We start from the raw sequence: 230,686 nt of genomic DNA, 5'->3' as shown, positions 1-230,686 counted from the left end.
CGGCCCTCGCCCGAGCGCATGGCGTCGTTCTGGGCGATGCGGCCCACCTCGACGTCGAAGGGATCCACGTCCGCGTGGCCCGGGCCGTACTCGAGGCTGATGGTGAAGTGGCACGGGGTGTCGCCGAACGAGCTGTCCTGGGCGTAGGCGAGCGGCACCTCCTCGAGGTACTTCGCCTGGCCGTCCTGACCGACGAGGATGGAGTCGCCGAGGAAGGAGAACTGCTGCCAGAGGCCGGAGCTGCGGTTGACGCGGGCGAGCACCGCCTCCATGAGGGCCTCGGGCCTGGCCGGGTGCGTCTGATGGGGCCACTCGGCGCCGTGGTACTTGCGCTCGAGGATGCGGTGCAGGGCGCGCACGCTGTAGCGGAAGCCGTGGATGAAGCCGCCGGTGGACTTCTTGAAGTCACGCACCTGGCCGATGGTGCCCGCGAAGTGCAGGCCCGGGACGTTGGTGGACTCCCACTCGGCGGTCTGGTTGGGGAAGCGGTCGCGGATGACGAGCTCGGGCCGGCAGCTCTCGTCGAAGATGGATGCGTCGAAGCGGAAGCCCGTGCAGAGGATGATGCGGTCGTAGCGCAGGTCCTTCGTGACCTCGTTGGCGCGCGAGAAGCTCAGGGTGACGACGAAGCCGTTGTCCTGCTTCTCGATGCGCTGGATGTTGCCGTCCAGCAGGGCGTTCTGGGACTTGAGCTGGTAGGTGTCCAGGAAGTTGTTGTTCACCGCGCGCAGGTGGCCCACGTAGTGCGTGCGCCACGCCATGCGGATGGAGGACGGGCCCGCGACGTGGATGACGGCGGCGGTGGAGATGAGGTTGTCGGCGGTCTCGAAGGCGGAGTTGCCCTTGCCGATGATGAGCACGCGCTTGTTGATGAAGTCCTTGGGGTCCACGGACACGTCCCCGTAGAGCTCCGCGTGCTCGATGCCGGGGATGGGGGGGATGTTGTGCCTGGTGACGCCCGTGGCGGCGATGAGCCGCTTCGCCTCGAACGTGCGGCCCTGCTGGGTCTCGACGCGGAAGCCGCCGTCCGGGGCGCGGCTCACGCGGGTGACGCGGGCGTCGTACTCGATGGGGAGCTGGTTCTTGCTCGCGAAGTCACCCAGGTACTTCACGAGCACGTCAGCGGGCGGGAAGTAGCGGTCCGTGTATTTGGTGAACAGGAGCTCCGGGTCATCGGACAGGAGCGAGTTCCAGTCCATGCGCAGGTTGAGCTCGGGGTCGCTCGTCCCGTTGTAGACCTTGTTGCTGGAGATGAGCGTGCGGTGGCGCGGATAGGTCTTGAAGAACGTGCCCGCCGAGGAGCCCGCCTCGAGGATGCGGAAGCTCCGGCCCGCCTTGGCGAGCAGATAGCCCAACTGCAGCCCCGCCGGGCCCGCGCCGATGATGAGGTAATCCATGGTGGTGTCGTCTTCCCGAGGGGCATCGTGTGGAACGTCTCGATGCCGGGGGGCCCCTCGTCGTCTCCGTTCGAGACGACAAGAAGGCTGGCACGTGTCAACCTCGGGGCACGGCGCGGGAGCCGTCAGGGGTTGTCACTCGGGGCCTGGCGGAGAAGAGGAAGGGGCGTGACGCTCCGTGATGTGTCAACGGAGTTGTCGCCTGGACGTCTGTCTTTTCATCTCTCAATGTTTGGGAATGCGGGGGGAAACGGAGCCGGGTCCGGGGAGGTGCACTCGGCGGCGCCCAGGTGCGGATGCTGCGCGACCATCGGCCTGGATGTCGGACGCGGGCCCGTTCGTACAGCCGTGCCCGGCGCTGGAATATTCGCGTATCACGGCCGAAGTACCGGTCCTCCGGGGTGACGTAGCCCAGACGGCTGTGCAGGTGCTCCCGGTTGTACCAGTCGACGAAGCGGGAGACCCAGGTCCGGGCGGCCGTGGTGGAGGGGAAGGGTTCGCGAGGGTAGTCGGGACGGCCCTTGAGGGTCCCGAAGAGGGATTCCACGAAGGTGTTGTCGTTGCTCACCCGCGGGCGGCTGTAGGCGGGGATGATGCCCAGCCGCCGCAGCGTGTGCGCCATCGCGCGGCCCTTCATGGGGCGGCCGTTGTCGGCGTGGAGGATGAGTCCGGAGGGATCGACTCCGTTGCTCCGGCAGGTCTGGCGGATGAGCCGGGCGGCGCGCCGGGCGCTCTCGTCGGGGTGGATGCGCCAGCCCATGATGCGCCGGCTGAAGACATCCATCACGAGGTACAGGTAGAGGAAGGAGCCTCGCTCGGGGCCTCGCAGGTAGGTGATGTCCCAGCTCCAGATCTGATTGGGTGCCACGGCGGGCTGCTCGTGCATGGGCCGTGACGGCGGGGTGTCACCGCGCACGGAGGGGGTCTTCCCCACCGCGCGCAGGAGTCGGTACAGGGTGGATTCCGAGACGAGGTAGCGGTTCTGGTCCGCGAGTCTGGGGACGATCTGCCGGGGAGAGAGCCCCTGGAAGGCGGGGGAGCGGAGCAGTTCCAGGGCGTAGCGCCGCTCCTGCTCGCCGAGCCGGTTGGGTGGGGGGCGCCGGGTCTGGCTCCGCCCATCCAGCGCCCGCGTGGAGTGGCGCCAGCGTTGGAGGGTGCGCGAGGACAGGCCCAGCAACTGGCAGGCGGAGGACTGCCGTGCGCCTTCGGCCATGGCCCACTCGACGAGAGCGAGAACCCGGCCGCGGGTGTCGGGGGGATGAAGCCGGCCTCTTCCCCCCAGGGTGAGCCCACGTGCCTTCACCGCCAGCATCAACAGCGCCCGTGCTTCCGATAGAGCCCTGCGTTGGCACTCGTGCTCTCGCTCGAGTTGCTTCACCCGTGCGGCGTGGTCGTCCATCCGCGCATCTTCTCAGAGGGACATCGGGTCGCGCACGGGCTCGGCTGGGGGATTGTGCGCGCGAGCCCCGAGCGGCCATACCGCGCCCCCACTTCCCCGTCGTGAGGAGGCCAACGAGGAGCGCGTGAAGCGTGGCTTCAAACCCTTGCAGGTGAGTGATTGGACCGAGGTCCCGCATTACGACAAGGCTCGTCACGAGCTCATCTGGGCGCTCGAGGCCCTCGCGGACAATGGCGCGTCGGTGAACCACAGCACGCTCCTGCTCGCCGTGGGTGCGTTCGCCTTGCTCGAGCGACTCTTCGGCAAGAAGGAGGCGGAGGTCTCGCCCTCGGTGCCTCCGACCGAGTGAGCCGCGCCAACGGCGTCGAAGGCTGGCTCATTCGGCGCTCGCGATGGAACACGGCGGGCGCCTGGCGCTCGGGAGACAACGGGCCGGGCGCTCGTGGGCAGGGCAGGCGGGGAAGACGCGCGGCCCGTGGGCCTCAGCCGCGCAGCTTCGCGCGCGAGGCGGGAGGGATTTGAACGAAGCAGCCAGGGGCTCCCGGCATCCGCGCGAAACGGCTGAGTTTGCTGGAGTTCCCTTCCTCGAACAGGATGGCGTATACCTGAGCGAGTGTCTCCGCGGCCTCATTGAAAAGGCATGCATCCTGGACGGCGAGAGCAGCGAACGTCATGGCGTGGCTCCCTGCGTTGAGGTTGTCGTATCGAGACTTCTTGGAAGATAATGCCGGGCCCCTTCCGTGGCACCCCATTCCGCGGGGCAGGTGGATTCCCGACGTCATCCTCGCCGCGAAGTCCACTTTCGCCCGCCTGGTCTCATGACGGACCGGGAGGGGGTTGCGCCACCAGGGGCAAGCGCATCACGAAGCGGGCGCCGCCCTCGGGGCGGTTCTCCGCGTGGAGCGTGCCCCCGGCCCGCGACACGTACTCGCGGCACAGGGCGAGCCCCAACCCCGTGCCCCTGCCGGGGGGCTTGGTGGTGAAGAAGGCCTCGAAGATGTGGGGCAACACCTCCGGGGGGATGCCCGGTCCGTTGTCCTCCACCCGCAGGCACACTGCTTGTCCCTCCCGCCTCGCGCTCACCGTGATGTGCGCGCGGCGCGGGGGATGCGCGGCCTCCACCGCGTCCGGCCAGACTCCTCGCCTCGTGCAGGGCTTGCTCCAGCACGCCCTCCTCGGCCTCGCCCAACTGGCCGGAGCGCGAGAAGCCTCCCGCTCGGCGCGTCCCCGCAGGCGCTCGCTCTCGGCGAGCTGCTCCAGCGCCTGGAGACGAGACTGGTGGGCCTCCCGCTGCGCGGCGATCATGCGCTGGTACACGCGCGTGCCGAAGAGGGCCAGCCACAGCAGCGCGAGCGAGCTGAACGCCTGGAGAAACAACGTGCTCGGTGGCACCTGGGCGAGCACGCCCACGAGCACGACCGCGAGGAGCGCCGCCCCTCCGCTCAGTCCGACGAGTCCGCTCAGCACCCCCAACTGCTCCGGCTCGCACCAGCCTCGGGTCAGCGCCAGGCCGAGCCCCACGTAGACCAGGATGCAAAACAACAGGGAGCCCACGAGCGGAGGGAGAGGCTCCATGTGACCGCGCAGTGGACGAGCAGCACGCCCGCCAGACAGGCCGCTCCGTTGAAGTAGCTCTTCCGCTGGACTTCCCGTATGGCCTTCGCGTCGGAGGGGTCGGGTCCCATGGCGAAGTGAATCCTACACGTCGCATTCGTGCCTCCGCGGGTGGGCGCTCGTGTGGGCGGAGCGTAGGGGTCGCGAGCCTCCGTCCCAGGGTTTTCATGGGGTTGCTCGATAGAGGACAAATCAAGACGGCATCCCCTGAATGAGATAGAATTCACTTCGTGTCGGCTCCGGCACGTTCGCTGTCGCCACGGACCCATCCCGTTCTGTGTGGGTCTCTTCACCCGAGGCTTTCCATATGGGACGCGCCCCCCGGTTCTCCACGGGCATGTCGTGCTCGCCCGCCATCTCCACGTTGGCGACTCCCGCGTTGATGACGCTCTGGGGGGGCCACCTGCCCTTCGCGCCCGGAGGGGAAAAGCTCCAGCGGGAGTTGAGCCGGCCGGAGTTGTTCTCGCGCATCTGTGTGAGTGAGCCCTACTTCGCGTTGCAGGAGGTGAAGGGGGTGGGGCGGGGCGAGGTGATGGCGCGTCTGCCCGTGGAGCCGCGGCCGGAGGCGGAGTGTTCGCCCCTGCATGCCTCGGAGGTGTACCGGCACCTGTCGGTCCTCGGCGCGTGCGCGGCGTCGCTGATGAACCCGAGCGAGGGTCCGCACTGCTATCTGCCCCGGCGCGCGTGGGTGGATCGGCTCCACGAGGGGCCGCTGCCCCGGGCCACCCAGCCGTTGCACTGCTCGGCGAAGGCGGAGTTCAACCAGCGGCGCACGGCGCTCGCGCAGGTGCTGCTGTCGGATCCCGAGGGCCAGCCGCTCTTCGCGATGGGCGTGGATTACAACGTGCTGCACGCGGAGTCCTTCGTGCGGCTGTTCCAGGGAACACGGCAGGATCCCCGGCCCGAGGGCCCGTGCCGGGGCCCCGCCGTCCAGGTCCCGCTTCCGTCCCTGCGAGACGTGGTGCGCGAGGGGGAGTGCCTGCGGGGCACGCTCGGCCCGGTGGGTCCGGAGCTGTGCCGGGGTCACTTCGAGCTGTTCCCGGTGCTGCCGATGGCGGCGGTGGTGGAGGGCCTGTGTGGGCTGGCGGGCACGCTGCTGGGCCAGGGGGAGGGCCAGCGGCCGGCGCGCTACCTCGTGACGCGCGCGGATGTGCGCACCGAGAGCTTCGCCCACGCCGGAGAGACGGTGCGCTTCGACGCCCACCGGCTGGCCGTGAAGGGCCGCGACCATTACTTCGACTGCTGGGCCTCGGTGGAGGGCCGCGTGGTGGCGGTGATGGAGCTGACGCTCTCCTGTCTGGATTGAGACCTTCCCGCGAGCTGAATGGTGTCCATGAATCGAAGTCCTGGCATCGCATGAGCGATGCTCCGCATGACGCGGTGCGAGGTGCCCGCCTTCCGCTTGACACCCCGTGCTCCGGCACGGAAAAGCCGGGGGGCAAGCCACCTGCCAGGAGCTCGACACATGAAGCTCGCCACCCTCAAGGACGGAACGCGCGACGGACGGCTCATCGTCGTCAAGCGGGACCAGTCGACGTTCGTGCCCGCCACCGCCGTGGCTCCCTCGCTCCAGGCCGCGTTGGATCAATGGGACGCGTTGGAGCCCCGGCTGCGCGCCCTGGCCGAGGACCTGGAGTCGGGCCGCGTGCGCGGCGAGCCGCTCGATGTGCGCGCCCTGCACTCACCCCTGCCCCGCGCCTACGAGTGGGTGGACGGCAGCGTCTATCTCAACCATGTGGTGCTCGTGCGCAAGGCGCGCAACGCCGAGCCCCCCGCCACGCTCAAGACGGATCCGCTCGTCTACCAGGGCGGCTCGGGCACCTTCCTCGCGCCCACGCAGGACCTGGTGCTGCCCGACGAGAGCTGGGGCCTGGACTTCGAGTCCGAGGTGGCCGTCATCCTCGGTGACGTGCCGCTGGGCACCCAGGCGAAGGACGCGGGCCGGTACGTGAAGCTGGTGATGCTCTGCAATGACGTCACCCTGCGCAACCTCATCCCCGCCGAGCTCGCCAAGGGCTTTGGCTTCTTCCAGGGCAAGCCCTCCACCGCCTTCAGCCCCTTCGCGCTCACCCCGGACGAGCTGGGCGCGGCGTGGAAGGACGGCCGGCTCCACCTGCGCCTGCGCTCCACCCTCAATGGTCAGGTGGTGGGTGACACGGACGCCGGCCCGGAGATGCACTTCTCCTTCTTCGATTTGATCCAGCACATCGCCAAGACGCGCGCCTTCACCGCGGGGACGATCCTCGGCAGTGGCACCGTGTCCAACGAGGATCGCTCCCGGGGCATCTCCTGCCTCGCCGAGCGGCGGATGATCGAGACCATCGAGCACGGCGCGCCCCGCACGCCCTTCATGAAGGTGGGCGACACGATCGACATCGAGATGTTCGGTCCGGAGGGCACGAGCCTGTTCGGCCGCATCTCCCAGAAGGTGGTCGCGGGATGAAGCTCCATGGCTACTGGCGCTCGTCCTCCTCCTGGCGGGTGCGCATCGCGCTGAACCTCAAGGGCCTGTCCTACGAGTACGTGCCCGTGCACCTGGTGAAGGACGGGGGCGAGCAGCACTCCGAGGCCTACCGGGCCCTCAACCCCCTGCGCACGGTGCCCATGTTGGAGTTCACCGAGGGGGGCCGTGTCCACCACCTGAGCCAGTCCCTGGCCATCCTCGAGTACCTCGAGGAGCGTCATCCCTCGCCTGCCCTGCTGCCGGCCGATCCCCTTCTCCGGGCTCGGGTCCGGATGTTGTCGGAGGTGGTGAACTCGGGCATCCAGCCGCTGCAGAACCTGTCGGTGCTCCAGCGCATCAAGGCCGAGTGGAAAGGGGACGACAAGGCCTGGGCCGCGCATTGGATCGACCGCGGGCTGGGGGCGTTCCAGGCGATGGCCCAGGAGACGGCGGGCCGTTATTGCGTGGGGGACAGCGTGTCGTTCGCCGATGCGTGCCTGGTGCCACAGCTGTACTCCGCCCGGCGGTTTGGAGTCGATCTCCAGCCGTATGGACTGCTCACCCGCGTGGAAGCAGCGTGTGCCTCCCTTCCCGCCTTCCAGGCGGCTCACGCGGACCGGCAGCCCGACGCGGTCCCCGCTTGAACTGGTTTTCGCAGTATCGAATCGCGACGCACTGAAGGAGCCGATGACACATGGCAAAGCTTGAATCGCTGGGCATCAAGGGTTTGGAGAGCGTTCACTGGTATGTGTCCGACCTGGAGCGCAGCCGCCGCTTCTACGTGAATGGTCTGGACTTCACGGAGCGGGGCGGGTCCTCCCCCGAGCTGGAGGCCAAGGGCAAGCAGAAGTCCGCCGTCTTCCAGGCGGGGCAGATCGTGCTGGTGGTGAGCCAGCCGGTGGGCGAGGGCGGCCGGGCATGGCGCTACCTGCGCAAGCACCCGGACGGCGTGGGCACGCTCAACTTCCAGGTGGAGGACATCGAGAAGACCTTCCGCCTGCTGGAGGATCGCGGCGCCACCTTCATCAACGACATCGAGCGCCACACGGACGAGAAGGGCGGCAAGCTCGCCCAGTTCTCCATCACCACGCCCTTTGGGGACACCACCTTCCGCTTCATCCAGCGTGATGGGTATCAGGCGCTCTATCCGGGCTTCGTGGCGCACCCCGAGCCGCGCGGGGGCACCAACCGCTACGGCTTCAGCCACGTGGACCACATCACCACCAACTTCCAGACGATGAAGCCCATGCTCCTGTGGATGGAGCATGTCATGGGCTTCGAGAAGTTCTGGGAGGTGCAGTTCCACACCGACGACGTGAAGGCGAAGCAGAAGCGCTCGCACGGCTCGGGCCTGCGCTCCGAGGTGATGTGGGATCCGGCGAGCCGGGTGAAGTTCGCCAACAACGAGCCCCTGCGCCCGTTCTTCAAGGCCTCGCAGGTCAACCTCTTCAACGAGGACAACCGGGGCGATGGCGTGCAGCACCTGGCGCTCATCGTGAAGGACATCCTCACCACCGTGCGCGAGATGCGCGACAAGAAGGCCGTGGGCTTCATGCCGACGCCGGGCTCCTACTACGACGTGCTGCCCGAGCACATCCAGAAGCTGGGCATCAAGAAGATCGACGAGGACATCGAGGTGCTGCGCGACCTGCAGGTGCTCGTGGATGGGGGCGGCGAGCACAGCTACATGCTGCAGATCTTCATGCAGGATGGGGCGGGGCTCTACAAGGACCAGAAGGCGGGCCCCTTCTTCTACGAGCTCATCCAGCGCAAGGGTGACCAGGGCTTCGGCTTCGGCAACTTCCGCGCCCTCTTCGAGAGCATCGAGCGCGCGCAGCAGGCGGAAGGCCGGGTCTGACCCGGACGTCCCCGGGGCCCGTCGTTCAGGGCCCCAGGGGCAGGGTGGGTGCGTGGCCGGGCGGTTGCTCGGGCTGGCAGTGCGGGCACCAGTGGGTGTTGCGGCCACCGAGCTTGCTCGCGCGCACCGGAGCGCCACAGCGGGGACAGGGCTCGCCCGTGCGGCCGAACACGTGGCGGTGGTGACGGGCCTGTCCCTGGACGCCGAAGAGATCCCGCTGGGTGCCCCGCAGGCGGATGCCCTCGTCGAGCACCTCGCGGATGGCCTCGTGGAGGCGGCCCACCTCGGCGGGCGTCAGCGAGGCGGCGGAGCGGCGGGGATGGAGGCCCGCGCTCCACAGGCTCTCGTCGGCGTCGCGGTTGCCGAGCCCCGCGAGGACGCGTTGGTTGAGGAGCACCGTCTTGAGCGGGCCCCGGCGCCGGCGCAACTGCCGCGCGAGCAGCTCGGGGGTGAAGTCATCCGCGAGCGCCTCGGGTCCCAGCTCGGACAACTTCAGGCGCTCGGCCAGCTCGTCCGCGGGGCCGAGCGCGGCCCGTGCGTAGCCGAGGGTGTCGCTGAAGATCAGCTCCTCGCCCCCTTCCAGGCCGAACACCACGAGGGTGGCCTCGGGTCGCGTGCCACTCAAGGGGCGCAGTGAGAGGTTGCCCCAGAGCATCAGGTGGAGGGCCAGTACCTGTCCGTCGTCCAGTGACAGGAGCATGAGCTTGGCCCGCCGCCGCGCGGCGGTGACACGGCGTCCCTCCAGGCGCGAGGACAACTCCCGGTGCGAGGGGAAGCGCACCGCCGCGGGATCGAGCACCTCCGCGCCGGTGAGGCGCCGTCCCACCACCGCTTGTTGCAGGTCGCGCACCAGCGTCTCCACCTCGGGCACTTCCGCCATGGCCTGGAGTCCTCCTCTCCCAGGCAACGTAAGCAGCCAGCGGGGGAGACTCAACCGGTCATCCCGGACGAAGGGACTTCTGGGGTGGGCTGGGTCGAGGGGCTCGCCCGCCTGCTCGGCCCGCGATAAGGATGCCGCCCATATGGGGACCGCATTCGTCACAGGGGCTGGAGTCCGCGTGGGCAGCGCGGTGGCTCGTGCGCTGGGCCGCGCCGGGTATGACCTCGCGCTCCACGTGAATCGTTCCATGAAGACGGCGGAAGCGTTGGCCGAGGAGCTGCGGGCGCTCGGCCGCCGTGTCTCGCTCTACGCGGCGGACCTGTCCCAGCCCGGAGCGGTGGACGAGCTGGGAGCGCGGGTGCGCGCGGAGCACGCGGCCCTGGACGTGGTGGTCCACAACGCGGGGCTCTATGAGCGGGTGGCCTTCGACTCCATCTCCCGCGAGCAGTACCGGACGATGCTCGGGGTGAACCTGGAGGCGCCCTTCTTCCTGACGCAGGCGCTGCTGCCGTCCCTGCGCCAGGGCACGCAGCCGCTGGTCGTGCACATCACCGACATCGGCGGGGAGCGGGCGGAGAGCGGGTATGCGCACTACACGGTGAGCAAGGCCGCGCTCATCATGCTCACCCGGGCGCTGGCGGTGGAGCTGGCGCCGCACGTGCGCGTCAACGCCGTGTCTCCTGGCACGGTGGCCTTTCCGGAGAACTTCGGCGCGGCCGAGCGCGAGGCCATCCTCGCGCGCATCCCCTTCGGCCGCGAGGGGAGCGTGGAGGACGTGGCCCGCACCGTGCTCTTCCTCGCCCGCGAGGCGCCCTATGTCACCGGGCAGGTGATCGCCGTGGACGGTGGCCGGAGCGCGCAACTGTGAGCGCGGAGCCCTTCAATCCGCCCCAGGTGATGGACGAGCGGGGCCGGCCGCTGGATGTCATCGTGCTGCGGGGGCTCACGGTGGACTGCATCGTGGGCATCTACAACCGCGAGCGCGTGGCGGCCCAGCCGCTGCGGCTCGACGTGGCGCTCTTCCTGGATACCCGCTCGGCCGGGGCCAGCGGAAGGCTCGGGGACACGGTGCACTACGGGCGGCTCGCCGGAGAGCTGCGCTTCCTGCTGGAGGCCTGCCGCTTCGAGCTGCTGGAGTCCGCGGCGGAGGCGGTGTGCCACTACCTCCTCGCGCCTCCCCGCGACGACTCGCCCCGCACGCGCCTGGAGGCCACCTCCGTGCGCATCACCAAGCCCCAGGCGCTCGGTGGCCTGGTGGTGCCCTCGCTCCAGGTGCACCGCTCGGCGCGGGAGATGGTCTACGCGGAGCGGGAGACGTCATTCGGGCGCGTGGAGGTGCTGCACGAGGGGACCGGCTATGGCGTCTACCATCTGCGCGTGAAGCCCGGCGGCGTCCTCTCCGTGCCCGCGCACCCGGAGGGGGAGGAGAGCGAGCTGGTGCTGGGCTCCGGGCTGTTGGCGCAGGGCCAACCGGTGGCGCGTGGCACGGCCTTCCATTGGCCGCGGGGCATGGCGCACCGCCATGACAACCCCACGGGCAGCGAGCAGACGGTGCTGTGCGTGGCCCGGCCCCGCCTGGTGCTCCCGGAGGGGCCGGGGCCGGAGCTGCCCGTGGAGGGACTCCAGCCCGTGCCCGGGCACGCGTACTACCCGCGCGACGAGCAGGCGGCTCCCGTGCGGGAGGCCCCGGGTCCCGGATGAGCCGGGCCGGGGGCGGGGGGACGTCAGGCGAAGGGGAGCGCGGACACGGTGGCCTCGGCGGGCCCGTCGCCCAGCGTCAGCACCGTTCCCGGCTCCAGGTGGTCGCGGTGCACGTAGCCCAGCGCCAGGGACTGGCCGGAGCCCGGAGCGCGCACCACGGTGGTGAGCCAGCCGACCTTCTTGCCGTCCTTCTTCAGCTCGGTCCCGGGCGCCGTCTCGGCCGTGCCGAGGCGCAGGCCGGCCAGCTTCCGGTTCATGTGCCCCCGGAAGGTGGCGCGGGCGATGACCTCCTGCCCGATGTAGCACCCCTTGTTGTACGAGATGCCGTGCGTGAGGTTGGCTTCCAGGGGGATGGTGGTGTCGACCATGTCCTGGCCATAGCGCGGCACCCCGGCCTCCACCCGCAGCACCTCCAGGGCGCGCCAGCCCAGGGGCTCGAGTCCGAGGTCCGAGCCCGCCGCCACCAGCGCCTTCCAGACCGCTTCCAGTCCGGAGCGCGGCACCCACACCTCCACGCCCTGGGCGGAGGGCCAGGTCGCGCCCTGGAGCAGGACGTCCTGGCCGGCCAGGGTGGCCCCCCGGGTGGCGTTCGGGACGAGGGGGGCGAAGGGCTGGCCCAGGACGGCTCCGAGCAGCTCGGACGTCCGGGGGCCGAGCAGCCGCAGCACCCCCTGCTCCTCCGTGGCGTCGTGCAGCTCCGCGTCCTCGGAGATGAGGAATTTTTCCAGGAACTCCCGGACCTTGCCGCCCAGCCCCGGCTCCAGGTCGAGCACCAGGTCGTTCTCACGGCGCAGGATTCGTGCGTCGGCCACCATGGCGCCCTTCACGGTGATGAGGGCGGTGTAGGCCGAGGTCCCGGCCGCCAGCCCCTTCACGTCCTGGGTCACCATGCCGTGCAGGAAGCTTGTACGGTCCTCCCCGGTTATGCGCAGCGCTTCGCGGTAGGTGGCGTCGTGCAGGGCCACGCTTTCCCGGGCCGCCCGGTATTCGGCCTCCGCGTCCCCATAATCCGCCACGACCTCGCGGCCGTTGGCTTCCTGGAAGCGGGCGCCTGCCTGCTCGTGAAGAAAATGCAGAGACAGCGGTTGCATGACCGTCGCTATATAGAGGCCCGGGAGTGAATGCCACGATGGATGTGAAACACCTGTCCGCCTTCATGGGCTTCTCCGCCGAGAAGCTCCAGAAGCACAACCTCTTCAAGTCCGAGCGCTTCTTCCTGGACGTGTATTGCCTCGCGCCCGGCCAGGCCCAGAAGCCCCACCAGCACGCCCACTCGGACAAGGTGTACCTCGTCCTGGAAGGGCAGTGCCGCTTCCGCATCGGCGCGGACGAGGCCCCTCATGGCCCCGGCGCCGCTCTCTTCGCACCCGCGGGCGTCGAGCACGGCGTCACCAATGATGGTCCCGGCAACGCCCGCCTCCTCGTCCTGATGACCCCCCCTCCGGAGCACGCATGAGCAAGAAGGCCAATCCGCCCCCTCCCCCTCCCGTTCGCGGAGCCCAGGTGCTGCTCGCCCTGGGGCTCGCCGAGAGCGCCCTCTCCCTCTTCCAGTGGAGCCAGCTGCTCACCCTGCGCCAGGGCGGCGCCACCGTGTGTGGTGTCTCCGAGCACGTCAACTGCGAGACGGTGTGGAACACGCCCTTCGCCGGCGCGGTGCACGAGTTGCTGCGCATGCCGGTGGCGGGACTCGGGCTCGTGTGGGGCCTCGTCGCCGTGGCGCTCTCCGCGCTCTACCTCGTCTGGCAGCGGGGGGCTCGTCCCGTGCGGCCCGCCGTCAACGGGCTGCGTCTGACGGCCGCCGCGGGCGTGGCCGCCTGCGCCGTGTTCGCCGCCGTGAGCGCGAGCACCGGCGTGCTGTGTCCCACGTGTCTGGGCACCTACGTCCTCACGCTCGCCTTCGCCGCCGTGGCCTGGAAGGGTCTGCCCGGCGCGCTCCTGCCCCAGGCGGGGGAGTGGGGCACCACCCTGAAGTGGACGGTGGGCTTCACCGCGGCCGCCTATGTCGCGCTGCTCGTGCCCGGCTCGCAGACGCCCCGCTCCTCCTCGTCCTCGGAGTCCGTCGCCCAGGTGGCTCCGCTTCCGGGCTCCCTGGAGGCCTACCTCAAGAGCCTGTCCGCGCAGGAGCAGCAGGCCGTCTCCGACGCGCTCGCCCTCTACCGCCAGGCCACCCCCCTGCCGGCTCCCTCCGCCGCGCGCCGCCTGTATGGCACGACGAGCGCGCCGGTGAAGATGGTGGAGTGGACCGACAGCCGCTGCCCCCACTGCAAGGCCCTGGTGGAGACGCTCGCCGTCATGAAGAAGCGCCTGCCCGAGGGCAAGCTGTCCCTCGAGGCCCGCCAGTACCCGCTCGACAGCGAGTGCAACTTCACCATGCCGCCCCAGGCCAGCGATGGCTCCGGCATCCGCTGTGTCGCCGCCAAGGGGCAGATCTGCATCGAGGACGCTCCGGACTACTGGGAGCTGCGCGAGAAGCTCTTCGCCGCCCAGCGCTCGCTCACCAGCCGCGACGCGGTGCTGCAGGTGCTCTCCTCGGGCTCCGTGTCCCGCATGCAGCTCGATGGGTGCATCGCCCGGCAGGACACCGAGCGCAAGCTGCGCGACGACATCGCCTACGCCCGGCAGCACGACATTCACGGCACGCCCCTGGTGGTCATCAATGGCCGCGAGGCGCGCGCGTTCCCGGCGTTCCTCTACGCCCTCATCCTGGCGGACGGCAACCCGGACGCGAGCGCCTTCGGCACGCTGCCCGCGCCGCGCAACCTCCAGGCCCACCAGGCGCACTGAGCGGGACGTCATGGGCAAGCGCGACAAGAAGCCCGAGGCGCCCGCCCCCGCGGCGCCCTTCCACAACCCCTTCGCCTCGCTCGCGCTCGACCGCGAGGCGCTGCCTCCCGGGCCCGCGCCCGCGCCCGTGAAGGACGAGCCGGCGAAGGGGCCCGCGCGCGCCGTGGTGCGCCTGGAGCGCAAGGGCCGTGGCGGCAAGGAGGTGACGGTGGTGGAGCAGTTGGGGCTGCCCGAGGCCGAGCGCGACAAGTGGCTCAAGGCGCTCAAGGGGGCGCTGGGCTGTGGCGGGGCGGTGGAGGAAGACACCCTGGTGCTCCAGGGCGACCAGCGCGAGCGGCTGCCCGCGCTCCTGGAAGCCCGCGGCGTGCGCCGCGTCACCGTGGGCTGAGCCGCGGCGGGCGAGCCGCTACAGCGCGGCGATGACGGCGTCGGTGAAGTCGCGCGTGCTGGAGGTGCCGCCCAGGTCTCCGGTGCGCACCTTCGCCTCGGAGTGCACGCGGGCGAGCGCGTTCTCGAAGCGGCGCGCGGCCTCCTTCATGTCGAGCCAGTCGAGCATCATCACCGCCGACATCATCAGCGCGGTGGGGTTGGCCAGGCCCTTGCCCGCGATGTCCGGCGCCGTGCCGTGCACCGCCTCGAACATCGCCGTGCGCTCGCCGATGTTGGCGCCCGGCACCAGGCCCAGGCCTCCCACCAGCCCCGCGCACAGGTCGCTCAGGATGTCCCCGTAGAGGTTCTCCATCACCAGCACGTCATAGCGGCTCGGATCCTTCACGAGCTGCATGCACATGTTGTCGACGATGACCTCCTCGTATTGGATTTCCGGGAACTCGCGGCCCACCTTGCGCGCGCAGTCGAGGAAGAGGCCATCCGACAACTTCATGATGTTGGCCTTGTGCACCGCGGTGACCTTCTTGCGCCCGTTCCTGCGCGCGTGCTCGAAGGCGAAGCGCGCGATGCGGGTGGAGGCCTTCTCGGTGATGATCTTCAAGGACTCCACCACGCCCGGCACGATGATGTGCTCGATGCCCGCGTAGAGGCTCTCCGTGTTCTCGCGCACCACCACCAGGTCCACGCCCTCGTAGCGCGTCTTCACGCCGGGCACGCTCTTGACGGGGCGCAGCGCGGCGTACAGGTCCAGGCGCTTGCGCAGCCCCACGTTGGCGGACGCCATGCCGCCGCCCACCACCGTGCCCGTGGGACCCTTGAGCGCCACGCCGTTGCGCAGCACCGACTCCACCGTCGCGTCGGGCAGGTTGGTGCCGAACTTGGCGATGCACTCGGCTCCCGCGTCGTGGTGCTCGAACTCCAGGGGAACCTCGAGCGCCTTGAGGACTCGGAGGGTGGCCGCCATGACCTCGGGGCCGATACCGTCTCCATTGATGACCGTGACCGTACGCGGAGTCGCCATGTCGTCCGCTTCAACCACAAAAGCCAGGGGGCCGGAAGGAGGAAAACCCACCCCGGAAGAGCCTGGCTAATGCAACGGCGGAGGCGGTGGAGGCGCGGGGCGGCGGCTGCGGCGGCGGGGGGCGAGCGTGGCGTAGGGCCGGTAGAACGCCTCCCATAGCGCGGCGCGTCGGCCCCGGGGCAGCGGGCGCAGCTCGCCCATGGGCGCCCGGGTGAAGAAGGAGGCCGCGAAGATGTAGGCGAAGACGAGCACCACCAGCCCCACCACCACCGTCACCACCCCGCCCGGCACCGGGCCCACGCTCGCCCGCTGCATGAACTCGTGCACGTCCTCGGGGGCGTCGGGGTGGGTGTACACCTTGACGAACCAGGTGAGCGTCAACACGAGCAGGATGGGGCCGTAGGCGCGGTTGAGCCGCGTGGAGATGGCCGAGAAGAGCGAGAGCTGGATCTGCGGCCGCTCCACCAGATTGACCAGCTCGCGGATGGCGTCCGGGTCCACCGGCTCGCGGCGCAAGAGCGGCACCCAGTAGCCGTTTTCCAACAGTCGCACCCGGCGGATCCACAAGTCGTAATAGCGGTAGCGCCGCGCCTCGATGAGCAGGAACGTCAGCACCATCCAGATGCCCACCAGGAACACCACCGGCGAGGCCGAGGTGGTGAAGCCGAAGGAGATGACGGCCGCGGTGGTGGTGAGCGACCAGTTGGTGGTGTTGTCCAGGCGCGAGCGCCAGGTGTCCGAGCGGCTGAGCTCGCCCCGGAAGAGCTGCGCCATGGCCGAGTCCGAGATGGGAGAGACCTCGAATTCGTTCTTGTCGCGATCATTTCCGTCGTTCGCCATCCTCGCCCTCCCGTGGGGGACCGTCGCATTCCGGCTGGCCGCTCCCAGCTCCCATGCCCACCCTGTACGGGAGGAACCATGGTCATTCCCTTCCTCCAAGACACCCCACGACCCGTGGACCCGGTGCCGGCCCTGCTCTCCCTGCTGGAAGAGGAGGGCGAGCGCGTGGTGCGGCTGTGGGCCAAGCGCATCCGGGCGGAGACCCATGAGCTGGACGTGCCCGGCAGGGACCTGCGGGCCCCCTTGCGCCCGCTGGTGGACGAGCTCGTCCGCCTGCTCAGGGACCGGGGGAAGGACGCCCTCATCCTCTGGCCGGAGGTGGTGCGTTCGCACGGGGCGCGGCGCTACGACCAGCGCTTCGACCCGGAGGACCTGGCGCGCGAGTTCAAGGCGCTGGGGGAAGTGCTGCTCTACGTGTACGCGCGGCGCAACCGCCAGCGGCTGGAGCCGGAGGTGGCCACCTTCGTGGTGGAGCTGGTGGGCGAGGCACACGCCTCGGCGCAGGCCTCCTTCACGCGGGTGCTCAAGACGGAGGAGGTGCGCTTTCGCGAGGCGGCGGTGATGGAGTCGGTGCTCAACCACGTGGAGGTGGGCATCCTGCTGGCCGAGCTGGATGGGACGGTGTCCTTCGCCACGCCGCCGGTCAGCCGCCTCATCGGCATGCCCATGCGCGCCGTGGTGGGGGCGCGCTCGCACACGTCGCTGGCGACGGTGCTCTCGCAGGTGAACGCGCGCCACCCGGATGGCACGCCCTTCAAGGTGGCCGACATGCCCTTCATGCGCGCGCTGCGCGAGCATGGGCCGGTGCGCGGCGTGTTCATGGTGGTGGAGCGGCCCGGCGGGGAGGAGGCCACCCTGGAGCTGAGCGCCACGCCCCTGCGGCATGAGGGCGACGAGCTCGCCGGCGTCATTCAAACCTTCACCGACCGCACCGATGCGGCCAACCAGAACAAGGAGCTCTTGAGCGCTCATGACGAGCTGCGCCGGTTGCAGGGCCAGCTGTTGCAGCGCACGCGCACGCAGGCCCTGGGGCAGCTGGCCAGTGGCGCGGCGCACGCGCTCAACAACCTGCTCAACGTGCTGCGCCTGCGCATCACCCTCTTGCGGCGCGAGTACAACCCCGAGCACCTGGACTCGCTGGACAGGACGGTGGGGCAGGTGGGGGAGCTGGTGGCGCGGCTGCAGGAGTTCAACGTGGAGCGCAGCGAGGAGCACCTGCACGACGTGCAGGTGGATGCCTCGGTGCGCGAGGCGCTCGAGCTGGCGCGCGGGGAGCTGGAGCAGCGCGAGCACCCGGTGACGGTGGAGCTGCGTCTGGGCAATCCCGGCGCGGTGCGGGCCGATCCGGGCTTCTTCCGCGAGCTGGTGGTGAACCTGCTGCTGGCCGAGCGCGAGCGGCTGGGGGATGGGGGCGGGCGCGTGGTGATCCAGACGCGCGCGGAGCCGGGGGGCCAGGGCATGCTGCGCGTGGAGGACGCGGGCACGCCCTACTCCGCCGGGGAGCTGACGCGCATGTTCGATCCACTCAACCGCGAGGTGGGTGCTCCCCAGCTCTCGTTGCTGCTCGCGGTGGCGCGCGAGCAGGTGCGGCGCTGGGGCGGGGAGCTGACGGTGGAGAACCTCGCCGGACGCCCGGGCGCGGCCTTCGTCGTGCGCATGCCGCTGGTGCGCTCCACCCAGGAGCGCGAGGAGGACGAGCGGCTCGCGGGGGACAGCTGGGGCATGGTGGGACCCCGGCGCTTCCAGCGCACGCGCCGGGTCCTGGTGGTGGACGACGATCCGGACAACGCGCGGATGATGGCGGAGCTGCTCAGCGAGGAGGGCTACGACGTGAAGGTGGCCCCGGGCGGCGAGGTGGCGCTCAAGATGTGGGACGAGCGGCTCTATGACGCGGCGCTCCTGGACGCGGTGATGCCGGACCTGTCCGGCTGGGAGGTGGCGCGCGAGCTGCGCCAGCGCTCTCCCCATGCGCTGCTCGCCATCGTCACCGGCATGGACGTGCGCGGGCAGAATCGCGCCAACCTCGCCCTCGTGGACGCCGTGTTCCGCAAACCCATCGACGTGGGGGCCCTGGACGAGTTCCTCGGCCAGTCCGACCTCTCCACCTCCGGCTCCGCCTCGCCCTCTTTTCCGGGTTAATCCCTCTCTTCAGTTCTGGTTTGCAGGCTGAATGGATTTATCCAGCCGGATTGAGTTGGTCAATGAGAGACATGTCGGCGCTCATGGAGGGAAAGATGCGCGTGGGCTGTGGACGCCGCGGGGGGGAGCGGTGTGAAGTCGGGGCGCATGCACAGACACGATGAACAGGACCCATGGGTCGTGGCCCCGCCTGGCTCGGATGAGGATCTGGCGCGGCGTCTGGCCATGGCGTCGCCCACGGATACCGCGCGGGGCACGTTCTTGCGCACCACGTTGGATGCGGTCCGCTGTCTGGGTGACGAGGAGGCGGTGCGCGACTGCCAGCGGGCCAGTGGCGAGGACAAGCTCGTCGACTTCTTCGCCTATCCGGTCAGCGCCAGCCTGCGCATGATGTTCATCGCGGCGCGCATGCTGGAGGACCGCTGTGGAGGCATCGACGAGGCGCTGCGGGCCCTGGGCTACCGTGCCGCGGATGGCTTCCTGTGCTCGGCGGCGGGCATGGCGCTGCAGCTCCTGGCCAATGGGGACGTGAAGAAGCTGGTGGACAACCTGCCGGCGACGTACCGGGCCTCGGTGAGCTTTGGCAGCCGCTCCATCGTGTGGACGGGCCCCACGCGCGGTCGGCTCATCATGCGCCGGGAGTTCATGCCCTATCCCTTCCTCGAGGGCGTGTTGATGGGGGTGCTGGACAAGGCGAGCGCGCGCGACGCCCAGGTGCGCGGCCACCAGTTGTCCACGCTGGAGAGCGAGTACGAGGTCTCCTGGCAGACGTGATAGGGCCTGGGGCATGTCCATGTCCATGCCCCTGCCTCCCCCCACCGCCGTCCTCTTCGACATGGACGGCACGCTCGTCGACAACATGCGCTTCCACGTCCAGGCCTGGGTCGCCCTGGCGCGCTCGCTCGGTCTGGACGCGGCCGGAGCGCCCGAGGAGCGCTTCGAGCGGGAGTTCGCCGGCAAGCGCAACGAGGAGATCCTCCCCGCGCTGCTGGGCCGCCCCATGGCCCCCGAGGAGGTGACGCGCCTGGCGGATCAGAAGGAAGCGCACTACCGCGAGCTGTACGGGCCGCACCTCATGGCGCTGCGCGGTGCCCCGGAGCTGCTTGCCCGCCTGCGTCAAGCGGGACGGGGGCTCGCGGTGGCCACGGCCGCGCCCGCGGCCAACCGGGACTTCGTGCTCGATGGGCTCGCGCTGCGCCCCTTCTTCTCGCGCGTCGTCGGCGCCGAGGACGTGACGCGGGGCAAGCCCGCGCCGGACATCTTCCTCGCCACCGCCCGGGCGCTCGGCGTGGAGCCTACCGGGTGCGTCGTCTTCGAGGACGCCGTCAATGGCATCCTCGCGGCGCGCGCGGCCGGCATGTTCGCCGTGGGTGTCACCACCCTCCTGCCGGAACAGACACTGCGTGAGGCCGGCGCCCATTGGGTCATTCCTGACTTCGCCTCGCTGCCCCAGGAGCTCGAGCGCTGGCTGCTGCACGCGCGCTGATCCTCGACACCGCGCGTGGCCCCGCGCTGTGGTCGGATTGAAAGCTTTCAACGTTCCGGTAGGGGCCGGGTGATGACAGCGCAATCCCACAAGGGGAATGGAAAGACAGACAATGCCTATCCTTTCCCCGGGAAAAAGGAATAGGATGTGGCGGGCTGTTACTGACATCCCGGAGGGGATGCCCTACGCTAGGCATTGGTCGTTCAAGCGGGTTGCCGCTCAGGGGGCACTCATGGCCGTGAATGACAGCGTGGGCCTTGGTGAGGCAAAGGCAGACGCCTGGGAACAGGAGCTGGCGCGGCGGAGCGGTCTGGTCGCGGAGCGGCACACGGTGCGTGGGATGTACTTCAATGGCACACTCGATGCGCTCCGCTCGCTGGGACACGAGCCGTTGGTGAGACGGTGTGTGGAGGAAAGTGGTGAGTCCCACTTCCTGGACTTCTTCAGCTACCCCGCGAGGCTGCACTACCGGATGGTCTCCACGGCGTTGCCGGCACTGGCGCGAGAGTATGGAGGAGCGGAGGAGGGGTTGCGGCAGTTGGGGCAGCAGGTGGCGCGGCGGGTGTGGGGGCTCGGGGTGGGCAAGGTGATGTTGTCGCTGTCACCGCTCAGTCCCCGGCAGCTCCAATCCGCGCTGCCCATGGCCTATCGCACGTCGGTGAGCTTCGGCGAGTACGAGGTTCGCTGGATGGGGCCGTGCAGTGGACGGCTGACGCTCAAGCAGGGCTTCATGCCCTATCCGTTCCACGAGGGCGTGGTGAAGACATCGTTGGGTTTGTGGGGGGGGCGCGCGGTACGTGTCAGTGGCAGGCAGACAGGTGGGCTCGACAGTGAATGCGACTTCTGGTGGCAGTGAGCGGCTCCTTCATGGGCGAGGGAGCACGGTGAGCCCCCCCCTCGAGTTTCCGGGACGCGAGGCCGCGCTGTGGGCGCCACGGCTGGCCCAGGCGACCTCGGAGGACATGGCGCGTGGCTTGTTCTGCCAGGGGGCGCTGCGGGCCATCCGGGTGCTCGGTGACGAGGACCTGGCGGCGCGGTGTGCCACCGCGTGCGGACAGGCCTGGTTCTTCGACTTCTTCAACTACTCCATCCGGCTCTTCCTGGAGATGGTGTCCACGGCGCTGCCCCCGCTCATGGAGCGCCATGGCGAGGCGGAGTGCACCCTGTGGTTGATGGGGCATTGCGTGGCGACGGACTTCCTGGAGTCGGAGGCCGGTCGGGCCATGCAGGTGCTGGTGCGCGGCGAGGCGCGGCGGCTCGTCAATCACCTGCCGTCCACCTATCTGGTGTCGGTCAATGGCACACGCTCGGTGGAGTGGTTGGGCCCCCAGCACTGCCGCTTCACCATGAAGCGTGACTTCGCGCCCGCGGCGTTCCACGAGGGCATGCTGGTGGCCATGTTGGAGCGGATGGATGCCCGCCGTGTCCACGTGGTGGGTGTGCAGACAGGCGTGCTGGACAGTGAGTACGACATCTCCTGGCGGTGAGTGTTGGAGATGAGGTAACCCCAGCGGTTGGATCCGGGCTTCGCGCCCCCTTTCGAATCCGAGGTCCACGTGATTGCTTCTCCTTCTTTGAGCGCAGGAGACGGGTGGGTTCCTGATCTCTCGCGGCGGCTGGAACTCGTGACGCCCTCGCACACGATGCAGGGTCTGTTCGTGCGCAGCTTCCAGGCGGCGGTCCTCGCGCTCGGCGAGGGGGATCAAGACGTGCTGGAGCGCTGCCGTCAGGTGTGGGCGCAGCACGACACGTATGTGGACTCCTTCTATTACCCCTCTCGGCTCCAGCTCGAGGTGCTGGACGTGGCCCTGGCTCCCCTGGCCGCCCGGCATGGAGGCGCTTCCCGGGTCTTGCAACTGCTGGGACGGCGGTGCGTGCGCGACTTCCTGGCGTCCTTTATCGGCCGGGCGCTGCTCGTGGGGGCGGGAGGCGATGCGAAGCGGCTGTTGACCCAGGCCCCCGAGGCCTACCGGATCGCGGTGAGTAGTAGCGTGCACTCCTTGCGGTGGCTGGGGCCCAATCACTGTGTGTGGACCATGCACCGCGACTTCATGCCCATGCCGTTCCAGGAGGGCATCATCCAGGGCCTGTTCGAGGAGGCGCGGATCCTGAACGTGACGGTGCTCGGCCGGCAACTGGACACGCTCGAGGGCGAGTACGACATCTCCTGGCGCTGAGCCAGGGCGGCGCTGGAGGGCTACACTCGCCCCGTGCTGACTGCCCTGGAGCGGATCCGTCGCAAGGTGGAGGCTGGCGAGCCCCTGGAGGAAGGGGAGTGGGAGGTGCTGCGCTCGGCGGCCCGGGACACCCCGGGGCCCACGCTGCGGCTCACCCTGGCGCATGCGTGGGTGAACGCGGGCGCCGAGCGCGAGGCGCTGCGTCTGCTCGAGTCCCTGCGGCGTGACTTTCCCCAGGAGCTTCAAGTGCGCCTGGGGCTGGCGCGGGCGCTGCTCGGGCTGGAGCGGATGGGCGAGGCGGAGGCCGTGCTGCGCGAGGTGCTCGCCCTCAACCCGGGAGATCCCGAGGCGCTCAAGGTGCTCGCGGTGCTCGCCCTGCGGCGGGGAGAGCACGGCCGCGCGCGGGCCTTCGTGGCGGACGCGCTGGAGAGGGATCCGTTCGACGCGGAGGCGCGCCTGCTCAAGGAGGAGCTGGAGTCCGGTGAGCTGGCTCCACCCCCCGCGCCCCCGGCTCCGGCGTCGCGCGCGGAGTTCCTCGCCGCGTTGCTCGCCGCGCTGCACCGCGCGGGCGTGGCGTGCCGGCGGCAGGGGACGCACCTGCTGGTGAAGTTCGCCTCGGGAGGGGTGGGCCGGGTGGACGTGGACTCGCTCCATGCCGCCTACCGCGAGGGCACGCAGCCGCTGACGGAGCACGTGGCGGAGCTGGTGGCGCGGCTGCGGGGGTTGTCGGGGCCCGCCGCCGGGGCGGAGGACGGGTGGGAGCGACGGGTGCGCCCGGTGCTGCGGCCCGCGCGGTTCTCGGAGCGGGCGGTGGGCGCGCTGCACCGGCCCGCGGGCGCGGGGCTCGAGGTCTTCTATGTCCTGGAGGACGAGGCCTTCGTGCGCTACCTGCCCGAGACGTCGCTCGGGCCCGCCGGGCTCTCCGCGTCCCAGGTGGATGCGCTCGCCTGGAGCCACCTGGAGGCGCACCCCGCGCCGGTGCGCGCCGTGGTGCTGGAGGAGGGGCGGGTGGTGCTCGTGGACGGGGGCACCGGCATCTGGGCGGTGGCGGGGGGTGACGGGTTGGATGGGGCCCGGCTGCTCACCGAGGCCCAGCGGAGGCGGCTCGTCGCGCACGTGGGCGAGGGTCCGTGGTGCGTCCACCTGGGCTGGCGCGAGTTCGCGTTGGTGTGCCGGGAGTCGGACGAGGCCTCGCGCGGCGCGCTCTCCCGGCTGGGCTCGGCCCCGGATGGAATCGAGGGCCTCTTCCGGCGGGTGGACGGGGGGTTCGAGGTGCCGTGAGTCCCGCCGCCCCTCACGGCCGTCTCCCCACGGGCCGGAGGGGGGCGTCACGGGTTTATCGGCCAGGGATGAGCTGCACCTGTACGGTGTCCGCGGCGCTCCGCAGCGAGCCATCACTCACGGAGAGCTGGAACTGGAGCGTCACCGGAGCGGTGATGCGGTCCATGGTGAAGTTCGGCGTGGCCGTGCCGGCCTCGGTCAACGTCACCGCCGGGCCGGACACCTGCGTCCAACTGTAGGCCAGCGCGTCGCCGTCCGGATCGAAGCTCGCGCCCCCGTCCAGGGAGATGGCGCGCTCGGCGCCGATGACGATGCGCTGCGGCTCACCGGCCTCGGCCGTGGGCGCGCGGTTGGGCTGCGCCGGGAGCGTGCCCAGCCAGGCGGATGCCCAGGTGGAGGGCTTGTCGGAGACGGCCCGCGTCGGCCACACCCAGTCATCTCCCACCGACGTCAGGCCCGTGTGACTCACCATCACTCCGGCGGCGTGGTTCCATCCCCCGACGAGGCTGTCCGCGATGCTCAGCTCCGCGCTCCAGCCATTGGCATTGCGCTGGATGACCGCCGTGTAACCCGCCTGCGGCGAGAGCGTGACGGGCATGGCCGAGCCAGTGCCCACCACCTGGAACGGAATGCCCTCCTGGTCCACGTAGAAGCCGAGATCCCCCGGCTGCGCCACGGTGTCCCGGCTGGCGTTGGCATCCATCCGGAGCCCCACGGCGGTGGCCGTGGAGGAGCCGCTGGCGAGCTTCAAGTCGGTGAAGCACGCGGAGAGGGTCGTGCCCGAGTGAAGCAGCCAGCCCCTCGCGTACCGCCCGTTGCCCAGCGACAACCGGATGGAGGCACCCGAGGTGTAGGCCGAGTCGTTGCACTCGCCATCCAGCCGGGGCGCCACGCCCTCGGGGATGGCCAGGGGCAGCACCTCGAAGTGCCGCACGGCGGAGCCCACCTGCTTGTCGGAGTCGGTGGCGCTCAGGGTCGCGGTGTAGCTGCCCGGCGGCAGGTCCCCCACCAGCAGCGACTCGCCACTGCCGCTCGCGCCCACGGGCCCGCTGAGGCTCCAGCGCAGCTGACGCAGCAGGGCACCGTCCTCCGCGTCCACGGCGAGTCCCTGCAACGAGAGCTGCTGCCCATACGGCAGGCGCTCGCCCTCGAGGATGCCGTCGATCCGCGCCTCGGGAGCATTGCGCGGGAGGGTGAAGGCGTTGCTGGTGGCCATGCGGGTGTTGACGCCGTCGGAGACCAGCACCCGGACGCGTGCCGTGGGGGTGCCCGCGAGCATCCGTGTGTCCAGCACCGCGGTGGACCAGGGGTGCGCCGTCAGCACCGTCTGCCACGTCTGCCCGTCATCGGAGCTGTACTGCAAGGTGTAGAGCAGCGCGTCGTCGGTGTCCGCGTCCGAGGCGCTCCAGCTCACCGTCAGTGTCCGTGCCGCCGTGTCGGCCACGGGCGTGCCCAGCGACAGCACTGGCGCGTTGGCGCTCACCGCCCGCTCCACATACACGAGGGAGCCGCGCACCAGTTGCACGCGCGCCGTCTCGCTGGCGAACGGGACGTACTGCACGAAGACCCGCTTCGAGCCCTCCTCCGTGCCGGCGTCCGTCGCCAGCGGGGTGTCGGAGAGCACCGCGCCCGAGGCATCCAGCAGCCGGAGGTAGAACGGCTGGGCGTCCCGGCTGGCCGCCGCCGACGCGGAGGCGGACTTCGCCAGCTTGCCCGCATCCGCCACGCCCTGGGGGAACTGGAGGAAGCTCTCGAAGGTCGCGGTCTGCCGTGTGTCATCCACGAGCCCCGTGACGAGCAGCACCGGGCCGCTCAGCAAGGGCGTCATGCCGGGCGCCAGCAAGGGAGCGAACGAGCTGGTCGCGGGCAGCTCATTGAAGAGGGCCTTCCAGGTGAAGTCCGAGACCCACCGGGTGGTGGCGTACGACATCAGGTCCCCCACCGCGCCCGGGGGGATGACCGTGGGCTTGAGCGAGTCCAGACCGAAGAGCGCCGTCGGATCCGTGGGAGAGCCAATGGTGCACGTATCGAACGGGGGCACGTCGAACGGACCCTTGGGAGCCTTGCCGCCGCAGGCCGTGGGCATCGAGGTGGTGCTCTGGTCGATGTGCTCGCGGCCGTAGTTGTGGCTGAGCTCGTGGGCCAGCGTGCGCCCACCCATCGGCAGGCCCCAGCTCTTGAGCGAGCTCACGTTGCCCCCCGCATCCATGCGCACCAGCAGATCCTTGTTGAAGCTCGTCAGACCGAGGCCGTTGAAGCCAGGCTCGTCCGGGTGGACCATGCCGACCCAGTGCGAGGGATCCAGGCAGCCGGAAGGGTCGCTCGAGGTGAGGTCTCGTATCGTCAACCACGCCATGGCCGTGTCCTGGTCACCCGGGAAGTCATAGGGCTCGTCATGGATGACGGGCACGGGGATGGGCAGCGGGGTCCAGATGACCTCGACGTGCACCACCGGTTTGACCAGCGGCGACGTCTTGACGAATGTCTTGAAGCGCTCCACCGGCAGCAGCGATCGGGCCCTGGCGACCATCTGCGACAGGCCCGGTGGGTTGCTGGAGATGGTCGCCGGACGGGTCCACACGGGGACGAACACCAGGCAGGGCGAGGCCTTGGAGTTGAACGTGAAGACCGCCGGGCCCACGGTGTTGGAAGCGGCGCCGGTCTCGGGGAGGGTCGCGTGGGGGTTCACGGTGAACTGCAGGGAGATGGACCCGGCGGAGGTCCAGCTGTCGGGCAGCTGGAAGAGGAAGCTGCGGTCCAGGGCCGGACGCAGCGTGTTCATGTCCTTCGTCGAGTCGATTTTCGGATCGTTGGTGGGGCTGAGCGGCGAGCCGGAGATCTCCACGCCGTTGCGGAAGCCACGCAGGGTGGCCTCGGGCAGGAAGGTGGAGTTCCCCGTGGTATTGGTCTCCACGTGGGCATAGGCACGCACGAACGTGGGCCGGTTGGCCACCAGCGGTACGGAGTTGTTGAGTGTCTGGGATGCCTGCACCACCTCCATCGCGTCTGCTTTCAGGTCCAGTTGGAGCGGTGCCGCGCCCGTGGAGATCTTCATGATGCTGTTGCCACGGGTGAAATAGAGCCACTGGTCATCACTGCGCAGGTTGCCGCCCCCGTTGCCGCTGGAGACGATGAGCTGCCAGTTGTTGAACGTGCTGGTGGACAGCGCGTGCCGCTTGATGAATGGCACTCCCGGCACGCAGAGGAGACTCCCGCAGGTCACCGGCGCCTCGGAGATGTAGACGTACTTCTCCACCGGGTTGCCCAGCGAGATGAGGCTCAGCGCGCTGTCCGTGGTGACCCCCGACAACTGGTTGATGCCAGAGGCGGTGTAGATGGCCGTGGTGGCGCCGCTGCCCGTGGCGAGGTTGATCTTGAAGAGTTTGCCCGTCTGCGCGCCCTGCGCGGCGTACACGGAGGTAGTGCTGGAGAAGAAACTCCACACCGAATGGAGGGCGAAGCTGGCGATGCCCGAGGCGAGCTGCGTGACGCCACCGCCGATCTTGTAGCGCAGCAGCCGGCCATCGCTCATGAGGATGACCAGGGCATCCGTGCTGGTGCCGGAGTCCGAGTAGTTCACCCACTCCATCTGGGAGACCCCGCCCTGGCCCAGGCTGGCGAGCCACGCCGCCGAGCCGCTCCCGTCTGTCTTCAGGGAGTAGAGCGCGCTGTTGCCACCCGAGGAGAGCAGTCGGGCGAAGTAGAGCTGCCCGTTGGCCAGTTCCAGGACCGCGCCATTCTGCCAGGACGGCAGCGTGGGGCTGTACGGCGGGGTGGCGACTTCGGTGGAGGGGTCGGTCTCGGCGGCGTTGAGGGCCTTGCGCTGGAGTTGACCGTTGCTGATGAAGTAGACGTAGGCGTCATCTCGCACGACGTTCGAGACACCGTCGAGGAGGGCGCAGTCCCGCGCCAGCTTCTTCGTCGCCCCGGTGGGGGTCCCCCGGAGCCGGAGGGTCGCGGTCACGGGGAACTCGCCCCCGCAGCCGCCATCGCCGCGCCACCAGTGGAGGCCCTGGCCGTACAACTCGAAACCAGAAATGCCGTCCGTGTCCGTCAGCAGGGTCGACGGTGTGTCGGCTCGCACAGGTGGGGTGAGACCCAGGACGACGAGCAGGCCCAGTCCAATGGATGATGTTCTCATGTGCATCCCTCAGTTGTTGGGAGAGAGTTCGCCCGCGAACCACGTGCCCGCGCCGATCCAGCTGTTGCCGTACCCGCTGTGACCCTGGTTGACGTAGAACTCGCGCTGGTACTCGGTGTCCTTCCAGCAGATGAAGAGCAAGCACGTCTTCACGGTGCGGCTGCGGAACCGGTAGCCGTAGGCCAGCGGGTAGTGGGTCAGCCAGCCCGTGCCGATGATGGCGGGTACCTTCCGATCCTTGATGGAGTCACGCGCCCTCTCGCGCAGCCCCGTCGCGTGGTAACCCAGGATGTTGTAGTGGGTGGACACGGTCGCCCCCGAGCGACCCTTCAGGTAGTCGTTGGCCTCGTCCATGTCCCAGGGGGCGGTGGCACCATTGTCATTGAAGGGGTTGCAGAAGGTGTCGACGTGGTTGCGCAACTCCCAGGTCATGTTGCGCACGCCGGTGTCCATGCTCACGGGCGCCACCGCGTCGGCGTCGTAGCCGCCGTTCGCGCGGTACATGCCCCAGCGCTTGACCCAGGTCGGGTTGCCCAGGGACGCCTGGAGATCACCCCAGCCGAGCAGCATCGACCAGGCCGTGGCGCCACAACCGCTGTAGCACCCGGAGGTGTTCGGCCCGGTGCCGGAGGGCATCTGCCCGTAGAGGCGCTGATCCGCATGAGTGCTGGCGTAGGAGGTGGACCATGGACTCCAGGCCCCCAGCAGTCCCAGGTCCGCCCAGTGCACGCTCTCGGAGCCGTCGGAGCTCGAGGTGGACGCCTCCGCCAGACTCACATCCCCGCGCGCCAGGACGATGAAGCGCAGCGACTCGGCGGAGGCGTTGCCGTAATGGATGTCCACGGTCAGCGGCAGCTCGACGCCGGGCTTGGCCGCGAACGCGGTCAGCACCAGCTTCTGGTTGCCCGCGGAAGTGGTGACGAGCTCGGACCTGACGTACTTGGAGCCGTCCCCGCTGAGCCGGACCTCGGCCTGGGGGTACAGCAACGCCAGCTCGGCGGACCGGCCCTCGACGAGCCCCTCCCCCGAGTCCCGCGCCAGGGCATCCGTCTTCCACTCCTCCTCCGCCTGACGCTTCAGCGACTCCGCGATGGGGGCATAGGACTCACGGTAGCCCGCCTTGAGCTCCTGCCACGATCGCCAGCCGGTCAGCTCGATGGGTTGGGTGGGAGTGCTCGGGCCATCGACGACCCGGCGGGCCACGGCCCTGGAGGCTTCGCGATCATCGGCGATCGCCACCTCCGGCACCCACGAGACGTCTGTTGGCGTGATGGGGCCATCGAGCGCGGCCGGGTCCTGACCCACGATGCGGTGGGGCAGGCCGCCCATGTTCGCCAGCAGCTCGCCCTCGAGACCCTCGGCCACGTAGGAGAGGGCGTCCACCTTGTAGAAGGTGGTGACCGCCTTGCCCGTCGTCTGACTCAGGGTCTCGGTCGGCGACAGCCCCTCGAAGTTCCAGTGGGCGATGGGATAGTCGTGTGAGCCCGTCGACACGATGATGAAGCCCATGGGCCGTTCCCGGACGAGCACGCGGAACTCGTAGTAGGCCACGCCCAGGACATCCGGCCGGTACAGGGGCTGCACATCGGGAGCCAGGATGGCGCTCCCCCAGGTCGGGGCGCTCTCGGTCCCCCGCACGTCCTCGAGGAGCTGCGCCGCCAGGCGATGGGACTCCCGCGGCACCCGCGTGACCGGCAGGGCCTGTCTGCTCATCAATGGCTGCTCTGTCCGCGGCTCGGGGCGTTGTGGCACGTCGGCCGCGAGGTCCGTCTGGGGATCCCCCACCCCGCAGCCAGCCAGGGTGAGTGCGAAAACGGCGGTCCAGGAGTTCTTGTTCTTCATCACGAGTCGTCTCTCCGCGAGCCTTCAGGCTCGCTCAGCTTCCTCGCGCTCATCCGCTTGTCGGGGCGCTCGTGGAGGAAACGAAGCTCGGAGGAGATCTTCCCGCTGGGCATTTCATCGACGAAGGCCACCTGCCAGGCAACTCCTTGTGGGGGATGAAGCCTGGACAGGTCATCGGAGGGCTTCACTGCCCCGGGGTGCGCTGAAGTCCTGGGTGGAGGCTCGTCCTGGGCGCCGAGTAGTTCACCTCCAGCACCAGCTCGGTCACGTGGCCCAGCAGATCCTCCGCGCGGACATGGAGGGAGTTGGGCCCATCGTAGACGGTGACGTCATAGGCGAAGGGCTGCTGGTGGGTGTCCTCCCACGAGGGCACTGGCTCCGGGAGCTCGATGGGGATGGGGCAGAGGCCCGTGCAGAGCTCGGTGGTGGGCGGCACCGTCCCGGGCAGCAGCACGCTCGAATCCACCGGGTACACCGGCGAACGCAAGCGGGAGTCATTCCACACCTGAAGCGACCGGAGCCCCACGCCGGTGCTCCAGTCATGCGTCCAGCCGGCCACGCGGAACAGGGGGCTCGCGTCCCACTTCGAGTACGGGGAGGCGCCCCTGGGCGTGGTGAGGGCCAGCTTGGGGTGGGTGGTGTCCACATGGATGACGTTGGACAGGGTCCACGCGGAGGTGTTGCCCACGATGTCCCGCGCGCGAACCCGCACCACGTACTTCCCGTCCTCGAGCGGCATGGGCGTGGTGATGCCCTGGTACGCGGTCTGCTCGGAGTACACCTCGGTGCCGATGACGTTGGGGTTGCCCGTGTCGCGGGACACCAGCGCCTCGAAGGACGCCATCGCCGGGGACTGGCCGTAGCTCCAGGTGACGCTCACGAAGGGCTGTGCCGTCTGCACGGGCCCGGTGACGGTGGTGGGAGCCATGGGCGCCACGCGGTCGAGCAGCACCCTCCCGATGCGCTGGTGCACCGTGTACGCGCTGCCGTGGTGCCCGTTGTCGTCCACCAGGGCGAAGGGGTCCGCGCGGTACGTCACCTCCAGGTAGAGGTCATAGTCCCCGTCCTCGGGCAGGGCGAGGGACGCGATGTGCTCCGTGGCGCTCGTGCTGGCGCTGTAGAGCACCTTCCAGGCCGGGTGGCGGGAGGCCGGGTTCACCAGCTTCATCGCCTTCTCGATGTTGTACATGAGCAGGGCCTGCGAGGGATCGCGGTAGAGCGAGGAGCGCGCCACCAGCGCAATGGAGGCATAGGGCAGCCCCGGACGCAGGGAGAGCTGGAAGGGCATCCCGCCCGCGGCGTTGGCGTGGTTGAGATAGAAGGCGGCATCCGTGGCGAGCCCCCCGGAGAACCAGGACATGGGGGTCCGGCCCACCACCCCGTTGTTGACGACGAGGCCCTGGATCGGGTGCGTGGTGTCGTAGAAGAGCCGGTAGAGGCCCGCCACGTGCCGCAGCGCCGTGGGCACCAGGTCATCCGCGAACGCCTTGCCCACCCACGAGTTCGTCCAGGTCCAGTCATCCGCGAAGGTGAGGTACGCGGACGAGTTGTACCCGGGGTTCTCGCCGTCCTCGTCGTTGGAGGGGTAGTCGTTGGCGTACTCGGCCTGGCTGTAGAAGAGCCAGAAGAGCGGCGCCTTCGCGGCGCGCCAGGCGGAGGGGAAGCCGTGGGCGTTCCACTCCTGGCGCGCCTTGGACATGAAGGGATCCACCGGATCGTCGATGCGGTAGCTCACCGGAGCCAGCGCGGCCGAGCCCTGGTAGTCCGCGTAGTGGATGCTCGTGTAGTCCTCGAAGCCGCAGCCTCCGAAGGCGAGGCCGGGCAGTTCCCACTCGTCCTCCGAGTCGGCGGGGATGTGCCCATCGTTGTGCGCGTGGTCCGGCCCGGAGATGTCCTCCAGCAGGTGCACCGTGCGCCCGAGGTACCCGTAGGCGAGGCCCTTCGCGGCGGGATCACCGGTGAGGACCCACTCGTCGTAGTGGGGAACGATCGTCCCGCGCCAGTACGTCTCCGCGCGGTTGACGGCCGAGCCGTTGCCGCCCCCGAAGTCGTCGGAGAACTCGCCGTCGTCGTCGCTCTCGGGGTTCCAGAAGTGGTGGTCCCAGAATTCCCACTGCTCCACACCGCCAGTGGGCACGGCGTGACCGGTGAGTCCATCGCGGTAGTCCTCGGCGAAGGAACCCTCGATGACGTCATTGGCGGGATGCAACGTGAGGTTCGACATGGAGGAGTCGTCCGTCATGTCGATGGACTGGAGCGGGTAGCCGGACGTGTACGGCAGCCCCGTGGCGGGGTTGGCCTCGCCATCCCCCGTGTACGTCCAGAACTGGCCCGTCCACGCCTCCTGGCCGTCCACCGTCTGGTTGTTCTTTCCAGCCGCGTTCCAGAGGATGCGCTGGCCGATGTACGGGGCGAACTCGGTGCGCACGGCCTGCTGGTCCGGCGTGGAGGACGGGAGGCACTGGTAGGCCTCACCGGCGAAATACTGATGGGCCTGGGCCTTGAGCGAGGCGTTGTAGGCGGAAGCGCTCGGGGGCGAGAGCAGCCCCAGCAGCAGGGCACCCGCGAGCGTGCGATTCGAGCGGGCGAAGCGAGGGTGGAAATCGGGCGGCATGCGTCCTCCAGAAGCGTTGTGCCTTGGAGAACGGAGGCGGCCCCGTATCTTCCCGCGAGTTCAGCGCGAAGACTCGCGAGGGCCACGTGACACAGGGCCGGGGCCCGGGTCAGATGATCTCGGCCGGCAGGAAGCTGTCGGGGAGGACGGAGTTCACCGCGCGGGCCATCTCCGGCAAGCGATTCCAATTGAGCTCCCAGCCGTAAACGTAACCGTCCCTGCCCTGGGGCGGGGGGGGCGGGGTGATGGGCTGGGTGCCCCACGAGATGGGGGGGCCCGCATCACCGGCCGCCGCGTCCGTGGCCTGGCTCGGGGACGAGCGGTGGTAGCTGACCCCGGGAGGCGTGGTGATGAGGATGGCCTTTTGGCTGAGCATGTTCTCGGTGAAGGGGCCCAGCTCCGTCTGGAGCTGCCCATCGATCACGAAGACGTAGGCGCCGGTGGACATGTCCAGGCCAAAGGCGCGGAAGCGCGGCGGAGGAACCTGGCCCGCGGCATTGGGCGGGAGCGTGTACGCCACCACCTGGACGAACTTGCGCGCGGTCCTCGTCGTCCGCCAGAGCTGGTTCAGGTTCACCGTGCTCGACAGGGTGATGACGGGGGGGGGAACCCCCGGGCGCACCGGGATCCCGCTCGCGTCGCTCGCTCCGCTCTCCTCCTGAAGGGGCTCCGTCGGCTTGATGCCGCCCGCGACGGACAACCCAGACCCCTGCGCCCCCATCAACGGCTTCACGTCCTTCATCGTCATTCTCCCTCGCGACATGGCTCCTGGAACTCTCACGTGCCGCGAGGAGAACGATGCCTCCCTGGAATCTTCCCGGGGGAAATTTCCCAGGGATTTGCTCACTCGAAGAGCAGCACGTCGCGGACCCAGGGCGCGTGGGAGCGCTGAAGCCAGAGCTGACGCTCGTCCCGGAGCGCCACCGAGGGCGTGGCCCCGGCCCGGATGCGCCCACGCACGGACTCGAAGAAGGGACCGGCCTCGGCGTCCGGAAGGTCCACGGTGGCGGCGAAGACGGCACGGGCTCCGGCCTCCACGAAGGCCACCGGCAGGCTGAAGGACTCGTGCAGGAAGGGGGCGGTGTACGCCGCGCGGCAGGCCGCCAGGATGACCACCGGCGAGCCCCGCAGGGTCTGTGCGCGGACCTCGCGGGCCGTCAGGGCGTAACGCCCGTCCGGCTCCGGGGACAGCACCACCAGCGAGGCGTCCGAGACCTCGGGATTCAACAGGCCGTGGGCGTGGATCTCGAGCTCGGTGGCGTCCACCATCTCCGCGAGCACCCGTCCGGGAGTGGCCGAGGCCCCGGAGAGCACGCCGCGCCGCACGTCCGGCTCGCCCGGAGCCCAGGCCTTGAGCCGAGGCAGGCCGAGCGCCGCCGGGGGCTCCACGTCGGAGACGACCAGGTGACGGGCCGCGACGGGAGCCGGGTGGAGGGGAGCGGCGCGGCCCACGTGGTAGCTCCAGGGCAGCTCGGGGGGCAGCAGACCCGCGTGCCCCTGCACGGGGGGACGCGCGAGCACCTGGATGCGCTCACACGGACGGAGCACCTCCAAAAGGGGGGCGGGCACGAGCCCCTCGGCCTCGCGGAAGGGGGTGGTGCGGCTCGCGTCCTGCTGGCCCCGCACACCTCCCTCGGGGCCGCGAGCCACCAGCAGGGTGCGCTCGTCGTCCACGGCCACCGCCAACGAGCAGCGCTCCGGTACCGGCATGCCTTGCTCCTCGGCGAAGAGCGCCAGCGCGGCCTCGAAGTCCCCGGCCCCGCCCGCGTCGAACATCAACGAGGAGTAGCTGGCCGTGCGGGCCTTGCGGGCGTTCACGTCCTCGCGCGCGAGCTTCGCCGCGTCCTCCAGATTGCCTCGCAGCAGCTCGCGGCCCCGGGCCGGGTCACGCTCCAGCTCGAAGCGGGCCTCGTAGTGGGCCAGCAGGAGCTGCTCGCCGGGGTTGAGCGTCCCGCTGGCCCGGAGGGACGCCAGCGCGGCCCCGAAGTGCTTCGCGTCCTCGTCGAGCTGGGTGCTGGAGCGGGCCAGCTCGGCGAGCACGGCCACGCCGGAGAGCTGGTTGAGCGGGCCGCACGCCCTCGCCAACTCGAGGCGCGCGCGGGCCTCGGCGGGACGCAGGGCCAGCTGGTACATCACCGCGAGGTTCTGCTGGATGCCCTGCACCATGCGGCAGTCCCGGGGCGCCCGTGCGAGCGCCTCACCGAACCAGGCCTCCGCCAGCGGAGGGCTGAGCGCGACGTACGCGATCTGCCCCAGTGCGAGGAGCAGGCGTATTTCCATCACCCAGTCGTGGTCTCGCCGGGCGCGCTGGAGCCCGGCGAGCGCGTGGTGGCGTGCGTCGGCGGGGCGGTGGAGCACGGAATAGACGAAGGCGAGATCGTTCTCGAGCTCGGCGCAGCGGTAGTCCAGCCTGCTCGTGGAGCAGGTGCGCAGCGCGGCCTGGAGAAGCTGCTCGGCGTGGACACGGTCTCCGAGCTTCTGCACGGCCTCGGCGCGCCAGTGCGCGGCGAGCAGGGTGAACCAGGTGTCATTGGTGCTGGCGGCGAGCGCCTCGTAGTCCTCCAGGTGGGCGGGGATGGACTGGCTGTGGAAGAGCGCGCCCATGAGCACGTCCGTCTCACCCGCCCGGCGGGACTGCTCGATGAGGGCCCGCCACCCGGCGGGAGGGCCGTGCTCGCGGCGGAGCCGATCATGCTCGCGCGCCAGCGGCCCCCGGCGGGAGAAGTCCCGCCCGGCCACGTGGTACACCAGCGCCACCAGGGTGTCCTGGCCCTCGTGCGTGTCCAGCGCCTGGGCCAGTGGGAGCAGCTCCAGCGTCCGCTCCCGCGTGGGGGCGGCGCGCAGCGCATCGTAGAAGAAGAGGCGGAAGAGTCCCGGGAAGGCGCGGGCCTGCTCCAGCGGGACGGGGCCTCCGGCGCGCATCGCGTTGCCGACCTCGAGGGCCCTGGCGTAGGCGGACTGGTGCGCCTCCACCTGTCGGCGCAGTTCCTCCGCGCGCTGCTTCGCCTCGGTGCTCCAGCCGGGCTCGCCCACGGAGGCGACACGCTCGAAGGCGTCGGCGGCCATCAGGCCCAGGCCGAGCTCACGCAGCACCAGTCCGCGATTCCACAGCGCCCGCGGGTGCCGGGGGGAGGCGGTCAGCACGCCGTCGAGCAGCACCAGCGCCTCGGGGAGGTCTCCCCTGTCCAGGGCGAGGAGGGCGCGGTCGCAGTCCACGTCCGGGGAGTGCCCGGCCTTGTCCAGGTACACCGCGGCCTGGGTGGCGTTGCCGCGCAGCAGATACGCGGCGGCGAGGCCGTGGAAGTCCTGGGCCTCCTCGAGCGCGGCGAGCTCCTGGAGGAGCGGTGGAGGGAGCAGGGTGGAGGCTCCCGCGCGCACGGGGGAGTGGGGGCGGTAGACATCGGCGGCCGGGTAGCCGAGGCGGGCCTCGCGAGCGCGCGTCTGCGTCCGGGCGAGCCACACATCCCCCGAGGGCTTTCGCGGCCGCGCGAAGAAGAAGAGCGCTCCAGCCGCGACCGCGGCGAGCACCAGCCCCACGCCCCACCCGCTTCCATGGAGCCTCACGGGGAGTTTCACGGGTTCGATTCGCCTTTCATGGTGGGACGGAGTCAGGTCCCAAGGGGGGGCAGTGTAGCGAGCAGACAGGCGGCGGTGCTCGCGTGGACCCCGATGAAGATGGGGCCGTGGGCCCCGAGGGTCCGGAAAATCAGCGGAAAATCGGCCCGGGAAAATCCTGGGGCCGTGGCGTTGAGAAGGCGGACCATGAATGCCTTCTCTCTCTCAGCGCGGCCTTCGGTACGGGATTCCTGGATTTCACGGAGCTTGACCGGCCTGGCGGGCACGGTCCACTGTGCTGACCTCTTGGAATCGGCTCCTCCTACCGCCGTCGCCTTGGACGGTCCCTGGTTCACTGCCTTCGTGAGGGAGCATGAGGCGGCGCTTCATGCCACCGCGCTCCGGCTGTGCGGCAATTCCACGGACGCGCGGGATCTGGTGCAGGACACCCTCGAGAAGGGCCTGCGCAACCTCGCGCGCTTCCAGCCTGGGACGAACGGACGGGCCTGGCTGCTCACCATTCTCAACCGCCTCTTCATTGACCGGTGCCGCTCGCGCAAGCGCGAACCCCGTGCGGACGTGTCCCCGGAGAGCCTCGAGGAGCACGTGGCGCAACCCGAGCGCGAGGACGCTCCGGCGTGGGCCACGCTGGGGCCGGACGCCCTGCACGCGGCGCTGGAGCGGCTTCCCGAGGAGTTTCGCACCGTGTACCGGCTCCACGCCCTGGAGGGCCGCTCCTACCAGGAGATCGCCCAGAGCCTGGGCATTCCCAAGGCCACGGTGGGCACGCGCCTCATTCGCGCGCGCCGCCGGTTGAAGGAGCTGCTGATCCCCCCCACCAGCGGACAGGACACCTCCCGATGAGCACGCCCATCGATGAAGAGATTCATGATCGGCTGCATGCCTTCGTGGATGGCGAGCTGGAGCCCGCCGAGGCGGAGGCCTTTCGCGACCACCTCGGGGAGTGCACGCGCTGCCAGGAGGAAATGGAAGACGTGCTCCAGCTCCAGTCCCTCGGTGAGCAGCTGGCGCGGCAACAGGCATCCCCTCCGCTCCGGACGACCCCCCGCCCGGAGAAGGCCTCGAGGGGGCGAGCCTTCCGTCCCGTCTGGGTCCACCGCACCTGGCTGGCTTCTGCGGTGGGCGTGTCGCTCGCCGCGGCCCTGCTCTTCGTCCTTCCACGGCTGTCGGGCTCGGAGGAGTGGGGGCCCGAGGCGCTGGCGCTGGGGCCGACCCGCTCCCTCGAGGGACGGCTGAGCTGGCGGGGGACGAGCACGTACCGGCCCTATGCGGTGAACCGCTCGGGCAACGAGCGCCCGACGGAGCCGGTGCCGCTCAAGGTGCTGGCGCGGCTGGAAGAGGAGGGGGACTTCCAGGGTGTCGCGGCGGCGCACCTGCTGCGAGGCGAGCGGGAGCAGGCCGCCGAGGCCCTCGAGCGGGCGCCCTCCACACCGGACGCGGACAGTGACCGGGCCCTGGCCTTGCTGTCCAAGGGCGAGCTGGAGGCGGCGCTCATCCTGCTCGAGGACGTGCTCGAGCGGGACCCGAACCATTCCGCCGCGCTGTGGAACCGCGGGCTGGTGTTGCGCGAGCTGGAGCTGAACCTCCTGGCGGCCCAGGCCTTCACGCGCGTGGCGGAGCGCAACGAGCCGGGCTGGAGCACCGAGGCGCGCGAGAGGGCCGCGTCGTTGAAGGCACGGACCGAGGCGCGCTCCCGCCGGTGGGTGATGGCCTTGGACGCGAACAAGGCGCTGCTCGAGAAGGGCACGCCCCTGCCCGAGGGGACGCTGCGTGATGCGCCGTTGCTCGCGCGCGAGTCCCTGTACCTGTCGGTCTGGTCGGCCCCGAGCGCGCGGCGCCTCCGCGAGCTGCTGCCCCTGGCCCGGGAACTGGACGCCCATTACGGCGCCCGGGTCCTGGAGCCCTACGTCGAGCGCATGGCCCGGCGTGACTTCCGCCAGCGAGGACCGCTGGCGGCCACCTTCTCCGAGGTGCTGGCGGGACGGAGCGCCCCCGGCGCGGCGGAGACCTTCATTCGGAACATCCAGGCGGCGGGCGAGACGGATCTGTTGTTGGGGGCACTGCCCCTGCTCGGACTGCTCCCGGCCCGGTTGGACGAGTACACGCGGGCGGCGCGCGAGTTGGGAGATCCGTGGTTCCTGATGGACGTGGAGCTGCGACGTGCCGAGGCCCAATTCGCGCAGACCCGTCTGGGTGAGGCCGAGGCCACGGTGCTCACGGCCCTGCCCGAGTGCGAGCGGCAGGGGCTGGATGCGCGATGCGGGGAGCTCGAGTCGTTCCTCACGCACCTCTACACGGTGCAGCATCGGTTGGTGGAAGCGCGCGAGCACGCGCTCCACGGTAGGCAGCGCGCACGCGCCACGAACAACATGGAGTTGGAGACGCGGTTCCTCCAACATTTGAGCGACATCAGCCGTGACCGGGGCGCGTTCGCCCTGGCCCGGGCCTACTCGAATGAAGCGGCTTCACGGCTGCCCTAGGTCTGCTCGTGTCCCGCGGCGCGCGTCACCCCGCGGTGGCCTTGGGCGGGAGCACGTCCACCACGTTCACCTCGCGAAAGCCCGCGGAGAAGAACAGCACCCGCAGGGTGTTCTCCGCCGAGCGCCGGGCGCGCTCCCTGAGGCGGGCGTCCGCCTTCACCTCGCGCTCGAAGGCCTCGCGTGCCTTCTCCAGGAGCTGGGTGGTCTCGGCGCTGTCCAGGTTGGAGCCGATGATCTCCGTCTCGCCCGGTTTGAGCTCCACCTTCGTCTCCAGGGGGGGGAGGACCACGTCCACGCGCGAGCCCTGCACGCGCAGCGCGGAGTCATCGAGCCGGCCGAAGTCGTAGCCCAGGTGCACGTCGGCGAAGACGATGGCGCGGCCCCGCGGCGTGTGCAGCGAGTAGCTCGCCCAGTTGATGACGTCCTTCCAGAGCGAGTTCGTGCTCTGGGGCTCGGGTGAGAACTCCACCTTCTTGTAGAGGGAGACGGTCAGGGTCTCCAGCCGCGCCACCTCGCGCACGCGGGTGACGAGCGCGGGCGTGTCCGGCAGGGCGGGCGGCTTGGGACGCATCAACAGGAAGGTGCCCACGGCACCGGCAACCAGGGCGAGAACGACGACCACCACCCGCACGAGCAGACGCACCATGGTCCGCCATTCTAGGTCATCTGGAGGTGCGGTAGGGTTCGCCCCCGCCATGCACCCCCTGTCCCTGCGCGATGAGGAAGTCCAAGCACTCGGTGAGCACGGCTGGTTCACCCGCGAGAACTTCCTCGGGGAGACCGAGGCCCGGGCGCTGCTCGTGGAGGCGAGGGCGTGCGTGGAGGCCGGCCGGCTGCGGCCCGCGGGCATCCGTCGGGGCGCGGATCTCACCCTGGACCGCTCCACGCGGGGCGACTTCATCACCTGGGTGGAGCCGGGAGAGGCCGACACCGCGTTCGGCCGGCTCCGGGACACGTACACCGCGCTCGGGGACGCCCTGTCGGCCGGGGCCTACCTGGGACTCGGCCGCTTCGATCTCCAGCTCGCCTGGTATCCGGGCGGAGGCGAGCGCTATGCCCGCCACGCCGATGCCTTTCCCGGCCAGTCCAACCGGCGGGTGACGGCCATCTACTACCTCAACCCGGAGTGGACGCCGGAGCACGGGGGACTCCTGCGCCTCTACCCCGGGGGGGAGCCCGTGGACGTGGAGCCCCGGCTCGATCGGCTCGTCGTGTTCCTCAGCGAGCGCATCGAGCACGAGGTCCTTGCCGCGCGGGCTTCCCGGCTCGCGCTCACGGCCTGGTTCTACGGCCGCGACGCGGGGTGACGCGGGCTCAGGTGAGCAGCTGTGGCTCGAGCTCCACCTTGAGCCAGCCCGGCTGGCGCACGTCGAAGGCGCGGTAGGCCTCGATGGCGCTGGTGATGGGCTGCACGCGCGTGAGCAGCTCCGTGGGCTCCACGGCGCCCGTGCGCACCAGCTCGACCAGGTGGGGGATGTACTTGCGGTGGTGGCAGTTGCCCATCCGCAGCGACAGGTTCTTGTTCATCGCCATGCCGATGGGGAAGGTGTTCATCTGCTGCGGGTACACGCCGATGATGGACAGGGTGCCCGCCTTGGCGAGTGCCTCCACCGCCCACATCACCGCCTGCATGGGCGCATCGCCCTGGACCCAGTTGTCCCCGTGGGACTTCGTCTTGGGGGCCGCTTCCTTCTGCTCGCGCTTGAACTCGTCCTTGAGCGCGTCGGCCTTCTTGCCCGCGGGGCCGTGGTGCGCGTGCATCGAGTCCACGCCCACCGCGTCGATGGCCCGGTCCACCCCGATGCCGCCCGTCAGCCGCACGATCGTCTCGACGGGATCCTCCTCCTCGAAGTTGATGACCTCGGCGCCCTGGGCCCGCGCGGCATCGAGTCGGTCCTGGTGGCAGTCGATGGCGAAGATGCGCCCGGCGTTCATGAGTCTGGCGCTCAGGATGGTGAACTGACCCACCGGGCCGCAGCCGAACACCGCCACGGTGTCACCCGGTTTGATCTCCGCCAGGTCCGCGCCGAAGTACCCCGTGGGGAAGATGTCCGACAGGAGGATGGCCTGCTCGTCGGCCACCTCGTCCGGCAGCTTCACCAGCCCCACGTGCGCGAAGGGGATGCGCGCCTTCTCCGCCTGCAAGCCATGGAAGGGGCCCGACGCCGCCGGCCCGCCGAAGAAGGCCGTCCCGGCGCGCTTGCCATGGGGGTTGGCCACGTCGCATTGCGCGTAGTAGCCCGCGCGGCAGTACGAGCAGCTCCCGCAGGCGATGGTGGAGGGAATCACCACCCGGTCCCCCACGCGCAGGTTGCGCACGTCCTTGCCCAGGGCCTCGACGACTCCCACGCCCTCGTGCCCGAGGATGGTGCCCGGCACCATGCCCGGCATCGTGCCGCGCACCATGTGCAGGTCCGTGCCACAGATGGCACTCGCCGTCAGCTTGACGATGGCATCCGTGTCCTCCTGGAGGACGGGCTCCTTCACGTCGTCGAGCCGGATGTCTCCAATTCCATGAAAGACGACCGCCTTCATTGCCGCTCCTTCTCCCCGCGGGGGACGCCGGGCGCCAGGGGCGCCACCGGTCTGGACTCTTCCCGGTGAGGAGTGGGCACGTGCCCGTGCGGGTGCCAGCGGTGGCTGCTTCCCCTCGTGGAGGGCAGGCGGCGGGGGGACCGGCCGCCGCGATGGGAATGGTCAGCGGCCGATGTGGAAGGTCAGCCGCTTGCCGAAGACGCGGCGGAAGAGGGCCACCTCGCGCTCGGCGGACCACAGCTCCAGGTCCACGGGCTGGCGCGCCTTGAGGTGCAGGGACACCGCGTCCCGGCCATTCGTGGCGCGCATCTCCTTGATGGGTTGGTGATGGCTGCCGTCCAGCGCGTTGGCGATGCGCAGCAGCGTGGCCAGCTTGCGCACCAGGCGGGCCTCGGCGGCGCTCAGCCCCTGCATCCCCGAGTGGTTGAGCTCCGGCGGGCTGCGCTGGTGGTAGCGCGCCACCCGCGCCACCAGCTCGCGCTCACGGTCGGCCAGGCCCGGGATGTCGCCGTGGTGGATGAGGTAGTAGGAGTGCTTGTGGTGGCGCTCGTAGCTCACGGCGTTGCCCACGTCGTGCAGCAGCGCCGCCGTCTCCAGGTAGGGCCGGGAGGACAGGGGCAGGTGGTGCAGCGCCGCCAGCTCGTCGAAGAGCGTGAGCGCCAGCCGCGTCACCTGGCGCGCGTGCTTCTCGTCGAAGAACAGGCGCCGCCCCATGGCCACCGCCGCGTCCGCGAGCGAGTGGTCCTCCCGCGTCTCGTCCTGCCGGTAGAGCAGGTCCACCAGCAGCCCATCTCTCAGGCCCCGGTTGACCGCGGCGATGCTCTCCACGCCCAGGTGCCGCGCCGTGCGCTCGAGGATGGTGGCGCCCGCGACGATGATGTCCGCGCGCCGCGGATCGAAGCGCTTGCGCCGCCGCTCGGGCGTCATCTCCGCCAGCGTCTCCGCCGTGTTCTGCAACTGGCGCAGGGACGCGTGCGCCGTGCCCTCGCTGGCCGCGAAGCCCACCACCGCGCTGATGGTGCCCGAGGAGCCCAGGGCCATGCGCGGCAGGCCCGGAAGGCGCTCGGGGATGGCCTTGCGCAGGTGCTCCTCCACGTAGCTGCGCATCAGCCGCAACTGCTTGGGCGTCACCTTGCCGGCCGCGTCGAACATCTCCGTGAGCCGCACCGAGCCCATGGGCAGGCTCCATAGCTCATCCGGCCGCTCCCCGGTGGCGAGCACCACCTCGGTGGAGCCTCCGCCGATGTCCACCAGCAGCGAGCGGACGTTGGGCGGCTTGCGGTGCAGCACGCCCAGGCAGATGAGGCGCGCCTCCTCCTTGCCGCTGACCACCTCCAGGTTGAGCCCCGCCTCGTCGCGCACCCGCTGGACGATCTGCTCCTGGTTGCGCGCGTCGCGCATCGCGCTGGTGGCCACCGCGCGCACCCGGGCCTTGTGCCGCCGGCACAGCGCCGCGTAGCGCCGCAGCGTGGACAGGAGCCGGTCCGCGGTCTCCTCGGGCATGACTCCACTGGCGAACACCCCTTCTCCCGGGCGGATGGGGTCGCGCTCCTGGTGCAGGGTTTCCAGGGCGCCGTCGGCGTCCGGCCGCGCCAGTTCCAGGCGCACGGCGTTCGTGCCCACGTCGATGGCGGCGAGCACGGTTTGGAGGGGCGGAGTGGCCATGGAGGCCCTGCTTACCAAAGTTCCCGGGGAGCCTTTGGTAACAGATTGGGGCCGGGGCGTTCCGATGCGCTTCCGGGTGGTGCCTTTGTTACCCATGGCGTATGACATGGCGGATGGAACGTTTCCAGGCGGGGGCGCATTGGGGAGGTCGCAAGGAGTCCGCCGCGGCGTGTGCCGCGCGGGCGGAAGAGTTCTTCCGCCTGCTGGCCGGGTGCGATCCTGCCTATTCCCGCTGGTTCGAGTACGCGTACTCCCGCAAGAACGCGCTGCGGCTGCCCTTCGAGCCCACCGCGGAGACGTTCCTGCGCTTCTTCGAGCGCAAGAAGTACCGGCTTGGCCGGGATGCCTTCTACTTCGATGCGTGGACGGGGCAGGAGCAGACGGGGCGGGGTGGGCTGCTCAACCTCACCTGTGGCTCGGGGACGCCCTTCTACGCCAATGGCTGTCTGCTCCACCTGCCGCGCGAGGGGGTGGCCGCGCAGCGCGTGCTCACCGTGTCGGTGCTCAAGCAGGTGGTGCGCGCCATGGCGCTGGCCTGGGAGCCGGACCGGTGCGCGGTGGTGTCCGAGGAGGACCCCGCCGCCGGGCGGGTGGTGGAGGCGGACGGCGCGTGCATCGGCTGGCTCACGTACTTCTCGCGAGCGCATGGGCGCGTTCCCTCCCTGCCGCGCTCGGTGCGCGTCGAGCCGGTGGAGGAGCTGGGCACGCTCATCATCCTCACGCCGCGGCCCTTCTCGCCGGGCAATCCGGCACACGCGGAGCTGGCCGGGCGCGTCCGCGAGCGGCTGGAACGCTCGGGCCTGCTGCCGGCTCGGGCGGGGTGAGCCCGTTCGCACGCATTCGTCCGCCACGCGACGGTTCGGCCTGGCCCTCGCTTTTCCGCGTGCTCGGATGTGCCCAGCTTGTGGCACATCCCTCCACACGGGAGTGACCCGAGGAGCACGGCAGGCGGAATGAGCGGATCCGACACGGACGATTCGGGGCAGCCATCGCGTGAGGAGCGCGTCGAGAGCGGCATTCCCCGCCTGGATTTCATCCTCAAGGGGGGGTTCAAACAGGGCGGCATCTACGCGCTGATGGGCCCGCCTGGCAGTGGCAAGACGATCCTCGCCAACCAGCTGTGCTTCAACCACATCGACAAGAGCGAGGGGCGGTGCGTCTACATGACGCTGCTCATCGAGTCGCACGCGAAGATGCTGCGCCACCTCGGGTCCTTGAGCTTCTTCCGGTTGGAGGAGATCCCCGACAATCTCTACTACATCAGTGGCTACAAGGTGGTGCGGGACCAGGGCTTCAGCGGGCTGCTGGAGCTCATCCGCGGCACGCTGCGCGAGCGGCGGGCCACCGTGTTCGTCATCGATGGCATGGAGAGCGCGGAGCAGTTCGCTCCCACCGTCCAGGCCTACGGCGAGTTCGTGCACTCCCTCCAGGCGCTCGCCAGCCTCCTGGGGTGCACCACGTTCCTCATCTCCAACATGCGCGAGCGCACGCACACGGAGAACGCCCTGGTCGATGGGGTCGTCGAGCTGTCGGACCGGCTCATCGGCCCGCGCGCGGTGCGCGAGCTGACGGTGCACAAGTTCCGGGGCAGCGACTATCTCCGGGGCCGTCACGAAGTGGAGATCTCCGCCGACGGCATCTCCATCCATCCCCGGACCGAGGTGCAGTTCGCCCACCCGGGCCCCTCCGCCCGCGAGCAACGTCTGCGCATGGCCTTCGGCCTGCCCCGCTTCGACGAGATGCTCGGGGGTGGTCTGCCCTCGGGGTCCACCACCGCGCTCGTGGGCTCGCCCGGCACGGGCAAGACGCTGCTCGGACTCTCCTTCCTGGTGGAGGGGGCCCGGCGGGGCGAGCGGGGCACGTACTTCGGCTTCTATGAGCCTCCCCCCCGCCTCATCGAGAAGGCCGAGGCGGTGGGCATCCCCCTGGATCGCTACGTCAAGGACGGCAGCATCTCTCTCGTGTGGCAGCCTCCGCTCGAGCACCTCATGGACTCGCTGGCCGAGCAGCTGCTGGAGAAGATCCGGGCCGAGTCGGCGCGCGAGCGCCGGCGCCTGTTCGTCGACGGGGCCGAGGGCTTCCGCGCCGCGGCGGTCTACCCGGAGCGCGTCCCCATCTTCCTGTCGGCGCTCACCAACCAGTTGCGCTCGCTGGACATCACCACCGTCATCACCGACGAGCTCGAGCTGTTCCAGTCCGAGCTGGCGCTGCCCACCCCCGAGCTGGCCAACGTGGCGGAGTCCGTGGTGCTGTTGCGCTACGTGGAGTTGCGCTCGCAGATCTACCGGCTCCTGTCGGTCATGAAGATGCGCGAGAGCCGCTATGACACCTCGCTGCGCGAGTTCCACATCTCTCCCGGCGGCATCGATGTGGCCGAGTCCTTCCAGAGCGCCGAGTCCATCCTCAGCGGGCATGGGCGCGAGGTGCGCCCGGCGCCCCGGCGCAGGACGGCTCCGAGGACGGGCGGGGGAAGGAAGGGCGCGGTAAAGAAGGGCGCGGGAACCCCCGGTCCGAAGGACAAGGGGCGCGCGCGGCCCTCCAGGAGGGGCCGTTGAAGACCATCCTGGTCGTCGAGGACGAGTTCGACGTGCAGCAGGTCGTCGCCGACGTGCTGAAGGACGAGGGTTATGAGGTGTCCGTGTGCGGCACCGGCACCGAGGCGCTGCGGCGTCTGAGCGAGTCCCACCCGGATGTCGTCCTCATGGACATCATGCTCCCCGTGCTCTCCGGCGTGCATGTGCTGGAGGTGATGCGCAAGACGCCGGGCCTGGACCAGGTGCCCGTCATCATCATGAGCGAGACCATTCCCAGGTCCATCCCCTCCCAGTCCTGGCAGTTCTTCCTCAAGAAGCCCTTCCGGCTCGAGCAACTCCTGGACGCGGTCAACCGCCTGTTCCCGGACGGGCGGGGCTGAGCCCTCACTGCGCGTGTGACGTGACGGAGAAGTGTGTGCGATGACTGGCGATTTCTACCGCGGAGGTGTGTGCTCCTCCGGACGGGTCGACGCCTCCGGGACGAATCGCTACCCTCGCGCCCGTGCCCTCCACTGACAAACCCGTCGTCAAACATCGCAAGATAGGTGCCTACCGCGTGCTCGGAGAGCTGGGCCGGGGTGGCATGGCCCAGGTGTACCGAGGGCTGCACGAGATGCTGCAGCGCGAGGTGGCCATCAAGGAGATGCTCGCGGACCCGCTGAGGGACAAGGAGTCCGTGTCGCGCTTCCGCCGCGAGGCGCTCGCGCTCGCCGCCTTCCGCCACCAGAACATCGTCACCCTGTACGATCTGGTGGAGAAGAACGACGTGCTCTTCATGGTGATGGAGTACGTGGATGGGCCCACGCTGCACGAGCTCATCAAGGAGGGCGCGCTGCCCCCCGAGGTGGGTGCCGCCGTGGCGGCGCGCATCGCCGACGCGCTGGAGCACGCCCACTTCCGCCGCATCATCCACCGCGACCTGAAGCCCGCCAACGTGATGCTCACCAAGGCGGGGGACGTGAAGCTGATGGACTTCGGCGTGGCCAAGGACGTGGGCCTGGAGGCGCTCACCGCGCAGGGCATGGCGGTGGGAACCCCCTCGTACATGTCTCCCGAGCAGGTGACGGGGGCGCCCATCGACGGCCGCACGGATCTGTTCTCCCTCGGGGTGCTGATGTACGAGTCGCTCGCCGGGCAGCGCCCCTTCCTGGGCCGCAACGCGGGCGAGGTGTTCGCCCGCATCCGCGAGGGGGCCTTCAAGCCGCTGCACAAGGCGGCGCCCCAGGTGCCCAAGGCGCTGGCGGACATCGTCCACCGCGCCCTGCGCGTGAAGCCCGAGGAGCGCTACCCCAATGCCGCCGCCATGCGCCGCGACCTGGAGGCCTTCCTGTCGCCCCGGCTGGGCATGTCCTGCGAGGCCTTCCTGGTGGGCTTCCTGCGCCACCGCGAGAAGCTCACCGAGAGCGAGGCGCTGGCCCACCTCACCCAGGAGGAGCTGGGCGTGGCGGGCAACCTCGCCCGGGAGTTGGCGCCCGTGCGGCCGTGGAAGCGCTGGCTCGCCGCCTTCGCCATCGCCGCCGGGGGGGTGGGGGCTGGACTGCTGTCCACCCAATCCTATTGGATGGAGCTCGTCCAGCGGCTCTCCGTCCGCTGACGCATCCGGAGTGGCTCCATGGGAAAGGTTCTCACCGCGGTTCTTGGTCTCGCCCTGCTCGGGGGCGGTGCGTGGTACGCCCTCCAGCGCGCGGCGGCGGTGGACTCCACCGCCCCTGGCACCAGCGCGCCCCGGCGGCAGCTCGACAACGTGCGCGGCGCCGCCAGCCGCATCGAGTCGGAGGCGGACGCGCGCGCCAAGGAGCTGGAAGCGAAGATGCGGACCGACTGACGGGGCCTACTTGCGGCGCGCCGGGCTCTTCTTCGCGCCGCGCGCCGGCTTCTCGTGGGTGACGGTGATCACCGTGCCGATGCCGCCGCGCACGAAGAAGTCCCCCTCCACCGTGAGCTTGCGCGGCTGGATGGCGCGCACGATGTCGTCGGCGATCGTGTTGGTCACCTTCTCGTGGAAGGCGCCCTCGTTGCGGTAGGACCACATGTAGAGCTTGAGGCTCTTGAGTTCCACACATAGTGTGTCCGGCACGTAGCGGATCCGGAACCGGGCGAAGTCCGGCTGCCCCGTGAGGGGACAGAGGCAGGTGAACTCCGGCACGTCGAAGGCGATCTCATAGTCGCGATCCGGCGCGGGGTTGGGGAAGGTCTGCAGCTCCTTGGTGGGCTGGGTGGGTTGGGACGGGGCACGTTGGGAAGCCATGGCGGATGTCGTCTAACACACACCTCGGGGATTCCAGTCGCCAATGGTGAACGCTCTCCCGTCTCCTGGGCTGTCGGGTTGTCCGGCCCTCAACGAGATCGACACCTTGGAGGGCAGGAGTGAACCGGGCCACCTTGTCGGCGCGCGAGGCAGGGCGTAACTCCTCATGTTGTCCCCCATGCTGCCGCCCGATTTCCCAGATCTACTCGCGTGCGTCCCCCAAGGGGTGATGCGGTTGGGCGCGGATCTGCGGGTGGAGTGGCTGGAGCCGGACTTCGCCGCCAAGACGGGGGTGGTGCTCCAGGTGGGAGACTCCGTGCTCTCCGCGCTGGAGTCCGGGCGGGGCCGGGATGACCTGGAGCGGGCCCTGCGCGAGGGACGCAGCCACTCGGGCCACGTCATCACCGTGGGACTCAAGCAGACGCGCATCCAGGCGCGGCCATGTCGTCCTGGGACGCCCCCGGGTGCCTGGTTGCTCTTCGAGAGCTCGGGCGCCGACGACGACGTGGCCTTCTCCCAGGCGCTCCAGGAGATCGCCCGCGAGGTGGGCGAGACGCTGGACGTGGACAGCGTGTGCAAGGCGGCGGTGCTGGCGGTGGTGCGCTGCGCCCAGGTGCGACGGGCGGAGGTATTCCTCACCGAAGATGGCCAGGCGCCTCGTCGGGTGGCGGTGTCGGATCTGGCCAACACCGAGACCCCCGACGATGCGCTGGACCAGCACGCCGACTCCTTCGAGGCGGCGCTCGTCACCCGCCAGCCCCAGATTGGCGTGCAGAGGGGGATGGGGGACTCGGCCGGCTCCATCTTCGCCGCGGTGCCCCTGCTGTCCCAGAAGCGCGCCCTGGGACTGCTCGTGCTCTACAAGGAACAGGGCCGCTCCTTCTCGCTGCGCGAGCTGGAGTTGTGGAGCGCCGCGGCCGGGCAGGTGGCGGTGTCCGTGCAGAACGCGCGCCTCTTGCGCGAGGCCCAGGCGGCCCTGCGGGTGCGCGAGGAGTTCATGTCCATCGCCTCGCACGAGCTCAAGACGCCGCTGACCCCGCTCAAGCTCACGCTCTACTCCATGGAGCGGAGAATCGCGCAGGGCCTGCCGGTGGAGCTCTCCAGCGTCATCAAGTCCAAGCGTCAGGTGGAGCGGCTGGCGGGGCTGGTGAATGACCTGCTGGACGTGTCGCGGCTGGAGCTGGGTCGGCTGTCGCTACAGCCCGCGCCCCTGGAGATGGGCCACCTGGTGGCGGAGGTGGTGGACCAGTTCCGCCATGCCTTCGCGCGGCCCTTCACCCTGGTGGTGCCGCGCGAGCACCTCTGGGTGCGCGGCGATCGGGACAGGCTGGAGCAGGTGCTCGTCAACCTGCTGGAGAACGCGAACAAGTACAGCCCGGCGGGCGAGCTCATCGGCGTGGAGGTGGAGTCGCTGGCGGGTCAGGCCCGCATCCACGTGAAGGACCAGGGCATCGGCGTGCCCGCGTCGGATCAATCCCGGCTCTTCGAGCGCTTCTACCGGGCGGCCAACTCCTCGCATCGCCACTTCGGCGGCCTGGGGCTGGGCCTGTTCATCAGCGACTCCATCGCGCGGCTGCACGGCGGCGCGCTGTCCATGTCGAGCTCCGAGGGACAGGGCTCCACCTTCACCCTGTCGCTGCCGCGCATGCCGGTGGGCGAGGTGCGCCGGCTGCCCCGGCGGGTGCTGCTGCTCGACGAGGATCCGAAACAGGAGGCGGCGGCCGAGCGGATGCTGTGCGCCGAGGGCTTCGAGGTGCTCACCGCCAACGGGGGCGTGGAGGCGCTGCGCCGGGCCTCGGTGCTGCCCGTGGACCTGGTGCTGTTGTCCTCGAGTGTTCCTCCCACCCACCTGGGCATCTTCCTGGCGGCCTTCGCGGAGCTGCCGCGCGCCCGGCCCATTCCCATCGTCCTGGCCGGAGCCACCCGGCCCGCCTGGGCCCAGCCGGACGCCGCCGTGTGCGCCCGGCCCTACCATGGCGCCGAGCTGCTCGCCGCGGTGCACGCCCTGATCGGCCCCCGGGAGGAGGGCAGCCGCTCCAGCGAGCCCCCGGGCGCCGCGGTCGCCACTCCCACCAGCCCCTCCCTGGAGCCCCTGGCCGCACTTCCGGCCGCCTCCCAACTTCACTCCTAGCGGAAGACGACGTTTCGATGCCCGCCCGCCTGCCCCAAGCGCTGGCTCGCGGACTCTTGTTCCCCTCGCCGGAAGCAACGCGTTAGAGTTGCCGGTTCACGCGTGGTTCCATCCGCCGCGAGGGGAGCACTACTGATGCTGGACCGAGGCCCGGGCCGTTATGGGTTGTACGAGCCGGACACCGAACACGATGCCTGTGGAGTGGGTTTCGTGGCCCATATCCGGGGCGAGAAATCTCGCAGCATCGTCGAGGAAGCGCTCGAGCTGCTCAACCGGCTGAGCCACCGCGCCGCCGCGGGCAGGGACCCCGAGACCGGAGACGGTGCCGGCATCCTGCTGCAGATTCCCCATCGCCTCTTCGAGCGGGAGCGGCTGGGCTTCACGCTGCCGCCGCGCCGCCAGTACGCCATCGGCATGGTGTTCCTCCCGGCGGATCCCGAGGCCCGCATCGCGTGCGAGGCGGCCCTGGAGCAGATGGTCACCGACGAGGGGCAGCGCGTGCTCGGCTGGCGCGACGTGCCCGTGCAGCCCGAGCACCTCGGCCGGCTGGCGCGCGAGCGTGCGCCCGTCATCCGTCAGCTCTTCGTCGCCCGGCGCCGCGTGGTGCCCAGCGCCTTCGAGCGCAAGCTGTTCCGCATCCGCAAGCTCACCGAGCGGCGCATCCAGGACCGCGACCTGGATCCGGATGGCCAGTTCCACGTGGCCAGCTTCTCGGCGGAGACGCTCATCTACAAGGGCCTGCTGCTGCCCCGGCAACTGCCGCTCTTCTACCCGGACCTCCAGCACCCCGAGTGCGTGAGCGCCCTGGGCCTCGTGCACTCGCGCTTCTCCACCAACACCTTCCCGACGTGGGACCTGGCGCAGCCCTTCCGCTACATCGCGCACAACGGGGAGATCAACACGCTGCGCGGCAACCGCAACTGGATGAACGCGCGGCGCGGCCTGTTGCAGTCGGCCAAGTTCGGCGGAAGCCTGGAGCCGCTCTTCCCCATCATCGTCCCGGGCAAGAGCGACTCGGCGCAGTTCGACAACATGGTGGAGCTGCTCTTCCTGGGTGGTCGGCCGCTGCCCCACGCCATGATGATGATGATCCCCGAGGCGTGGGAGGGCCACACGCTCATGGGCGACGAGCGGCGCGCCTTCTACGAGTACTCCAGCGCGCTCCTGGAGCCGTGGGACGGACCCGCCGCCATCGCCTTCACGGACGGGCAGCTCATCGGCGCCACGCTGGACCGCAACGGCCTGCGCCCCGCGCGCTACCTCGTCACCGAGGATGACCGCATCATCCTCGCCTCGGAGACGGGCGTCATCGACGTGCCCGCCGCCCAGGTGCGCCGCAAGGGCCGCCTCACCCCGGGCCGCATGCTGCTGGTGGACACGCTCGAGGGCCGCATCCTCGAGGACGAGGAGGTCAAACGCGACATCTCCACGCGCTGGCCCTACCGCCGCTGGCTCGAGCGCAACGTCGCCACGCTGGACGACCTGCCCACCGAGCCCGCGCCGCCGCGGCCGGACAACGAGGAGCTGTGGCGCCAGCAGCGCGCCTTCGGCTACACGGACGAGGACACGCGCCTGTTGCTCAAGCCCATGGCCGAGGAGGGCAAGGAGCCCACGGGCTCCATGGGCACGGACACGCCGCTGGCCGTCCTCAGCGACCAGGCGCCCACGCTCTTCAACTACTTCCACCAGCTCTTCGCGCAGGTGACCAACCCGCCCATCGACCCCATCCGCGAGTCGCTGGTGATGACGCTCTCCACGGGCCTGGGCCCCGAGGGCAACACCTTCGAGGAGACGCCGGAGCAGTGCCACCGCCTGTCCCTGCCGGGCCCCATCCTCACCAACGGGCAGCTCGCGACGCTGGCGGCCATCCGCAACGAGGGCGCCTTCGAGACGCAGCGCGTGAGCCTGCTCTACCCGCTGCACGAGGAGGGCGCGAGCCTGGAGGCCGCGGTGGAGCGGCTGTGCACCGAGGTCGTCGAGGCGGTGGACGCGGGCGTGAGCATCCTCGTGCTCAGCGACCGGGGCGTGGACGCGGCCCATGCGGCCATCCCCGCGCTGCTCGCCGTGTCCGCGGTGCACCAGCGGCTCGTGCGCGACGGCATCCGCATGTACACCGGCCTCGTGCTGGAGACGGCCGAGGCGCGCGAGGTGCACCACTTCGCCTGCCTGTTCGGCTACGGCGTCTCGGCCATCAACCCCTACCTCGCCCTGGACTCGCTGCGCGCCATGGCCGAGGCGGGCGAGCTGTCGGTGGACGCGGACAAGGCCCAGGCCAACTTCGTGCACGCCGTGGAGGAGGGCGTGCTCAAGGTGATGAGCAAGATGGGCATCTCCACGCTCCAGTCCTACCGCGGCTCGCAGCTCTTCGAGATCGTGGGCCTGGAGCGCTCGCTGGTGGAGCGGCACTTCACCGGCTCGCCCTCGCGCGTGGAGGGCGTGGGCCTGGCGGAGCTGGGCCGCGAGGTGCGCGAGCGCCACGCGCGGGGCTTCGGGGCCGCGGCCGAGTTCGAGGTGGAGCAGTTGCCCGTGGGCGGCCAGTACCAGTGGCGCCGCCGGGGCGAGACGCACAAGTGGAACCCGTCCACCATCGCCCTGTTGCAGCAGGCGGCGCGCACCAACGACGCCGCGGTCTTCGCCGAGTACTCCCGCCTGGCGGATGACGAGAGCCGCGCGCACTGCAACCTGCGTGGGCTCCTGATCGTCGCGGAGGAGGGGTGTACGCCCGTGCCGCTGGAGCAGGTGGAGCCCGCGAGCGCCATCGTCCGGCGCTTCGTCACCGGCGCCATGTCCTTCGGCTCCATCAGCGCCGAGGCCCACGAGACGCTCGCCATCGCGATGAACCGCATCGGCGGGCGCTCCAACAGCGGCGAGGGTGGCGAGGAGTCGCGTCGCTACGTTCCGGACGAGAACGGCGACCTGCGGCGCAGCGCCATCAAGCAGGTGGCCAGCGCCCGCTTCGGCGTCACCACCGAGTACCTCGTCAACGCCGCCGAGCTGCAGATCAAGATGGCCCAGGGCGCCAAGCCCGGCGAGGGCGGGCAGCTGCCCGGGCCCAAGGTGGACGAGCGGATCGCCAAGGCGCGCTGGAGCACGCCCGGCGTGACGCTCATCTCCCCGCCGCCGCACCACGACATCTACTCCATCGAGGATCTGGCGCAGCTCATCTATGACTTGCAGTCGGTGAACCCCACGGCGCGCGTGAGCGTGAAGCTGGTGAGCGAGGTGGGCGTGGGCACCATCGCCGCGGGCGTGGCCAAGGCGGGCGCGGGTGGCGTGGTCATCTCCGGCTACGAGGGCGGCACGGGCGCCTCGCCCCTGTCCAGCCTCAAGCACGCGGGCCTGCCGTGGGAGCTGGGGCTGGCCGAGGCGCAGCAGGTGCTCGTGCACAACGGCCTGCGCGGCCGCATCCGCCTGCAGGTGGACGGTGGCCTGCGCACCGCCCAGGACGTGCTCGTCGCCACGCTGCTGGGCGCCGAGGAGTACGGCATGGCCACCGCGAGCCTCATCGCGCTCGGCTGCATCATGCTGCGCAAGTGCCACCTCAACACCTGCTCGGTGGGCATCGCCACCCAGGACGCGGGGCTGCGCGAGCGCTTCCACGGTAAGCCCGAGCACGTGGTGAACTTCTTCTACCTGGTGGCCGAGGACCTGCGCCGCCGGATGGCCGCCCTGGGCGTGCGCCGGTTGGAAGAGCTGGTGGGCCGGGTGGACCTGCTGCGGCAGTTGCCCGCCACGGACCACTGGAAGGCGAAGAAGGTGAACCTGTCCTCGCTGCTGACGCCCTCGCGCGCCCCGGAGACCGAGGATCGGCGCTGTGACACGCCCCAGATGAAGGACGTGTCGGACCACCTGGACCACGAGCTGATCCTCCAATCCAAGGCCACCCTGGATGGAGGCGCGCCCACGCTGCTGGTGCGGCCGGTGAGCAACACCCACCGCGCGGTGGGCGCCATGCTCTCGGGCGACCTGGTGCGCCGCTACGGGGCCCAGGGCCTGCCGGATGGACGGCTGCGCATCCGCCTCCGAGGCTCGGCGGGACAGAGCTTCGGGGCGTTCCTCGCCAACGGCGTGACGCTGGAACTGGAGGGGGATGCCAACGACTACCTCGGCAAGGGGTTGTCGGGCGGGCGCATCATCGCCTACCCGCCGCAGGACAGCCGCTTCGTGCCCGAGGAGAACGTGCTCGTGGGCAACACGGTGCTCTACGGCGCCACCGCGGGCGAGGTGTACCTGCGCGGGCTCGCCGGCGAGCGCTTCGCGGTGCGCAACAGCGGCGCCCAGGCGGTGGTGGAGGGCGTGGGCGACCACGGCTGCGAGTACATGACGGGCGGTGTGGTGGTGGTGCTCGGGCCCACGGGGCGCAACTTCGCCGCGGGCATGAGCGGCGGCACGGCCTTCGTGCTCGACCGCGACCGCTCCTTCCGGGGCCGCTGCAACCTGGAGATGGTGGAGCTGGAGTCGTTGGTGGACGAGTCGGAACTGTGGCTCGTGCACGGGATGATCGAGCGGCACCTGCACCACACCGGCAGCACGCTGGCGCGGCGGGTGCTCGACAACTGGGAGCTGATGGTTCCGCAGTTCGTGAAGGTGATGCCGACCGACTACAAGCGCGTGCTCCAGGCCCGCCGCGCTTCCCGCCGGCCCCCGCCGGCCCAATTGCCGCGCCTGCACGTCGTGGGAGGAGAGTAGACCATGGGCAAGACGACGGGTTTCCAGGAGTGGCAGCACGTGCCCGCGCCGAAGCGGGAGAAGTCCGAGCGCATCAAGGACTGGCGCGAGTTCACCCTCCCTCTGTCCGCCGACGAGGCGAAGCGGCAGTCGGGGCGATGTATGGACTGTGGTGTGCCCTTCTGTCACCAGGGCTGTCCGCTGGGCAATCCCATCCCCGAGTTCAACGACGCGGTGTATCGGGGCAAGTGGAGGGAGGCATTCCTCGCGCTCAGCGGCACCCACAACTTCCCCGAGTTCACCGGTCGCCTGTGCCCCGCGCCCTGCGAGGCCGCGTGCGTGCTCAACATCGATCAGGATCCGGTGACCATCGAGCAGATGGAGAAGGAGATCATCGAGCGCGCCTTCGCGGAAGGGTGGGTGAAGGCCCATCCGCCCGCGCACCGCACCGGCAAGCGCGTGGCGGTGGTGGGCTCGGGACCCGCGGGGCTCGCGGCGGCGGCGCAGCTCAACCAGGCGGGACACCACGTCACCGTGTTCGAGCGGGATGATCGTCCGGGCGGCATGCTTCGCTACGGCATCCCCGACTTCAAGCTGGAGAAGTCCGTCATCGACCGGCGGATCAAGCTCCTGGAGCAGGAGGGCATCGAGTTCCGCTGCGGCGTGGACGTGGGCCGCGAGCCGGGCTGGCGCGCGCTGCGCGGGCAGTACGACGCGCTGGTGCTGGCCGTGGGTGCCCAGCGCGGCAAGGATCTCACCGTGCCCGGGCGTGAGCTGTCCGGCGTGGTGATGGCCATGGACTACCTGACGCACCAGAACCGGGTGGTGGCGGGCCTCGCCTCGCTCGAGCCCCGGTTCAACGCGGCCGGCAAGCGGGTGATCATCCTCGGGGGTGGCGACACGGGCTCGGACTGCCTGGGCACGGCGCTGCGTCAGGGCGCGGCGCACGTGATGCAGGTGTCGTACGCGCCCCCGCCCCCCGCGGTGCGGGCCCTGAACAACCCGTGGCCCCGCTGGCCGCTCGTCTTCCGCACCTCGTCCAGCCAGGAGGAGGGCGGCCAGCGCGAGTTCGGTCTGGTCACCCAGCGCCTGGAGGGGCAGGACGGCCAGCTCAAGGCCCTGCACTCGGTGAAGGTGGAGCTGACGACGGGGACGGATGGCAAGCCCTCGCTCGTGGAGATTCCCGGCTCGCAGACGGCCCACCCGGTGGACCTGCTCGTGCTCGCCATTGGCTTCACGGGACCGGACAGCCCCTCGTTGTCCGAGGAGCTGGGCGTGAAGCTCACTCCCCGGGGGACCGTGCAGGTGGACTCCCACTTCGCCACCTCGGCGGACGGCGTGTTCTGCGCGGGCGACGCGAGCCGCGGGGCGAGCCTCATCGTCTGGGCGTTCGCGGACGGGCGCGAGACGGCCCGCTCCGTCGATGCGTACCTCTCCCGGGGCACCTCCGCCCTGCCCACGCGTGGCAAGGACTGCGCCGTCGGCTGAGTGACCGTCTCCTCATGGAGACGGTTGCCGTGCCTTTCTGGCTACCCGGCATGATGGCGGGCTCGAAAGTGGGTCCGCCGCGCTTCCAGGCGTTATCTTGGAGGTCATGTCGCGGCAACCACTTGCAGAGTCGTCCTCGTCCTTCCCCTCCCAGCTGTCTTCCTGGTTCGCTCCGTCCCGGTTGAAGGAACTCGTGGAGGCCCGGGTCTACGCCCGGGGCGAGGAACTGGCGGACACGGGGCGCGTAACGAAGTGGGCGGTGACGCCCACGGGCCTGGAGGGAGATGTCCGAGGTCCGGGCCGCGCGCTCCACGACGTCGTGCTCTCCGTGGACGAGCGGGGTCTGGATGGGGATTGCTCCTGCGAGCGCTACCTCCTGAGTGGCTTCTGCGAGCATCTGGTGGCGCTGGCCCTGGCGTGGAACAGAGCCCAGGCCCCCGGGACGTCCGCCGGGGACGCCTCGTCACGGCCGCGGACTCCAGAACAGGTACGGGCGTGGCTGGCGGAGCACCGGATCGCGCACCTGATGCGTGCTTCCATGCTGGAGCTGAGGCAACACCTGCCCCATTCGGCCGAGTTCCTCCGCATCCTGGCGTGGCTTGTCCCCTATCCCTTGCTCTCGGTCCTGGAGGGGACCGCGCGTCCGCTCTCCTCCCTCTCCGCCGAGCAGCGCGCCGTGGTGGAGCGCGCCGCCTGGGCCCGGGTGGAGACCGAGGTCGAGCGGGTGCGCCAGGGGCTGGAGCGTGAGCGCCTTCATCCGGAGCCTCCACCTCCCACGGATGCGCGTCTCGTTCCCCTGGTCCAGGCGCTTCACCGGCTCCGGGCCCGGGTGCGCGAGCAGGCCGTTCCACGGGAGTTGCCCACGGGCTCGCTCCACCTCGCCTTCCAGGACGAGCCTCCCGCCTTCGTCGTGTACGAGCGCTCCGCCGGCGACGCGCACCCGAGCATCCAGGACCCTCCGCCCTCGCTATCGGTGAAGGTGGAGCCGCTCCGGGTGCTCGGAGGTGAGGAGGCGGTGGTGTGCTCGCACTGCGATGCCACGGGTCCCGCGCGGTGTGTCCATGCCGTGTCCGCGTTGGAGCGGGTGATGGACGCTCTGGGCGAGGAGCGGCGGGCAGAGGAGAATGCCCGGCTCGCCGAGCGGCTCTTCGTGGAGCCGGGCCGCAAGCTGCTGGAGGCGTTGGACAAGGCCCGGGTGCTGTCGGACGCCCGGTCCGGCTCGGCTCCGGGAGCCCAGGTGATCTTCCGTCTGGAAGGGGTGGAGTCCAACACTCCCCGGCTTCGGCCCTTCCTGCATCGGCCCGCGAAGCGGGGAGGGCTGTCCACGGGGAGCGTGGTGTCCCCGCGTGACGCGGCCGAGGCGCGTGAGGCCCTCTCTTCTCCCGAGGAGGTGCAGGCGCTCGAGCTGTGTCTGTTGATGGAGATGGAGCGGCGGTATGGCCAGGTCAAGCACCCCGTGCTGGTGCAGGCCTTGAGATTGCTCGAGCACGGCTCCCGCGTGGTGCTCGACTCCCGACGGGACTCACCACTGCGGGTGCGCTCCCTGCCGCTGGGCTTCTCCCTGCGCGAGGTGGAGGTGGGCGGGGACGAGCTGTGGGTGCAGCCGAGCGTGGATGGCATCGTGGTGCTGGAGTGGGCTCGGGGGAAGCTGCGCGAGCAGGCCCCCTCGCCGTGGCTGCTCCTGCACGACGTGGCGCCCGATCCACCGGAGCTGATGCTGGTGTCCGTCTCGCCCGCGGCGATGGCGGTGTTGCGCACCGTGGTGGAGCATGGCGGACGGCTGCCGCTCGCATGGCGTACGGAGTTGTTGGAGCGGCTCGGGGGTGTGGAGTCGGCCTTTCCGCTCTCCCTGCCACCCTCCCTGGAAGGGCGCGAGGTGCCGGCGGAGCCTGGATTGTTGCTGCGCCTGCGGCCCACGGGGGGCGAGGCCCTGGAGGGGCGGTGGTTCGCGCGGCCCCTGTCCGGGGCCCGGCCCCGGGTGCCGGGAGAGGGGGGGGATATCGTTCGGGGCTCGCGTGAGGGCGAGCGCGTGTGGACGCGCCGGAACCTGGAGGACGAGCGGGCCCGGATGGCCACGGCGATGGAGTGGCTGGGCCTGCCGATGACGGAGCCGGGCCGCTTCGAGCGGGTGGGCGCGGAGGCCTCGCTCGGTTTCCTGGAGCGCCTGGAGGAGCCGGGGCGCCCCGCGTGGGACGTGGAGTGGGAGGAGCGTCCCTGGCGCCTGGTGCGGACACCGGATGCGAAGGGGTTGAAGGTGTCGGTGCATCGGGAGCGGGATTGGTTCGGCGTGAAAGGGGGTGTGCGGGTCGAAGACGAGCGGGTGGAGCTGGCGGTGCTGCTGGACGCGCTGCGGCGGGGTCACCGGTACGTCTCCCTGGGCAAGGATCGGTGGCTGCGGATCACCCAGGAGCTGCGCGGGCAACTCCAGCCGCTGGCGGACGTGGCGCATGCCTCGCGGGGCCATTGGGAGGTGGGGGCGGCGGCGGTGCCCGCCCTGGACGCGCTGGCCGAGGCGGGCGCCGACGTCGAGGCGCCTCCGGACTGGCGCCGGCTGGCCGGACGCATCCGGAAGGCGGGGCGCTTGGAGGTGCCGGTGCCCGCCGGGCTTCGGGCCGAGCTGCGTGACTACCAGCGCGAGGGCTTCGAGTGGATGGCACGGCTGGCCGAGTGGGGTGGGGGAGGGTGCCTGGCGGACGACATGGGGCTGGGCAAGACGTTGCAGACGCTCGCGCTGCTGCTGCGCCGTGCGAGCGAGGGCCCCGCCCTGGTGGTGGCGCCCACCTCGGTGTGCTTCAACTGGCTGCGCGAGGCGGAGCGTTTCACGCCGTCCTTGAAGGTGCATGCCTACCGGGAGGCGGAGCGCGAGGCCTTGTTGTCCCGAGTGGGCGCCGGGGACGTGGTGGTGGTGAGCTACGGCCTGCTGACGCGCGAGCTGGAGCGCTTCTCGCCCGTGTCCTTCGCCACGCTGGTGTTGGACGAGGCCCAGGCGGTGAAGAATCCCGACACGGCCCGGGCCCGGGCGCTGCGCTCGCTCCAGGCCGAGGCGCGGATCGCGCTCTCGGGCACGCCGGTGGAGAACCGCCTGTCGGAGCTGTGGAGTCTCTTCCGGCTCGTCTTTCCGGGGCTGCTGGGCAGCCGGGAGTCCTTCCGCCAGCGCTTCGCGGGCCCCATCGAGCGCGACAAGGATCCCGAGGCGCGTGCGGCGCTGGCGCGGTTGGTGCGGCCCTTCCTGTTGCGGCGCACCAAGGCGCAGGTGGCGCGCGAGCTGCCCGCCCGCGTGGAGACGGTGGTGCCCATCACCCTGTCCGAGCAGGAGCGGCGGCTGTACGAGGACACGCGCCTGGCGGCGCTCGACCGCATCGCGAAGGCGGAGGGCCTGGAGAAGCGCTTCGCGGTGCTGGCGGCCCTCACGCGCCTGCGGCTGGCGGCGTGCCACCCGCGGTTCGTGGACGCCGACTCCCCGGTGCCGTCCTCCAAGCTGGAGCGTCTGCTGGAACTGGTGGACGGGCTGCGTGCCGAGGGCGGCCGGGCGCTCGTCTTCAGCCAGTTCGTCAAGCACCTGACCCTGGTGCGCGAGGCCCTGGACGCGCGGGGCGTGTCCTCGCAATACCTGGACGGGGGGACACCGGCCGCCGAGCGGGAGGCGCGCGTGGCGGCCTTCCAGGGCGGCGAGGGGGACGTCTTCCTCATCTCCCTGAAGGCGGGTGGCACGGGCCTCAACCTCACCGCGGCGGACCATGTCTTCCACCTGGACCCCTGGTGGAACCCGGCGGCCGAGGATCAGGCCACGGATCGGGCCCACCGCATCGGCCAGACCCGGCCCGTCACGGTGATGCGCCTCATCGCGGAGGGCACCATCGAGGAGACGATCCTCGCGTTGCACGAGGAGAAGCGCGACCTGGCGAGCAGCCTCCTGTCGGAAGCGGACGGGGCCGCGGCGCTCTCCACCGAGCAGCTCCTGGGCCTCTTGCGCGCGAGCGCCGACGGGGAGCGTGCTGGCTGAGCGGGGGTTTTCGCGCGGAGTGTTGCGCGGGCGGCCTCCCTCCGCCGTCTCGTCGTGGGGGGCGGGTCCCCGGAAGAGCGGGTAGGAGGGGACGCGCGCGTGGGGGCAGTGCTAGGGTGGCCAGCGGATCGGCGTCTGGGGTGGGCTCGCGGGCGCCAGACCGGTGAAATGGCCGCGGATTGACTGGAGGGACGGGTTGGGCACGCTCCTGAAAGGTGGCATCGTCGTCGAACTCGAGCCGGCGCACGTCGAGCGCGTGGATCTGCGCATCGAGGGTGAGCGCATCGTCGCCCGGGGTCCCGACCTCCAGGCGGCGCCGGACGACGAGGTGGTGGCGCTCTCGGGCAAGCTCGTCTTTCCGGGCTTGGTGAGCGCGCACCAGCGGCTGAGCGCGAGCCTGGGGCGCGGCATGCCCCGGCCGAAGCTCGAGAGCTACCAGGAACTGGTGGACAAGGTGCGCTGGCGCTACGAGGACGCGCTGGACCTGGACGCGGTGCAGGTGGCCGCCACGGCGGGGGGCCTGGAGGCGCTGCAGTGCGGCACCACCACGCTCTTCGATCTGCACTCTTCACCCCGGGCCGTGCAGGGCTCGCTCTTGCGCGCGGCCCGCGGACTGCACGAGGTGGGCGTGCGCGGGGTGCTCTCCTACGCGGTGTCGGATCGCCGGGGAGCGCTGGGGCGCGAGGAGGGGTTGGACGAGACGGTGTCCTTCGCGCGCAAGGCGCGGGGCCGGCTGCGTGGGCAGGTGGGCGCGGCGCCGCTGTTCACCGTGGGCAAGGAGGCCCTGGAGGGCCTGACCGAGGCGGTGAAGAGCACGGGCGTGGGCCTGCACGTGCCCCTGGCGGAGGATCCGCTGGACGAGAAGCTGTCGGTGGAGCGCTACGGCAGCTCTCCGGTGTCGCGGCTGGTGGAGGGGGGCCTGGTGTCTCCCCAGACGGTGCTGGTGCACGTGGGCCACCTGGCGTGGCCGGAGCTCGCGCAGTTGTTGCCCACGGGCGCGTGGCTCGTGCACACGCCGCGCTCCAACATGGAGTCCGAGGTGGGCTACGCGCCGGCGCTGAAGTTCGGCCACCGGGCGACGCTGGGGGCGGACGGGGTGAGCGCGGACATGTTCGCCGAGGCCCAGGCGGCGTGGCTGCGCTCGCGCGATGCGGGACAGCCCATCGACGTGCTGCGCTACCTGGCCAATGGCCAGCGCCTGGCCTCTCAGGCTTTCGGGTTGCAGATGGGAGCGATGCGCGAGGGGGCGGTGGCGGACCTGCTCGTCATGGACTACCTGCCGGCCACGCCGCTCACGGCGGAGAACCTGGCGTGGCACGTGGTGTTCGGCCTGGGCTCGCGCCACGTGGAGTCGGTGATGGTGGATGGGGTGTGGCGGGTGTGGGCGCGCCGGCCCCTGTCGGTCAACCCGTCCGTGGTGGCCGAGCAGGCGCGGGAGGCCGCCGCCGCCATCTGGGCGCGCATGGGCGAGTCCCGATGACCGGTGGACAGGCCGCCACGGTGTGGGCCTGGGTACACCCGGGCGGGAAGTGATAAGCCTCCGGCCATGCTCAACTCCATGCTCGTAGCGGGCTTCCTCATGGGAGCCACCCCCCAGGTCGGCCAGGTCGCGCCGGACTTCACGGTGAAGGACACCTCCGGCAAGAGCTACACCCTGTCGGAGATGGTGAAGACGGGTCCGGTCATCCTCGCCTTCTTCCCCAAGGCCTTCACCGGCGGCTGCACGAAGGAGCTCACGGCGTACACGGAGCGGTACGCGGACGTGCAGAAGCTCGATGGCCAGCTGCTCGCCGTCAGCACGGACGCGCAGGAGGACCTGGTGAAGTTCAAGGAGTCGCTCAAGGCGCCCTTCGCCTTCGTGCCGGATCCGGATGCGAAGCTCACCTCCCTGTATGACGTGAAGATGCCGGTGATGAATCTGGCCAATCGCTACACGTTCGTGATTGGAGAGGAGCGCAAGGTTCTCAAGGTGGACGAGGGCAAGGACGCCATCGATCCCAAGGCCGCCATTGCAGCCTGCCCGCTGCGCAAGAAGGCCGACGCGGCGGCGAAGGACGCGTCGAAGGCTCCCGCGAAGTAACGGGCGCTGACCCACGCGCTGGCTCGCTGGCCCTCGAATGGGCCAGCGCATGGCGCGAGAGCGCTTCGACTTGGCCGAGTGCGGTTTTTGTACCGGACGCTTCTGCCGCCTCCTGTGCCCCATGCCGAGCTGTACTGAGAGCGCTCCAGCACGAGTCCCACGTGGCCGGGCGCATTCCGAGGCGGTGTGCGCAGAGGCGCATCACCTGCGGTGAGGTTCTGGCGCTCTCGCGTCAAACCAACGAATATCGGATGAGGTCGGCACCGGGCCGGTCCTTCGGTATGACCCGGGCCGGTGAGAATGCCATGCCCCTGCCCTTTGAGCACCTCTCCATTACGGCGTTCCGAGGCCTTCGCGAGTTGACGCTGGAAAAGCTCGGTCGCGTCAATCTGCTCGTGGGACTGAACGATAGCGGGAAGACGAGCGTGCTTGAAGCTGTCTCGCTGATGGCGCGGCCGCTTGACCAACTGGGGTGGGTTCGCCTCGCGCGCCAGCGGGAGCCATCGCCCGTGCCTTTGAGATACCTCTCGAGCACCGAACGCATCCGGTGGCTTTTTCCTCCGAGCGGGCGGCCCGAGGGCGACCCCGCGGAACTGGTCATCAAGGCTGGAGGGCGACTTCCCATCACGGATTTGACAGCGAGGTTCAAGCGGGTCGTTGCGATGCGACCGGAACGTGGCGTTCGCCGGGATACTGGAGCGCTGGAGAAGGAGACTACCGGTGCCGAACTCCATATCGAGTTCGCCTCTGCGGGCCAATCGCACACGCGCTCCTTCACCCTATGGCCGAATGAACCCACACGGCGGCCTGACAAGGAGAGCAGGGGTCCGCCCTGTGAGGTGGTGCTCGCCTATCATCATTGGATGCCGACACTTCCCCTCCGCGGCTACTCCCAAGCTCGCCTGCAGGGAACGAGTGAGGTGCTGGCACGCTTGCTTTCCCTCATCGACCCAGAGATCCGGGGATTGGAGATCCTGCAACCGGAAGAGGAGCCGGTCCTCTACGTGACGCACGCGATCCACGGACCGGTGCCGCTCAGCGTCTATGGAGATGGCATTCGTCGCACGTTGCTTCTCGCCGAATCCGTGGTGAATGCGAAGGGGGGTCTCCTCCTCGTCGACGAGATCGAAACCGGAATCCATGTCAGCGCGTTGAGTGGTGTCTACTCCTGGCTTGTCCGCAGTTGCCGCGAGTTCGATGTTCAACTCTTCGTGACGACGCACAGCCTCGAAGCCATCGATGCGCTACTTGCCGCCGATACGACTCCCGAGGAGGACGTCGTCGCATTCAAGCTCGGCCGTCATGACGGGCGGAGCGTGGCCAAGCGCTATGGTGAAGGGCAGCTCAAGTGGATGCGGTTCGAGCGTGGTCTCGAAGTGAGATAACCCATGCACCATGTGTATTTCGCTGTCGAGGGTCCACACGACGTTGAATTCGTAGGCCGCTTCCTCAAACTCCACGGTCTCAAGAGGGTCCAGCACAAACCACGACTCGCTCCGTTCTGGACGCCGCTCCTGCCGAAGAGCTGGCCGTCGCCGCCCGGGTCCACGGATTTGCTGAAGCGGGTTCCGGTGCCGGTGTTCTTCCAGAACCAGCACGTATCTGTCGCCATCGACTCGGTCACCGGAGACAGCCAGCTACTCTCCAGCACCATCAACACCCATGGCACGGTCGAGCAGCCCGGCGGAGAGGTCCTCCACGCCATCGGGGTCGTCCTCGACTCGGACCAGAACGAGTCGGCCATGGCGAGATTCAACACGATCGCAAAGGGACTCAATGCGGAGAGGTTCCCCCTTGCGACAGCCCCGGGCCAAGTGGTCGAGGGCCCGCCTCGGCTCGGAATCTTCGTGCTTCCCGATAACGCGACCGCCGGTACCCTCGAGGATCTGCTCATCGAGTGCGCGGAGAAGCAGTATCCACAGCTCCTCGCGTCCGCGCGCATTCATGTCGAGTCCGTACAGTCCGAGGTTCCACCGTATGAGAAGAGCGACCTTGAGGATTTCCTGAGTCCAGCGGGCCGACGGAAGGCCGTTGTTGGCTCGATTGGCTCGATCCTTCGGCCCGGAAAGTCCATCCAAATATCAATCCAGGACAATCGTTGGGTCGATGGCGATGCCCTTGCGCTGCCACGCGTGAAGATGTTCCGCGCGTTCGTTGATGCGTTGTTGGCTCCATTACCATCGACTCGCATCAAGGATGCCGCGCAGCCGCTATAGCGTGCCGCCCGGCGCACGGGTTCTCGCGCCGGGCCTTATGACACTTGGACAGCTCGTTTTGCTCAGCTCCGTGAAATCCCACACCGGCTCCGCGCACCTTGGACCAACAACCGTGTTCCCTCCCTGATTTCTCCTCGCGCCTTGCCGAAGTTCACGATGTTGCCCGCATAGTCCTGCTATTTCGCGCGCAGAGGGTGAAATGACACACCCTTCAGGCCCAAGCAGCGGCAGGTTTCGACGAAACGCTCCGTGCAGACGATGACGGTGGAGAAGTCCTCCAACCGGAAGACGTCCAGGTGCTTCGGAAGTGTGCTGAGGTCCAGCAGGAGATTGTCGGGCAAGCGAAGTCCACGACGGCTGCAGCGAGGGCAAGGCGGCTTGGGGTTCGGGGGCAGGCAGTCTGGATGGGCACGGCCCGTGACGACGAGTTCCAACTCGAGGAGTTCGGGTGGTGCGCGCTGACGGAAGCGCAATTGGGTGCGGCAGCCCTTGAGGCCGCGCACACCTTCGGCCTGGAGCTTTTCCAGTGCCGTGCGCTCCACCAACAGCCACCAGGGATAGGGAGACACGAGCGGCCCGAAGCGGCCCTGGGCCTTGCCTACGAGGGGGCCAAGCGCTGTGCCCGGTTCCAGCATTGCCCCCGGCGGTAGATAAGGTCGCACCAGTCCACACAGTCGTTCATATTCTTCAATGGGCTCTGCTCGCGCTTCCTCGAAGTCTGCCTTGGTGGCGATAGGCGTGAGGTCCACCGAAGGATAGGCGATGGAGTTGTCACCCCAAGTGGCTCTGCAGCCGGGACACTCAAAGACACCCGGCAGCTTCCATTTGTGGGCGGCGTCAATATCGCCCGTGTATTCCGAGGGTGATGTGTCTTCTTTGATTCTGAAATACGGCATCCATGTGCTCCAAGACTCAGCCCTGACAATAATAAGGCGTGAGAGGGCCGTTCACTCCAGGTAGCTGGGTGCCGCCAGGGTGCGATCTCACCAGCGACCAGGTGCTCCCACCAGGAGCGGCCGCATGGCCTGGGGCATGGGTCCGCGTGCCAGCGAGGTGGCGCAGGCTGCCAGCAGCACACAGAGAAGCGCGAGCCATCGTGGGCAGGGAAGGGGGCGCATGGTCTCGTGGGGGCGGAGGCTCGGGTCGGATGGAGTATAGGCGCGATCGCGGGCCTCGCTCCTGCTCCAATGACGTGGAAGCCGTCTTCGGCGTCCCCGGGGCCTGCGCATCCTCGCGGAGGTGGGGGCGGGCGGGTCGCCGCCGTGGGGGTGCTCTCGCCATCCCGGAAGGGTGTCCCGAGAGGGTGTCAAAGAAGCCCCCCGTGTGCGCTCCGCCAGGCCGAATGCACCGTGCGCGCCAACTCGCAAGTCCGCGGAAGCATTTGAAGGGAAAGGGTTCAAACGTCCACGCCGAGTCTCGTTCTGGTTCGGGTCTCTCGTTTCAAATCCTTTGACACCTCCGGCGCTTCTGGCTCTCCCACGGTTTGTGTGCACTCCGCACGCATTGAACTGACCGGACGAGAGCAGCTTGTCTGCCCGCCACCGGCGAAGCACAAAATGTACGGGAGAGCCACGAAAGCGGATCAGTCCCATCCGCATGCATGCGCCGCTGAATGGGATTGATCAACCAAGGCGGGCGACGCGGGACGCCAGCTAGCCGACCTGCCCTGCCCGTAGCGCGGCGTCATAGCCACCAGGAGCGTAGAGCGGAAGCTCCCCAATCTCGGCTGTCTTCGCCTGGTAGGCGAGCATCAACTTCTGACCATTCGCGGAGACGTTGAGCGTGAGGAATTCCTTGGCTTCGAGCTTGATGCCGTCTGGCAGCGGTAGTGAACCACCGAAGTAGACCGTACGCTTGATGGCGCCTACGGCCGCCTTGTCGCGCTTGCCCAGATGTTGGGCGAGCTCGATGGCCTTCGCTACGACGTCGGCCTTCGGCACCACCGCATCCACCGCACCGAACTCCAGTGCCTGCGCGGGCGTGAATGGCTTGCCTTCGAGGATCGCGACGAGCGAGCGATGTGACCCGACCAGCCGGGTCAGGCGCTGGCTGCCGCCGCCGCCCGGCATGATCCCCAGCAGCACTTCCGGCTGGCCGATGAAGGCGTCCGTGTCGGCCATCACCCGCAGGTCGCAAGCCCATGCGAACTCCGCGCCGAGCCCCAGCGCCTGGCCCTCGAGTGCGGCGACGAACACCACGCCGATGCTGTTCATGCGAAGGAAGATCGCGTGCAGGCGGTCGAGCCCGACGTAGCCCTCCGAGGCCGCCGGCGGCGGCGCACCCGACTTCTGGCGCGCGACGAAGTCGGCGCCGCCTTCCTGCAGCCATTTCACGTCCGCATGGCTCATGAACCGCTGCGGATGCGTGCTGGCGAAGACCACCGCACGCACATCGGGATCCTTGTCCACGCGCTCCACGAGCGCTTCGAGCTGCAGAGCCACGTCGGCGCTGAAGAGCTGCAGCGGACCGCCGTCGATGCGCACCACCAGCGTGGAGCCGTGCGCTTTGATATCGAAGAGAGAGGGCGTGGCTTGTCGTTGTGTCATGTGCTGTCTTCCGTGCCTTGGTGTTTCGGATGTGACGCGTCCCTCGATTCGGTTCGATCGTCGGCGCCTCGAGGGACGGCCTGCGCCGACGGCGTTCCACTCGACCGTTCAGGGAATCCGCACCACCAGGCGCCCCCTGACCTCACCGCGCAGCAGGTGCGCGACGGTGTCGGGGACGTCGGCGAGTTCGATTTCCCGCGTGGCGGCGGCCAGCTTGGGCAGCTCGAGATCCGTCGCGAGGCGTGCCCATGCCGCCAGCCGCAGAGCGCGGGGCGCTCTCACGGTATCGATACCGGCCAGGGTGATGCCGCGGAGGATGAAGGGCGCCATCGACGTCGGCAGGTCCAGGCCCTGCGCGAGTCCGCAGGCGGCCACGACGCCGCGATAGCGCGTCTGCGCCAGAACGTTGGCGAGCGTGTGGCTGCCGACGGCGTCCACCGCGCCGGCCCAGCGCTCCGGACCCAGAGGCGGGCCGGGCCGCGCGAGGTCATTGCGGTCGATGACGTCCGCCGCGCCCAGCGCGCGAAGGTGCTCCGCCTCCGACACGCGGCCGGTGGAGGCGACGACCCGGTAGCCGAGCTTCGACAGCAGTGCGATCGCGATGGAGCCGACGCCGCCGTTCGCACCGGTGACGAGGACATCGCCGTCATCGGGTGTCAGGCCGGAATGCTCGAGCGCGAGCACGCACAGCATCGCGCTGTAGCCGGCCGTCCCGATCGCCATGGCATCGCGCGTGCTGAAGGCGTCGGGCACGGGGACGAGCCAGTTGGCCGGCACGCGCGCCTTCTCGGCGTAGCCGCCGTGGTGCGTCTGGCTCAGGTCCCAGCCGTTGACGAGCACGCGGTCGCCCGGCGCGAACCGGGTGTCATTCGACGACTCGACCGTGCCCGCGAGGTCGATACCGCCTACCAGCGGCAGCCTCTTGATGATCTCGCCGCGCCCTGAAAGCGCGAGCGCGTCCTTGTAGTTCACCGTCGACCATTCGACCCGGACGGTGACGTCGCCTTCGCCGAGCTCGGCGGGATCGAGGTGGGTGAGGGTCGTCGACAGCCCGGCCTCTGTTTTCTTTGTCAGCAGTGCGCGAATGGAGCCTCTCATGGATGCCCACAATGCGGCGGGTACTGACAAAACCACAAGAAGGTACAATAATGATGGTTACTACCAAGGGTGTACGTATGCGGTCCAAGCGCCATGACCCCAAGAGCGGTTGCCCTGTGGAAGCCACGCTACTATCAAGGATGTGTGTATGCGATCCAAGCGCCATGACCCCAAGAGCGGTTGCCCTGTGGAAGCCACGGTCTCGGTGATTGGCGGGCTGTGGAAGCCGCTGATCCTGTTCCACCTGATGGGCGGCACGCTGCGCTTCATGGAAATCACGCGGCGCATCCCGAAAGCCACACAACGCATGCTCACGCTGCAGCTGCGCGAGCTGGAGGACGACGGCGTCGTCGTGCGCCGCGTCTATCCGCAGGTGCCGCCGAAGGTCGAGTACGAACTCACGCCGTTCGGTCGCTCATTGGCGCCGGTATTGCTCACGCTGCGCGAATGGGGCGTGACCTACCTGCTCAGTCAGGGTGTCGAACCCGATGCATTGCCGACGTGTGCGGCGAGCGAGCTGTTGGCATCCAGAGCCAAAGCACCAGCTGCGGCTGGTTAGGGAGACGGCCCCGGTCTGTCCACCGCGCACGCCCTGCCGCCGTGCCCTGCGCGCTTGGATTTCGCAGTCCTGTCCATACACCTTCATGCACGCGGAGCCGGTGCCACCAAAGCTTGAGGTGATGCGTCACCCTGTTTGGCTCAGGGGGTGACTGGCTGCCGGCGCCGGGGTGTGGAAGCATTGGCTCTCATCATGGCCCACTCCACCGGTCTCCTGTTCCGCGCAGCGGTTGCCATCCTCCTGATGGTCCTCTTCTTCAGCCTCGCGCTCACCGCCTCCGCGGGCCTCGTCTACGGCGCGTACGAGCTGGGAGCCTTCACCCTCGAGCACGTGCGCGGCCGCGGCCTCGTCTTGCTCCTGCTCGTCGCGGGCGCCATGGGCTTCGGGGGCCTGGTCATCCTCTGGTCCATCGTCCCGCGGATCGACCGCTTCACCCCGCCGGGGCCGGAGCTGACGGCGAAGGAGCAGCCGGTGCTCTTCCAGGAGATTCACCGCATCGCGGAGATGACGGGCCAGGAGCCCCCCACCCACGTGTACCTCGTCCCGGACGTGAACGCGTTCGTCACGGAGCGGGGTGGCTGGATGGGCCTGGGCAGCCAGCGGGTGATGGGGCTCGGTCTGGGGCTCGTGAACATCCTCGGCGTGAGCGAGCTGCGCGCGGTCATCGCGCACGAGTTCGGCCACTTCCATGGGGGAGACACCAAGCTCGGGCCGTGGATCTACAAGACGCGCGGGGCCATCATCCGCACCGTCCAGAACCTTTACGCGGCCGGCGAGGCCTCGGCGGAGGTGGGCACCGTCGCCTTCGTCCTCAAGGCGGTGGGCAAGCCGTTCGAGGGGTTCGCGAAGGGCTACCTGCGCATCACCCAGGCCATCAGCCGCGCGCAGGAGTACAGCGCGGATGGGATCGCGGTCCGGACCCAGGGGGCGGCGGCGCTGGTGGAGGGGCTGAAGAAGACGCACCGCGGAGGGCTCGCGTTCTCGGCGTTCGTCGACAGCGAGCTGGGACCGCTGCTCGAGAACAAGCGCCACGCGCCACTGGGCGAGGGCTTCCGCCGCTTCCTCGGCGCTCCGAATGTCGCCGAGCGGCTGGGGCAGTTGGAGAAGGAGGAGCTCAGCGAGGGCAAGCAGGACCCGTACGACACGCACCCGCCGCTGCGCGAGCGCATCCGTCACGCCGAGTCGCTCGATGCGCCGTGGGTGGCCCAGGACGTGCGCCCCGCGGTGGAGCTGCTCGCGGACGTGCCGCAGCTGGAGGCGAAGCTCTACTCGGAGTGGACGCAAGGGGCGACGCTCACCCCCATCGAGTGGGCGGAGAGCGCGAGCGTGTTCGTTCCCGACTGGCGGGCGGCGCTGCTGGACGCCCAGCGAGGACTCGCACACGGCACCACGGCCCTCACGCTGCCCACCGAGACCCCGGCCCTGCGCGAGCTGGCCGCCAAGGTGACCGGACAGGACACGACCCATGTTCCCGAGGACACCCTCCAGCAGTGGGCAACCGGCCTCTACCTGCGCGTGCTGAGCGCCGTGCTGGTGGACCACGGCTTCACGCCCTCGAACAACCCGGGAGAGGCCATCGCCTTCACCCGGGGCGAACTCCGGCTCGAGCCCTCCTCGCTGGTGGGGCGCTACCTCCGCGGGGAGCTCGGTCGTGAGGCCTGGAGCGCGAGCTGGCAGGAGGCCGGGCTCGCCGACGCGCCCCTCACCCCCGAGGACGTCCAGCAGCGCCGCTCCGGCTAGTTCTGGAGAGGGTGTCTGGAGAGGGTGTCAAAGAACTTGAGCCGTCTACTGTCCACATAACCGGGCAAGCCCACCCCGCAGGCTGTTGCGCAACCGCGGGCGCATGATGGTGGGAATGTGCTCCGCGCGCCTCAGCGCTTCCTCCAGCAGCGCCACGGCGGCCTGGCACTCGCCCCGCCGCAGCCGGGCCAGGGCCTGCACCTCCAGCACCTCCAGCGGCTCCTGCTCCATGGAGCACGCGTCCGAGCTCGCCTGCAGGGTCTGCCACTCCTCGGGCGAGGTCGGTCGCGTGGTCATCTCCACCACCGAGAAGAGGACGAGCTCGGAGGAACTGAGCGCCGTGCCCGGCCGCTCCGCCAGCGCCTGGCGGATGGCTTGCAGCGCCTGGAGGGCCTGTTCCTCCTTTCCTTCGTAGGCCAGGACTCGTGCCCGCAGCAGCAGCCCCCACGGACGGGACGCCACCTCCGGGTGGGCGCGCTCCAGCTCCACCGCCCGTGCGATGTGTGGCTCGGCCGCCCGGACGTTTCCCGCCTGATAGTGCAGCTCTCCCTGGTTGTACTCGGCGAAGTACTCCCAGCCCACCATGCCCAGCTCCCGCCCCAGTCGCTTGAAATGCTCCTGGTCCTCCAGCGCCCGCGCGAGCTCGCCGCGCGCCACCCAGAGGTTGCGGCGGTTGTTGATGGCGCTGCCCAGGTGCAGCTTGTCTCCGCGCTCGGTGCAGGCGGCGATGCACTCCTCCAGCACCCGCTGCGCGTCGTCGATCCGGCCCAGGTTGGGGAGGATGAAGCCCAGCAACAGCAGGGAGATGATGCGCGACTCGTAGCCGGAATCCCCCAGACGGTGTCCCTGGGTCGCGGCGGCCTCCAGCAGGAGGCGGGCGCGCTTCCACAGGCCCTGGCGGAAGTGGACGCGCCCCATGCCGAGCAGCATCCGCACCTGCAGCAGCGGGGTGTCGAGTCGGGCCACGAGGGCCAGGGACACCGCCTGCTCGACGCGCTCCGCGGAGCGCGCGTAATCATTGGTCCAATCCAGGGCGGTGGCCTCGTCCAGCAGAACCTCCACCTCCTCACGCGCGTCGCCGAGCTGCCGGGCCAGCTCCCGGGCGCGCACCAGGTCGGCCAGCGAGTCCTCGTAGCGGCCCATCCGGTAGCGCATGAGGCCCCGGCCGCGCAGCGCGGCGAGGCACCACGGGCCGGCCGTCTCCGGCATCAGCTCCAGGGCACGGGTGTAGGTGGTCTCGGCCTCCAGGTAGGCGTGACGGCCCCGGGCCGACTCGGCCAGCTCCAGGTAGAGGGCCGTGGCCTCCTCCCGCAGGCCGCAGGAAGCGGCGTGGAAGGCCAGTGGGGGCAGGCGCGGGCGCCCATCGTGGGCCTCGCGGAGGTAGTAGCGGTGGGCCGCGCGGTGGATGCGCCAGCGCCAGCCCTCGGAGATCGATCGGACCACCGCCTCCCGTATCAGCGCGTTGCGGAAGCGCAGGCCCTCTTGCGGTTGGGCCACCAGCAGCCCCAGCTCCACCAGCCGGTGGGTGGCGTGGCGCGGATCCAAGGGGAAGTCGGAGGCGCCGTCCTCCCGCGCCAGCTCCTCCACCACCGCCTCCACCTCCTCGAGGCTGAAGTCGCTGCCCAGCAGCGCGCACAGCCGGGTATGCACGGTGAGCTCGGCCGGCATGGCCGCCAGCTCATGCTGGGCCAGCCACGCCACGAGATGGATTTCCGGCACCCGCTCCAGCTCGTCCGTGGCCAGGTACCAGCTTCCGCCGGGGCGCTGGCGCACCATGCCCTGGCGCTTGAGGCCGCGCACCAGCTCGACGATGAAGAGGGGCACGCGCTGAGCGCGCTCGGCCAGCCGGACCAGGGCCTCCTCGGGCACGCTCTCCGCGGGGCGCAGCTCGGCGCGGCACAGCTCGATCGCATCGGAGAGGGCCAGGGGGCCGAGTCGCAGGGAGTGGTGGTGGGCGGCGCGCGAGCCCCACTGGGGATGGGTGCGCAGGAAGCCGGGGCGGGAGAGCACGCAGACCCAGAGGGAAATCCGGGACTCGGCCCGCGCGGCGTACTCGAGCGCCTCCAGGGCCACCTCCTCGGCGAAGTGGGCATCGTCCAGCAACAGCAGCAGGGGGTGGGCCCGGGCACTGGCGGCCAGCAACTCGCCGGCGGCGCGTACCGTGAGCGCACGCAGGGCTCCGGGGGCGGCCGCCTGGTTCGACAGGTCGGTGGTGGGGGTGAGCCATCCCAGGCAGCTGGCCACCACGGGCCACAGCTCGCGGGCCAGCTCGGCCCCCAACAACGCCTCGCACCGGGCGTGGCCGGAGGCCTCGAGCTCCTCCGGTTCCGTGCCCCTGCCTCCCAGCACCCGGCGCAGCAGCAGGCGGAGGGTTCGCTCGGAATCTCCCTGCACCGGCGCCCGCGCGCGCAGGGTGAGGATGCGGGCCTCGGGGAGTTGCTGCTCCATGAGGTGGAGGAACGCGGTGGCCAGGTGGCTCTTGCCCAATCCCTGATCACCTCTCACGGTGGCCAGGGTCGGGGCCCGCTGTCGCACCGCCGTGACGGCGCTCCGCACCATCGCCTCCAGCTCCCGTTGCAGACCCAGCAGCATCCCGTGCTCCAGCCGCAGCACGGTGGAGGTGTCTTCACCACCGGCCTCTGGAGGGAGAGGGGCCTTGCGGAACAGGCCCGGGTGCTCCGGCACCGGGACGAAGGCCATTCCCGGCAGCATCTTCACCGCCGCCGCCGTCAGCAGCAGCGTGTGCGGCCCCTGCTCGGTGGGGTAGTGCTCCGGGCGGGAGAAGACGGGGCTCAGGTAGCGAGGAAGGCCGTTGGCGTTGCGCAGCACCTTCACCTTGGCCACGTCCACCAGGGCGGTGAGGGCCAGCCCCTCGGTCAGCACGCGCTCGGCGCATTGGCGGGCGCCCTGGAGGGGATGGGCCTCGGCCTCGGGGGCGAAGACGGCGGCGAAGCAGGTGCCCCTCTGGAAGGCGAGCTGTCCGCCGCACTGGGCCAATGCCTTCTGGACCGTGACGGGGTTGGCGCCAGAGCGCAGGAAGAGCGCGGCCACGGAGCAGGAAGAAGCAGTGGCGGACGGGCCTGGAGGCGCAGCGCGCTGGGGAGCAGGCGCCAGGGAGGGTTGCTCCAGCGCCCGCCGCAGGGCGAGGGACAGCTCCCGGGCGGAGGCGTAGCGGCGGGAGCGCTCCTTGGCCAGACAGCGCAGCACCACCTCCTCCAGCGAGGGGGGCACCGCACCCAGTTCGGAGGGACGGGGCGGGCGGCGCGTGAGGTGGGCGCGATGGACGTCCGCGACGGAGCCGAAGAAGGGCGTCCGGCCGGTGAGTATCTCGAAGAGGAGCACTCCCGCCGCGTACACGTCCGTGCGCGCGTCCAGCGTCGCCCCCAGGCACTGCTCGGGCGCCATGTACTCGGCGGTGCCGATGTAGACCTGTTCGTCGATGGAAGGAGCGCCGTCCTCCACGACGACCAGCGGTCGCGCCAGCCCGAAGTCGAAGAGGCCCACGGCCCCAGCGGCCTCGTCGACGAAGACGTTCTCCGGCTTGAGATCGCAGTGGATGAGGCCCCGGCCGTGGACGGCCTCGAGCGCCTCCACCAGCGCCAGCGCGCAGCGGCCCGCCTCGGCCAGAGGCCCCTCCTGCCGCTCCAGCAGCCCGGCCAGCGTCGGGTGGGCGATGAACTGCATGACGAGGTAGGGCCGGCCCATGGCCAGCCGGTCCGTCTCGTACACCTCGGGCACGGTGGGTGGACCGATGGTGCGCAGCGCCTCGGCCTCCTGGCGCATGCCCTCCTCGACGGGGGCTCCGCTGCGGTGGGCGACCTTGATGGCGACGTGCTGGCCATCTCGCTGGCGCCGGGCGGACAGCAGGGTGCCGAAGCCGCCTCGCGCCACCGGGCGCTCCACTTCATATCCGGGAATGACCAGCGGAGGCGGAGACATGAGGGAAGGCGTCTCGGAGGGGATGGCCCCCTCGGGACAGCGCAGATGGCTCCCGGCCCAACGCCGACCGCATGTCATGCAGCGTGGCATGGCTCTCCCCCCTGGAGTCACGCATTGACGAAACTCAATCGTATCAGAAGCCAGCCGGCAAATCGATGTATCACGGGAAAACTAGCCAGCTCTGTCACCCGCGGAGTCGAAGCCTCATACCCAGACATGGAGGGCGGAGGCGGTGACAGAGAGAGCGAGAGATAACCTCGCCCGGCGGGAGGACGGTGTCGGAGCGTGAACAGTTGCACGCTGGCGGGTGGTGAGAGGGATTCTCAGGGAGAGCGGGTCTGCCGGAACCTGGAGGAGAGGCCCGGGGCGCGGCCTCCCAGGGGGACAGACATGACGAGGAACCAGGTGGATTCCGTCCTGAAGAAGGAGGACGTCCCGGGGCCGGAGACTCGTATCGAAGGTCCGCGCTACCTCGTCGGGGCCGGGCCGCGGCCATCCGCCAGGGATGAGCCGATGGCGCGGGCGCTGGTGGTGGGCAGCCTCATCGGCGCGGTGCTGGCCGTCAGCAATGTCTACATGGGGCTGAAGCTGGGCCTGTGGGAGAGCGGCAACATCATCGCCACGTTGCTGGCCTTCGGCGGGATGGCGGCGCTGTCGAGGTGGAGGGGAACCGCGGGCCCATCAACGGGAGAGCTCCAGTTGGCGCAGACGGTGGCGACCTCGATGGGCATCCATTCGGCCACCGCGGGACTGATGGGGGCCATTCCGGCGCTGACGCTCATGGGGGCCACCCCGCCGGGCTGGGCGGTGGCGCTGTGGGGCGTGGGGCTGGGCTCGCTGGGCGTGTGGGTCGCGTTCGTGCTGCGCCGGAGGTTGCTGGAGGAGGAGGCGTTGCCGTTTCCCACCGGGGTGGCCACCGCGGACCTCATCTCCACGCTGAAAGCCCGAGGGGAGGCGCCTCCGGTGGGGGCCCGGGGACTTGGGTGGGCGGGCCTGGGCGCGGTGGGGGTGACCTGGCTGCGCGAGGGACCGCGGCTGTTCCCGGGGTGCTCGTTCTTCCCGGGGAGACTCGGGGGCGTGGCGGCGGAGCAACTCCAACTCGGGGTGGGCTGGAGCCCGCTGCTGCTGGGCCTCGGCGTGCTGGTGGGGCCGCGCGTGGGAGTGAGCCTGCTGCTGGGGGCGGTGGTGGCGTGGGGCCTCCTGGCGCCCTGGCTGGTGCGGGAAGGGAGGGTGGCGACGAGCGGGTTCGAGCACCTGGTGGCCTGGCTCACGTGGCCCGGGGTGGGGCTGATGGTGGGGGCCTCGGTCGTCACGTTCGCGGCCCTGGGGCGTCAGGTGCCGGCGCTGGGGGCGGATGTGCTCCGGCTCTGGCGGAGGCGCGCGGCCGGGGAGCGCCTGGCGTTCCAGTGGCAGGCGAGCGTGGTGCCGCTGGCCGTGCTCCTGGTGCTGCTCCTGGGAAGCACCGTATTCGGACTGAGGCCGTGGCACTTGCTGCTGGCGCTGGTGCTGCTGCTCCCGCTGTGCACGGTGGGCGCGCGCGCGGCGGGCCAGACGGACATCTGCCCGGTGGCCACCATGGGGGCCCTGCAGCAGGTGGCCTTCGGGGCCGTGGTGCAGGGCCAGCCCACGCTCGGCGTCGTCGCCGGCTCGGTGGTGGCGGGGCCCCTGGCGAGCACCAGCGTGGGCCTGTGGTCGCTGCAGACCGGGCGCCTGCTGGGGACCTCCGTGCTCCGTCAGTTCCAGGCGCAGTTGCTGGGGGTGGTGCTGGGCGCGGCGGTGTCCCTGCCCACGTATGTCCTGCTGGTGGAGGCCCATGGCCTGGGCTCGCCGGAGCTCCCCGTGCCCGCGGCGCTGCAGTTCCAGGCCCTGGCCGAGTTGAGCGCCCGGGGAGTGGAGGGCCTGCCTCCCTCCGGCGCGCTGGCGGCGGGCCTGGGACTGCTGGCCGGCATCCTGCTGTCGCTGCTCGCCCGGGGCCGCCTGGAGCACTTCGTCCCCTCGGCGGTGGCGGTGGGTATCGGCTTCCTGGTGCCAGCGTACTACTCGGTGACCATCTGCCTGGGCGCACTGCTGGCCGCGGGCGTGAGCCGTGCGTGGCCCGCCTCGACTCCGGCCCCGCGGGGAGTCGGAGCGGGGCTCATCATCGGCGAGTCCCTCATGGGGGTGCTCCTCGCCCTGTTGGGCCTGCTCGGCCTCGTGTCTCGCGCCTGAGGGCCGCGTCGCACCGCGGAGCGTCGTGCAGCGGCTCCTCGCGGTGTTGGCTTGTTTCTTCGGTAATCTCTTCACCGAATCCCAAACACAATTATTATTACACCTGCACTTATATAACTCCTGAAAAGGTGTCAAAGAACTCGTTTCGCCCTGTTGGGCCTGCACGGCCTCGTGTCTCGCGCCTGAGGGCCGCGTCGCACCGTGGAGCGTCGTGCAACGGCTCCTCGTGGTGTTGACGACCGGATGCCGCACCGTGCTCCCCGGTGCTACGGAAATCCGAGCCCTCTGTTCGTGATACAGTCTGAACCCTGGAGCCTGTCTCCTGGGTACCTGCTCCTTCGTGGCTCCCCGGGCCCGCGGTCGTTCGCGCCCGGAGCATCTCTTGGTCATCTGGGGGCACCATGCGAAGCCATTGGTTCGAAATTGTCCATCGCCGGGGGGGCCGACGTCCGGGTCGCGCTCACTCCCTCTTCCTCCTGGGGGCTGCGCTGCAGATCTCCTCCCTGAGTGGCTGTGGGAGCGTGGAGGCGCGGCCACCGGAGCAGGTCCTCGCCGCCAGGAAGCAGGCGGTAGAGGAGCTCAACGGGCTGGGAACCAATGGCCTGGGAACCAACGGGCTGGGAACCAATGGCCTGGGAACCAACGGGCTGGGAACCAACGGGCTGGCCTCCGCCGAGTTCTCCACCTGGTTCCAGACGGACCCGGAGCTCAACGCCCAGGTGATGAAGTACTTCGTCTTCTGCGCGGTCCCCGCGGGGGCGACGCGCACCTATGCCGACTCCGCCTCGGGCACCACCTACTCCTGGAGGGGTGGACTGGGGCTGGCGCCGGACTGGTCCGAAGGGATGCCGGCAAACGTGGCCGAGCAGCAGCTCGTCTCCGCCTGCCTGGCGGCGCACGTGAACATGTATGGGGCCCACGTCCCCATCTCCCTGCTGGGGCGCGACGCGAGGGGAGAGGTCATTCCCTTCACCAACGAGGAGCTGAAGGACTTTCAAGAGAAGGAGGCCTGCTTCTTCGGCAACCTCTTCAATGGCGAGGGGGTCTTCGCCAGCAGTGACAGGGGTCGGCTCCACAAGCACAACAGCTCCTCACGCTTCTGCGCGCTGACGGACGACTCGGATTCCAAGGACGACGAGCAGGAGGACGACGCGCGCTGCGCTCCCATGCGCCGCATCCGCCGCCTCAAGTGCAACAACCTCTGCGAGAAGGACCCGAAGGGGGCGTTCTACTCGACCTGCACCTTCAATGGCGTCACCTACCGGGCCATCACCACGCGGATGCGCCACGACGAGGTCTTCAAGTGCGGTGACGGCATCTGCCAATACACGGAGCAGTGCGGCACGAGAGATACCCCCGACAACTGCAAGGATTGCGGTCCCTGCCAGTAGCCCCCGAGGAACGGCTGCGCCTCGCGCGGGCATCGCGCCAGCGAGCGGTGATTGCCCGCTCGCTACACGATGGGGGACAACGAGCCCTGGAGGATCCAGCCCTGACGCCAGCCCTTGGACTGGCCCCGACCGCAGCACCCTCGACACCCCGGGGGCGGGTCCGGCACGCTGACCAGGGAGGAGGTGCCATGCCGGGGCAGGACGAAGTCATGAACAGAATCGCCGAGGCCATCGAGAGGAGCCAGCGAGGTGACCGCGAGAGGGCGCGCCAACTGTTCACGAGAATCTGGGAGGAACTCTCCCCCGAGGGTGAACCGTTCCACCGCTGCCTGCTCGCGCACTACATGGCCGATGTGCAGGACGATCCGCGCGAGGAGCTGGCCTGGGACCTGAGGGCGCTCGAGGCCGCGGCGTTGTCGACGGATGAGCGGGCGCGGGAACTCCACGCCTCGCTCTCCGTGCGCGCGTTCCAGCCATCACTGCACCTCAACCTCGCCGAGGACTACCGCAAGCTGGGTGACCTCGCTCGGGCGCGGGAGCACGTGGAGCGGGAGAAGGGCTCAGCGGATGCCTTGGGTGAGGACGGTTATGGCCGGATGATCCGTGCCGGAATCGAGCGGCTCTCGCGGCAATTGTCCCCGGAGTGACCCGGCCGCACGTCACTTCACCGCCAGGCATGATTTCGCGGGCGAGCTGGCCAGGAATGACGCAGGTGCACGGCCGGGGTCCGGGGTTACGTGCCCACACGGGGAACCGCTCCTCGCCGTCCAGCGTTAGAGTCTCCTGGTACCCCTCATGCGGTTCAAAGTGTCGTTCAATGTGTCCACCATGTCCTGGCGCATGGTCTTTGTCTTCTGCCTCCTCTGGCTGCTGCCCCCCCAGGCGGTGGCCCAGGAGGCGCGTCCGGCTGGAAAGTCCGTGCTCCTGCTCATTCCCGAGGATACGGCGCTGCCCGCCATGGCGACGCTCGTCGCCAGTCTCCGCTCCTCCTTGTGGGAGGCCCAGGACGGCCCGATCACTCTGGATGTCGAGAGCCTGGATCTGGGTTGGGCCCGCGGGCCTGCCTACACACACGCCCTGCACACCTGGTATCTGGCCAAGTACCGGGAGCGTCGGCCGGATGCCCTCATCGCCTTCCGCTCCGACGCCATCCAGTTGGCCCTGCAACTGCGCCGGGAGCTGTGGCCGGATATCCCGATGATCGTCCTCTCCGAGGACGAGCGGCTCTGGGAGCAGCAGCCTCGCCCGGAGCGGGTGGCGGGCCTCTGGCTGCATTATGACATGCGGGCCACCGCGGAGCTGGCCCTGCGGCTGCTGCCTGGTACACGGAGGCTGGCGCTCATCAACGGCTCCAGCCCCTGGGAGCGCGCTCGGCAGGAGCAGCTGGTGCGAGAGCTGCAACCGCTGCTGGCGCAGCGGGGGCTGGAGTTCATCGACCTGAGCAACCTGCCGCTGGCCGAGCTGCTCGAGCGCGCGAGGACCCTGCCGGACGACACCACTGTCCTCACCTTCACCTTCATGACCGATCCCAGCGGGAGACCCTTCGTGGGGCGCGAGATCGCACGCATGTTGCTCTCCGCCAGCAACCGGCCCTGCTTCGCCCTCCACGACACCGTCCTGGGTCTGGGGTTCGTCGGCGGAGCGCTCGTCAGCTACGAGGCCGTGGGCCAACAGCTGGGCCTGCTCACCTCCCGCGTGTTGCGCGGAGAGCAGGAGGAATTCCTCGCGCCCCTGAAGCCGGCACCCGTGGACACGCTGACGGTCGATGCCCGCGCGCTGCGGCGCTGGGGCATTCCCCGCGATCGGGTGCCTCCCGGGGTGCGGCTCGCCTTCGACGAGCCCACGCTCTGGGAGCGCTACCGCTGGTGGGTCCTGGGGGCTCTGACGATCAGCGGCCTGCAGGCGCTGGTGGCCGGGGGGCTCGTGGTGGAGCGCCGCCGCCGCATGCGTGCCCAGGCCGAGCTCCTCGAGCGCCAACGCCTGGAGAAGCTCGCGGAGATGGAGGCGCGTCGAACCCTGGAGCAACTGGCCCACGTGAGCCGGGTGGCCGCCCTGGGCGAGCTGGCCGCCTCACTGGCTCATGAGCTCAACCAGCCCCTGGCCGCCATCCTCAGCAACGCCCAGGCCGCGCGCCGCCTGCTCAATGCCACGCCCGCGCAACTGGACGAGGTGCGCGAGGCCCTCGGGGACATCATCTCCGACGACAAGCGCGCGGGCGAAGTCATTCACCGCATGCGCGCGCTGCTCAAGCGGGGGGAGCCCCGGCAGGAACTCCACTCACTCAATGACCTGGTGCGCGAGGTGGCGCGCCTGCTGGCCAACGACATGCACCTGCGCGGCGCGACCCTGCAGCTGGCGCTGGCCCCGTCGCTGCCCGCCGTCCAGGGGGACGGAATCCAGCTCCAACAGGTGGTGCTCAACCTGCTCATCAACGCCATGGATGCCATGGCCGATGTCCCCGCGGGCCAGCGCCAGCTGCGGGTCCGCACCGCCTCGCCAGGCCCGGGGCGGGTGGAGCTGAGCGTGCAGGACTCGGGAGGGGGCATCGAGCCGTCGCGGCTGGCCCTCGTCTTCGAGCCCTTCTACTCCACCAAGGAGAATGGGCTGGGCATGGGGCTGTCCATCAGCCGCTCCATCGTCGAGGCGCACGGCGGCCGCCTGCAAGCCGAGAGCCATTCGGGGCAGGGGGCTCTGCTACGGTTCGTGCTTCCCGCGGCGCACACGGAGTCCTCGCCATGACACAAGCCCCCGCCACCATCTTCCTCGTGGACGACGATGAGTCCGTGCTGAGGGGGCTGGGGCGGCTGCTGCGGGCCGCCGGCCATGCCACGAAGCCCTTCGCCTCGCCCTCCGAGTTCCTCGCGCAGCTGTCCGGGGACACGCCGGGCTGCGCCGTGCTGGACCTGCGGATGCCGGGGCTGAACGGGCTGGAGCTGCAGCAGGCCATGGAGTCCAAGGGCTGCCACCTGCCTGTCATCTTCATCTCCGGCCACGGGGATGTGCCGGCCAGCGTCAGGGCCATGAAGGCCGGCGCCGTGGACTTCCTCCTGAAGCCCTTTGATGAGCAACAACTGCTGGGAGCCATCTCCCAGGCCTTGCTCAAGGACGCGGCGGCCCGCGCCGGCCGCGCCGAGACAGCCGCGCTGCATGCCCGTCATGCCGTCCTCACCCCCCGCGAGCGCGAGGTCTGCGCGCTGGTGGCCCAGGGGCTGACCAACAGGGAGGTCGCCCAGCGGCTGGGCACCACCGAGAAGACCATCAAGGTGCACCGCGCCCGCGTCATCCAGAAGCTGGACGTGGACTCGGTGGCGGAGCTGGTGCGGTTCGTGGATCGGCTGGGCCAGGGCTGAGCCCGCGCGGTGTAAGTTCGAGTTTCGCACTTTTGATGCGCTGAGAGAGGAAGAGAAGAAGGGGCTGAAGAGTGGGCTGCTCCTCATGCGAGCTGGCGGCAGGAGGGCGAGCAGGAGGGGCGAGAGGCGCCGCAGGACGTTAGAAGTCATCCACTGCAAGCTGATGGCGGAGGTGGGGAGCGTCGAGTCGAGCTGGCTGTCCCCTCTCGCCAAGGGGACACCATGTTCTTGCCGGATTCCTTCCTCCAATTGCTCCTGGCGCTGGGCGCCACCATGAACGCGCCCACGCGGGCCTCGTGGGTGACGGTGGTCAAAGGCTGGCTGTTCGCTGGACGCCGCACTCTGACGGGGGTCCTGGTGGCCGCTGGAGCCGTGGGCGACAAGCACCACTCGGCCTATTACCGGGTTTTCGCCACCGCCCGCTGGAGCCTGGATGCATTGGGCCTGGCGCTCTTCGCCCTGGCCAGGCCCTTGCTTGAACCGGGCGCAGTGCCCCTCACTCTGGACGATACCCTGGCGCGCAAGCGGGGCGTGAAGATGTTTGGCACGGGCATGCACCATGACCCGTTGGCCAGCAGTCGCCAGTGCGCTGTCCTCAGCTGGGGGCACTCGTGGGTCGTGCTGGCCGTGCGCGTGCAACTGCCTTGTGTTCCAGGCCGCTATTTCAGCCTGCCGCTCCTCTTCCGCCTTTATCTCAATCGCAAATCCGCAGCGCGCTGGCGCCTGACTTATCGCACGCGGCCCCAGCTGGCTGTCGAAATGCTCAAGTGCTTGAGCAAGGGAGTGCCCGAGCGACGCTTTCACGTGTATGCCGACTCGGCCTACGGCGGACAGAGTGTTCTGGCCCATCTCCCTGACCGGTTTGACCTCACCAGCCGAATGCCATTGGATGCCCGGTTGCACGCCCCTGTCCCCGCGCGCCGGACGACGACTCGGGGTCGGCCTCGCCGGCGTGGGCCTCGCTTGCCCAACCCGGAACAAATGTTGGAAAAGCAGAAGGCGCGGCACCTGACGCTGCGACTGTATGGACGTCAAGACAAGGTGCGTGTCGTCGAGGGGCTGGTGTATTGGTACAGCGTTCCCAACCGTCTGCTCAAGGTCGTCGTCGTCGAGCCCCTGACGGGAAATCGACCCGTGCAAGCTTTCTACTCCACCGTCTCCACACAGACGGCGGAGGAGGTGTTGCAGGGGTACGCCGGACGATGGTCCATTGAGGAAGCCTTCCAAGGAAGCAAGAGCCACCTGGGTTTCGAGGAGCCGCAGGGTTGGAGCCGCTTGGCGGTGCGGAGAACCGCTCCTATGGCCATGCTGCTCTACAGCCTGACCGTGCTGTGGTTCGCCAGAGAAGGGCACACCCACTACGAGCCTCCCTTCCGCCCCTGGTACCGCCACAAGGTGCGCCCTTCCTTCGCCGACATGCTCACCACCTTGCGCTACGCCTGTTTGCGCTCGGCATTTTCTGCGACCCCGCGCGATGAGCAGGGTCAACAAAAACCGCTCCTCCTCCTCCCGGGCTCCTCCCAAGCGGCGGCTTGAGCCTCGCCAGAAAGTGCGAAACTCGAAGTAAGCACAAGGTCCAATATCCACTTCCCGACATTCTAAGTAGAGAGCGGGGCGCACGCTCGCTGTCTCCAGCGGAGCCTCGTGTGCGTCACGGGGTGCCTGGCGACTGCTCGAACCCGGGCGGCGCCGCCATCTTTGGGGAGGAGAGTTCATGTCCTATTTGCTTTCGAGGTGGCTCGCAGCGCCAGCCACCGCATTGCGCGCCGGACTGGTGTTTGGACTGGCTGCCAGCATCCTCGCCGCTTGTAACCCACCGCCGGTGGCCCAAGACGGCACTCTCGAGACGGCGGAAGACACGCCCCTCGAGGTGCACCTGCCGGCCAGCGGCAACGGGGCACTCACTTTCAGCATCGTCGACGCGCCGGACCACGGCACGCTGGGTGAGATCAGCGCCAATGGCTTCGTCACCTACACCCCCGGCGCCGACTACAATGGCGAAGATGCCTTCACCTTCCGCGCCACCAACCGCGAGGGCCAAAGCGCCCAGGCCACGGTGACCCTCACCATCACGCCAGTGAACGACACGCCCACCCTCTCCTCGGTGGCCAACCAGGGCATCACCGCTGGCAGCTCGACCGGCGACCTGGCCTTCACCGTGGGTGACGTGGAGACCGCCGCCGACAGCCTCACGGTCACCGCCACTTCCTCCAATACCGACCTGGTGCCCAACGACCCCAGCCATCTCGTCCTCGGCGGCTCCGGCTCCAGCCGCACCCTCAACGTCGTCTCCGCCGCCGGCACCAGCGGCTCCACCACCATCACCCTCTCGGTGAGTGACGGCTCCGCCACCACCTCCACCACCTTCGTGGTCGACGTCACCGCTCTTGCGAGCCTCTACTGGGTGACTGCCGCCGGCTCGCTGTGGAGGGTTGACGTGAACGGCACGAATGCCATTGAGCTCCGGACCGGCATCGGCGGGGCAGCTCTCGTCGCCACCGACCCGGTAACCCGTACCATCTTCTACTCCCGCGGCAGCGCAATCGCTCGAGTGGACAGTGATGGGGCGAACCCGGTCGATATCGTGGCCAACGGAGGCTCCCCCTCCGGGCTGGCAGTCGATTCGACGAACCGCAAGCTGTACTGGTCCGATTTCAACGGGAAACGGGTCATGCGCGCCGAGCTGGACGGCAGCAATCCAACGCAGGTCGTCGGCGGCATCGATAGCCCGTCCGCCCTCGCGTTCGATGTCCCGAGCGGCAAGGTGTATGTCATTACCTACAACAACACCAGGCTCGTACGATTCAATCTCGATGGTACCAACCTGGAGACCATCGGCTCGGGCCTGGGCGGCCAGGGCGTGGGCCTGGCGGTCGACTCGAGCGGCGGGAAGGTGTACTACTCGACCCGCGGCAACAGTATCTATGTCGCCAACCTGGACGGCTCCAACGCCACCACCCTGGTGACCAACCAGAACACAGTGCACGGGATTGCCATCGATGTCACGGCCGGGCGGCTGTATTGGGCGGATTGGCTGGGTGAAGTGCTCCGGAGCGCCAATCTGGCCGACGGCAGCGATATCCAGGACGTGAGCTCGGGCAGCGGCAGGAACTTGAGTCTGGCCTGGATGCCCGCGCCGTAGCCAGGAAGCCTGGGAAGGATTGAAGGCCTGTCGAGAGGGGGCGGACTGGGCTGGTGCGGCTTCTGAGTAGAGGTAGCCGCGCTGACATGATCCGGCACCTCCTCTGACTGCTGGCCGTCTGGGCCTTTCCCCACCATGAACCCGGAGCCACTTCGCATGAAAAACCTACCGCTCTCCCTTCTCGCCTTCTGCTTGACGCTTGCAGTCAATGGCTGCCGCTGCTCTCCATCTCCATCAGACGATTTCTCGATCAGTGTCGTCCTCGCGGAGACCCGCATCTCCGCGGGGATGAAGACCACCGCGAAGGCCCAGCGGGTCTATGACGATGGCCGCGTCGTCGACCTCGACGCCTCCACTTCACAGCAATGGACATCGTCCGATCCTCAAGTGGCCTCCGTCGAACCGCAACCGGACGGCACCGTCAAAGTGACGGCTCTCAAGCCCGGTAGTGCCATCATCACGGTCAACGCGGATGAAGCCTCGGGCGAGGCAACCCTCGAGATCACCCCTCCGCCGCCCGTGCTCACCTCCATCACGCTGACCCCCGCGACGGCTTCGGTGATCCAGGGCTCGACACAGCAGTTCACCGCTCAAGGCAGCTACAGCGACGGCACCACGGCCGACGTGACGAGCAGCGCGACGTGGACGACGAGCAACACCGACATTGCCACCGTGAGCAGCACGGGCCTGGGCACCGGCGTGGCCGGGGGTGGGCCCGTCACCCTCACCGCCACCCTGGGGGACGCGAGCGGCACGGCTCAACTCAGCGTCACCGGGTGGACGTCCGCGGGGTCCATGTCCACGAGCCGCGACAACCACACCGCCACGCGGCTCGACTCGGGCCGGGTGCTCATCGCTGGGGGGCGCACTGGGACGACCCCCCTGAGCAGTGCGGAGTTGTACGATCCAGCGACCAACTCCTGGTCTCCAGCCCGTGCCATGTCCAAGGGCCGCTTCGCTCACGCCGCCCTCTTGCTCCCCGCTGGTTACGTGCTCGTCACTGGGGGCGTCGGCGCCCTTACCAGCGTGGAGATGTATGATGCGGAGAACAACGCTTGGTATGAGGTCAGCTCCATGAGTGGAGGCCGCTCCGGTCACACCATGACGCTGCTTCCCTCGGGCCAGGTGCTCGTCACCGGCGGCACCGATGGCACCAACGCTTCAGCCACCGCGGAGGTGTTCGAGCCGCTCGCCAACCTCTGGGTCAAGTCCAGCACCATGAGCACCGCCCGCTTCCACCACACGGCCACATTGCTCCCCTCGGGCAAGGTCCTCGTCTCGGGAGGGACCAATGCCTCCGGGAGCTTGAGCAGCGCCGAGGTGTACGACCCGGCCACCAATTCGTGGGCTCCAGCTGCCACCATGGTGACGCGCCATGACCTTCACGCGGCCACGCTGCTTCCCTCTGGCAAGGTGCTCATCTCAGGGGGGCAATCGCTTACTGATCCCTCTTCCTCTGAGCTGTATGATCCAGGCACCAACAGCTGGTCCGCGGCTGGCGCCATGGTCGAAGGCCGCTCCCGCCACACCGCCACGCTGCTCGCTTCGGGCCAGGTTCTCGTCGCGGGGGGCGACGGCAGCAGCTATGACAACACCGCGGAGTTGTACGACCCAGCCACCTCTTCCTGGTCCGTAACCCCCTCCATGGCCGCGTCCCGCGGAGCTCACACCGCGACGCTGCTGACCTCAGGCAGGGTTCTCGTCGTGGGTGGCGAAGATGGCACCCGCTCACTTGCCACGGCGGAGATGTACGCGCCCTGAGCGCAAAGCCTCTCTGAAGGCCGCATCGAACCCGCGGGCGAGTGATTCATCGCCTGCCCTTCAGAAGCCGGATCGAAAAATCGTCACTCACCCTTCACAACGCCGCCCCGGCGGCCTGGAGCCAAGCCATGCCCATCGCTGTTCGCCACGCCCACACCCAACCCTCCAAGTCCGTGACGTTCGATTTCAGCGGGCACAAAGTGCTCAGCTATACGGTCGGCCTCGCGTACTGGAGGTTGAGCTTCAACAACGACAACCACGTCCGCACCCTCAGGATGTCCCTCACCGCCAACCAGCCGAGCGCAACGCAGGTCATCGTCAAGGTCAACGGGGAGATCCGGGACGACAGCGGGAACAACATCCACGTGGCTGACAGCTCGGCGGAAGTCTGCTGCATCGCGATCGTCGACAACGCGGACGGCGACGTCGTGCTCGCCTCCGAGAACGGCATCTCCGCCGGCACGCAGAGCGGCGCCATCACGCTCCCGAGCTCGACGCTCTCGATCGACGCCGCCTTCCTCTCCGGGTTTGAGCTCAGTTACGGCAACGATAACCACGTGCTGTCGGTCGAGCTTACGACGGGCGTGTCCACGAACGGCACCACGGCCTACATCAAGGCCGACGCGTCGATGACCGACTCCTCGGGCAACAGGGCCTCGACGGCGAAGCTCGACGCCGGCCTCCTCGCCGCCAACATCAACACGGACGCGGTGTACGCGGTCGCCAAGCCCGACCTGCAGAAGGCGACCGGCGGCACCGTCTCGGTGGAGTTCGGGAAGGCGCTCTCCGATGCGGTGGTGCTCCTCCAGGACTACCAGGTGCGCTTCGGCGACAGGGACCATCACGTCAGGTCGATTGGTGGCGGCTGCGAGAAGTGGGAGGTCAAGGGGACTACCGTCCAGCTGACCGACCCGAAGGCCTTCATCTGGGATGACAGCGGGAAGACCGCGGCGAGCGGCAGCTCGGTGTCGCTCCTGGTCGTCGGCGTCCCGAAGGACTAGCCGGCCTCCTGGTTCCCGCTGGCCGGACCCGACCGGTGCCCCGCTACGCCGCGGGGCACCCTCTTCCCGTCCCGTGCCATCCGCGCGGGCCCCACCCCATTCGCGCTCGAGGCCCACCATGTCGTCGTCCAACCCCCCGTCGCAAAGCCAGCCCCCCGCCATCCGCACGTTCCAGATGGACGACAGCTCCGTCGGAAACCTGTCGAGCTCCGTCAACCTGTTCCGCGGGGACGTGAACCTCACCCAGAGCCTGTTCACCCTCCCGGGGCGTTCCCAGGACAACGGTCTCGACGTGACGTTGTCACTCCAGTACCAATCCAACGTGTTCCGCGAGGCGACGACGTGGAACCGCGAGGCGCCAACGGGGGTGGTCGGCCTCGGCTGGAGCCTTCCCCTCACGTGGATCGAGGCGGTGTCCTCGGGCTCGCCAGTGCCGGGCACGCGGCAGTACGCGCTCTACGAGAACGGAGTGCCCAACACGCTGGTTCGCCAGCCGTGGGCACCCCGCCTCTTCTCCTCCGACGCGGCCCTCGCGGGCGGCCTGGCCGACGGGAAGCCCGTCCCCGCCGCGCTCGTCGAGGAGTTCCACGCGCACGGGCTCCTCCTGTCGGCGGACGCCATCGCGCGGGGCGGCCATGGTACCTGGGAGCTCGTCGACGACACCCACGAGCTGCTCTACACGCTCGAGGTGGGAGAGCGGCTGCTGGCGAAGGACGGCGGCGAGGCGTACCAGCTCCAGAACTACCAGTTCTGGAAGATCCAGTACTACCCCCGCTACGAGCGTTGGGTGGTCACGAATGACTCGGCGGTGCGGCGATCGTTCGGCGGCGGTGTCACGCGGGATGCGGCCGGCGCGCGCAGCGTGAACGAGACGGTGGTGTGGTCGGTGTGGTGGAAGGGAAGCAACGGAGAGCCGATCTGGAGCGGCGCCTCGATGAGGACCGAGGGGCAGGTCCAGGTGGCGCGCGCCTGGTACCTCGGCCGCGTCACGGACCGATTCGGGAGCTCCGTCACCTATGCCTACAACGGCTTCGAGCGGACCGACGGTCTGATCCGCGGCTGTGAGCAGCGTGTGGGCGCCGGCGGACTGCCGTACACCAAGGCCGTGTACCTGACCCGCATCACCGACGTGTTCGGCCGCACCGTCACGCTCGACTACGGCGACAAGCTGTGGAGCGCCGGGGAGACGGCCCCGCGCGAGTACGCGGACCCGCACCGCGCCGTCCCCAGCGACGCCCCCGGTGCATGGCAGGATCGCTACGAGACGCGCTTCCTCGACGAGATCACCCTCCGGGCGGCCGACGGCTCCACGCTCTTCACCTTCCGCTTCAGCTACGATCCGCGGCCGGACGCATCCGGCCGGGAGCGCGAGGTGGCCAACGTCACCGAGGCCACGGGCCCCCTCCGGGGAGACACGTTCAAGCGCTTCCTCACCGGCATCACCCAGTTCGACCAGGACGGCGTGGCGAGCCCCGGCCTCGTGCTCGGCTACTACCTCGACGCCGCGGCGGAGGGCGGCCAGCCCGGGGCCCTCGCGACCCTCACCTCTCCGGAGGGCGGCACCGCCACCTATGGCTATACCCGCCAGGAGCTCACGCGGTGCGAACGGCGCGCGGAGGTGAAGCGGCCGGACGCCGTCGGCAGCGGCTCACCGCGCGTCTACTATGGCCCGGACTACGCGGTCGTCACGTACTACAACCAGGCGAATGGCCGGCTCTCACTCCAGGTCTGGACCTGGGGGGGCTCGTGGCTCACATGGCAGCTCGACCCGGACGACGCCCTCCTCGACACGCTCGGCCTCGATCTCAACAGCCTTGAGGCCGTCGCCAACCAGGACTTCTTCGCGCTCACCTTCACGCGCACCACCCCGTCGGAGCGCGCCGTCTACGTCTTCGACCGTGACGTGGCGCGGCCCGGCCAGTGGCGCAGCGCCACCATCGACGGGGTCACCACCGCGAAGAACGTCCCCACCCTCACGTTGCCGACGACCGGCGTCGCCACGACCTTCGTGGGCGGCACCACCTGGCTCGCCGTGGCCCGGATGAGCAGCAAGACCCTGTCCGGCAGTTACGAGCTGCTCACCTGGCGATGGACCACGCGGACGTGGACGCGCGAGACGATCACGACCCCCCGCTACACATGGATCGCGGGCGCGGGGGAGTACCTCGCCACGTTGGATCTCGACGGCAAGCTGGCACTCCGCTGGCTGGACAGTCTGCTCGTATGGAAGTCCGGGCCCCCGACCACGCTCCCCAATCTTTCGACGGTGAACCTGAACAGTGTCGCCCTCGTGCCGGGCGCCTCGCTCGTGACGGTGTCCAACCTGACCTCGAGCAATGCGCAGCAGAACACCTACCGCGTCTGGGTGGCACAGTGGACGGCGGCCTACGCGCTCGAGGTCCACGAGCTCGGCAAGTTCACCGACAACTTCGGGCAGCGCAACCAGCCCACCCCGTGGATTCCGCAGGTGATCGACGACACGCTCGTCGCCATCAACGGCAACCTCGCGCGCTTCGATGGCGCGGCGTGGGCGGTGAGCACGGCGCTCAACCCGGGCATGCCCGACGCGGATCGCGCCCAGCGCTACGCGTTCGGGCCCGACTACGCCCTCCAGGTCATCGCTCCCACCAGTGGCGTCGGCAAGGCCGTCGGGCGGGTGATGGCCTATGACCCGACGACGGGTTGGAGGCCGACCCCGGCCGCGTTGGGCCAATCACTGCCGGCCCAGGATAATCAAACGAAGAACTGGCCCACGAGCGGCGGTGCCGACTGGGCGGTCGTCGGCCCGTACGTGTACTTCCGTGGCATCGCGTCGGACTGGGGGGCCGTCGTGACCGCGCCGGCGTCCGCCAACCTGGAGGCCGTCGTGAGCGCGGAGGGCCACGACTTCGACTCCGAGTCGCTCGTGGACGAGGGGCCGACCTTCCTGGCGTTCACCGCCAAGAAAGGGAGCTCGTCGCAGCGGGTCGAGGCGGTCGTGCTGCGAAACGGGCAGGTGGGCAAGCCCGAGCCGTTCCTCGAGGAGAAGATGGTCAGAGGGACTGCCCCGGGCACCTCGCCCAAGGGGCCGCAGCTTTTCGCCACCTATCCCCAGGACGCCGTCGGCTTCGACGCGGCGACGACGGTGTACCTCCACCAGTACGCCGGGGACGCCTTCGCCGGTCCCATCGCGCACTACGCGGTCACCGGCCTCGACGTGACCGACGGCTATCAGGACGAGATCCCGACGCGCTACGTCTTCGACACGGGCACCGCGGGCTGCGACCCCCTGGGCAACATCGTGAAGTACTTCTCCGCCCGCACCTGCTCGGGAACAGCGGATGCGGCGAACCCCGTGAACGGGTGGGTGGACAGCACCTACCTCAACGGCATGGCGGATCAGACCGGCGCCAACTATTACGACATGCTCGACGGCCTCCTGCTGCGCACGGAGACGCGCGACCGCGACGGCGTACTGCTCGAGAGCACCGGGGCCACCTGGGTCGTCTACCAACAGGTCGCCTCCGACGTCCTCGAGCCCGAGACCGTCGTGCTCCGCGGCGGTTGGGTGGTGCAGACGGTGGACACGCAGGTCATCAACGGTGTCACCAACACGAAGACCACCGTGTACGTACCGGACGGCTCGCCCGGCTCCGCGACTGGCCAGCCGGTGACCGTCTCGCTCCGGCAGTACGGGGGCGGGGGCCAGGCGCAGACGTTCGTGCGAACCACGCTCCAGGGCGTCGCGGTCGATGCCGGCCTGGCCGCGATCCACGCGCTCACCGACCCCGCGCAGGAGACCCACACGGTCACGACCGACACGGGCACGGTCCCCGTGCAGGTCATGGCGACGACCTATGCCGGCTGGCCGAGCGCCGAGGGTGTGCTCGTCGCAGTGGCCGAGGCGAGCTTCGGCCTCCTCGACGCGGCGGACGTGGCGTTCCCGTTCGCCGCCTACGTACCGGGAGACAACCCGGCCGGCTGGGCCCTCGCGGCGCGCACCACGGAGCGCACGGCCTATGGCCAGGAGCAGGAGAGCGTGGACGGCCTCGGCGTGCCGACCGCCACGATCTACAGCACCCACTGCGAGTTCGCCGTGGCACGCTCGTCCAACGTGCCATTCGGCGGGCTCGCCTTCCTCGGCTTCCAGCCCTACGAGGACACCTCCCGCTGGACGCTCTCCGGCGTGGAGTATGACGCGGACGACGCGCGCACGGGCATCCGCGCGGCCCGGCTGCCCGGCGGCGCCAACGCCTCCCTCTCCGTGACGGTGGCGCCCGAGGCGCCCGAGGGCACGTACCTCGTCGGAGTGTGGGTGCGGACACCGGCCGGCTTCTCCGCCGACGCCACCACCGGCATCTCCGCGACCGTCACCGTCGACGGCGTGGCCGCCACGCCGATCTTCGTGCCGCTGCCCGCCACGGACGGCGCGTGGCGCTACGTCACCGTGCCCGTTCCGCTCGGCGGCCCCCAGGTACTCGGGGGCGCCGTTCCCGCGCCCGATCGGCGCTCCGCGGCCCGCCGCGCCCGCCTCGCCGCCCGTCCTCGCCGGCCGAGGACGCGCGTGACCAGCAGTGCCCCACTCGCGCCCCGCTCCGCCGCCACGGAGGCGTCGGTGGCGCTCGCCTTGTCGATCACGAACACCACCGCCAGCCCGGTGACCATCGACAGCGTGCTGGTGGGCCCCCTGGCCAACAGCCTCGTGAGCCGTACCTTCGACGAGCCGAGCCAGCAGGTCACGTCCACCCAGGACGCGAGCGGCCGCACCACGCGCACGTACTATGACCGCTCCTTCCAGCCGACCGTCTCGGTGGGTGCCTCCGGGGAGATCAAGGAGCTCTCCCAGAGCTTCTTGTCGCGCCGGGGCAACGACGGCGTCTTCTCGCCCATGAGCCCCAACGCCGAGGTCACCCTGCACCCCGCCATCGGCGGTGTGCTCGAGACCTTCCGTGACGGCGACTGCTGGCGCGAGCGCTGGGACGCGTCCGCCGGGTGGGCGGCCGGGGACGGCGCCCTCGTGCACACGGGAGCCACCGCGGGGTCGGTCACCTGGCGAGGCACCGCGGAGGGAACCCGCGCGGTCTACTTCGAGCTCCAGGCGCGCGACGTGGTCGCATCCGTGTCCGTGGGCAACGTGACGGTCCGCTGGGATGGCGGCTGGACCGCGTCCCAGGCGGGCGGGGCCTGGACGGCGTTGGCCACGCCCCCCCTCGAGCAGCACTGGCTCCTCGTCGTCGGCGATGGCGTCGTGCTCTTCTTCGCCGGAGGCCAGCTCCTCTACAGTCAGGCGGTCCGTCCTGTCGGGGACACCGTGTCCATCACGCTCGCCGGGGAGGGCGCCATCCGTAATCTCTCCGTCGTCGAGGGCGTCCGCGTCGGCGTGTCCTACAACGACGCCACCGGCCGACAGCGTCAGGTGCAGCAGCTCCAGGGCGCCGACAGCCTCGTGGTCGGCCTCGTCTACGACGCGCTCGACCGCCAGCTCGTGACGACGAAGGGCGCCCCCGGCTCGTTCGGCTCCGGCCAGCACCAGCCCGTCTTCCAATACCGGCCCGGCTTCGTGGACGTGGAGGACTTCCTCGCGAATCTCTCCACCACCTGGGAACTGAAGGGCGACGTCGCCGACTACTACCGGGGGCAGACCGAGGACGGCATCATTCGCTCGGACGACCAGGGCTACCCCTACCAGGGCACGCGCTACGAGGCCTCGCCCCGGCAGCAGTCCATCGAGCAGGGCAGCCCTGGCAAGCCCTATGCGATCGACCTCTCGGTGCCCGAGGAGCAGCGCCAGACCACGCGGCTGCGTTTCGGCGCGAACGCGGCGGGGAGCCTCCCGGCCGGCCAGTACTTCCAGGACACGCTCACGAGCCCGGTCCAGACGCGGTCCGTGCGCCTGACCGACCAGCTCACGCAGACCGTGACGAGCACCTACGTGTCGAGCGTGGGGGAGGAGGTCTCGCGCACTTCGGGCAACCGGACCTACACGGCGGGCGCGTCCGGGCCCGCGGCCACGCTCCAGACCGCGCTCCCCAACGCGCTGGTGGGCGGGCCGCAGCAGGACCCGAGCGCCTACGCACAGCGGATGACCACGGACGCCCTCCAGCGCACCGAGTCCCTTGCCGATCCCGACGCGGGGGAGACGCGGTTCGTGTCGGACGTGGCCGGGCGGCTGCGCTTCGTGCAGCCCGCGATGGATGCGGGCGAGCAGTGGTTCGTCTACTACAAGTACGACGCGCTCGGGCGCATGGTGGAGGAGGGCACCGTCTCGGCGGCGTGGGAGCCCGCGGCGCTGCGGCTGCGCGCGAACCAGCCCGACTGGCCGACCGAGGGATCCACGGTCGCGGTCACGATGCGCTACGACGGCGACGGGGACGAGCCCACCCTCATCGGCAGGAAATGGATCTCGGTGGCGAACAATCCCGGGGACGACGGGGACGTCACGGTCACCGAGGTGTTCGGCTACGACGACGACGGGCACCTCTCCTCGGTGCGCATGACACTCGACGGGCCCACGGCCGCCGACGGCACGGTCGCCTACACGTACGACAACCTCTCGGAGGTGGTCCGCGTCGATTTCCCCGAGGGAGCCCCGCTCGCGGCGGTCCACTACGCCCATGACGAGCTCGGGCACCTCGTGTCCGTCGGCACCGCCGCTGGCCTCGCCGACCTCGCGGCCTACGGCTGGAGCGCGGACGGCGCGGTGCAGCGGGAGGTGCTGGGGCAGGGCGCGTGGACCCGGCGCGTCGACTACACCTCGCCCGGCCAGGTGGCCGCGATGACGACCACGTCGGCGGCCGGCGACCAGTCCTTCGCGCTCGCCTACGCCTATGACGCGGATGGCGTCGTGCGCACCCGCGGCGTGCGGTGGCGCTTCGCCGGCGAGGACACCAGCCAGGATGAGGTCTTCGGCTACGACGCTCAGCGGCGGCTGCTCACCGCGGCCGGCGCCACGACGATGACCATCCGCTCCTACGATCCCAGCGGCAACATCTGGGAGGCCGAGGAGAGCGGCACCGTGGTGGCCACCCCGTGCGTCGGCGGCTCGGACCGTGTCGCGTCGCTCACCGTCGGGTCGGGGCCGGCCCAGCCGCTCACCTGGAGCGCGCGCGGCCAGCTCCTGGCGGGTGCCGGCCGCACGTTCGGATACGACCGTGCCACCAGCATGACGACGCGCATCGAGGCCGGCGGCGCGCTCCGGCTCGCCTACGGCGGGAGCCAGCAGCGCGTGCTCAAGCGCCGCCGCGACGGCGCCGACAGCGTCTACTTCTTCGGCGCGGGCCTGGTCCCCGTGGCTCGGCGGGATGGTGAGTCCTGGACGGTGCTCGTCCAGGGGCCGTCTGGGCTCCTCGCCCTGGTGGGCGCGGCCACGCGCTTCGTGCTCCCGGATCCGGACCAGTCCGTGTGGGCGGTCGTGGAGGGCGCCACGCTCGTGGCCCGCTACGCGTACGCCCCTTTCGGCGGCCTCACGCTCGCCGAGGGGGACCTGGCGGCCACGCCCTACTTCTTCCAGGGGCAGGAGTGGGACGCCGAGGTCGGGCTCTACAACTTCCGCGCCCGCATGTACGACCCGGTCCTGCGCCGCTTCGTGACGCCGGATCCGCAGCGGCAGTTCGCGAGCCCCTACATCTTCGCCGCGAACAATCCGCTCGGCATCACCGACCCCACCGGTGAGCTCTCGGTCGGGGCGCAGATCGGCATCGGTTTGGCCATGGTGGCGATCACGGCCATTGGCATCGGGCTTTCGCTTTTCACCGGCGGCGCATCGAGCGCGGCGACGCGCGTGGCGAAGGGCGCGGTGAAGGGCACGGTGAAAGGCGCGACGAAGGGCGCGGCGGCCGCGGCGGAGGGCGCGGCGGCCGGAGCGGAGGGCGCGGCGGCTGGAGCGGAGGGCGCGGCGGCCGGAGCGGCGGCGACGGGCTCGCAGGCGGCGGCCAAGGTGGCCGCGGGTGCCTCGGTGGCCGAGGGCGCGGCGAGCTCGACCTCGTCCATCTCCACGAAACTCACCCAGTTCGGTCTCAATGTCGCGGGGAGCACGCTCAAGAGCGCCGGGATGTCCGGACTGAAATACGACGTGCAGCACGGCCGCGACTTCACGGCCAAGGGCTTCTTCGAGGCCATGGGGATTGGCGCCGCCGCGGGCTTCGCGACAGGGGTCGTGAGCGGCCTCGGGGGGCTCGCGACGGGCGGGCTCTCCGGCAAGAAGGGGGCCAGCGGCATCGCCGCGCGCATCGGCGCCAAGGCCGTCGTGGGCGGAGTGTCGGGCGCGGTGTCGAGCGACGTGACGACGATCCTCACCAATGTCCAGCAGCACCAGCCCTGGTACCAGGGGCTTGCCAAGAGCACGGTCACCGGCTTCGCCAAGAGCGCTGGCACTGGCGCGGCCAGCGGCGCCTGGAGCGAGCGCGTGAACATCGCCAAGGCCGCGGGCGTGTCCGACCAGACGATGTCACGCGTGAGCAACATCGTCGACAAGGTCAAGTCGGCCGCAATCTCCAACGGCGCGTACAAGATCTACGGCACGGCCTCGTTCTTCGCGATGCCCGGGTACGTCGTGTGGGGCGCGGCCGACAGCTGGGGGCGGCACGACTGACGCGCGGCCAGCTCGCCCGTCTGCCGCTGGCGGCTTCAGGAGAAAAGGAAAACCCCGGCTCGCCTGATGGCGGCCGGGGCCTTTGCACCTACCAGCCCCACGGCGTTGCTTTTGAAGCGAATTCAAAAGAGCTTTGAAAGCAAGCCAGCTCAAGACTGAATCGGTCACGTGTTAATCCTGACGCGTCATCAGAACCCACTTCACGGAGAAACCCGATGACCACGTCCTTCAATACCGCTCTCTTCAGCATCCTCGCCACGTTGACCTTTGGCGTTCCGGCACGGGCCGCCACCCCGAGCACCCAGGATGTCTGGCAGCACCACATCAAGGCCTGGGAGGCCAATGACGTAGCCGCCATCACGTCGGATTACACCGACAGCTCCGTCCTGATTCTCAACAATCAGGTCATCCGCGGCAAGGCAGGTATCGCCCGGGCCTTCAGCCAGTTGTTCCAGATTTTCAGCACCGGCCAGAACAATCTGGATCAACCGATCATCAATGGCCGCGTCATCTACCTTACCTGGCGCTACACGCCGAAGAATGAAAACACGTTCTTCGGCAGCGACACCTTCGTGGTCGAAAACGGCAAGATCCAATTCCAGACCATCGCCTCCGAACTGTACTTCAGTCATCCCGTCAAGCCTTGATCGGCGCGCAAAGGCCCTCATGCCGGGACATCCCTCCTGGCGAGCCAGCGTCAGGTGCGCATCCCACTCCCCGCGTCCAAGCCCGGGCGAGAGCTAGCCCGCCAGGCCGTTAGGCCCATCTTCTCGGCGATCACCTCGCGCATGCTCGTCGGTTCACGTCCGAGCAACTGCCGCAGCGTGGGATCGACGGCCGCGAACTCGCCGTTGCGGCTCGCGCGGTAGAGACCGAGCGAGATGGCGACCGCGGGCGCGGGCATGCCGGACGCCGCGAGCTTCGCTCGCATCTCGTCCTCAGACACGGTGGTTCGACGAATCGGACGTCCGAGGAGGCTCGACGCGACGTCGCACAGCTCTCCGAAGTCGAGCGCCTGCGCTGCCGTGAGCGGCGGCATGGGCCCGTCGTACCGACCCTCGTTCGTCAGAATCACCGCTGCCGCCTCCGCCAGGTCGGAGTGCGTGGTCCAGGATACCTTTCCATCCGCGGGCGCTTCGAAGACTCCCGTCTGCAGGCCCTGCCCCAGCAGGAACATCGCGCTCGCGGCGTAGAAACCGTTGCGAAGCGCGGTCCACGCCAGACCGGACTCGCCAAGCATCTGCTCCGTCGCCGCATGGTCGAGCATCGGGGGAAACGCCGACGAACGGCTCGCGGCCATGTGGCTCGTGTAGACGATGCGCCGCGCGCCGGCGGACCGTGCGGCGTCGATGGCGGCGCGATGTTGGGCGAGGGGATCGCCCCCATGCGCACTCGCATTCGACGAGACGAGCAGGACCTGGGACGCGCCCTCGAAGGAGTGCGCGAGGCTCTTCGGATCCGTGAAGTCGCCTCTGCGCACTCGGACGCCGCGTGCCGCCAGATCCTGGGCCTTCCGCACGTCTCGGACACTGACGGCGACTCGGTCCACCGGGACGCGGGTGACGAGTTTCTCCACGATGAGACGGCCGAGCTGGCCTGTCGCTCCGGTCACGACGATCATTGAACGCTCCTCGATGTAACGATGGAATCAATATTTCGTTACCATTGATAACATAGCGACGGGTAACGGCGTTATCAAGTCGCTGTTAGCGTCGTTCCGGCAGGCGCGTGCTATGTCAGCCCCATGGAGGATCGCGAGAAGTTCGCCGCCGAAGACACCGAGAGCCCCGATGCGCGCGCGCGCATCATCGCGGCCGCCGCTGAGCTCATCTCCTCTGGAGGTCCGGATGCCGCGACCACGCGTGCCGTGGCCGCCGCCTCCGGTGTGCAGGCGCCGACCATCTACCGGCTCTTCGGCGACAAGCGTGGCCTCCTCGCGGCCGTCATCGAGCACGTAATGAAGAGCTACGTGGCGAAGAAGTCCGTGCGCACGCCGCACCCCGACCCGCTTCAGGACTTTCGCGATGGCTGGGACACGCACGTCGCGTTCGGCCTCAGCCATCCAGGGCTGTTCGCGATCATGAGCAGCGATCCGCATCTGGCGTGGCAGTCTCCTGCCGTCAGCGACGGGGACGATGTGCTGCGGCGGCGCATCCGGAACATCGCGCGCGCGGGTCGGCTGCGGGTCAGTGAAGAGCGGGCTCTCGGCCTCGTGTCGGCGATGGGCACCGGGGCCGTGCTCACGCTCCTTCGCCAGCCCGAAGGGCAGCGTGACCTCGGACTCGCCGATGCTGCGCGCGAGGCGGTCGTGAACGCGATCTCGAGCGAGGCGGCTACACCGGCGAACGCGGATGTCCGCTCAGTGGCCGCGGCGCTGCGTGCCTCGCTTGACCGGATCACTGTTCTCACGAAAGGCGAAAGCGCGCTGTTGAGCGAACTGCTCGATCGCATCGCGGACGCCGAGTGACGGCGAGGGCTGGTGCGACGCACTGGCGAGCGGAGCGCACGGCTCGCGGCCCATCCCTCTCGGGCACTCACGAGGGCTCAACGCCCAGAGGCTCGCACTCTCCAAAACAGAGCGGTGCGAGGATCGTCGAGCCCTACGACAAGCCAGGCCTGACGGCTCTTGGCGTCAAGAAGATTCATGCGGAGGGGCCTTCCGCGGGAAGCTCGAGCACCACCTCCGCGCCCGGCCCCGTCGCCTCCGCCACCCAGGCCCGGCCACCGTGGCGTTTCGCGACCTCCTGCACCACCGCCAGCCCCAGGCCCGTCCCCGAGCCATTGGGTTCCACGCGATGGAATGGCAGGAAGACCGACTCCCGGTGCTCCACCGGGATGCCAGGGCCCCGATCCCGGACCGACAGCCGCCACCGGGTCCCCTCGTGCTCCAACCGCACGGACAGCTCCGTCCCCTTCGGGGCGTACCGCAAGGCATTCGCCAGCAGATTGTCCACCGCCTGCCTCACCGAGGCCGCATGGAAGGTGCAGGGAGCCGGCTCGGGGCCTTCGACCACCACCCAGACGCCCCGTGCCTCCGCCTCCGCGCGCGCCGCGGCGGCCGCGTCCTCCACCACCTCGCGCAGGTCCCCGGCCCTCACCTCCCAGCCGCCACGCCCGAACGAGGCCAGGTCCAACAGGTTGCCCGCCAGCGCGCTCAGCCGCTCCACCTCCCGCCGCGTCTCCTCCAGCGCCTCGCGCAACGAGGCGGCATCCCGCTCCTTCCACAGCGCCAGATCCAGGCTCGTGCGCATCAGCGCCAGCGGCGTGCGCAGCTCGTGCGCCGCCCGGGCGATGAGCTGCTCCTGGGCCTCGCGCGCCTCGGCGAGCCGCGCCGAGGCCTCGTGCAGCGCACCCTCTACCTCGGACACCTCGTCTCGGCGCTTGCCGCTCCCCGGGGACTCGGGCAGTGCGCCCTCTCGCAGCCGGCCGATGAGCACTCGCAACCGATTCAACCGCCCGGCCAGCCACCGTGCCTGCCATGTCTGGAGCGAGAACAGCACCAGGCCCAGCAACACCGCCACCGCCAGCGTCACCGCGTGGAAGGCCCGCACCGCCGACTCCTGCTGCGCCAGCGACGCCGACAACCGCAGCAGGTACACCCCGCCCGTTGGTGCCTGCACCCCCAGGGTGAGTTGCCGCAGCCGCGCTCCATCCTCGCCTCGTACCGTCTCGAAGCGCGGCGGCGCTTGGGGCGGTTGTCGCGCGGGCGCCGGCCCGTGGAGCCCCTCGAGCGTGGAGGGATAGGACACCAGGCGCTGGCCCTCGGGATCGAACAGCTCGGCCATCGGCGCGAAGGGGCGCACCTCCTCCTCCAGCGGCGAGCTCAGCAGGTGCAGGTGCGGCTGGCCTCCGGGCCCGTCGAAGAGACTCACCGACTCCACCGCCGCCTGCGACAGCAGCGCCCGATCCACCTGACGCGCCAGCCATGTCTCGAAGAAGGACTCCGCGAGCAGCATCGCCAGCAGGAGGCCCACGATGGGCACCAGCGCGCCCAGCAACCACAGCCGCGTCGCCAGCCTCACCCCGCTACCCCTCCACCACCAACCGGAAGCCCACGCCCCGCACGGATTGGATGGACACCTGTGGCTCCACCGCCAGCTTCTTCAGCTTTCCGCGCAGGTAGCCCACGTACACGTCCACGATGTTCGGCGGCCCATCGAAGTTGTCTCCCCAGACGTGGCTGAGCAGCGTGGAGCGCGCCAGCACCTCGCCCGCGTGGCTGGCCAGCTCCGAGAAGAGGGTGAACTCGCGCCCGGTGAGTGACTCCTCGCGCTCCCCGTGCCGCAGCACCCTGCGCCGCGAGTCCAGCATCAGCGGACCCACCTGCCGCGCCAGGCCCTGGGCGTCACCCCGGCGGTACAGGGCCTCCAGCCGTGCCAGCAACTCCTCGAAGGCGAAGGGCTTCACCAGGTAGTCGTCCGCGCCCGCGCGCAACCCCAGCACCTTCTCTCCCACCGTGCCCCGCGCGGTGAGCATCAACACCGGCGTGCGCAGGCCCTGCTCCCGCCAGCGCCGCAGCACCGCCAGCCCGTCGAGGTCCGGCAGGCTCCAGTCCAGCAGCACGGTGTCGTAGTCGATGCGCCGTGCCTGCTCCAGCGCGTCCTCGCCCCGCTGGCACACGTCCACCTGGTGCCCCGCCTCCGTCAGGCCCCGCCGCAACAGCCGGGCCATCTTCTCCTCGTCCTCGACGAGCAGCAGCTTCATGCGGTCTTCTCCTCGAGGACCGGCGCGCGAGCCTCGGCGGACCGCGTGCGCTGCCCCGAGAACCACGGGTAGAGCGAGGGGAGGATGATGAGGGTGAGCAGCGTGGACGTCACCAGGCCGCCCACCACCACGGTGGCCAGGGGACGCTGCACCTCGGCGCCCACCCCGGTGGCCAGCATCATCGGCACGAAGCCCAGCGCCGCCACCAGCGCCGTCATCAACACCGGCCGCGAGCGCTCACGCGCCGCCTGGAGCACCGCCTCCCGCACCGGCAGGCCACTCGCCTCGTGGTGCAACAGCCTCGCCATCAGCACCACGCCGTTGAGCACCGCGATGCCCGACAGGGCGATGAAGCCGATGGCCGCCGAGATGGACACCGGCATGCCGCGCAGCACGAGCGCCACCACACCCCCCACGCACGCGAAGGGCACGTTCGTGAAGATGATGAGCGCCGGGCGGAGGCGCTGGAAGGTCAGCCAGAGCACGGTCACGATGAGCACCAGTACCGCGGGGATGACGAGCGAAAGCCGCCGCGTCGCCTCCGTCAAGGTCTCATATTGGCCACCCCATTCCATCCGGTAGCCCTCCGGCAGGCGCACGGCCGAGCCCACTCGCGCCCGGGCGCGCTCCACCACCGTGCCCAGGTCCGCCCCGCGCACGTTGAAGCCCACCACCAGCCGGCGCTGTCCCTCGTGCCTGCTCACCAGGCTGGGCGCCGAGACGAGCTTCACGTCGGCCACCCGCGACAGGGGCACCGTAGCGCCGGAGGCCACCGGCAGCGGCAGCTCCGCCAGCGAGAAGGCCTCGTGCTCCCCCGCCAGCCGTAGCACGAGGGGAATGCGCACCGCCCCGTCGTACGTGGCCCCCACCTCCAGTCCCGTGCGCACCGCCTGTACCGCCTCGAGCACCTCGCGCACGCTGAAGCCCATGCGCGCCGCGTCCAGCGGCCGGGGCACCACCTCCAACAGCGACACCTCCGGCGGCGCCAGCACCCGCACGTCCTCGGCCCCGGCCTCCCGGCCCACCTCCGCGGCCACCTGCTCGGCCAGCCGGCGCAACTGCCCCAGGTCCTCCCCGTACACGCTCACCGCCACGTCCGTCACCGAGCCCCCCAGCAGCTCGTTGAAGCGCATCTGGATGGGCTGCGTGAAGGCCGGCCCGCTCCCGGGGGCCTTGTCCTCCAGCACGGCCGCCATCTCCGCGATGAGCGCCTCGCGCGTGAGGCCCGGCCGCCACGCCTCGCGGGGCGCGAGGTGGATGAAGACGTCCGCCTGCTCCAGGCCCATGATGTCCGTGGCCACCGCGGGGCTGCCCACGCGCGACACCACCCGCCGCACCTCGGGAACATGCTTCAGCAGCACCGCCTCCAGGTGCCCCGCGTCGCGAGCCGCCGCTTCCAGGCGGATGTCCGCCGCGCGCGTCGTCTGCACCACCAGGTCCCCCTCGTCGAGCTGCGGGGCGAATTCGCTGCCCGCGTTCAGGAAGAGGCCCACGCCCAGCACGAGCAGCACCCCCGCCACGAGCGCCACCCGGCGGGGAACGCGCGCCATCCGGTCCAGCGCGGGGCGGTAGACCTTGTCGAAGAAGCGCACCAACAGGGGAGGGTGCTCGGGCACGTCCTCGGGGCGCAGCACGAGGCTGGCCGCCGCGGGGATGAAGGTGAGCGAGAGCACCAACGAGGTGGCCAGCGCCAGCATCACCGTGAGCGCCATGGGGCGGAACATCTTCCCGTCCACCCCGCTGAGCGCCAGCACCGGCACGTACACCAGCAGGATGATGAGCACCGAGAAGAACACGGGCCGCGCCACCGAGCCCGTCACGTGCGACACCTTCTCGCGCCACCCCTCTCGGCCCGAGCGCTCGTGCCCCACGTGGTGGAAGACGGCCTCCACCATCACCACCGCGCCGTCCACCAGCAGGCCGAAGTCGATGGCGCCCAGGCTCATCAGGTTGCCCGGAATCTTCAACAGCACCATGCCCACCACCGCGCCCAGCATGGACAGCGGAATCGCCGAGGCCACCACCAGTCCCGCCCGGAAGCTGCCCAGCAGCAGGAAGAGCACCGTCACCACCAGCAGGCCGCCCTCCAGCAGGTTCTTCGCCACCGTGCGCAGCGTGCCGCGCACCAGCGTGCTCCGGTCGTACACCTCGTCCACCCGCACGTCCGCGGGCAGCGCCGCGCGTACCTGCTCCATGCGCCCATGTACGCCCTTCATCACGTCCAGGGCGTTGGCTCCGCGCAGCATCTGCGCCATCAGGTACACCGTCTCCCCCCGGCCGTTGGCCGTCGCCGTGCCGATGCGCGGCAGGGCTCCCGGTACCACCTCGGCCACGTCCGCGAGCCGTAATGTCTGGCCTTCCGGACCGCGCACCACCGCGCCGCCCAGCTCGCTCGGGCCGGGAGGCCGTGCCACCGCGCGCACCAGCACCTGCCGGTCTCCCGTCGCGAGGCTCGCCCCGGGCACGCTGCCCGACACGCCCTCCAACGCTCGCTGGAGCTCCGCCAGTGTCAGCCCGCGCTGCGCCAGCTTCACCGGATCCGCGCGCACCTCCAGCGTGCGCTGCTGACCTCCCCAGGTGTTCACCTCCACCACGCCGGGCACGCCTCGCAGCAGGGGCGCCACCCGCAGCTCCGCCAGCTCCAGCAGCTCCGCCGACGTCCGCTCCGGCGAGCTGAGCGTGAAGTGGAAGATTTCCCCGAGCCCTCCCGACAGGGGCCCCAGCTCCGGTGCGTCCACGCCCGGGGGCAGCTCGCCGGAGATGGCATTCAACCGCTCCTGCACGAGCTGGCGCGCGCGGTACGGGTCCACGTCGTCCTCGAAGACGGCCGTCACCGAGGAGATGCCATAACGCGACAGGCTGCGGTGCTCCACCAGCCCCGGGATGCCGCCGAGCCCCGTCTCCACCGGCCGCGTCACCCGCCGCTCCACCTCCTCGGGCGTCAGACCCGGGGCACGGGTGAGCACCAGGACCTGGTTGGTGGTGATGTCCGGCAGCGCGTCCAGCTCCAGCCGCATCGCCATCGCCGAGGCCAGCACGGCGAACAGCGCCGTGAGCCCCAGCGTCCAGCCCCGGTGCTTCACCGAGCCCTCCACCAGCCGCGTCATCATGACCCCTCCACCTCCGCCGGGAGGACCCGCATGGCATCCGCGGCCACCGCGTCCGTCTCCTTGAGCGGCCCGTGCACCAACGCGTCGGCACCGGACTGCACCACCACCTTCACCGGCTGGCGGCGATGACCGTCGCCCTCACGCACCAGCACCGCGACCTCGCCGCCCTCCAGCACCAGCGCGCGCGCGGGCACCACCGTCACCTCGGGCAGCCCGTCCGCCTTCACCCGCACCGTGCCCTGCAGGCCCGCGGGCAACGCGCGCGCCGGCTCGGGCTCGAACCATGCGGCCGTGGTGCCATCCCTCACGTCCACCGCGGGCGCCCGCCCCACCAGCCGCACCGGCACCGCCTCGAGCCCCGGCGCGGAGAACTCGAAGGCGGCCTTCTCCGGCAGCGCATGGGAGAGCCGGGCTTCCAGGCGCGCGGGGCCGTCGCCCGAGATGCGCACCAGTGGCGCCGAGCCCGCTTCCCGCGTCTCGCCCAGCACCGCGTCCACCGAGGTGACGATGCCTTCCACCGGGCTGCGCAGCGACACCGTGCCCCGCTGCGCCACCCCGGCGGCGGACGCGCCCTCCAGGCCCGCGATCTTCAACAAGGCCTGGGCACTCAGCTGCGCCGCGCGCGCCTCGGCCAGGCTCGCCTCGGCCTCGGCCAGCTCGAAGACGCGTGCCATGCCCTGCTCCCGCAGGGCCTTCAACTGGGCCGTGCGGCGCTCGTACGCCTCGCGGCGCAGCGAAGCGGCCTCGAAGTCCCCCGCGGCCCGCACCACCTCGGGCATGAGCACCTCGACGAGTACCTCGCCCTTGCGCACCTTCTGGCCGGGCCGCACGCCGATGCGGGTGACACTGCCCCGGAAGGGAAGGCCGAGCGCCGCGGCGCCCTCGGGCGGTGGAAGCACCTGCGCGGGGGCCTCGGTGAGGGGCACGCCCCGGGGGGGACGCGGATGCACCCAGGCGGTGCGCGCGCTGGATTGCGCGGGAGGAGGCGCGGGCGGCGCGGGCGGCGTGGAACAACCGAGCACCGTGCCCAGGAGGACGGCGGAGCAGAGGAGCACGGAGCATCTCATGGCGTGGGGACTCCGGAGAGGGCGTCGATGAGGAGACGGGCCTTCACGCGCGCCCAGGACTCCTCGGCGCGGGCATGGCCCAGACGGATGCGGGCGGCGGCCAGCGCACGGCGCGCCAGCACCACCTCGGGGACGGTGGAGTCCCCGGACTGGAAGAGGAGCTCGCGCAGCCCCGCGGCTTCCTCGGCGGCGGGCAGCAACTGGTGCTGGAGCGTCTCCCGCACCTCGCGCGAGTGCTCCACGTCGTGGAAGCAGAGCGCCAGCTCGGCGGAGGCCCGGTGGCCCGCGTCACGCGCCTCGCCCTCGAGCTTCTCGGCGGAGGCCAGCAGCGTGCCCCGGTCCCGCTCGCCCCGCTCGAACAGGGACGGCGTGAGCGTCAACGTGAGGGCGCCACCGGTGGCCCCGTCGTACTCACGCATGCCGGTGACTCCCACCTGCAGCCAGGAGCCTCGGGAGGCGTGGGCCTCGGCCGCGCGCGCTCGCTCCATCCGGGCACCGAGCACCCGCGCCAGCGCCTCCGGCAGCCCGGAGGCCTGGGCCACCAGCGACCGCCGTGCCTCGTCCGGCGGCAGCTCCACCTCGGGCGGCGAGCCTTGCGTCTGGAGGGGACGCGTGGGCTCTTGGGCGAGCAGCTTCGCCATTTCCACGCGGCGCTCCGCCACCTTGCCCTCCGCGTCCAGCACGGAGAGCCGCGCTTCGGCGAGGTACGCGCTCGCCTCGGCCAGCTCCAGCCTCGTGGAGGCTCCCAGCTTCGAGGCCCCCTCCACGGCCTGGCGGAAGGAGCTGGCCAGCTCCACCTCGTGCAGGCCCTGGGTGACGGCCTGCTCGGCGGCCCATAGCCGCAGCCACGCCTCGGCGATGGCGAGCCGGCGCGTGAGCAGGGCGGCGAGGGCCTCGGCGTCGAGCGCGGCCTGCTCGGCGTGGACGGCGGTATTCCGGGCGCCCACCTGTCCGGCGAGTCCGAAGGACTGGCTCACGCCCACGCGCAGGTCGGCGCCGCGCTCGTCCGGGCGTTGCCGGTAGCCGGGCTCGATGGTGAGTTGGGGGTTGAAGACGAGGGGAGACAACCGGGCGCTCTCGGCGCGGCGGACCTCGGCGGCGCGAGCGGCGCCCTCGGGGCCAGGGGTGCGCCCGGCGAGCGCGAGCGCCTCCGCGAAGGTCAGGGCAGTGGCCTCCGGGGGCGAAGCGGTCAGCACGAGCGCGGCGAGGACGACGACCATGATGACGCGCACCGTAGAGGCCGCGTGCCGCCCTCGCATGAGAGGACATTGAGGGTTTTCTTAGAGTCCGTGTTCCGTGGTCCTCCACCTGGGCGGCTTCATCGCGGAGGGGACGCTGCACGGTCGTCGCACGGCCAGAGGCCCTTCGGCCCGGGGCGCATCCATTCGTCCTGCTTGAATAGTATTTTACGTCGTATATCATCTATGGCGTAAACATTCCCCCATGGCCCCGAGCGACCTCTCGGTCTGCCCGGGCTGGCCGCCGCCACGCCCGCCACGCGCAACGAGCGGCCCACGGCCGGCACGCCTGGCCGGAGGCGGTCCACCCGACGTGCCAAGACGGGCGCGCGCCCGCTCCAACCTTCCCGCAGGACCACCCGATGAGTGAAGGAGGACGACATGGCAGAACGTGACGTCAATGCAGCACAGGGTCAGCCCGCTCCACAGCCCCTGCCCACGGAGGTGGTGACCCTCACCCTGGATCCACACATCTCGCCCGAGACCTACGCACGGCTGCGACAGCAGGGCCGCGTGGCCCGGGTGAGCTTCACCCTGGGCGCCAACGCCGCCCCGGCCGGGGAGAAGTCCGCGGAGCTCATCGAGTTCCTCGGGCACGAGCATCTCTTCGTCACCCGGTACGAAGACGTGATCGCCGCCCTGCTCGACGACCGCATCTCGTCGGATCCCCGCACCGCGCTGACCGAGGAGCAGAAGAAGAAGCTGCCCAATGTTCCCGACGAGCTGCGTCCCCTGGCCCGGAGCCTGCTCTCCGTGGACCCGCCGGATCACTCGCGGCTGCGCAAGCTGATCCAGCCGAGCTTCACCCCGCGCGCCATGGAGTCGCTCCGGTCGCGAATCCAGCGGATCGCGGAGGACCTCGTGGATGGCGCCGAGCGTGCGGCGGCCGAGCGTGGGGAGAGCCGGCCGGAGCGGCGCATGGATCTCATCGCGGAGTTCGCCTACCCGCTGCCGGTCAAGGTCATCTCGGACATGCTCGGCATCCCGGAAGAGGACCGGGAGATGGTGAAGGGGTGGACGGAGAACCTCGTCAAGAACAACGCGGGTCGGGGGTTCCGGGACGCGGAGAGCCTGGCCAAGGTGAGGGAGTTCACCGACTACCTGCGCAGGCTGTTCGTGGCCAAGCGGAAGAACCCCGCGGACGACATGATCAGCCAGCTGCTGCGCATCGAGGAGGACGGGGACAAGCTGAACGAGGATGAGACGCTGTCCACGGTCTTCATCCTCTACCTCGCCGGGCACGTGACGACCGTGAACCTGATTGGCAACGGCATCTTCGCGCTGCTGAGCCACCCGGAGCAGCTCGCCAGGCTCAAGGCCAACCCCAGCCTGGTCAAGGGACTGGTCGAGGAGACGCTCAGGTACTGGGGGCCGATCGACTTCATCTCGCGGCGGATCGCCAAGGAGGAGCTGGATCTGGCCGGCACGCACTTCCCCAAGGGCGAGCCCATGATGCTCGGTCTGGCGTCGGCCAACCGGGATCCCGCGCGCTTCGCCCATCCGGAGGTCTTCGACATCACCCGCCCGGATGCCGACAAGCACATCGCGTTTGGCAAGGGCATCCACATCTGCATTGGCGCTCCCCTGGCGCGAATGGAAGGTCAGATCGCCTTCGAGACGCTGATTCGTCGCCTGCCGGAGCTGCGGCTGGCCGTCGCCTCCGAGGAGTTGCACTGGAGCAACTCCCTCCTGCGCGGGTTCGCGCAGCTGCCCGTCCTGTTCTGACGGGGGGGGCTTGCTTCACGTCCAGACGAGCACGTCCGTGTGAAGTGTGGCGGGGATGTGCGGCGGAAATGCTGGGCGTGACCCAGAGAGGGTGTCAAAGAACTTGAGCCAGGGAGGGTGCCAAAGAAGCACGATTTGGCGCGACACGCGGCGGGAAGGCGAAGGGCGGGAAGCGCGCCAAGAAATCCCCTCGACTCCACCGGGCTGCCGCCTCTCGAAATGCCGCGACGAAGGCCCGGTACTGCTCGCGCAACTCCTTCAACGCCTGCCGCGTGGAGGCATGCCCCAGCGGCCTCGGGCTCCTCTTGGGGTGCTCGGGCCGGGTATGCGGGTGCTGCGCCTCCACTGCTCTGGCCCCCAAGACAGGCTTGCCCCTAGATTGAGCCTCGGCTTCCACTTGCTCCACGAGCCCCCGCACCGCGTGTTGCCTCTCCTCCTCCTTCAGTCCTTCCCAGCACGGCAGTGGCGCGAGTTCCAGTTCCACCGGCTCGGCCCATTCCTGAGCGAAGCGCCCCTCTCCCGCCATGTCCTCGCTTCCGCGTTTGCTCCAGCGCTTCGTCCAGTTGAACCACCGGAACAGTCGCCGTGCAGGCCCCAGCAGTTGCGGCAAGCACGTGAGACCCGGCCACTCGGCGCTCCTGTCCACCAGGCCTTCCTTCACCCCATGGGCCAGCACGTAGCGCAGCCGGCCCACCAGCGCGGTGTCGTCCAGCACTGGCTCCGCTGAGTAGCGCCGCTCCCAGAAGCCTCCACTCCAGTCCACCAACTTCCCCACCTTCTTGGACAGGTTGGCGCGCAGGTACTGCATGAAACCGGCGAGCGCGGCTCCTCGTGCCCACACCAACAAGTGGAAGTGATTGGAGGCGAAGGTGAAGGCGTACAGCCGGACGGTGCCGGCGCTCTGCTGGACAGCGCGGGCCAGCACGCCGCCCACCACCTCGTTCACCTCCGCGCTGGGGCGCAGCAACAGTCGTCCCTGGAAGCATCTGGAGGTGACGAAGTAGTAGCCCTCCTCCTGGAACATCCTCAGTGGCCAGCCCATACCCTTCCCCCCCCGCGTGCGCTCCGCCATGCCGGATGCACCGCGCGCGCCAACTCGCAAGTCCGCGGAAGCATTTGAAGAGGGTGGATTCAACCGTCCACGCCGGGTCTCGTTTTGGTTCGGGTCCCTCGTTTCAAATCCTTTGACACCATCCGGGGGGGGGGGCGGGGTTCGAGTCCCTCGTTTCAAATCCTTTGACACCATCCGGGGTTTCAAATCCTTTGACACCATCCGGGGGGCGTCAGTGCGGGCGGACGCCCGTTCCCCGAGATGCTTCTCAGTCGGACGTCGTCTCCGACTCCGCGGCGAGCTCACGGCCGAGCCGCAGCACCTCGTGGACGAGGAGCTCGAGGTCCTCGCGGCGGGTGCGGTGGTTGGTGAGGCACACGCGCAGACAGTAGCGCCCGCCGAGCGTAGTGTACGAGGGCACGGCCACGCCGGACTCGTGCAGGCGGCAGAGCAGCTCGCGGTTCCACGCGTCGAGCCGCTCCTCGGGTACGCCCCGGCCCACGTACCGGAAGCACACCACGTTGAGGGACACCGGCGAGAGCCGCTGCAGCTCCGGCTCCGCGTCCACCCGCCGTGCGAGCGCGCGGGCCTGCTCCACGTTCTGCTCGATGAGGCGGGCGAACTTCGCCGCGCCATGCGCCTTGAGGCTCATCCACACCTTGAGGGCCCGGAAGCCGCGGGTGAGCTGCACGCCATACTCGCTGAACATGGAGGGCCGTGCCGCGAGCCCCCGTGGCATCTGCGCGAGGTATTCCGTCTGGTAGGCGAAGGCCCGGCGGTGGGCCACCTCGGAGCGGACGAGGATGCACCCCGCCTCGAAGGGGATGTGCATCCACTTGTGCAGGTCGAAGGCGAGCGAGTCCGCGCGCTCCATGCCCCGCAGAAGCGGGCGCAGCCGGGGAGACAGCGCCGCCAGTGCTCCGAACGCGCCGTCCACGTGGAACCACAGGCCCTCCTGTTGCGCCACGTCCGCGAGCGCCTCCAGGTCATCCACCGCGCCCGTGTTGACGGTGCCCGCGTTGCCCACCACGCAGAAGGGGCGCAGTCCCTCGGCCCGGTCGCGGGCGATGGCGGCGCGCAGGGCGCCCACGTCCACGCGGAAGTTCGCGTCCACCGGCAGCAGTCGCAGTGAGTCGCTCCCCAGTCCGAGCACCTCCGCCGCCCGACGCACGCACGCATGCGTCTCGCGCGAGGCGTACAGTGTCATCCGTATCTGGCCGAAGAGCCCGGTGCGCCGCACGTCGCCCCCGGCCTTCTCGCTCCGCGCCACGGAGAGCCCCACCAGGGTCGCCATCGAGGCCCCGCTCACGAGCAGGCCGCTCGCGCTCTCGGGGAAGCCGAGCAGCTCCCGGCACCATGCGAGCACCTGGTCCTCCACCCGTGCCGCCGCGTCCTCGTACCCGGCCACATGGCAGTTCATCCCCGCGGCCAGCATCTCCGCGAGCATGCCCAGTGGCGTCCCCGTCCCCATCACCCAGCCCCAGAAGCGCGGGTGGATGTTGCCGGTGGGGTAGGGCAGGACGTTCTCCACGAAGTCCCGGTATGCCGCCTCCGCGCCCTCGCCCTCCTGGGGCACCGGGCGCCGCGGGTTCAAGCTCTGGCTCGCGCCGGGAGGCAGGGGCCGCCAGACGGGCCGCTCGCGCACCGTGCGGAGGGAGTCCATCGCTTCGTCCACCATCCGCCGGCCGAGCGTGCGCAGGGCGTCCCACGCCTCGGGCGACTCGGGGTCCAGGGTCTCTTCGTGCTTCTCGTCGACGTCGGTCATGGGCGTGCTCATGGCCCCTGGGTAACACCCGCATTCGCGCATGGACGAGCGCCGTTTCCGCGTACCTGCTATGCATTCCTGCATCGATGTTCGGCTGGGACGACGCTCGCTATTTCCTCGAAATCCACCGCGCGGGCTCACTGTCCGCGGCGGGGCGCGGGCTCCGCGTCAATCAATCCACCGTGGGTCGGCGCCTGGCCGCGCTGGAGTCCGTGCTGGGCGTGCGCCTCTTCGACCGGACGCCGGGGGGCTACCTGCTGACGCCCGCGGGCGAGACGCTGCTGCCCCGTGCCGAGCGGATGGAGGAGGAGGCCCTCGCGGCGGCCCGGGACGTGGCCGGTGGAGAGGCCCGGCTCGCCGGTACCGTGCGCCTCACCTCGCCGGAGGCGTTCGGCAGCCGGTTCCTCACCACCCGGCTCGCGGACTTCCACCAGCGCTACCCGGACATCACCCTGGAGCTGGTGGCCGACAACCGCGCCTTCAGCCTCTCTCGCCGCGAGGCGGATGTGGCCCTGCGGCTGGCCCGGCCCGCCCAGCCCCTGCTCGTCACCCGGCAGCTGGCGGAGGTGGGCACCACGCTGTACGCCTCGAAGGGCTACCTCGCTGCTCGCGGCAGGCCCCGCCCGCCGGACTTCTCCGGGCACCAGCTCATCGGCTTCGACGAGACCTTCCAGCCCGAGGCGGAGGTGCGCTGGCTGGCCCAGCATGCCCGGAACGCACGCGTCGTCTTCAAGAGCAACAGCCCGCAGTCCCAGCTCGCCGCGGCCGAGGCCGGCATGGGACTGGCCCTGCTGCCGTGCTACCTCGCCGATCCCGTGCCCGGGCTCGTCCGGGTGCTCCCCGTCTCCAAGGGGGTGGTGCGGGGCTTGTGGCTCGTCCTCCACCGAGATCTGCGCCACACCGCTCGGGTGCGGGCGCTGGCCGATTTCCTCGCGGACACCCTCCACCGCGAGCGCCTGGCCCTGCGCGGTGGTCCAGAATCCAAAGGGTAGGGGAGGGGGCCGAGATGAGTGTCCCGAGATGAGTGTCAGACGACTCGTAGAGTGCAGAGCGCAACCCGAGTGGTGTGAGCAACTCATCGAGCGGGGACGCCAGCAAGGCCGGGAGGAGGGCAGGAAGGAGGGGCTGCACCGAGGGCGTTCCGGGTACATCCAAGGAACCCGAGCCTCGCTCCGTCACTCCTGGGTGACGCGCAGCTTGCAGTTGGCGAAGGCCTCGCCCGAGAAGAGCTGGCCCATGAACAGCTGGACGGGGTCCTTGCCGTTGACCTGGAGGGACAGCTCGTTCTTCTCCCCGCGCAGCTTCGCGCCCGGAGCGGCGTGAACCCGCCCACCCAGGGCGGACACTTCCCCTTCGAGGATCGCGCCCTCGGCGACGTGAACGTCCCCGCCGAGCGCGACCACCTTGCCCAGCACCCGGGCACCGGCCTCCACCGTCACGTTGCCGCGCATCGCCACCACGTCCTTCACCGTGGCACCCGCGCGTACCACCACATTTCCATCCAGGGCCACCGCGTCGTGCGCCCCCTGCGCTCCCTCCACTCTCAGCGTCGTGCCCCGGGAGAACAGGTCGCTCTTCTTGACGCTGATGGAACAGGTGGAGTCGTGAAACGCGGCTTCTCCCCCGTCCTCCGCCAGGGAGGGCGTGGCGAACAGGAGGACCGCGAGGAAGGAATGGATGAGCGAGGTCATGCGGGCAACTCCTGGAGCATCGTGACTTCCCCTTCTACGGCCAGTGTCCGGCGCCATTGCGGAGACGGGTGTCGGAGACCGGAGACGGGTGTCAGACCGGAGACGGGTGTCCCGGAGACGGGTGTCAGACGACTCGTAGGTACGACTCGGGGGGCTCGAGATGGTGTCAGACGACTCGTAGGAGATGGTGTCAGACGACTCGTAGGTGACGACTCGTAGGTACGACTCGGGGGGGGGGGCGTGAGGTCGTGCACTCGCTCCCGTCAGGCTGGGGACGTCGCCACCAACAGGGAGGTGGGCGCCGTGAGGGACAAGGCGGGGCTGAGCGCGGTCAGCCGTCCGGTGGTGGCATCGCGCTTGAAGGACACGACGTTGTTGCTCTTCTGATTGGCCACCAGCAAGTAGGTCCCCGTCGGGTCCAGGATGAAATCCCGAGGCCAGCTCCCCTGGGTGGATGCGTGCTGCACGAGGGTCAGCCGCCCGTCCGCGTTCACGGCGAAGACGACGATGCTGTCGTGGCCCCGGTTGGAGCCATAGAGGAACCGGCCATCCGGACTGACGCGAACCTCCGCGCAGTAGCTCGTTCCGGTGTACCCGGTGGGAAGCGCCGACACCGTCTGCACTTCGCTCAGGGTGCCCCGCGTGGGATCGTAGGCGAGCGAGGTGATGGTCGAGTTGAGTTCGTTGATGAGGAAGACGAACCGCCCGTTGGGATGGAACGCGAAGTGGCGCGGGCCCGCGCCGGGCTTCGTGGAGAACGAGGCCGGGGTGTTGGCGTTCAGGCGGCCCGACTGCGCGTCGAACCGGTAGAGCATGACCTTGTCCGTCCCCAGGTCCGCGGCCAGTGCGTACTGATTGGAGGCGTCCGTCATGATCTGGTGGGCATGCGGGGCGGAGCCCAGGAACTGCTCCTTGTCGGTGGACGTGCCCAGGCCGCCATCGCTCCGGATGGGGAAGACGGAGACGCTTCCGCCCCCGTAGTTGGCGACCATCACGAACTTGTCCGTCGCATCCACGCTCACGAAGCAGGGTGAGCTCCCCAGGGAGGCCTGCTGGTTGATGAGGGTCAACGCCCGGGTGGTGGGATTCACGGAGAAGGCACTCACGGCCCCACTGGACGTCCCCTGGTAGGATCCCAACTCATTGACCGCGTAGAGGTAGCGGCCCTGGTGGTCCATCGCCAGGAAGGACGGCTCCGACACGTTCCGGGTGACCGCGACCTTCTGCAGGGCTCCCGTCGCCATGGACAGACGGCACAGGATGATTCCCTCTCCGCCCGACGACGTGTAGGTGCCCACGTAGATGAAATATTCCGTGGGTGTTGCGAACAGCTCCGGGGCGAATCCCTTGTCCAGATACATGGACATGACGCCAATGCTGGAAAGACGCAGGAATCCACGACGGCTCAAATCAATCTCGCTCATGGGAAACCATGGAAACACGGCGAAAGCCATTTTTCCATGGTTTTCCTCGGGCATCGCTTTTTGGGAAGATAAACCCAGTCAGCCAAGGTCTCCCACGCGAGTCGTCCGAGACTCCTCGTGAACGAGGCCTTGGACGTTCGTGACGCGCTGGCTCAACTGCTTCGAGCGAGATGCCCTGGTCGGAACCTGACACAATGTGCGCCATGATTTCCTCCCAGCTCGGACTCGAGTTCACTCCTCTCGAGCCCCACTTCCTCGAGAATCCGTTCCCCTTCTACGCACGGCTGCGACGCGAGGCGCCCATCACCTTCGCCCCTGCCTTCCAGTTCTGGCTCGTCAGCCGTTACGCGGACGTGATGACCGTCTTCAAGGACCCGCGCCACTACAGCTCGCGCGACACGCTGCGCCCTCCCGTGGCGCTGCCTCGCGAGGTGATGGCCATCCTCGAGCCCGCCGGCTACACGTCCGACTACCCCCTGCTCGGAGATGATCCGCCCGCCCATACGCGCCTGCGCGCCCTGGTGGGCAAGGCCTTCAACCAGGCGCGTGTGAACGCGCTCGAGCCGCGCATCCGGCAGCTCGTCGGCGAGCACCTCGACACGCTCCGGGACGGGGAGCCCCGCGCCGAGCTCATCTCCCAGCTGATTTCACCCCTGGCCATGTCCGTCATGACGGAGCTGCTCGGCCTGCCCGCCTCGGACCGCGAGCGAATCAAGCAGTGGTGCGACGACGAGAAGCTCTTCTTCGTGCCCATCCCCCTCGAGCAGCACCTGCGCGCCGCCCGCGGCGTGGCCGACTTCCGCCGCTATCTGCGCGAGCTCGTCGAGGATCGCCGCGAGTCGCCCCGCGATGACCTCATCTCCTCCCTGCTGCTGGCGCGCACCGAGGGAGACAGGCCCCTGGACACCGATGAGCTCGTGGCGCTGGCGTGCGTGCTCGTGTTCGCCGGCCACGAGACGTCCACCAACCTGCTCGCCACCGCGCTCCATCACCTGCTGCGCCACCCCGGCGCATGGGACGAGCTGCGCAAGAACACCTACCTCGTGCGCAACGCCGTCGAGGAGACGTTGCGCTACGACTCGCCCGTGGTGGGCATGATGCGCACGACCACGCGGCCCGTTCAGCTCGGAGGCACCGCCCTGCCCGAGGGGGCGCGCCTGTTCCTCCTGTTTGCCTCGGCCAACCGCGACGAGTCCGTCTTCGAGCAGGGCGAGCGCTTCGACATCCACCGCGCCAGCGCCGTGCGGCACCTGGGCTTCGGCCATGGCATCCACTACTGCGTGGGCGCGTCCCTCGGGAGGCTCGAGGCGCAGCTCACCCTGGAGCTCCTGCTCCAGCGTCTGCCCGGACTGCGGCTCGCGCCCGGAGAGGCTGTCACCTACCTGCCCAACCTCGTGCACCGCGTGCCTCGCCAACTCCTGGTGGAGTGGGACACGTGAAGCGCCTTTTTCTTCAGCTCAGAGCTTCTCCACCGCCACCGTGTTGTCGTTCGGCTTGCGGTCGATGAGCTTGTTGAGCGGATCCACTCCCGCTTTCGCCGGACGCTTGTCCACCCGCGCCGTGAACTCCACGTCCTCCTTCGTCACCTGCACCTTCTCCAGGTACAGCGGCTTGCCGTCCTCGTCGAGCACGCCCACCTCCACCCAGTCGGCGAGCTTCAGGGGCGACTCGGTGCCCGTGCCATTGGCCTCCACCTTGCGCGCCTTGGCCGTCACCTTCACCTCGAACTTCCCGCCCTCCACCTCGGTGTACGTCGCCTTCAGCGCCCGGTTCTCGTAGAGGGTGATCCGCTCGAAGAAGTCCTGGAGGAGGTAGCGCAGGTGCTCGGGCGTCACGGCGCGCAGCTCGGCGAGCAGCTCCGGCGAGTTCGTGAAGGGCGGCTGCTGGAAGGCCACCTTCTGCCGGTACGCGGCCAGGGCGCGGTTGAGGGTGTCCTCGCCCAGATAGTCCTGCAGCGCGTACATCACCACGCTGCCCTTGTTGTAGTGGACGTATTGCTGGTTCTCCACGAGCAGCAGCGGCATCTCCCGCTTGCGCTCGAAGGCGCGCCCGCGCAGGTACCCGTCCATCTCGTAGCGCAGGAAGCGGCCCATCCGCTCCTCGCCGTACTTCTTCTTCATCACCATCAGCGCCGAGTACTGCGAGAGCGTCTCGGACAACAGCGTGGAGCCCTGCACGTTGCCGCCGATGACCTGGTGGGCCCACCACTGGTGCGCCACCTCGTGGGCCGTCACGTAGTAGGGGAAGTCCACGTCCTTTGGATCCTCCGGGTCCACCTTCGCGATGAAGCCCATGCTCTCCGAGTAGGGAATCGTGTTGGGGAAGGACTGGGCGAAGCTCGCGTAACGGGGGAACTCGAGGATGCGCACCTGCCGGTGCTGATAGGGCCCGAAGTTCTTCGTGTAGTAGTCCAGCGAGTCTTTCACCGCCTGGATCATCCGCTCGACGTTGTACGTGTGGCCCGGGTGATGGAGGACCTCGATGGCCACGTCGTTCCACGTGTCGCGCTTCACCTCGTAGCGCGCCGAGAGGAACGAGTAGAAGTTCAGGATGGGGCTGTCCATCGTGTAGTGGAAGTAGCGCCGTCCGTTCTCCGTCCACTCACGCTGGAGGTAACCGGGGGCCATGGCGATCTGATCCGGCGAGGTGCTCACCGTGGCCTCGAACGAAATCCAATCCGAGTCCGAGGCGATGTACGTGTTGCGCCGGGCCTCCAGGTCGTTCACGTCCGCCATGCGCTCCTTGGGGGCCAGCCCCTGCTTCTTGCGCGCTTCGTCGTCCCGGAGCTCGTGGTCATCCACGTAGCCCAGCCGCGGAAAGAGGGTGTTGTGGAGGAAGGTGCCGTTCTCCACGAGCGCCGTCTGCGCGCCCTTGTTGCGGAAGCCGCGCGGCTCCAGGCCCAGCTCGAACTGGAGCTCGGCCGAAGCCCCCGGCGCCAGCGGTGTGGGCAGGGTGTACGTGAAGAAGCCCAGCCGCGTGTCCTGCTCGGACGCGGACTCCGCGCCCGCCACCGCCAGCCGGTACACCTTCAGCTCGGTGGGCAGGTTGACGTACACCGTCTTCACCGGCTCGGCCGTCTTGTTGACGAGCCCGAAGGTGCCCCGGGCCCGCATGCGCGGCTCCTCGGGGAAGAGGTCCACCTCCACCTTCGCCGAGACGATGCGCGGCTGCGCCACCTTCGCGAGCGGCTTGTACTTCTTCTCGTAGTCGGCGGACTCCGCGTTCTGCTCGTGCTCCGTCTTGTAGGGGTTGAGGCGGTTGGTGTTGTGGAAGATGAAGGCACCCGAGGCCACGGCCGCCATCACCGACAGGCCCAGGCCCACCCGCACCGGCGTGGAGGCCCGCGAGCCAGCCAGTCGCAGCCGCCACCCGGTCGTGCTCTCCGTGCCGCGCACCCAGAAGAGGTGGGCGACGAAGGCGAGCGCCACCGCCACCAGCGTCCAGTACGCGCGGAACCACACCATCTGCGCGACGAAGGGCCCGTAGCCGTTCATGTCCGAGTACGTAGGCGGGGGCGCACTGCCGTAGTTGTAGAGGCCGTGCTCGAAGCCCATCGTCGGGGCGAAGGTGCTGGCCAGCAGGTAGAGCACCATCACGAAGTGGCCCACGTACTTGTGGTTCACCAGCGCGTGGACGACCACCGCGAGCACGCACAGTTGCCACAGGTCGAGCAGACGGAAGCCGAAGAATTCCGTGAGGTAGAGGCCGAGCTCGAGGTGGGTATAGCCCTTGAAGAGCTGCACCAGCACCCCGCAGACGAGCAGCACCGCGCTGAGCAGCACCTGCACGCCCATCAGCGCCAGCAGCTTGGAGAGGTAGGGCAGCCATCCGGGCACGGGGAGCGCGTCGGAGAGCTGGTTCATGCGCGCATCGCGCTCGCGCCAGATGAGCTCGCCCGAATAGAAGGTGATGATGATGAGGTGGAAGAGGCTGAAGCCGCCGCCCACCAGCTCCACCACCAGGTACGTCACCGGGTAGACGGAGGTGCCATGGATGGTGCCGAGCTGGCTCGTGGTGCCGAAGACCATGATGATGCCGGCCAGCACCATCACCAGGAAGTAGACGTTCTTCACCGTCTCCTTCAGATCCAACCACGCCAGGCGCGGGAGCAGCCGCAGGAAGGTGGTGCCCCGGAAGTCACGCGTGACGGTGGGGGCCGTGAGCGGCGCCTGGGCGGGCTCGGTCTCGGCGGGGGCCTCCGTGCGGCCTCCCGCCAACGCGTGGGTGCGCTGGAAGCGCAGGAGGGTGAAGCCGAGCACGGCCACGCCCAGGCCCACCCAGAGGAGCCGGTTGACGAGCAGCCAGCCCTCGAGTGGCACCAGGAGGGAGTTCTTCTCCACCGCCGTCCAGTACTCCATCCCCAGGCGCAGCGCGTTCATCCCGAACGGATCCACCAGCGCGGCCACCCACTTCGTGTCGAGCTCCCTCACCAGGTTGTTGCCCATGAGGTAGCCCACGAGCAGCACCACGCTGGCGACGTAGACGGGGAGGATGCGGCGGGTGAGCGCGGCCATTCCGAAGAAGAGCGCACCGGTGAAGAAGAGGTTGGGCAGGATGCTGACGAGGTAGGGCCGCAGGTACGAGCCCGGCACGGTGGGGCCCACCATGCTCTGATCCAGGAAGGGCATGCTGGCGCCGAAGCGGGCCCCCAGGCCGATGCTCGAGAAGATGACGACGAGCGTGAGGAAGGCCCCGAGGAAGCGGCCGAGCAGATAGCGGGCGCGCGAGATGGGCGCGGTGAAGAAGAGCGCGTGCGTGCCGTGGGCGAAGTCCTGGTAGACGGCCTGGCCCATCACTCCTCCGGTGACGATGACCCCGGAGAAGCCGAGCATGGTGAGGAGATTGACCAGCGTGAAGGGCGAGTTGGCGAGCACCTTGCCGCCGGAGCCTCCGCCCACCATGACGCTCTTGAAGGCGCCTCCCGCAGCGTTCATCGCCAGGCAGGCGAGCACGAAGAAGACGCCGAAGTAGACCCAGGTGGACAGCAGCTTGAGCCGCTGGCGCAGCTCGAAGAGGGCGATGGAGAGCATGGTGGGTGGCTCCTCAGCCCGCGTTGGCCTGGAGGGCGGGAGTCGCCTCCTGCGCGAGGTGTCCCTTGATGGCGGCGAAGTAGGCGTCCTCGAGGTCTGGCACGGCCGGCGAGAAGGAGGCGTCTGGCGCCCCGGCGCTGTAGACGTGCACGAGCGTGCGGCCCATCAGCAGCCGGTGGGAGATGACGGGCAGCGCGGACTGCAGCGCGGGCAGCTCCGTCTTGTCCACGAACTTCTTCCAGATGCGGCCCTCCAGGCGGGCGATGATGTCCTCGGGCGCGCCGGTGAGCAGCACCCGGCCCCCGTTGAGCACCGCCATCTGCGGGCACAGGTCGCGCACGTCGGAGACGATGTGCGTGGAGAGGATGACGATGACGTCCTGACCGATCTCGCTCAGCAGATTGTGGAAGCGCACGCGCTCCTCGGGATCCAGGCCCGCGGTGGGCTCGTCCACGATGAGCAGCTTGGGGTTGCCGAGCAGCGCCTGGGCGATGCCGAAGCGCTGGCGCATGCCCCCGGAGAAGCCGCCGAGCTGCTTGCGGCGCGCATGGTGGAGGTTCGTCTGGTGCAGCAGCGCGTCCACCACCTGCTTGCGCTCGCGCGCGCTGGCAATGCCCTTGAGGGTGGCCAGATGGGTGAGGAGATCCTCGGCCGTCACCTTCGGATAGAGGCCGAAGTCCTGGGGCAGGTAGCCGAGCACCCGGCGCACCGCGTCCTGGTCCTTCAGCACGTCGATGTCCCCGAGGAAGGCGCTGCCGCTGTCGGCCTCCTGCAGGGTGGCCAGCGTGCGCATCAGCGTGGACTTGCCCGCGCCGTTGGGCCCGAGCAGTCCGAACATGCCCGGCTTGATGGTGAGAGTGACGCCCTGGAGCGCCTGCGTACCGTTGGGGTAGCGCTTGGACAGGTTCTGGATGCGGAGCTCCATGGAGCCCTCCAAAAGAGAGGAGGGCATCATGCCATCAAGGATGGGGACGGACGACCTCTACTGCCCGTCCACCCCTACCCGAGCAGTTCCGACAGGGGGCCTTCGGCGATTCTCGTCGGTCCTTCCGCCCCGAAGGTGTTGAAGCCGGTATCCCCGAAGGCGTGGCCCAGGGTGTTGAACAGGTTGGAGACCTGGCGATTGCGTGCCGTGCCCTCGGCCGGATACACCACGGTCCGTCCATCCGTCTTCAGCCCCAGCGCATTGCCACCGAGGACGAGCTTGGGCCACTCCCGTGCCTCCGAGTGGTGCTGTTCGCCATTGTCGGACATCAAGACGATCACCGTGTGATCCAACATCGAGCCGGACGCGTTGAGCTCCGGCGTCGCCGCCAGCGCGCGTGCGAGCTTCGCCACCAGGGCCACGTGCTTCCGGGTGACCGCCGCGATGCCGGTCCAGTTGGCCGCGTTGTCGATACCGTGCTGGAGGTTGTGCCGCCCGACCTGCGAGATGCTCGGGTCATAGGCCAGGTCGAAACCCGAGGTTCCCGCCGCCAGCACCACCAGGTTCGTCAGTCCGCCCAGCAGCGCCGTGGTGGCGATCTCGAATTGCGCCTCGAGCCATTTGAGCGAGTCGGGCGGGGTGCTGCCTCCCTGAAGCAGTGGATTCACGGACGGATCCGGGGGCAGCAGCGGTTTCACCCGCGCCGCCATTCCCTGCAACTGCGTCTCTCTCGCACGCAGTGCCTCGAGCGAGGCCAGGTAGCGCTCCAGCTTCGTGCGCTCGTTGGAGTTGCCCTTGAAGGTCCCGAGCGCGGCCTTCGCGTCCTCACGGACGAAGTCGAAGAGCATCCGACGCTCCTGTCCCACCGCCGTGCTGGCCGAGAGCGAGCCGAAGATCGTGTTGTACGCGAGCATCGGGTTCACCAGGATGCCGGCGGGCTTGCGTGGACCGTACGCACACGTCTCGTAGACGATGGGGGTGCTCGCGGAGCTGGTGCCAAGCCGGATGGCGTCGAAGGGCGCGGTGCGCTTGAGCTTCGGCGCCAGCACCGCATCGAGGGTGGCGGCCGAGCCATGCACCGCGCAGCTCAGCGCCCCCGTTCCCGTCGAGTGCCCACCTCCGGCGATCGTCGATGACAGCCCGAGCAACACCGCCGCCCGGTTCTCCATGGAGGGCGCTCCGCTGCTTCCGGCGAGCGGCCCCAGGCACAACGCGCTGGAGAGGCCATCACCCGTGCGGACCCGCGACGTCTCGGGATACACGTCGCGGAAGTTGTGCCGCGTGCCGATCTTCGGACCGAGGGCCGCGCGCGTCCCGCTGGACAGGAACGCCTCGGGATAGATGCCGTTGCACTCCAGCACCAGCACCAGCCGCATGGGCTTCGCCGTCTGGGCGAGCACCTCGCGGTAGAACGGCGCGAACACTCCAGCGGCCACGGCGGATTTGAGCAACGCGCGTCGGGTCAGCATGGTCACTCTCCCAGCGCCGGCTCGCGGCGCGTCGTCCAGGTGTCGCTGGTCATCAGGGCTCTCAGCAGGGCCTTGAACGAGCCCTGGTGTGCGTCGTAGGCCTGCTCCATCCGCGCCAGCGTGCAGGCATCGCTCCGGTTTTCGTCGCGGCCCATGAAGTAGCGGAAGGCCTGGCGGACGAAGCAGCGCTTCACGTAGCCCGAGGCGGCGAGCTTCTCGCTGAGCTCCACCGCGTCCCGCACGGGTCCGTTCAAGCCCGGGTCCGGCAGATTGCTCAACATCACCTGCCCGGTGGGAGCCATCCATCCACCGTCGGGCGCGTGGTCCCTCGTCCGCAGGTAGCCGGCATGGTTGTAGATCTCGAACGTGAGGCCGAGCGGGTTCATCAGCGAGTGACAGCCCTGGCATTCGCTCTTGCCGGTGGCGTCCTCGAGCCGGGCACGTGCGTTCTTGTCCGGCGCGTGCGGCCCCACCTGCGCCACCACGCGCACCGAGCTGAGAGGGGGCACATAGCCGCAGAGCAGGTTCTCCCGCACCCACTTGCCCCGGTGGACCGCGGACGGATCGTCCTCGAAGTTTCCGCCATGCGAGGCCAACCACGCCGGGTGGGTGAGCACTCCGGCGCGCTCCGCTTCCGGGAGCATCCGCCAGCGCGCGTCGTTGGTCGCGGCGATCTCCGCGTTGGTGCCGTAGGGCTGGCCCGTGTAGCGCGTGGCGTTGCCGTCGAAGCCCGAGTCCCGGGTCGCGGCGAGGAAGAACCGCCGGGAGGTCAACAGGGTCTCGAGCACCGCGACGTCATTCACCACCGCGCGCGCGACGAAGTCGTCCATCTGCTGGATCAGCGTCGACTCGTCGCCGTAGTAGCCGGAGAGCAGATTCTCCCAGGCCGCGGCCTGCGCGCGGTAGCCACTCAGCTCTCCATCATCGAAGGCGCTGGTCGCCTCCGGTCGCTCCTTGAAGATCGCCTCCACCTCCGTGTAGCCCAGCCATTGGCGGAAGAAGTTCGCCACGCCATCGGAGAGCCAGAACTCGCCCCGGCGGGGACGCTCCGGCTCGCCGAAGTCCTGGACCAGATCGAAGCGGGTGGAATCCACGCCGCCGAGGTGCTGATCGATCAGTGAGCCCACGACCTCCGGTGAGCGAATCCCTCCATCCCGGGCCGCGTCCGCGATGTCTCCGTAGTGGCCCTTGGAGGAGGCGGAGGTGTAGGGCCACCTCCAGGTGGGAACCGCGCCCGGGCCACGCTCTCCCAGCGCATAGGCGAGCTGCTGCGCGAGTTCCCACTCACCGAGCTCGACCCGGCCGTCGCCGCTCGGCGTGCCCAGCTCCTCGCGGAACAACGCGCCGCTCATCAAGGTCGCCGCGGTGACGACACGCGAGAGGCTGTGGGTACGTGCGCCCGTGCCTCCATCGGAGGATTCCTGCGCGAGCACCGACTGGGTGAAGGCCGCCAACCGGTCCAACTCATCCGCGCGCGCCGGCCGGTACATCACGCCCCGCTCGAGCAGCGTGGCGAGGTAGTTGCGAATACACGCGGTGCCTGGCTGTGTTTGCTCCCACATGCAACGCAACGACTTGTCCTCGCGGAGCAGGTCGAGTCTGTTCGAGCCGGTGTAGGGGCCGGCCCACGTCGCGCCGTATTCGTCCACGATGGGGAGGATGATCTCGACCATGGACTCATCCACCGTGTCGTCGGCGGCGTAGCTGCCGTAGGGAGAGCGTGGATCCGGATCGAGCGGATTGTCGTAGAAGCTGAAGCCGGTCCATCCACGTGTCACGGAGCCGCCAACGTTGCGGGTCCACTGCCATCGGTTGACGCGGCGAATGCGTGTGGGAGCGTCGGAGTCGGCCCCGCGGCAGTCGAAGAGTTCCTCCTGCGGAATCAGGTTCGGCGAGAGCTCGGTGCCCACGCTTCCACCATCGGCGGAGGGCACTCCGCCGTCCGAGGCGTCCGGCTCCTTCTGGGGCTGCGTGCACGCGCCGAGCACCATCAGGATTCCAGTGACACAGGTGCGCACTCCGTTATGACGAGCGCTCATTCCACTTCCCTCCTGGTGGGGCAGTCTAAACCAGGAGTACACTGGAATATCTGAAAATCCTATTTCGAGCCTGTTCCTGGTTACGTGCTGTGTTTGTCAGCGGAGCCAGCAGGCCTCCAGGCAACCAGGAACCCCATGCGACGTGGGACTCAAGCCTCCGGAAGGGCGGGAGCCCTGGGCCAGTCGAGCTCGGTCTGCGCGACGACGGCCACGGCGTTGGTGAAGCTCCTGAGGGCGACGACGGCGATGACGTCCACCACTTCGGCGTCGGTGAGGCCTGCCTCGCGCGCGCGGGCCAGCTCGCCTCCTGCGCCATGGCCGCCGGTGCGCACCACGCGGCGCGCCAGGGCCAGGAGGGCATTCTCGCGCGCGTTGGCGCCGGCGCCCACGCGCGCCGCCTCGATGTCCTGCTCGCTCAGTCCGGCCAACTTGCCGATGGCCGAGTGGGCGGAGATGCAGTAGCCGCAGCCATTGAGTTCCGAGACGTGCAGGTTGAGTTGCTCCCGCTCGCGCCGGGAGAGTGTGCGGCTCTGCGACAGTGCCTCCTCCCAGGTGAGCATGGACTGCAGCGCACCAGGAGAGTGGCCGATGGTGGCGTAGAGGTTGGGCACGCGGCCGAGCTTGCGTTGCAGGGACTGCAGGATGGGCTGGGTGGCGGAGGGGGCGGAGTCGGAAGTGGGGATGGGCAGGCGGGACATGGTCTTCTCCAGCGTGCGGTGGGAGCGGCCGGAAGTGGCCGGGTTTCGCCGCGACACCCAGAAAGGTGTCCAGCCCGGCCTGCATTACAGCCGCGAGCGGTTTTCCCCCGGTGGTCACGGCGCCCGGGGTGGAAAAGTCCTTTTCATGCCCTTGGGATGCTCGAGCATGAGGGCGGCCTCGACGGCGTCGAGCAGCACCCGTAGCCGGCGATGGTGTTGAAAGTCCCGATGGTAGCCCAGCCAGACATCCTGGTCGGGAGGTGGCTCGCCGAGATCCACCTGCTCCAGGCCGGGAGTGGACTCCGCCACCTGAAGGGGCAGCACCGCGAGTCCTCCTCCCTCGGCGCACATCCGCGCCTGCACGTGGCGGCTGCTACTGCGCCCGATGATACGGGCTTTGGGCAGCCGCCCCGTGAGCCAGACGACATCCGCCTGGTGGCTGCGCGCCGAGTCCATGGTGATCAAATCATGGCCCACGCCACCCGTGGACGGATGCGGCTTCCCTCGCTGCTCCAGGTAGGCGCGCGAGGCATAGACCCCGTAGTGAACGTGCGTGAGCCGCCGCTGCACCACATAGGCTTCCTCGAAACGGTTGAAGCAGAAGACAAGGTCGGTTTCCCGCCGGTCGAGACTCAACAGACGGGGATCCATACTGAGTTCCACCACCATGCGTGAATGCTGCTGCTGGAGCCGGGCGATGACGGGCGCCAGGACATGGCTGGCGAGCCAATCCAAGGCGGAGACGCGCAGCGTCCCATTGACTTCACCATCATGCGCGGCGAGCTGACGCTCGAAGGCCAGGGCCTCCTCTTCCATGCGCTCGGCATGGGACAAGACCGCCATGCCGTCCTCCGTCAGGATGTACCCGCTGGAGGTCCGCCTCAACAACTTGCAGCCCACGAGCTTCTCCAGTGACTGGAGCCGGCGGCCCATCGTGGGTTGCGTCAGCCCCATGGCCCGCGCCGCTGCTATCAGGGAGCCCTCTCTCGAGATGGCGAGGAATATCTTGAGATCATCCCACTGAAGACTCCGTATGTCCTTCGTGCGATTTTGTTTCATGCACCAACGTATGGTGCGACCTCGTGAGCCACTATTTTCAATAGAGAGAAGGTGCTTTCCAGAGATGGAGAGAAAGGTCTCGAGAGCACCCCCGAGACTGCCAACCGTCTTCCCATGTCCGATCGGCGGAGCTGCCCGAGTGGAACTCAGTCTGGTTCGGAGCCCCCCCAACACTGGCGGGCCAGTTCGAGGGGGCGGGCATTCTCGGGCACCTGATGTAGGAAGCGCTCTCGCGCGGTGTTGGAGGGCTTGAGGTCGCGGTGGATGATGCCCTGCCATGCGCGGTGGAGAGGGCTTCGGCGATGCGACGCAGCATGGCCAGCGTCTCCTGCTTGAGGGCGACCTTCTGGCCGGTGTGCGTGTCGACGGCCCGGTAGACGAAGCCCATGCCGCCGCGGCCGACAAGCTCCTCGATGGTGAATCTCTCGCAGATGATGCTGCCTCGGAGAAGCGCCGTCCCCGGCATGACCTGAGTGGGATGGGTGTTGCCGCTTTCCGAGTTGTTGCCGTCCTTCATGCAAGTGCACCGGAGCATATCCCGGGCATGTTTCCTCCCCAAGAAGGGTGGCCATGCCGTGTAGCGCCAGGCAGCTCGCTCCGCTTCCTCACGCCGGTTGCAGGAATCGTCCGTCCACCCAGTGGAGCGGATGGTCAACGCTGCGTTCGCGCCAGGGTGTCTGCTGCTTCGAGTTCCTCGCGGAATTGCTCGCGCTCCTCATCGGAGAGCGGGAGCCGCTGAAGCTCCTCCCTCGCGGTCCGGGCGCACGCCTCGTCCCCGAGCACGATGGCCAACTCGGCCCGGGCGGCGAGCGCCCGCGCGCGTTCAATGGGTAGAGCCGGCTCCTTTCGAGCGAGCGCCACATCGAGGACCTTCGCGGCGGCGAGATCGTCTCCTTTGAAGTCTCGCAGCCGCGCCGCGGCGCGCAGTGCCTTGCCGAGACGCGATGTGGATTGTGGCTTCTGGCCCTCGTCGTAGTCGTCGGGCGCATTCCGCCGGATGAAGATGACGGAGTTGCCAGAGGGATCGACCACGGTGAAACGACTCTGTCCCTTCCTCATGCGCGAGATGCGCGGGAACCCCGAGACCGGCAGCTTGCCGAAGACAGCGCGGAGCGCCTCGGCGAAGACCTGATGCAGTCGCTCGACTTCCGGAACGATCACCAGGCACGTGGTGTACGCCTCCGATGGCTTCAGCCCCTTCACGCCAGCGAAGTGAAGTTGAGCCCCATCGTGCTCGACGACTGCATACGGGTTCGGCGTGGTCTGCCGGTAGGTCTGCTGGAACCCGAGGCGCCGGTAGAACTCCAGCGACTCGTCGAGAGAAGCACAGGGAAGCACCGGAATCGTCATCGTGGATGTCACGCGTGTCTCCTGGGGTGAGCTCATGCCTCGTCCGAGGCGGATGCGTCCTTCTCGAGGAGCTGCCGCGCTTGCTTCAAGCCGTTCACGACAGCGCGGAGCTGCCGCGGGTTCATTCCGGCGCCGAGCTGGTTCGCCCAGAGCGCATGGAATCCCTCGACGCGCCGCAGTGCCTCACGACCCTTGGCCGTCATCGAGATGAGCTTCGCGCGGCGGTGGTGGGGATTCTCGAGGTATTCGATGAAGCCATCTCTCTCGAGGGCATCGGCGGTCTGCTGCACGCCCTGGCGGCTCAGTCCCATGATTCGAGCGACATTGGCGACGGGTGCCGGAGCGTGCTCCACCACCCCCAGCACCTGCCACCGGGCGCTGCTGAGTCCCATGGGCTCGGTCAAGCGATCCCCCGCCGCGAGCGCGAGGCCATTGAGTCGGAAGACCTCGAGCACCAGCTCCGTGAACGCCTCTCCCTCCTCGGTCAGCTTCACCATGGACAGGATATTGTCCATATGACAAGGGATTGTCAATGTGGCGGGGAGCCCGAGCTGGCGCGGGAGTCTTCCTTCGCCGTCTGGGATGTGGGAGCGTCGTTCCACGCTCTGCCCTGCTTTCACGCGCCACTGAAGCCATCACGATGACCACTTCACGGGAGGATGAATGGCTCTGGGGTTGGGACCCGACACCAGGCATCGTCTCGGTCTGGGCGGAGCCTGACGGCCGCGCGTTCGTCTGGCGCCGACTCCCCAGGCGTGGCGAGCTGGTGCGGGAGGACCTGCGCTTCCGCCCCTGGCTGCTCCTCTCCTCACTGGATGACGTGGTGCACCTCGGTGCGAGGCTTCGTCCCGAACGCGAGGGACCCGCGCCCAACCGGGTGACGTGGCAGGAACTCGAGGGACCGGGCGCGCTGCGCTACCTGCTCCGTGCGGACGATGGGCGAGCCCTGAATTCAGCCGTGCTCCATGGCGCTTCTCGGCGTCTCGGCCGTCCGCTCGGGCACCTACGAGAGCTGGGCACGGAGACGGCGCTCGTGCTGCCTCCCGAGGAGCAGTACCTCATCGCCTCGGGGCGCACGTACTTTCGTGAGCTCGACTTCGACGATCTGCGCCGTCTGCAGTTCGATCTCGAGACCACCGGGCTCGATCCCAGTCGTGATCACATCTTCCTCGTGGCCCTGCGAGACCCCGAGGGCAGAACAGAGGTACTCGAGAGCCACGGTGAGGGTGACGATGCCGAGGCAGACCTCCTCCGCCGGCTGGTCGAGCGGGTCCAGGCCTGCGATCCCGACGTGATCGAGAACCACAACCTGCACGGCTTCGACCTGCCCTTCCTCGCCCACCGGGCGCGGGTGCTCGGCGTACCGCTGGCGCTCGGGCGTGCTGGAGCTCCAGGTCTTCGGCAGCGCCCCGCGGCACGAGGTGCTTCCTTCGGACGTGGTACTCCGGGGCGCTCCAGCGAGGCGGCGCGTCGCGTACGGCACACGGTGCCCGGGCGCGAACTGATCGACACGCTGGATGCCGTCCTGCGGCACGACTTCTCGGCGCGGGATCTGCCGGGCCATGGGCTCAAGGCCGTCGCGCGCCACCTCGGACTCGCGGGCCCGGAGCGGGAGTACATCCCGGGGGCCCGGGTGCACGAGTTCTTCCGCCATGCCCCCGAGCGCGTGCGGCGGTACGCCCGCGACGACGTGACGGAGGCCGCGGGCGTCGCGCGCATGTTGGGTGGGGCCGCCTTCGCGCTCGCCCGTATGGCACCGCGCCGCTACGAGCGCCTCGCGGACGCGGGTCCTGCCACCGGGGTGATCGATCCGCTGCTGGTGCGCGCCTACCTCCGAGCGGGGGCCGCGCTGCCCGCCCATGAGCCTGGTGACGGTACGCCCCACAGCGGCGCGGGGCTCCACCTGTTCGCCACGGGGGTGGCACGGCACGTCGTGAAGGCGGACGTCGCCAGCCTGTATCCCTCACTGATGCGCGAGTACCGGATCGGCCCCCGGCGTGATCGGCTCGGCGTCCTGCTCGCGCTGGTCGACCGGTTGGTGGAGCAGCGGCTGGCGGCCAAGGCACGGGCGCGTGCCGCGGCGTCCGGCTCACCGGAGCGGCACGGTCAGGAAGCAATCTCCGCGGCCATGAAGATCGTCGTCAACTCGGCCTACGGCTACCTGGGGGCGGGAAGCCTCACCCGCTTCTCGGATGTCCACGCCGCCAACGAGGTGACACGGCGCGGGCGCGAGGTGCTGGGGCTGCTGTGCAACGAGCTGGCACGGCGCGGCGTCATGCTGCTGGAGGCCGACACGGATGGGGTGTACTTCGCCGTGCCAGAGGACTGGCGCGAGGCCGACGAGCGCCGGGTGGTGTCCGAGGTCGCGGCCCTGCTCCCGCCCAAGGTGCAGCTCGAGTTCGATGGACGCTATGCCGCGATGCTCTCGCACGAGCCGAAGAACTACGTGCTCCAGCCCTATGCGGGGCCCCTCGTCCTGCGCGGGGTGGCGTTTCGCTCCAGCCGGGCAGAGCCCTTCGGCGAGAGCTTTCTGCGCCGGGCCCTGGGCTGTCTCCTGTCGGGTGACATTCCGGGACTGAGAGAGGCCTACGTCGCGACGGTGATGGCGCTGCGCCGGAGAGAGGTCCGCACCTTCGAGGTGTCGGCCCAGGTCCGGCTGACGAAGACGCCCGAGCAGTACCAGGCCACGCGCGGGCGCCGGCGAGAGCTGCCCTACGAGGCCATGCTCGCGAGCGGGAGAAGCCACTGGATTGTCGGTGAGCAGGTCCGGATCTATCGCGCCGTGGGAGGACGTGCGGGCCTGCTGCCCGACCCGGAGACGGATGATGACGGCAGCGCCCGGAGTCCCGGGTCCGAGGACGGTGCCGTGAGTGACTCTCGGGATTACGATGGCGAGTTCTATGCCCGGCTGCTGCGCGAGACGTTCGCGGCGCGGCTCGTGCGAGCGCTGACCCCCGAGGACTTCGCGACGGTGTTCGCCGATCCCGGGCAGCCCTCCCTCTTTGCCCCTTCGCTGGCACAATCGCGACCTGTCCTCACCGTGCTGCGCGACCTCCGGACCGAGCCACTTCGGAGCGACGAGGCCGGGTGAGCCCCCGGAAGGGTGTCAGACGATTCGTAGGCGCCGAGGTGTCAGAACGAGTCCTTTGACACCTTCTCGCTGCTACCCCAACGCTGGCGGGCCAGCTCGAGGGTGCGGGCATTCTGGGGCACCTGGCGCAGGAAGCGCTCGCGCGCGGTGGGGTCGGGGATATCGGAGGCGCGCTCGTGCACATACCTCGAGGCCTGGCGCAGGGCGGACTCTCCCGCGCTGACCTCGCCCAGGGCAAGGCAGGCTTCCGCCAGCGCCAGGTACAAGGGCACCGCATACACGCCCGTACTGCCCATCCGCTCCAGATCCCGGACGCCGAGTTCCGCGACCTGCCTCGCCTCCTCGGCACGCTCCTGGGACAGCAGGATGGAACTGAGAACGCCGCGCGCGAAGAGCAGGCAGACCACGAAGGGCGATAGCAGCTCACACGCCTTGCGTGCAAACGATTCAGCCTCGAGGAGCTGCCCCTGCGCCCTCATCACCTGGGCCCCGGTGGCGTACCACATGCCTCGCCTGAATGCGGGGGCGTCCTCGCTGTCCATCCACTCGTGCACCAGTGAATAGGCCTCCTGCTGGTATGCCGGCTCGGAGCCTTGGGAGAGCGCCTGGAGCAGGTAGTACCGGCCATGGGGCGCCATGAGGTGCTGCTCCGTCCGAAGCGCGGTGGCCAGGGCCTCCCGGAGAAACTCCACGGCGCGGGGCTGGTCGCCCAGTTCGGCCAGACAGTAGCCCGAGACGATTTGCATCATGCATGCATCGCGCTCCGCGCCCACCTCGAGGAAGTCGCGCATCCCCATCTCCGCGAGTGAGAAGGCCTGCCACGGCTTGTTCTCGAAGAAGTGGATGAGCTGGCACTTCAACAACCTCATCCAGCCACGCGTCATGGCGTCATGTGCCATGACGTCGGCCCCCACCTCCTGGATGCGCCTGAGCATGGTTTCCGCCCCCTGGTGCCAGCCGTTCCAGAACAACGCGGAGCCCAGATGGGAGATGGCCTCCGCGTAGACCGCGATCGCCTCGGGCTCTGGCCTGGTGCGCAGCAGCAGTCCGCCCAGCCGGGCCGTCTCCTCCTGGTTCCCGGAGAAGGCGTTCGCGAGAATCAACCCCCCCGACAGCCAGCACCACGGTTGGCTGCCTGCCTTCAGCGCGGGAAGCACCGGAGTGCCGAGCTCCAGGGCTCTCGGCAACTGCTCCATCCAGAGGGCCACCAGGGCCTGGAGCGCACGCAGGCGGGTGAAGACCTCGCCGCTCACCCCGCAGGCCAACGCCGCGTCGGCGCACCGCATCGTCCCCTGCAAGTCATTGCGCTCGAAGAATTGCTCGGCGGCCTGGGTATGGAAATGGGCGGCGCGATCCAGCCGGTGGCCGAGCTGGTAGTGGTGGGCGAGCACCATCGCATCGGACTCGCCCCTGTGCTCCAGCCAGGTGCCAGCCAGCCGGTGGCCCACGGGCCGATAGGCCTCGGGGATCAGTCCATGGGCCGCGTCCACCACCAGGGCGTGACGGAAGCGGTACTCGACCTCGGAGGGGAAGCGGCTCTCCGGCTGGGGCTCGATGACCTCCTGCTCCACGAACCGCCGCAGGTGCTCCTCCAGCCTGCCGTCCGGCATCTGCTCTCCCAACAACTCCCGCACGCCCCCTGACCAGAAGGTGCGTCCGAAGAAGCTGGCGGCGAGCAGCACCTGTCTGGCTTCCGGCTCCATCCGCATCAGCCGGGCCTGGAGCATGGCGAGGACCGTCTCCGGTGGTGCCTCCCCGCGTCCCTCCACCTCCATGCGGATGAGCTCTTCCAGGAAGAGGGCATTGCCATCGGACTGCTCCACCACGCGCCGCACCACGGAGTCGGTCGCTCGCGGTCCCAGCACCTCGCGCACCAGTTGGGCACCGGCCTTGGGGCTGAGCCCGTTGAGCGGCATCTCCAGCACGCGCCGGGCCCAGAGGCCGGGGAAGAGTTCCTTCACTTCCGGCCGCGCCAACGCCAGCACCATGAAGGGGTGCTCGGCCAGCTCCCGCAGGGCCTCGTCCACCAGCTTCACGGTGAGCGCGTCACTCCAGTGCAGGTCCTCCAGCACCAGGAGTACCGGGTCGTGGGCGCACTCGGCCCGGAGGAAGGTCACCAGCGCCTTGCCCACCAAGGCGCTCATCAGTCGTGGGTCCTGCCGGGCCGCGCGTAACCGGGGGCTGTCCTCCTCGGGGAAGGGGATGGCGCAGAGCTCACCCAGGAACTCGGCCGTCTCCCGCGCTTCGGGGAGCGGCAGGTGCCGGGCCACGCGCTCGTACAACCTCGTACGGCGCGCCTCCAGGTTGGCCACCTCCACGACGCCACACAGCCGCCGCAGCGCCTGGCCCAACAGGTTGGAGGCGGCCCCGGTACTCATGGGATCGCCGCGCCCCTGCAGCACCAGGGCCTGGGGGGCCCTGCGTTCGATGCGGCGGAGGAACTCGTGGCGCAGCCGGGACTTGCCCGTGCCCGGCGGAGCCATCACCAGCAGGGCGCGGGCGGCGGGCTCCTCCATGCAGGAGGTGAAGGTGAACTCGAGCAGAGCCAGCTCCTGGGCGCGGCCCACGCAGGGGGTGGGCTTGCCCAGCAGGGGGCGGGACTCGTCGGTTCCGAGCTGCTCACCGTGCAGCAGGTAGGTGCCAGCGGCGGAGCGGGACAGCTGGAAGCCGGGACCGAGCAGCCCGGCCGTCACCTCGTCCAGCACGACGAGGGACGAGGAGGCGCCTGGCCCCTCCAGCTCGCGCAGCAGTTGCCCCGCCCTGTCCATGGCGGACCCCACCGGCAGGTGCTGGTTCAGGACCCCGAGCCCGGTCACCAGCACCACCCCGGCGTCCGGCCAGCGTTCCTTGAAGGTCAGGGCGCAACGGCCCGCGAGGGCCGCCTGGTCCGTGGCGGTGTCGCGCTCCAGCACCAGCGTGGCCGCCAGCGAGCCGTCCGCCAGCAGCTCCACCCGGCCACCATAAGGCGCTAGCATCGTGCGCAGCGCATCGCACAGCGAGCGCCTGTGGGTCTCACCCTCCTCCAGCGTGCCCGTTGCCAGGGGGCGGAGCGACACCAGCAGGATGCTCACGAGCTGCTGTTGCACGCCGACGAGCTGTGGCCCGTGCGCGGCCTGGACGGGCGGTGGCTCCGAGGCGGGAGCGGGCGACAACTGCAGCGTGGGGACGGAGTCCAAGGCCGCGAGCGACTCCAGAAGAGTGGTGGCATCCGGCAGCCGCCGCCGTGGGTCCTTGTCCAGCATGCGGTCCACGAGCACCTGCAGGCCCGGAGGCAGGCTGGGGCACAGGGTGTGAAGACGGGGCGGCTCGGCCATGAGAATCTTGGCCAGCACGGCGGCGAAGTGGGGTGCGGCGAAGGGCGGCTGGCCGGTGAGGCACTCGTAGAGCACGCACCCCAGCGAGAAGATGTCGGCGCTGGGGGTGAGGTGAGGCTGGCTGGAGGCCTGCTCCGGGGCCATATAGCCCGGAGTCCCCAGCACCGCGTCGTTGCCCGTCACGGCCACCGGGGTGGCAACGGCATGGCGGGCCAGCCCGAAGTCCAGCAGCACCACGTCCTCGGGGCGCCACCCTCGCAGGAAGAGGTTGGAGGGCTTGATGTCACGGTGGACGATGCCCTGGCGGTGGGCGGTGGCGAGCGCCTCGGTGATACGGCGCAGCAGGGCCAGGCTCTCGGAGAGGCCGAGGGGCTGACGGCTCAGACGACGGGCCAGGTCCTCGCCCTCGAGCCACTCCATGACCAGGAAGGGCTGACCCGCTTCGAGGACACCCTGGTCGATGTAGGAGACGATGGCGGGGTGGCGCAGCTCGGAGAGCAGGAAGGCCTCACGCTTGAAGCGGTAGGCGGCCTCCGGAGAGGTGACGGCATGCATCAGCTTGAGGGCGACATGCTGGCCGGTGCGCGAGTCGATGGCCCGGTAGACGACGCCCATGCCGCCGCGGCCGGCCAGCTTCTCGACGGTGAAGCGGTTGGCGATGGTGGCGCCCTGGCGAAGCGTCGTACCCGGAACGTATTCCGAGGGAGACGTGTACGTATCGCCATCTTCCATGTCGTCGCCGTGCCCCATGAGGTGCGTCGGAGCATATCCCCGGGAACGAGTGCGCCCAACCCCGACCTGGGAGGTTCTCACGGCTCCCACGGGTCCCGTCCGCCTCAATCCATGTCGAGGGGTTGCTCGGCCCCGCGCAATCAATCACTCAGCCATCCAGGCCTGAATCACGACGGGGGCCCCTGGTCTTCCCAGGGGCCCCCGCGCGCAGAAGACGGCCCCCCTCCCGAGTCGTGGGACGCCTCTATCTGGGTGCCCCCCTACCTGTTCAGGCAGGCGGCGCCGTTCAAGGTGAACAGCGCCGGAATGGGATTCGGTTCCGCCGCCGGAGCTCCGAGGAAGCCGAAGGAAACCGCTCCACCCGGTGGGATGAGGGCATTCCATGGCAGGTGGGTCGCGCTGACCGTGGAGCCGGACTGTGCGGCGTCCACGCTCCACGCCCGGGTGACGGTCTGTCCGCCCAGGAATGACCAGCGCAGGGTCCAGCCGTTGATGGCGCTGGCGCCGGTATTGTGGAGGGTGACCTGGACGTTGAAGCCGTCACTCCATTCGTCCTGTTTGACATAGCTGACCTGACAAGTGGCGGCGGGAGCGGCCGACCCGTCACCCTGACCGGCGAGGAACGCGGCGATCCAGGCCAGGGGGGCGTTCCAGTTGATGGTCAGCTCGTTCGTGGAATAGGACTCGATGTCGTCGATGAAGCAGAACTGGGCCACACAGCCCTTCAGCTTCTGCTGGGCGATCGGATCCTGGAGGGACGAGTTCGGACCACCCGACAGGGTGCCCCGTGGCGGGTGGGGCAGCGCCGGGTTGAGCTGGTGCGCGTACCACCGGCTGTGCTGGTTCTTGGCGCTCACCTCGCCGTAGCCAGTGACGTAGGAGATGTTCAGGGCGTTGCGGCCCAGGATGTAGTCCATGCCCTGCGCGACGCCGTCGGCGAAGCGCTTGTCGCCCGTGATGTCGTGCGCGGTCGCCATGACGACCATGTTGTTGAGGATCTGGCTGGTGGAGCCCCACGCGAACATGTTGTCCGAGGGCGCGTAGGGCAGTCCGTACGCATGGGCGTTGAGTATGTCCAGGTACTTCGTGGCGCCCGTCACGACGGACTGCCGCACCGCGGTACGGTCCGGCAGGTTGCTCGGCACCATCGCCAGGTCCATGCGTGCCAGCGCGGCGACCTCCCGCCAGTTGATGCCCTGCTCGGTCCAGATGTCGGCGGTGTGCAGCGGAGAACCCAGCACGAAATCACGGAATGGCGTCTCACCAGTGGTCAGGAAGAGCTCCGCGGCGGCCCAGTAGAACTCGTCCCTGACGTCGGAGTCCTCGTACGTGCCTCCTCCGTTGCTGTCGGACGGGCTGGCGTAGAGTGCCGGGTGGGCGAGCGCCGCGGCCCACGCCGCCCGCGCCGCCGTCAGACTCCGCCGCGCGAAAGCCGGATCGTACGGGGCGAACAGACGTGCCGCTTGCGCGGCGGTCGCGGCGAGGTTGAGCGTCGCCGCCGTCGACGGCGGGTGCAGCTCACGCTGCTTGGGGTCCAGGTGGGGAAGGAGCGGCAGGCCGGTCCATGAATCGTCGTGCATCTTGTGGTGGACCATGCCGGCCAGCGGCTTGCCCGCGGGCACCTGCATGCGGAGCAGGAACTCCATCTCCCAGCGTGCCTCGTCGAGGATGTCCGGCACACCATTTCCGCTCTCCGGGATGGCGAGCTGACCGTCCGTGAACGGCCGTGCGGCCCGGGCGTATCGGGTCCGCTCGAAGGCATTCATGAGCTGGAAGACCGAGATTCCGCCGTTGACCACGTACTTCCCATGGTCGCCCGCGTCGTACCATCCACTGGAGACGTCGAGCGTGTAATCACAGACGCCCGGCTGACACGGCACGGCGGTATCTCCGGTGTTCGGCGCGACCCCGAGGTGTCCGGCGGGACGGGCGTAGCCCGGCCTCAGGCTCTCGAGAATCTCGATGCCGCTGCGCTGCGGGTAGTAGAACTTCAATGCGTCATCGCGCAGCTGACCGTAGAGATTGCCGCCGAGGTCGAACGGGCGGCTGGTCTCACCATCGACGACCAGGGTGTATCCCACTCCGGCCACGACGTATCCGCTGAAATCGATGGAGTGGACGTTCTGGCCAGAGCTGACGTCCACGCCACGAGGGGTGCTCGAGCCGCTCGCCACCACCGCACCGGAGCCGTTGACGAGCTGCCACGGCAACGCGTTCGTGGCCTCGGTGACGACGGTCGCGTTCTTCGGACCGTGGGTGAGATAGCCCACCTGGTTGACCCTGACGCGGGGGCCGGTATCCGGCTTGTAGACATCAGGCGGGGCTCCCCCTTGCAGGGACACGTTGTCGACACAGAAGCGCCACGGTGTGGCACTTCCGCCCAGTTGGAAGGCCACCTGTGCGTTGGGCAGGCTCACCGGCGAGGTGAAGGTATAGGTGTACGTATTGGCCTCCGCGGTCATTTGCGGATAGACGGCCAGGTACTGCGTCCACGGGTCGACGGGAAGTTGGATCAGCGCCCTGCCAGAAAAGTCAGGCGTCGCGGTCGCCACGAAGCTGTACCGGTATGTCTCGCCCGCGACGAGCGAGACATTGTCCTGGCCGATGATCACATCCCAGGGGTTCACGGTCGCCCCGGGGATGTCGGCGCAAAGTTCACCGCTGCTCGAGTCGAGAGTGATGTTGCTGGTGCCCCACCAGGGCGCGTGGCCGGAGTCGAAGGTGCCGTTGATGATCTGCTCGGGCGGCTGGGCCAGGGCTGGGGCCGGAACCCACGTCAGCGTGGTGGCGGCGAGCGCCAGCATGACCGGCACGTGGATGGGAGAGGCGCGTGTGGGCGGCTTCATCTCGAGGGTGCCCTCACGCGGTACACTCAAAGTGGAAAGTTTTCGTGATTTCATGTATTACATGATTATCTCGAATTTGTCTTTCGTATGTCAACATCTCCACGGTGACGACTCGCACCCAATGAGTGTCCATGAGGTCTCATGGCCGAGCACGCGGCGAGTCGCGACCGACGTCCCCCCTGGTTGCTGGTGCGGAGAGGGGCGTGGCGGCATGGATGGGTTCTCGGTCAACGCGGCCGCGCCCGACACCATTACAGCGTGCCGGCATACTCCGGCTCCGGCAGGCCGCGGACGCCCGGCCTCACGGCGAATACCGCGCCGTCGTCATCCGAAGTGCTGCCCGCCGGCCGGATCGATGTCACGAACAACGTATCGAAATCGTTACCGCCGAACGCGCACATCGTCGGCTTCACTGCGGGCACCGCGATCTCCCGGTCCAGCTTGCCTTGCGGCGTGAATCGCAACAGCCGCCCCCCGTCGTTCGCGCATGTCCAGTAGCAGCCGTCGGCGTCGATGGCGGCACCATCGGGTCGGCCGGCGTAGTGGTGCAGATCGGCGAACAGGCGCCGGTTGTGCGGCGTGCCCGTTTCCGTGTCGAAATCGAAGGCCCAGATCGTCCGGCGTGTCGGATGCGAATCAGACAAGTACATCGTCGCGCCGTCCGGCGACCATGCCAGCCCATTCTGGGTGATGAGTCCATCGATGATCGGCGCCGACAGCACGCCATGCTCGTCGAAGCGGAACAGTGCGCCAGCCGGGCTGGCAAGCGACATGTCCTTCACCATGGTGCCGGACCAGAAGCGCCCCTGGCGATCGCAGCGCCCGTCGTTGAAACGCATGCCGGGCGCGGAGAAGGCTGGCGCGGCGAGCCGGCGAAGCCGCACCTCGGCCGGTGCGCCGGGTGCTCCGCTGGCGGCAAGCGTCACCGCGAAGAGTCCCGTCTCGAGCCCGGCGAGCACCGTCCCCCCGCGGTCGAATGCGAGGCACGCCACATGTTCCGGCAGGACCCATTCGGAACGGAGGCCCGAGCCCATGTGCAGCCGTACGATCCGGCAGGCGGGAATGTCCACCCAGTACAGCGCCTGCTCCGACGCGCGCCATACGGGGCACTCGCCCACCTGCGCGCGCCCCGCCACGTCGATGCGCTCGACGCTCACCTTCATGCTCATCGCTTGCGCTCCATCGGCTCGCCGAGCACGAACGCGCCTCCCTGGAACCGTTGTGCCGGATCGTCGCGATCCGCGGTCGGCGCGCTCGGCGGGAAGCGCTCGGCGAACTGCTGCGAGCTGTCCTTCGGCCGGAAGCCGAGGAACGACGCCTTGGTGTTGTCCCACCATTTCATCGGGTTGTCCGACACGCCATAGACGATGGCGTGCCCGACCCGATTGGTGAACAGCGAGCAGCGCACCAGCTCGATGAAGTCTCGGTAGCTCAGGTAGGTGACCATCATCCGCGGGTTCCTGGGCTCCTCGAACGACGAGCCGATGCGCAGGCACACCGTCTCGATGCCGAAGCGGTCGAAGTAGTAGCGCGACAGCGACTCGCCGAAGCACTTCGTCACGCCGTACAGGCAATCGGGCCGCAGCGGAGAATCGGCGTCGAGCACCTCGGTGACCGGATGAAATCCAATCGCATGATTCGAGCTCGCGAAGACCACCCGCTTCACGCCATGCTTGTGTACCGCCGCGTACAGGTTGTAGGTGCCGCGGATGTTCGCTTCGAGCAGATCGTCGAACGGCGCCTCGACCGAGATACCACCCAGGTGCACCACCGCATCCACATCCTGCAGCAACTGGTAGACGGCTTCCCGATCGGCCAGGTTGGCCTGCACGACTTCCTCGTGTGCGGCGGCTTCGCCGAGCGGGGCGAGGTCGGTGACGCGGACGATGTCCGCCCATTGGGCGAGCGCACCGCGCAGCTGGCGGCCGAGGTTGCCGGCTGCGCCGGTCAGAAGCAGTCGCCGGAAGGGTTTGCTTGGCGCGGAGGGGTTGGTCATCGAGAGCACCTCATACTCGGAGTGGACTGCGGACACGTTCGCCCAGAGGGGAGTGATTCGCCAGCCCGGGCGGGAAAATGGAGCCGGACCTTAACGGAGAATCCATGAGGGGAAAAACGTTTTCCGGCCAGGGCAGTGTCATGCGGACACCTGCGGCCCGGGGGCACCGACTTTTGCCGTACCACACGGGCTGCTTTCCTGCGAAAATTGGTTAACACGATGAAAAAACCCTCACCGACCATTCGCGACGTGGCGGCCGCCGCGGGCGTGTCGGTCGCCACGGTGTCGAAATACATCAACGGCGCGCAGCGCTTCTCCGCGCCGGTCGAAGCGAAGCTGAAGGCGACCATCGAGAAGCTCGGCTACCGGTCGAATCCGCTGGCGCGCTCGATGATTACCGGAGAGACGCGCACCATCGGCCTGACGATCCTCGACATCAGCAACCCGCATTTCACCAGTGTCGTGAAGGGCGCGAACCGCGTCGCGCTGCAGCACGACTACACGCTGCTGCTCGTCGATACCGAGGAGAACCAGGCGCGCGAGCGGCCGCTGATCGAGGCGCTCGCCCAGCGCGTCGACGGTCTGATCGTCAGCTCGCGCATGCCCGAGGAGGCCTTGCAATGGCTGCTCGAGCTCAACAAGCCCGTCGTGCTGCTGCGCCGCAGCCAGCGGCTGCCGATTCCGAGCGTCGGCATCGACAACCAGCTGGCGACCTACATGCTCGCGCAGCATCTGCTGAACCAGGGACATCGGCGCATCGCCTACCTCGGCTTCGGGCAGGCGCGCATCAACGACGAGCGGATTCGCGGCGCCCGCGCATGCCTCGCCGAGTCCGGCCTGACCCTCGAGGTCCACGATGCGAATGCACCCACCGCGCAGGCCGGTGAACGCGCGTGCTCGCGCGTGATGCTGGGGCCGAACCGGCCCGAGGCGGTCATCTGCTACAACGACCTGATCGCGCTCGGCTTCATGAAGGAAGCGGCCTCGCTCGGGTTCCGGCTGCCACAGGACGTGTCGGTGACCGGTATCGACAACGTGCCGTACGGAGAGTACTCGGCACCGTCGCTCACCACGGTGGACATCCAGAGCGAGAAGATGGGCGAACTCGCCATGCTCAAACTGCTCGACGCACTGGGCGGTGGGCCTGACAGTGGGTACGCGACCTTCGAGCCGCGGCTCATCGTGCGCGAGTCCACCGCCCGGCGCGGATGAGCCGCATCACGAGCGGCGGCCGCGCGGGGGCGATGCGCGGCGTGTTGGACTCCCCGGTGCTCACGCCTCGAGGCTGGCGGGCTTCATGTCCGACACCAGCAGATGCATGATCGAGAGCGCGAGAAGATAGCCGAGTGCACCGATCACGAACAGCACCCAGTAGTGGCCGGTGCGCTGGAGCACCTGTCCGATGACCTCGGAAAACAGCACGCTTCCGAATGCGCCCGCCATTCCGCCGATGCCGATCACCGAGGCGACGGCGCGCTGCGGAAAGAGATCCGACACGATGGTGTAGAGATTGGCCGACCAGCCCTGATGCGCCGCCGCCGCCAGTCCGATGATCACCACCGCGGCCCACAAATTGTCCACCTGGGAGACGAAGGCGATGGGCAATACGCAGCACGCGCAGATCAGCATGGCCGTCTTGCGCGCGCGGTTCACGTTCCAGCCGTTGCGCAGCAGCGTGGATGAAATCCAGCCGCCACCAATGCTGCCGATCGTCGTGAGCGCATAGATGCACACGAGCGGCAGCCCGATGTGCTGCAGGTCCATGCCGCGCGCCTCGTTGAGCCACTTCGGCAGCCAGAACAGATAGAACCACCACACCGGATCGGTCAGGAACTTGCCGAGCAGGAACGCCCAGGTCTGGCGCTTTCGGATCAGCACTCCCCAGCCGGGAGAGCCGGTGCCCGTGTCGGCGTGCACCGGTTCGGCGTCCTCGTAGGCCGCCTGCGTGGCGGCATCGGCCGGACGGTAGATGGTGAGCCAGAACAGCATCCACACGATGCCGATCGCGCCGATGATCACGAACGCGGCGCGCCAGCCGAGCGCGAGCGCCAGCGGCGGAATGATGGCCGGCGCGAAGACCGCGCCGATGTTCGCGCCCGAGTTGAAGATGCCCGTGGCGAGCGCGCGCTCACGGCGCGGGAACCATTCGGTGGTCGCCTTGATCGCGGCCGGAAAGTTGCCGCCTTCGCCGAGGCCGAGCAATGCCCGCATGAACGCGAAGCCGGCCACCGTGCCCGCGGCCGCATGCAGCATCGCCGCCGCGCTCCACATCACCATCGCCACCGCGTACGAAACACGCGTGCCGAGCCAATCGACGATGCGGCCGAAACACAGCTGCCCGATCGCATAGAAGGCCGAAAACGAGATGACGATGCGGCCGTACTCCACCTGCGTCCAGCCGATGTCCTTCTGGAGGATCGGCGCGAGCAGGCCGAGGATCTGCCGATCCATGTAGTTGATGACGGTCGCGAAGAACAGCAGCGCACACACGGTCCAGCGATAGCGGTTGGAGACGCGAGCGCTGCTGGCGATGACGGCTGATTGCATGAGTGTCTCCGTGCGTGGCGCGGCTCGTCATGCCGTGCCAATCTCGTTGTCGTCGGGTACAAGCACCGGAACACCACAGGGCCGCTTGCTCGCGTGGGGGTAGCACGCGGGCTCACGACTCGTGTTCATCCAAGGAAAACGTTTTCCGGGGATATAGCCTCCTTGGGTGCACTTGGGTAGCCCGAAAAGTCAGTTTGATGCGAGGTACCGCGGAGGGCGCGATGTGATGAGTTGCCTTGTCCTGCTGCGTCATGGGTATTGGGCATTGAACGTCAGGCTTTACCGGTGCCCCGAGGCGCCCTGTCCTGGGGCGGCACGACCTGTTCACTGACCTGGCCCACAACCCGGGCGACTCGTGTCAGCAACTCTTGTCGGCTTCTCCGCATCCGTTCGCCGGTGCGAGAGAAGTCCGCGCCCGGACGAATAGAAAGACGCTTTGCGCGGTGCGGCATCTCGATCGACACGTGCCGCCTCCCCCCACCCAGGGCGCAACGGTCTGACAAGTACGTTCTCGCGTGTCGGGGCGTGATGTCCGCCCCCGGTCACTCCGAGCGTTGACGAGTCATCGCCTCGGAGACCGCTCCGTTCACCAGCCCGGAAGCAGGGGGCCCCCCGTCTGGTGGGCTGGCGAGGTCGTGTTACCTCTCATCCATGCGTGAGCGTCCTTCGTCCCCGTTTTCCTCTCCCGCGTCATCGAGCGGGAAGGGACGGGTGCGTCACGTGCTCATGAGCACGCAGTCCTCGCGAGGAGAGTGGACGTGCGCGCTGGAGTTGAGCCGGGCCCTGGGCGAGCGGGGCCTGGCGGTGACGCTGGCCACCCTGGGCGCTCCGCTCACGCTGGCACAGTGGGCCGAGGCGCGTGACGTGCCCGGGCTGCGCGTGGAGCAGGGCGTCTGGCGCTCCGAGGACATGCCGGACGCCTGGGACGACGTCGCCGAGGCGGGGGCCTGGTTGTTGGAACTGGAGGCCAGGTACCTGCCGGACGTGGTCCATCTCAACGGCTATTGCCACGGCGCGCTGCCCTGGAAGCGCAAGCCGCTGGTGGTGGGCCATGCGTGCCCCCGGGCGCGAGCACGGTGCGAGCCGCGCTATCTCGCGGAGGTGACGCGGGGGTTGAGGGCCGCGGGCCACGTGGTGGCGCCTTCCCACGCGCTGCTCGAGTCCCTGGAGCTTCAGGCCGGGCCCCTGTCCTCCACCAGCGTCATCCCGCCCGCTTGCCGCCATGTGGACTTCCCTCCCTCCCCCGTGCGCGAACCCTTCCTCTTCACCACGGGGACGCCGTGGGACGAGGCACGCAACCTGGAGGTGCTGGAGGCGGTGGCGTCCCGGCTGGACTGGCCCGTGCTCGTGGCTGGCTCCCGCGAGCACCCCGCGGGTGGCCTCGTGCGCTCGCGTGCCCTGCACCTGCTGGGGGAACTGCCCCGCGCGGCGCTGGTGGAGCGTCTCGGTCGGGCCTCCCTGTTCGTGCTCTCCTCGCGCGAGGAGCCCTCGGGCCTGGCCGCCCTGGGGGCCGCGCTCGCCGGGTGTGCCCTGGTGTTGAGTGATATTCCCTCCCTGCGGGAGATGTGGGAGGACGCCGCCGTCTTCGTGCCGTCAGAGGACACGGAGATGTGGGGGCGGGCGCTGCGCCGGCTGGTGGCGGAGCCTGTCCTGCGGGGCCGGATGTCCACCCTTGCACGCACGCGGGCACTGGAGTTCTCCCCGGAGCGCATGGCGGATGCCTATGTTGCGCTCTACGGTCGCATGGGGGAGGTCTCCCAGCGGAGTTCGCCCTCCCAGCCCCAGCTGGCACGGGCGAAGGCGGGGGCGGATTGGGGTCGCTCTCGGGTTCTTTGAGGGGGTAGCCCGCGTCGACACCCATCTGGGGGGCTGGTGGGGGCGGGAAAAGGAGCGGACATGCGCAGCCAGGGACTTCGGATCGCCTTCTTTGGCGCGAGCCTTGCCTCGGCGTGGTGGAACGGGGCCTCGATGTACTACCGCGGCATCCTCCGGGCCCTGCACGCGCGCGGGCACCACATCACCTGCTACGAGCCAGCGCTCGCCGGCCTTCCGCTCCAGCACGACCTGCCGACGCCGTCCTGGGCGCGCGTCGTGGTGTACCCGGTGGAGGACACCTCGGGGCTGGAGCGGTGTCTGGAGCAGGCGCGGGGCGTGGACGTGGTGGTGAAGGCCAGCGGCGGGGGCTTCCACGACGAGTGGCTCAACCACCGGGTGCTGGAGCTGCGCTCGGGCCGCACCCAGGTGGTGTATTGGGACCTGGACGCGCCGGTGACCCTGGAGCGCCTGTTGCGCGAGCCGGGGGACTCCTTGCGCGCGCTGGTGCCGCTCTACGATTGCATCCTCACCCAGGGCGGGGGCGACCGGGTGGTGCTGGCCTACCGGGACCTGGGGGCACGCGACTGCGTACCGGTGTACAGCGCGGTGGACCCGGACCTGCACTACCCGGTGTCCGCGGATCCACGCTTCGGCTGTGCCCTGGCGCTGCTGGAGGATCGACTGCCGGACCTGGATCCGCGCGTGGAGTGCTTCTTCCTGCGGGCCGCGGAACTGCTGCCGGACAAACACTTCCTGCTCGGGGGGGCGGGGTGGGCGGACCGGCCGCGCCCCGCCAACGTGCGCTACCTGGGCGACCTCACCCCGTGTGCGCACAACGTCATGCGGGGCTCGGCGCGCGCGGTGCTCGACGTGAGCCGCGAGGGAATGGCGCGCTTTGGCTTCTCTCCCTCCGCGCACCTGTTCGCCGCCGCGGGCGCGGGCTCGTGCCTCATCACCGATACCTGGGAGGGCATCGAGCTGTTCCTGGAGCCCGGGCGGGAGTGCCTGGTGGCCCGGGATGGGCTGGAAGTGGCCGAGGCGGTGCTGTGCCTCACGGACGAGGGCGTGCGCGACCTGGGCGACGCGGCACGCCGCCGGGTGCTGGCCGAGCACACCTACTCACACCGGGCGGTGCAGGTGGAGCAGGTGCTCGGGTACACGGGGCGCCCGTCGGCTTCGCGCGAGGTTCGCGCCTGAGTCTGGGCACCGGGCTCGGGTACTCGCTACAGCTTGCCCGCGCCGACGTTCGCCAGGACCGCGGTCTTGGCGGTGTCCGCCGTCTTCAGCGTGTAGCTGTAGGGCGGGCTCCAGAGGTTGGCCACCGGAATGCCATCGCAGCCCTGCAACTGCACGTCGATCGTGGCCGTCATGGGCTTGCCGGCGTCGTCCTTGTTGCTGATGAAGCGGGCCCCGCTGCTGCGGAAGCTCACCCCCTTGCCGTGATCGGTCACGAGCTTGCCGCAGACCTCCTTCGGCTTGAGGGTCTTCATGTTGTAGTAGTTGTTCTCCGCCAGGATGTCGGCCTTGTAGCCCACGCCGATGGCGCTCTCGAACTTGACGTCCGACGCGGCCGCTCCGGCGGGAATGGTGCCATTGGCGGCACTCGGGTTGGTGTCACCCGTCACCAGGTTGTTGTAGATGTGCACCTGGCCATAGCGCACGCGCGGCGTCCGGCTGTTCACGCCCTCCCAGTGGTTGCCGGTGAAGGTGACGTGGAGGCGGCCCTCATCGCTCCACTGCCGCCCGGCATCGCTGTTGCCCACCAGGGTCGTCTTGCCGTGTATGGTGAAGTAGCTGTTGGAGATGGTGACGTAGTCGGAGCCACGCACCACGTCCAGGCCTCCGTCATGGCGGGTATCCGAGGACATGGACGACGGGGTCGGGAGATCCGTCAGGGTGATGTGATCGATCCAGACGTTCTGGGCCCAGGCGACGCAGATGCCGTCGGCATAGGCGTTGGATGAATCCTCCGGGTTCACGTCCCACATGGTGTCGATGGCCAGGTTGCGGACGATGACGTTGCGGGTCCAACCCGGGAAGGCATCCGGGTTCTTTCCCGCCGCCACCCAGGCCTTGAAGTCCACCTCGAAGTTGGCGTTCTCGTTGCCGATCAAGAGCTGCGTACCGGAAATCCTGGCGGGCTTGCCATTCGCGTCCTTGATTCCCACGAGCGTGGTGTTGGACGGAATGAAGAGGGAGCCGCCACTCTTCAGGTCGTCATAGCTGGTGTATTCCTTGAACACGCCACCATCCACCCGGAAGTCGATGTGCCCGACCACCCGGATGATCTTGGGCTCGTTCCTGGCCTCGCGGATGGCATTGACCAGCTGCTCCTTGGTGTACACGGTGTAGATACGGTTGGCCGCCGCCGAGGAACCGCCGGAGACCAGCACCTGGCGATGCTTGCCAGCCGCTCCGTCACGGGCCCAGGCATGCCACCCTTCCAGCGGCGCCGTTTCTCGCTCGAAGGTCAGCACGCCTCCTGTCGGATCGCTCTTGGCCGGCACGATGCTCGGCACCACGGGCGCCGCCTTGTAATTGGAGGGCTCATGCCCGCTCGACGTCTCGACCGGAGCGCTGTAGGTCCGGGTCCCAGACAGCGGCAGCAGCAGCGGTGCCGTGGTGTCCGTCAGGGTCTTCGCGTCAATCACTGCCAGGGGCGCGGAGGCGGCGCTCAGCGCGCTGTCCGTGTCGTAGGCCGTGACAGGACTGTCGGCTCCTCCACAGGCTGACGCCAGGGCTACCGCCAGAAACACAGCCGAAGACACCACTCCCTGCTTCTGGGATCTCAATCTCATGGCTTTCTTCCTCCGTCAGGAAACCGCGGTTGTTCTCGAGCAGAAAGGGGGCGTGCATCTGCTGGACCGAGCAGCGCCCGACGGCGACGTGTGGGAACGCCTCGGACTCCAGTCCCAGAACACTCCCAGCAGTGGTGTATGCGGTGCTGTCGCCTCAATGCATTCTACCACCTTTTGGCACGGATGTCTTGGAAAACGTTTTTTACGCAGTGTGTTATGGCTTTGCGGCACCCCCAAGGCTGGAGGTGCTTCCATGCAGAGGTGGCGGTAGGAATCCCAAGGGAGAGCGCACATGGCCGATTCCGTTCTCGACTTCTACGAGCAACTCGCCGGTGACTATCACCTCATCTTCGCCGACTGGCGGCGCTCGATCGCCTGGCAGGGCGACGTGCTGGACCGGCTGCTCGGTGCGGAACTGGGCCCCGGCCCCTACACGTTGCTGGATGCCTCGTGCGGCATTGGCACACAAGCACTCGGGCTCGCCTCGCGCGGCCACCGCGTCCACGCCACGGACCTCAGCCCCACCTCGGTGCAACGCACCGCGCATGAGGCCTCCTCGCTCGGCGTGCCGCTCACCACGGGCGTCGCGGACCTGCGCACCCTCGACACGCAGGTGCCCGGGACGTTCGATGCGGTGCTCTCCTGCGACAACGCGCTCCCCCACCTGCTCACCGACGAGGAGCTGCGCGCCGCCACGCGCGCCGTCTCGGTGAAGCTGAGGCCCGGGGGCGTGTTCCTCGCCACCCTACGGGATTACGACAAGCTCCTGGAGGAGAAGCCTCACGCCACGCAGCCCCAGGTCATCGACTCGCCCGAGGGCCGGCGCATCGTCTTCCAGGTGTGGGACTGGGCCGAGGATGGCCGTACCTATGCGTTCTCGCTCTTCCTCGTGCGCCAGCGTGGTGGGCAGTGGGAGACGCTCCAGCACAGGACGGTGTACCGCGCGCTCCGGCGCGCCGAACTGGACGCGGCGCTCGGCGCGGCGGGCTTCACGCGCATCCGGTGGCACCCACCCGAGGAGTCGGGCTTCTATCAGCCCGTCGTGACCGCACGCCGCTGAGTGGGCAGGGGGTCAGGTGCCGGGAGGCTCGAATCCTCTGACACCTTCCCCGGACACCTTCCCCCCGCCTTCATCCTTCCTTCACTGGGCGCCGGCGGGCTTGGTGAAGCGCAGCGTCATGCGGTCGCTCTCTCCGATGGCCTGGTACTTCGCATCGTCGGCCGCGTCGTGCCTGTTGCTGGGAGGCAAGGTCCACACGCCGTTGGGATGGTCGGCGGTGTCCTTCGGGTTGGCGTTGATTTCGCTCCTGTCCGCGAGCACGAACCCGGCGCCCTGGGCCAGCTCGATGACCAGCTCCTCGGTCAGATAGCCGGACTTCTTCATCACCTCGAGGTCGGTCCCCGGTTTGGCGCGGTGATCGACGACGCCCAGGGTGCCTCCCGGCTTCAACACGTCGTAGAACGCCTTGAAGTACGCCGGTGCGGTGCCGTCGCTGACCCAGTTGTGCGCGTTGCGGAACGTGAGCACCGTATCGGCCGACCCGGCGGCGCCGAAGTCCGGCTTCGCGGGATCGAACACGCGCACCTCGGGCGTGCCGTAGACCGCGGCGTTGCCGGCGAACTTCTCGCGCAGCTTCTGGTTGAGCTCGTAGCGGTACTTGGGCTGACCGGCGATCGCGTCGTCCCACACCGCGGCGACGTAGTGGCCCTTGTCGCGCAGGTAGGGCGCGAGGAGCTCGCTGTACCAGCCACCGCCGGGAGTGATCTCGATGACCGTCTGGTCCGGCGTGACGCCGAAGAAGCCCAGCGTCTGCTTCGGATGGCGGTGCCCGTCTCGGGCGACATTCTTCGGATCGCGCCAGGCGCCGGAGATCGCTTCGTCGAGCGCGGCAATGGTGGTGTGGGTGGCCGTCGGCGCGGTGCGCTCCGTGGGCGTCGCGGCGGTGGTGCTGGCGCAACCGGAGAGCAGCAGGGTGGGAATCACGGCGGTGAGCAGTACTCGTCTCATGTGACATCCTCCATGAAGGGGGGCGCCACCCTAACGCGAGTCGCGGCAACGGCCACGCGACCCGTCGTGCCGTTCGCCGCAAGGGCGTAATGGGGACTCATCCGCCCTTGAAGGCGAGGCGGGTCCTGGCCACCCACGCCTCGACGCGCTGCTCCAAGATGTCCAGCGGCAGGGAGCCGCCGAGCAACACCACGTCATGGAACTCGCGGACGTCGAAGCGCGCGCCCAGCTCGCGCTCGGCGCGTGTGCGCAGCTCGCGAAACTTGAGCTGTCCCACCTTATAGGCCAGGGCCTGACCCGGCCAGACGAGGTAACGGTCGACCTCGTTGATGACGTCCAGGGGCTGACGCGGCGCGTTCTCCAGGAAGTAGTCGATGGCCTGCTGCCGGCTCCAGCGCCGCGCATGCATGCCGGTGTCCACCACCAGCCGCACGGCGCGCCACATGTCGTAGGAGAGCTGACCGAACTTGTCGTACGGGTCGTCGTACAGACCGAGCTCGTCCCCCAGCGTTTCGCAGTAGAGGGCCCAGCCCTCGCCGTAGGCCACGTGGTAGCCATAGCGCCGGAAGTCGGGGAGCTGCTCCTGCTCGGCGGCGAGTGACGTCTGCAGGTGGTGTCCGGGCATGGCCTCGTGCAGCGTGAGGGGCACCATCTCCCAGGTGGGCCGCGTCTCGGGACGATAGAGATTCACCAGGTACGTGCCAGGGCGGGAGCCGTCGGACGCGGCGGGGTAGTAGAAGCCCGTGGTGGCATCCGGGGCCATGGCTTCCGGGGTCGGCTCGACACCATAGGGTTGCCGCGGCAGGGTCTTGAACAGCTTCACCGTGCGCGGGTCGATCTGCTTGGCGAGGGCGCGATAGCGCAGCAGCAACTCCTCACCGCTCTTGCAATAGAAGCGGGGGTCCGTGCGCAGGAACTGGAAGAACTCGTGGAGCGAGCCCTGGAAGCCCGTCTTCTCCTTCACCGCTTCCATCTCGGCGTGGATGCGCTGGACCTCGGCCAGTCCGAGCTCGTGGATCTGCTCCGGGAGCAGGTTCGTCGTCGTGTACTTGCGAGCGAAGAAGCCATACAGCGCCTGCCCCTCCGGCAACTGCCAGGCGCCCACCTGCTCGGGCGCGGCGGGGAGGTACTCGGACGTCAGGAACTGGTGGAAGCGCGTGAGCGCGGGCAGCACCCCGCGCGCGATGGCGGCATGGCCGGCGGCGGACAGCCGCTGCTGCTCGGCCACGGGGATGCTGGAGGGAAAGCGCGTGAAGGGACTGTAGAACCCGCTCCTCGCGGGGTCGTCCACGAGCTGCTTCTCGAGCTGGGGCGGGATGCGCTGCAGGACGACCCGGGGATACATGAGGCGCTCACGCATGCCCTCGCGCATGAGCGCGACGATCTGATCCACGTAGGTGCCGAAGCCGTCGAGGCGGGCAATCCACTCCTCGTAGTCCTTCGTCGTCGAGAAGCGCAGCGTGTCGGCGAGCTGGTAGGCCGTCTGGAGGCCCGGAGGCTGCTTGATGCCCTCCGGGATCCCGCCCATATGGTTGGTGGGCAGCAGGTGCCACTTGAGCCGGTGCTCCTCGATCCACAGCTCGTAGTCTCGCCGGAACAGATCGTAGGTGAGCTGGTCCTCGGCCGGGAGCTGCTGGCGATCCATCTCCTGGAGCCGCGCGAGAATCTGGAGGTTGTGCCGATGGTCCGCCTCGATGGCGGTGAGGCTCCGGTCGTCCCAGCGGTCGTTCCAGCGGCGATCGCCCAGCACCGACGCATAGGTGGGGCAGTGCTCGAGCTGGTACTGCCACTCGCTCGCGATCAGCGCGTGGAGTGTGGCCGTGGCGGCGTCCTTCTCCGCGGGAACTGCTTCCAGCATGAACCGTCCTCTCTGTGGAGTGGCGGGCCAGCATACCCCCGCCCTCACGAGGCGCCCCGGGAAGGTGTCAGAGGATTCGTCCCCCCCGGGAAGGTGTCAGAGGATTCGTCCCCTACGAATCGTCTGACACCTTGCCCGCGGACACCTTGCCCGCGAATCGTCTGACACCTTGCCCGGACACCTTGCCCGGGCCCTACCGATCCGGCCGGTGGATGATCCGCAGGGCGTTGACGAGCGGCTCCCCGTAGCCCTCGCGCGGAATGAACCGGAGGTTGAGCTGGCCGTCGGTGACCTCGAGGAAGAAGCCGTGGTCATCCGCCGTCAACCTGCCCACCTCCCCCGCGATGTCATGCGCCGGCAGCAGGAGGGTCTGCTCCGCCACCACGTCGAAGAGGCGCTCCCGGCGTCGCACGTCCTGGATCTCCGCGAAGCGCAGGTCGAGCTGGTACACGCCCGGAGGCAGGCCATCGAAGCGGTACTCGAAGAAGCCACGCCGGCCCGTCTGGTAGAGCGGATCCTCGTCCGTGCCGCGGATGGAGGATCTGGTCCGGACCTCCTGGGACGGGTCGACGTATCCCCAGCTCCCGCGGGCGTACCGCCGGTCGGGCGCCCAGAGGTTGCCCGCGCGGTCGATATGGGAGCCATCTCCCACGTTCACGCCCTGGTAGTACTCCGGCACGATCAGGACGACGCGCACCTGCAGCGTGGGCTCGCGCCCGCTGTTGCTCCGGAAGTACAGCGTGGCGTGGTAGATGCCTGGCTCCAGTCCCGAGGCATCCGCCGTGACGGCGATCCGCTGCTCGCGGCCAGCGGCCAGCCTCCCAAGCTCGGGGCTCTCCGAGAGCCAGGGCACGTCCGAGAAGACCGGCACGCCGCTCTCGACGAGGTACGCTTGGGAGGTTCTCTGACTGACCATCCACAGATTGCCCCGCTCATCCAACTCCAGGCCTCCACCGCTGAAGCCGGGAGTGGGGTGCGCCAGGGTCGCCAGCACCGTGCAGGTATCCGGGTTGAGTTCGTAGAGGGTGTCACTCGGGCTGTTGGTGGCCATCCAGAGCACCTGGAAGGACGGATTCCAGGCCAGGCCGGAGATGAGGCCATCCGGCGGTCTGCACTGGCCGATGACCGCGCCCCTGTCCGGATGGGACAGCCCCTTGACGTGGTAGATGATGCCCTCGTTCCAGCCACCGACGTAGAAGGTGTCGTCATCGGGCCGGTAGGCCAGGCCTCGCTGCGAGATCGCGGTCCAGGGGAACTCGCCCGTGATGGAGTCCACGACGTTGCCGGTGTCCGGATCCCAGCAATGGATGCCGTTGTCACCTCCGACGTTGACCTGGCACATCAGGCCGCGGCCCGCGTCGTGCGCCATGTCCGCCAGCCAGTCCCCCGCCCACGGTGCCAGCCAGCTGCGTCCCGTGGTCATCCCGTCCACGGTGAACTCGTGGTTGCTCTTGCCGGGTGTATCCGAGAGCCAGACATTGCCCGTGTAGCCCACGCCCCAGGGCAGCCCGAGCCCCGTGGCCGGCCAGCTCCTCAGGACGTCTCCCGTCAGCGTCGGTGCCCAACCGGGCCGTGCCCCGCCGCCGAACACCTCCCGCGTGGTGTGGCTGTTCGGATCATATTTCAGGCTGCGGATGAGCCCACGCCGGGAAACGACGCCCACCCGGTCGCCGCCCGCCTCCTGCAACGTCCACCCGAGGGGCGCGGAGCCCATGTTGCGCAGGGTCAGGTCCTGGATCCGTCGCTCTCCTCGCGGCACGATGAACTCGAGCACGGTGGGTTCGAGTACGGCGCGCGCCGTGCGCAGCACCCAGTGGTGTTCCACCACCTGGCCGTCCGTGGAGAGCGTCACCGTGTCCGTCTCGGTGACGTAGTTCGGTGGTGCGGAGGCCTCCAGCGTGTACGTGCCGAGGAAGAGCTGCATGCGGTAGCGGCCGTCCGCGCCGGTGGTGACCGAGCGCACCTCCCGCTCCCCCTCGAGCGCGCGCACGGTGGCGCCGGAGAGTGGCAGACCGTCATTGGCGTCGGTCACCACGCCCTCGATGAAGCCGTTGGGGGGCAGGGTGAAGCGGATCGCCCGCTCGTCGCGCAGCGAGGGCGTGTTGAACGAGTACTGCAACCCGACGGTTCCCTTCTCGTTCTCGATGCCCACCGTGGCCGACTCTCCCCTTTCGAACCCGGCGTCGGAGATGCCGCGGTACTGCAGGAGGATGTCTCCCCGCTCGGAGAGGATGATCTCGAAGTCGACGCGTTGGGACCCGTCGCTGAGGAAGGCCACGTTGCGCCACTCGATGACGAACTCGCGCGTGGGGGCCGAGCCCCTCGTCAGTGTCAGCATCCTGGACTCCCCGTCGACGAGGAGATCGTCCCAGAGGGCGAAGATGGCGGCGTTGGGCGGGAGCGGGCTGGGGATGGGCTCGTTGAAGAAGCTCGTGTTGAGTTCGAGGAAGTTCAGGTGGCCGTTGGTGGAGACGTAGGCGGTGCCGTACGTCTGGCCATGGAAGGTGAAGGCGAAGGGCAGGCTCACCTGGACCGCGCTGTCATCCCCGTCCAGAGCGAGGGGCGTGGTGGCCTCGACATAGGCGGGCGGCTCGTACCGGCAGGAGTAGCCGTAGGCGTCCGTTCGGGACTCCAGCACCAGCTCCAGCGACTCGTCGCCGTCCACGACCAGGTGCTCGGTGCGCGGCAGGAAGCAGCCGTCCGCCTCCACCCGCACGTCGTACTCGCCCTCCGGCACGCCCTCGATGCGCCAGGTGCCGGCCGCGTCGGTGAGGGCGGTGGGCAGGGGAGTGCCCAGGAGGGTGACGTGGGCGAAGGCGATGGGAGCCCCGGAGGTGTCGAGCACCCGGCCCGAGACGGTATGCACTGGCACCGGGCGCAGCGCGAAGTCCAGGCGGACGACGCCGCCCTCGGTCACCACCACCCCTTCCACGCTCTGGCGCTCGTAGCCGAAGAGGGTGACGGAGACGCGGTACGTTCCCACTGGCAGCGTCAGGGAGTACTGGCCCTCCGCATCCGTGACCGTTTCCCGTGTGAAGGGCCCCTCGGCCACGACCCGTGCGCCGGCCAGGGGGGCCCCGGTGGACGCATCGGTCACCACGCCGTTCACGCTGCCGGCGGGACCGACGGGAGAGCGCTCCACGGCGGCGAAGGCGTCGAGCTGGCCCTCCCCCCAGACGTTGTTGTCTCCCGACGTGCCTCCGCAGCTCAGATCTTCCCGGTCCACCGCCGACGCATCGAGCAGGGCGCGGGTGGTCTCCACGTCTCCCAGCAGCGATGGAGCCGCGGACCACATCAGCGCCACCGTGGCCGCCACGTGAGGAGCCGCCATGGAGGTGCCGCTGAGGGACTCGTAGCCGCCTGGTACGCTGCTGCGGATGTTCACGCCGGGCGCGGCGATGTCGGGTCGGGTGAGGCCCTCGAACGCCGAGGGGCCCCGGGCGGAGAAGGAGGCGATGTTCCCGTCGCTATCGAAGGCGCCGACCCCGTAGCTCTCGGGGTACGCGGCGGGCGCGCCCACACTGCCGCAGGTGGCCGGCTGGGGGTTGCCGACGGAGAAGACGGGGAAGATGCCCGAGGCGACCCAGGCCTGCACGAGGGACTGGAAGAAGGGATTCGTCGGCCCGTCACTCCACGAGTTGTTGATGACGTGCGGCCGCAGGTCCGGCCGCGGGTTGTTGCCGCTCAGATCCGTGGGGGCGAGCATCCACTGGCCGGCGGCCAGCAGTGTCTCGGGCGAGCAGCTCAGGTCCTCGCAGCCCTTGGCGGCCACCCACCGCACGCCCGGCGCCACGCCAATCTGGTTGCCGCCGTCATCATCTCCCGCCATGGTGCCCAGGGTGTGTGTGCCGTGGCCGATGTTGTCGCAGGGCGCCAGCGAGGGGTTGCCACAGACCTTGGAGGGATCGAACCAGTTGTAGTTGTGATCCAGACTCCCATCCGGGAGGCGCCCGCGGTACTGCCGGGCCAGCGCGGGGTGGTCGAACTGGACGCCGGTGTCGATGCTGCCGATGACGATGCCCTCGCCGCGGATGCCGAAGGTGGACCAGACCTCGGGGGCGCGGACGCGGGCGATGTTCCACTCGATGGCTCCGGGGGTGGGTTGCAGCCCCATCCCGGGGCGTGGCGTCGGGATGCGGTACTGCTCCTCCAGGAGGATGCGCTCGACGTCGGGCCGCCGGGCCAACGCCTTGAGGGTCTCGTCGTCCGCTTTCACGCGGATGACGTTGAGGAGCCAGTAGGGCTGGTGCTCCACGCCCTGGCTCCGCAATTGGGCGCGGAGATCGCCCTGACTGGTCCGGGCCACGGACTGGAGCTGCTCCACGACGAAGCGCCCGCGCGCGCTCCAGTCCTTCATCCCGAAGGCCGGGCGCAGGTCCACCTTCTGGCGGAGGAAGACCCAGGCGGTGCTGTTCCGCGGGGGTTGCGCTTGGGGGGCGAATGGCTTGCCCGGCGGCGTGTTTGATTGACGGGCTATCGGCAAGGCCACGGCCAACAGGAAGAGCAGTGCGAGCGGCCCCGCACTCCTCCTGAAGGGTTCAAGGAACTTGAATCGCATGGGCGTCATGACTCCCCCGCCGCTCCCCGGAAAGCGGCTGGCATTGCAACGGGTGACGACTGCCCGGAGAGAGGGGATGACGCAAGAGGTGCTGCTTGCTTGAGATGGAGCGCGAAGGTGGGCCTGGCCTCGGTCGCCTGACGAGGCCGGGAGCTATTCCCTGGGGCTCGTAGGATATGCGCCACCGTGCACTGGAGAGCCATTGCTCGCCGGTGCCGGGGCGTGCCGCTCCACCAACATTTCAGGCCTTCCGGTGGCGGAGACGATGGAAGACGAATGGCTTTGTCCGGGACGGCACTCCGTGTCCGCCTTCCGGTACGGCTTGTCCGCCGACGGGTGGGGGTTTAGCGTCCATGGGCTGGGGCAAGGGGCCTTCTTGGACCGGGGGGCGGCATCATGGGTCAGGCACAAGGTGTTGTCACCGTGGCGATGGGCCTGGTGATGCTGCTCTCGGGATCAACCACCGTGCGGATCGGGGGCGCGGAGGCGAAGCAGGCCGGTGTCCAATGCGGCGACACCATCACCGCGAGCACCCGGCTCACCCGCGATCTCTCGTGCCCGGGCACGGAGGTCCCCGCGCTTCGAGTCGCCGGCGCGGGCGTCATCCTCGATCTCGGCGGCCACACCGTGCGCCGCGTGGGCTCGGGGACGGGAGTGTCCGAGGGCATCAGGGTATCGGTCGACAGCACGGTGAGGAACGGCACGATCCGGGGGTTCGACCAGGGCTATGTCATCGGTGGCGAGGTGCTGCCTTCACCGGAGCGGGTGGGGCTGTCCGGGCTCACGTTCATCGACAACGGGATTGCCGTCTACGACCGTGGAGGCAACACGACGTTGACGGTCACGGACTGCCGGCTGATCAGGAATGGCTCGGGACTGGGCAGTGAGCAGGACGCGAGCAGTGGCGTGTTCGAGGTGCGGTCGTCGTTCTTCCTCGGCAATCGGCTCGCGTTGTCCGCGAACAGCCATTCCGTCGAAGTGGTGGGCTCGACCTTCCTCCAGAACGAGACAGTGATGTGGTGCCCCTATGGCCGCGTCTCCTTCTCGTCGAGTTCGATCGTGCGGAACACGGTCGTGGGTGACCTGCGGCTCGGCCAGTTTGGTTACGGCGTCTGCCAGGAGGCTTCGTTCGTTCGGACGGTGCTCGCGCGCAACGGCTCACTCTCCGCCACCGACGCGCCGGTCTGGGAGCCGTTCAACTTCGTGCTGCGTGACTCATGGGTCATCGAGAATGGAGGGGAGCTCCAGGTCCGGGCCAGGACGGTCGACGTCCAGGGCAGTACCTGGTGGGGAAACGGGAGCGGCCTGACGCTGGCCGATCTGCCGGAGTATGTGCCACCCGCGCTCACCGGCGGGGTGAGTGGCAATCGTTTCCTGCACAACCAAGGGGACGGTCTCCGGGTGTTGGTCCCCAGCACCCTCACGGTGTCCCGCAACGTCGCGATCGACAACACGGGCTGGGGTCTTCATGTGCCGGGCGTGAGCGACGGAGGCGGCAACGTCGCGCGGGGCAATGGCGCGGGCGACTGCGTCGGGGTCGTCTGCTCCGCTCGCTGATGCGCCTGGCTGTTCAGTGGTGGTCCATCCCCTCCGTCTGACAGCCTGCTTGCCGCGTTTCCATTCACGCTGCACAGTCCAGTGGACCATGCACCAGATCATCTCGTTCTCCGAGCCGGAGCGGTGGGAGCGCGCGTACGCGCGAACTTCATGCAAGGACATCTATTACCGCCACGCCTATGCGGAGCTGTGCCATTGCATGGGAGATGGTGAACCCTTTCTCTTCGTCTACGAGGACGATGAGGGCAACACGGTCTGCTATGTCTTCATCCGCAGGCCGCTCCAGGAACTGCCCTTCGCCCGCGGCGCGAGGCTCGAGGGGGAGTGGTATGACATCATCAGCCCCACCTACGGTTATGGGAGCCCGCTCTGCGCGGAGCCCCACGCGCAACTCCTCTGGGAGTTCCGGGCGGAGTTCGAGGCCTGGTGTCGCGGTGCGAACATCGTCAGCGAGTTCGTGCGCTTCCACCCTCTGTCGGGCAACCACCGGCTGTTCGAGGGGACGATGGACGTCGTCTACGATCGGGAGAGCGTCTTCATCGACCTGAGCCGGACGGAGGAGGAACTCTTCGAGTTCTATCACCCCAGCCACCAGCGGAACATCCGCAAGGCGCCGAGGCGTGGGCTGGAGTTTCGTGTGCTCGAAGGGCACGAGGCGCTCCAGCAACTGGAGGTGTTCTATCGCCTCTACCGGGCCACGATGGACAAGGTGGGAGCGCTTCCGTACTACTACTTCTCGGCGGAGTACCTGGAGCGGCTCTTCTCGCGCCTGGGCCGGAGTGCTCTGTTCGGCGCGGTCTTCCTCGACGGACGGATGATCTCCGCCGCCCTGTGCCTGCGCGAGGGAGATGTGCTCACCTACCACCTGGGCGCCTCGGAGACGGCGTCGTTGCACCTCGGGACGAACACCTTCCAATTCCATCACATCGCGCTGTGGGCACGGCGCAACGGGCTGCGTGTCTTCCACCTGGGTGGGGGCCACCGGGGGAGGGACTCCCTCTTTCAGTTCAAGCACCGCTTCAACCCGGAGGGCACGCTGCCGCTCAACCATGGGAAGAAGGTGTACCATCACGAGGTGTACGAGCGATTGGTCGAGAGCTGGAAGCATCACCATGCCCAGCCACTCGCCGAGTCCTATTTCCCGGCCTACCGGACCCCGCTCTCGTTGACGAATGAACGGGTCGACGGCGGGTTCCAACTCAGGTCTCCTCGCGTTGGCGTTGAACGCGCGCGGGAACGCCAGCCACCACCACTCGGGAGGGAATGTCGGAGGTGACCACCGCGCCGGCGCCGACCACCGTTTCCTCTCCGACGGCCTTGCCAGGCAGGACCGAGGCCGCGAGGCCGAGGTGCGTGAGGGCCCCGATCCTCACGTTTCCCCCCAGTGTCGCGTTGGGGGAGAGGTGGGCGAACGCGCCGATCTCGCAGTCGTGCTCGACGATGGCGCCGCTGTTGATGATCGCCCCATTCGCGACGCGTGCGTCCGGGTTGATGACCGCCTGGGCCATGACCACGACGCCCGCTCCGAGCTGGGCGGACGCCGCCACGGTGGCGGTGGGATGGATCAAGGTGACCGGCGTCATTCCCAGCCTTTCGCACAGCTTGTAGATGCGGTACCGCGCGCGGTTCTCTCCAATTCCCAGCGCGACACTCACTTCGGACCGGAACACCTCGAGCCACGCGGGCCCACCGAGGATGGGAAGGCCGAAAACCCTTTTCCCCTCGAGCGCTCTGTCGTCGAGGAAGCCCTCGACGGTCATGCCGCGGGCCAACGCGATGTCGGCGACCACCTTTCCGTGGCCTCCACATCCATAGATGACCAGCCTGGGTTTTGTTTTCGTTTGTGCCACGAGCATTCACCGGAGCGGAAGATAGGGCTTGGATGGGCAATCGGCACCACCCACCTCGTCATTGATACGCATGCCTCACCTCCCGGGATGCCGCGTGAACAGTCTTCGTGGGGCTGCACGTGCGCGGCTCGTGCCCGCGTCCGTGCAGATGTGGCGCGGCGTGGCGCGCCCCGCGACTTGCCCGACAGGACGAGGATCGGGCTCATTGCCTTTCATGTTTTTCCTATCACAGTGCCATGCTCCCGAGGGCAGCTATCAATCGTTCTCATTTCTGTTCATCTTCTGCTGTCAACCTAAGCGGGACGACGGCACGGCGTGCGCGGTGCCCGCATGAGTTCAGAGTGAGGAGAGCTGATGGCTCGTGGAATGAGTGGGGGAGTACTTCTATTGACCGGGCGCCCGATGGCGCAAGCGGAAGGTGGTCAGCGGTGTTTTCCACTCCTCCGTTCATTGTTCGTGTTGCTGACGGACGCGGTCCTCACGGGCAGTGCGCTCTTGTGCGCGATGATGCTGCGCTTCGATGGAGTGTTGCCCAAGCAGGGGTGGACGGCGTTCAAGCAAGGTGTGCCGCTGCTGCTCCTGGTGCGTCTGGCCATGCTGGCGCGGTTCGGGTTGCAGCGCTGGTCATTTCGCAGGTCTGGTCTCAACGAGGCGGTCCGGCTCGTCCTGGCCAACGTGTCCGCCACCCTCGTGTTCGAGGCGCTCCGGCTCTTCTCCTTCTTCGAGGCCCCACCGCGTTCGGTGGTCGCCATCGAGTTCATCCTCGCCACGGCGCTGATGGGGTTCTACCGCTTCGTCCCGCGGACGGTCCGGCTGTGGTACCTCGATCAGAAGCGCTCCCGGGCCCAGGGCACGCAGCGGACGATCGTCGTCGGGGCTGGTAGCGCCGGGGACCTGCTGTTGCACGATCTGCTGCGCACGCCGAGCAGCCCCTGGCATGTCATCGGGCTCGTGGACGACGATCCGGCCAAGCACGGCACCTTCCTCAATGGCAAACAGGTGCTCGGCTCCATCAATGCCTTGCCGGAGCTGGTGGCCAGGCACCGCGTGACCCAGGTGCTCATCGCCATCCCCAGCCTGCCTCCCGAGCGCATCCGCCACATTCTCGGCCTGTGCAAGAACCGGAGCGTTGGCTTCAAGATCATTCCCGCCTCCTTCGCCTACCTCGACCAGAAGATCACCGCCGCGATGCTGCACGAGCTGAGCCCGGAGCACCTGCTGCCCCGGGATGTGGTCTCCTTCGATCAGGAGGAGGTGCACCGGCGCGTCGCGGGCCGTCGCATCCTCGTCACCGGGAGCGCGGGTTCCATTGGCAGTGAGATCGCCCGTCAGGTCGCCGCGCATGGGCCCGCTTCGCTCGTGTTGCTCGACATCAACGAGAACGAGCTCTACTTCCTCGTGCGCCAGCTCCAGGAGCGCTACCCGCTGCTGCCGGTGAGCGCCATCGTGGCGGACATCCGGGACCAGGAGCGGCTGATGCGTATTGGAAGGGATCACGCCCCGGAGTACGTGTTCCACGCGGCCGCGCACAAGCACGTGCCCTTGATGGAGGACTCGCCCGAGGAAGCCATCAAGAACAACGTCTTTGGCACCCTGAACGTCGCGCGCATGGCCGATGTCTGTGGCGTGGAGCGCTTCGTGCTCATCTCCACCGACAAGGCGGTCCATCCCACCTCGGTCATGGGGGCTTCCAAGCGGCTCGCCGAGATGGTCATCCGGGACGTCGCGGCTCGTTCACATACCGCCTTCACCGCCGTGCGCTTTGGCAATGTGCTCGGCTCGGCGGGCAGCGTGGTGCCACTCTTCAAGCAGCAGATCCAGCGGGGTGGGCCGGTCACGGTGACGCACCCGGACTGCACCCGCTACTTCATGGTCATCCCCGAGGCCGTCGGGCTCGTGGTGCAGGCGGGGCTGGCGGGCTATGGAGAGCTGTGCATCCTCGACATGGGCACCCCCGTGCGCATCGCCGAGCTCGCCGCGAACATGATCACCATGTCGGGCCTGGTGCCGGGCAAGGACATCCACATCGTCTACACCGGACTGCGTCCGGGCGAGAAGCTCGAGGAGACGCTCATGAGCGAGGAGGAGGAGCGCACCCACCAGGTCCGCAACCGCATCAAGGTGGCCCAGAGCCCCTTGCCCCCCGCGGACTTCCAGCTCCAGCTCGAGCGGCTGCGGCGGGTGGCGCAGGCGGGTGACTCGTCCGGAGTGATGCTCGCCCTGCGCCACCTCATCCCGACGTACAAGCCGGCGAGGCCCGGGATGGGTGGGCGGTCCGAGCAGCGGTGAGTGCTCGGAGCCGGGCCTGGTTTCCAGGCCCGGCTCCAGGTTCAGCGCCGGGGTGCCCGGTAGGCTGGGAAGTAGTCCGAGGGGAGGCTGCCCTCGGACAGTCGGGCGTACACCGCTGGATCGCAGATGAGTTCGTGGGTGCAGAGCTGGAAGCTCGCGTTGGCGAAGCCGCGCTTGAATGCTTCCAGGCTGTCACCCGGTTGCATTCCTCCCCCCAGGTTGAGCGGCATCCCAAGCTGCCTGCCGAGCTCGAGCAACGTGGTGAAGATGTTCTTCGCGGGCGAGCGCGACAGGTAGGCGTCGGCTGTTCCACCGAGGTAGTAATGCAGCACGCCATCGCTCGAGACGCCGATGGCCGCGGATGCCACGTCGCCGTTCGGTGCGCGGGTCGTCGCGAGCCAGGCGGCGGGTGCGGAGAACAACTCCTCGAAGTAGGTGTCCGGGAAGAAGTACCGGGCGCTCGCCTCATCCCGGACCATGGTCTGCCGGTAGACTTCCTTGAATCCCTCCCGCTCCTCGAGCGAGGCCTCGCGCGCGGGGCCATAGGTGCTCACGAAGCCCTGCCGGAGGTTGCGTTGGATGTGCCGGCGGTGCATCTCCCGGAACTCGACGGGCAGGCGGGGGTCGATGAAGAACACCTGGTTGCGCCCCGTTCCACCCGCGAAGCAATGGGGACCAGTCAGGCGGTCGCGTACGAAGATGCTGACGAGTTCGGTGCCATGCCAGTCCACCGCTTGCTTCGGCACCTCGCTCAGCCCGTCCATCACCCCGCTCGGGTAGCCATACGGGGAGACGGCATCCCGGTAGGGCGTCTGCTCGATGGGTCGCACGATGAGCGGAATCCGCAGTGAGCCTGTTCCGGCTCCTTCGATGACGAGCGTGTGGGTCACGCCCTCCGCGCGCAGGTGCTGCTCCGAGCGGAAGTAGTCCTCCGACACCGCGAGCTTTCCCGCGTCGGGAACCAGGACTGCCTTCAACCGGGTCGTCGTTGTCATGTGCTTCGCCATCGTCATGGCCACCTCCCCCTGTCCCACGCTCTCCTACCAGAGTCGCCTGAGAGCCAGGCCCATGTCGGCTCGCACCATGGAGCGAGCAACCTGTCCGTCACATCCCAAGGCCCATGCCGGAATTCAATTCGTGGACGCACGTTCTTTTCTGCCGTTAACAGAACGCAATTCAGCGTTCACATCACAGGGTAACCCTCCGGTCGAGCGTCGGGTTACCCCCCAAAAGGACGCCATTGATGTCTGGTTTTTGTCGTCGAAGCACCCGTGGCCTCGCCGTGTCCTCGCTGATGTTGCTCTCCGTGCTGTTCGGAGCGGCTTGTGATCCCAATGCCGGGCTGGATGCCTCCGGTGAGGAGTTCGCGCAGGAACTGTCCTCGAACTCGGACGCGCTCGCCGCCCTCCCGACGCCCGCTGGCCTGCGCTCCGTGGCTGACTGGGAGACGCTGTTCCGGAAGAACTGGAACTCGGAGCACACCTCCAGCTTCCTGCCCAAGAGCACCTCGCTCGATAGCTGGCAATTCTACGACCTCGCCTATGGCATCGATGGGAACACCGCGATGTTCCGGGCCACGGGGAAGACGGAATACCTCGACCGCGCCCTGCTCTATGTCAACAACATGGTGAACAACGCCAAGAGCTCCGCGTCCCTGCCGAAGAGCCAGTTCAAGGATGTGTACCTGGGCTGGGCCTCGGCGCGCTCGGACACGCTGGGGCAGGAGGTGCCGCTGTTCGAGAGCTACTGCTGGCGGTACGTGACGCGCCTGCTGCGCGCCATGCGTGAGACGCCCGAGGTCTACGGCAATACCAACTACCGCGCGCAGTACGACAAGCTGCTGGCGTTCTCCGAGAAGAACATCTTCGAGAAGTGGTTCAAGCGCGGGGCGAACAGCTACATCTACCGCAACAGGACGCACATGGCCGCGCACTGGGCCTACATCGCCATGGATCTGTCGCTCATGACGACGGACGCGGCGCGCAAGACCAACTACATGGCTGTCTTCAACAACATCAACCAGAACCTGCCCAACGCCGCGTCGTCCCTGCGCAAGCAGCTGGCTCCCAACCCCGTCAACGCGTCGGCCTACTTCTGGAGCGACCAGTGGGGCTCCCGCGCCCGCCCCGGCCAGGACGTGGCCCATGGCAACGGGGTGATGGCCTTCATCGTCGAGGCGCGCGATGCGAAGATGGAGTGGACGGATCAGGACGTCCGCGCCTTCACCGCGACGCTCAACTCCGTCATCTGGCCCTCGGCCGGCAGGTACACCGAGTACGTCGACGGCTCGGGGAGCGGCACGGGCTGGTTCAACGATGGCCTGATGAAGCTCGGCCGTTATGACACCAACCTCCAGAAGCGGCTCGAGACGCACTCGGTTGGCAACAACACCCAGTTCTTCGGCAACGGCGCGCTCAACGTGCGGTTGCTGTCCGCGTCGGCGCGGTTGTCGGCGCGGTAGACGACAGTCGTCCCTCCCTGTCGCCTGAGTGCGCGGCAGGCAGTGGGCGGGCAGGCTCCAGGGCGTGCCGGGCGAGTGTCCGGCACGCCTCTTTTCTTCCAGGAGCCTCGAATGCCCCCACGCATCCACCTGTCATCCCCCCACCTGGGCTCCCTGGAGCGCGGCTTCGTCGACGATGCGTTCGCGAGCAATTGGATCGCTCCGCTGGGCCCGCACGTCGAGGCGTTCCAGGAGGAGTTCGCCCGGTGCGTCGGAGCACCACACGCGCTCGCGCTGAGTTCCGGCACGGCCGCGCTCCACCTGGCACTGCGTCTCGTCGGTGTCTCTCCGGGAGACGAGGTGCTGGTGAGCACGCTCACCTTCTCGGCCTCGGTGAATCCCATCTGCTACCTGGGCGCGTCTCCCGTCTTCATCGACAGCGAGCGCGCTTCCTGGAACATGGATCCCACCCTGCTGAGCGAGGAGCTCGAGGCGCGCGCCCGGTCCGGCCGGCTGCCCCGCGCGGTCGTCGTGGTCCACCTGTATGGGCAGAGCGCCGATCTCGAGCCCATCCTGGCCGCGTGCGACCGCCATGGCGTGCCCGTGGTGGAAGACGCGGCCGAGGCCCTGGGCAGCACGTACAAGGGGCGGACCCCGGGCACGCTGGGCCGCGTCGGCATCTACTCCTTCAATGGCAACAAGATCATCACCACCTCGGGAGGAGGGATGCTGGTGTCGCCGGACGAGGAGCTCGTTCGCCACGCGCTCAAGCTCGCCACCCAGGCGCGCGACCCCGCGCCGCACTACCAGCACTCCGAGATTGGCTACAACTACCGCCTGAGCAACGTGTTGGCGGCGATTGGCCGCGGACAGCTCCGGGTGCTGGAGGACCGGGTCGCCGCGCGGCGAAGGAACCACGACTTCTACGTGCGGGCGCTCGCCGAGGTGCCCGGAATCACCTTCATGCCCGAGGCGCCCTGGGGACGTCACACGCGCTGGTTGACGACGCTCACCATCGACCCGGCGCGCTTCGGCGCGAACCGGGAGGCGGTGCGGCTCGCGCTCGAGAGGGAGGACATCGAGGCCCGGCCCGTGTGGAAGCCCATGCACCTGCAGCCGGTCTTCGCCGCCTTCGAGCGGAGGGGAGGCCAGGTGGCGGAGGAGCTGTTCCAGAATGGGCTCTGCCTCCCGTCCGGCTCCAACCTCACTCCAGACGATCTGGCTCGGGTGGTGGAGGTGGTGCGGGCCGTACACGCGTCTCGTTGCCGAGGAACTTGAACATCGTCGCGTCCCCCGCGTGGGAGATGCCCTGGCGCTGCACCACGCGGAGGACCGTCAGCGCGAGAATCCTCGTGTCCAGCGCCAGGCTCCAGTGGTCCACGTACCAGACGTCGAGCTGGAAGCGCTCCTCCCAGCCCAGGGCGTTGCGCCCGTTCACCTGCGCCCAGCCGGTGATGCCGGGGAGCACGTCGTGGCGCCGCGCCTGCTCGGCGGAGTAGCGGGGCAGGTACTCGACCAGCAGCGGGCGGGGCCCCACCAGGCTCATGTCGCCGCGCAGCACGTTCCACAACTGTGGCAGCTCGTCCAGGCTCGTCGCGCGCAGGAACTTCCCGACACGCGTGAGGCGCTGCTCGTCGGGCAGTGGTTGGCCGTCCGCGTCCAGCGCATCGAGCATGGTGCGGAACTTCACGAGCTGGAACGTCCTTCCCCCGCGGCCCGGGCGCATCTGCCGGAAGAGGACGGGGCCACCCATCGTGGTCCGGATGGCCAGCGCCGTCATGGCCATCACCGGGGAGAGGCACACCAGCCCCACGGCCGCCGCCAGCCGATCGATGCACCGCTTGAGGAACAGCCCCGCTCCATTCTGTCGCCGCATGTGTTCTCGCTCCGGTTTCCGGCGGGGGGCTTCGTGCTCGACTCCGTCCCCAGGGGAGGGAGCTGAACCCGCGCGCATGCACCCGCTCGAACTCGAGGGTAGAGGCCCCCCTGGTTGCTCACCAATCGCCCCGGAGCCCGGGCCTTGTGTTGGTGCGTGCGCATCCGCCGGCTTCCGCCTCCTGGAGCGCGAGGCGCCTCCAGGCGCGCACGGCGAGCCACGCGCCGCCGCTCAGCTCGACGAGCCAGCCCAACGCCAGGGCCCATGCCGCGCCCACGGTCCCCACGGTGGGCACCCACCAGGCGCTGCCCAGCGCGACCACCAGGACGGAGAGGACGAGCAGTGGCGCCTGTACCTTCAGCTCCCGCGCCGCCGTGAGCCCGAATTGCAGGCTCACACAGACGTACTCCAGCGCGGCGGCGCCCATGAGCCAGACGAACAGCTCGAGGTTGCGCGCGTAGGCGGCCCCATAGAAGAGCGTCAGCACCGGGCGCCCGAGCAACGCCGCGCCGGCGATGGCGCACACGCCCACCAGGGCCGCCCCTCCCGTGAAGCCCGCGAGCGTCCGGCCGTAGCGCGTCGCGTCCCCCGCCGCGTGGTAGCGCCCCAACCGGGGGCTCACCGCCTGCCCGAGCGCATGGACCACCCGGCCTCCCAGGGCCGTGAAGTAGGCGAGCGCGGCGAACATGCCCAGCTCGGCCTGGCCCGCGTGCGCCTCCAGGAGGTAGCGGGGCACGTTGGGGCGCAGCGAGCCCAGCAGGGCGGTGATTCCCAGCGCGTAGGCGAGTCCCAGCAGGCTCTTCAGGTGCGCGCCCTGCTCCCGCCACGGTGTGCGCCACACCCGGCCCCAGGGAGACTCCCCGCCGAACACGCGCCGGTACGCATGGGCGTCGAACAGGACGAGCACGAGCGCCCAGGACAGTCCCAGGGCCGCGGCCGCGGCGGCCGCGCTCCTCGTGAGCACGAGCGCGAGCGCCACGAGCACCACGGAGAGCACGCTCTTGGCGATGATCGAGCGGGCGATGAGGCCCATCCGCTCGGCTTTCTGCAGGGCGCCGTAGAACACCTCGCTGAGAGCCTCGAAGCCCTTGGCCAGCGCGAGCAGCGCGATGACGAGGCCGGAGCGCGCCGGATACCCCGCCAGCCAGCCGATGGCGCAGCACAGCAGCACTCCCCCGAGCACGTTGAGCACCATCAACCCGAGGTAGTGCTCGAAGCCATGGGTGCCCCGGGCATCGGTGGCCTGGAGCGTGCGCAGGTTCATCCGCGCGAGGAGCATCACCGGGGCGGTGAGGGCCAGGCCGAGGGCGAACTCGCCCAGCAGCTCCATGGTGCCGAGCCGGGCACAGGCCACCAGCACGCCCCACTGGGCGAGCGCGTACACGAGCCCGGACGAGAGCGTCCAGGCGAAGTTGCCTCCCAGCGACCGACGTGTCACGCCCTGCCCACCGCGCGTTGGAGCACTTCGGCGAGCCGGTGGGCCGCGGAGTCCGCGGAGAAGCGCTCCCGGCCGAGCCGTCCCGCCCGCGCCCCCGCCTCGGCGAGCCACTGGGAGTCACGCAGCCTGTTGGCCAGCAGCTCGCTCGCGGCGGCGGTGTCCTTGGGGGGCAGGTACAGGCCGAACCGCTCCCGCTCGAGCAGCTCCGCCTGCCAGCCGCCGTAGTTGAGCGCGAGGGGCCGGCTGGCGGCGAGCGCGTCGAAGAACTTGTTGGCGGAGTTGTCCTGCATGCCCGGCACGTCGGTGAAGAGCGAGGTGGCGATGGTGGTCGCGGAGAGCACCGCGGGGATCTCCGCCTTGGGCACGCTGGGCAGGAAGAAGAGGTTGCGGTCGCGCACGCCCAGGCGCTCGGCCAGCCCGTGCAGGGCCTGCTCCTCGCGTCCGTGTCCCATGATGACGAAGCGCACCTCCGGGTCTCGCTTGAGCATGTCCGCGGCGACCCGCACGAGGTACTCCACCCCATTCACCAGGCCGAGGGTGCCCGCGTACAGGACCATGGGCCGAGCCCCGAGCCACGGGTACCTGCTCCGGAACTTCGCGCCCGCCGAGGCAGGGACCTGGAAGCGCTCCGGGTCGCAGAGGTTCGGGATGACGGTGATCTTCTCCGGGGAGACGCCCGCCGCCTCCACTCCGGCCTTCATCCCCGGCGAGAGCGCGACGATGTGCGCCGCTCCCGCGTAGGCGGCCCGCTCGAGCAACTGGGCGGCGAGGATGGCGGGGCGGCTCTTGAGCGCGCCGACCGCGATGGGCAGGGCGGGCCAGAGATCCCTCACCTCGAAGACCATGGGCTTGTTGTTCCAGCGCGAGGCGAGGATGCCCGGCACGGCGATGGTCAGCGGGGTGCTCGTGGCGAAGACCACGTCCCCCGACAGCCGCATCGCCCGCTGCGCGGAGTTGAGGGCGAAGTGGCTGAAGGCGCGCATCCGGTCCCCGTAGTTCATCGAGTTGGAATAGGGCACCGGGAGCCAGTGCACGTGGATGCCGCTCTCGTTCGTCTCGCGCCAGCCCTTCGTGCCCCGGGTGGGCTCGGTGTCCGAGGTCACCAGGTGCACCTCGTGTCCCATGCCGACCAGGCGGCGGGCGAGCTCGTAGGACCGGGTGCCGCCGTGCATGGTGGGCGTGGTGAAGTACTGGTGCAGGTAGATGATCTTCATGTCAGGTGGCTCCGTGGACGGCGGGGTAGGCGATGGGTGAGGAGGGGACGAAGGCGGTCCTCGTGGAGAGGGTGCACGAGGACATGACCATCAGCAGGAAGAGGGCCCTCGTGTCGTAGAGGTCGCCACTGGACTGGCTGCCGAGCAGCACCAGCACCACCGCGCCGACGGTCGCGCCGTCGATGCGGTGGCGGCCCCGGAACGCCGCGCGGAGGAAGGCGAGCAGGGTCCATCCGAGCAAGGCGAGGCCCAGCGCGCCGCCCTCGCAGAACACCTCGAGGAAGAGGTTGTGGGGGTAGACACCCAGCCCCAGCGCGGGGAAGGCGGCGAGCCCCGCTCCCGCCACCGGGTTGTCGAGCCCGAGCTCGTACGCGGCGGCATACAGGGACTCGCGTCCCGACAGGTACACCTTGCTCTCCGTGTCGCTGCCTCCCTCGTAGTTCAGGGTCAGGCGCAGGAAGCGCTCCTCCATGGAGCGGCTGAGCGCCTTGCCCAGGGGGGTGAACGTGATCACCACCAGGACGGCGGCCGTGGCGAGCACCGACAGGAGCGCGAGCCGGCGCAAGGGGATGCGCCCCACCACGAGGAAGGTGAGGACGCCCGCGAGGATGGCGGCCGTGCCTCCCCGGGAGCCGGTGAGCAGCGCGAGCAGCACGCCGGCGGCCGCCATCGGAATCCAGAGCCACGTCTGTCCCCGCCGGTTCCAGAAGTACAGGGCGCCGAGCGCGAACAGCCCCATGAGCCGGGCGAAGATGTTCGGTCCTCCTCCCAGGACCGCCAGCCGCGCGCCACCCCCGCCACCCAGCAACTGGCTCACGCCGGTGAGCGCCAGCAGCCCCGTGGCCAGGACCACCACGGTCCAGAACGCGTCCAGCACCCGCACCGCCGGCTGCCGGAGCGCGGCGAGCCCGAAGCCCACGCTCATCACCCCCACCAGGGTGAGATCGTAGAGCTTTCCCAGGGCGAACTCCGCGTCGGGTGCCCAGAGCGCGCTGGTGCACAGGTAGCCGAGGAACAGCAGCAGCGCCATGGCGAGCCGGGTGTCGGGCCGGCTCTCTCCGGGCCTCGCCGCGCGGTGGGCGCGGTGGAGCAGTCCCAGGGTGGCGAGCACCACGCTTGCCAGGACGATCCACAGCCGCAGCTCCAGGAACGGGTCCGGCTCGGGGTTGGCGTTGGCCAACCGATGGAAACCCCAGCGCCCCGCGAGCACGTAGAGCGCGGCGATGAATCCCAGTCCTGAGCATCGGATCCATGTCATGGGGTGGCGCTCGTTCGTGCTCAGCCGGTGGTCGGGGAGTCGTACTGGTAGATGCCGCTCACGACGCGTCCCGTCGCGGAGCGCGGCACGCCGTTGAAGATGATTCCCCGCACCGGGACTCCGTCCTGCTCGAGCCGGTGGAGGGCCGCGCCGAGCTCCCTCATCGGGTGGACGCCCGCGCGCACCACGGCGAGGTTGATGCCCGCGTGCCGGCCCACGAGCGCCGCGTCGGTCACCGCGAGGATGGGGGGCGTGTCGAGGAGGACGAGGTCGTACCCGGCCGACATCCGCGCCACGAGCGCCGTGAACGCGTCGCTCTGCAGCAGCTCGGCGGGATTGGGCGGGAGGGCGCCCGTGGACAGCCAGGACAGGCTCTGGCCGGGCAGCCGCCGCACCGCCTCTTCCAGGCCGATCGTGCCGCCGAGGACCTCGGAGAGGCCCTGGGCGCACTCGGCCCGGAAGCCGAGGTGGAGCGTGCCCCCGCGCAGGTTGGCGTCCACGAGCAGGACGCGCTTGCCGGAGTCCGCCAGCACCCAGGCGAGGTTGCGGGCGACGAAGGACGTGCCCACTCCGGGACTCGGCCCGGTGAGGGCGATCACGTTGTTGGGCGAGTCCCGCAGCGCGAGCTGGAGGCGGGTGCGCAGGCCACGCAGGCTCTCGGTGACCGGGTGGCGCGGGTGGGTCTGGGCCAGGATGGCGAGCGCCTCGCGGCTGGACGCGAGGGGGAGGGTGGCCTGGATGGGCACCCCGAGCCGTGCCTCGATCACGGCGGGATCCGAGACGCCCCTGCGCAGTGCCTGCCGGGCGAAGGCATGCGCCACGCCGAGCGTCAGCCCGAGCACGAGGCTGAGCGCGAGCACGCCCGGCTTGCTGGGGCGCACCGGCAGGCGGGACACCACGGGCTCATCGAGGATCCGCGCGTTGCCGGCGATGCTCGACTTCAGGACCCGGTACTCCTGGGCTTTGTTGTTGAGCTGGAGGTACAGCTCGGTGGCGACCGTCACGTCCCGCATGAGCTGGGTCGACTTGAGCTCCGCGCTCGGCAGGCTCTTGAGCTGGGCGTTGATGGCGGCCCGATCGGCCTGCAAGCGCTCCAGCTTCTGGCCCGAGGTGATGAGCACCGGGTGCTGCCTGGTGAAGCGCTGCCGCAACTCGGAACGATCGAGCAAGAGCGCCGAGATGGACTTCTCGATGTCGACGCTTCGATCCAGGATCGCCTGGGCCTCCCGTCCGAGATCGACGATTCCACTACCGGCGCGGTGGGTGCTCAGGGCCCCCTCCGCCCGCTCCAACTGCACGCGCAGCCCGGGCAGTTGGGTGTCGAGGAACGCCAGCGTCCTCTCGACCTCCTCGCTCCTGCGCTCGACGTTCTGCCGGACGTAGTGGCGCGCGATGGCGTCGAGGGTCGCGGAGAGCCTCGTGGGATCCTCTCCCTCGAGGACCACGGAGAGCACGCCGGTGTTGGCGCCCTTCTCGCTCAGGCGCAGCGTCCGCTGGAGCTCCTCCACCACCTCGAGGCGCGAGCGCCGGGTCACCTGGAAGCGCGTGCCCGGACGGGCGTCGAGCTCGGAGACGAGGAGCTCCACCTGCCAGCGGGAGTCTGGCGGCGTCGTGGCGGGCTCCTTGGCGCGCCCGTCGAGGAGTGGCTGGGAGTCCGGATCGAGGAGCGTGTAGGCACCGGCCTCGCCCGCCACGAGCGTGAGTGGCAGCTCCTCCAGTTCCGGCGGCACGTTCATCCGCGTCACCTGGAGACGCCCTTCGTCCGAGGTGAACGGGAAGCGTCGCGGACCGGCCTCCACGTCCAGTTGGAGTTCATCGACGACCTTTCCCAGCAGCGTCCGCGAACTGATGATTTCGATCTCCGTGGACACCTCCCCGGAGAGCTCCGCGAGCAGCTCGTCGAGTTCCCCGAGCCGGCTGCCTTTCTTGTCGATCTGGAGGATGACGTCCGCGCGATAGACGGATGGCGCGACGAGCAGGTACAGCGAGCCCGCCACGAGTGTCAGGACGAGCGTCACGAGGATGGACCCGCGGGACTCCAGCAGGATGCCCAGGTGGCCGCGCAGATCGAGTTCGTCTTCAATTGCCCCGGGGTTGGAGCGAGCGGGGTCCTCGCGGCTGGGCGCGCTCGTCATGGCGATGTGAATACGACGGACCTGTTGCCGATATCTACTGCCTGCCAGAGCATCTGAACTGTTGGCTGGATTTGAGTGATGATGCGATTCCAGCGCGTCAAGTTGTGCGCCGAGACGAAGACGACGTCATGTGGTTGAAGTTGGAATTGCGTGGCGAGCAACAGCGCGTCCGGCGACCGGGCATCGAGCTTGTAGATGGTGGGCTGGTCGAAGTTGCCGCGGATGACATAGACCTTCGCCGGGTTGGAGCTGACCGGATCGAAACCCTCCGTGTCGCCAATCGCCTCCGCGAGTGTCATCCGGCCCTTCACCATGACGCGAGACGAAGGCTTGCGGACCTCGCCGAGGACGAAGACCTTGTTGCGGCTCCGGTCGGGGACGTGAAGGATGTCTCCGTCCTGGAGGAGCCAGTTCTGGCTGATGTCCCCCTGTTCGTAGAGCGCCTGGAGATCCAGGGTGGATGTCTTTCCGCCCCGGGTGAGCGTGACGCCGCGCAGGTTGGCCTCGGGGGTGGGCCCTCGCGCCTGGCTGATGGCGTCCTGTACCCGCATGGGCACGTCCGTGATGGGCAGGCTGCTGGGGGCGATCACCTCCCCGGTGACCTGCACCTTCTGCCCCCGGAAGCCCACCACGCGCACATCGAGCTGGGGCTTCTCGATGACGTGGTTCAGTCGTCGCGTCAGCAACTCCCGGATCTCGGGCAGCGTCTTGCCGGCGACCTGGAAGCTCCCCGCGTAGGGGAAGAACATCGTCCCATCGGTCGACACCGGGTGGCCGGTGGCCTCGGCGGAGCGGAACTCGCCCGCCGGGATGGTGAGTTCGGGGTGGTCCCAGACGATGACACTCAGCACGTCATGGGCGGTCACCCGGTAGTTGTAGTTCGCCGCGAACTCCGCCAGCGGATCCTGGAGGGGGGCGGGCCGTGTCTCCAGACGTGTCTTCTGTTGTTCTTCCAACAGGGCCACGTCGATGGGGACGATCTTGAATTCGTCGCCGGTACCCGCGTCGGCCCTCCCGGCGTACCGTTCTCGGAGAGCACCCTCGTCCATATACATGCCTGGGCCCCATGCGCACGCGCTCGTGCACAAGACCCAGACCAACAAGAGGACACGCCCCATCGACCATCTCCGACGGCTCTCCGAGGCCCCCCGACCTCTACGAGCCGATTGAACATGTCCTTCGAGGGGAGGGAGTGTTTGCCTCGAGACCGCCCGATTGTTCCTATCCCAGGGGGCCTCCGTAAACCCATGCGTACCCGTGCTGTCCGGAAGGCAATAGGACGCCGAATCCAGACAACGGAGCACCTGCCCTCCGGGGTGATTGACCCTCCCGGCCCGGGTCCGTCGGGAACCCCCGAGCGCGACGCGGCGGAGCTCATGGGGCCGAGCGGGCAATCCCTTGCAAGCCCCAGGGAGGAATTTTCGTCCGCCGACTCGTGTCATCAGCGGCCGGTCACCGTTCACTCCGTGGTCGGCCAGTGACCTTGCAACCATGCAGCCATCGTCCAATCTCCGCGCCCCCCTGGCCCGCTCGACGCTCCTCAAGATGGGGGCGCGCATCGGGGTCATCATCGCCCTCTCCACGCTCTTCAGCTACCTCCACATGCTGCACACCCTGCGCACGGAGAGCCTCGAGCGGATGGAGCAGTCGGTCGTGAAGCGCGGCGAGCACGAGCAGGCCATCTTCCTGCTGGCGGAAGACAACCACGCCCTCTTCAAGAAGACCCTGAAGGAGCGGATCCGGGAACTCCAGCAACACGAAGAAGAGGTGGGTGCGCGCTTCGACAGGCTCTTCGTGCGGCAGTCCGATGGCACGGTCCGCACCCCGCCTGAAACCACCGATGGAACGAGGATGATTCAGGCCTTCATTCCAGCCAGGGTGAGCCTCGACATCGGGTTTCGTACCCGGTTCCTGGCCGTATACGACGTGCTCTCCTGGTACGCCCCCGCCTTCCACATCCGCTTCTCGACGACCTACGTCACCTTCCCGGAGGGCGCGATCGCGGGCTTCTGGCCGATGCTCCCCACCTGGGTCCAGGAACTCCCGCGTGACTTCTCGGTGGCCGCCTACGAGGATTTCCCCCTTGCTCTGCCCGAGAACAACCCCCAGCGGCGCACCGCCTGGACCGGCATCTTCAAGGAGGTCGTCTCCAATCTCTGGCTGACCTCGGTCACCACGCCGGTGGACCTGGATGGCCGCCATATCGCCTCGGTCGGCCACGATGTCCTGCTCGACGAGTTGATGACGCGCACCATCAATGATCATCTTCCGGGTGCCTACAACCTGCTCTTCCGCGACGATGGGCAGCTCATCGCCCATCCCGAGCTGAAGCTGGAGGGCACCACCAGCGCCTACGACATCCTGAGCAACACCGGACAGCCCGAAGTCGCCGCCAGACTCCTCGGCTCCGCGGGAAAAGCGGCCCACCTGCGCGCCATCTTCGAGCGGGTGAAGGGCCGCCAGCCCGGCCAGACCCTCCTGGAGCTGCCGGAGTATGGCGAGTATGTCGCCGTCACCCGACTGCGTGGTCCTGGTTGGAATCTCGCCACGGTGCTGCCCGAGCACGTGGTGTCCCAGCCCGCCCTGCTCGCGGCGCGCTACGTGCTGCTGCTGGGCATCCTGTCGTTGCTGCTGGAGCTGGTCATCATGTACCAGGTGCTCCGTCGGCAAATCACCCAGCCCCTGCATGCCTTCATCCAGGCCACCGACAAGGTGGCGGCTGGAGACTTCCAGGTGGTGCTGGACACCGCGCGCCGCGACGAGCTGGGACAACTGGCCCAGGCCTTCCGGCTCATGGCCGACGAGGTGCAACGGCGCGAGGCGGACCTGCGCCAGGCCAACGAGGGACTGGAGCAGCACGTGGAGGAGCGCACCCGCGAGCTCAAGGATGTTCACCTGCAGCTGGTGCAGACGGCCCGGCGCGCGGGCATGGCGGAGATCGCCACCAACGTGCTGCACAACGTGGGCAACGTGCTCAACAGCGTCTACACCTCCGCGCAGATGGCCAAGGAGCGGATGAGTGGGATGCGGCTGGAGCACGTGGGGCGGGTGGCCCACCTCATCCAGGAGCACCAGGAGGATCTGTCCACCTTCTTCACCCAGGACGGGCGGGGGCGTCACCTCATGCCCTTCCTGGACAAGCTGGGGCAGAGCCTGGTCGAGGACCGCCAGGAGGTGGTGTCGTTGCTGGATGACGTGGGCCGCTATACCGAGCACATCGGCGACATCGTCAAGGTGCAGCAGAACTACGCCCGGATTCCCCGAGTGCACGAGCAGGTGTCACTGCCAGGGCTGTTGGAGGATGCATTGCGCATCAACTTCGCGGGGCTGGTGCGCCACCAGGTGAAGGTGCAGCGTGACATCGCGCCCCTGCCTCCGGTGATGACCGACAAGCACAAGACGCTGATGATCCTGGTGAACCTGGTGAGCAACGCCAAGTACGCCATGGATGTGGTGGCACCGAGCGAGCGGCTGCTGACGGTGAGGCTGGAGGAGGTGGGCGAACGGGTGCGCATCTCCATCCATGACAATGGCATGGGGATCGCGCCGGAGATGCTCACGCGCATCTTCCAATACGGCTTCACCACGCGCGAGGAGGGACACGGCTTCGGTCTGCACTCCAGTGCCATCGCGGCGCAGGAGATGGATGGCTCCTTGACCGTGCACAGCGATGGGCCCGGTCGTGGCGCTACCTTCACCCTGGAGCTTCCCTTCATCCCCGTCGCCGCGCGGCTCTCCTCAGGTGGGGGCTGCTGAAGGACACGGAGCATGGGGCCATCGAGCTGCGCATCGATGGCTCCACGGCCACCGCACGTGACGGATTCCAGGATGCTCCCAGGGGCTCAGGGCGTGTAGGCGTCCGAGATCTTGAGGAGATCCGCCATGGTGAAGGAGCCGTTGCTCCCGTAGGTGGGCTTCCACCCGGCGTTGTGGAGGAACGAGGAGGGGTCGTTGAGCAGGATGCCGAAGAAGACCTCGCCGACGATCCGTCCCCCGACGGGGCCCAGGAACCGGCCCTGGTTGGCGAGCCTGGCCTCCTTGAGGATGTAGTACCAGAGCGGCGCCACGTCGCTGTTCCAGGAGGGCGGCAGGCCGAGCTGGGAGTTGGTGTACTGCGTCTCGCCCAGTGCCTTCGCGATCGTCTGCCCGGCGGGCAGGTTGTACTCATTGTGGCGAAGGAGATTGCGCCCCGCGAGCGAGAGGTAGAGCGGATCCGGCTGCTGGGTCCCGGGATTCGTGAAGCCCTCGTAGCCAGGAATGGCCGCGGAGGGCAGCGCGAGCAGCTCGGAGGCCAGGAACGTGTCGAAGAGCTTGCAGGACTGCGGCTGGGTATTCGGATCCGTATTGAAGAAGTATCTCCAATCGATGCGGTTGCCCGGGGGCAGGAACGTGCCGGGCATGTGGGCGTCGAAGACCTGCTGCTGGGTGATCTCGACATTCACCCGGTAGGTCTGACGGACCGTCGAGTGTCCCATGCGGTAGGCCGCGGCCGAGAACTCGACCGGGATCTCCAGGCTCGTCTGCGTGTAGTACTGCGGACCGTTGGCGACGAGCTTGTCGAAGAGGCTCTGCCCGATGAACCGTGGCAGGAAGTCGTAGTAGACGATCCACTGGTAGTGCCAGCGAACGAGCTGCGACGCCGCGTCGAAGAGGTCCGGCCCCGAGTACTGGCCGCTCAGGTCCTTGACCACCTGATTGTGGAACTTGATGAAGGCCAGCTCGATCTGGCTGACGAAGAGGTTGTCGTCGTTGCGCGGGTCGCCAATGATGGCCGTGCCGACCGGGTTGCGGCACACGTCGTAGTTGGGGTTCTGCGTCGTGCCGTAGACGAGCGTCGCTCCGTCCTTCTTGTAGAGGAACGCGTCGAGGACGGGTCCCCGTCCGTAGACATTCCCGAGGTCGAGCGTCGGCGTCAGCGCGTTGCGCGTCTGATCGGGATCCGTGCCGACCTGGTTGATGTTCGAGTACACATCGAACGTCATGTCGTGATCGAGGAACTGGCCCAGGAAGGTGAACCCCGCGGGAATGGAGGGGTTGTCCTGCGGCGCGGAGCCGGCGTTGAGCTCGTCCATCGGCCCGCCCGGCGTGGTCAGCGAGCGGATGTCGTCCTCGTCGAACACGGAGGCCGGGAGGCTGGGGAACATCCGGGTGAAGTCGGTGACGGTGGGCCCGTTGTCCGTTCCATTGTCGGAGCCGAGGGGATAGCCCGAGAACCGCGTGGGCCGCCGCACCGTGTTCCGCGCGACGTTCACCTTGTTGCCTACGGGGCGCGTGGGCAGCGGCCCCACCTGGGTGCCGCGGTGGAAGGGGCACCCGCCCGACAGGACGGCATGACCCTTGGGTTTGCTCTTCTCACTCATGTGGTTGTCACTCCTTGTGGGCTTGAAGGTTGTGAGCTTGAAAGGGGAGCGCTGCGATCACGACTGGGTGATGGTGAGGAACGGATCCCAGTAGAAGTACCCGACGGGGTTGCCCTGGTCGTCCACGAGCATGAAGTAGAGCTGGTAGGTGACCTGTCCCGGGTACCTGGCCGTCGACTGGAAGTAGAAGTCCTTGTAGGGCTGGCTGCCGATCGAGGTGACGTTGTTGCCGTTGATCACGGGGGTGGGGATCTTGATCGCCGCCTCGTACGGCGCCGGTGTCGTGATGTCGTTACCCCCCGCGGAGACGTTCATCTGGTAGAGCAGGGTGCTGGGGCCCGTGTTCAGCGTCAGGGAAGCGGCTCTCCAGCGGATGGTGTCGCTGGTCTTGACGGCGACGCTCAGTTCGTCCTGCGCCTCCATGTTGTTCGCCTCGCCGCGCTTCACGAGCATGTAGACGTACTTACTGGCATTCCCTCCGAGGTTCGTCGGGCTGCCCTTCGTTCCCGGCTTGGAGGCATAGTCCTTCAAGAGGCTCTTCGCGTCGATGACCGTGAGGATGTCGATGAACGGATCGGTGCTGGACATGGTCTTGTCTTCCTTTTGTCTTGTGGAGTCGGGGGCCGAAGCGGTCTGGTCTCAGGAAATGGAGAGGTTGGGATCCCACTTGAAGTAGCCGAGGACGTTGCCGTCGTTGTTCGTGATGGCGAACGAGAACGTGTAGGTGACCTGGCCGGTATTCAGGCCAACGGCCTGGAAGTAGAAGTCGGTGAAGGTCTGCCGGGTCTCCCCCGTGACCGTGCCGCCGCTGACCGTGGGTACCGGGACGTACACCGAGGGGTTGATGGGTTGCGGCGGGGAGATCAAGCTCTGCCCCTGCGTGATCAAGCAGGAGTTGAGGATGACACTGTACTCGGTGTTCATCGTCAGGGAGGCGGCTCGCCAGCGGATGAGGTTGTTCGTCTTGACGGCGACGTTCAGGTTCGACGTCGCCTGTCCGCTGACCACCTCGTCCCCCTTCACGAACATGTAGACCAGGTTGGAGTTGGTCCCGATGTACGTGGGCTTGGCGGGGTTGGTGCTCAGGTTGCCCTGGAACTGCTCCATGATGCTCTCGGCGTCGACGACGACGAGGACGTCGATGACCTGCTCGGTGTTTGCCATGATTCTTCTCCTGTGGGTTGTCTTCGAAGGGGATGCTACGTGCTGGTTTTCGAGGGCGACTCGAGGGTCCCTCAGCTCGACAGGATGATGTCGGGCCGATGGATGGAGAACGGCGCGATGTTGAACTGCGTCGTCCCCGAGAGCGCGAGCTCGCTCAGGATCTTCCCGAGGATGGGCGTGAACTTGAACGCCTGCCCCGTGTCGCCCGTGAACAGGACGATGTTGTCGTGGCCGGGGACCAGGTCGACGACGAAGTTCGTGTCGGGCGTCATCGTGTAGAGGCAGCCCACCGCGTTCATCGCCGTGGACTGGAGCCCGTTGACGTGGGCCAGCATGAACTTGTCCAGATAGGACAGCATGCGTGGGTCCGGTTGGGGCGGTGAGGTGGGCGGGAGCGCGGACTTCTGGAAGGTGAAGTCCGTTCCCACCTTGATCTTCCCGGGGGTGAGCAGCGGCGGGAGCCCGTAGTAGGTGCCGCCATCGTCGCCATCGGGCGTGCCGAAGTAGAACCAGAGCGGGTAGTCGTAGCTGTACTGGTCCACGCCGTAGTACGCGTACGTCATGGTCCAGATCTCGAGGTTGAGCTTGACGGAGAGGCTCGAGAGCACCTGGTTGGTCCAGGCGGAGGGGACGAGGACCAGCTTCGCCGCGGTGTAGTCGCCCTGGTTGGTGGTGACCGTGACGGAGGTGGGGCCCGCGGTCCGGATCCGGCTCACGGTCTGGTGCGCCAGGAGCGTCACCCCCTGCTTCACACAGAGGTTGCGCAGCGCCTGGAGGGCCACGTTGGCGGCGATGACCGCGCCCATCGACTGGGAGACACCGACGCTGCTCGAGTCCAGGCCCTTGAAGACGGGATACGTGGACTCGAGCTGGCCCTCGGTGTAGCTCGCGAAGGGAATCCCGAGCTCGCTCATGACCGTCTCCGCCTGCGGGATGTTTCCTTCCGGCGTGTTGAGCCCGTCCGGAGTGCCGAAGAAGAGCAGTCCCGTGTCCGTGAGGATCCTGCCCTGCCCGTTCTCGCTCTCGATCTGCCGCCAGAGCGGATAGGCGGATTGCGCCAGCAGCGCGAGGAGCGGGTCGGAATACATGACCCGGAAGAAGCGGGACTCACCCTTGGAGGAGAAGTAGTCGTTGTTGAAGTCGAACTGGTCGAGGAGCAACACCTTCTTGCCCGCCTTCGAGCACCAATAGGCGGTGGACAGGCCGATGGCTCCCGCGCCAACGACAATCACATCATAAGCAGCCATGTTGGATGTTCCTTTCCTGGTAACCCGGACGGGCTGCTCTCACCAGCCGAGGTAGTAGTCGGCGTCCAGCCAGCTCGGCCACGAGACGTCGAAGTGCTCCTGGAGCATCTTCTCGGCGACGCAGAAGGCCCCCTCGATCCAGCCCTGCTGATCGGAGTACGCCTCGCCGCAGATGTGGATCCGCTCGTCCGGCTTGGGCCGCCGCATGTACGGCATGACGGATTTGACATCCACTCCGGCCTTCCAGGCGTGGTAGCCGCCGCCGAAGGGATCCCTCGTCCAGTCCTTGAAATACGAGACATACGGCTCGGGGACCGGATTGGTCGGGCCGTGCAGCTCGCGCAACTGGCTGACGGCTTCCTGGACCATCACCGCGGACGCCTGGAGCGAGTCGACCTCGGCGAGCGCCTCGCGCGTCGCGAACCGCGTGGGCCGGGTCTTGAAGCGTGCCTGGCTCAGGTGGGAGGTGGACTCGAGGACCGACCAGAACGAGGTGGTCCGCATGTCGTTGTAGCTGGCCAGGAGGATGGAGTGGCTGTTGCTCGGGTCCGTGCCGAAGTAGTAGCACTGGCGCATGGGCAGGTCGGTGAGCGACTCACCCGCCGTGGCGTTGAACTCCTTCGTCCACCACGGTGTCTCGAAGCCCATGAGCAGCTTGAACGAGGGCTCGGGAATGGTCGCGTCGATGTTGCGCCGCAGGGGCATCTGCTGCCCCCCCTCGAAGAAGAAGTTGTCCTGGTCGAGCAGCTCGAGCGAGCGGCGGGGCATGGCGAGGACGATGACGTTCGCGTAGACCGTCCAGGTCTTCTGGCTCGCCTGATTGACGAGCGTGAGGGCATATTTGTAGGGGCTGCCTTCCGGCGCCTTGTTGAAGGTCTGGAGCCGGTTCTGCCCCCAGATCTTGGCGCTCACCGGGCCGCCATTCAGCTCGACGAACCGCTGCGCGAGGATGTTGGCGATCTGGTCATAGCCCCCATCGATGGTCCTGTAGCTGACGTCGGCTTTCGAGAAGTCACCGACCATGTAGGGGAAGGCCTCGGCGGCGTTCCAGTTGATGGTGTTGGAGTAGTACCCCCCGGCCACCGACAGGAATTCATAGGCCTCTTCCCCCACCTGATCCTTGATCAGGTTCCAGAAGCCCATGTCGTTGACCTTCATGCCCTTGTACGGGCCGTCTTTCTGGTAGGTGAGGTTGGGTTTGATGTCGTCCCAGTCCTGGGCGGTGAGCTCGAACGTGTACTGGTAGGGCTTGAGGTTGCTCACCTTCGTGCCATGGTTCTCCACGAACCACGGGTCCGCGACGAGCACGTCATAGATGACCTTGTTGAAGAGCTGGTCCGAGTTGAAGCCGACGAGGTCGTCGCGCAGGTAGTAGTGGGTGGCGAACTTCTGGTTCTGCTGCTGGGCGTTGGTCCACGCATCCGCCTTGAAGCGCTGCGTGCGCATGTAGCGGTAGTGGTTGGCGTCATCGCCCAGCGGGAAGTCCACCGACGTGAGCTCGGAGGAGAAGATATCCTCGATGAGCGTGGTGACGATCTCCTGCGACCGCAGGTAGCGCATGCCGCCGATCTCCGCGGCGATGGAGATACCTGGCAGATAGACGGACTCGAGGCGCCCTCCGATGCGGTCGCTCAGCTCGAAGACGTGGACCTTGTTCGGTCTGGAGGCCTCGTTCTTGTACTCCCCATCGAGCAGGCGCCATCCGCTGTAGACGCCAGAGACTCCGGCTCCGATGATCGCGACGTCGACCTGGAGCCCGTCATCCATGCCAAAGTCCATGGATGGTGCATTCACTCTTGTCATTGTTCCCCCTGGGTTCAGACCGGCCCCCCGGCGCCAGGACTGTTCTGCAATGGATGCACCAGTCTCCTGGGGGGGCCGTTCCCCTGGGATTCCAAGGGTTTATGAGTGCGAGGGGAACGAGCCGAGGGACGCTCGACTTGTCAGTCCTCCGTGCTGACACGTCCGATGACAGGTCAGGCCGCTATTCCGCCGGGTAATGAGGAATAATGGTTTTCCTGTTAATTCGCGAAAAATTCAGGTAGACGGAGCGCGAAGCGGACCCGTGCCGGATGCCCCCTCATGCCGGGCCCGTGGAGGAAACCATGACCCGATCCCCTGGACTCTCGCGTGTGGGGAGCGCCGCCCTGCGGCTGCTACCTCTGTTGTGTGGCTTGTTCCCATGGCATGGCGCTCAGGCCGCCTGGGCGCTCAAGACGCCTCCCCTGGCCACGCAGTGGACCGCGCAGGTCTCCCCCACCAACGCCCTTCCGGAATATCCCCGGCCCCAGATGGTCCGCGCCGACTGGCTCAACCTCAATGGGGAGTGGCAGTTCGGCAACGCCACCGCCGGCCAGACGCCTCCCTTCGGCCAGAACCTCGCGGAGAGCGTCCTCGTTCCCTATCCCATCGAGTCCGGGCTCTCCGGCATCAAGCGGCACCAGGACCGGATGTGGTACCGCCGCACCTTCACGGTGCCCTCCGGCTGGAGCGGCCGCCGCGTCCAGCTCAACTTCGGCGCCGTGGACTGGGAGGCCTCCGTCTACGTCAACCGCCAGCTCGTCGGCACCCACCAGGGTGGTTTCGACGCCTTCAGCTTCGACATCACCAACTTCCTCAACGGCGGCACCAACGAGATCATCGTCGGTGTCTATGATCCCACCGACGCGGGTGGGCAGCCGGTGGGCAAGCAGACCAACAATCCACAGGGCATCGAGTACACGGGCGCCTCGGGCATCTGGCAGACGGTGTGGCTGGAGCCCACCCCCTCCGCGCGCATCACCCGGCTGGACATGACGCCGGACGTGGGTGGCTCCGCCCTCCGCCTCACGGTGCAGGGCGCGGGTATCGCCGGCCAGACCGTCGAGGCCGTGGCCTTCGATGGCTCCACGCAGGTGGGCAGCGTCACTGGAGCCGTGGGGTCGGAAATCCGCATCCCCGTGCCCTCGCCCAAGCTGTGGGCTCCCGAGAGCCCCTTCCTCTATGACCTGCGCGTGTCGCTCAAGAGCGGCACCAGCACGGTGGACCAGGTGTCGAGCTACTTCGGCATGCGCTCCATCGGCCTCAAGCTGGTGGGTGGGGTGCTGCGCCCGGTGCTCAACGGCCAGTTCGTCTTCCAGGTGGGCACGCTGGATCAGGGCTACTGGCCGGACGGCGTCTACACCGCGCCCACGGACGCGGCGCTCAAGTTCGACATCGAGAAGCACAAGGAGCTGGGCTTCAACCTCATCCGCAAGCACATCAAGGTCGAGCCCCAGCGCTGGTTCTACTGGGCGGACAAGCTGGGCATCCTCGTGTGGCAGGACATGCCGTGCATGGACTCGGGCAAGACGCCCACGGCCGCCGCGCGCACCCAGTTCGAGCTGGAGATGCGCGAGATGATCGACGAGCACCGCGGCTCGCCCTCCGTCATCACCTGGGTGATCCAGAACGAGGGCTGGGGCCAGTATGACCAGAACCGGCTGGCGGCCCTGGCGAAGAGCTGGGACCCGAGCCGCCTGGTGGACAACATGAGCGGCATCAACTGCTGTGGCGCCGTGGATGGTGGCAACGGGGACCTGGCGGACTGGCACGTCTACGTGGGCCCGGGTTCCCCGCCCGCGTCGTCCACGCGCGCCGCGGTGCTGGGCGAGTTCGGCGGCCTGGGTCTGAAGTACGACGGCCACGTGTGGAGCCCCACCGGGCAGTTCTTCTACTACGAGCTGGTGCCCGACAGCGCGACGCTGACCAGCCGCTACCTGGGCCTGGTCCAGGGCTTGCGGTCGCTGATGAACCGGCCGGGCCTGAACGCGTCCGTCTACACGGAGATCACCGACGTGGAGGGAGAGGTCAACGGCCTGTACACCTATGACCGCGCCGTGCTCAAGGTGGATGCCGCCCAGGTGCGCGCGGCGCACCTGAACCTGATCGCCGCCTCGCGCCAGCTCAACAGCCAGGGCCTGCTGGGCTCGGGTCAGCACCGCTCCCTGCAGGTGCTGACGCCCGGCTACACCAACCGCTACCTGCGCCACTCCGACAGCCTGGGCTTCACCGAGGTGGTGGACAGCGCCGGCAGCGGTACGCTCAAGCAGGACGCGACGTACAAGATTGTTCCCGGCCTGGCGGACGCCTCCTGCTACTCCTTCGAGCCGCGCAACTTCCCGGGCAGCTATCTGCGCCACTTCAACAGCCGCATCCGCCGGGACACGCGGGACGGCACGGCGCTCTTCGACCAGGACGCCACCTTCTGCGCCCGCGCGGCGCTCGATGGCTCGATGGCCGTGTCGTTCGAGTCCAAGAACAAGCCCGGCTTCTACATTCGCCACCGCGGCGGCGAGGTGTGGGTGGACGCTCTCGAGAACACCACGGGGTTCAGTCAGGACGCGTCGTGGGGCATCGCGTCGCCGTGGTGGCAGAGCGAGGCGAACGTGCCCATGGGCGCCTTCCAGTCCATCCAGGTGACGACGTCCGGCTACACCAACCGCTACCTGCGCCACTACGACAGCCTGGGCCACACCGAGGTGGTGGATGGCAACAGCAACGCCACGCTCAAGCAGGACGCGACCTTCAAGCTCGTGCCCGGCCTGGCCGAGTCGAGCTGCTACTCCTTCGAGTCGCGCAACTACCCCGGCAGCTACCTGCGCCACTCCAACAGCCGCATCCGCAGGGACGCCTCCGATGGCTCGGCGCTCTTCAAGCAGGACGCCACCTTCTGTGCCCGGCCGGGTCTGTCGGGCTCTGGTGTCTCGTTCGAGTCCTACAACTTCCCCGGACGCTACCTGCGTCACTACTCCGCCGAGGCGTGGATCGCCTCGGGGGTTGGGACGGGCTGGGACTCGGCCGGTAGCTTCAACGTGGACGCGACCTGGAACGTCGTGGCGCCCTGGGCGCCCTGAGTCGGGACGTCCGGCCCATGGACCGGGGAGGTGGAAGGCCCTTCGGCCCGCCTGCTTCCCGGGTCCGGCGCTCCAGCCCTCAGTGCGTGGAGCGGGGCCGGGTCAGCTCCTCGCGGAAGGCCTCGGCGATCTCCTGCTCCGAGGGGGTGCGTTCCCGGTCGCGCTCGAACAGGCGGGTGAGCACGGACACGTAGGCCTCGCCGAAGATGGTGGTGATGGACGCCGCCGTGGTGCCGGAGATGAGCGCCCCGGCGAGCGTGCCCGCGCCCGGCACGAACTTGAGCAGGCCCGAGACGATGGACTGGCCGGACACGGTGGCCATGAAGCCGCCGCCCGCCGCGCTGATGAGCGTCGTCAGGAAGAGCTGGCTGGGAGACAGGCCGAAGGTGGCGCTGACGCTGGCGAGCATGCCGATCTGGATGGGCACGAGCACGAGCGCGTCGGAGAAGGGGATGGGCGAGGCCCCCGTGAGCGCGGCCGTGGTGGCGGCTCCCGCGACGATGAGGCGGGCCCGCGCCTTCTTCTGCGCCACGCTGACCTTCTGCGCGGCGGCTAATGCATCGCGTTGAGCCTCGGGCACGAGCTGCATGGTGAGGTCGATGAGCTCCACGAGGCCGCGGGGCTCGAGCACGTGCCCCTCGTCGTCCTGCTCGCGCAGGGCGCGCACGCGCACGACGTTGCGCGCCATGGGCAGCAGCTTCTGGACCTCGTCGCGGAAGCCGCCGTCCGCGCGCGCCTTGGTGATGAGGGCCACGACGGGCATGTGCCGGGCGAGCATCTCGGCCATGGCGGACTCGCCGGGCTCCACGCGGCGCGAGTCCTCGGAGACGCACACCCAGGCGATGTGCAGGTGGTTCCTCGCGTCCGGATCCTGGGCGCGGGACCGCACCTCGCGCTCCAGTTGCTCGACGGTCTCCCGGTAGCGCTCCATCTCCAGCCCGCGCGTGTCGAGCAGGGCGACGGGAATGCCGTCCTTGGTGTACTCGCGGGCGTTCTGGGTCACGGGGCGCCCCTGGCCCGTCTCCGCGAGGTTGCCCTGGAAGACGGCATTGATGAGGGTGCTCTTGCCCACGCCGCTGCGGCCCGCGATGACGATGTTGACGCGGCCCCGCTTGCGCAGGGCCTCCTCGAGCTGCCGTCGGACCTCTTCCGCGAGATTGAATTCCACGTCGGGTGCTCCGGGGGAGGGGATATCGGGTCCTGGCGTCTGGGGCTACGCCGGCCCGGGAAGGGAACTCTTGGGCAGGTCCTTCGCGGTCAGGGCCTTGCCGGCGGTGGTCGGGACGAAGCCGATGGCCCAGGCGTAGTTCGACAGACACGACTCCACCGTGTACCGCACGCCCCCCTTGGCCAGCAGGCCATCCGCGATCACGAGTGCCTCCTGGCCCTCGTGCACCAGGACGCCCACGTGGCCCGCGTGGCCATGCCCGCCGACGGTGTAGTGCCCGCCGGTCTTCTGGACGCTGCGGTTGAGGGCGGGACCAAAGACAATCACGGCGCCCTCCGGCAGGGCCCGAAGCGCATTCACGCTCTCCGGGGCGGCCGCTCCGCTCCTGCCATTGCCGGGCAGGCACTTCGTGCAATCGGCGAAGCCGAGCATCCGCAGGGTGTGGGCGAAGAACTTGGCGCTCTCGTTGGCGGCCGCGGACTTCTGCTTGCCGGGAGTCACCCTGCCCCCCTCGCCGATGTTGCTCCGGCTGCTCACGTAGTAGCCCAAGGTGCTGCCCGACACCCAGGTGCCCGTGCTGTAGTCATACGCCTGGTTCTTGATGATTCCGTCCGCGACGCGGGGCCGGCTCCCCGCGTAGGTGTACCCCGCGGTCTGCAGCAGTTCGCTCACGCCCCGGGCACAGGCTCCCAGGTTCTTCAACTTGAACCGCTGGCGGGCCGCCGCCGCGAGCTTCGCGAGGGTGGCGGCATGTCCCTTGGTCGATGACGTCGGGCCATGGGTCGGGGCACTGTTCCCGCCTCCTGGGAGTCCGATGGGGAAGGACGGCACATCCCAGGGATTGGGCTGCTGCGCCGCGACCGCCGCGCCCTTGCCCGAGCAGAGGGCCTTGAACGTGCCGCCGCCCGGATCGACGCGGCCGTCTGGGTTCCGCATGCCCATCGAGCTTTGGAACTCGGTGATGGCCGAGACCGTCAGCGGGTCGGCCCGGCCGTTGACTGGCAGCAGCGCGCGTGGCGGCAGGCGGTGCGCGTTGAGCAGGGTCTGGACCAGGCGGACATCGGCGTCCGCGTTGTGGCCTCCCGTGCCGACCGAGCCGGTGAGGGTTCGCTGTTTTCCGGACGAGGCGCTGGTACCCGGGGAGGATGGCGAAGGGGACGACGCCGTGGCCGAGGAGGCGTGGGACGGATCCAGGCCCCGCACCTTCTTGCCATTGGCGGTGATCATTCCATCCTTGTCACCTTTGAGCTGGAAGTCCTTCGCGTCCACCAGCTTCTGCAGATCGGTCACGCGGCTTCGCGAGCCCTCGAGCATGCTGGCATGGTCTTCGTTGCCCTCCTTCCTCGCGTCATTCGCGAGGCGTGTCAGCCGGGCCTTTCGCTGGTGGTTGAATTCCGTGAGGAATTCCGCCTCCGTATAGGATTTGCCTTTCAGGGCCTCCGCGGTCTTCTCGCGCACCTTGGACAGACCGCCCTGGATGTTGGTGTCGTAATACATGATGAAGGCGAGCGGGGTCTTGAGCTTGTCCTTCTTCGCCCCCTGCTCGGCCGTGGGCCAGTAGTTCTCGGCGAACACCGAGTCCTGGATGGTGCTCATCAACGGATCATTCGCCGCCTCCAGGAGCAGCTTCTTGAAGGTCGCGTCCGTGCGCAGCGAGGTGTCCTTCTTGCTGATCTTGTCCTTGTATCTGGCCAGGCCCTTGGCCGCCTCGGAGCTGGATTGCTTGACGTACTGGGTGATGATGATGCCGAGCGTGCCGGAGGCCAGCGTGGCCTGGTGCTTGCCGTAGCTGACGATTCCCTTGTCCTTGGTCTGGTAGGTGCTGGCCTTGCCTCCCTCGAAGGCTCCGGTGATTCGGAAGGCGACCTCCCGGATGGCGTCCGCCGAAGGAGCGGAGGCGCTCTTGGGCGTCGGCGAGGCCTGCGCACTGGTGGGGGCGGCCTCGTTGTTCGGGTGCGAAGGGGCGGCCGTGGTCGTGGGAGCGGCTCCCGCGGGGGGGATCCTCAGCTCCTGGCCGACCCAGAGCAGGCGGGGATCCACGAGGCCATTGGCCTTCGCCAGCTCCGATGCGGAGAGCCCGTAGCGCTGCGCGATCTGCGGCAGGGTCTCCGACAGGAGGACCCGATGGGTCCGGGGCCGCACGGAAGAGGTCAGGGGCGGGGGAGGGCGAGCCGGGGGCGGGGCCTTGGGCGTGGACTGGGCCGGGGCGCTCTTCACCGGAATCCGCAGGGACTGGCCGACCCGGATGCGGTTGGCATCCTTGATGCCGTTGAGGTGGGCGATGTCATCTACGGTGACATGGTGAGTTCGGGCGATCGCGGACAGCGTGTCGCCCGGTTTGACCTTGTACTCGGTTGGGGTCATGCGCCTTCACCGCCAGGATGGGAGCTGGAGTCTATCGGATCCGCCCTTCCTTGGGGGCCACTCCTCCCCAGACCCGCCTGGTTGCTTCGCCGCCTCCCGTATGGGCTCGGTTTCGTGCTAGCGCGGCACCGTGGAGACGTGGTTCACCCCCTTCGAGCCGCAGCCGGCCCCGGACGAGCTTCCCGCGGCCTTTCCGAGTCCTTTCGACGAGCAGGGCCCGCACGCCCTGGCGCAACGGGCCGCGGAGGTGATGCGGGCGGAGCTTCGTTCGGGCTTCGTGGCTCCGGGCGTCCCCACCGGCCCGCTCGAGGGGGCCGAGGGCGGCAAGATGTTCGGGGTACTCGTGGTGCGCGAGCCCGGGGGCCGCATGGGCTTCCTGCGCGCCTTCTCCGGTATGCTCGGGGGCAGGTGGAGCCTGCCGGGTTACGTCCCGCCGCTCTTCGATGCCGAGGCCCGGGCCCGCATCGAATCCCCGGGCGAGGCCGAGGTGAAGCGGCTGCTCGCCCGCGCCGAAGCCTTCCAGTCCTCGTCCGAGCTCGCCGCGCTCCGCGACGCCCACGCGCTCCAGGAAGCGCGCCATGCCCGGCGCAGGGAGGAGCTCCGACTCATGCATGAGGAGCGGCGGCGCTTGCGCCATGCCCGGCGGGCCGAACTCGAGGCCCCGGGAGCGCTCTCCGAGGACGCGCGGCGCCAGGCCCTCCACCGGCTCGATCAGGAGAGCCGGGGCGACAAGGCGGAGCGGCGTCGCGAGGACGCGATCCAGGACGTCGAGCGCCGGGAACTCGCTCCGAGGCTCGCCCGGCTCGAACGGCGGGGACGGGCGCTCGAACGTCTGCGTCACATGTTCTGTCGCGCGCTCATGCGGCGCCTGCACGACACCTATGGGGTGGTCAACGCGCGGGGCGCGCGCCGCCTTCTCCGAGCGCTCTACGCTCCGGGCGAGCCTCCCTCGGGCGCCGCCGATTGCGCCGCCCCCAAGCTGCTCGCCCATGCCTTCGCGCACGGCCTGACGCCCCTGGCGCTCGCCGAGTTCTGGTGGGGCGCGCCGCCGTCCTCGGGCGGCCGCGTCTCGGGGGCCTTCTACGCCGCCTGCCGGGACAAGTGCGGCCCCCTGTTGCCCTTCATGCTGGAGGGGCTCGAGGTCGCGTCTCCCCGGCGTTTCGCTCCTCCCGCCCGCGTGGCCGGGGCGCTGTCCATCGTCTTCGAGGACACCTGGCTCGTGGTGATCGACAAGCCCTCGGGCCTGCTGTCCGTGCCGGGCAAGGACGAGGCGGTGACGGACTCGGTGCTGGCCCGGCTGCGTGCCCGGTATCCCCGGGCCACGGGGCCGCTGCTGGTGCACCGGCTCGACCTGGACACCTCGGGGCTGCTCGTCGCGGCGCTCGATCCGCGCACGCACGCGGCCGTGCAGCGGCAGTTCCTCCACCGTGACGTCCACAAGCGCTACGTGGCCTGGGTGGAGGGCCCGGTCCAGGGAGAGGAGGGCACCATCGATCTGCCCCTGCGCGTGGACCTGAGCGACCGGCCCCGGCAGATCCACGATCCCGTGCATGGCAAGGCCGCCGTCACCCGCTGGCGGGTGCTCGAGCGGACCGGGACGCGCACCCGCGTGGCCTTCTTCCCGCTCACCGGACGGACCCACCAGTTGCGCGTCCACGCGGCGCACCCGCTCGGCCTGGGCGTGCCCATCGTCGGAGACCGCCTCTACGGGCACGAGGACGCGCGCCTGATGTTGCACGCGGAGGTGCTCGAGTTCACGCACCCGGAGACGGGCGGGCGCGTCCACTTCGAGCGGCGGGCACCCTTCTGAGCTCTGCTCGTTCAGTGGTGGGCAATTCTCCATCCTGGGAGGCGCCTCCTTCTTGTTGCTGATTTCACTCCCTGTGTAGCTTCGATGGGAATGGGTGGGGCGTTTTCTCTGAATGAGAGCCACCCAGGTAGATGGCAGATGTCTGGGATTGTCTTGGGGGAACAATGAAAAACTTGAAGATGTGGGCGCTGTGCCTGGTGGTGTGGGGCGGGCTGGTGCCGGGAGTGGGTCTGGCCGCTGGTCTGAAGATTTCCCTCCAGTCGGATGAGGGGACGTACTTCGCGCGCTGCAATGGCTGCCAGAAGAGCGTGGACAACAAGATTCCCGACACTGTCACCACCCACGCCAAGGCGGCCACCGAGCCCTATGCCCAGTTCGAGCTGGTGCTGGTGGGCAACGGGAAGATCGCCCTCAAGGCGGACAACGGCAAGTTCGTGGGGCGTTGCAATGGCTGTATCGTGGGCGGCAAGGTGCCGGACTTCGCGACGGTCCACGTGGCCGACTCGGCCCCGGCGTATGCCCAGTTCACGATCGAGACGCTGGCCAATGGCAAGTACGCGCTCAAGGCCGACACGGGGAAGTATCTGGCGCGCTGCAATGGCTGCTCACCGGACGCCTCGACGCCCAACTCCGTCACCGTGCATGCCACGGACCCCAACAAGGAGGCCTACGCCCAGTGGACGATCGCTCCCATCTTCCCCAAGGGCAGCAAGATTTCCCTCCAGTCGGATGAGGGGACGTACTTCGCGCGCTGTAACGGCTGTCAGAAGAGCGTGGACAACAAGATCCCCGACACCGTCACCACCCACGTCAAGGCGGCCACCGAGCCCTATGCCCAGTTCGAGGTGGTGCAGGTGAACGGTGGGAAGATCGCCCTCAAGGCGGACAACGGCAAGTTCGTGGGCCGCTGCAATGGCTGCATCGTGGGCGGCAAGGTGCCGGACTCCGCGACGGTCCACGTGGCCGACTCGACCCCGGCATATGCTCAGTTCAAGCCGGTGCTGCTCAACAATGGCAAGTGGGGTCTCCAGGCCGACACGGGGAAGTACCTGGCGCGCTGCAATGGGTGCTCGCCGGACGCCTCGACGCCCAACTCCGTCACCGTGCATGCCACGGATCCCAACAAGGAAGCCTACGCCCAGTGGAACCTCGCCTACGTTCCTTGAGCGGAACGGGGTAGGGGCTGCACTCGCATGGACGGGGGCGGCGGCGTCCTGGGCGCCGCCGCCCCGCGTGTGGACGTGCCCGGGGGGCTACGTGCCGTTGATGAGGCGGATGGCGAGGTCGGGGCTGAACTGGCCCGCGGGGATGCCCGGGGCGGTGCCACACGTGCCATCGGAGTCCCCGGGGATCTTCACCCACAAGAGCAGCTCGGCGCCGCCGCCCACCTGGGACGGGGTGCCGAGCTTGCGCCCGGCGGGATTGCACCACTCGCCGTTGGAGCCGTTGCCATTGCGGCTGGTGTCCACCGTGAAGGGCTTGCTGTAGCCATAGCGGCTGGACAGCGCGGCGCTGACGGCGTTGCCGTACGAGATGGACTCGGCGGTGGTGTAGAAGTTGGAGATGTTGCTCACGAAGCCCCGGATGTTGCTCACGCCCGCGGAGTGGAGCCGCTGGGCCATGGTGTCGGCGGCGATCCACCGCGCGTTGCCCGCGTCCAGGTAGGCCCACGTGTTGGGGGCGCGGGTGCGCAGTTGCTCGGTGGCGTAGCGCAGCAGCTCCAGGCGGGTCTGCCGGTTGGCGTCATCGGGCAGGCAGTCGAGCTGGGCGACCGAATCCGGCTCGATGAGGACGATGGCGGGACGGGTGCCGATACCCGACGCGAGACCGGAGATCCACGTCCGGTACGCCTCCGGGCTGCCCGCGCCACCCGACGAGTAGCCGCCGCAGTCGCGGCCGGGGATGTTGTAGGCCACGAGCACGGGCAGCTTGCCGGCGGTCGCCGCCGCGCCGACGTAGCTCGACACCGCCGAGGTGATGTCGCTGTTCCAGTTGCCGAACCAGCGCGCCATCGGCTTGCTCGCGATGGCCGACTGGATGCTGGCGGCTCGCGAGTCGCCGCTGTTGGCCTTCGCCCAGGCCGCGGGGTTGGAGTTGGGGTCCACGTAGAAGCCGTTGGTCATGGCGATGGGTCCCGAGCCACCACCGGTGCCCCCGTCCGTGCCTCCTCCCGTTCCACCGTCCGTCCCCCCACCCGTCCCCGTCGTGAGTGAGATGTCATCGAACCGGAGGGTGCGGGCCGCCGGGCCGCCGAGCTGGAAGGTCACCTGTCCCTGACCCGTGCTCAGGGACGAGGTGAAGGGGAAGGAGTAGCGGCGCGGCGTGGCGTCGACCGTGACCTGCTGGTTCAGCGTCGCGGTGTACGGGGCGACCTCCGTCTGCACCGTGGTGACCAGCGTCCCGGCCGCCGAGGCCGACGCGGTGAAGGACAGGGTGTAGCCCTGCCCGCTCGCCAGGGCGATGCCGCTCTGGCCGACGATCGCGTCCCAGGCGTTGGCGGTGCCGGTGGTGACATCGATCCGCCACTGGGCGTTCTCGACGCGCGATTGCGTGTTGGCGCCATTCCACCAGGGCGCGGTGCTCCCCGCGTTGAAGTTTCCGTTGACGATGAGCTCGGTGAGCGCCGCCGTCTGGCTCGCGGACTCCGTGGGCGACTCCTCGCCCGTGAGGGGTTCGGGCTCCTGGATACAGGCCGAGACGAGGGCCGACGCCAGTGTCAGCGCGGTGGCGAGGAAAGGGCGGAAGGTGGTTCGGCGGAGATTCATGAAAACCTGCCTGTCGGGTTTTAACGTTTAAACTATCGTAACGTTTTTATGTGGGTTATATGGGATGCGTCAAGGCCACAAAATCCACCTCAGAAATTCGAGGGAGGCCCGCGGGAGGCCCTGTAAGCCATTGAAGTCCCTGGTGGGCTGTGCGCGCATGCCTCTTGCTATCTGGCCGTGCGAACACGTTGTCCGAGGGAGGAGCGTATGGTTTCACTGCGTCAGGGATTGAGGGGTCGTCTCACCACCGGGTGGTTGCTCGCGGCTTGTGCCTGCTCGTCCGGAGAACCGCTGGATGACGGGACGGGCTCCGCGGTGGAGGAGAGCGCGCCCGGTGAGTTCATCTCCGCGGGCAAGGAGCGCGTGGCGAACCCCGAGGTCTCCGCTTCGGACCTCGAGGCCGTCGCCGCGGGGAACACCGACTTCGGGGCCGCGCTGTACCGGGAGCTGCGCGAGCCCGGGAAGAATCTCTTCTTCTCGCCGTACAGTGTCTCGCAGGCGCTGGCCATGGTGTACGCGGGCGCGCGCGGGGAGACCGAGCGCCAGCTGGGCCAGGGACTTCGTTTCTCCCTGTCCCAGGAGCGGTTCCATCCGGCCATGAATGCCCTGAACCAGGCGTTGTTCGTCCCCTCGGGTGACACGGGGCAGGCGACGCCGCCCCAGTTCCACGGGGTGAACGCCGCCTGGGGCCAGAAGGGCTTCGCCTTCCAGCCCGGGTTCCTCGACGTGCTCGCCCTGCACTACGGCACGGGCATGCACGTGGTGGACTTCTCCGCCAACTCGTCCGGTATCCGCGAGGACATCAACACCTGGGTCTGGGAGCAGACCGAGGAGCGCATCGAGGATCTGCTGCCTCCCACCGCGGTGACGCCCCTGACGCGGCTCATCCTCGTCAACGCGCTGCACTTCAAGGCCGCGTGGCAGTCTCCGTTCAGGGAGAAGGGCACCCAGGACGCGCCGTTCCATACGCTCGACGGCGCGACCCGGCAGGTGCCGATGATGCAGGGGGGCGGGGCCCGGTACATGAAGGGCGAGGGCTTCGAGGCCCTCGCGCTCGACTACGTGGGGCGCGGCTTCCGCATGCTCATCGTCCTTCCGGACTCGGGCCGGTTCGAGGAGATCGAATCGCGGCTGTCGGCGGACTTCCTGGGTCGTATCCGCGGGGCACTGACGGGTCATCAGGGGGACGTGCACCTGCCGCGCTTCGAGGTGGAGACGTCGGCGTCGCTGATTCCGAAGCTGCGGGAACTCGGCATCCAGGATTTGTTCGACGAGCACGCCGACCTGTCGGGCATGTCGAGTGCCGACCTCGTCGTCTCGTCGATCGAGCACAAGGCCTTCGTGTCCGTGAACGAGAAGGGAACGGAGGCGGCCGCGGCCACGGCGGTGGTGGTGGGACCTCCCTCCCTTCCCGTGCCCTTCATCGTGGACCGGCCGTTCCTCTTCCTCATCGAGCATGTGTCCACCCGGAACGTGCTCTTCCTCGGGCGTTATATGACCCCGTGAGCGGGGGTCCGGTCCCGGAAGGGCGCGGGCGCCTTCGAGGTGGGCGCGCCCGTATTCCCCGGCGCTGATAGGCGGATGTTTTCAGCGCGATGTGGAACTTGTCTTGGCGCTCTCTGCTCCCAGGACGCATCTTTTCCTCCGTGACAGGGCGGTGGGAGCCGCTCCGTCGCGGATGGGAAGGAATGTCATGGTCGCAGCTCTCGTCGGACTGGGTTCGGGTGCGCTCCACGCGGTCTCCGGGCCGGATCATCTGTTGAGTCTGGCGCCTCTGTCGTTGGGGATGCGCCGGAAGGCCTGGCGTGTGGGGTTGCTGTGGGGCCTGGGGCATGCGCTGGGCACGCTCGTGTGCGCGGCGGCCGTGCTGGCGGTGGCCTCGATGTTGGACCTCGAGGTGGTGAGCTCCTGGGGCGACCGCCTGGCGGGAGGGGCACTGTTCGTCATGGGCGTGGTGGGCCTGCGCCGCTGGCGTGCCTCGCGTGCTCCTCCCAAGGACGCCACCCCGGCGAGCAAGGGCGGGGTCTCCGCCTGGGAGGTGCTGTCGATCGGCCTGCTGCATGGCGTGTCGGGCGCCGCGGCGGTGCTCCTGCTGCTGCCCGCGGCGCTCTCCCACTCGGCCGTGTGGAAGGCGCTCTACCTGGGAGGCTTCGCCCTGGGAAGCACGCTGGCCATGGCGGCGCTGACGGCGGCGCTGGCGGCCGGCTCGCGGGCCCTGCCCAGGCCCGAGGCGCTCCTGCGCCATGTGCCGGCGGTGGCCTCGGTGGGCTCGCTCTGTCTCGGGAGCTGGTGGGTGATGGCCTGAGGCGGTTGGAGGTAGCATCGCCGGGTGCGCCTCTCCGACGTGCCCCACCTCCCATTCGGGGGACCTCCGCCGCTCTGGCCGCCCCTGCTGGCCACGCGAGGCCCCGGTGCGCGCAGCACCGGCCATTCCCACCACGCCATGCACCTCGTGTTGGGGCTGGATGGGCCCCTGCGGATGCGGGCCGCCGATACGCCCTGGACGAGCCTGGCCGGCGTGCTGACGGCGCCCGATGTGCCCCACTCCCTGGATGCCGAGGGCCGTCAGGTGCTGCTCGTCTTCCTCGATCCGGAGAGCGAGGCCGGTGCCGCGCTCGCCGCCACCCTGACCGGGCCCTTCCGGGCGCTCTCCACCGCCGAGCGCGACATGCTCGCCCAGGACGCCGAGCCCTCGCGCCTCATGGGTCCCGAGGGCGTGGCGTGGACCCGGCGGGTGGTCGAGATGCTGGGGGCCGGAGTCATTCCGCCTCCCCGCTCCGTCCACCCCCGCGTGCGGCGCGTGTTGCGGCTGTTGCACGCGCTCCCCCCGGGGGAGGACGACTCGCTTGCCACGCTCGCGGCCCAGGTGGGGCTGTCTCCCGGACGGCTGATGCACGCCTTCACCGAGTCCATCGGGCTGCCCCTGCGGCCCTACCTCGCCTGGCTGCGGCTCCAGCGGGCCGCCACCGCCATCGTCTCGGGCATGCCCCTGGGGGAGGCCGCCCAGGCGGCCGGGTTCGCCGACTCCGCCCACATGTCGCGCACCTTCCGGCGCATGCTGGGCATGCCGCCGTCGGCGTTGCGAGGCGCTCGCCGTAGCCAGCTCGTTCAAGACCGGGAGGCCCGGCGCTCGTAGGTTTCCCCCATGATGGAACGCTCCGAGAAACTCCTCCCCTGGCAGTGGAAGCTCTACCCGGACAACCACGCCGCGCGCCGCAACCTGCTGCTGCACGGGGTGTCGGTGCCCGTGTTCCAGCTCGGCACGTTGTGCCTGGTGGCCGCGCCCTTCACGTCATTCGCCTGGGTGTTGCCTGGCGCCGTGGCCATGGTGGGGGCGATGGCGGTCCAGGGTCGCGGTCACCGGATGGAGCGGGTCGCGCCCGTGCCCTTCCGCGGCCCCTTGGACGTGCTCGCGCGCATCTTCGCCGAGCAGTGGGTGACGTTTCCCCGCTTCGTGCTGTCGGGAGGGTTCGCCCGGGCGTGGCGCGCGACGAGTCGTGCATCCGAGGCTCATCAAGCTGGGATTTGAGGACGCCGCCGCGAATGAGGGATGCGGCCTGGATGACGCTCGGGGAGACGGTCAAAAGCCAGAGGGTTGACGACTACCCCATTCCAAGAAGGAACGGGAGCGGCTGAAGAATTTGATGCCACTGGCGACCAATGCGTTTTTCACATCCGGTTGCTCGAAGCTCCTGGTGTTCTCGCTCAGGAACGCCTTGGGCCCCGGGGCGTACTGCTGACTGTGATGGAGGATGGTGTGTAGGATCAGGTTGTCCGTTGGTTCCCCCTCGATCAGTTCGGTCTCCACGGCCTCGAGTAAAATCCGTGGACTCGTGTCGAGCCATGTCGCTTTGGAGGACAGCTCCCGGAGCAACTCGAACATGCGACCCTGGACGTCATTCACGAGTCCGGCGTGTTGGATCTTCGCTTGCTCCAAGCTCATGAGGAGGGAGGAGGCATTGTGCGAGGTGTTGTCACGGCGCAGTTGGCCGATCTGCTGCTCCAACTGGCGGTCGAACTCTTTTCGGCCCTTGATGTCAGCCTCCAGTGCGGAGAAGGCCTCCATGATAGAGATCGTTGGCAGGGCGAGGACGAGGGGCGGGATGGCCTTGAGAAGATCCTGTACGTTTGATTCACGGCCCGTCGCGACGGCCATCAAGAAATTGGTCTCTACGTAGAGAATCACACCCTCGCCTCGGTTTCAGTCGACCCCCCACTGAGCTGTTGCAGCAGCCCGAGCGCCTCCAACTCCGCGGCGGCAGGTGGCACCGGACTCTTCCAGTGATAGGCGAGATCTCTCAGCCACGCGTCCACTAAAGTCGTGAGGTAGGGGCTGAAAATGCGCTTGCTCGCGAACTCCCGGTCGTAGTGCTGGAGGATGTCTCGGGTGCGGAGCGTACAGATGGGGTTGGAGAGATCACCAAAGCCACCACGGAAGATCCGGAGTTCCTCCGGATCGACCCACATGGCGAAAGGGACCTTCTCGCTCGCGGAGAGAAGTGACTCCGGCAGGTGGAACTTGGACCGGCTCACGGCTCTGCTCTTGACCTCGACAATGAGGACACTCCGGTTCTGTCGGTCTCGAACCACCAGATCTGCTTGAGGCCCCATGGAGGAAGCGTGTGTGCCTGGAGGTTGTTTGTCAAGCCGCTCCCAGGAGTGCTGTGCGAGCAGTGGTGCCGAGGGGATGTATGCTTGCTCGCCTCAGACGTCCGCGTCCTGACGCCGCAGCAGCTTGCGCATGGTGGCATGGGTCAGCGAGGCCAGGTTGTCCGGCGTGAAGCGGAACCAGAAGCCCACGTAGCAACCGTTGGTGCGGAAGTCGGGATTGATGGCGGCGTAGGCCTGGGCCGAGGGCCGCTCGAAGTAGGCCGGCGGATAGCGGCCGAGCGTCTCGGGCGTCATGAAGATGCCGACGAAGAAGACGCCGCTCTCCTCGTCGACCTGGAAGTCACTCTCCCGGGCCAGGGCGAGGAAGGCGTCCCGGAGGGCCTGCTGCTCGCGGGTGCGTGGCCGGGGCTGGAAGGGGTGGTAGTGGGCGAGGGCCTCGGTGATGGACACGAAGCCGAACGGGCTGGCGATGGACAGCCGGTAGTGGCGGCTGAGTGGGTGCTGGAGCTTGTCCTGGAAGAAGAACGTCAGGCCGGAGAGCAGGTGCAGGCCTCGCTGGCGGAACGCGGGCTGGATTCGCAGCTTGCCTCCGAAGATGGCGCGGGCGCGGGGCAGGTCGATGGGCCCCGCCTTCCAGAACTGGAAGCCCACCACCGCCTCCGTGTCCTGCCGCCGGAACACATGGACGAGATCGTTGCTCAGGGCGTGCACGCGGAAGTGTTCCTCGTCCTCGGCCATCAGGCCGTTGGCGAGCGCATGCAGTTCGCGAAGGAGCCCGGGGGAGAACTCTTCCCGGGGAATGGTTTCCATCCGCACCGGAGGGTTGTGTCGCGAGAGGCGGAGCAGGTGGGGGAGCATGGCGGGACTACCTGGGGGCGAGCTGGGTGAGCTTCTCGAGGAGGCCCGAGCGCTGGAGCCACAGCATGAGGGTGAAGTTGAGGGTGTTGAAGGCCGCGTGGGCCATCATCACTGAAGGTAGGCGCGTGCGATGGACGAAGACGAGGCCGAACCAGGTCCCGAGCACGGCCGTCTGGACGACGGCGAGGGTGCCCTCGTAGACGTGCCCCAGCCCGAAGAGCACGGCGGCCACGCCCACCGCCACGTACCAGTGGCCCAGCACCACCCGGAGCCTCGGCACGAGGAAGCCCCGGAAGGTGAGCTCCTCGAAGCCGGTGACGAGCACCATCATCAGGGCGAAGGCGGGCACGCCCAGCCCCGTCTCCACGAGCCCGGTGGCCACCTCCTTGCGCGCGGCCATCTCCTTGCCGGACAGGTGGAGGAGCGCGCCCAGGAAGGCCAGGGGCAGGGAGGCGGCGATATGGACGGCATACGTGCCGACGAGCACGGGCAGGCCCCAGAGCAGCTCGCGCCCCAGCCCCTCGCGCACGAGCCCCACCTGGGCGGGCCCCTGGCCATTGCGCCACAGCAGCAGGGCCACGAGCAGGCTCATCCCGAGCGCTCGCACGCACAGCCAGGTCATCGCCTCGCCCTGGAAGGGCCGGGTCTTGGGCGAGGCGGGGCCCACGGGGACGCTCACCTCGCGCGTCTCGCCCGCGCGCTCCAGGGTGAAGCGGAGGGTGGTCGACTGGCCGCCTCCGGCCTCGCTCACGCGCGTCTGGAAGTCCAGCTCGGGCTCGCTCGTGGACAGGGGCGTGCCGTCCACGGCGAGGATGCGATCGCCCACTTGCAGCCGTCCGTCGGCTGGCAGTCCCGGCTTCACGAGGGTGAGCTCGATGCCCGCGCCGGAGGCGGGCCGGGCGTGGCTCACCCCGAGGCGGGGGGGCGGTGTGGGCCGCTCCATGAACCAGGCGCTTCCGAGCGAGGCGCCGAGCGCCAGGGGCCACAAGAGCAGCGTGCCCACGGCCCGTCTCCGCTGTCCCGCACGCCACTGCGTCCAGGGATGCAGCAGGGCGAGCCCCCAGAGGGCCAGCAGGGCCGTGGCGGTGATCAGCGCCCCGCGTCCGAAATCGGCGAGGTTGGCCGGGAGGAACACGGTGGCGAGCACGAGCGCCGCTTCGGCCAGGGCCCGCCTGCGCGAGGGGGCGTTGTCACAGAGGGGCGCGGCGTCTCGCACGATCCATCCCACGGGTAGGGAGCCCGTCGGACGCGGGGGCTCCAGGTGTTTCGGGGCACGCTAGTGGAGAGTCCAGCTTGCTTTCCGCTTTTGCGTTGCCGTCTTGCGTCGGTAGTGTCTTTCGCATGAAACGATCGAACTACAACCTGAGCCTGGGGACGGTGGTCGTCCTGGGGGTGCTCGTGTCCGGCTGCGCATCGGGACCGGCGACTCTGGAGCCGACCAATGACGCGGGCTCCGATGGGGCCGTGGAGATGCCGGGCGGTGGTGTATCTCCAGCCGTTGAAGAACTCAATCGGTACGTGCTCGTCATTCAGGAGACCCCTCGCGGTCGCGTCACGCACGACTGGCGTCCCGTCGAGGAGTTCGACTTGTCGCGACTCGGTCTCCAACCACGCGCTGAAAGGACATCCAGGCGGATCATTCTCGCGGTTGCTCGCCAGCGAGATTGCCATGAGGAATTCAACGACTGCATCGATACGTGTATGGAGCGGCCTCTTTCGGCAGACTACGCGCACATCACCTCGGCTGGAGCCAAGAGGGAGTATTGCGGGAAGGGCTGCTGGCAGCCCTATCGTGACTGCGAGGAATTGCAGAATCTTCGTCCCCGGGAGTTTTCGGCCGCGGCCCCGGCGATTGACTGGTTGAAGCGCCATCGCGACGAAGTCCTGGCGGGAAGCGTTGTCGTGGTCGCGGGAATTGCTTTCATCGTGGCCTTTCCCCCAGGAGCCATCATTGCCTTGATTCCAGTGGCGGTCATGGCTTCATCGGAAGTTGTCCACGAGCCCTCCATCGCGGCGGTGGCGCCGTGACAATTTTTGACCAGATCCTCGAAGCGCAGGAACTCCTCGGCAAGAACCGTGAAAACGCGCAGTCACCGGAGGAGAAGAAGTTGCTTCTCCTCGCCATTGAAGCGCTTTGGTTCGTCTGGAGGAATGGTCAGTCGTATGAGTTCGAGAGCTACCTCAAGGACGTCGAAGCCAACGCCCCCCACCGGGTCATCGCCGCCTTCAACACGCGTGACGAAGCGGACGCCTGGCTCAGGACCCAATCCAAGCCACCCGATCTGGCCCTGGTGCTGATCGCGGACAAATACCACGTCGTCCTCTCTTCTCGTGATGGAACGCGTTGCTCGCTCGTCCCAGCTCCCGATCTTGAATACCACCTCGAGGAGATGATGAGGGACGGCCTGCCTCCAGCGGGGGTGACGTTCAACACGCGTGAGGATGCGGACATCTGGTTCAACGGTCAGGCCGAGCCCCCGGCCCAGACCGTTATACAGATTGGCGGCGAGCACTACCTCGCGGTGTATTACCGGAACATCAATCACCGCGCCCTGTTCCCTTTCTCTCGTGTTGAGCGGCTCCACGAGCGACGCAAGCGGAGAGCGGAGGAAGGGCTGGGAGAATAGACGCGGTCGACTCCACTACGGGCTTTTCCCTACCTGACCCAGGGCCGCCCGCTGTTGACGCCGTTCCTCCCGGGTTCTATAAGTTGGTCGACCAACCAGGAAACAGGGGCCCATGAAGACCGCGCTGAAGTCCTCCATGAAGCTCGGACTGCTCACGAGTCTCTACTTCTCGCAGGGGCTGCCCTTTGGCTTCTTCACCCAGGCGCTCCCGGTGCTCCTGCGCAAGCAGGGCCTGTCGTTGCCAGCCATCGGACTGGCCCACCTGCTCGCGCTGCCGTGGGCGCTCAAGTTCCTCTGGGCCCCGGTGATGGACCGGTACGGCTCGCAGCGGCTGGGACGGCGGCGCGGCTACATCCTCCCGCTCCAGTTCCTGTCGGCGGCGCTGCTCTTGGGGCTCGCCCTGCCCGAGGGGAGCGCGAGCGTGCCCACGCTCCTGGTGGCCATGCTGCTCGTCAACCTGTTGGCGGCCACGCAGGACGTGGCCACGGACGGGCTCGCGGTGGACCTGCTCGAGCCCGAGGAGCTGGGCTGGGGCAACGGCATCCAGGTGGCGGGCTACCGGGTGGGGATGATTGTCGGCGGCGGGTTGATGCTGCTCATCTTCGATGCGCTGGGCTGGCGGCCCACCCTGGTGAGCCTGGGAGTGCTGCTGCTCGTGGCCACGGTGCCGGTGGCGCTCTTCCGTGAGTCCCCCTCGCGCGAGCCGCGGAGCGCGGAGGGGAGCCTGGGGCGCTGGCTGCGCGAGGCCCTGCTCTACTGGGTGCGCCGCCCGGGTGCCGGCACGTGGTTCATCCTGCTCGTGCTCTTCAAGGCGGGGGAGAGCCTGGCGACGGGAATGCTGCGCACCTTCCTGGTCGACGCGGGGCTGGGCCTGTCTCAGGTGGGCTGGATGCTCGGGTTCGTGGGTTTCACCACCGGGCTGCTCGGCGCGCTCGTGGGAGGGGCACTCGTCCATCGGCTGGGGCAGCGGCGCGCGCTGCTCGTCTTCGGCACCCTTCAGGCCGGTGCGGTGCTGCTCTATGCCCTGGCCGCGAGTAGGGGGGCGGGCCTCGCGGTGCTCACGCTCGTGTGTGGCGTGGAGCACCTCACCAGTGGCATGGCCACCGCGGCGCTCTTCACGGGGATGATGGGCCTGTGCCGCGCGGAGCACGCCGCGTCCGACTACACGGTGCAGGCCTCGCTCGTCGTCATGGCCACCGGAGGCGCCGCGGCCGTGAGTGGCTTCAGCGCCCAGGCGCTCGGCTACGCCTGGCACTTCACGCTCGCGGCGGCCCTCTGTGGCGTGGCGGTGGCCTGGGTCGCGTTCACCTTCCCCGCCCCCCGGAGGCTCGTCTCCAACCCTCCGGGTTCACCGTGACGATCGGCCCGATTACTGGGGAATGAACTGGAAGTCGCGGATGATGATCTCGACGTTCTGGCCATTCGAGGGCGGCGCCCCGAAGCACCACAGGTTCATGCCCAGCGGCAGGGCCTGCTGGGGAATGTTCGTGGTGGGGCTCGACGGCGCGTAGGTCCAGCTCTTGATGAGGCCGCTGGTGTCCCCGTTCGCCTTGAAGCCCTCCTGCAACGAGAACGCGATGTTGCCGCTCTTCCAGACGAAGGTCGAGGTCGTGTAGGTGCTTCCCAGGGTGAAGTTGAAGGTGCTCGAGCCGACCGTTGTCCCCGAAGCGGGATAGATGGTCCAGTTGCCATTGGGCCAGGCGGAATTGCCCCAGCGGGCGTACTCGATGTCGATCTCGTTGGTGCCGTCCCCGCCGATCCCCCCGGCGGGGCCGTAGGGGAACAGCCCCAGCACGACGTTCTTGTCCAGCTTGTCCACCGGGCCGTCGATCTGCCACCGGTAGGTGCCAAAGCCGAGCTTGCTCGTCGTGAACAGCTCGGCGGCCGTCCACGAGCTACCGGATTTGGTGATCTTCAGGTGCAGGTAGCCATTCGCATCCACGAAGACGTTGCTGGGGCTGCCGGGGGCAACGCCGGCCATGCCTCCGTTCGTGACCCGCCACGTATATCCCTTCCAGGAAATCGTGCTGGCGGCCTCCGCGGCGAGCTGATCCGTGGACTCCGGGCTGCTCTTCGCGTCTGACAACTCTCCCGGGCCGCAGGAGGACAAGAGCAACCCGGCGAGGGTACCCATCACGCACCCCAACGCCTGCTTCTTCACGACACCGAGGATATTCATTCCATCTCCTTGGAAAGAATCTTTTTCGAGGAACAGCAGAACTGTCATCCAGAGTAACCCAGATTAATCGATGGAAGGACCTCAATCAAGGTAATTCAAGGAAAAGCCATCTGGTTGGGCTTCCAAGTTCGAGGGGTGTTTGACGCAGCGCAAGGAACGCGTGCCCCGGCCCTGCTATCCCCGGTGCAATCACTGGTGAAAGGGAATGAACCGATGAGGTACTTCAGGCTTTGGATGGCCTTTCTGGCCGTGATGTTGAGTTCGTTTTTCGTCCTCGGCTACTACGGCCGGGAAATCTACCGGAAGGCCCCGCCCATACCCGAACAAGTCGTCACGGCTGGCGGGAAGGTCCTCTTCACCGGACAGGACATCCGCGACGGTCAGAATGTCTGGCAATCCATGGGTGGGCAGGAGGTGGGCAGCATCTGGGGGCACGGCGCCTACGTCGCTCCGGACTGGACCGCGGACTGGCTCCATCGCGAAGCGACGTGGCTGCTCGACCATTGGGCGAAGGCCGAGAAGGCGAGGCCCTACGCGGAGCTCGACGCCGAGACCCAGGCCGTCCTGCGTGAGCGCCTGAAGAAGGAGCTGCGCACGAATACGTACGAGCCCTCGACCGGTTCCCTCTCCGTCTCATCCCTTCGCGCCGAGGCCATCCAACAGGTCGGGGCGCACTACACGGCGCTCTTTGGAAATGATCCGGCGCTCGATGCGCTTCGGGATGCCTACGCCATCCGGAGGAACACCCTCGAGGATCCCGAGCGCCAGCGGCGGATGAATGCGTTCTTCTTCTGGGCGGCCTGGGCCACGTCCACGAATCGCCCCGGGGAGCCAATCACCTACACCAGCAACTGGCCGCCGGAGGAGCTCATCGAGAACCGTCCCACGGGCTCGATGGTCGTCTGGTCGGTGGCGAGCTTCGTGCTGCTCCTGGCCGGTATCGGCGCGATGGTCTGGTACCTCGCGCGTGTCAACCACCAGAACGCTCTCGAGGCGCCGCATGTGCTCCCGGAGAGCGATCCGCTTTTCGAGCTCCAGCCGACGCCGTCGATGCGCGCGACCTTGAAGTATTTCTGGGTCGTCGCCGCCTTGATCGTCGTGCAGGTCCTGCTCGGCGCGATCTCCGCCCATTATGGCGTCGAGGGTAGTGGCTTCTACGGCATCCCGTTGGATCGCTGGCTGCCCTACTCCGTGACGCGCACCTGGCATACGCAGCTCGGCATCTTCTGGATCGCGACCGCCTGGCTCGCCACCGGGCTCTTCATCGCACCCGCGGTCTCCGGCCACGAGCCCCGGTTCCAACGCCTGGGCGTGAACTTCCTCTTCGTCTGTCTGTTGATCATCGTCGTCGGCTCGATGGCCGGGCAGTGGCTCGGCATCGCGCAGAAGCTCGGGCTCGAGACGAACTTCTGGTTCGGGCACCAGGGTTATGAATACGTGGACCTGGGACGGTTCTGGCAGATCTTCCTCTTCGTGGGACTCTTCGTGTGGTTGGCCCTGATGGGACGGGCGCTCTGGCCCGCCGTCGCGCGGCCGAGCGAGAACCGGCACCTGCTCGGTCTCTTCTTGATTTCGTCCCTGGCGATCGCCGCCTTCTACGGAGCGGGTCTGATGTGGGGCCGTCAGACGAACCTCGCCATCGCGGAGTATTGGCGGTGGTGGGTCGTGCACCTGTGGGTCGAGGGGTTCTTCGAGGTCTTCGCGACGGTCGTCATCGCGTTCCTCTTCACGCGAATGGGTCTGCTGCGGGTGGCGAGCGCGACGACCGCGGTGCTCTTCTCGACGGTGGTGTTCCTGACGGGTGGAATCCTCGGCACCTTCCACCACCTCTACTTCTCGGGCACGCCGACGGCGGTCCTGGCGCTCGGAGCCACGTTCAGCGCGCTCGAGGTGGTGCCGCTCGTGCTGATCGGCTTCGAGGGTTACGAGAACCTGAGCCTGACGTGGGCCCGGCCGTGGATCCAGCAGTACAAGTGGCCCATCTTCTTCTTCGTGTCCGTGGCCTTCTGGAACCTGGTGGGGGCGGGCCTGTTCGGCTTCTTCATCAATCCTCCCATCGCGCTCTATTACATGCAGGGATTGAACACGACGGCCGTTCATGGCCATACCGCGCTCTTCGGCGTGTACGGCATGCTGGGCATCGGACTCATGCTCTTCTGTCTGAAGGGTCTGGACGTCGGAGGCGTCTGGAACGCGGGCGCGGTCCGGTTCGCCTTCTGGGCCATCAACATCGGGCTCGCGCTGATGGTCCTGTTGAGCTTGTTGCCCATTGGTCTGCTTCAGACCTGGGCGAGTGTCGAGCACGGCATGTGGTACGCGCGCTCGGCGGAGTTCCTGCAAACGGGCCTCATGGCCAGACTGCGGTGGATGCGGGTCGTCGGTGATACGGTGTTCGCGCTTGGAATCCTCGCGCTCGGAGGGTTCGTGCTCGGACTGAAGATGGGCTGGTCCACCTCCTCCAGCGCTGCCCGGAGGGTGGACTCGCGGACCGCGTGACCCGGAGGGCGTCGAGTCCTGGCGGAGGGCTGCCGGGACTCAGCCCACGTCTTCCTCGGCGATGCGGTGCAAGGCGTCCGGCTCGGTGAGGGTGATGGACTGTCTGCCGAGCAGGACCCAGCCATTCTTCTTCCACTGGTTGAGAATCCGGCTCACGGAGAACAGGGTGGTGCCGATCATCTCCGCGAGCTCCTCGCGCGACAGCGTGAGCTCCAGCACGATGGCTCCGTTGAGTCCTGGCCTTCCGACTTGGAGGGCGAGCTTGGAAAGCGCGCGCGCGAGACGCCGCTCGGTCCGTTCCGCGGCGAGCTCGCCGAAGCGCTCCTGCATCTCCCGAAGGCGGCCGTAGAGGATGCGAAGACCGTTGCGCGCGAGGCCTGGAACCTCGAGGAAGAGCTGGTCCAGTGTCTTGCCTTCCCAGCCCATCACGACGGAGGGGCGCTCGGCCTTCGCGGTCGCGGGATAGGTGGAGATCTCCAGGGCGGAGATGAGCGCGAGGAGTTGCCCCGGCCCGAGGATCCGGAGAAAGGTCCGGGCTCCGTCGGCCGTGACCTGGGTCAGCTTGAGCTGCCCCGAGAGGACGAGGTAGGTCGACGAGGCGGAGTCGGCCTGATGGAAGAGGACGGCGCCTTTTCTCAGTTTCAGGGTGTGGGCTTGCGCGATGACGAGGTCGAGGTCGCTCGTGCTCAGCCCCCGGCAGAACAGGGATTGTTCGAGGGTGTGCCGGTCCTGGGGGTTCTTGAGAATCGCCACCAGCGCGTTCCTCAGTTGCGGATTTCCGTCGGCGCCACGAGGTGCTCCGGCTCGGGCTGGGTTCGCTGGCTGGTGTGGTGCGAGTTGAGGAAGCGCCGCACGCGGGTGCGTGTGAGCAGCCCGCAGGTCTGTCCACCGGGAGGCCCCTGGACGGGCAGGGCGTCCACGTCCTCCTGGTCCATCAGGAAGAGCGCCTGCGCCAGGTCCGTGTCCGGGGACAGCAGGGGCACCTTGCGCGCCACGTCGCTCGCGACGAGCACGGGGTAGAGCGTCTCGTCGCGCCAGATGTCCTGGAACTGGTCCGCCTGGACGATGCCGTAGAGCTTGCCCTCGCCATCGAGCACGGGGAGCGTGCCGTTCTCGGTGGTGAACACCTGGTCCATCAGCGGGCGCAGGTGCATGTCGGCGGGCACCGGCGCCAGCTCGCGCATCAGCGCGCGCACGGGCGTGGTGGACAGGAGCTCCGCGTCCGTCTGCGACTTGGGCGCGCGGCGCTCGATGAGGTAGTGGCAGAGCGCGGAGGAGATGGTGCACGTCACCATGAGCGGCAGGATGATGGCGTGGTTGCCGCTCAGCTCGTAGAGCATCATCATGCCCGTGAGCGGTCCGCGGGTGAGCGCCGCCATGGCGCCGCCCATGCCCACGATGGCGTAGGCGCCACTGGGCCCGGTGCTGGTGGGAAAGAAGTAGTGCACCACGGTGCCGAAGGCGCCCCCGAGCATGGCCCCCATGAGCGCCGACGGGAAGAAGGTGCCGCCCGAGCCGCCCGAGCCCAGGGTGATGGCGGTGGCCACGAGCTTCACGATGCACGCGGTGACGAGGAAGACGAGGCTCAGCTGCCCGATGGCCGCCAGGTTGATGTAGTCATGCCCGCTGCCCCACACGGTGGGGCTGAGCATGGCGAGCACGCCCGAGCACAGCCCGCCGAGGGCCGCTCGCTTGGACAGCGTGCGCTGGCCGAGCCACGCCGACAGCCGTCCCTCGAACCGGCCGCCGAAGAAGTCCTCCGAGTGGTGCAGCAGCCGCACGAAGGCATACGCGAGCAGCCCGCAGAGCAGCCCCAGCCCCACGTAGCAGATGACCTCCCAGCCGCTCACCATCTGGTAGCCGAGCCGGTGGATCATCGACTCGGTGCCCACGGTGCCCCGGCCCACGAGCGTGCCCGCCACGCTGGCGAGGATGATGGGCGAGAAGACGCGCAGCTCGAACTCGCGCAGGATGATTTCCATCGCGAACACGGCGCCGGCGATGGGGGCGTTGAAGGACGCGGCGATGCCCGAGCCCGCGCCGCAGGCGAGCAGGATGGCCAGCTCGCGCCGGGAGAAGCCCAGGGTGCGGCCCACGGTGGAGGCGAACGCGGCGCCGCCATAGACGATGGGGCCTTCGCGCCCGGCCGAGCCTCCCGTGCCGATGGTGATCGCGCTGGCGACGAGCTTGAGCAGCCCGAACCCGCCGGGCAGTGCCTGGTTGCCCTTCACCGCCTTGACCACCTCGGGCAGGCCGTGGCCGCGGGTGTCCGGGTAGTCGCGCAGCAGGCGGCCCACCGCGAGCCCACCCAGGGTGGGCATCAGCAGGAAGATCCACCAGGGCAGATGGGTGAGCACCTCGGTGGTTTCGTGGCCGTGGTTGAAGACGCGGTTGAGCGCGGTGAGCGCCACCAGAGGGTAGTAGAGGGCGAGCGCGCCGAGCACCAGCAGGGCGAGCAGGCGCAGCCGGCGCTTCACCTCGTCACGCGGGCCTCCGGGCTCGATGATGCGCGCGAGCAGCAGGGCGCCCAGCGCCAGGGGCGCGCCGATGATGGCGTACTCCAGGTGCCAGCGTGCCGTGCTCAGCATGTCCCAGACGGACAGCAGCATGCGCGAGCCGGGCTGCCGCATGGCATCCATCAGCCAGGCCACGTTGAAGGCGGCGCCGCGGATGACGCCAATCAGGTTGGAGAAGATGCCCGCGGCCAGTCCGCTGTACAGGCCCACCACCGCTCCGGCCACCGGCAGCACCGAGGGGCCTGGAAGGCGGATCCGGTTGAAGGCCTGCAGGGACGCATGCGTGAAGCGCTCCAGCTGCGCGCGCAACGCGAATCGGGAAACCGGCGGGGGCTCGTCCTTCATTGGTGTTCCCAATAAACGTCCACCCCCCGGTGGTTTCAAGGTGCTTTGCCTCGAAAGGAACACTCTCCTCGGGCAAGGGGGGAGACGAGCGCTGGACGGGAAGGACGTGGGCCGTCCAGAGGTGTAGGCGAGCCGCCTACCTCACGGCTTGAGCAGGCCCTGGGGCTCCTGGGCGGAGGGCAGGCTGTCGGCCGCGGCGGCGAGGGCCTCGCGGACCTTCTCCTCGGCGGCCTTGACCTTCTGCTCGGCGGCCTTCTTGCGGGCGGCCAGGGGAGCGGACCAGGAGAAGAGGGGGGCGTTGAGCGCGGCGCGCTCCTCGGGGGTGTACTTCAGGTAGACGTTCTTCACCTGCTCGGAGGGGGTGCGCAGCTTGCTCACCAGCCCCACCCAGGAGAGCGCCTTGAGGGAGTAGTAGCTCAGGTCCACCTCCCACCAGAACCAGCCCTGGTTGGCGGTGTTCTGGTAGTAGTGGTGGTTGTTGTGCCAGCCCTCGCCCAGGGTGATGAGCGCGAGCAGCCAGTTGTTGCGGCTGGTGTCCGTCGTCTTGTAGCGGCGCGAGCCGAACACGTGGCTGAGCGAGTTGATGGTGAAGGTGCCGTGGTAGAGCAGGGTGGTGCTCACGAAGAAGCCCCACACGAGCATCGAGAAGCCACCGAGGAAGTAGAGCGCCACGGCGAGCAGCACCCCGGGCAGCGCGTGCAGCTTGTTGAGCCACACCAGCTCCGGGAAGCGCGCGAAGTCCTTGATGTGCTCGTAGCGCGTCTCGCCGTACTTGTCGCAGATGATCCACCCGACGTGGCTCCACCAGAAGCCCTTCTGCAGGGGCGAGTGGATGTCCTGCTCCTGGTCCGAGTAGCGGTGGTGGTGGCGGTGGTGCGCCGCCCACCACAAGGGCCCCTTCTGCAGGGCCAGCGTGCCCACGAGCGCGAGGAAGAACTGGAAGCCGCGGCCCGCCTGGTAGGCGCGGTGGCTGAAGTAGCGGTGGAAGCCCGCGGTGATGCCCCACATGCGCAGCACGTACAGCCCCACGCACACGGCCACGTCCACCGGCCGCGCCCCCGTGACGAACACGAAGAGGCACATCAGGTGCATGCCGATGAAGGGGATGGATGCCACCCAGTTGATCTTCTCGTCTTGAACGGACGCGGGAGAGGAAGCAGTCAAGGGAGCCCTCGGACCAGGAGTCAGACCGAGCCGGAAGGTGCTCAGTCTCGAGCCCCATCAACACTCCCGCGTGTCATGGCCGTGTCAGGCGGGGAGAGATTTCCGCAGCTCCCCGAGCCAGCGTTCGAAATCCGGATGCCCGTGCAGCGGGGCCAGGTCCTCGTCGGACGCCGCGTAGTGCACGTCCTGGAAGCCCAGCTCCGTGGCTCGCCGCAGCATGCGCACCGCGTCGAGCGGATGACGCGCCCGGGCATGGGCGCAGGCCGCGTCATAGGCGAGGCGCGCGCCCGGAGCGTGCTCGAGTCCCGCCTCGGCGATCGCCGCCGCCTCCGAGTAGGCCCCGCGCGTGAAGAGGGGACGCCCGGCGCACAGGAACGCCGTCTCGGCCTCCACGCCGGGCAGGCGCAGGGCGCTGTGCACCTGCGCGGCGCGGATGAGCGAGCCGGCGTACTCGTGCAGCACCGTGCGGTCGCGCGTCTCGTTCCAGGCCATCTCCCACAAGGCGAGCGCCCGGGGCTCGTCGCCCACCAGGGAGAAGGCCGCCGCCACGGCGTGGGTCTCCACCGGCTGGCGCCTCGCCTGGGAGAAGTGAGTGAGCGCCAGGCGCCCCTGGCCCTCCTTGAGGGCCACCCAGCCGAGCAGATGGTGCGCGCGCGCGACGAGCTCCGAGGTGGCCTCCCCGGCCTCCAGCACGCGTGCGCCCCGCTGCCGCGCCTCGTCCAGCCGCCCGTGGTCGAGCGCCGCCCGGGCCTGGTTCAGTTCCTCGACGAGAGGCCGCGGCGCCATGCCCGAGGACACCTGGAGCTCACCCCGCGCGGCGGCCAGCAGCAGCCGCAGGGCCTGCAGGCCGTAGAGCCCGAAGAGGATGCCGAGCACGGGCGCATGGCCGAGCCCGTAGGCGAGCAGGGCCACGCACAGCACGAGCGCGAGTCCCTGCGCGAACAGGAAGCCCGCCTTGCCGAACAGGCGCGTGGCCAGGGCGCTCACGAGCACGCCCCCGTCGAGGCTGGGCACGGGCAACAGGTTGAAGAGGCTCCAGAGGATGTTGGTGGCGAAGAGCCCGTCGAGCAGGAAGCGCGCCACCTCGGCGCCGGGGGACACGCCATGGTGCCACAGGACCAGGGCGCCCAGCCCCACGAGCAGTCCGGCGAGCGGCCCCGCGGCGGTGGTCATCACGTGTTGATGCCACGGCAGCGGCGAGCGGCCCCGGGGGCGGGTGTGGCCTCCCAGCCAGACGAGCTGGATGCCGGGCCGGTGGCCGAAGGCCCGGAGCATGAGCGCGTGGCCCGCCTCGTGGACGAACACGGTCACGGAGACGATGCCCATCCAGGCGAGCGCGACGAGCAGCGCCGTGCGGGTATAGTCCGGGCCGCCCGCGTCCTGGAGTTCACGGTAGGGCCAGGCGCCCGGGTCTCCCCCTGGCAGATCCCTCGCCAGCAGGGTGCCCAGGAGCGCGGAGAAGAGCAGGTGCGAGAAACGGATCTCGACGGGGATGTCTCCGAGCCGGAAGCGCAGCATGGGGCCGAACCTTAACCAAAGGCCCGCGCGCGCGCAGTGCCCGGCCGCCCCTGGAACAATCCATTCAATCCGCTAGGTTCTCGCCCCCATCATGCCGCGTCTCGGTCCCTACACCCTGCCCAACCCCTACATCCTCGCCCCCATGGCGGGGGTGAGCGAGATGCCGTTCCGCGTCATCGCCTTCCAGTTGGGCGCGGCGCTCTGTCCCACCGAGCTGGTGAGCTCCCAGGGCCTCATGCGCGCCAACCAGCGCACCCTCAAGTACCTCCGTTTCAATCCGGAGGTGGAGCGGCCCTACAGCCTGCAGATCTTCGGGGGAGAGCCGGAGGCCATGGTGCGCGCGGCGCTCGTGGGCAAGAGCCATGGGGCGCAGATCATCGACATCAACATGGGCTGCCCCGTGAAGAAGGTGACGCGCAACGGCGCGGGCAGCGCCCTCTTGTGCGAGCCGGAGCGGGCGGCCACGCTGGTGCGCGACATCCACGCGGCCACCGGCCTGCCGGTCACCTGTAAAATCCGCTCGGGCTGGGACGAGCACCAGCGCAACTACCTCCAGGTGGCCCACGCGCTCTTCGACGCCGGGTGTGCGGGGCTCGCCATCCATCCGCGCACCCGCGCCCAGGGCTACTCGGGCCAGGCGGACTGGCGTGTCATCGCCGACCTCAAGCGGCACTTCCCGGACCGGCCCATCATCGGCAACGGCGACGTGAAGACGCCCGCGGACGCGCGGCGGATGCTGGAGACCACGGGGTGTGACTTCGTGATGGTGGGCCGCGGGGCGCTGGGCAACCCGTGGCTCTTCCGCGAGCTGCTCGGCGGCGCGCCTCCGGAGCCCGAGGAGCGCTGCGAGGGGGTGCTCCGCCACTTCGCCGCCCACCTGGACTTCGTGGGCGCGGGGCTGGAGCTCGCCGCGGTGCGCTCCTTCCGCAAGCACCTGGCCTGGTACGGCCATGGCCTGCGCGGCGCCGCCCTCTTCCGCTCCGAGGTCAACCAGCTCGACTCTCCCGACGAGGTGCGCGACGCGGTGCGCCGCTTCTTCGGCTCGGCGAGCGCGGACCCCGAGGGGCCCGGCGAGGAGCAGGACGTGGACTACCGCGCCGCGCTCGGCTGAACGATGAGGTTGGGCGGGGCCACGGGGCTCGGCGGGACGAGGCTCGGCAGCCGCCGCGTGGTGGCCACCTCCCGGTAGAACTGGCAGGCGGGGGTGGGGCGGCGCTCGAGCGTCTCGAAGTCCACGTGGTACAGGCCGAAGCGCGGCCCCCAGCCCTCGAGCCACTCGAAGTTGTCCAGGAGGCTCCAGTAGAGGTAGCCGCGCACGTCCACGCCCTCGGCGCGCGCGGTGAGCACCTGCTCCAGGTGCTCGCGCAGGTAGGCCGGGCGGCGCTCCCCGCCGCGGTCATCGATGCCGTTCTCCGTCACCCACACCGGCAGCCCGTAGCGCTTGAGCTCGCGCAGCACCTGGCCGAAGCCCTCGGGCCATACCTCCCAGCCGATGTCCGTGAGGCCCCGGCCGTGTTTGTCGCGGAACTGGAAGGAGAGGAACGGGGCGCGCGGCAGGAAGCGCAGGTGGGCGCGCGTGTAGTAGTTCACTCCGATGAAGTCGCACGAGTCCTTCGCCCCGGGGATGTCCTGCTTCGTGGAGCCGATGCCGGGCATGTTCACCCGGAGCTTTCCGGACACCAGCGCCTCGTGGAAGGAGTGGTTGTAGGCCTGGGCGCCCAGGCGCACGAGCGCGCGATCCAGGGGATTCCACGAGCGGTCCGGCGCGAAGGCGAGCGTGTTCTGCGAGATGCCGATCTCCACGTGGCCGAGCGCCGCCTGGAGCTCCTCGCGCGCGGCCACGTGGGCGCGTACCATGTTGCCCAGGGCCGCCATCGTCTTCGCCCCGTCGCAGATGCCCGGCGGCATCAGGCCCTGCAGGTAGCCGCCGAGCAGCAGCACCATGGGCTCGTTCAGCGAGATGACGAGCGCGTCCAGTCCCCGGAGGATGGGGGCGCAGGCGCGCACATAGGCACGGAAGGCCTCGACGCTCTGGGGCTGGTGCCAGGGGGTGTCGCGGTGGAACCACGTGGGGTGGGTGAAGTGATGGAGCGTCACCACCGGCCGCAGGCCCCGGGCCTTCATCTTCAAGAGCCGCTCACGGTAGGCCTCGAGCACCGCGCCGTCGATGCGCCCTCGCTCCGGCTCGATGCGCGCCCACTCCAGCGACATGCGGAAGGCGCTCGCGCCCACGTCCAGCGCCAGGCCGTAGTCCTCCTCGTAGCGGTTCCAGTGGTCCACGCCCCGGCCGCAGCGCACGTGCGGTTCCTTCAGCTTTCCGGCCCGCTCCCACTCGGCCCAGTCGTTCTCGATGCCACCCTCCACCTGGTACGCGGATGTGGCGACACCGAAGGTGAAGGAGTCAGGAAAGGTTCTCACGTGAGCATTCATCGCGAAGGCAACGGTAAGCACGTACGTGCCCGCTCGCACTGCCGAACTCCGCGAAGTTCGCGCCGTTTCTCGCGCGAGTGCGCGCGGGGCGACACTGCCTCGGGCCCCGAGGGCACGTCCGGAACGCGGCGGAGGCCGGAAAATCGGCTCCGGAGCGCCGGAGCCACCGCCTGTAGCACCGTCCGGAGGGCCCTGATCGCGCGCGAGATGCCGAAAAATCGGCTCGCCACGCGTTGCACTACATCACCATGCGTTGACACACTGGCAAGGCATCTCTACTCTTCACCACAAGCACTCCCCATGCGAGTGCAGGCCCCACTCCTAGCGAGTGGCGGTAACCCACGGAGGCTTTAGATGGCCGCGAAGAAGAAGACCGCGAAGAAGGCCGCGACGAAGAAGACCGCCGCGAAGAAGACGACCCGCAAGAGCGCCGCTCCCCGCACCGCCACGAAGAAGGCGGCGGGCAAGACCACGGCCAAGAAGGCCGCTGGCAAGAAGACCGCCACCCGCAAGGCTCCGGCCCGCAAGCGCACGGCCAAGGCCGCCACCGAGGCCGCTCCGTCCGAGGACGAGGGCTAGACTCGAGCCAGTCACCTGGCGCAGTTTGAACGGCTCGGCGGACTTCCCGCCGGGCCGTTCGTGTTTTTCGCGCCAGTGAGGAGGCTGAGGTGTCGCTGCGTCCCTCGGAGTTGGAGCAGGTGGTGACGGAGGTGGCCGCGCGGCTGACGGGCGCGGTGGTGCAGAAGGCGTGGTGTCCCCTGCCGCGCCTGATCTACCTGGAGCTGCGCGTGCCGGGGCGCTCGGTGCTCCTGTGCCTGTGCGCCGAGGGAGAGCTGGCTCGGGTCTCCGTGGCCGCCGAGCGCTTTCCCACGCCGGGCGAGCCCGCCCCCTTCCAGCGCTGGTTGCGCCAGGAGCTGGTGGGCTTGAAGCTCGCGGGACTCGCCTGTCGGGACACCGAGCGGCTGGTGGTGCTCGAGCTGCACAGCGATGACTCCCGGCGGAGGCTCGTGCTGGAGCTGGGCTCGCCCGGGGGACTGGTGCTGACGACGGAGGCGGGACGGGTGTTGATGCTCTCGGGCGAGGGCCTCGCGCAGCGGCGCTCCCTGCACCCGGGCGCCCAGTGGTCGCCTCCCGAGCCCCTCTCGCCCGAGGTGCTCGAGCGGACGCGGAGCCAGCCCTCGCGCCTCGTGCCCACGGAAGGCGACTTCCTGCCCCTGGCCGAGGCGGCCGAGCGGCTCCTGGGCGCGCGGGACAAGGCGAGCCGCGCGGAGACGATCCGTCGGCGGCTGACGCTGCCGTACCGGGCGCGGCTCAAGCGCTCGGGGCGGACGCTGGAGAAGGTGCGCGCGGAGGCCGCGCGGGGCCCGGAGGCCGAGCGCCACCGGCGGGTGGGCGAGCTGCTCACGCAGAACCTCCACCGCCTCAAGCGCGGCGTGTCCGAGGTGACGCTCACCGCGTACACCGAGGAGGGCGTGGAGGAGGTGAAGGTGACGTTGGACCCCAAGCGCACGCCGAAGGAGGAGGTGGACTGGCACTTCCACCAGTACCGGCGCCTGCTGCGGGGCGTGGAGCATGCGCGGCAGCGCGAGGCGGAGCTGGCGCGGGAGGTGGAGCACGCGCAACTGGCGCTGCGTCAGCTGGAGGCGCTGGACGAGGCGGCGCTGCTCGCGCAGGTGGAGGTGCTGCGCAAGGGGGTGGGCGAGGACGGCCCGCCCGAGGCCCGGCCCTTCAAGGAGTACGTGGGGCACGGGGGCCAGCGCATCTGGGTGGGCAAGGGCGGCGAGGACAACGACACGCTCACCTTCAAGGTGGCGCGTCCGGGCCACCTGTGGCTGCACGCCCGGGGACTGCCCGGCAGCCACGTGGTGGTGCCCCTGGAGAAGGGCGTGGAGGTGTCGCAGGAAGTCCTCCTGGACGCGGCGCACCTGGCGCTGCACCACTCGGGGGCCAAGGGCGAGCCGCGCGGCGAGGTGAGCTGGGTGCCGGTGAAGTTCGTGAAGAAGGTGAAGGGGGGCGCGCCGGGACAGGTCCTCTACAGCCGGGAGAAGACGCTGGTGGTGCGCCTGGAGCCGGAGCGCCTGGAGCGGCTGCTCAAGACGCGCGGGGGCGAGGCGCCCGCCGCCCCATGACGGACACGCCGCCCATGGGTCCGGTCTGCGCCCGCTGTCCGCGGCTGCTGGGCAGCTCGTGCTGCGAGGTGAAGCCGGGGGAGCAGCTGGCCACCCTCACGCGCTCGGACGTGGAGCGCATCGCCGCGCACACGGGGTTTTCCCCCCGGCGCTTCGTTGCCGAGGAGTACCTCACCGAGGAGGACGCGGCGGGCTACGAGGCGCGCCGTCCCCTCTACCGGGGCTATTTCCGTCGCGGGCCGGTGCGGCTGACGCTGCTCGCGCGCGCGGGGGCCTGTGTCTTCCACGAGCGGGGCCAGGGGTGTGGCCTGCCCCCCGAGGTGCGGCCCCTGGCGTGTCGGCTCTACCCCTTCGAGCGCTGGCCGGACGGGAGCTGGAGCGTGCAGATGGGTCGCCATGGGGACCTGGCGCAGGCCCGGGCGGCGGGAGATGCCTGCCTGGCGGTGGAAGAGGCGGGCGATATGGAGGAGGTGTGGGCGGCGTTCCACACCACGCCGGAGACGGTGGAGGCGTTGGGGGCCCGGCTCGCGGAGGAGAGCAGACGACACGGCCGGGGTTGACGGGGCGACGCTGGGCGGGCGGGCAGGTGCCGCCGGTCTTGAGTCCCGGGAGCCGCCGGGTACGATACCCCCCGCGTGTCGTCGCTCCCGACCCAACCCCTCTATCTCCTTCCGCGAGCGCCCTCCGAGCAGGGCGCCGAGTCGCAGTCCGCGCGCCATCGGGCCGTGGAGGCCTCGCATCGGCTGGCCACGCTCCCGCGCGAGGAGGCGCCCCTCGTGGGGCACGTCCCTCCCGAGGCGGTGGTTCCCGAGGAATGGCCCATTGCGCCCCAGCCCACCCGGGACGAGCTGTGGGCCCGGGCGGAGACGCTCGCCTACTGGCTGTCGGCGAACCTGCGCATCCCGGTGCGCCTGTCGGTGACGGACAACCGCTCCACCATGGTGTCCTTCCGCCGCACCGCCCACGCGCTGCAACTGCGGCTGCACCACATGTTCCTGGATGCGCCGGAGGAGGTGGTGCGCGCGGTGGCGGACTACGCGGGCCGCGGCAACCGCATGGCCGGCGTCATCCTGGACGACTACATCCGGGGCCAGCAGCCGCGCATCCGCCAGGAGCGGCACGCGGCCGAGGCCGATCTGGATCCCCAGGGCCGCTGCTTCAATCTGCAGGAGATGTTCAACCAGCTCAACCGCACCCACTTCCAGGACACCATCCGGGCGCGCGTGGGCTGGGGTCGCCTGCCTCCTCGTCGGCGCCGCAAGTCCATTCGTTTGGGCGTCTATGATCATCAGACGCGGGAAATCCGCATCCACCCCGCGTTGGATCGCCCCGAGGTGCCCGCCTTCTTCGTGGAGTTCATCCTCTTCCACGAGATGCTCCACCAGCTCTTTCCCAGCTCCAACGCGACGGGCCGCCGGGTGCACCACCCGCGGGCGTTCCGGGAGCGGGAGAAGGCCTTTCCGCTCTACGCTGCCGCACTGCGTTGGGAGCGTGAGAACCTCAACCTGCTGCTGCGCGGTTGAGGGGCTCTGCTTTACGGATTTACCGATCGACGCGGTCACGCTGTCGCTGCTTGACCCTTTGCGTGACTCGGATTGATCCTCCCGCGCCATGCGACGCGCGAAGATTGTTTGTACCCTGGGCCCTGCGAGTCAGAGCCAGGAGATGCTCGAGGCCTTGATCGAAGCCGGAATGGATGTGGCCCGGCTCAACTTCTCCCACGGCAGCCACGAGCAGCATGCCGAGAACATCGCCAAGCTCCGGGCGGCCTCGCTCAAGTGCCGCAAGGCGGTGGGCATCCTGGGAGACCTCCAGGGCCCGAAGATCCGCACCGGCCGCTTCATCACCGGCAGCACCGAGCTGAAGCCCGGCGGTGAGTTCCACATCACCACGGACGAGACCGTGAAGGGCACGGATGAAATCGTGTCCACCACCTACCCGCACCTGGCCGCGGACGTGAACCCGGGCGACCGCATCCTCCTGGATGACGGCCTCCTGGAGCTGCGCGTCATCGAGACGGACAAGAAGCAGCTCATCCGCACCAAGGTCATCCACGGCGGAACGCTCAAGAACAACAAGGGCATCAACCTGCCGGGCGTGGCGGTGCGCGCGGATGCGCTCACGCCCAAGGACCGCGAGGACCTGGTGTTCGGCATCAAGGAGGGCGTGGACTTCATCGCCCTGTCCTTCGTGCGCCAGCCGGCGGACATCGACATGGCGCGCGCGGCGATGGCGCAGATCGGCCAGTCGGTGCCCATCATCGCCAAGCTGGAGAAGCCCGAGGCCATTGCCCGCCTGGACGCCATCCTGGACAAGACGGACGGGGTGATGGTGGCGCGTGGCGATCTCGGCGTGGAGATTCCGCCCGAGGAGGTGCCCTCGGTGCAGAAGGACATCGTGCGGCGCTGCAACTCGCGCGGCCTGCCGGTCATCGTGGCCACGCAGATGCTCAACTCGATGATCGACAACCCGCGGCCCACGCGCGCCGAGGCCAGCGACGTCGCCAACGCCGTCTTCGACGGGGCGGACGCGGTGATGCTCTCGGGCGAGACGGCCAGCGGCAAGTTCCCCATCGAGTCCGTGCAGATGATGGACCGCATCGTGCTCGCGGCCGAGTCCACCATCCGTGCGCAGGACTTGCTGCGCGCGCCCACCTCGCCCGTGGGGCTGCCCACGCACTTCCCGGACGTGATCGCCGCGAGCGCGTGCCAGGCGGCCAAGCAGGCCGGCGCCTCGCTCATCGCGGCCTTCACGCTGTCGGGTGTGACGGCGCGCCTGCTGGCGCACTACCGGCCCCCGGTGCCCATCGTGGCCTTCAGCCCCAACCAGGAAGTGCGCCGCCGGCTGGCGCTGCTCTGGGGCGTGGTGCCGCGCGTGCTCGAGCCCATCCAGGAGACGGAGGCGATGGTGCGCCGGGTGGAGGAGGAGCTCGTCGCCCGGGGCCTCGCGCGCAAGGGTGACCGCGTCGTCATCGTCTACGGCGCGCCCGTGGGCCAGCCCGGGAAGATCAACAGCCTCCGGCTGCACGTCATCGGGGGCTGAGACACACGGCCCTTGCCCCGGGCGACCGGGGCCGGGGTCGTGGCCGGGTTACCCGGGCTGGGGCTGCTGGACGCGCTGGGGCACCTCGGCCTCGACGAAGATGCGGAACAGCTCGGCGTCGAGCTGTCCGCTCTTCACCTCGCGCTGGAGGATGTCGAGCGCGAGCGGGTGCGGCACGGCCTTCTTGTAGGGACGATCGCTGGCGGTGAGCGCGTCGTAGATGTCCGCGATGGCCATCATCCGCGACTGCACGGGGATGCCGGCGTCGGGGATGGCGCGCGGGTAGCCCGTCCCGTTGAGCTTCTCGTGGTGCGCGTAGGCGATCTCCGGCACGCGCCGCAGGGTGCGCGTCCAGGGAATCTGCGACAGGAAGCGGTAGGTGTGCTCCACGTGGCTCTCGATCTCCAGGCGCTCCGCCTCGGAGAGCGTGCCCTTGAGGATGGAGAGCGACTGGATCTCCCGCTCGAGCAGCAGGGGCTGATTCTGGTCGAACCCGTCCTGGAAGCGCAGCAGCTTGAGCTCGTGCAGCCGCTCGAAGTTGCCCTGGGCGAGCACGCTGGGCCGGTTGCAGGTGAGGACGAACTCGAGCACCTCGTCCAGTTGCTTGGACTCCTGGGCGAGCCGCGCCTCCTCCTCGGCTTCGATCTCCGCCAGGTGCTGGGTGCCGCGCAGCTTCACGGCGGCGATGCGCCGGCGGTAGCTCTGGAGCTGCAGGTCCTTGCGCGCGAGCTGGAAGCGGGCGCGCAGCCCCTCCAGCTCGTGGGGGTAGAGCTTCTCGGCCTTGACGAGCACCGGCTCGCGCACGCCCACCTTGCCGAAGTCGTGCAGGAGCGAGGCGTAGCGCACCTCCTGCAGCTCGGTGGCGCTGAAGCGCGTGTGGGCGTAGGGCCCGGTGTGCACGTGCTCGAGCGCGCGCGCCAGGGAGACGGTGAGGTTGGCCACGCGGCCCGAGTGGCCCGCGGTGGTGGGATCCCTCGACTCGATGGCCACCACGGAGGCGGAGACGAAGCCCTCGAAGAGGCTGTTGATCTCCTCGTGGAGCAGGGCGTTCTCGATGGCGCCGGCCGCCTGGGCGCCGAGCGCGAGCAGCAGCTCCTCGTCCTCGGAGTCGAAGGCGCCGCCGCTCAGCTTGTTGAGGGCCTGGATGACGCCGGTGACCTCGCCGTTGGCGTCGCGCATGGGCACGCACAGCACGCTCTGGGTGCGGTAGCCGCTGATGCTGTCGAAGGTGCGGTTGAAGCGCTCGTCGGCGTAGGCGTCCGGCAGGTTGATGACCTCGCCCGTCTCCGCCACCCGCCCGGCGATGCCGCTGCCCATGGGGAGGCGGATTTCGCTCTTGGAGCCCTGGGCCACCTTGCTCCAGAGCTGGTTGCGCTCTCGGTCCAGCACGAAGAGCGAGCAGCGATCCGCCTCCACCACCTTGCTGGCCTCGTAGAGGATGAGGGGGAGCAGCAGATCCAGGTCCCGCTCGGCGCTCATCGCCTTGGTGACGTCCAGGATGGACGTGAGCTTCTTGAGGCGCCGGTTGAGATCGACGGGCTCGGATGGCTGGGTCTGTGGAAGCACCAGGGAAGGCTCCGGAGAGGAAACGGCGCACGGACTGTAAAGGTGCTTCTTACCACGGCCTCGGGAGCCACCGCTTCCTCCCGGGCCGGATGCTTCCCCTCCGAGTGAAACCCCTTCTTCGTCTGTTCGCTCTCCAACCGAGCCAGTATCCATCAGGTGGGGAAGTGGCTAAGTAGCGCCCATGACCCGCCGTGTGCTCGTGTCGCCCTCGCTGCTATCCTCGGATTTTGGCCGCCTGGCGGAGGAGGTTCGCGCGGTGGAAGCCGCGGGCGCGGATTGGATCCACGTGGACGTGATGGACGGGCGCTTCGTGCCCAACATCACCCTGGGGCCGGTCATCGTGCAGGCGATCAAGAAGGCGGCGACCCGGCCGCTCGACGTGCACCTGATGATCGTCGAGCCGGAGAAGTACATCGAGGCGTTCGCCAAGGCGGGGGCGGACATCCTCACGGTGCACGTGGAGGCGTGCACGCACCTGCACCGGGTGTTGCAGCAGATCCGCCACGCGGGGGCCCGGCCGGCGGTGGTGCTCAACCCGGCCACGCCGCTGTCGGCGGTGGAGGAGGTGCTGGGCGAGGTGGATATGGTGCTGCTGATGAGCGTGAACCCGGGCTTCGGGGGCCAGGGCTTCATTCCCCATACGGTGGACAAGGTGCGCCGGTTGCGCGCGATGCTCGAGGCGCGCGGGCTGCACACGCACATCCAGGTGGATGGGGGAATCAACTCGGAGACGGCCCGCCTGGTGGTGGCGGCCGGGGCGGACGTGCTGGTGGCGGGCTCGTACGTGTTCGGCGCGAAGGACTACGCCGCCGCCATCCACTCCCTACGCTCCTGAGCACAGGCCTCCGGGTGAGAGGCTCTTCAAGCCCGCCATCCTCGCCACCCGGGTCATGAAGGTGTGATCGAAGGGCTTCACCTCGTAGGCGTCCGCGCCCAGCTCGAAGCACACGTGGCGGGTGAACTGGTCCTCCACGCCACTGAGGATGATGACCTTGCAGTCCCGCGTCTGGGGGTCCTGCTTGAGCTGGGCGAGCAGGTCCCTTCCATCCTCGTGCTGGTGGATGTCCAGGATGATGACCGCGGGGCGGTGCCGCCGGGCCAGCTCCATCACATGCCGGGAGGTGGTGTCCGCCACGGAAGTGAGGCCCGTGCGCCGGGCCTCCCGGGCGAGCGCGGACACGACGAGCGGCTCGTCGTCGGAAATGAGGACAACCGGAGAAGCCATGGTACCCTGATGGATGGAGCGGTTTGGTGGATGCTCGAAGCAAGCGGCGTTCCGGCGGGGATTTCTTGGAAGATGAGGGGGTTGGAGGGCGGAGCCATGGGTTTTTCATGACCTATGGGTCGCTGGGGACTTCAGGGACGCAGGGGGGAATGGAAAGCGGTGCGTTGGGCGTTGACTCAGCCGGGTGGGTCGGGTACATCCCCGCCCACTTCGTCGGCCCGAGAGCAGTCCCGGCGGAGGTCGTACCGGTAACGGGGAGTGGCTCAGCCTGGTAGAGCACTTGGTTCGGGACCAAGGGGTCGCAGGTTCGAATCCTGTCTCCCCGACCATCAGAAGGGCGCGGAATCCTTGGAGAAATCCTCGGACTCCGCGCCCTTCGTCTTTCCGGGGCCCAGAGGCCAGCAGCAAACTAGCAGCAAGCGGCGGGGGCTCGTTCTCGGCGGACATCGGGACGCTCGGATTCGACGAGCGTGACCTGGGTAAAAGACGGCCGCGTGCCCCGTTGCGGAGCACGCGGCCAGATTGTGGGCTCAGGCGAGCAGGTGAGTGAACCAGGACGCGGTAATGACGGTGGTGGCCCAATTGCTACGGGTAGCTGCGTACTCGATAACCGCCTTCAAACAACGCTTCTCGTTCATGCCCTTCTCCTTGCTCTGAGACTTCTTCTTGAGTGCCGTGTACGAAAACTTCCAGCTTGCATTCAAAAGAAGGGCCATCACGACGCATCCGACTGCTGTGGGAATTGAACCCACTACTGCACCTGCAAATCTATTGACGCAAATATAAGCCGGGATGGCTCGGGCGCATGACTCCTCGCAGCTCCCTCGGCTACTTGGGCTCGGGCTCCGCGAAGTGGAGCTGGTCGAGGCCCTTGCGCATGTCCTCCACATCAAGGTGGCCGTACACCTCCGTGGTGATGGCGGGGTCTGAATGCCGGAGGATGCGCTGCACGGTGGCCAACGGGACGCCCGCCTTGAGTAAGAGGGTGGCCGTCGTGTGCCGCAGATCGTGGAAGCGGAGTGGGCGAGGGAGCGCGCGAGGCCACAGCTTCATGCCGCAGACAGGGCAGGGCTCGGGCACCCCGTGGCTCTTCCTGGCTGTGTAGCCGCAGCCCTTGCGCCGACAGACGTGGTTGTAGCCCTCCACCAGCCCCGCGCGCCCCAGGGCCCGGCGTAGCACTTTGTGCAGGGCCACGTCCGGCCGGTGCTGCGTGCCATCTTGCCGAGGGAACAGAAGCTCCGAGGGGGACGCGGCCATGGCCTCGCGCAGATATGGCACCAGGCCCACCGCGATGGGCAGCAGGTCCTCCCGGTTGCCCTTCGTGGTGTCGCTCCCGTGAGAGCGGCCCACTCGGATGGTACCTGTCTTGAGGTCCACGTCCGACTTGCGCAGCGCCAGCAACTCGCCCTTGCGCATCCCGGTGTAGACGGCCGTGGCGAACAGGGGTCGCCAGCGGCGCTCCAGGGCCGTGAGCATCAGGGGGACCTCCTCGGCCTTGAGGTACTGAGGGAGCTTCTTCGGCTGTTTGATACGCGGGACGGTCTTGGCGGGGTTGAGTCCGGTGAAGAGACCGCGCCGGATCGCCAGCTCGAAGATGCGGTGGACGTGAGCGCGCAGGTGGTTGAGCGACTTGGGAGCCAGCTCACCGGCCTTCGCGTTGAGCAGCGTTTCCAGCCGCGAGGGCGTAATGTCCTTGAGGGCCAGGGGGCCCAACTCATCGCGCAGGTGCTTCTCCGCGAAGCCGATGATGGTGGTGGAGCGGAGCCGACTGCCCACCTCGGTCTTCCAGCGGTCCATGGCCTCCCCGAAGGCGACTTGCTTCCGGTGCTCGGGCATGGGCTCCAGGCCGCGCCGTTGCCGGTCGGATTGAACCTCCAGGTCATGGAGGAGGGACCTCGCCTCCGTCTTCGTGGTGGCCTGGGTGGCGGTGTCGCGCCACCGGCCGTGTCCGTCCTTGAATCGGACGTACCACTTGTCGTTCTTGCGGTAGATGGAACCCATTCGGACCTCCTCGTGAAGATGAACCTCAGAGGTCTTATGACCTGGACCTACCTGATTTTTGTGCCCTGGCCCCTGATGAATGCGCGGATCTCTGCCGGCTCGAAGCGCAGCAGCCCGCCGATCTTCACGCACGGAAGCTGACCCGCCTGAGCCCGCTGGTACACCCACGAGCGCGAGGCTTTGAGGAAGCGAGCCACGTCATTCGCGTCCCAGAGGCCCTCCTCCTGCTCCAAGTTGTCCGTATCCATGGTGGGCCTACGCATCGGCGCCTCCTTCTTCAGACTCCACCGTGCCCAGGCCAGCGCGCTTTTTGATGTCGCCGACCGTGGAGCGGGCCAGCTTCAGCTCCCTGGCCACCTCTCGAACACTTCTGCCGCCACTCAACAAGGTGAGGGCCTTCTCCATCTTGTGGGCCGGCACCCGTGACTTCCGAGGGCGCGCGCCTCCCTCTCGAATCTGTCGCTGACGCTCACCTGCCTCCAGCCGCGAGAGTGAGCGGTACGGGGCGGTGTCCGTGCTCTGCGTGAATGGTTTGCTGTCGCGGTCGAGCAACCGTCGCTTGTTGTCCCACGAGAAACCCGTGCGCACCTCCTCCTGTACCAGGGAGTGGATGGGCTTGCCCTCACGTACAGCTGCCTCCACCGTCAGCCTCCGTTTCCTGATGCGCGTCGGGGCCACGTCGCGCCCCTCGCGCAGGCAGGCCAGCAGCGTCTGGGCGAAGTCCGCCTCCGACTCGCTCGTCCCCTGACGGGCGACACGCACCACCGCCCAGGTGTCGTCCCGTCCCAGCACTGTCTCACCGGGGCCCACGTCCTCCACCCTCCGCAGCAGCGCGTACAAGCGAGCACGGGCGATGAAGACGGCATCAGCCCGATGCTCCAGGCGCATGCCGCTGCCAACGCTCTCCAGCGCATCGAGCCCTTCACAGCGCAGGTCCAACTCCTCGGGGCAGATGATGGCGTCGGTGGAGACGAGAAGGGCCCCACGCGCGGTGATGTCGGCCATGAGGGCGCGAGCCCGGCCTAGCACCAGCGTGGCCCACTCCGGGGCGAAGGCACTGCCTACATCCGGAGGCCCCTTGAGCGAGGCGCGCAACAACGGCGAGCCGTGGATGGCCGCTCCCAGTCCCGGGCCGAAGCCGTGGAGCTGGGCCTCGCGCTCGACGTCCAGCAGGCCCGAACCGTGCATCTTCTCGGCCAGCTTGCCCAGCAGGGCGTTGGCGAAGAGCTTGGCCGTGGCGTACTCCAGGGTGCCCCTCTTGGCGGCGGCCTTCTTCTCGAGGAAGTGCCGCATGTAGCGGCTCACGTCGTGGTCGCGCTCACGAGGGCCGGGCTTGAAGCCGTAGGCTTCCACCACCTTCACCTTCGCCCCCCGTCGTAGCGCCAGGCGCACCTCGGCCAGCGTGCAGGAGGAGGTTCCTTGAAGAGGAAAGACGAGTCGACGCACGCCGTTGCGATGCACTGGCAGGCAGGGGTAGCGCGTGCCCCTCGGGAAGACGAACGTGAAGGTGCCGAAGCCCTCGTGCTCCTCGACCTGGGCGAGGGATTCCAGCCGGACCCACCGTGTCCCAGCGTGGGGGAGCGGCTGGAGCATCGCCGCGTAGGGATAGAGGGACACTGCGTCGTACTCGGCGAAGGCGCCGACGTGGAAGCCGCGCCGGAACGCCTCCGACTGCGCACCCCAGTAGGCGCGGCAGGCCATGCGGCGCACGTTCGGGTCGCCGTTGAAGACCAGCTCGACACGCGGCTCATCCCGGTAGCCCGTGCCCTTCTTCACCTTGCGCACCACCTCGCGCTTCACCACCGGGGCGGGACCATTCCGCACGAAGTGCAGGCGGAAGATGGCGGACGCCACGGCCGGTAAGGTGCGGTTGCCGAGCACGTCGATGTTCCACTCGGCGAGCACCCCCTGGCGGAAGTCCCGCATGGCACGCAGGGCCACCTCCGCGTCCCGGGTGGCATGGGCCACCAGCCGCGCTAGATCCGTCCGCTTCAGCTCGGTCAGGTGCGGCCCATCTGCCTCCAGGCGGGGACGGCCCACGGTTCGAGCGATTTCCTCCAAGGGAGTCTTCGGGAAATAGCCCGCGAGATCCACCAGCCGCACGTCCCAGGTGCCCTCCTCGCGCTTCACGCGCTCCAGTCGCGCGTGGTGGGCCTTTCCCACCTGCTCCACCCGCGCCTCGGCCACGGCGGAAGGAAAGAGGGCGAGGAGACTGCTGGCCTCGTGTGCCACCACATGCACCTGCCGGATTCCGCGCCGGGCGGGCGGCATGGCATCGGCCCGCCGGAGCAGTTCCCGGATGCAGTCGATGAGCTGTTCGCCCATGAGCTGTCCCTCGGGCAGCTCGTAGGCTTGGGCGTGGACGTGCTCGTCCGCGAGGGTGACGAGCTGCAACAGCAGCGGGACGCGATGCTCCTCGTCCCACTTCACGCTCACGCCCACCAGCACGGTGTGCGGATACGCTCGGGGCCGACGACGGAGGGGAGAGAGCGTCCGGGACAGGAGCAGCCCCAGGTGCGTCTCCAAATCCTTCTCGTTCATGCGCCACCCCCGAGCAATTCCAGGGACTTGGCGCGGCAGGAGACTGGCGCGTTTCGCCAGATGGCGGACTGGAGCCGTCCAGCCCCTCGGAGCTTGCAAGCCCTCGAAATTACGACGTCGAGGGGCTCAACAGAGTGTCCGGAACCGTGATGAGGGGGCGGATAACACGCCTGCCCCCTCATTGTGATCCCTTGGATGAGGGTGATGTTCTTGGAGTTCCCGGTGACTTTCGACCGTCGCATCTTGCCGCCTCGTGCGCAGGGCGCCTGTCCTGGGCGTCCGGCTCTGAGTGGCAATGTCGAGATGCTTTGGTCGAAGAAAAATCCTAGAGGTCTCGTGGGGTTGTGGGGCGATTGGTCTCTACTAGAGAGGGAAGGGGTCGTTACCCAGCACCATCTCTACCCCCTGGAGACGGGAGGGCTCACTACCCCCCATCATCTCCACCCCCTGGAACTCATGCCTGCAAGTCCCCGAATGGGGATTGCGGTGGAGGAAGGGGCGGCTCCTCTGGTGACGGGTCGGTTGGTGCCGTGGGTGGGGGACTCTGGCCTGTGAGTTGTCTCAACGCCGCCAGGAGCTCCTTGGAGTTTTGGCGCGCGTTGGTCCACTTCCACACCCGCTTGTCGGTTTCATCTTTGTCCGAGGTGGGGTCCTCATAGCCGATGAGGATGGCGAGCGCAGCGATCTCCCTGTGCGCCAACTCGATGCCGAGTATCTCCGCCGTGAAGTCCGCGAAGGCGGCCATCATCCTCTTCTCCGCACCCGCTCCTTCGAGCAGGACACGTAGAGCTGGCTTCTGTTTCACTTCTTCGAGCAGGGGTCCGATACGTCGTTGGAGAGCGAGAAGGAAGGTGGCCACTCGTTCCAGTTGGCGCAGAGGCTGGAGGCTCTCGACGAGCACGGGCGGCAGCAAGCCGCGCGTGACCTGGATGTAGCGCCCCACCCAACTGCTCCTGGCGTTCTGGAAGAGCGACTGCTTGCGCTGGCTGAGCACGTCGTTCTTCTTGCCGAGCCATCCCAGCAGGTTCCGCAGGGGCTCGGACGCATTGGAGATCTTGAGTCCCATCTCCATGCTCGCTGCAAGCGCGTCAACATGCGGGCGGATGCGGTCCTGCTCTACTTCAAGGTAGGCGAAAACCGAGGCATTCGAGGCGAGATGCGCGATGAAGCGTGGCTGGTTCATGGCCGAGAAGCTCGTCACGCCTGGTCCCCCCGCCAAGAAGCAGTTCCCACAGGTGTAGAGGGGTAAGCCCCCGAGCCAGCCCAGGGTGTCGACCAGCGAGGAGCGTGGCATGGTGGCCGCGTGATGGACGGCACGTCGACGAGCCTATCGCTGCTGAGCCTGCTGCTGGGCCCACGACTCGGGGAGGAGCTCCGCGAGGCGGGAGGCGGGGAAGCGGGTGTCGCCGAGCTTGGGCAGCACGTCGCGGAACCAGGCCCACGGGTCCATGCCCAGCCGGTAGCAGCTGAGCACGAGGGAGTAGACGTTGGCGGCCCGGTGGCCAGCGGCATCGCTGCCCAGGAAGAGCCAGTTCTTGCGTCCGAGGACAATGAGCTTGATGAGGCGCTCCACCTCCCCGTTGTCCAGCGGAATGCGTCCGTCCGTCAGGAAGCGGCCCAGGGGGACGTAGCGGTTGCGCGCGTAGGCAATGGCCTTGCCCAGCGGCGTCTTGGCGGGCACGTGCGGGGCCCACTGCTCCAGCAAGCCGAAGAGTTCCTCGTAGACAGGCAGACTGTGTGCAAGTCGCAGGGTCAGGCGCGCCTCGGGGGAGAGCCCCGCGTCCTGAGCCTGCCGCTCCACGGCGTACAGCTTCTGCACGAGCATGAGCACCGTGCCGCCGCGAGCGTCTCCGGCCACGTATGCGCGCTCGAAGCCACGCCGGGCGTGCATCCAACAGCCCACCTCAATGCGTGGAGAGGTGGGGCCGAAGAGGGCCTCGTAGCCCTTGTAGCCGTCCACCACCAGATAGCCTCGGAAGTCGGCCAGCACCGCTTGGGGGCCCGTGCCACTCCAGTCGGGGGTGTACTCCACGAAGACGTTGCCACCCACGCCCACGTACGGCCAGAGGTGGCCGCGCTTGATGCCACGGGCGTCGTCCCTGTCCAGCACGCGCACCCCGGTGTCGTCGGTGTGCAGCAGGGCGTCCGCCAGCGTGCGCTGCTTGAGCAGCTGCACCACGGGCGGCAGCAAGTCACTGGCGCTCGCCACCCAGTCGCCCAGGGTGGAGGCGGGCAGCCTCACCCCGTGGCGCTTGTCGAAAATGGCCTGTTGGCGGTGCAGGGGTAGCCCATCGCGGTACTTGCCCACCAGCAGCTGCGCCAGCAGCCCCGGGCCGGGCAGTGCCCCGGGTAGTGGCGTCTCACCGGCGGGCGCGGCGGCCACCCCCTCCTTGCAGCGCTGGCATGCCAGCTTCGGGCGCTTCTCCACCCGCACGTAGAAGCGCGCCGGCTCCAATTCCAGTCGCTGGCTGACCTCCTCGCCCATGGGCTGCCTCTGCTCACCGCAACCCGGGCAGACGCACTCCTCGGCCGCGGGTTGCACCAGCACCTCGCGCCTCTCCAGGTGCGCGGGCAGGGCCTGGGCGCCGCGCACGGGCGGGCGCTTGGGCGCCTTCTTCGGCGCGTCGGCCGGCGGGGCCGCTGGGGCGGCTGCCTGTGCGCCGTCGGCGGTGGTGGGCTCGGCCGCTGGCTCGACGGACTGCTGCTGGGTGAGCAATGACAGCAGGAGTTGAAGCTGACTGGCGGGAGTCTTCTCGCTGCGCCGTCCGTACAGCTGCCGCAGCGCCTGCTTGAGTCGCACCAGCGTGGAGCTGTGCTCCTCGCGCAGCCGACCCAACAGGTCCAACAACATCTCAATGGCCTGCTCGCCGCGGCCCTCCGTCAGCAGCTGCAGCACGTAGGCGCGCACCGCCTCCAAGTCTTTCCCCTCGATGGCGGGCAGCTGGGCCTCTTCCTCCTGGCCCCTCTCTTCTTCGATGGTGACGGGAGAAGTCATGCGCGCCTTGCCTATGCCCGAAGTCATGCCGGGCGCGCAAGCGCGGACTCAGTGCACCTCGCGCCGCCGTACCGCGTGGCTTGCTTCCACCAGCGACAGCAACTCCGCGAGCTGCCGGACGTCCAGGTGCACCGCGGCCTGGCCCTCCACGGGCGCCGGTACCCGGAAGCGTCCCGCCTCCAGTCTCTTGCTCACGGTGCAGTACCCGTTGGCGTCCCAGAAGAGAATGCGGACGAAGTCCCTTCTCCTGGAGAAGAAGACGAACAGGTGGCCCGACTTCGGCTGCTGCCCAAGGCCGCCCTGCACCAGCGCACTCAGCCCGTCGGCCTGCTTGCGCATGTCGCACGGCTGTGTCGCCACCCAGATTCTCACTCCCTCCGGTAGCTTCAGCACCCCTGCACCTCCTTCACCGCCCGCAGCACCCGCTCCACCAGTGCCTGGCTTGCTCCCGCCTCCACTCGCACCCGCACTCCGCCCACCTCCACTTGCACCGCCTCCCCTTGCTCCCGCCCCGCCTCGCTCCGCTCAGCGGGCGCCGCCTCCACGGGCACGAAGGACATGGCCGTGCGCGCCCCCTCCTTCCCTTCTCGCCTCCTCGTCCAGAAGCGCAGCCTCTCGCGCGGCAAACCGTGCTTGCGCATGAAGGCCGACTGCGTGCCTCCTTCCTCCTCCCACGCTCGCACCACCTGCGCTGCTACCTCCGGTGTCCACCTCGGCCGCCGCGCTGCCTCCAACCACGCCGGCTCCGTCTTCGTCGTCGCTGTGTTCGTCGTCATCGCGCCGCGCACTCTGCGGCCCCTCGAGCACTTCCACTACCTGGGCTGGATCGGAGGCTTACTGCCTGTCTACGAGGAACTCTTCGGCTTGCTGGAGCAGTGGGCCCCGCACGTGCCCGCCAAGACGCCGCTGGGCAAGGCCATTGCCTACGCGCGCAACCGCTACGTCCCCCTGGGCCGCTTCCTGACGGACGGACGCATTCCGCTGGACAACGGGGAGGTGGAGCGCCTCATCAAGCTCATTGTCCTCGGACGCAAGAACTGGCTCTTCCTGGGCAGCGATGCCGCTGGCCACCGGGCCGCCAACGTCTACTCCCTCGTGCTCAGCTGCTACCGGCTGGGCATGGACCCGTGGGCCTGGTTCCGCGACGTGCTGCCCAAGCTCGGCGACACCCGCTTCCCCGCCTCCCGCCTCGCGGAGCTCCTCCCCGAGTCGTGGGCCCAGCAGCAGGCTCAGCAGCGATAGGCTCGTCGACGTGCCGTCCATCACGCGGCCACCATGCCACGCTCCTCGCTGGTCGACACCCTGGGCTGGCTCGGGGGCTTACGACAGGCAGACTGTGTGCAAGTCGCAGGGTCAGGCGCGCCTCGGGGGAGAGCCCCGCGTCCTGAGCCTGCCGCTCCACGGCGTACAGCTTCTGCACGAGCATGAGCACCGTGCCGCCGCGAGCGTCTCCGGCCACGTATGCGCGCTCGAAGCCACGCCGGGCGTGCATCCAACAGCCCACCTCAATGCGTGGAGAGGTGGGGCCGAAGAGGGCCTCGTAGCCCTTGTAGCCGTCCACCACCAGATAGCCTCGGAAGTCGGCCAGCACCGCTTGGGGGCCCGTGCCACTCCAGTCGGGGGTGTACTCCACGAAGACGTTGCCACCCACGCCCACGTACGGCCAGAGGTGGCCGCGCTTGATGCCACGGGCGTCGTCCCTGTCCAGCACGCGCACCCCGGTGTCGTCGGTGTGCAGCAGGGCGTCCGCCAGCGTGCGCTGCTTGAGCAGCTGCACCACGGGCGGCAGCAAGTCACTGGCGCTCGCCACCCAGTCGCCCAGGGTGGAGGCGGGCAGCCTCACCCCGTGGCGCTTGTCGAAAATGGCCTGTTGGCGGTGCAGGGGTAGCCCATCGCGGTACTTGCCCACCAGCAGCTGCGCCAGCAGCCCCGGGCCGGGCAGTGCCCCGGGTAGTGGCGTCTCACCGGCGGGCGCGGCGGCCACCCCCTCCTTGCAGCGCTGGCATGCCAGCTTCGGGCGCTTCTCCACCCGCACGTAGAAGCGCGCCGGCTCCAATTCCAGTCGCTGGCTGACCTCCTCGCCCATGGGCTGCCTCTGCTCACCGCAACCCGGGCAGACGCACTCCTCGGCCGCGGGTTGCACCAGCACCTCGCGCCTCTCCAGGTGCGCGGGCAGGGCCTGGGCGCCGCGCACGGGCGGGCGCTTGGGCGCCTTCTTCGGCGCGTCGGCCGGCGGGGCCGCTGGGGCGGCTGCCTGTGCGCCGTCGGCGGTGGTGGGCTCGGCCGCTGGCTCGACGGACTGCTGCTGGGTGAGCAATGACAGCAGGAGTTGAAGCTGACTGGCGGGAGTCTTCTCGCTGCGCCGTCCGTACAGCTGCCGCAGCGCCTGCTTGAGTCGCACCAGCGTGGAGCTGTGCTCCTCGCGCAGCCGACCCAACAGGTCCAACAACATCTCAATGGCCTGCTCGCCGCGGCCCTCCGTCAGCAGCTGCAGCACGTAGGCGCGCACCGCCTCCAAGTCTTTCCCCTCGATGGCGGGCAGCTGGGCCTCTTCCTCCTGGCCCCTCTCTTCTTCGATGGTGACGGGAGAAGTCATGCGCGCCTTGCCTATGCCCGAAGTCATGCCGGGCGCGCAAGCGCGGACTCAGTGCACCTCGCGCCGCCGTACCGCGTGGCTTGCTTCCACCAGCGACAGCAACTCCGCGAGCTGCCGGACGTCCAGGTGCACCGCGGCCTGGCCCTCCACGGGCGCCGGTACCCGGAAGCGTCCCGCCTCCAGTCTCTTGCTCACGGTGCAGTACCCGTTGGCGTCCCAGAAGAGAATGCGGACGAAGTCCCTTCTCCTGGAGAAGAAGACGAACAGGTGGCCCGACTTCGGCTGCTGCCCAAGGCCGCCCTGCACCAGCGCACTCAGCCCGTCGGCCTGCTTGCGCATGTCGCACGGCTGTGTCGCCACCCAGATTCTCACTCCCTCCGGTAGCTTCAGCACCCCTGCACCTCCTTCACCGCCCGCAGCACCCGCTCCACCAGTGCCTGGCTTGCTCCCGCCTCCACTCGCACCCGCACTCCGCCCACCTCCACTTGCACCGCCTCCCCTTGCTCCCGCCCCGCCTCGCTCCGCTCAGCGGGCGCCGCCTCCACGGGCACGAAGGACATGGCCGTGCGCGCCCCCTCCTTCCCTTCTCGCCTCCTCGTCCAGAAGCGCAGCCTCTCGCGCGGCAAACCGTGCTTGCGCATGAAGGCCGACTGCGTGCCTCCTTCCTCCTCCCACGCTCGCACCACCTGCGCTGCTACCTCCGGTGTCCACCTCGGCCGCCGCGCTGCCTCCAACCACGCCGGCTCCGTCTTCGTCGTCGCTGTGTTCGTCGTCATCGCGCCGCGCACTCTGCGGCCCCTCGAGCACTTCCACTACCTGGGCTGGATCGGAGGCTTACCCCGGCGTTCCCTTTTGGGGAGACTGGCGCCGCCACCGGCCCCCTGGGGGTGGCCATGGCGGCCCATGGCTTCGCACGCGGGTATGCTCCGCCAGGAGTCACCCTGCTGTGGGTGGGGAGCGACATGGGGGAGCGCTGTGCCCTGCGCATCCACGCACCCGGAGCGCTCCAGTACTGAAGCGAGGTACGGTCATGGCCGACAAGCAACACGTCCGAGTACTGTGGAAGAAGCCGAACCACGAGCAGGAAGAGGGCTGCATCAGCAGCCACGAGTTCGATTACTGGAAGCCCGACTATCCCAACTGCGCCTACCGGGTGAAGGGCCGGGCGGAGATCATGGTCAACCCCGGCAAGATGCGGCTGTACTTCAAGAAGCCGGAATGGGCCTTCATCGGCAAGAACTACACCGTGGCCTCGACGCCCTTCCCGCACCAGTACCATCACATCATGCCCAGCGGGGTCCTGCGCTCGAAGCTGGAGAACGACGAGCTCTCCATCCTCCAGGCCTCGCGCTACAACATCAACGAGGGCATCAACCTCATCATCCTGCCCCAGCAGGCGGACGAGGCCGATGAGCTCCAGCTCCCCATCCACCTGTACGCCCATGAGAAGTACAGCAAGGAGTGCAAGACGGTCATCGACACGATGAAGTCCGACATGAGCGAGCTGACGGCGGATGGAAAGCACGACATCACGGACGCCAACGTGGATGCCTTCCGCGCCTTCCTGCGTCGCTGGGAGCAGGAGGAGTTCTGGCTCATTGTGGATTACGGTAAGCAGGACGCCGCCCGGGGCGTGACGCCCCACATCAACAGCGGACGGGTCACCATGGCCCGCTGAACCCACCGCACCATGCCCAGATACTACATCCTGCAGGCCCAGCTTCTCGAGGACTACGCCGCCATCGGGAACTTTCCGCGGAGCATGACGCACATCCACATGCCGGCGACCGGTATGCGCATGGGAGAGATCTACAAGGACGGCCAGGAGTTCAACATGGATGAGGACTCGACGGGCATCCAGCTCTCCGACGTCCTCCACAACACCTTCGGCTACCTGATGGTGTCCTCCCGGCTGAAGGCGCTCATCGAGCAGCATGCGAAGGCCGAGATCGAGTTCCTGCGCTTCACCCTCATCAACCACAAGAAGCGGGTGGAGAGCGACAGCTGCTACATCGTCAATGTTATCGGAGGGAAGGACTGGGTCGACCTGGACAGGAGCGAGGGGCAGTTCAATCCCGCGCACAAGAACCGGTACATGCGCGTCAGGCGGCTCGTCCTGAAGGAGGACGCGGTCGACCCCGAGGCCAATCTGTTCCGGGTGGCTGCGGCGCCGCGGTTGCCCATCGTGCGCGAGG

At 68.8% G+C, this 230,686-nt stretch carries 167 protein-coding genes, 1 tRNA gene and 2 pseudogenes (2 of these 170 only partly in view); 84 read left to right on the top strand and 86 right to left on the bottom strand.

What is annotated here, in order from left to right:
* Together CYFUS_RS44315 and CYFUS_RS44310 are read right to left on the bottom strand one after the other, a co-directional pair.
* Positions 1–1,397 carry the 5' portion of an NAD(P)-binding domain-containing protein gene (locus tag CYFUS_RS44315; RefSeq protein ID WP_095990717.1) on the bottom strand. It extends 178 nt beyond the left edge of the window, so only the first 1,397 of its 1,575 coding nucleotides appear in the window; its start codon is at positions 1,395–1,397; the stop codon falls past the left edge of the window.
* Between the two features lie 97 nt (positions 1,398–1,494).
* On the bottom strand, positions 1,495–2,796 hold the full coding sequence (locus CYFUS_RS44310; RefSeq protein ID WP_095990716.1) for an IS3 family transposase: 1,302 nt from the start codon (positions 2,794–2,796) through the stop codon (positions 1,495–1,497).
* Here CYFUS_RS44310 and CYFUS_RS54200 point away from each other — a divergent pair.
* Positions 2,681–3,145, top strand: a complete 465-nt coding sequence (locus CYFUS_RS54200; protein WP_095992589.1) for a DUF2167 domain-containing protein — start codon at positions 2,681–2,683, stop codon at positions 3,143–3,145. The genes CYFUS_RS44310 and CYFUS_RS54200 overlap by 116 nt on opposite strands.
* A gap of 467 nt (positions 3,146–3,612) precedes the next feature.
* Here the strand turns inward: CYFUS_RS54200 and CYFUS_RS54195 are convergent, their stop codons facing one another.
* Positions 3,613–4,350, bottom strand: a complete 738-nt coding sequence (locus CYFUS_RS54195) for a sensor histidine kinase (RefSeq protein WP_269770182.1) — start codon at positions 4,348–4,350, stop codon at positions 3,613–3,615.
* 367 nt (positions 4,351–4,717) lie between these two features.
* On the opposite strand from CYFUS_RS54195, the gene CYFUS_RS44290 reads away from it, so the two are divergent.
* From CYFUS_RS44290 to CYFUS_RS44275, 4 genes are all read left to right on the top strand, one after another.
* A complete protein-coding gene (locus CYFUS_RS44290) occupies positions 4,718–5,716 on the top strand; it encodes a hypothetical protein (RefSeq protein ID WP_095990715.1) in 999 nt (332 codons plus the stop codon).
* Positions 5,717–5,875: 159 nt separating this feature from the next.
* Positions 5,876–6,853: a fumarylacetoacetate hydrolase family protein gene (locus CYFUS_RS44285; protein WP_095990714.1), complete on the top strand. Its 978-nt coding sequence runs from the start codon at positions 5,876–5,878 to the stop codon at positions 6,851–6,853.
* Entirely contained in the window at positions 6,850–7,497 is a 648-nt protein-coding gene (gene maiA, locus CYFUS_RS44280; RefSeq protein WP_095990713.1) for a maleylacetoacetate isomerase, read from the top strand. The genes CYFUS_RS44285 and maiA overlap by 4 nt, the downstream gene beginning before the upstream one ends.
* A 50-nt stretch (positions 7,498–7,547) precedes the next feature.
* The gene (locus tag CYFUS_RS44275) at positions 7,548–8,711 is read left to right on the top strand and encodes a 4-hydroxyphenylpyruvate dioxygenase family protein (RefSeq protein ID WP_095990712.1); all 1,164 of its coding nucleotides are present in this window, start codon (positions 7,548–7,550) and stop codon (positions 8,709–8,711) included.
* Positions 8,712–8,736: 25 nt separating this feature from the next.
* On the opposite strand, the gene mutM is transcribed toward CYFUS_RS44275, so the two are convergent.
* Positions 8,737–9,591 (bottom strand): bifunctional DNA-formamidopyrimidine glycosylase/DNA-(apurinic or apyrimidinic site) lyase, encoded by an 855-nt coding sequence (gene mutM, locus CYFUS_RS44270; protein ID WP_095990711.1) that lies wholly within the window; start codon positions 9,589–9,591, stop codon positions 8,737–8,739.
* 142 nt (positions 9,592–9,733) lie between these two features.
* Here mutM and CYFUS_RS44265 point away from each other — a divergent pair, with 142 nt between their 5' ends.
* Entirely contained in the window at positions 9,734–10,459 is a 726-nt protein-coding gene (locus CYFUS_RS44265) for an SDR family oxidoreductase (RefSeq protein ID WP_095990710.1), read from the top strand.
* Entirely contained in the window at positions 10,456–11,292 is an 837-nt protein-coding gene (locus CYFUS_RS44260; protein ID WP_095990709.1) for a dihydroneopterin aldolase, read from the top strand. The genes CYFUS_RS44265 and CYFUS_RS44260 overlap by 4 nt, the downstream gene beginning before the upstream one ends.
* A gap of 23 nt (positions 11,293–11,315) precedes the next feature.
* Here CYFUS_RS44260 and CYFUS_RS44255 read toward each other — a convergent pair whose 3' ends face one another.
* On the bottom strand, positions 11,316–12,383 hold the full coding sequence (locus CYFUS_RS44255) for a YgfZ/GcvT domain-containing protein (RefSeq protein WP_095990708.1): 1,068 nt from the start codon (positions 12,381–12,383) through the stop codon (positions 11,316–11,318).
* Between the two features lie 38 nt (positions 12,384–12,421).
* On the opposite strand from CYFUS_RS44255, the gene CYFUS_RS44250 reads away from it, so the two are divergent.
* Genes CYFUS_RS44250 through CYFUS_RS44240 form a run of 3 tightly spaced genes read left to right on the top strand, consistent with a single transcriptional unit; the run spans position 12,422 to position 14,464 of the window.
* A complete protein-coding gene (locus CYFUS_RS44250; RefSeq protein WP_095990707.1) occupies positions 12,422–12,748 on the top strand; it encodes a cupin domain-containing protein in 327 nt (108 codons plus the stop codon).
* Entirely contained in the window at positions 12,745–14,076 is a 1,332-nt protein-coding gene (locus tag CYFUS_RS44245) for a thioredoxin domain-containing protein (RefSeq protein WP_095990706.1), read from the top strand. The genes CYFUS_RS44250 and CYFUS_RS44245 overlap by 4 nt, the downstream gene beginning before the upstream one ends.
* 10 nt (positions 14,077–14,086) lie before the next feature.
* Complete coding sequence (locus CYFUS_RS44240; RefSeq protein WP_071899420.1) at positions 14,087–14,464, top strand: translation initiation factor; 378 nt, start codon at positions 14,087–14,089, stop codon at positions 14,462–14,464.
* An 18-nt stretch (positions 14,465–14,482) separates the two neighbouring features.
* On the opposite strand, the gene CYFUS_RS44235 is transcribed toward CYFUS_RS44240, so the two are convergent.
* Together CYFUS_RS44235 and CYFUS_RS44230 are read right to left on the bottom strand one after the other, a co-directional pair.
* Positions 14,483–15,487 (bottom strand): isocitrate dehydrogenase (NAD(+)), encoded by a 1,005-nt coding sequence (locus CYFUS_RS44235; protein ID WP_095990705.1) that lies wholly within the window; start codon positions 15,485–15,487, stop codon positions 14,483–14,485.
* Between the two features lie 66 nt (positions 15,488–15,553).
* Positions 15,554–16,327 carry a DUF2270 domain-containing protein gene (locus CYFUS_RS44230; protein WP_095990704.1) on the bottom strand — a complete coding sequence of 258 codons (774 nt, stop codon included), beginning with the start codon at positions 16,325–16,327 and terminating at the stop codon, positions 15,554–15,556.
* Positions 16,328–16,405: 78 nt separating this feature from the next.
* Here CYFUS_RS44230 and CYFUS_RS44225 point away from each other — a divergent pair, with 78 nt between their 5' ends.
* From CYFUS_RS44225 to CYFUS_RS44195, 7 genes are all read left to right on the top strand, one after another.
* Positions 16,406–18,466: a hybrid sensor histidine kinase/response regulator gene (locus CYFUS_RS44225; RefSeq protein WP_095990703.1), complete on the top strand. Its 2,061-nt coding sequence runs from the start codon at positions 16,406–16,408 to the stop codon at positions 18,464–18,466.
* 147 nt (positions 18,467–18,613) lie between these two features.
* Complete coding sequence (locus tag CYFUS_RS44220; RefSeq protein ID WP_157759001.1) at positions 18,614–19,240, top strand: TIGR02265 family protein; 627 nt, start codon at positions 18,614–18,616, stop codon at positions 19,238–19,240.
* A gap of 19 nt (positions 19,241–19,259) precedes the next feature.
* Positions 19,260–19,952 (top strand): HAD family hydrolase, encoded by a 693-nt coding sequence (locus CYFUS_RS44215; protein ID WP_095992588.1) that lies wholly within the window; start codon positions 19,260–19,262, stop codon positions 19,950–19,952.
* A 232-nt stretch (positions 19,953–20,184) separates the two neighbouring features.
* Positions 20,185–20,808 carry a TIGR02265 family protein gene (locus CYFUS_RS44210; RefSeq protein WP_157759000.1) on the top strand — a complete coding sequence of 208 codons (624 nt, stop codon included), beginning with the start codon at positions 20,185–20,187 and terminating at the stop codon, positions 20,806–20,808.
* 28 nt (positions 20,809–20,836) lie between these two features.
* A complete protein-coding gene (locus CYFUS_RS44205; RefSeq protein ID WP_095990700.1) occupies positions 20,837–21,439 on the top strand; it encodes a TIGR02265 family protein in 603 nt (200 codons plus the stop codon).
* A gap of 27 nt (positions 21,440–21,466) precedes the next feature.
* Positions 21,467–22,129, top strand: coding sequence for a DUF2378 family protein (locus tag CYFUS_RS44200; RefSeq protein ID WP_157758999.1), 663 nt, complete (start codon positions 21,467–21,469; stop codon positions 22,127–22,129).
* A 33-nt stretch (positions 22,130–22,162) separates the two neighbouring features.
* Complete coding sequence (locus CYFUS_RS44195; RefSeq protein ID WP_095990698.1) at positions 22,163–23,410, top strand: tetratricopeptide repeat protein; 1,248 nt, start codon at positions 22,163–22,165, stop codon at positions 23,408–23,410.
* 55 nt (positions 23,411–23,465) lie between these two features.
* On the opposite strand, the gene CYFUS_RS44190 is transcribed toward CYFUS_RS44195, so the two are convergent.
* From CYFUS_RS44190 to CYFUS_RS44170, 5 genes are all read right to left on the bottom strand, one after another.
* Positions 23,466–27,551 (bottom strand): fibronectin type III domain-containing protein, encoded by a 4,086-nt coding sequence (locus CYFUS_RS44190; protein ID WP_157758998.1) that lies wholly within the window; start codon positions 27,549–27,551, stop codon positions 23,466–23,468.
* 9 nt (positions 27,552–27,560) lie between these two features.
* Positions 27,561–29,393: a hypothetical protein gene (locus CYFUS_RS44185; RefSeq protein WP_095990696.1), complete on the bottom strand. Its 1,833-nt coding sequence runs from the start codon at positions 29,391–29,393 to the stop codon at positions 27,561–27,563.
* Positions 29,394–29,577: 184 nt separating this feature from the next.
* The gene (locus tag CYFUS_RS44180) at positions 29,578–32,007 is read right to left on the bottom strand and encodes a hypothetical protein (RefSeq protein WP_095990695.1); all 2,430 of its coding nucleotides are present in this window, start codon (positions 32,005–32,007) and stop codon (positions 29,578–29,580) included.
* 109 nt (positions 32,008–32,116) lie between these two features.
* On the bottom strand, positions 32,117–32,749 hold the full coding sequence (locus CYFUS_RS44175; protein WP_095990694.1) for a hypothetical protein: 633 nt from the start codon (positions 32,747–32,749) through the stop codon (positions 32,117–32,119).
* 101 nt (positions 32,750–32,850) lie between these two features.
* On the bottom strand, positions 32,851–35,571 hold the full coding sequence (locus tag CYFUS_RS44170; protein WP_232537158.1) for a CHAT domain-containing protein: 2,721 nt from the start codon (positions 35,569–35,571) through the stop codon (positions 32,851–32,853).
* A 354-nt stretch (positions 35,572–35,925) separates the two neighbouring features.
* Here CYFUS_RS44170 and CYFUS_RS44165 point away from each other — a divergent pair, with 354 nt between their 5' ends.
* Together CYFUS_RS44165 and CYFUS_RS44160 are read left to right on the top strand one after the other, a co-directional pair.
* Positions 35,926–36,426, top strand: coding sequence for an RNA polymerase sigma factor (locus tag CYFUS_RS44165; protein ID WP_232537157.1), 501 nt, complete (start codon positions 35,926–35,928; stop codon positions 36,424–36,426).
* Positions 36,423–38,063, top strand: coding sequence for a zf-HC2 domain-containing protein (locus CYFUS_RS44160; RefSeq protein ID WP_095990692.1), 1,641 nt, complete (start codon positions 36,423–36,425; stop codon positions 38,061–38,063). The genes CYFUS_RS44165 and CYFUS_RS44160 overlap by 4 nt, the downstream gene beginning before the upstream one ends.
* Before the next feature lie 25 nt (positions 38,064–38,088).
* Here the strand turns inward: CYFUS_RS44160 and CYFUS_RS44155 are convergent, their stop codons facing one another.
* Entirely contained in the window at positions 38,089–38,709 is a 621-nt protein-coding gene (locus tag CYFUS_RS44155; protein ID WP_095990691.1) for a DUF4230 domain-containing protein, read from the bottom strand.
* 49 nt (positions 38,710–38,758) lie between these two features.
* Here CYFUS_RS44155 and CYFUS_RS44150 point away from each other — a divergent pair, with 49 nt between their 5' ends.
* A complete protein-coding gene (locus CYFUS_RS44150; protein ID WP_198316350.1) occupies positions 38,759–39,370 on the top strand; it encodes a 2OG-Fe(II) oxygenase in 612 nt (203 codons plus the stop codon).
* A gap of 7 nt (positions 39,371–39,377) precedes the next feature.
* Here the strand turns inward: CYFUS_RS44150 and CYFUS_RS44145 are convergent, their stop codons facing one another.
* Both CYFUS_RS44145 and CYFUS_RS44140 read right to left on the bottom strand, forming a co-directional pair.
* Positions 39,378–40,598 (bottom strand): zinc-dependent alcohol dehydrogenase, encoded by a 1,221-nt coding sequence (locus tag CYFUS_RS44145; protein ID WP_095990690.1) that lies wholly within the window; start codon positions 40,596–40,598, stop codon positions 39,378–39,380.
* Between the two features lie 162 nt (positions 40,599–40,760).
* On the bottom strand, positions 40,761–42,263 hold the full coding sequence (locus tag CYFUS_RS44140; RefSeq protein WP_095990689.1) for a Ppx/GppA phosphatase family protein: 1,503 nt from the start codon (positions 42,261–42,263) through the stop codon (positions 40,761–40,763).
* A gap of 113 nt (positions 42,264–42,376) precedes the next feature.
* On the opposite strand from CYFUS_RS44140, the gene CYFUS_RS44135 reads away from it, so the two are divergent.
* From CYFUS_RS44135 to CYFUS_RS44115, 5 genes are all read left to right on the top strand, one after another.
* Complete coding sequence (locus CYFUS_RS44135; protein WP_157758996.1) at positions 42,377–43,087, top strand: Imm52 family immunity protein; 711 nt, start codon at positions 42,377–42,379, stop codon at positions 43,085–43,087.
* A 129-nt stretch (positions 43,088–43,216) separates the two neighbouring features.
* The gene (locus tag CYFUS_RS44130; RefSeq protein ID WP_095990687.1) at positions 43,217–44,818 is read left to right on the top strand and encodes an ATPase domain-containing protein; all 1,602 of its coding nucleotides are present in this window, start codon (positions 43,217–43,219) and stop codon (positions 44,816–44,818) included.
* Entirely contained in the window at positions 44,815–45,177 is a 363-nt protein-coding gene (locus CYFUS_RS44125) for a response regulator (protein ID WP_095990686.1), read from the top strand. Before CYFUS_RS44130 ends, CYFUS_RS44125 begins: the two co-directional genes overlap by 4 nt.
* Before the next feature lie 122 nt (positions 45,178–45,299).
* A complete protein-coding gene (locus CYFUS_RS44120) occupies positions 45,300–46,391 on the top strand; it encodes a serine/threonine-protein kinase (protein WP_198316349.1) in 1,092 nt (363 codons plus the stop codon).
* A gap of 18 nt (positions 46,392–46,409) precedes the next feature.
* On the top strand, positions 46,410–46,622 hold the full coding sequence (locus CYFUS_RS44115; RefSeq protein WP_095990684.1) for a hypothetical protein: 213 nt from the start codon (positions 46,410–46,412) through the stop codon (positions 46,620–46,622).
* Positions 46,623–46,628: 6 nt separating this feature from the next.
* Here the strand turns inward: CYFUS_RS44115 and queF are convergent, their stop codons facing one another.
* Positions 46,629–47,045 carry a preQ(1) synthase gene (queF, locus tag CYFUS_RS44110; RefSeq protein ID WP_095990683.1) on the bottom strand — a complete coding sequence of 139 codons (417 nt, stop codon included), beginning with the start codon at positions 47,043–47,045 and terminating at the stop codon, positions 46,629–46,631.
* A gap of 178 nt (positions 47,046–47,223) precedes the next feature.
* Between queF and CYFUS_RS44105 the strand changes: the two genes are divergently transcribed.
* The 8 genes from CYFUS_RS44105 (at position 47,224) to CYFUS_RS44070 (ending at position 63,631) form a co-directional block, all read left to right on the top strand.
* On the top strand, positions 47,224–49,176 hold the full coding sequence (locus CYFUS_RS44105; protein ID WP_095992585.1) for an ATP-binding protein: 1,953 nt from the start codon (positions 47,224–47,226) through the stop codon (positions 49,174–49,176).
* Positions 49,177–49,311: 135 nt separating this feature from the next.
* Positions 49,312–53,865 (top strand): glutamate synthase large subunit, encoded by a 4,554-nt coding sequence (gltB, locus tag CYFUS_RS44100; protein ID WP_095990682.1) that lies wholly within the window; start codon positions 49,312–49,314, stop codon positions 53,863–53,865.
* 3 nt (positions 53,866–53,868) lie between these two features.
* Positions 53,869–55,332, top strand: a complete 1,464-nt coding sequence (locus tag CYFUS_RS44095) for a glutamate synthase subunit beta (RefSeq protein WP_095990681.1) — start codon at positions 53,869–53,871, stop codon at positions 55,330–55,332.
* A 106-nt stretch (positions 55,333–55,438) separates the two neighbouring features.
* Positions 55,439–59,335: a DEAD/DEAH box helicase gene (locus tag CYFUS_RS44090; RefSeq protein ID WP_095990680.1), complete on the top strand. Its 3,897-nt coding sequence runs from the start codon at positions 55,439–55,441 to the stop codon at positions 59,333–59,335.
* Between the two features lie 196 nt (positions 59,336–59,531).
* Positions 59,532–60,815, top strand: a complete 1,284-nt coding sequence (locus tag CYFUS_RS44085; protein ID WP_095990679.1) for an amidohydrolase family protein — start codon at positions 59,532–59,534, stop codon at positions 60,813–60,815.
* 66 nt (positions 60,816–60,881) lie between these two features.
* Positions 60,882–61,415, top strand: coding sequence for a peroxiredoxin (locus CYFUS_RS44080; RefSeq protein WP_095990678.1), 534 nt, complete (start codon positions 60,882–60,884; stop codon positions 61,413–61,415).
* A gap of 305 nt (positions 61,416–61,720) precedes the next feature.
* Complete coding sequence (locus tag CYFUS_RS44075) at positions 61,721–62,800, top strand: AAA family ATPase (RefSeq protein ID WP_157758995.1); 1,080 nt, start codon at positions 61,721–61,723, stop codon at positions 62,798–62,800.
* A 3-nt stretch (positions 62,801–62,803) separates the two neighbouring features.
* Complete coding sequence (locus CYFUS_RS44070; RefSeq protein ID WP_095990676.1) at positions 62,804–63,631, top strand: DUF3226 domain-containing protein; 828 nt, start codon at positions 62,804–62,806, stop codon at positions 63,629–63,631.
* A gap of 176 nt (positions 63,632–63,807) precedes the next feature.
* On the opposite strand, the gene CYFUS_RS44065 is transcribed toward CYFUS_RS44070, so the two are convergent.
* From CYFUS_RS44065 to CYFUS_RS44055, 3 genes are all read right to left on the bottom strand, one after another.
* Positions 63,808–64,527 carry a double-CXXCG motif protein gene (locus CYFUS_RS44065; RefSeq protein ID WP_095990675.1) on the bottom strand — a complete coding sequence of 240 codons (720 nt, stop codon included), beginning with the start codon at positions 64,525–64,527 and terminating at the stop codon, positions 63,808–63,810.
* Between the two features lie 756 nt (positions 64,528–65,283).
* On the bottom strand, positions 65,284–66,177 hold the full coding sequence (locus tag CYFUS_RS44060) for an enoyl-CoA hydratase/isomerase family protein (protein ID WP_095990674.1): 894 nt from the start codon (positions 66,175–66,177) through the stop codon (positions 65,284–65,286).
* A 108-nt stretch (positions 66,178–66,285) separates the two neighbouring features.
* Positions 66,286–67,275 carry an MDR family oxidoreductase gene (locus CYFUS_RS44055; protein ID WP_095990673.1) on the bottom strand — a complete coding sequence of 330 codons (990 nt, stop codon included), beginning with the start codon at positions 67,273–67,275 and terminating at the stop codon, positions 66,286–66,288.
* Positions 67,276–67,423: 148 nt separating this feature from the next.
* Between CYFUS_RS44055 and CYFUS_RS44050 the strand changes: the two genes are divergently transcribed.
* Both CYFUS_RS44050 and CYFUS_RS44045 read left to right on the top strand, forming a co-directional pair.
* A complete protein-coding gene (locus CYFUS_RS44050; RefSeq protein ID WP_095990672.1) occupies positions 67,424–67,834 on the top strand; it encodes a winged helix-turn-helix transcriptional regulator in 411 nt (136 codons plus the stop codon).
* 192 nt (positions 67,835–68,026) lie between these two features.
* The gene (locus tag CYFUS_RS44045; protein ID WP_095990671.1) at positions 68,027–69,574 is read left to right on the top strand and encodes a M48 family metallopeptidase; all 1,548 of its coding nucleotides are present in this window, start codon (positions 68,027–68,029) and stop codon (positions 69,572–69,574) included.
* Positions 69,575–69,619: 45 nt separating this feature from the next.
* Here the strand turns inward: CYFUS_RS44045 and CYFUS_RS44040 are convergent, their stop codons facing one another.
* The gene (locus CYFUS_RS44040; protein WP_232537156.1) at positions 69,620–73,513 is read right to left on the bottom strand and encodes a serine/threonine-protein kinase PknK; all 3,894 of its coding nucleotides are present in this window, start codon (positions 73,511–73,513) and stop codon (positions 69,620–69,622) included.
* Positions 73,514–73,903: 390 nt separating this feature from the next.
* Here CYFUS_RS44040 and CYFUS_RS44035 point away from each other — a divergent pair, with 390 nt between their 5' ends.
* The 11 genes from CYFUS_RS44035 (at position 73,904) to CYFUS_RS43985 (ending at position 95,582) form a co-directional block, all read left to right on the top strand.
* Positions 73,904–75,721: an OPT/YSL family transporter gene (locus tag CYFUS_RS44035; RefSeq protein ID WP_095990669.1), complete on the top strand. Its 1,818-nt coding sequence runs from the start codon at positions 73,904–73,906 to the stop codon at positions 75,719–75,721.
* Between the two features lie 401 nt (positions 75,722–76,122).
* Positions 76,123–77,112 (top strand): hypothetical protein, encoded by a 990-nt coding sequence (locus CYFUS_RS44030; RefSeq protein WP_232537155.1) that lies wholly within the window; start codon positions 76,123–76,125, stop codon positions 77,110–77,112.
* A 209-nt stretch (positions 77,113–77,321) separates the two neighbouring features.
* A complete protein-coding gene (locus tag CYFUS_RS44025; protein WP_198316348.1) occupies positions 77,322–77,759 on the top strand; it encodes a hypothetical protein in 438 nt (145 codons plus the stop codon).
* Positions 77,760–77,940: 181 nt separating this feature from the next.
* Positions 77,941–79,851, top strand: a complete 1,911-nt coding sequence (locus tag CYFUS_RS44020; RefSeq protein WP_095992583.1) for a sensor histidine kinase — start codon at positions 77,941–77,943, stop codon at positions 79,849–79,851.
* Complete coding sequence (locus CYFUS_RS44015) at positions 79,848–80,462, top strand: response regulator transcription factor (RefSeq protein WP_095990667.1); 615 nt, start codon at positions 79,848–79,850, stop codon at positions 80,460–80,462. The genes CYFUS_RS44020 and CYFUS_RS44015 overlap by 4 nt, the downstream gene beginning before the upstream one ends.
* Positions 80,463–80,684: 222 nt before the next feature.
* Complete coding sequence (locus tag CYFUS_RS44010) at positions 80,685–81,998, top strand: transposase (RefSeq protein WP_095987584.1); 1,314 nt, start codon at positions 80,685–80,687, stop codon at positions 81,996–81,998.
* A 178-nt stretch (positions 81,999–82,176) separates the two neighbouring features.
* A complete protein-coding gene (locus CYFUS_RS44005; RefSeq protein ID WP_095990666.1) occupies positions 82,177–83,604 on the top strand; it encodes an Ig-like domain-containing protein in 1,428 nt (475 codons plus the stop codon).
* A 288-nt stretch (positions 83,605–83,892) separates the two neighbouring features.
* Positions 83,893–85,365, top strand: a complete 1,473-nt coding sequence (locus CYFUS_RS44000; protein ID WP_198316347.1) for a kelch repeat-containing protein — start codon at positions 83,893–83,895, stop codon at positions 85,363–85,365.
* Between the two features lie 128 nt (positions 85,366–85,493).
* Positions 85,494–86,366: a hypothetical protein gene (locus CYFUS_RS43995; protein WP_095990664.1), complete on the top strand. Its 873-nt coding sequence runs from the start codon at positions 85,494–85,496 to the stop codon at positions 86,364–86,366.
* A 118-nt stretch (positions 86,367–86,484) separates the two neighbouring features.
* Positions 86,485–94,935: an RHS repeat-associated core domain-containing protein gene (locus CYFUS_RS43990; RefSeq protein ID WP_095990663.1), complete on the top strand. Its 8,451-nt coding sequence runs from the start codon at positions 86,485–86,487 to the stop codon at positions 94,933–94,935.
* A 215-nt stretch (positions 94,936–95,150) separates the two neighbouring features.
* Positions 95,151–95,582 carry a nuclear transport factor 2 family protein gene (locus tag CYFUS_RS43985; RefSeq protein ID WP_095990662.1) on the top strand — a complete coding sequence of 144 codons (432 nt, stop codon included), beginning with the start codon at positions 95,151–95,153 and terminating at the stop codon, positions 95,580–95,582.
* 50 nt (positions 95,583–95,632) lie between these two features.
* Here the strand turns inward: CYFUS_RS43985 and CYFUS_RS43980 are convergent, their stop codons facing one another.
* Positions 95,633–96,556, bottom strand: coding sequence for an SDR family oxidoreductase (locus tag CYFUS_RS43980; protein WP_095990661.1), 924 nt, complete (start codon positions 96,554–96,556; stop codon positions 95,633–95,635).
* Positions 96,557–96,679: 123 nt separating this feature from the next.
* Between CYFUS_RS43980 and CYFUS_RS43975 the strand changes: the two genes are divergently transcribed.
* Positions 96,680–97,402, top strand: a complete 723-nt coding sequence (locus CYFUS_RS43975) for a TetR/AcrR family transcriptional regulator (protein ID WP_095990660.1) — start codon at positions 96,680–96,682, stop codon at positions 97,400–97,402.
* Positions 97,403–97,577: 175 nt separating this feature from the next.
* Here the strand turns inward: CYFUS_RS43975 and CYFUS_RS43970 are convergent, their stop codons facing one another.
* From CYFUS_RS43970 to CYFUS_RS43950, 5 genes are read right to left on the bottom strand one after another with little or no spacing between them, the layout of a single operon-like run.
* Positions 97,578–98,957, bottom strand: a complete 1,380-nt coding sequence (locus CYFUS_RS43970) for a sensor histidine kinase (RefSeq protein ID WP_095990659.1) — start codon at positions 98,955–98,957, stop codon at positions 97,578–97,580.
* A 4-nt stretch (positions 98,958–98,961) separates the two neighbouring features.
* Positions 98,962–99,639 (bottom strand): response regulator transcription factor, encoded by a 678-nt coding sequence (locus CYFUS_RS43965; protein WP_095990658.1) that lies wholly within the window; start codon positions 99,637–99,639, stop codon positions 98,962–98,964.
* Positions 99,636–102,749: an efflux RND transporter permease subunit gene (locus tag CYFUS_RS43960; protein ID WP_095990657.1), complete on the bottom strand. Its 3,114-nt coding sequence runs from the start codon at positions 102,747–102,749 to the stop codon at positions 99,636–99,638. Before CYFUS_RS43960 ends, CYFUS_RS43965 begins: the two co-directional genes overlap by 4 nt.
* Positions 102,746–103,804: an efflux RND transporter periplasmic adaptor subunit gene (locus tag CYFUS_RS43955; protein ID WP_157758994.1), complete on the bottom strand. Its 1,059-nt coding sequence runs from the start codon at positions 103,802–103,804 to the stop codon at positions 102,746–102,748. The genes CYFUS_RS43960 and CYFUS_RS43955 overlap by 4 nt, the downstream gene beginning before the upstream one ends.
* Positions 103,805–103,812: 8 nt before the next feature.
* Positions 103,813–105,048, bottom strand: coding sequence for a TolC family protein (locus CYFUS_RS43950; protein WP_157758993.1), 1,236 nt, complete (start codon positions 105,046–105,048; stop codon positions 103,813–103,815).
* 387 nt (positions 105,049–105,435) lie between these two features.
* Here CYFUS_RS43950 and CYFUS_RS43945 point away from each other — a divergent pair, with 387 nt between their 5' ends.
* The gene (locus tag CYFUS_RS43945; RefSeq protein WP_095990654.1) at positions 105,436–106,779 is read left to right on the top strand and encodes a cytochrome P450 family protein; all 1,344 of its coding nucleotides are present in this window, start codon (positions 105,436–105,438) and stop codon (positions 106,777–106,779) included.
* Positions 106,780–106,873: 94 nt separating this feature from the next.
* Here CYFUS_RS43945 and CYFUS_RS43940 read toward each other — a convergent pair whose 3' ends face one another.
* Positions 106,874–107,803 carry a transposase gene (locus CYFUS_RS43940; protein WP_232537154.1) on the bottom strand — a complete coding sequence of 310 codons (930 nt, stop codon included), beginning with the start codon at positions 107,801–107,803 and terminating at the stop codon, positions 106,874–106,876.
* 295 nt (positions 107,804–108,098) lie between these two features.
* Positions 108,099–109,595 (bottom strand): pyridoxal phosphate-dependent decarboxylase family protein, encoded by a 1,497-nt coding sequence (locus CYFUS_RS43935; RefSeq protein WP_198316346.1) that lies wholly within the window; start codon positions 109,593–109,595, stop codon positions 108,099–108,101.
* 86 nt (positions 109,596–109,681) lie between these two features.
* Here CYFUS_RS43935 and CYFUS_RS43930 point away from each other — a divergent pair, with 86 nt between their 5' ends.
* The gene (locus CYFUS_RS43930) at positions 109,682–110,587 is read left to right on the top strand and encodes a LysR family transcriptional regulator (protein ID WP_095990651.1); all 906 of its coding nucleotides are present in this window, start codon (positions 109,682–109,684) and stop codon (positions 110,585–110,587) included.
* A gap of 183 nt (positions 110,588–110,770) precedes the next feature.
* Here CYFUS_RS43930 and CYFUS_RS43925 read toward each other — a convergent pair whose 3' ends face one another.
* A complete protein-coding gene (locus tag CYFUS_RS43925) occupies positions 110,771–111,286 on the bottom strand; it encodes a hypothetical protein (RefSeq protein WP_095990650.1) in 516 nt (171 codons plus the stop codon).
* Positions 111,287–111,549: 263 nt separating this feature from the next.
* Complete coding sequence (locus CYFUS_RS43920) at positions 111,550–112,653, bottom strand: lactonase family protein (protein ID WP_232537153.1); 1,104 nt, start codon at positions 112,651–112,653, stop codon at positions 111,550–111,552.
* Between the two features lie 260 nt (positions 112,654–112,913).
* Between CYFUS_RS43920 and CYFUS_RS43915 the strand changes: the two genes are divergently transcribed.
* On the top strand, positions 112,914–114,149 hold the full coding sequence (locus CYFUS_RS43915; RefSeq protein ID WP_157758992.1) for a cytochrome P450: 1,236 nt from the start codon (positions 112,914–112,916) through the stop codon (positions 114,147–114,149).
* 18 nt (positions 114,150–114,167) lie between these two features.
* Here CYFUS_RS43915 and CYFUS_RS43910 read toward each other — a convergent pair whose 3' ends face one another.
* From CYFUS_RS43910 to CYFUS_RS43870, 9 genes are all read right to left on the bottom strand, one after another.
* Positions 114,168–117,740 (bottom strand): M1 family aminopeptidase, encoded by a 3,573-nt coding sequence (locus tag CYFUS_RS43910; protein ID WP_095990647.1) that lies wholly within the window; start codon positions 117,738–117,740, stop codon positions 114,168–114,170.
* A gap of 13 nt (positions 117,741–117,753) precedes the next feature.
* Entirely contained in the window at positions 117,754–118,665 is a 912-nt protein-coding gene (locus CYFUS_RS43905) for an ABC transporter ATP-binding protein (RefSeq protein ID WP_095990646.1), read from the bottom strand.
* Positions 118,666–118,739: 74 nt separating this feature from the next.
* Complete coding sequence (locus CYFUS_RS43900; protein ID WP_095990645.1) at positions 118,740–120,134, bottom strand: DUF1552 domain-containing protein; 1,395 nt, start codon at positions 120,132–120,134, stop codon at positions 118,740–118,742.
* A 2-nt stretch (positions 120,135–120,136) separates the two neighbouring features.
* Positions 120,137–122,173, bottom strand: coding sequence for a DUF1588 domain-containing protein (locus CYFUS_RS43895; RefSeq protein WP_232537152.1), 2,037 nt, complete (start codon positions 122,171–122,173; stop codon positions 120,137–120,139).
* 149 nt (positions 122,174–122,322) lie between these two features.
* The gene (locus CYFUS_RS43890; RefSeq protein ID WP_095990643.1) at positions 122,323–122,871 is read right to left on the bottom strand and encodes a carboxymuconolactone decarboxylase family protein; all 549 of its coding nucleotides are present in this window, start codon (positions 122,869–122,871) and stop codon (positions 122,323–122,325) included.
* A 114-nt stretch (positions 122,872–122,985) separates the two neighbouring features.
* Positions 122,986–123,930, bottom strand: a complete 945-nt coding sequence (locus tag CYFUS_RS43885; protein ID WP_095990642.1) for a LysR family transcriptional regulator — start codon at positions 123,928–123,930, stop codon at positions 122,986–122,988.
* Positions 123,931–123,967: 37 nt separating this feature from the next.
* Entirely contained in the window at positions 123,968–124,447 is a 480-nt protein-coding gene (locus CYFUS_RS43880) for a hypothetical protein (RefSeq protein WP_157758991.1), read from the bottom strand.
* A 134-nt stretch (positions 124,448–124,581) separates the two neighbouring features.
* Positions 124,582–125,292 carry a VOC family protein gene (locus tag CYFUS_RS43875; RefSeq protein ID WP_095990640.1) on the bottom strand — a complete coding sequence of 237 codons (711 nt, stop codon included), beginning with the start codon at positions 125,290–125,292 and terminating at the stop codon, positions 124,582–124,584.
* A gap of 20 nt (positions 125,293–125,312) precedes the next feature.
* Positions 125,313–125,777 carry a MarR family winged helix-turn-helix transcriptional regulator gene (locus tag CYFUS_RS43870; protein WP_095992582.1) on the bottom strand — a complete coding sequence of 155 codons (465 nt, stop codon included), beginning with the start codon at positions 125,775–125,777 and terminating at the stop codon, positions 125,313–125,315.
* Positions 125,778–125,920: 143 nt separating this feature from the next.
* Between CYFUS_RS43870 and CYFUS_RS43865 the strand changes: the two genes are divergently transcribed.
* Positions 125,921–128,371 (top strand): ribonuclease H-like domain-containing protein, encoded by a 2,451-nt coding sequence (locus CYFUS_RS43865; protein ID WP_095990639.1) that lies wholly within the window; start codon positions 125,921–125,923, stop codon positions 128,369–128,371.
* Positions 128,372–128,412: 41 nt separating this feature from the next.
* On the opposite strand, the gene CYFUS_RS43860 is transcribed toward CYFUS_RS43865, so the two are convergent.
* From CYFUS_RS43860 to CYFUS_RS43845, 4 genes are all read right to left on the bottom strand, one after another.
* Positions 128,413–132,417, bottom strand: a complete 4,005-nt coding sequence (locus CYFUS_RS43860) for a serine/threonine-protein kinase (protein ID WP_232537151.1) — start codon at positions 132,415–132,417, stop codon at positions 128,413–128,415.
* Positions 132,418–132,677: 260 nt separating this feature from the next.
* The gene (locus tag CYFUS_RS43855) at positions 132,678–135,263 is read right to left on the bottom strand and encodes a glycoside hydrolase family 9 protein (RefSeq protein WP_095990637.1); all 2,586 of its coding nucleotides are present in this window, start codon (positions 135,261–135,263) and stop codon (positions 132,678–132,680) included.
* A 251-nt stretch (positions 135,264–135,514) separates the two neighbouring features.
* Positions 135,515–136,432 (bottom strand): SMP-30/gluconolactonase/LRE family protein, encoded by a 918-nt coding sequence (locus CYFUS_RS43850; protein ID WP_095990636.1) that lies wholly within the window; start codon positions 136,430–136,432, stop codon positions 135,515–135,517.
* A complete protein-coding gene (locus CYFUS_RS43845; RefSeq protein WP_095990635.1) occupies positions 136,429–137,259 on the bottom strand; it encodes an NAD-dependent epimerase/dehydratase family protein in 831 nt (276 codons plus the stop codon). Before CYFUS_RS43845 ends, CYFUS_RS43850 begins: the two co-directional genes overlap by 4 nt.
* 219 nt (positions 137,260–137,478) lie before the next feature.
* On the opposite strand from CYFUS_RS43845, the gene CYFUS_RS43840 reads away from it, so the two are divergent.
* The gene (locus tag CYFUS_RS43840; RefSeq protein ID WP_095990634.1) at positions 137,479–138,471 is read left to right on the top strand and encodes a LacI family DNA-binding transcriptional regulator; all 993 of its coding nucleotides are present in this window, start codon (positions 137,479–137,481) and stop codon (positions 138,469–138,471) included.
* A gap of 60 nt (positions 138,472–138,531) precedes the next feature.
* Here CYFUS_RS43840 and CYFUS_RS43835 read toward each other — a convergent pair whose 3' ends face one another.
* Positions 138,532–139,806: an MFS transporter gene (locus CYFUS_RS43835; RefSeq protein ID WP_095990633.1), complete on the bottom strand. Its 1,275-nt coding sequence runs from the start codon at positions 139,804–139,806 to the stop codon at positions 138,532–138,534.
* A 711-nt stretch (positions 139,807–140,517) separates the two neighbouring features.
* Between CYFUS_RS43835 and CYFUS_RS43830 the strand changes: the two genes are divergently transcribed.
* Both CYFUS_RS43830 and CYFUS_RS43825 read left to right on the top strand, forming a co-directional pair.
* The gene (locus tag CYFUS_RS43830) at positions 140,518–141,642 is read left to right on the top strand and encodes a glycosyltransferase family 4 protein (RefSeq protein ID WP_232537150.1); all 1,125 of its coding nucleotides are present in this window, start codon (positions 140,518–140,520) and stop codon (positions 141,640–141,642) included.
* Positions 141,643–141,702: 60 nt separating this feature from the next.
* Complete coding sequence (locus tag CYFUS_RS43825) at positions 141,703–142,818, top strand: CgeB family protein (protein ID WP_095990632.1); 1,116 nt, start codon at positions 141,703–141,705, stop codon at positions 142,816–142,818.
* 26 nt (positions 142,819–142,844) lie between these two features.
* Here the strand turns inward: CYFUS_RS43825 and CYFUS_RS43820 are convergent, their stop codons facing one another.
* Positions 142,845–144,419 carry a pectate lyase family protein gene (locus CYFUS_RS43820; protein WP_232537149.1) on the bottom strand — a complete coding sequence of 525 codons (1,575 nt, stop codon included), beginning with the start codon at positions 144,417–144,419 and terminating at the stop codon, positions 142,845–142,847.
* Between the two features lie 292 nt (positions 144,420–144,711).
* On the opposite strand from CYFUS_RS43820, the gene CYFUS_RS43815 reads away from it, so the two are divergent.
* Positions 144,712–145,479: a class I SAM-dependent DNA methyltransferase gene (locus CYFUS_RS43815; protein ID WP_095990630.1), complete on the top strand. Its 768-nt coding sequence runs from the start codon at positions 144,712–144,714 to the stop codon at positions 145,477–145,479.
* 81 nt (positions 145,480–145,560) lie between these two features.
* Here the strand turns inward: CYFUS_RS43815 and CYFUS_RS43810 are convergent, their stop codons facing one another.
* From CYFUS_RS43810 to CYFUS_RS43800, 3 genes are all read right to left on the bottom strand, one after another.
* Positions 145,561–146,427, bottom strand: a complete 867-nt coding sequence (locus tag CYFUS_RS43810) for a class I SAM-dependent methyltransferase (protein ID WP_095990629.1) — start codon at positions 146,425–146,427, stop codon at positions 145,561–145,563.
* A 97-nt stretch (positions 146,428–146,524) separates the two neighbouring features.
* The gene (locus CYFUS_RS43805; RefSeq protein WP_095990628.1) at positions 146,525–148,285 is read right to left on the bottom strand and encodes a DUF885 domain-containing protein; all 1,761 of its coding nucleotides are present in this window, start codon (positions 148,283–148,285) and stop codon (positions 146,525–146,527) included.
* A gap of 193 nt (positions 148,286–148,478) precedes the next feature.
* Positions 148,479–152,843, bottom strand: a complete 4,365-nt coding sequence (locus tag CYFUS_RS43800) for a carboxypeptidase regulatory-like domain-containing protein (RefSeq protein WP_198316343.1) — start codon at positions 152,841–152,843, stop codon at positions 148,479–148,481.
* Between the two features lie 396 nt (positions 152,844–153,239).
* Between CYFUS_RS43800 and CYFUS_RS43795 the strand changes: the two genes are divergently transcribed.
* Both CYFUS_RS43795 and CYFUS_RS43790 read left to right on the top strand, forming a co-directional pair.
* Positions 153,240–154,400, top strand: a complete 1,161-nt coding sequence (locus CYFUS_RS43795; RefSeq protein ID WP_157758990.1) for a right-handed parallel beta-helix repeat-containing protein — start codon at positions 153,240–153,242, stop codon at positions 154,398–154,400.
* An 88-nt stretch (positions 154,401–154,488) separates the two neighbouring features.
* Positions 154,489–155,676 (top strand): lipid II:glycine glycyltransferase FemX, encoded by a 1,188-nt coding sequence (locus CYFUS_RS43790; RefSeq protein WP_157758989.1) that lies wholly within the window; start codon positions 154,489–154,491, stop codon positions 155,674–155,676.
* Here the strand turns inward: CYFUS_RS43790 and CYFUS_RS43785 are convergent.
* The gene (locus tag CYFUS_RS43785) at positions 155,600–156,256 is read right to left on the bottom strand and encodes an acetyltransferase (protein ID WP_095990624.1); all 657 of its coding nucleotides are present in this window, start codon (positions 156,254–156,256) and stop codon (positions 155,600–155,602) included. The two genes, CYFUS_RS43790 and CYFUS_RS43785, sit on opposite strands and share 77 nt — an antisense overlap.
* Positions 156,257–156,706: 450 nt before the next feature.
* Here CYFUS_RS43785 and CYFUS_RS43780 point away from each other — a divergent pair, with 450 nt between their 5' ends.
* Positions 156,707–158,539 (top strand): polysaccharide biosynthesis protein, encoded by a 1,833-nt coding sequence (locus CYFUS_RS43780; protein ID WP_232537147.1) that lies wholly within the window; start codon positions 156,707–156,709, stop codon positions 158,537–158,539.
* 41 nt (positions 158,540–158,580) lie between these two features.
* On the opposite strand, the gene CYFUS_RS43775 is transcribed toward CYFUS_RS43780, so the two are convergent.
* Positions 158,581–159,552 (bottom strand): GNAT family N-acetyltransferase, encoded by a 972-nt coding sequence (locus tag CYFUS_RS43775; protein ID WP_095990622.1) that lies wholly within the window; start codon positions 159,550–159,552, stop codon positions 158,581–158,583.
* Between the two features lie 230 nt (positions 159,553–159,782).
* Here CYFUS_RS43775 and CYFUS_RS43770 point away from each other — a divergent pair, with 230 nt between their 5' ends.
* The gene (locus CYFUS_RS43770) at positions 159,783–161,000 is read left to right on the top strand and encodes a hypothetical protein (RefSeq protein ID WP_095990621.1); all 1,218 of its coding nucleotides are present in this window, start codon (positions 159,783–159,785) and stop codon (positions 160,998–161,000) included.
* A gap of 111 nt (positions 161,001–161,111) precedes the next feature.
* A complete protein-coding gene (locus CYFUS_RS43765; RefSeq protein WP_095990620.1) occupies positions 161,112–162,257 on the top strand; it encodes a DegT/DnrJ/EryC1/StrS family aminotransferase in 1,146 nt (381 codons plus the stop codon).
* Here the strand turns inward: CYFUS_RS43765 and CYFUS_RS43760 are convergent.
* From CYFUS_RS43760 to CYFUS_RS43735, 6 genes are all read right to left on the bottom strand, one after another.
* Positions 162,184–162,855 (bottom strand): sugar transferase, encoded by a 672-nt coding sequence (locus CYFUS_RS43760; protein WP_095990619.1) that lies wholly within the window; start codon positions 162,853–162,855, stop codon positions 162,184–162,186. The two genes, CYFUS_RS43765 and CYFUS_RS43760, sit on opposite strands and share 74 nt — an antisense overlap.
* A gap of 118 nt (positions 162,856–162,973) precedes the next feature.
* Entirely contained in the window at positions 162,974–164,293 is a 1,320-nt protein-coding gene (locus tag CYFUS_RS43755) for a lipopolysaccharide biosynthesis protein (protein WP_095990618.1), read from the bottom strand.
* On the bottom strand, positions 164,290–165,507 hold the full coding sequence (locus CYFUS_RS43750) for a glycosyltransferase family 4 protein (protein ID WP_095990617.1): 1,218 nt from the start codon (positions 165,505–165,507) through the stop codon (positions 164,290–164,292). The genes CYFUS_RS43755 and CYFUS_RS43750 overlap by 4 nt, the downstream gene beginning before the upstream one ends.
* Position 165,508: 1 nt before the next feature.
* Complete coding sequence (locus tag CYFUS_RS43745) at positions 165,509–166,765, bottom strand: O-antigen ligase family protein (RefSeq protein WP_095990616.1); 1,257 nt, start codon at positions 166,763–166,765, stop codon at positions 165,509–165,511.
* A gap of 20 nt (positions 166,766–166,785) precedes the next feature.
* On the bottom strand, positions 166,786–168,900 hold the full coding sequence (locus CYFUS_RS43740; RefSeq protein ID WP_095990615.1) for a polysaccharide biosynthesis tyrosine autokinase: 2,115 nt from the start codon (positions 168,898–168,900) through the stop codon (positions 166,786–166,788).
* Positions 168,897–170,018: a polysaccharide export protein gene (locus CYFUS_RS43735; protein ID WP_198316342.1), complete on the bottom strand. Its 1,122-nt coding sequence runs from the start codon at positions 170,016–170,018 to the stop codon at positions 168,897–168,899. Before CYFUS_RS43735 ends, CYFUS_RS43740 begins: the two co-directional genes overlap by 4 nt.
* Positions 170,019–170,391: 373 nt before the next feature.
* On the opposite strand from CYFUS_RS43735, the gene CYFUS_RS43730 reads away from it, so the two are divergent.
* Positions 170,392–172,656, top strand: a complete 2,265-nt coding sequence (locus CYFUS_RS43730; protein ID WP_232537145.1) for a sensor histidine kinase — start codon at positions 170,392–170,394, stop codon at positions 172,654–172,656.
* Positions 172,657–172,742: 86 nt separating this feature from the next.
* On the opposite strand, the gene CYFUS_RS43725 is transcribed toward CYFUS_RS43730, so the two are convergent.
* The 5 genes from CYFUS_RS43725 to CYFUS_RS43705 all read right to left on the bottom strand — a co-directional run bounded on the left by CYFUS_RS43725 (position 172,743) and on the right by CYFUS_RS43705 (position 178,450).
* Entirely contained in the window at positions 172,743–174,260 is a 1,518-nt protein-coding gene (locus CYFUS_RS43725; protein WP_095990614.1) for a peroxidase family protein, read from the bottom strand.
* A gap of 57 nt (positions 174,261–174,317) precedes the next feature.
* Positions 174,318–174,848: an AidA/PixA family protein gene (locus CYFUS_RS43720; RefSeq protein WP_095990613.1), complete on the bottom strand. Its 531-nt coding sequence runs from the start codon at positions 174,846–174,848 to the stop codon at positions 174,318–174,320.
* 51 nt (positions 174,849–174,899) lie between these two features.
* Positions 174,900–175,424: an AidA/PixA family protein gene (locus CYFUS_RS43715; RefSeq protein WP_095990612.1), complete on the bottom strand. Its 525-nt coding sequence runs from the start codon at positions 175,422–175,424 to the stop codon at positions 174,900–174,902.
* Between the two features lie 71 nt (positions 175,425–175,495).
* Positions 175,496–176,671, bottom strand: a complete 1,176-nt coding sequence (locus CYFUS_RS43710; protein WP_095990611.1) for an FAD-dependent oxidoreductase — start codon at positions 176,669–176,671, stop codon at positions 175,496–175,498.
* A 39-nt stretch (positions 176,672–176,710) separates the two neighbouring features.
* On the bottom strand, positions 176,711–178,450 hold the full coding sequence (locus CYFUS_RS43705) for a flavin monoamine oxidase family protein (protein WP_198316341.1): 1,740 nt from the start codon (positions 178,448–178,450) through the stop codon (positions 176,711–176,713).
* Between the two features lie 326 nt (positions 178,451–178,776).
* On the opposite strand from CYFUS_RS43705, the gene CYFUS_RS43700 reads away from it, so the two are divergent.
* Positions 178,777–181,545: an AbfB domain-containing protein gene (locus CYFUS_RS43700; protein ID WP_095990609.1), complete on the top strand. Its 2,769-nt coding sequence runs from the start codon at positions 178,777–178,779 to the stop codon at positions 181,543–181,545.
* 79 nt (positions 181,546–181,624) lie between these two features.
* Here the strand turns inward: CYFUS_RS43700 and CYFUS_RS43695 are convergent, their stop codons facing one another.
* Complete coding sequence (locus CYFUS_RS43695; protein WP_095990608.1) at positions 181,625–182,713, bottom strand: YcjF family protein; 1,089 nt, start codon at positions 182,711–182,713, stop codon at positions 181,625–181,627.
* A 45-nt stretch (positions 182,714–182,758) separates the two neighbouring features.
* Positions 182,759–185,077: a LysM peptidoglycan-binding domain-containing protein gene (locus CYFUS_RS43690; protein WP_095990607.1), complete on the bottom strand. Its 2,319-nt coding sequence runs from the start codon at positions 185,075–185,077 to the stop codon at positions 182,759–182,761.
* Positions 185,078–185,207: 130 nt separating this feature from the next.
* Here CYFUS_RS43690 and CYFUS_RS43685 point away from each other — a divergent pair, with 130 nt between their 5' ends.
* Positions 185,208–186,887, top strand: a complete 1,680-nt coding sequence (locus tag CYFUS_RS43685) for an RluA family pseudouridine synthase (protein WP_095990606.1) — start codon at positions 185,208–185,210, stop codon at positions 186,885–186,887.
* A 164-nt stretch (positions 186,888–187,051) separates the two neighbouring features.
* Entirely contained in the window at positions 187,052–188,053 is a 1,002-nt protein-coding gene (locus tag CYFUS_RS43680) for a fascin domain-containing protein (protein WP_157758988.1), read from the top strand.
* Between the two features lie 87 nt (positions 188,054–188,140).
* On the opposite strand, the gene CYFUS_RS43675 is transcribed toward CYFUS_RS43680, so the two are convergent.
* Positions 188,141–189,652 (bottom strand): glycoside hydrolase family 6 protein, encoded by a 1,512-nt coding sequence (locus CYFUS_RS43675; RefSeq protein ID WP_095990604.1) that lies wholly within the window; start codon positions 189,650–189,652, stop codon positions 188,141–188,143.
* A gap of 207 nt (positions 189,653–189,859) precedes the next feature.
* Between CYFUS_RS43675 and CYFUS_RS43670 the strand changes: the two genes are divergently transcribed.
* The 4 genes from CYFUS_RS43670 to CYFUS_RS43650 all read left to right on the top strand — a co-directional run bounded on the left by CYFUS_RS43670 (position 189,860) and on the right by CYFUS_RS43650 (position 193,181).
* Positions 189,860–191,158 carry a serpin family protein gene (locus CYFUS_RS43670; protein WP_095990603.1) on the top strand — a complete coding sequence of 433 codons (1,299 nt, stop codon included), beginning with the start codon at positions 189,860–189,862 and terminating at the stop codon, positions 191,156–191,158.
* Positions 191,159–191,345: 187 nt separating this feature from the next.
* Positions 191,346–191,957, top strand: a complete 612-nt coding sequence (locus CYFUS_RS53495) for a hypothetical protein (RefSeq protein WP_232537144.1) — start codon at positions 191,346–191,348, stop codon at positions 191,955–191,957.
* Positions 191,958–191,981: 24 nt separating this feature from the next.
* A complete protein-coding gene (locus CYFUS_RS43655; RefSeq protein ID WP_095990602.1) occupies positions 191,982–192,788 on the top strand; it encodes an AraC family transcriptional regulator in 807 nt (268 codons plus the stop codon).
* A 9-nt stretch (positions 192,789–192,797) separates the two neighbouring features.
* Positions 192,798–193,181 carry a terminase gene (locus CYFUS_RS43650; protein ID WP_095990601.1) on the top strand — a complete coding sequence of 128 codons (384 nt, stop codon included), beginning with the start codon at positions 192,798–192,800 and terminating at the stop codon, positions 193,179–193,181.
* Positions 193,182–193,232: 51 nt separating this feature from the next.
* Here the strand turns inward: CYFUS_RS43650 and CYFUS_RS43645 are convergent, their stop codons facing one another.
* The 4 genes from CYFUS_RS43645 to CYFUS_RS43630 form a co-directional block, all read right to left on the bottom strand.
* Positions 193,233–193,838 carry a PIN domain-containing protein gene (locus CYFUS_RS43645; protein WP_095990600.1) on the bottom strand — a complete coding sequence of 202 codons (606 nt, stop codon included), beginning with the start codon at positions 193,836–193,838 and terminating at the stop codon, positions 193,233–193,235.
* Positions 193,835–194,185: a hypothetical protein gene (locus CYFUS_RS43640; protein WP_095990599.1), complete on the bottom strand. Its 351-nt coding sequence runs from the start codon at positions 194,183–194,185 to the stop codon at positions 193,835–193,837. The genes CYFUS_RS43645 and CYFUS_RS43640 overlap by 4 nt, the downstream gene beginning before the upstream one ends.
* Before the next feature lie 171 nt (positions 194,186–194,356).
* Entirely contained in the window at positions 194,357–195,121 is a 765-nt protein-coding gene (locus tag CYFUS_RS43635; protein WP_232537143.1) for a hypothetical protein, read from the bottom strand.
* A gap of 7 nt (positions 195,122–195,128) precedes the next feature.
* Positions 195,129–196,337, bottom strand: a complete 1,209-nt coding sequence (locus tag CYFUS_RS43630; protein WP_095992576.1) for a type II CAAX prenyl endopeptidase Rce1 family protein — start codon at positions 196,335–196,337, stop codon at positions 195,129–195,131.
* Between the two features lie 125 nt (positions 196,338–196,462).
* Here CYFUS_RS43630 and CYFUS_RS43625 point away from each other — a divergent pair, with 125 nt between their 5' ends.
* The 3 genes from CYFUS_RS43625 to CYFUS_RS43615 all read left to right on the top strand — a co-directional run bounded on the left by CYFUS_RS43625 (position 196,463) and on the right by CYFUS_RS43615 (position 199,105).
* Positions 196,463–197,149, top strand: a complete 687-nt coding sequence (locus CYFUS_RS43625; RefSeq protein ID WP_157758987.1) for a hypothetical protein — start codon at positions 196,463–196,465, stop codon at positions 197,147–197,149.
* Entirely contained in the window at positions 197,146–197,748 is a 603-nt protein-coding gene (locus CYFUS_RS43620; RefSeq protein ID WP_095990597.1) for a head protein, read from the top strand. The genes CYFUS_RS43625 and CYFUS_RS43620 overlap by 4 nt, the downstream gene beginning before the upstream one ends.
* Before the next feature lie 112 nt (positions 197,749–197,860).
* Positions 197,861–199,105, top strand: coding sequence for an MFS transporter (locus tag CYFUS_RS43615; RefSeq protein WP_232537142.1), 1,245 nt, complete (start codon positions 197,861–197,863; stop codon positions 199,103–199,105).
* 12 nt (positions 199,106–199,117) lie between these two features.
* Here the strand turns inward: CYFUS_RS43615 and CYFUS_RS43610 are convergent, their stop codons facing one another.
* Entirely contained in the window at positions 199,118–199,927 is an 810-nt protein-coding gene (locus tag CYFUS_RS43610; protein ID WP_095990596.1) for a glycoside hydrolase family 16 protein, read from the bottom strand.
* Between the two features lie 234 nt (positions 199,928–200,161).
* Here CYFUS_RS43610 and CYFUS_RS43605 point away from each other — a divergent pair, with 234 nt between their 5' ends.
* Positions 200,162–202,423: a nitric-oxide reductase large subunit gene (locus CYFUS_RS43605; RefSeq protein ID WP_332468322.1), complete on the top strand. Its 2,262-nt coding sequence runs from the start codon at positions 200,162–200,164 to the stop codon at positions 202,421–202,423.
* 39 nt (positions 202,424–202,462) lie between these two features.
* On the opposite strand, the gene CYFUS_RS52060 is transcribed toward CYFUS_RS43605, so the two are convergent.
* From CYFUS_RS52060 to CYFUS_RS43580, 4 genes are all read right to left on the bottom strand, one after another.
* Positions 202,463–203,176 (bottom strand): Crp/Fnr family transcriptional regulator, encoded by a 714-nt coding sequence (locus CYFUS_RS52060; protein WP_198316340.1) that lies wholly within the window; start codon positions 203,174–203,176, stop codon positions 202,463–202,465.
* Between the two features lie 11 nt (positions 203,177–203,187).
* Positions 203,188–205,284, bottom strand: coding sequence for a chloride channel protein (locus CYFUS_RS43590; protein WP_095990593.1), 2,097 nt, complete (start codon positions 205,282–205,284; stop codon positions 203,188–203,190).
* 141 nt (positions 205,285–205,425) lie between these two features.
* Positions 205,426–206,448 (bottom strand): acyl-CoA desaturase, encoded by a 1,023-nt coding sequence (locus CYFUS_RS43585; protein ID WP_095990592.1) that lies wholly within the window; start codon positions 206,446–206,448, stop codon positions 205,426–205,428.
* 84 nt (positions 206,449–206,532) lie between these two features.
* Positions 206,533–207,966 carry a TPR end-of-group domain-containing protein gene (locus CYFUS_RS43580; RefSeq protein ID WP_095990591.1) on the bottom strand — a complete coding sequence of 478 codons (1,434 nt, stop codon included), beginning with the start codon at positions 207,964–207,966 and terminating at the stop codon, positions 206,533–206,535.
* Between the two features lie 91 nt (positions 207,967–208,057).
* Here CYFUS_RS43580 and dusB point away from each other — a divergent pair, with 91 nt between their 5' ends.
* Positions 208,058–209,077: a tRNA dihydrouridine synthase DusB gene (gene dusB, locus CYFUS_RS43575; protein ID WP_095990590.1), complete on the top strand. Its 1,020-nt coding sequence runs from the start codon at positions 208,058–208,060 to the stop codon at positions 209,075–209,077.
* On the opposite strand, the gene CYFUS_RS43570 is transcribed toward dusB, so the two are convergent.
* Positions 209,056–210,396, bottom strand: coding sequence for a glycoside hydrolase family 1 protein (locus tag CYFUS_RS43570; RefSeq protein WP_095990589.1), 1,341 nt, complete (start codon positions 210,394–210,396; stop codon positions 209,056–209,058). The genes dusB and CYFUS_RS43570 overlap by 22 nt on opposite strands.
* Positions 210,397–210,750: 354 nt before the next feature.
* Between CYFUS_RS43570 and CYFUS_RS43565 the strand changes: the two genes are divergently transcribed.
* From CYFUS_RS43565 to pyk, 5 genes are all read left to right on the top strand, one after another.
* Entirely contained in the window at positions 210,751–210,975 is a 225-nt protein-coding gene (locus CYFUS_RS43565) for an excinuclease ABC subunit A (protein WP_095990588.1), read from the top strand.
* An 89-nt stretch (positions 210,976–211,064) separates the two neighbouring features.
* Complete coding sequence (locus CYFUS_RS43560; protein WP_095990587.1) at positions 211,065–212,525, top strand: NFACT RNA binding domain-containing protein; 1,461 nt, start codon at positions 211,065–211,067, stop codon at positions 212,523–212,525.
* On the top strand, positions 212,522–213,085 hold the full coding sequence (locus tag CYFUS_RS43555; protein ID WP_095990586.1) for a hypothetical protein: 564 nt from the start codon (positions 212,522–212,524) through the stop codon (positions 213,083–213,085). Before CYFUS_RS43560 ends, CYFUS_RS43555 begins: the two co-directional genes overlap by 4 nt.
* Before the next feature lie 75 nt (positions 213,086–213,160).
* Positions 213,161–214,048: a hypothetical protein gene (locus CYFUS_RS43550; RefSeq protein WP_095990585.1), complete on the top strand. Its 888-nt coding sequence runs from the start codon at positions 213,161–213,163 to the stop codon at positions 214,046–214,048.
* A gap of 88 nt (positions 214,049–214,136) precedes the next feature.
* Complete coding sequence (gene pyk, locus CYFUS_RS43545; protein WP_095990584.1) at positions 214,137–215,567, top strand: pyruvate kinase; 1,431 nt, start codon at positions 214,137–214,139, stop codon at positions 215,565–215,567.
* Positions 215,568–215,615: 48 nt separating this feature from the next.
* On the opposite strand, the gene CYFUS_RS43540 is transcribed toward pyk, so the two are convergent.
* Complete coding sequence (locus tag CYFUS_RS43540; RefSeq protein WP_095990583.1) at positions 215,616–217,133, bottom strand: GAF and HD-GYP domain-containing protein; 1,518 nt, start codon at positions 217,131–217,133, stop codon at positions 215,616–215,618.
* Between the two features lie 181 nt (positions 217,134–217,314).
* Here CYFUS_RS43540 and rpe point away from each other — a divergent pair, with 181 nt between their 5' ends.
* Positions 217,315–217,968 carry a ribulose-phosphate 3-epimerase gene (gene rpe / locus CYFUS_RS43535; protein ID WP_095990582.1) on the top strand — a complete coding sequence of 218 codons (654 nt, stop codon included), beginning with the start codon at positions 217,315–217,317 and terminating at the stop codon, positions 217,966–217,968.
* Here rpe and CYFUS_RS43530 read toward each other — a convergent pair.
* Positions 217,957–218,358, bottom strand: coding sequence for a response regulator (locus CYFUS_RS43530; protein WP_095990581.1), 402 nt, complete (start codon positions 218,356–218,358; stop codon positions 217,957–217,959). The genes rpe and CYFUS_RS43530 overlap by 12 nt on opposite strands.
* 252 nt (positions 218,359–218,610) lie before the next feature.
* On the opposite strand from CYFUS_RS43530, the gene CYFUS_RS43525 reads away from it, so the two are divergent.
* Positions 218,611–218,687, top strand: a tRNA-Pro gene (locus CYFUS_RS43525).
* A 499-nt stretch (positions 218,688–219,186) separates the two neighbouring features.
* Here the strand turns inward: CYFUS_RS43525 and CYFUS_RS43515 are convergent.
* The 7 genes from CYFUS_RS43515 to tnpA (CYFUS_RS54745) form a co-directional block, all read right to left on the bottom strand.
* Positions 219,187–220,359 (bottom strand): tyrosine-type recombinase/integrase, encoded by a 1,173-nt coding sequence (locus CYFUS_RS43515; RefSeq protein ID WP_095990579.1) that lies wholly within the window; start codon positions 220,357–220,359, stop codon positions 219,187–219,189.
* A 47-nt stretch (positions 220,360–220,406) separates the two neighbouring features.
* The gene (locus tag CYFUS_RS43510; RefSeq protein WP_232537141.1) at positions 220,407–220,607 is read right to left on the bottom strand and encodes a helix-turn-helix domain-containing protein; all 201 of its coding nucleotides are present in this window, start codon (positions 220,605–220,607) and stop codon (positions 220,407–220,409) included.
* A 7-nt stretch (positions 220,608–220,614) separates the two neighbouring features.
* Positions 220,615–222,900 (bottom strand): DNA polymerase, encoded by a 2,286-nt coding sequence (locus CYFUS_RS43505; RefSeq protein ID WP_095990577.1) that lies wholly within the window; start codon positions 222,898–222,900, stop codon positions 220,615–220,617.
* A gap of 454 nt (positions 222,901–223,354) precedes the next feature.
* Positions 223,355–224,083, bottom strand: coding sequence for a hypothetical protein (locus CYFUS_RS43500; RefSeq protein ID WP_095990576.1), 729 nt, complete (start codon positions 224,081–224,083; stop codon positions 223,355–223,357).
* Positions 224,084–224,227: 144 nt separating this feature from the next.
* Entirely contained in the window at positions 224,228–225,895 is a 1,668-nt protein-coding gene (gene tnpC / locus CYFUS_RS43495; RefSeq protein WP_095984752.1) for an IS66 family transposase, read from the bottom strand.
* Positions 225,896–225,943: 48 nt separating this feature from the next.
* A complete protein-coding gene (gene tnpB / locus CYFUS_RS43490; protein ID WP_198316251.1) occupies positions 225,944–226,255 on the bottom strand; it encodes an IS66 family insertion sequence element accessory protein TnpB in 312 nt (103 codons plus the stop codon).
* Positions 226,256–226,281: 26 nt separating this feature from the next.
* Positions 226,282–226,671, bottom strand: a complete 390-nt coding sequence (gene tnpA / locus CYFUS_RS54745; RefSeq protein WP_095984753.1) for an IS66 family insertion sequence element accessory protein TnpA — start codon at positions 226,669–226,671, stop codon at positions 226,282–226,284.
* A gap of 64 nt (positions 226,672–226,735) precedes the next feature.
* On the opposite strand from tnpA (CYFUS_RS54745), the pseudogene CYFUS_RS43480 reads away from it, so the two are divergent.
* Positions 226,736–227,137: pseudogene (locus CYFUS_RS43480) on the top strand (IS66 family transposase); the annotation flags it as partial.
* A gap of 82 nt (positions 227,138–227,219) precedes the next feature.
* On the opposite strand, the pseudogene tnpC (CYFUS_RS43475) reads toward CYFUS_RS43480, so the two are convergent.
* From tnpC (CYFUS_RS43475) to tnpA (CYFUS_RS43465), 3 genes and pseudogenes are all read right to left on the bottom strand, one after another.
* Positions 227,220–228,491: pseudogene (gene tnpC / locus CYFUS_RS43475) on the bottom strand (IS66 family transposase); the annotation flags it as partial.
* Positions 228,492–228,539: 48 nt separating this feature from the next.
* Entirely contained in the window at positions 228,540–228,851 is a 312-nt protein-coding gene (tnpB, locus tag CYFUS_RS43470) for an IS66 family insertion sequence element accessory protein TnpB (protein ID WP_198316251.1), read from the bottom strand.
* Positions 228,852–228,877: 26 nt separating this feature from the next.
* Entirely contained in the window at positions 228,878–229,267 is a 390-nt protein-coding gene (gene tnpA / locus CYFUS_RS43465) for an IS66 family insertion sequence element accessory protein TnpA (RefSeq protein WP_095984753.1), read from the bottom strand.
* A gap of 117 nt (positions 229,268–229,384) precedes the next feature.
* Here tnpA (CYFUS_RS43465) and CYFUS_RS54190 point away from each other — a divergent pair, with 117 nt between their 5' ends.
* The 3 genes in view from CYFUS_RS54190 to CYFUS_RS43455 are tightly spaced (at most 14 nt apart) and all read left to right on the top strand, a layout consistent with a single transcriptional unit that may run on beyond the window.
* Positions 229,385–229,507 carry a hypothetical protein gene (locus CYFUS_RS54190; protein ID WP_269770181.1) on the top strand — a complete coding sequence of 41 codons (123 nt, stop codon included), beginning with the start codon at positions 229,385–229,387 and terminating at the stop codon, positions 229,505–229,507.
* A gap of 14 nt (positions 229,508–229,521) precedes the next feature.
* A complete protein-coding gene (locus CYFUS_RS43460) occupies positions 229,522–230,169 on the top strand; it encodes an AHH domain-containing protein (protein WP_095990575.1) in 648 nt (215 codons plus the stop codon).
* Positions 230,170–230,181: 12 nt separating this feature from the next.
* Positions 230,182–230,686, top strand: partial view of an imm11 family protein gene (locus tag CYFUS_RS43455; RefSeq protein WP_095990574.1) — the 5' portion only. The gene runs 83 nt beyond the window's last position; only the first 505 of its 588 coding nucleotides appear in the window; the start codon lies at positions 230,182–230,184; the stop codon falls past the right edge of the window.

The sequence above is a fragment of the Cystobacter fuscus genome, from assembly GCF_002305875.1.
In the GTDB taxonomy this organism is placed as follows: Bacteria; Myxococcota; Myxococcia; order Myxococcales; family Myxococcaceae; genus Cystobacter; species Cystobacter fuscus_A.
This window is presented reverse-complemented; position numbering and strand designations above follow the sequence as displayed.

Excerpts from the sequence above, each read along its gene's own strand:
- CYFUS_RS44310 (WP_095990716.1), bottom strand. The coding sequence starts at position 2,796 with ATGGACGACCACGCCGCACGGGTGAAGCAACTCGAGCGAGAGCACGAG.
- CYFUS_RS44290 (WP_095990715.1), top strand. The coding sequence starts at position 4,718 with ATGGGACGCGCCCCCCGGTTCTCCACGGGCATGTCGTGCTCGCCCGCC.
- CYFUS_RS44285 (WP_095990714.1), top strand. The coding sequence starts at position 5,876 with ATGAAGCTCGCCACCCTCAAGGACGGAACGCGCGACGGACGGCTCATC.
- maiA (WP_095990713.1), top strand. The coding sequence starts at position 6,850 with ATGAAGCTCCATGGCTACTGGCGCTCGTCCTCCTCCTGGCGGGTGCGC.
- CYFUS_RS44275 (WP_095990712.1), top strand. The coding sequence starts at position 7,548 with ATGGCAAAGCTTGAATCGCTGGGCATCAAGGGTTTGGAGAGCGTTCAC.
- mutM (WP_095990711.1), bottom strand. The coding sequence starts at position 9,591 with ATGGCGGAAGTGCCCGAGGTGGAGACGCTGGTGCGCGACCTGCAACAA.
- CYFUS_RS44265 (WP_095990710.1), top strand. The coding sequence starts at position 9,734 with ATGGGGACCGCATTCGTCACAGGGGCTGGAGTCCGCGTGGGCAGCGCG.
- CYFUS_RS44255 (WP_095990708.1), bottom strand. The coding sequence starts at position 12,383 with ATGCAACCGCTGTCTCTGCATTTTCTTCACGAGCAGGCAGGCGCCCGC.
- CYFUS_RS44250 (WP_095990707.1), top strand. The coding sequence starts at position 12,422 with ATGGATGTGAAACACCTGTCCGCCTTCATGGGCTTCTCCGCCGAGAAG.
- CYFUS_RS44245 (WP_095990706.1), top strand. The coding sequence starts at position 12,745 with ATGAGCAAGAAGGCCAATCCGCCCCCTCCCCCTCCCGTTCGCGGAGCC.
- CYFUS_RS44240 (WP_071899420.1), top strand. The coding sequence starts at position 14,087 with ATGGGCAAGCGCGACAAGAAGCCCGAGGCGCCCGCCCCCGCGGCGCCC.
- CYFUS_RS44235 (WP_095990705.1), bottom strand. The coding sequence starts at position 15,487 with ATGGCGACTCCGCGTACGGTCACGGTCATCAATGGAGACGGTATCGGC.
- CYFUS_RS44230 (WP_095990704.1), bottom strand. The coding sequence starts at position 16,327 with ATGGCGAACGACGGAAATGATCGCGACAAGAACGAATTCGAGGTCTCT.
- CYFUS_RS44225 (WP_095990703.1), top strand. The coding sequence starts at position 16,406 with ATGGTCATTCCCTTCCTCCAAGACACCCCACGACCCGTGGACCCGGTG.
- CYFUS_RS44220 (WP_157759001.1), top strand. The coding sequence starts at position 18,614 with ATGCACAGACACGATGAACAGGACCCATGGGTCGTGGCCCCGCCTGGC.
- CYFUS_RS44215 (WP_095992588.1), top strand. The coding sequence starts at position 19,260 with ATGTCCATGCCCCTGCCTCCCCCCACCGCCGTCCTCTTCGACATGGAC.
- CYFUS_RS44210 (WP_157759000.1), top strand. The coding sequence starts at position 20,185 with ATGGCCGTGAATGACAGCGTGGGCCTTGGTGAGGCAAAGGCAGACGCC.
- CYFUS_RS44190 (WP_157758998.1), bottom strand. The coding sequence starts at position 27,551 with ATGAGAACATCATCCATTGGACTGGGCCTGCTCGTCGTCCTGGGTCTC.
- CYFUS_RS44185 (WP_095990696.1), bottom strand. The coding sequence starts at position 29,393 with ATGAAGAACAAGAACTCCTGGACCGCCGTTTTCGCACTCACCCTGGCT.
- CYFUS_RS44180 (WP_095990695.1), bottom strand. The coding sequence starts at position 32,007 with ATGCCGCCCGATTTCCACCCTCGCTTCGCCCGCTCGAATCGCACGCTC.
- CYFUS_RS44175 (WP_095990694.1), bottom strand. The coding sequence starts at position 32,749 with ATGAAGGACGTGAAGCCGTTGATGGGGGCGCAGGGGTCTGGGTTGTCC.
- CYFUS_RS44160 (WP_095990692.1), top strand. The coding sequence starts at position 36,423 with ATGAGCACGCCCATCGATGAAGAGATTCATGATCGGCTGCATGCCTTC.
- CYFUS_RS44155 (WP_095990691.1), bottom strand. The coding sequence starts at position 38,709 with ATGGTGCGTCTGCTCGTGCGGGTGGTGGTCGTCGTTCTCGCCCTGGTT.
- CYFUS_RS44150 (WP_198316350.1), top strand. The coding sequence starts at position 38,759 with ATGCACCCCCTGTCCCTGCGCGATGAGGAAGTCCAAGCACTCGGTGAG.
- CYFUS_RS44145 (WP_095990690.1), bottom strand. The coding sequence starts at position 40,598 with ATGAAGGCGGTCGTCTTTCATGGAATTGGAGACATCCGGCTCGACGAC.
- CYFUS_RS44140 (WP_095990689.1), bottom strand. The coding sequence starts at position 42,263 with ATGGCCACTCCGCCCCTCCAAACCGTGCTCGCCGCCATCGACGTGGGC.
- CYFUS_RS44135 (WP_157758996.1), top strand. The coding sequence starts at position 42,377 with ATGGAACGTTTCCAGGCGGGGGCGCATTGGGGAGGTCGCAAGGAGTCC.
- CYFUS_RS44130 (WP_095990687.1), top strand. The coding sequence starts at position 43,217 with ATGAGCGGATCCGACACGGACGATTCGGGGCAGCCATCGCGTGAGGAG.
- CYFUS_RS44115 (WP_095990684.1), top strand. The coding sequence starts at position 46,410 with ATGGGAAAGGTTCTCACCGCGGTTCTTGGTCTCGCCCTGCTCGGGGGC.
- queF (WP_095990683.1), bottom strand. The coding sequence starts at position 47,045 with ATGGCTTCCCAACGTGCCCCGTCCCAACCCACCCAGCCCACCAAGGAG.
- CYFUS_RS44105 (WP_095992585.1), top strand. The coding sequence starts at position 47,224 with ATGCTGCCGCCCGATTTCCCAGATCTACTCGCGTGCGTCCCCCAAGGG.
- gltB (WP_095990682.1), top strand. The coding sequence starts at position 49,312 with ATGCTGGACCGAGGCCCGGGCCGTTATGGGTTGTACGAGCCGGACACC.
- CYFUS_RS44095 (WP_095990681.1), top strand. The coding sequence starts at position 53,869 with ATGGGCAAGACGACGGGTTTCCAGGAGTGGCAGCACGTGCCCGCGCCG.
- CYFUS_RS44090 (WP_095990680.1), top strand. The coding sequence starts at position 55,439 with ATGTCGCGGCAACCACTTGCAGAGTCGTCCTCGTCCTTCCCCTCCCAG.
- CYFUS_RS44080 (WP_095990678.1), top strand. The coding sequence starts at position 60,882 with ATGCTCAACTCCATGCTCGTAGCGGGCTTCCTCATGGGAGCCACCCCC.
- CYFUS_RS44075 (WP_157758995.1), top strand. The coding sequence starts at position 61,721 with ATGCCCCTGCCCTTTGAGCACCTCTCCATTACGGCGTTCCGAGGCCTT.
- CYFUS_RS44070 (WP_095990676.1), top strand. The coding sequence starts at position 62,804 with ATGCACCATGTGTATTTCGCTGTCGAGGGTCCACACGACGTTGAATTC.
- CYFUS_RS44065 (WP_095990675.1), bottom strand. The coding sequence starts at position 64,527 with ATGCCGTATTTCAGAATCAAAGAAGACACATCACCCTCGGAATACACG.
- CYFUS_RS44060 (WP_095990674.1), bottom strand. The coding sequence starts at position 66,177 with ATGACACAACGACAAGCCACGCCCTCTCTCTTCGATATCAAAGCGCAC.
- CYFUS_RS44055 (WP_095990673.1), bottom strand. The coding sequence starts at position 67,275 with ATGAGAGGCTCCATTCGCGCACTGCTGACAAAGAAAACAGAGGCCGGG.
- CYFUS_RS44050 (WP_095990672.1), top strand. The coding sequence starts at position 67,424 with ATGCGATCCAAGCGCCATGACCCCAAGAGCGGTTGCCCTGTGGAAGCC.
- CYFUS_RS44045 (WP_095990671.1), top strand. The coding sequence starts at position 68,027 with ATGGCCCACTCCACCGGTCTCCTGTTCCGCGCAGCGGTTGCCATCCTC.
- CYFUS_RS44040 (WP_232537156.1), bottom strand. The coding sequence starts at position 73,513 with ATGTCTCCGCCTCCGCTGGTCATTCCCGGATATGAAGTGGAGCGCCCG.
- CYFUS_RS44035 (WP_095990669.1), top strand. The coding sequence starts at position 73,904 with ATGACGAGGAACCAGGTGGATTCCGTCCTGAAGAAGGAGGACGTCCCG.
- CYFUS_RS44030 (WP_232537155.1), top strand. The coding sequence starts at position 76,123 with ATGCGAAGCCATTGGTTCGAAATTGTCCATCGCCGGGGGGGCCGACGT.
- CYFUS_RS44025 (WP_198316348.1), top strand. The coding sequence starts at position 77,322 with ATGAACAGAATCGCCGAGGCCATCGAGAGGAGCCAGCGAGGTGACCGC.
- CYFUS_RS44020 (WP_095992583.1), top strand. The coding sequence starts at position 77,941 with ATGTCCTGGCGCATGGTCTTTGTCTTCTGCCTCCTCTGGCTGCTGCCC.
- CYFUS_RS44015 (WP_095990667.1), top strand. The coding sequence starts at position 79,848 with ATGACACAAGCCCCCGCCACCATCTTCCTCGTGGACGACGATGAGTCC.
- CYFUS_RS44010 (WP_095987584.1), top strand. The coding sequence starts at position 80,685 with ATGTTCTTGCCGGATTCCTTCCTCCAATTGCTCCTGGCGCTGGGCGCC.
- CYFUS_RS44005 (WP_095990666.1), top strand. The coding sequence starts at position 82,177 with ATGTCCTATTTGCTTTCGAGGTGGCTCGCAGCGCCAGCCACCGCATTG.
- CYFUS_RS44000 (WP_198316347.1), top strand. The coding sequence starts at position 83,893 with ATGAAGACCACCGCGAAGGCCCAGCGGGTCTATGACGATGGCCGCGTC.
- CYFUS_RS43995 (WP_095990664.1), top strand. The coding sequence starts at position 85,494 with ATGCCCATCGCTGTTCGCCACGCCCACACCCAACCCTCCAAGTCCGTG.
- CYFUS_RS43990 (WP_095990663.1), top strand. The coding sequence starts at position 86,485 with ATGTCGTCGTCCAACCCCCCGTCGCAAAGCCAGCCCCCCGCCATCCGC.
- CYFUS_RS43985 (WP_095990662.1), top strand. The coding sequence starts at position 95,151 with ATGACCACGTCCTTCAATACCGCTCTCTTCAGCATCCTCGCCACGTTG.
- CYFUS_RS43980 (WP_095990661.1), bottom strand. The coding sequence starts at position 96,556 with ATGATCGTCGTGACCGGAGCGACAGGCCAGCTCGGCCGTCTCATCGTG.
- CYFUS_RS43975 (WP_095990660.1), top strand. The coding sequence starts at position 96,680 with ATGGAGGATCGCGAGAAGTTCGCCGCCGAAGACACCGAGAGCCCCGAT.
- CYFUS_RS43965 (WP_095990658.1), bottom strand. The coding sequence starts at position 99,639 with ATGAAGCTGCTGCTCGTCGAGGACGAGGAGAAGATGGCCCGGCTGTTG.
- CYFUS_RS43960 (WP_095990657.1), bottom strand. The coding sequence starts at position 102,749 with ATGATGACGCGGCTGGTGGAGGGCTCGGTGAAGCACCGGGGCTGGACG.
- CYFUS_RS43945 (WP_095990654.1), top strand. The coding sequence starts at position 105,436 with ATGGCAGAACGTGACGTCAATGCAGCACAGGGTCAGCCCGCTCCACAG.
- CYFUS_RS43940 (WP_232537154.1), bottom strand. The coding sequence starts at position 107,803 with ATGTTCCAGGAGGAGGGCTACTACTTCGTCACCTCCAGATGCTTCCAG.
- CYFUS_RS43935 (WP_198316346.1), bottom strand. The coding sequence starts at position 109,595 with ATGACCGACGTCGACGAGAAGCACGAAGAGACCCTGGACCCCGAGTCG.
- CYFUS_RS43930 (WP_095990651.1), top strand. The coding sequence starts at position 109,682 with ATGTTCGGCTGGGACGACGCTCGCTATTTCCTCGAAATCCACCGCGCG.
- CYFUS_RS43925 (WP_095990650.1), bottom strand. The coding sequence starts at position 111,286 with ATGACCTCGCTCATCCATTCCTTCCTCGCGGTCCTCCTGTTCGCCACG.
- CYFUS_RS43920 (WP_232537153.1), bottom strand. The coding sequence starts at position 112,653 with ATGTCCATGTATCTGGACAAGGGATTCGCCCCGGAGCTGTTCGCAACA.
- CYFUS_RS43915 (WP_157758992.1), top strand. The coding sequence starts at position 112,914 with ATGATTTCCTCCCAGCTCGGACTCGAGTTCACTCCTCTCGAGCCCCAC.
- CYFUS_RS43910 (WP_095990647.1), bottom strand. The coding sequence starts at position 117,740 with ATGCTCTCCATCGCCCTCTTCGAGCTGCGCCAGCGGCTCAAGCTGCTG.
- CYFUS_RS43905 (WP_095990646.1), bottom strand. The coding sequence starts at position 118,665 with ATGGAGCTCCGCATCCAGAACCTGTCCAAGCGCTACCCCAACGGTACG.
- CYFUS_RS43900 (WP_095990645.1), bottom strand. The coding sequence starts at position 120,134 with ATGCTGACCCGACGCGCGTTGCTCAAATCCGCCGTGGCCGCTGGAGTG.
- CYFUS_RS43895 (WP_232537152.1), bottom strand. The coding sequence starts at position 122,173 with ATGAGCGCTCGTCATAACGGAGTGCGCACCTGTGTCACTGGAATCCTG.
- CYFUS_RS43890 (WP_095990643.1), bottom strand. The coding sequence starts at position 122,871 with ATGTCCCGCCTGCCCATCCCCACTTCCGACTCCGCCCCCTCCGCCACC.
- CYFUS_RS43885 (WP_095990642.1), bottom strand. The coding sequence starts at position 123,930 with ATGAAACAAAATCGCACGAAGGACATACGGAGTCTTCAGTGGGATGAT.
- CYFUS_RS43880 (WP_157758991.1), bottom strand. The coding sequence starts at position 124,447 with ATGAAGGACGGCAACAACTCGGAAAGCGGCAACACCCATCCCACTCAG.
- CYFUS_RS43870 (WP_095992582.1), bottom strand. The coding sequence starts at position 125,777 with ATGGTGAAGCTGACCGAGGAGGGAGAGGCGTTCACGGAGCTGGTGCTC.
- CYFUS_RS43865 (WP_095990639.1), top strand. The coding sequence starts at position 125,921 with ATGACCACTTCACGGGAGGATGAATGGCTCTGGGGTTGGGACCCGACA.
- CYFUS_RS43860 (WP_232537151.1), bottom strand. The coding sequence starts at position 132,417 with ATGGAAGATGGCGATACGTACACGTCTCCCTCGGAATACGTTCCGGGT.
- CYFUS_RS43855 (WP_095990637.1), bottom strand. The coding sequence starts at position 135,263 with ATGAAGCCGCCCACACGCGCCTCTCCCATCCACGTGCCGGTCATGCTG.
- CYFUS_RS43850 (WP_095990636.1), bottom strand. The coding sequence starts at position 136,432 with ATGAGCATGAAGGTGAGCGTCGAGCGCATCGACGTGGCGGGGCGCGCG.
- CYFUS_RS43845 (WP_095990635.1), bottom strand. The coding sequence starts at position 137,259 with ATGACCAACCCCTCCGCGCCAAGCAAACCCTTCCGGCGACTGCTTCTG.
- CYFUS_RS43840 (WP_095990634.1), top strand. The coding sequence starts at position 137,479 with ATGAAAAAACCCTCACCGACCATTCGCGACGTGGCGGCCGCCGCGGGC.
- CYFUS_RS43835 (WP_095990633.1), bottom strand. The coding sequence starts at position 139,806 with ATGCAATCAGCCGTCATCGCCAGCAGCGCTCGCGTCTCCAACCGCTAT.
- CYFUS_RS43825 (WP_095990632.1), top strand. The coding sequence starts at position 141,703 with ATGCGCAGCCAGGGACTTCGGATCGCCTTCTTTGGCGCGAGCCTTGCC.
- CYFUS_RS43820 (WP_232537149.1), bottom strand. The coding sequence starts at position 144,419 with ATGAGATTGAGATCCCAGAAGCAGGGAGTGGTGTCTTCGGCTGTGTTT.
- CYFUS_RS43815 (WP_095990630.1), top strand. The coding sequence starts at position 144,712 with ATGGCCGATTCCGTTCTCGACTTCTACGAGCAACTCGCCGGTGACTAT.
- CYFUS_RS43810 (WP_095990629.1), bottom strand. The coding sequence starts at position 146,427 with ATGAGACGAGTACTGCTCACCGCCGTGATTCCCACCCTGCTGCTCTCC.
- CYFUS_RS43805 (WP_095990628.1), bottom strand. The coding sequence starts at position 148,285 with ATGCTGGAAGCAGTTCCCGCGGAGAAGGACGCCGCCACGGCCACACTC.
- CYFUS_RS43800 (WP_198316343.1), bottom strand. The coding sequence starts at position 152,843 with ATGCGATTCAAGTTCCTTGAACCCTTCAGGAGGAGTGCGGGGCCGCTC.
- CYFUS_RS43795 (WP_157758990.1), top strand. The coding sequence starts at position 153,240 with ATGGGTCAGGCACAAGGTGTTGTCACCGTGGCGATGGGCCTGGTGATG.
- CYFUS_RS43790 (WP_157758989.1), top strand. The coding sequence starts at position 154,489 with ATGCACCAGATCATCTCGTTCTCCGAGCCGGAGCGGTGGGAGCGCGCG.
- CYFUS_RS43785 (WP_095990624.1), bottom strand. The coding sequence starts at position 156,256 with ATGCTCGTGGCACAAACGAAAACAAAACCCAGGCTGGTCATCTATGGA.
- CYFUS_RS43775 (WP_095990622.1), bottom strand. The coding sequence starts at position 159,552 with ATGACGATGGCGAAGCACATGACAACGACGACCCGGTTGAAGGCAGTC.
- CYFUS_RS43770 (WP_095990621.1), top strand. The coding sequence starts at position 159,783 with ATGTCTGGTTTTTGTCGTCGAAGCACCCGTGGCCTCGCCGTGTCCTCG.
- CYFUS_RS43765 (WP_095990620.1), top strand. The coding sequence starts at position 161,112 with ATGCCCCCACGCATCCACCTGTCATCCCCCCACCTGGGCTCCCTGGAG.
- CYFUS_RS43760 (WP_095990619.1), bottom strand. The coding sequence starts at position 162,855 with ATGCGGCGACAGAATGGAGCGGGGCTGTTCCTCAAGCGGTGCATCGAT.
- CYFUS_RS43750 (WP_095990617.1), bottom strand. The coding sequence starts at position 165,507 with ATGAAGATCATCTACCTGCACCAGTACTTCACCACGCCCACCATGCAC.
- CYFUS_RS43745 (WP_095990616.1), bottom strand. The coding sequence starts at position 166,765 with ATGACATGGATCCGATGCTCAGGACTGGGATTCATCGCCGCGCTCTAC.
- CYFUS_RS43740 (WP_095990615.1), bottom strand. The coding sequence starts at position 168,900 with ATGACGAGCGCGCCCAGCCGCGAGGACCCCGCTCGCTCCAACCCCGGG.
- CYFUS_RS43735 (WP_198316342.1), bottom strand. The coding sequence starts at position 170,018 with ATGGGGCGTGTCCTCTTGTTGGTCTGGGTCTTGTGCACGAGCGCGTGC.
- CYFUS_RS43730 (WP_232537145.1), top strand. The coding sequence starts at position 170,392 with ATGCAGCCATCGTCCAATCTCCGCGCCCCCCTGGCCCGCTCGACGCTC.
- CYFUS_RS43725 (WP_095990614.1), bottom strand. The coding sequence starts at position 174,260 with ATGAGTGAGAAGAGCAAACCCAAGGGTCATGCCGTCCTGTCGGGCGGG.
- CYFUS_RS43720 (WP_095990613.1), bottom strand. The coding sequence starts at position 174,848 with ATGTCCAGCACCGATCCGTTCATCGACATCCTCACGGTCATCGACGCG.
- CYFUS_RS43715 (WP_095990612.1), bottom strand. The coding sequence starts at position 175,424 with ATGGCAAACACCGAGCAGGTCATCGACGTCCTCGTCGTCGTCGACGCC.
- CYFUS_RS43710 (WP_095990611.1), bottom strand. The coding sequence starts at position 176,671 with ATGGCTGCTTATGATGTGATTGTCGTTGGCGCGGGAGCCATCGGCCTG.
- CYFUS_RS43705 (WP_198316341.1), bottom strand. The coding sequence starts at position 178,450 with ATGGACTTTGGCATGGATGACGGGCTCCAGGTCGACGTCGCGATCATC.
- CYFUS_RS43700 (WP_095990609.1), top strand. The coding sequence starts at position 178,777 with ATGACCCGATCCCCTGGACTCTCGCGTGTGGGGAGCGCCGCCCTGCGG.
- CYFUS_RS43690 (WP_095990607.1), bottom strand. The coding sequence starts at position 185,077 with ATGACCCCAACCGAGTACAAGGTCAAACCGGGCGACACGCTGTCCGCG.
- CYFUS_RS43680 (WP_157758988.1), top strand. The coding sequence starts at position 187,052 with ATGAAAAACTTGAAGATGTGGGCGCTGTGCCTGGTGGTGTGGGGCGGG.
- CYFUS_RS43675 (WP_095990604.1), bottom strand. The coding sequence starts at position 189,652 with ATGAATCTCCGCCGAACCACCTTCCGCCCTTTCCTCGCCACCGCGCTG.
- CYFUS_RS43670 (WP_095990603.1), top strand. The coding sequence starts at position 189,860 with ATGGTTTCACTGCGTCAGGGATTGAGGGGTCGTCTCACCACCGGGTGG.
- CYFUS_RS53495 (WP_232537144.1), top strand. The coding sequence starts at position 191,346 with ATGGTCGCAGCTCTCGTCGGACTGGGTTCGGGTGCGCTCCACGCGGTC.
- CYFUS_RS43650 (WP_095990601.1), top strand. The coding sequence starts at position 192,798 with ATGATGGAACGCTCCGAGAAACTCCTCCCCTGGCAGTGGAAGCTCTAC.
- CYFUS_RS43635 (WP_232537143.1), bottom strand. The coding sequence starts at position 195,121 with ATGCTCCCCCACCTGCTCCGCCTCTCGCGACACAACCCTCCGGTGCGG.
- CYFUS_RS43625 (WP_157758987.1), top strand. The coding sequence starts at position 196,463 with ATGAAACGATCGAACTACAACCTGAGCCTGGGGACGGTGGTCGTCCTG.
- CYFUS_RS43615 (WP_232537142.1), top strand. The coding sequence starts at position 197,861 with ATGAAGACCGCGCTGAAGTCCTCCATGAAGCTCGGACTGCTCACGAGT.
- CYFUS_RS43610 (WP_095990596.1), bottom strand. The coding sequence starts at position 199,927 with ATGAATATCCTCGGTGTCGTGAAGAAGCAGGCGTTGGGGTGCGTGATG.
- CYFUS_RS43605 (WP_332468322.1), top strand. The coding sequence starts at position 200,162 with ATGGCCTTTCTGGCCGTGATGTTGAGTTCGTTTTTCGTCCTCGGCTAC.
- CYFUS_RS43590 (WP_095990593.1), bottom strand. The coding sequence starts at position 205,284 with ATGAAGGACGAGCCCCCGCCGGTTTCCCGATTCGCGTTGCGCGCGCAG.
- CYFUS_RS43580 (WP_095990591.1), bottom strand. The coding sequence starts at position 207,966 with ATGCTGCGCTTCCGGCTCGGAGACATCCCCGTCGAGATCCGTTTCTCG.
- dusB (WP_095990590.1), top strand. The coding sequence starts at position 208,058 with ATGCCGCGTCTCGGTCCCTACACCCTGCCCAACCCCTACATCCTCGCC.
- CYFUS_RS43570 (WP_095990589.1), bottom strand. The coding sequence starts at position 210,396 with ATGAATGCTCACGTGAGAACCTTTCCTGACTCCTTCACCTTCGGTGTC.
- CYFUS_RS43565 (WP_095990588.1), top strand. The coding sequence starts at position 210,751 with ATGGCCGCGAAGAAGAAGACCGCGAAGAAGGCCGCGACGAAGAAGACC.
- CYFUS_RS43555 (WP_095990586.1), top strand. The coding sequence starts at position 212,522 with ATGACGGACACGCCGCCCATGGGTCCGGTCTGCGCCCGCTGTCCGCGG.
- pyk (WP_095990584.1), top strand. The coding sequence starts at position 214,137 with ATGCGACGCGCGAAGATTGTTTGTACCCTGGGCCCTGCGAGTCAGAGC.
- rpe (WP_095990582.1), top strand. The coding sequence starts at position 217,315 with ATGACCCGCCGTGTGCTCGTGTCGCCCTCGCTGCTATCCTCGGATTTT.
- CYFUS_RS43530 (WP_095990581.1), bottom strand. The coding sequence starts at position 218,358 with ATGGCTTCTCCGGTTGTCCTCATTTCCGACGACGAGCCGCTCGTCGTG.
- CYFUS_RS43515 (WP_095990579.1), bottom strand. The coding sequence starts at position 220,359 with ATGGGTTCCATCTACCGCAAGAACGACAAGTGGTACGTCCGATTCAAG.
- CYFUS_RS43510 (WP_232537141.1), bottom strand. The coding sequence starts at position 220,607 with ATGGATACGGACAACTTGGAGCAGGAGGAGGGCCTCTGGGACGCGAAT.
- CYFUS_RS43505 (WP_095990577.1), bottom strand. The coding sequence starts at position 222,900 with ATGAACGAGAAGGATTTGGAGACGCACCTGGGGCTGCTCCTGTCCCGG.
- CYFUS_RS43500 (WP_095990576.1), bottom strand. The coding sequence starts at position 224,083 with ATGAACCAGCCACGCTTCATCGCGCATCTCGCCTCGAATGCCTCGGTT.
- tnpC (WP_095984752.1), bottom strand. The coding sequence starts at position 225,895 with ATGACTTCTCCCGTCACCATCGAAGAAGAGAGGGGCCAGGAGGAAGAG.
- tnpA (WP_095984753.1), bottom strand. The coding sequence starts at position 226,671 with ATGACGACGAACACAGCGACGACGAAGACGGAGCCGGCGTGGTTGGAG.
- tnpA (WP_095984753.1), bottom strand. The coding sequence starts at position 229,267 with ATGACGACGAACACAGCGACGACGAAGACGGAGCCGGCGTGGTTGGAG.
- CYFUS_RS54190 (WP_269770181.1), top strand. The coding sequence starts at position 229,385 with ATGGCGGCCCATGGCTTCGCACGCGGGTATGCTCCGCCAGGAGTCACC.
- CYFUS_RS43460 (WP_095990575.1), top strand. The coding sequence starts at position 229,522 with ATGGCCGACAAGCAACACGTCCGAGTACTGTGGAAGAAGCCGAACCAC.